Source organism: Bradyrhizobium sp. AUGA SZCCT0105 (assembly GCF_018129565.1).
Taxonomy (GTDB): Bacteria; Pseudomonadota; Alphaproteobacteria; order Rhizobiales; family Xanthobacteraceae; genus Bradyrhizobium.
The window spans coordinates 111,728-337,049 of sequence record NZ_JAFCMK010000006.1 but is presented as its reverse complement, the minus strand read 5'-3'; the positions used below and the strand labels follow the sequence as shown (position 1 = coordinate 337,049).

The window sequence follows — 225,322 nt, the reverse complement described above, 5'->3', positions numbered from 1 at the left end:
CGTCAGCCATTGCGGAGAGGCAGTGGCGGCATGACCGCTGACCGCAAGCGACAGCCCGACACAGATCATTGCGACCGCGGTGCGGATCCAGGCCGCGCTGAACGACGGGCTGCGCCAGGCGATCGCCGCGATCAACATCGCAGCAATCGCGAGCAGCAGTGCAGGAAACAGGCTGGTGCCGGCGGCGCTGGCCCACGCCGCCCAGGTCAGGATGCCCGTGATCGGCAGGTTCAGCAGGTCGACGCCCTGCAAGCCAAGCGAGGCGACCGCGCCGATGAGGCCGATCGCCAGCGACCACATGATCAGCCGTTCGCCGGCCGGGCCCTGCCCGATCCATGCAGCAAAGAACACACCGCCGACGCCGGCAAACAGCCCGAGATAGTGCCCGAGCCGTGCCAGCCAGATCAGCGCATGCAGCACGCCGTCGCCAGTTGGCGCCGCCGAGCCGGTGACGACGCCGATCGAGAACAAGAGCGAGCCCGCGACCGGATGGCCGTCCTGCGACACCACGCGATAGCTGACCACCTGCGTACCCTGAGGCAAGTCCGCCGGCAGGGTCACCATGACAGATTGATCGACGGCGCGGATCGCGACGTCGCGCGGCTTGCCCGCAGCGTCGAGCAGGCTGACCGCGGTCGGCGCCACCGCCTCGTTGAAGCGGAGCACCACTGTCTTCGGTGCCTCCGTCACCACGCTGCCATCCGCAGGTTCAGCGGCGATCAGAACGGCATGCGCACGGGCCGAGGTCGCAAGACACAGCGCCAACAGCAGCGCAGCCAGGCCCGTTACAACCAGACTTGCGACCGCCCGCACGGCTTACGACTTCGGCAACAGCTTGACGCCGGGCGCCGGCGTCTTGCTGCCATGGTCGTGCCAGCCGCCCTGCCCTTCGGCCGGGATATCGATCCAGCGGCTGACGCCCTGTTCGCATTCCTGCACGACGGGAAAATACAACGTGGTGTTCGGCTTCAGCGTGTCGGTGAGAAACGTCTGCATCACGAACTCGTCGTAGTTCTGGTCGGAGAGCTTGCCACCGCTCCAGGCGACTTCCTTCACGCCCTCAGTGAGCTTGGCGCCGTGAAAGTCGTACTGGGTAGCATATTTGCCAGTGACCGTGTCGAGGGTCCAGCCGGGCTTCGGCATCGGCTTCACCCCGATGACGCCTTCCGGAATCTGCACGCGGATCTTGATCGTCGCCGATCCCGCGCAGCCATGCGGCACGGCGAAGACAGCCTTATAATACGTACCGACCGCCGCCTGCTTTCCTTCAAGCGTGATATGAGCGACCGCCGGCGACGCTGCGAGCAGCGCAGCCGTGGCAATGAAGAGCGTGTGTGATCGCATGGCTTCCTCACATCTTCTTCATGTCCATGTGACCGGAATGGTCGCCATGGCCGGAGTGGTCGCCGCCACCCGGCGCCTGCGCACCGACAGCCTGGACGTCCAGCGAGACCGAAACCTTCCCGGCCTTCTCGAATTCGAGCGTGACTGGCACCTTGTCGCCCTGCTTCAGCGGGTTCTTCAGGTCGAACATCATCAGGTGATAGCCGCCCGGTGCGAGCTTCACGATCTTGCCCGGCTCGATGGTCAGTCCCTTGTCGAGCGCACGCATCTTCATGACGCCATTGTCCATCGACATTTCGTGGACTTCGATCTTGCCGGCGACGTCGCCGGAGCCCGACACCAGCCGGTCGGGCGTCGTCCCCTTGTTCTCGATCGTCAGATAGCCGCCGCCGATCTTGGCGCCGTTCGGCGTCGCGCGCGTCCACGCCCGCGTGATCACGAGGTCGCCGGCCTTGACGTCCTCCGCGCGTACGGACGTGGACACGAGCGCGGCAGTCAGCGTCGTGAGGGCGAGGATGCGAGAGAACGATTTCATGGTGACGGCTTCCTTTCAGATTGAAGTAGTTGTGCTATCGGATTGTTGCGGCCTGGGCTTCAGACCATTTGTTCAGATCGGCGGTTTCGGCCGATCCTTCGATCGTTGTGATCGTTCCGTCACGCGCAATCAGCATGGTGCGCGGGATATCACCTTGCCACGCCGGATCGATCTCAAACCTCAATCGCTCGGCAAAGCCGTCGCCAAAAATCCAGTTTTCGGCGGAAGCGAGCCCGGCGTGATCGAGCATCGATCGCGTCGCCTCGGGAAGGTTCGGAACCAAGTCCGCACTGATCGTGACGACGTCGACATCGGGATGATCCTTCATGAATTGGCCAAGCTGCGGTAGTTCGACCTTGCATGGTCCGCAGGTCACGCCCCAAAAGTGCACCAGGGTCGGATGACCGGCATGCGCATGCAGCAGCTTCTGCCAGCTGCCGCGTTCGAACGGCTTCGGCGCGCCCTCGCCCGCCGCCAGTGCGGACGGCAGCGTTGCGAGCAGGACAAGAGCAGCGAGCAAATGACGTTTCATGGTTCGCCCTCGATCGCTTGAAAATGGTAGCCGTCGGCCTTCGTCATCCACGACAGGTAGGTCTGCCGACTGTCCGAGACCAGCAGCGGATGGTCGGAGCTGTCGGCGGTGTCGGCGATATCAGTGGGCTTCGACCATGTCGCTCCATCGTCGTGCGATGTCATCAGATTGATCGATGTCTTCTGCCCGTCGAACTCCTTCCAGGCCATCACAAGCCCCCGCGGCCCTGCGATGATCTGCGGCCGTGACGGGCTGCGGTTCGGCTGACCGATCTGAAGCGGATCGGAGAAGGTTTTGCCGCCGTCGCGTGACCGCGCATAGAACAATCCCTTGCGCGCCTTTCCGTTGGTGTACCACGTCACGTGGTAGGTTCCTGCGGACGAGATGGTCAGGCTCGGACCGTGGTGCGGGCATGCCGCGATCTGCCAGTCGTCGCGGCTCACCCGATGCACCTCGCCGGGCGTAGCCAGATCGTTGAATGTCACGATCGCATGGTCGCGCACGCCGCCTTCGAAAATATTCCGGAACACGACCACCGGATGGCCGGCACCATCGAACGCCAGGGCGAGACGGCAGCATTCGCAGGTGTTGTCGGCCACGAGCCGCGCATCGGAATAGGTCGCGCCACCGTCCTTCGAAGTCGCAAAGAACAATCCGGCACCGTCATACTTCTCGCCGCGCTGCTGCGCCGGCACCCGGTTGCGCTTGTCGAGCCAGACCGCGAACACGGCGCCGGCTGGATCGAAGCCGATCGCCTCGAACCGCTGGCTCTCGTTGTTGGTGGTGACCGGCTTCGGCGGATCGAAGCTGCGCCCGCCATCGGTCGACCGCGTGGTCAGCACCTGCCCGTTGAAGGCTTGATCGCGGAAGGTCGAGAAAGCCAACGCGAGCTCCCCCTTGGCGTCGATCGCAACCTTCGGCCGCGCGTCCGGCCCCCAATCCAGATTGAGCCGCTCCCGCGTCACCTGCACCGGCGTGGAAAAGCTCCTGCCCCGATCTTTCGAGCTCGCGACGGATATCTGGCCTCCGGCCATCCAGGCCAGCCACAACGTCCCGTCCGGCGCGAAGGCAGGCGTGACCTTGGTCGCGCAGCGCAGCACGGTCTCGTCGCAGGCCGCTTCGGAGGCGTGCTGATGGCTCATCTGTGCGATGGCAAGGTTCGGCAAGACCGCAAGCATGACCGTTGCCAGCACCGTCAGAGTCGCAGGTTTGCGGTATGTCATCGATGCGCTCCTCACTTGAACGCAATCTTCATGCCCGCCACGAAAGCGCGCGGCGATCCGGCATAGATCGAGTTGGGCGAGTTCGCCAGTACGCTCGCGGGATTTTGAATGCCCGCCGCGGTCACCGAATTCGTGATGTTGTTCGCCGAAGCCACGTAGGTCCGATCGAAAACATTCCTCACCTCGACGTAAAGATTCAGCGTCTTGAAATAATCGGAGACGAGACCGGTCGTGTAGTGCAGGTTGAGATTGACGAGTTCATAGCCGGGCGCCCTCAAGAGGTTGGCGTTGTCCATGTAGAAGCCATCCTTCCACTGGACCTCGACGAGCCCGCCCAGTCCCTGCAACGGACCCGACAATTGGTCGTAGCCCAACCGCGTCGTGAGTTCGTTCGGCGAGATGCCGGGAATCTTGTTGCCGGCACGATTGAAGCTGAAGACAGTGCCGTTCGTGATGTTCTCGACGTATTCCGTGTAGACCTCGTCGAGATGGGTGTAGGCGGCCGAGAACCGCCAGCCCGGCAGGAATTTCCAGTCGGCGGCGAGTTCGACGCCGCGATGTTCCGATCGCGGCGCATTGAACGTGTAGGAGATGCCCGATTGTGGAGTTGCCTGCGAGACGAGCTCGTCCTTGAAGAATTCATAGAACCCGGTGACGCTTACCTTGAGCGCATTGTTTGGCGTCCAGTCGGCGCCGATGTCGTAGCCCAGATTCTTCTGCGTCTGCAGCTGCGTGTTATTGCCCGAAGCGCCGCTCGGCAGGACGAAGAGATTGCTGACTTGCGGTGTGCCATAGCCGGTTGCCACGCGGCCGCGGAATTGCCAGTCGCTGTTCAGCCGGTAGAGCAGCGCAAGCTCAGGCGCGGTATTCTGGAATTGCCGATCCGCGGCCGTGATCGCCGTGGTCGTCGCCCCGGCCGCGCCGGTGTAGGTATAGGCAGTGTTTCGCCCCGTGAGGTTGGTGGTCTCCCAGCCGATACCGGCAACGGCTGTCAACGCAGAGGTGAGCTTTAGTTCCTCGCGCGCCCGAAGGCCGTAATTCGTCGTCGTGCTGAACAGATTGCTGGACAGGCTTCCAGGCGTCGCATTTCCGCCCGGCACCACATTGCGCGTGTCGCTCGAAGCGGTGAGCGTATTGTAGAAGCCGCCGAAATAGGCCGTCGAATCCATCCCGAAGATGTCGCCGCGTCTGACGACGTCGCTCATGTAGTTGTAGGACGGGAAGTTACCGATTGCGCTCGTCGATCCCGTCGGTTGGCTGATATTGCGGTCGTCGAAGACGAACTGGTTGCGCCAGGTGGTCTGGTTGTCGAAGTCGTGCTCCCAGCGGCCGCCGACGATGGTACGGCGATCATCGCGCCCAAGACCCGCCTGGACAGCGGTCTCCTTGTCGGTCCCTGCCGCCGAATTGAACCCGTTGTTGAACAAGGTCACGGTTCCACACCCCGGCGCGGCCGTCGTTCCGGTCGCGCAGCCCTGCTGGAACGGGTTCTGGTTGAACTGATTGAGCGACGAGCGGATCGGCAGGCGCGCCGTCAGGTCATTATTGATCAGCTTGAACGTGAAACGATCGTCCGGCGTGACCTGCAACGTGCCGAGGAAATTGACAGTCTGGGTATTGAACCAGCTGTTGCCGATATAGCCGTCGCCACGCGCGTCGCTCGCGAACAGCGAGCCCTCGAAATTGCCGACCTTCTTGCCCGCGGCCAGATAGTTGTTGAGATAGCCGAAGCTGCCGCCGTCGACGCCGTATTCCACGCCGTCGATCGTGCCGCCCGGCCGGGTCCGGAAATTCAACGCGCCGCCGGTCGCATAGTTGCCGTAGAGCGCCGATGATGGCCCGCGGACCACGTCGATCGCGCCATAGGCGTGTGGATCGATCAGGTCGCTGCGAGACAGGCCGTCTGGCTGAGTGACCGGAAAGCCGTCGTCGAAGATCACGAGGTTGCGGATGCCGAAGCCATTGCGAGCATTCGACCCGCGGATCGAGATGCCGAAATCACGCGGGCCGTTGCCCTGCTTGATCGAGATGCCGGGACTGTCGCGCAACACGTCCGCCACCGAGAAGGACCGCCGATTGTCGAACTGGCTGCGATCGACGGTGGTTTGCGTCTGACCGGCGGGCCCCTGGTTCAGGCTGTCCCGCGCCGCGCTGGGCGTGATGCGCTGCGCGCGGCCGGCCGCCACGGCCAAGGGCGCCAGCGGCCGTGCGGGCCGCCGGGCGGCAACCGCGCGCGTCTTCGGCTTGGACCTTGCCGGTTTCGCTCGCGCGGCCTGCGGCGCATCGACCGTGACGGACGGCAGCGTCGTCTGGGCCTCTGCCCAACTTGTAAGCATGGAAAGCCCGAGGCCCAGCGTGAGCGCACTGGCTCCGGCCCGCGGATGAAGTCGAAACATGGATGAATCCTGACACCGGCTCTGCGGCCGGCTTGCTCTAAGGCACTCGCCGACGCGCGACGCGCACCGGCAGCGAGAACGTCGTCAGGAAAAAACCGGCGGCGCGCGGGCTTGCGCGGACAGGCGCGCCTGCGAGCGATCGAACTCGCCGGCGAAATCAAGCCAGGCGATCCGCGTCGAAGGCCGCTCGACGGCGTGAGCCGTCGTCTCCGGGCTATCAACGGGCGCACCGGTCTGCAGCACGCTGCATGCGGAGCAACAGCCGTCATGGGCATCATGACCGGACTGGTCACCCTGCCCGGCTCCGGAGCCGGCATTGCCATGGCAGATGGTGGCGGCCGCGAGCGGGTCGGACGCGGCAAAGCTCGCCGCCCAGCAGGCCCCGATCGGTGCGAAAATCTGCACCAGCAGGGCAACCAGGACTATGGGCAGAAAAATCTTCAGCCGCCGGCGCATCGCAAAACCCATCCGGGACGGAACTAACCACCACAGCCGTCGGAAGTCGAGATCATCGACATCGCTCGTTTCTTCCGGCTGACGGAAATTGCCGGGCGTGACACTTGCGTTACGGCCACTCCACAGGCCTTTGTATCCCCTTACCCTGTCACGTGTTTTCAGCTCGCTTTCGCAACTGCCGGTGGCACCATCCCAATCATTTCGCAAATTGCTCGAAATTTGAACAATCGTTGCCGAAAATGATGACAAGGCTGGAAAGATAGTCTACCAATTCGGGCTCAGGCCAGCCGCGAGGTGTGTCCTGGTGGTCCAAGTCTCGGGAGGAGCCCGACGCGCACAAGCAGCGTCACCCCATCAATCAAGATCAAACCGAATTTTTGGGGCAAATAGGGTCGACACAATTTTTGGAGCAGGGCTTGGAGCCCTGCTCTTTTTTTATGTGATGATCGCAAAGCGCTATGACTCCATCGTCGAATCCAATCGAACGCAGCTTTGAACTCGCAGCAGCGGCTTGCGATGATCTGACGCCGTTGGTGTACCAGCGCTTGTTTCGCGAACATCCCGAGGCGCAGGCGATGTTTCGCACCGAAGGCAGCGAGCCGGTGAAAGGCTCGATGCTGCAGCTCGCGATCGAAGCCATCCTCGATTTCGTGGGCGAGCGCCGCGGACATTTTCGCCTGATCGAATCCGAGGTGTTCTCGCATGATGCCTATGGGACGCCGCGCGAATTGTTCGTCGCATTCTTTGCCGTGATCGCGGACTGCTTGCGCGACATTCTCGGTGAGCAATGGTCTGCGGACGTCGATGCTGCGTGGCACAAGCTGCTTCGCGACATCGAGGCCATCGTGCTGCAGCAGAAACATCTCGTGGACGCGAAGGCGTAGCGTCACCGTTCCGATTGTGACACACTCCCTTTATCCGCGGCGCGTGCAACTGACGCCGACGGTCAGAAAAACCAAGAGGGAGCAAACAATGCCAGGGACCGACAAGGGGATGGACAAGGCGTCGACGACTCGGCGCGATCTTCTGCAATTGGCGGCGGCAGGCGGAGCTGCGGCCAGCCTGTTCGGCGGAATGGGCGTGACGTCCGCGCTCGCAGCCGAAATGGGACGTTCGGAAAAACCGCTGAAGGCCGCGTTCTCCAACGCCGGACTGCAGGCGACATGGTGCGCGCAGGGCAAGCAGGCCGCCGAATTCTGGGGCAAGCTGTTCAATGTCGAGGTGACATGGTTCGACGGCCAGCTCGATGCCGTCAAGCAGCGCGCAGCGATCGACAACATGGCCTCGCAGAAATGGGACTTCGTCGCGATCCAGGCGTTCGGCATCGGCACGCTGACCCAGCCGGTGCAGAAGATGATCGACGCCGGCACCCCCGTGATCGACATGGACACGCTGATCGCGCCGCTCGACCAGATCAATGTCCATTCGTTCCTCGCCCCCGACAACGAGTTCATGGGCGCCTCGGTGACGCAGGCGCTGTGCAACGCGATCGGCGGCAAGGGCAAGGTCATCATGACCCAGGGTGCGCTCGGCCACACCGGCGCGCAGGGCCGCGCCAAGGGCTTCAACTCCGTCGTGAAGCAGTTCCCGAACATCGAGGTGCTGGATACCCAGCCCGCCGATTGGGACGTCTCCAAGACCGCCCGGCTCTGGGAAACCTATCTGACGAAGTATCCGCAGATCGACGCCGCCTTCTTCCACAATGACGACATGGCGCTTGCCGCCGCCAACATCATGAAGGCGCACAACCGCACCAACATCCTGATCGGCGGCGTCGACGCCATGCCGCCGGCGATCCAGGCGGTCAGCGAAGGCCGCATGTACGCAACCGTGCGCAATCCGTCCTGCCGCATCCATGGCGGCGCGATCGTGGCGGGCGTCGCAGCCGTGGTCGGCGGCGAGAAGAGCGGCCAGGGGATTCCGAAGAACGTCGTGACCGATGGTCCCGTCGTGACCAAGGCCAACGCCGCCGGCATGCAATGGATGGAGGATCACTTCCTGATCTGAGCGGTCCGCATGTCGCAGGGACGCTCCCCGATCCTCGAGTTGGACCAGATCACGAAGGCCTTCGGCGGTGTCGAAGCCCTTCGTGGGGTTGACTTCGCGCTGCACGCCGGCGAGATCCATGGTCTCGTCGGCGAGAACGGCGCCGGAAAAAGCACGCTGATGAAGATCATCGCCGGCGTGCATCCGGAGTTCTCCGGCCGTTTCGTGCTCGACGGCAAGGAAACCCGCTTCCGCTCCACCCGCGACGCGCACGCCGCCGGCATCGGCATGGTGCATCAGGAGCTCAGCGTCGCGCCTGATCTCACCGTCGCCGAGAACGTCTTTCTCGGCAACCAGCCGACCAACCGCCTCGGCTTCGTGCAATGGCGGCGGATGGCGCGCGAGGCCGGCGAGCAGCTGTCCCGGTTCGGCATCGACGTCGATCCGATGACGCGGCTCGGCGACCTGCCGATCGGCCTGCAGCAGCTGATCGAGATCGCCCGCGTGCTGTTCTCCGGCGCGCGCATCATCATCCTGGACGAGCCGACCTCCGCGCTCTCCCCGCCCGAGGTCGAACGCCTGTTCACGACGCTGCACAGGCTTCGTGACGAAGGCACCAGCATCGTCTTCATCTCGCATTTCATCGAGGACATCCTGCGGGTCTCCGACGTGGTGACCGTGTTCCGCAACGGGCGGAAGATCGCCGAGACCGCGTCCAAGGACACCACCAAGGGCGCGCTGATCGAAGCCATGATCGGCCGCGGCGGCGAGGCGCTGGAGCACAGCTACACCGATGACCTGATGCTCCCGCAACCCGGTGGCGGTTCGACGGTGCTGAAGGTCGCTCAGCTCTCGCTGCGCCGCAGCCTGCAGGACGTCTCGTTCGAGGCCCGCGCCGGCGAAGTGCTCGGCATCTATGGCTTCATGGGCTGCGGGCAACTGGAGCTGTCGCGGATTCTGTTCGGCAAGCTCCGGCCGGACGGCGGAACGCTTGTTGTCGATGGCTCCGCCAAAACATTCCGCAGCACCGCGGCGGCGCGGCGGGCCGGCGTCGCGCTGGTGCCGGAGAGCCGCCGCGCCATGCTGTTCCACCAGGAGCCGGTCTACAAGAACATCTCGATCAGCATCCTCGAGCGGATCTCGGCGCTGCTGCTCAAGCCTGTGCGCGAGCGCGCCATCGCCCAGCGCCAGGTCGAGCAGTTGCAGATCAGGCCGCCGGTGGTCGGCCTTGATCTCGGCATGCTCTCCGGCGGCAACCAGCAGAAGGTGGCGCTGGCGAAATGGCTGACCTACCCGCCGCGCCTGCTGGTGCTGTGCGAGCCGACCCGCGGCATGGATGTCGGCGCCAAGAACGACGTGATCAACATCGTGCGCGACCTCCGCGCCAAGGGCCTTGCAATCATCGTGCTGTCGACCGAGCCGGAAACGGTGCTGTCGCTGGCCGATCGGATCCTGGTGCTCAAGCGCGGCGCGGTGGTGCGCGAATTCGCAGGCGAAGCGGTCAGCAAGGATCGGCTGCTCGAGGCGGCCTAATGGAGTGGGATGATGGCGAGCAGTGACAGCGCGACGAGCCCAGCCGATCACAAGCGGCCACGCGGGCTGGCGCCGTTCCTGCGCTCGCAGATGCGCAACATCGCGCCGTTCCTGACGCTGATCTTTCTCAGCGGCTTCTTCGCGATCGCCAGCCCCTCCTTTGCGACTATCGACAATCTCGGCAATATCCTGACGCAGGTGTCGGTCACCGGCATCATCGCCGTCGGCCTCACCTTCGTGATCCTGTGCGCCGAGATCGACCTGTCGATTGCCAGCATCGCCAACGTCACCGGCATTGCGGTGGCGTACTTCACGCTGCAGGAGTCCTACGTCAACATCGCCAATGTCCCGATGTCGGGCTTTGCCGCGATCCTGCTGGCGCTGGCGCTGTGCGCACTGCTCGGCCTCGTCAACGCGCTGGGCCTGACCATCATCGGCATCCCCTCCTTCATCATGACGCTGGCCATGATGCAGATCGCGGCCGGCGTCTCGGCGCTCCTGGTGCGCGGCCAGATCGCCTACAAGGTGCCGCCGCTGATCACGACGCTCGGCTCGAGCTCGATCGGCGGCATCCCCTGGATCGTGATCGTCGCCGCGGTGATGCTGCTCGGCGGCCATCTCGTGCTGACCTACACGCGGTTCGGCCGCTACGTCTACATGGTCGGCGGCAACCGCGAGGCCGCGGAATTTGCCGGCCTCAACGTCAAGCTCATCCTCGGCAGCGTGATGGTGATCTCGGCGGTCTGCTCCGGGATCGGCGGCATGCTCGGCGTCGCGCATTTCGGCAGCGCGCAGCAGAACGAGTTCGACACCTATCTCCTGGATTCGATCGCGGCCGTTGTGGTGGGTGGCACCAGCCTGTTCGGTGGCCGCGGCGGCATCGGCAACACCATCGTCGGCCTGTTCGTGCTCGGCGTGCTCAACAACGGCCTCGACCACGTCAATATCGACAGCTTCCTGAAAATCCTGATCCGCGGCCTGATCCTGCTCGCCGCGCTGATCATCAACGTCTACGCGCAGCGGTTACGGGAGCAGGCGGCGGAGTGAGCTGGCTAAGGCCGGCTCAGCATCATGGTGATGGAAGCGCTCGTCCTCTCCAGTTGTCGATATCGCGACACATCCACCGCTGTCGTCCTGGCGAAAGCCAGGACCCATACGCCGCCGCGTGAATTGTGAACGGGACTCGTCATCCCAGCGTCGCGCAACAATGATCATTCGGGGTAATGGGTCCTGGCTTTCGCCAGGACGACGATGAGTATGGGGACGCAGCTTCGCGTTCTCGCGACATGATTTGCCCGAGCTTTGCTCTTCGTTCCGCCCTCTCTCTTGAAGAGGGCGCAGGGAAAGCCGGGTGCCGATCGCACCCATGGGCCCCGTGCATAGGATAGAAAGCACGGGGGTAGGACCACAGGTGTAACCGGAAACAACCCGGCCTTCCCTGCGCGATGGCTTACGGCTTATACGTGCTCTCCCCGGCGAGACCGGGCTTTGTTGTCACCGTTCTCGCAAGGCGCATCGCGCTTCGCGAAAAGACACCTACCACTAGGGCGTCAGGCCTGCACGACTTCGCCGTCCGCATCATGCGCATTCGTCGACTGCGCATTCGGCGTCCACCGCATCTCGACCCACGTTCGTGACGACCGCGAAGCGCACCCTCGATCGGGTGAGACGGGCGGATTCATATATTGAGTTGCCCTTCTGATAAAGCGAAATACTTTTGCTACGAGGGCTTGCGCCGTCGGGCAACTCAGTGGCATGGGCGCCCTCAGCGAACCCCAAGCCGCCGACCGCGCGCAAGCACGGTCGATTTGTCCTGGAATGCAGGGCGTTCGGCGAGCGCTGTCAATGGCGTCAAGTCATGCTATGCTGATCATGTTCGGCAACGTCGCGGAGCAATAGCGGTGATCCATCCGGGGGTCAGTACTGGGGAATCTCCGCCGAAGAGGCGCGTGCTCGCTATTCTGGCTGCTGATGTCGTCGGGTATGCTCGCCTCACCGAAGTGGCGGAGGAAGCCACTCACGTCCGCCTCCGCGCGCTTCGCTTTGGCGTGATCAACCCGTGCATCGTCTCCTATCGCGGCAAGATCGTGAAGAATACGGGTGACGGCTATCTCGCCTCGTTCGATTCCTCGCTTGATGCCGCGCGGTGCGCGGTCGCCTTGCAGCATGAAGTGGCCGCGGTGCAGAGCCGAGAAGGACATGATCGGAAGATACAATTCCGGATGGGTCTGAACGTTGCACAGACCATCGTCGAATCGGAGGACATTTTCGGAAAGGGCGTCAACATAGCGGCGAGGCTCGAGCAGTCAGCGCCGGCTGGCGGCGTCATAATTTCAGATGAGATGTTCCAGGAGATCAAGGACCGGCTCGAGGTAGCTGTCGAAGATCTCGGCTTGCTCCGGCTCAAGCACCTTTCGCGACCCGTCCACGCTTACTCTCTCCTGCTGCCGGAGGCCGAGCGATTGCCGCCAAGCCGGGCGAGCCGTCAGGCCAAGGTGCCCTTCATCGCGGTGCTGCCGTTTCGTACGCAAGGAAGCCCGGAGGACGATTACTTCGGCGATGGGACGGCCGACGAGATCGTTGTGGCGCTTCAGAGCATCCGTGGCCTGTTCGTCATCTCAAGCATGTCCACGCTTCCCTATCGTACCGGACCGGTCGACAGCCAGAAGGTCGGCCAAGAACTCGGCGTCCGTTACGTCTTGAGCGGCAGCATCCGCCGGGCCGACAAGCAGCTTCGCATTGGAGTGGAGTTGAAGGACGTCGAAGCCGGCATCGTGCTGTGGGCAGATCACTATGACGGCGATGTCTCCGAGCTATTTGAATTTCAGAGCCGCATTGCCACGCGCATCGTGTGGAGTATTGCTCCCCAGGTCCGCGAGGCGGAGCTGAAGCGGGCGCTCCGCAAGCGTTCGGACAATCTCAATGCCTATGAGTTGCTCATGAAGGCGATCGACTTCATGTATCGCATGAATTTCTTCGACTTCGGCCGAGCGGGCGAATTGTTGCAGGCCGCGATCGCTTCGGATCCGAATTATGCGACCGCCTATGCCTATGCCGCGCTTTGGCACATTCACAATGTCGCACAAGGCTGGGGCGCCGAGGGCGGCCCCGACGCGGCGGAAAGTGCACGCCTTGCCGCTGCCGCGGTCGATCGTGCGCCGGCTGACGGCTTCGCGTTGGCCGTTCTTGGGCACACCAAAGCACTTTTATTCAAAGACTATGATGCGGCGCTCGACCTCTTTGATAGAGCATTGAGCGCGTCGCCCGGAAATGCTATGGCTTGGACGCTTAGCAGCGGCGTATACGGCTACCTTGAGGAGGGGCGATCGGCGATCACGCGCGCTGAACAGGGATTGCGTCTATCGCCGGCCGACACACAGGCATATTTTTACCTGATGTTCCTCGGCCAAGCGCATTACATCAGTGGCAATTTCGATGAGGCGGTCGTCTGGGCACGCAAGACCGCTGCTTTAAACGGACGGCTATCCGCCAACTTGCGTGTCCTGGCAGCGGCCTATGTTGCGAGTGGCCGAGGCGCAGAAGCGCGGGCCGTCGCCAAGACTCTTCTTGAGATACAACCTCGATTCCAACTTTCGGCCTACAGTGAGCGGTGCCCATTCAGAGAAGGTCTGCGGGAGCGCTTCATCGATCATTTGCGGCAGGCGGGTTTGCCAGACTGAAGTCGTGGTGCATTTTCATAGCGAACGACAGGAGGTCCGTGATGGGGGGCAATTGGTTCGGAAGCGGGTTCGGAGGCAACTGGACAGGCGGCTCGGGTGGCGGCAATGCAACGCCCGTTTATGCCATGCGGGCTGACCGGCCCCTTGCCGAGATCGCGATACCACGGGCGTACAACGCGAAGTTCACGGAAGCGGAATGGGATCCGGATTTGCGCGCCACGGCGATCCTGCCCGAATTCCTGGCGCAGCAGATCGGAGGCCAGCACTGGCAGGCGGCGGTCGCGCTACCACCCCCCACCTACCCGGTCACGACGCAGATGATCGACGAACTCCTTGTGCTGGCGGTCGCGGAGCGACCCGAAGCGCTGGGCGAAATCGTGGAGGAAGATCAGAATTTTCAGCTGCGCTGGCTGCAGCTTCTCAACATCAATGCCGCATCCTACCCGCACACGTTCCTGCTGATGAAGATCATGGCCCGGATCGGCGAGTTCACGATGGTCCAGCTCAAGCTCCAGTATTCGAACATGGCTGGTGCCGCCCCCCCACCCTATTGGTACCAGCCGCGACCAAACCAGGTCTGCCCGACACTGTATCCGCCGGTCGCGGTCCCGGGGCATCCAGCCTATCCGGCCGGGCATGCGCTCATCGGCACGCTCACGTCCGCATGCCTTGCCGACCTGCTGCCTCAATACAGCCAGGCATTGAGCGCGTTGGCTGCGCGAGTCGCGATGAACCGGATGATCGCGGGATTGCATTATCGCGAGGACATTGATGCAGGCGCCAGGTCAGCGCTCGCCTTGAAACCCTTCCTCACGGCTTGCCCGTTCTATGCCGCCACGTTCGCGCTCGCGCAGACCGAATGGTAGCGAGATCGCGCCCAACCTGAACCACTGGACCGGGAGGGAGCCATGAAGCCCTGGGAAATGCCCACCGGCTATGTACGGGTGCTGGCGCAGCGCAATCAGCACGACACGCTGGTCCAGGCTGCGAATGACATGTTGGAGGGCCGGAGCCCGGCCGAGCAAATGCGGGTTTACGCCGACGCGAACGCGAAGCACGACTTTGTCGTCGACACTGAATTCGGCGCCGTGCCGATCTGGGACGGCGCCGATCGCCGACCAGCGATCTCTGTCAACGACAGGGGCAAAAAGGCGCGCTCGCTCCTCGCGCTCGATAAATCGAGGAAATTCCTGATCCGCGCCTACGTTGCTCCCGCGAGCCTCGCGAAATCGAATTTCAACGATGGCGAGCCGGTCTGGTCCGACCCGGATCTAAGCGGCAACTATGCCTTACCGCCCGCAAACCAGGCCACAGGCGACACCCACCAGGTTCGGCAGGACCTCGACACGACGACGCTGCAGGACAACGGACTTTATGGTGGAGGCGTTGCCGTCGCCATCGTCGATACCGGCATCTGCAGACCGCACCTTGCCAAGCGGCTTGGCTTCAACCCGGCCCTTGATGTCGGCAATTCCTGGACGCCACCGACCCTGGCGACGACGCCGGGCCTCAATCGCATCGGACATGGCACGATGTGTGCCTATGGCGTGCTCGCGATTGCCCCGAACGTGACGCTGCTCGACTATCCGTTGCTGCTTGGGCGGCCGGCCGGGGAGCACACCGTCAGCGCAACGATCGGGGAAATGATGCGCGGCTACTTGGTCCTGATCTGGCGCTGGGCGATCATCGGCTCCATTTCGCAGAGCGCGCTCGTGGTCAACAACAGTTGGGGCATCTTTCATCCGAGCCTCGACGAATTTCCGGCCAACGATCCGAGGCGTTACATCGACAATCCCAATCACCCCTTCGCGCTGTACATCTGGTTGCTTACGGCATTCGGAGCCGACGTGGTTTTCGCCGCCGGCAATTGCGGGAACGGATGCCCGAGTGCTGTATGTCTGCAGCGCACGGCGGGAATGATCATGGGCGCCAACGCATACACCGAAGTGCTGACGCTCGCCGGTTGCGACATTCACGACGCGCGCGTCTGTTATTCCTCACAAGGACCTTCTATCGCGGGCATGCCTCCGCAAAAGCCGGACATCACTGCCTACACGCAGTTTCTCGGCTCGAAGGTGCTACGGGGCCCGCGCGGCTTCGAGCCGGACACCGGAACGTCTACATCATGCGCCATCGCCTCCGGGTGCATCGCTGCGCTGCGAACCCGGCAGCCACCGACGGCGACGGATCCGGCAGCCATGATTGCAGTATTGCAGGCGACGGCGTTGCCTGCGGGTGGCGCCGTGCCCAATTACGATTACGGCTATGGCGTCGTTCGGCCGGTGGCGGCGGGGCGGAGCCTCGGCATTATCCCATGACCCGCAAATGGCCCGCAGAGCCCGCATCAGGCGTCAATGCTGTTCGCTCATGAAACTTGTCGAGGCCGACGGGCCGAACGTCCGCTCATGGTCACTTCCGCACCCATGCGCTGCAGCAACTGCAATGACATTTCCGAACAAGCCCAGCCCGGTCGGCGCTAACCTCCGCCGGGCGGCGGAGGGTTACTCTTTTGTCAGCGGCGACGGCGCATCGCGATATGACCGGGAGGGTTAGCAGGAAAATCGCCATTGCGGCCGGGCTTGCTCTAAGTCAGGCCGCGGTAGCAGCACCGCCCCATAGCCCAAATCCCGCGCTTGCCCCATGGTTTGAGAGCCTGAAGCAACCAGGCACCGGTGCATCGTGCTGCTCGATTGCAGATTGCCGGACTGTTGAGTTCCGACAGGACCGAGACGGCTACGAAGTACTAATCGATGGTCGCTGGAAGTTGTCGGCGCCATTTTGGCTGCGGGTCCCGCCAAACAGGATCATCGACAGAACCGACAACCCGACGAACCGCGCCGTGGTCTGTTTCACGCCTGAGGCCGGCGTTCTCTGTTTCGTGCGTCCGGCCGAAAGCTAGTCCATGCCGCTGCGGCTTGATCTTAGTTCCTCAGCGGCAGGCTTCGAGGGGTGACAAAGGTCGTACCAACAAACCCCGCGACCGCCAGGGATAACCCCTCATGGTCAGCGGAACGGCTCGCCGAACATTCCTTGCCGATCCTCGTGGACGCGAATTCAAATTGCCGCACACGACGATCGATACTTCCGGTTATCTGGCAAAATCCGGCTGCCAGTGGCGCAATTCTCGCGCCGCGTAGGTGACTGTGCCGATCGTCGTGTAGGATGCTGCTTCCAGCATCATGTTGCGCGCGAGCTTGAGGGCCCGTGCCTCGCAGATCGCGCGCTGCTTCGCGTCCGCGATCCACTCGAAATCGATGTTGTGCGCAAGGCCCAGGATGCGCCGGATAGTCTTGGCCGCGGCAAAGCCGACGGTGTCCTGAAACAGCCGCGCCATGTAGCTCTGTCGTTCGGCCTCCAGCCGCGCGGCCCCCGCCTCACCTGCGAACAGCGACACCGGATAGCCGTCGCCCTTGGCCTCGTTGCGCCACAGCGCGAGGAACTCGCGCGAAAATTCTGTCCAGACACCCTCGATGGTCTCGAGCAGCCACGCCTCGAACGAGGCGCGCTCGCCCGCCGTGCACTCATGGCCGGCGGAGGCCAGATAGGCCATCAAGAGATTGCCGATGACGGCGCCGATGTCGAAACCCATCGGGCCATAGAAGGCGAATTCGGGGTCGATCACCTTGGTCTCGGTTTCGGTGACCATGATCGAGCCGGTGTGCAGGTCGCCGTGCAGCAGCGCCTCCGGGCTCGCCATGAATTTCAGCTTGAGCCTGGAGATCGCGACATGCAGGTCGAGATCCTCGCGGAACGCCTCAGCCGTCGCGTCGAGATACGGCGCGGTCCAGCGGTTCTGCTCGGCGATGCGATAGGGGTCGGTGAAGATCAAATCCTCGGTGATCTTGCAGAGCGCGTGATTGCCCGCGAAATCGGCGATCCCCAGCTTCTTTTCCGCGGCCGACAGCGCCAGATCGGACGTGAAGAACAGCGTCTGCGCCAGGAAGGTCGAGATATCCTCGACAAAGCGCGGATAACGCATGGCGCCGATCAAACCCTTGCGCATGATGATGTGGGGCTCGAGCAGCTCCATCGCGGTGAGCGCGAGCGGCGCGTCATGATGCAGCACTGCCGGCACGAGTTTTGGCGCCAGCCGCGCCTGATGCACCAGCGCCAGATGTTCATAATGCGCCCGCGACAGCGGCAGCGGCCAGCTTTCGCCGACCAGCCGCACATAGGGCAGCGCCTGCTTGACGGCGATGCCGCCGCTGGTGCCCTTGACGATGAAGACGAGGTTGAGATTACCGTCACCGACCTCGCTGATCGACCAGTCGGCCGGCGCTCCGCCAAGCTGCGTGACGATGGCGGGAAGGCTCGCTAGATAATCCCGCAGATCGGCTTCCCGCAAGATTCGATAGGCGCTCTGCCCGGAGCCTGGTTGGGCCTGCAGGTTCATCTTGGTCGCCTCCTCCGCATCGCCGGGGTGAGGTTGATCCTCACTCCATCGGCACCAGATCCTGGTCGGTTTTAGAACGGCATCCCCATCAGCTTCGACAGCCGCTCGATCGAGAGATAGCCGGCATAATAGGCCCACATGCCGATCGCAAAGATCACGGCCGAGATCAGCGTGGTCCACAGCAGCTTGCGGCCCATTCGCGCCATGATCGGCGCGCCGGGATCTGTGCCGGGTGCGCCAACGCCGTCCTCATGCTGGCTGCGTATGCCGAACGGCAGCGTCAGGAACAGCACGAGCCACCAAAGGACGAAGTAGATCGCAAGCCCGGTGGTGATCTGGTACGCCATGTGGGCTCAGGCCTGCTCGATCTCGACCAAAGCGCCGGAAAAGTCCTTGGGGTGGAAGAACAGCACCGGCTTGCCGTGCGCGCCGATCTTCGGCTGGCCGTCGCCCAGCACCCGCGCGCCCTCGGCGATCATGCGGTCGCGGGCCGCGATGATGTCGGGCACGTCGTAGCAGACATGGTGGATGCCGCCATCGGCGTTACGCTCGACGAACTTCGCGATCGGCGAGGCCTCGCCGAGCGGCTCGATGAACTCAATCTTGGTGTTGGGCAGCGTCACGAACACGGTGATGACGCCATGCTCCGGCAGCGGTACCGCGTCGGAAATCTCGGCATTGAACGCCGTGCCGTAAATCTTGGCGGCCTGCCTGGCGTCCTTGACCGCGATGGCGACGTGATTGAGGCGGCCCAGCATATCTCTCTCCCTTTGTCGTTGCGCACGCCTTGAAGGCGTGTGTCAGACCGTCAGAACGTGCACGACGCAGATCGGCTTCTTGCCCCACTGCTCGTTCAGCGCGGCCCGCACCGCACGGCGCACCGATTCCCCGAGTGCGTCCGGATCGCGGCGCCGCGGCCGGGGCAGGCCCTCGATCGTCGATACCACGACATCGAACACGATGTCGTCGAACAATTCGCCCGCGGCATTTTTCTCCGGCATGCCGACGAGATCAACCTCGGGATCGTCGACCATCTCGCCCTGCGCGGTCATGGCGACGGCGACGAAGGCGCAGCCGGCGAAACCCATCCGCCGCCGCTCGACCACGGCGCGCGACTTGGAGTCCTCAAGGATGGTTCCGTCCTTGTAGAGCCGCCCCGATGGCACTTCGCCGACGATGCCGGGATCGCCGGGCCCGAGCTTGACGAGGTCGCCGTTGCGGCAGGTCAGGACTTTCGGGACACCCGCGGCGCGCGCCAGCTTGGCGTGCTCGGCGAGATGCAGCGCCTCGCCATGCACAGGGATCAGGAGCTGCGGCCGCACCCAGGAGATCATGTCGCGCAGCTCGTCGCGACGCGGATGGCCGGAGACATGCACCAGATGCTCGCGGTCGGTGATGATTTCGACGCCCTGGGTCACCAGCCCGTTGATGATGCCGCCGACCGCCTTCTCGTTGCCGGGGATGGTGCGGGAGGAGAAGATCACGGTGTCGCCCCTGTTCAGGGTCACCTGCGGATGATCGTTGTTGGCGATCCGCGCCAGCGCGGCGCGGGGCTCGCCCTGGCTGCCGGTGCACAGCGCCAGCACCTTGTCGGCTGGGAAATGGCCGTAATAGTCGGTGCTGCGGAATTTGTGCGAGCTGTCGAGATAGCCGCATTCGCGCGCGACCTGCACCACGCGCTCCATGGCGCGGCCGACCACGACGACCTCGCGATCGGCGGCGTTCGCAGCGTCTGCCACCGCCCTCACGCGGGCGACATTGGAGGCGAAGGTCGTGACCGCGACCCGGCCCTTGGCCGCCTTGACCAGCTTCTTGATGGTGGCGGCAACCTCGGTCTCCGAGGGCGAGCGCCCGTCGCGCACCGCGTTGGTGGAATCGCCGACCAGCGCCAGCACGCCCTCGTCACCGAGCTCGCGCAGCCGCCGCTCGTCGGTCGGCAGGCCGATGATCGGCGTCGGATCGATCTTCCAGTCGCCGGTGTGCAGCACGGTGCCGACATCGGTCTTGATCGCCAGCGCGTGCGATTCCGGAATCGAATGCGCGACCGGGATGAACTCGACATTGAACGGGCCGATATCGACCCGCCCGCCCGACGGGATCACCGTGATCGGGATCTTGGGCGGATTGCGCTCGGCGGCGCATTTGGCCTCGAACAGCGCCGCGCTGAACTGCGTCGCGTAGATCTTGCAGCCGAGCTTCGGCCAGAGATCGATGATCGCGCCGAAATGGTCCTCATGGGCGTGCGTCAGCACGAGGCCCATCAGATTGTTGCGCTCCTTCTCGAGGAAGCGCACATCCGGCATGATCAGGTCGATGCCCGGCAGATGCTCCTCGTCGCCGAAGGAGACGCCGAGATCGACCGCGAGAAACGAGCGCTGGTGGCGGTTGCCGAGCCCATAGATCGACAAATTCATGCCTATCTCGCCGACGCCGCCGAGCGGTGCAAAGGTAAGCTCGTCAGGTCGCGCCATCAGTTGGCCCTCACTGTGGCTGCGGTGCCGAAATAGACCTCGCCGGCCGTTACGGGCAAGCGCTGCCCGGCCACGGTGCGGACGATCAGGCAGCCGGTGTCGTCGATGGTGTCAAAGGTACCTTCAACGGTCGCCGTGCCGGTCTGGACCGCGACCCTGTCGCCGAGGCCGGCTGCGCGCTCCAGCCAAAGCCTGCGGATCTCCGGGAAGCCGCGGCCATCGTCCCAGATGCCGCGAAACTCGACCCAAGCATCCGACAATGCCACAAACAGCTCTTCCGCACCGATCTGGATGCCGAGCGCAGCGAGCGATACCGCAGGCGTCGGCGTGCCCTCGGGCGCCGCAACGACGTTGGTGCCGATGCCGACGACGACTGCAAGCCGGTCGCCGACCGCCTCGGCCTCCAGCAGGATGCCCGAGAGCTTCTTGCCGTTGGCCAGCACGTCGTTCGGCCATTTCAGGGTGAATTTCGGGCTGTCCGGCCCGAGCCGCAGCGCCGCCTCGATGCTAACCTTCCGCAACGCAGCTTCGAGCGACAGCCCAGCGGCAAAGCCGAGCGTCGCGGCAACCGCCGGCTGAACGTCGGTCACCTCCAGAATGCTGCTGGCGAGATTGCCGCGCGGTGCGACCCAGACCCGCTGACGGCGTCCGCGGCCAGCGGTCTGCTCCGGCGTCACGAACCACATCGGCCCGCGCTCGCCATCGCGCGCGCGCAGCATCGCCTCGGCATTGGTCGAGCCGATCTGATCGAAGGCGGCGAGCTTATAGCCCGCCGCAATGGCCCGGGGTCCGAGCGTGAAGGTCATAGTGAGGTTATGCGCATGATCCGATCCGAAAGCCAGCGTCCTGTTTTCGGGATCATGTGCTTTAGAACAGCGACTTCGCCGCCGCCGTGGCCACGCTCACCAGCGGTCCGGGATAGGCGAAGAAGAAGATATTGAAGATGCCTGCGACCGCTAGCACGGTGCGCAGCTCGACGCGGACCGGGTCGAGCTTGCCGAGCGGCTGGTCGAAATACATCACCTTGACGATCGACAGATAATAGAACGCGCCCACCACGCTGGTCAGCACGCCGATCACCGCGAGCGTGAACAGGTTGGCCTTGATCGCGGCGACGAACACGTACCATTTGCCGAAGAAGCCGGCGAGCGGCGGCACGCCGGCCAGCGAGAACAGCAGCATCGCGAAGACGAAGGCAATCAGCGGGTTGGTGCGGGACAGGCCGGCGAAATCGCTGATCTGCTCCAGCGCCTGGCCGTTGCGCTTCATGGCAAGGATGATCGAGAAGGTGCCGAGCGTCATCGCGACATAAATCGCGATGTAGATCAAGACGCCCTGCGCGCCCTCGACCGTGCCGGAGGCGAGGCCGACCAGCGCAAAGCCCATATGGCCGATCGAGGAATAGGCCATCAGCCGCTTGATGTTGGACTGGCCGATCGCGGCGAACGAGCCCAGCGCCATCGAGGCGATCGCCACGAACACCAGGATCTGCTGCCACTGGGTAACGATGCCCGGGAACGCGGTCAACGTCGCACGGGTGAACACGGCGAGCGCCGCGACCTTCGGGGCCGAGGCGAAGAACGCCGTCACCGGCGTCGGTGCGCCCTCATAGACGTCGGGCGTCCACATATGGAACGGCACCGCCGAGACCTTGAAGCAGAGGCCGGCGAGCAGGAACACCAGGCCGAACACGATGCCGATGCTGCCGGTGGTTGCGGCGGCCGCGATGCCGGCGAAGCTGACGGTGCCGGTGAAGCCGTAGATCAGCGAGGCGCCGTAGAGCAGCATGCCCGACGACAGCGCGCCGAGCACGAAATACTTCAGGCCGGCCTCGCTCGACTTGGCATTGTCGCGCTGGCTGGCGGCGACGACGTAGAGCGCAAGGCTCATCAGCTCGAGGCCGAGATAGAGCGAAATCAGGTCGCCGGCCGAGATCAGCACCATCATGCCGAGCGTCGATAGCAGCACCAGGATCGAGAACTCGAAATTGCGGGTCGATGGCTGGGACAGGTACTCGGTCGATAGGATCAGCGTTGCCGCCGAGGCGATCAAAGCGAGGATCTTCAGGAAGCGGGCGAAGTCGTCGACGATGAAGCTGCCGCCGAAGGTGACGAGCTTGCCGGCCGGCAGCCAGAGCTCCAGCACGCCGGTCAGCACCAGGAGACACACCGCGAGCGCGGTGATCAGCCGGGTCGTCCCCTGCCCGCGATAAGCTCCGATCATCAACAGCACCATAGCGCCGACCGCGAGCACCAGCTCCGGCAGCACCGGCTGCAACTGATAACCTGCACTGGAAAAGCTCATGGCGGCGGCCTTACTGCGTAACCAGCGCGGCTGCCTTCACGGCAGTCACGGCGGTGTTGTAATTGTTGACGAGCTGCTGGACCGAGGCGGCCGACATGTCGAGCACCGGCTTCGGATAGACGCCGAACAGGATGGTCAGCGCGATCAGCGGGAACAGCGTCACGCATTCGCGGAAGGTCAGATCCTTGATCGACATCAGCGACGGCTTGACCAGCGCGCCGAACACCACCTTGCGGTAGAGCCAGAGCGCGTAGCAGGCCGACAGGATCACGCCCGTGGTGGCGAAGAACGCCGTCGGCAGCGAGATCTTGAAGGTGCCGAGCAAGGTCATGAACTCGCCGACGAATCCGCTCGTGCCCGGCAGACCGACATTGGCCATGGTGAAGACCATGAAGGTCATCGCATAGAGCGGCATCCGATTGACGAGGCCGCCATAGGCCGCGATCTCGCGGGTGTGCATGCGGTCGTAGACGATGCCGACGCAGAGGAACAGCGCGCCGGAGACGATGCCGTGCGAGATCATCTGGAACATGCCGCCGGCGACGCCCTGCGTGGTCACCGCGAAGATGCCCATGGTGACGAAGCCCATATGCGCGACGGACGAGTACGCGATCAGCTTCTTCATGTCCTCCTGCATCATCGCCACCAGCGAGGTGTAGATGATGGCGATCACCGACAGCGTGAACACGAACGGCGCGAAGTCGTGCGAGGCCAGCGGGAACATCGGCAGCGAGAAGCGCAGGAAGCCGTAGCCGCCCATCTTCAGCAGGATCGCGGCCAGGATCACCGAGCCCGCCGTCGGCGCCTCGACATGCGCGTCAGGCAGCCAGGTGTGCACCGGCCACATCGGCATCTTCACCGCGAACGAGGCGAAGAAGGCGAGCCACGCCCAGGTCTGCATCGAGCGCGGCACCGCGGTGTGCATCAGGGTCGGGATGTCGGTGGTGCCGGCGTTCCAGTACAGCGCCATGATGGCGAGCAGCATCAAGACCGAGCCGAGGAAGGTGTAGAGGAAGAACTTGAACGAAGCGTAGACCCGGCGCGGACCGCCCCAGACGCCGATGATCAGGAACATCGGAATCAGGCCGCCCTCGAAGAACAAATAGAACAGCACGAGGTCGAGCGCCGAGAAGGTGCCGACCATCAGCGTTTCCAGGATCAGGAACGCCATCATGTATTCGCTGACGCGCTGCGTCACCGACTTCCAGCTCGCGATGATGCAGAGCGGCATGATCGCGGTGGTCAGGATGATCAGCGGCAGCGAGATGCCGTCGATGCCCATGTGATAGGTGATGCCGGTGGCAAGCCAGGACGTCTTCTCGACGAACTGGAAGTCGGACTGCGCGGGATCGAAACGCGCGACCAGGATCAGCGACACCGCGAAGGTGATCAGCGTGGTCCACAGCGCGATCCAGCGCGCCGTGCGGCTCGCGGTCTCGTCGCCGCCCCGCGCCAGCAGGTAGACCAGGATCGCGCCGACCGCCGGCAGGAAGGTCGTGACGGAAAGGATGGGCCAGGTTGTCATTTACTGGCCTCCCAAGCCGAACATGAACCAGGTGATCAATCCGGCGGCCCCGATCAGCATCGCGAACGCGTAGTGATAGAGGTAGCCGGTCTGCAATTTCACGACGTTGCGGGTGACGTCGAGCACGCGGGCCGAGACGCCGTCCGGACCGAAGCCGTCGATGACGAAGCCATCGCCCTTCTTCCACAGCGTGTAGCCGAGCCACTTCGCCGGGCGCACGAAGATCCAGTCGTACAGTTCGTCGAAGTACCATTTGTTGAGCAGGAACTGGTACAGCATCGGCTGCTGGTTCGCGAGCTCGACCGGCAGATACGGCCTTGCATAGTAGAAGATGTAAGAGACGAGGAAGCCAAGCACCATCATGACGAACGGCAGCTGCCCCAGCAGGAACGGCATATGTTCCATATCTTCGAGGATGTGAGGATTCATCTTCACTGACTCACGGAAGAATTCCTCGACGCCGTGAGGGCTCGCGAACACCTCCTTGAACGGATAGCCGGCGAGAATCGACCCGGCCGCGAGAATGCCTATCGGAACCAGCATCCACAACGGGCTCTCGTGAGCCGCCTCATAGTGCTTCTGGTCGTGCGGCTGGCCGAAGAACGTCTTGAAGATCAGGCGCCAAGAGTAGAACGAGGTCAGGCCGGCGGCGACGATCGTCAGCAGATAGGCGTAGATCGCAATTGGATTATGCGAAGCATAAGCGGCTTCGATGATGGCATCCTTCGAGAAGAAGCCGGCGAAGCCCGGCACACCAGTGAGCGCCATCGTGCCAATTGCCATCACCGCGAAGGTGTACGGAATCTTGCGCCACAGGCCGCCCATGTTGCGGATGTCCTGCTCGTGGTGCATCGCGTAGATCACCGAGCCTGAGCCCAGGAACAGCAGCGCCTTGAAGAAGGCGTGCGTGAATAGATGGAACATGCCGACCGAATAGGCCCCCGCTCCCATCGCCACGAACATGTAGCCGAGCTGCGAACAGGTCGAGTACGCGACGATGCGCTTGATGTCGTTCTGCACGAGGCCGATCGTGGCGGCGAAGAACGCCGTGGTCGCGCCGAAGAACATCACCACCGCCTGCGCGGTCGGTGACAGCTCGAACAGCGGCGACAGCCGCGCCACCATGAAGACGCCGGCGGTGACCATGGTCGCGGCGTGGATCAGCGCCGACACCGGGGTCGGGCCTTCCATCGCGTCCGGCAACCAGGTGTGCAGCAGGAACTGGGCGGACTTGCCCATCGCGCCCATGAACAGGAACAGACAGGTCAGCGTCAGCGCATCGGGATGCCAGCCGAAGAAGTCGATGGTCTTGCCGGTCAGCCCGGGCGCGGCGTGGAAGATGGTCTCGAAATCGGTCGAGCCGACCAGCGCGAAGATCGCGAAGATGCCGAGCGCGAAGCCGAAGTCGCCGACGCGGTTGACCACGAAAGCCTTGATGGCCGCCGCATTGGCCGACGGCTTCTGGTACCAGAAGCCGATCAGGAGGTAGCTCGCGAGACCCACGCCTTCCCAGCCGAAGAACAGCTGCACGAGGTTGTCCGAGGTCACCAGCATCAGCATCGCGAAGGTGAACAGCGAGAGATAGCCGAAGAAGCGCGGCCGGTTCGGATCCTCGTCCATGTAGCCGATGGAATAGAGGTGAACGAGCGCGGACACGGTGTTGACCACGACCAGCATCACGGCGGTCAGGGTGTCGACCCGCAGCGTCCAGGCCACCTGCAGGTCGCCCGAGGTGATCCAGGGCAGCAGCACGACGCGCGCGTCATGGTGCATGAAGCCGACATCGACCAGCGTGAACCAGGACAGCGCCGCCGACACGAACAAGAGACCCGTGGTGATCAGTTCGGCCAGCCGGGAGCCCGCCGCCGCCGGCTCGGCGACGTGGTGGTCGTCGTGGTCATGGTCATCATGGCCGTGATCGTCGTGGGCCGCCGAGGCATGGGCGTCAGAAGCATGGGCGTCGCCATGCGCGTCGTCGTGATGGTCGACGGTATCGCCGCTCGGGCAGCGCGCATGCGCGCCGACCAGCGAGATGATGCCTGCGAGGATGGCGCCCAGCAGCGGCAGGAATACGATTGCCTGTATCATTTGCCGGACTAGCCCTTCATCAGATTGACGTCTTCAACCGCGATCGAACCGCGGTTGCGGAAATACACCACCAGCACGGCGAGGCCGATCGCGGCCTCGGCTGCCGCCACCGTCAGCACCAGCAGTGCGAACACCTGGCCGACGATGTCGCCGAGGAAGGTCGAGAACGCCACCAAATTGATGTTGACCGAGAGCAGGATCAGCTCGATCGACATCAGGATGACGATGATGTTCTTGCGGTTGAGGAAGATGCCGAGGATCCCGAGCGTGAACAGGATCGCGCCGACCGCCAGATAGTGCCCTAGCCCGATCGTCATTTCACCCACTCCGCCGCATCGGCATCCTGCAGGCCCTGCCCCGACGCCACCTTGCGCATCGCCATCGCAATCTCGGGCGTGCGCGCGTTCTGCACGTTGATGTTCTGCCGCTTGACGTTGGCCTTGTGGCGCAGCGTCAGCACGATGGCACCGATCATCGCGACCAGGAGCACCATGCCGGCGAGCTGGAAGTAATAGATGTACTTCGTGTAGAGCACGAGGCCGAGCGCCTCGGTGTTGCTGATATTGGTCGGGATCGCCGCCGTGATCGTCTTGGTCACGGACGGGTTGATCACCCAGGCGCCGACCACCAGCAGCAGCTCGAACAGGAAGATGCCGCCGATCACGATGCCGATCGGCAGGTACTGCATGAAGCCCTCGCGCAGTTCGACGAAGTCGACGTCGAGCATCATGATCACGAACAGGAACAGCACCGCGACGGCGCCGACATAAACCACGATCAGCATCATCCCGAGGAACTCGGCGCCCATCAGGATGAACAGGCCCGAGGCGTTGACGAACGCCAGGATCAGGTACAGCACGGAGTGCACGGGATTGCGCGAGACAATCACCATGACCGCCGAGGCCACGCAGGCCGCGGCAAACAGATAGAAGAACAGCGCCGGAAGGATCATGCCCTCACCTCACCGGTACGGCGCGTCGAGCGCGATCGACTTCGCGAGCTCGCGCTCCCAGCGGTCGCCATTGGCGAGCAGCTTCGCCTTGTCATAGTAGAGTTCCTCGCGGGTCTCGGTCGCGAATTCGAAATTCGGTCCCTCGACGATGGCGTCCACCGGGCATGCCTCCTGGCACAGGCCGCAATAGATGCACTTCACCATGTCGATGTCGTAGCGCACCGTGCGGCGGGTGCCGTCGTTGCGGCGCGGGCCGGCCTCTATCGTGATCGCCTGCGCCGGGCAGATCGCCTCACACAGCTTGCAGGCGATGCAGCGTTCCTCGCCGTTCGGATAGCGGCGCAGCGCGTGCTCGCCGCGGAAGCGCGGCGAGATCGGCCCCTTCTCGAAGGGATAGTTCAGCGTCGGCTTCGGCTTGAAGAAATAGCGCATGGCGAGAACGAACGCCGAGACGAATTCCGAGAGCAGAAGCGAGCGGGCTGTTGCGTTGACGTTGACACTCATGACGACCTCACTTCGGCGCGATGCCGGCGAACTGCAGCACACCGGCCACGATCACCACCATCGCCAGCGACAGCGGCAGAAACACCTTCCAGCCGAGCCGCATCAGTTGATCGTAGCGGTAGCGCGGCACGATCGCCTTCGCCATCGCGAACATGAAGAACATGAAGAACACCTTCAGGGCGAACCAGACGATGCCCGGAATCCAGGTGAACGGCGGCAGGTTGACCGGCGGCAGCCAGCCGCCCAGGAACAGGATCGAGGCCAGCGCGCACATCGTGGTGATCGCGACATACTCGCCGAGCATGAACAGGAGATACGGCGTCGAGCCGTATTCGGTCATGAAGCCGGCGACGAGCTCGGACTCCGCTTCGACCAGGTCGAACGGCGGACGGTTGGTCTCCGCCAGCGCCGAGACGTAGAACACCACGAACATCGGGAACAGCGGCCACACATACCAGTTCAGGATGGTGAGCTGCGGCAGGCCGATCAGGTGCGCGAGCCCGCGGCTGTTCTGGGCCTCGACCACCGCCGACAGGTTCAGCGAGCCGACGCAAAGCAGCACGGTAATGATGACGAAGCCGATCGAGACCTCGTAGGACACCATTTGCGCCGCCGAGCGCAGCGCGGCCAGGAACGGGTACTTCGAGTTCGACGACCAGCCGGCCATGATGACGCCGTAGATCGACAGCGACGAGATCGCGAAGATGTAGAGAATGCCGACATTGATGTCGGAGATCACCCAGCCAAGATTGAACGGGATCACGGCCCAGGCGGCCAGCGCCAGCACGCAGGAGACCAGCGGCGCCAGCAGGAACACGCCCTTGTTGGAGCCGGACGGAATCACCGGCTCCTTCAGCACGAACTTCAGGAGGTCGGCGAAGGATTGCAGCAATCCGAACGGGCCGACCACGTTGGGGCCGCGGCGGATCTGCACCGCCGCCCAGATCTTGCGGTCGGCGAGCAGGATGTAGGCGATCGCGATCAGCAGCACGACGAGCAGCAACAGGCTTTCCGCGACCATGATGATCAGCGGCCAGAGGAAGCCGGTCCAGAACGAGCTTGCGAAGAATTCAGCCATCAGGTCACGCTCACTCCGCTGCCGTCAGCATTCGCCCCGACGCCAGCCGCGAGCATTCCGCCATCACGGCAGAGGCCCGCGCGATCGGGTTGGTCAGATAGAAATCCTCGACGGTCGGCTTGAATGCCGCCTTGTCGACGCTGCCGCCCTTGCCAGCCAGCGCCTTGACGTCATCAGCCTTGCCGGCCTCGATCTGGTCGAGCCGCATCAGATGCGGATAGGTCTTGAACATCGCCTGGCGCAGCGCCTGCAGCGAGTCGAACGGCAGCTTCTTGCCGAGCACGTCGGACAGCGCGCGGATGATCGCCCAGTCCTCGCGGGCTTCGCCCGGCGGGAACGCGGCGCGGTTGGCGATCTGCGCCCGGCCCTCGGTGTTGACGTAGATGCCGGACTTCTCGGTATAGGCGGCGCCCGGCAGGATCACGTCGGCGCGGTGCGCGCCCTGGTCGCCATGGGTGCCGATATAGACCACGAAGGTGCCATCCGGCGCCTTGATCTCGTCGGCGCCGAGCAGGAACAGCACGTCGAGGGTGCCGAAGGTCGTCATCTGCGCCGTGGTCAGGCCGCCGGCCGAAGGCGAAAAGCCGATATCGAGCGCGCCGGCGCGCGAGGCGGTATCCTGCAGCACGGCAAAGCCGTTCCAGCCGTCCTTCAGCGCACCGACGTCGACGGCGAGCTTGGCCGCCTGCGCCAGCACCGCCGCGCCGTCATGCCTGGTGTAGGCGCCGGCGCCGACCAGGATGATCGGGTTCTTGGCCTTCTTCAGCACGTCGGCAAAGGAGTGCTTGCCGGCCACGAGATCGGCCAGCGTGTCGGTGCCCGCACCGAGATAGTCGTGGTCGTAGGTGAAATCGGCCTTGGGGCCGATCATGCCGACCTTGAGCCCGCCGGTGCGCCAGCGCTTGCGGATCCGCGCGTTCAGCACCGCGGCTTCCTTGCGCGGATGCGAGCCGATGATCAGGATCGCGTCGGCCTGGTCGATGCCGGCAATGGTCGGGTTGAAGATGTAGGAGCCGCGGCCGGCCTTGGCGTCGAACGCGTCGCCGCCCTGCACTGCCAGGTTGACCGAGCCGAACTTCGCGAGCAGCTCCTTCAGCGCATACATTTCATCGACCCCGGCGAGATCACCCGCGATCGCGCCGATCCGCTTGCCGTCGATGCGGCCGGCCTTGGCGGCGATGGCGGCAAAGGCTTCCTGCCAGGTCGTCGGCTTGAGCTGGCCGTTCTCGCGCACATAGGGACGGTCGAGGCGCTGCGTGCGCAGGCCGTCGACGACGTGGCGGGTCTTGTCGGAGATCCACTCCTCGTTCACCGCCTCGTTGATGCGCGGCAGGATGCGCATCACCTCGCGGCCGCGGGTGTCGACCCGGATCGCGGAGCCGACGCCGTCCATGACGTCGACCGACTGCGTCTTGCCGAGCTCCCAAGGGCGCGCCGCGAAGGCATAGGGCTTCGAGGTCAGCGCACCGACCGGGCAGATATCGACGAGATTACCCTGCAGCTCCGAGCTCAGCGCCTGCTCGAGATAGGTGGTGATCTCCATGTCCTCGCCGCGCCCGGTCGCGCCCATTTCCGGCGCGCCGCAGACTTCGGCGGAGAAGCGGACGCAGCGCGTGCACTGGATGCAGCGGTTCATCGAGGTCTTGACCAGCGCGCCGAGATACTTGTCCTCGACCGCGCGCTTGTTCTCGGCGAAACGGCTGGTGTCGACGCCGTAGCCCATCGCCTGGTCCTGCAGATCGCACTCGCCGCCCTGGTCGCAGATCGGGCAGTCCAGCGGATGGTTGATCAGCAGGAATTCCATCACGCCTTCGCGCGCCTTCTTGACCATCGGCGAACGGGTCGATATCTCCGGCGGCTCACCCTTCGGTCCCGGACGGCAGTCGCGCACGGCCCAGGCGCAGCTGGCGACCGGCTTCGGGCCGCCCTTCACCTCGACCAGGCACATCCGGCAATTGCCGGCGATCGACAACCGCTCGTGATAGCAGAAGCGCGGAATCTCGGCGCCGGCCGCCTCGCACGCCTGCAACAGCGTGTACTCCGGCGGCACATCGATCTCTTTGCCATCGACGATGATCTTGCTCATGTCTCTTCTCTACTCCGCCGCGACCATGTGGACGGGATCACGAACGCCCTGATCGTCGAGATCGGCCTTGTGCGAATACTGATCGATGCGCTCTTCGATCTCGTGACGGAAATGCGCAATCAGACCCTGGATCGGCCACGCCGCGGCGTCGCCGAGCGCGCAGATGGTGTGGCCCTCGACCTGCTTGGTGACCTCCAGCAGCATGTCGATCTCGCGCTTGTGGGCGCGGCCGTCGGCCATGCGGGTCAAGACGCGCCACATCCAGCCGGTGCCCTCGCGGCACGGCGTGCACTGGCCGCAGCTCTCATGCTTGTAGAAATAGGAGATGCGCGCGATCGCCCGGATCAGGTCGGTCGACTTGTCCATCACGATCACGGCCGCGGTGCCGAGGCCCGAGCGCAGCTTGCTCAGGCTGTCGAAATCCATCGGCGTGTCGATGATCTGCTCGGCCGGCACCATGCGCACCGACGAGCCGCCGGGGATGACCGCCTTCAGATTGTCCCAGCCGCCGCGAATGCCGCCGCAATGCTTCTCGATCAGCTCGCGGAACGGAATCCCCATCGCCTCTTCGACGTTGCAGGGGCGCTCGACATGGCCGGAGATGCAGAACAGCTTGGTGCCGACATTGTTCGGCCGGCCGATGGCGGCGAACCAGGCGGCGCCGCGGCGCAGGATGTCCGGCGCGACCGCAATCGACTCGACGTTGTTGACGGTGGTCGGGCAGCCATAGAGACCGACATTGGCCGGGAACGGCGGCTTCAGCCGCGGCTGGCCCTTCTTGCCCTCGAGGCTCTCGAGCAGCGCGGTTTCTTCGCCGCAGATATAGGCGCCGGCGCCGTGCGCGACATAGATGTCGAACGGCCAGCCGTTGATGTTGTCCTTGCCGACCAGCTTGGCCTCGTAGGCCTGGTCGATCGCCGCCTGCAGCCGCTCGCGCTCGCGGATGAACTCGCCGCGGATGTAGATGTAGCAGGCATGTGCGCCCATCGCGAAGCTCGCGAGCAGGCAGCCTTCGACCAGCAGATGCGGATCGTGCCGCATGATCTCGCGGTCCTTGCAGGTACCGGGCTCCGACTCGTCCGCGTTGACGACGAGATAGCTCGGACGGCCGTCCTTGGACTCCTTCGGCATGAAGGACCACTTCATGCCGGTCGGAAAGCCCGCACCGCCGCGGCCGCGCAGGCCCGAGGCCTTCATCTCGTTGATGATCCAGTCGCGACCCTTGTCGATGATCCCCTTGGTGCCATCCCAGGCGCCCCTGCGGCGCGCGCCCTCGAGGCCCCAATCATGCTGGCCGTAGAGGTTCTTGAAGATGCGGTCCTTGTCGTCGAGCATGCTCAAAACTTTCCGAACATCACCGATTGGCTTGCGAATAAGCGAGCCCGGCAGCACAGCCGCCGAACACGATGGCCCACAACAGGCTGGATTCCAGCGTCGCGCTCAGGCCGTAACGTTGCAGCAGGAACATGAAGCCGGCCGCGACAGTGGTATGCAGGGCGATCGTGCGCCAGGCCTTCATCGCAGCGCCCCTCCCCACCTTGTATTCCTGCCCGTTTGCCTGCACCTGAAAGCCCCCCATCAGGTGGTTTCCTTCAGCGTCGTCGGCCCGCCTGCGGGCGCCGAGAACTGACGGTCGACCTGCGGGCCCGGCTTCGGCGGATTGCCGGCAGCAAAGCCGTCGAGCACCTTGCCGAAGCTTTCCTTGGTCAGATCCTCATAGGTGTCCTTCCAGATCAGCACCATCGGCGCGTTCACGCAGGCCCCTAAGCACTCGACCTCTTCCCAGGAAAAGTTGCCGTCCTTCGACAGCTGGAAAGGATCGTGATGGATGCGATGCTGGCACACCTCGATCAGGTCGGCGGCGCCACGCAGCCGGCACGGCGTGGTGCCGCAGACCTGGACATGCGCCTTCTTGCCGACCGGCGAGAGCTGGAACATGGTGTAGAAGGTCGCGATCTCCAGCATGCGGATATGCGGCATCTCGAGCAGGTCGGCGACGGCGCGGATCGCCGCTTCCGAGACCCAGCCGTCATGCTGCTCCTGCACGCGCCAGAGAATCGCGATCGCAGCCGAGGCCTGACGTCCCGGCGGATATTTCTCGATCTGCTTCTTGGCCCAGGCGAGATTCTCGTCCGTGAACGTGAAGCTCGCGGGCTGCAATTCCTTCGGGGCAAGGCGGCGGACGGACATCGATCAAACTCTCATTGCGGGCGGCGCGGATGCGGACATCATCACCGGTCGACCTCGCCGAACACGATGTCCAGCGAGCCAAGGATGGCGGAAACGTCGGCCAACAGATGGCCCTTGCAGATGTGATCCATCGCCTGCAGATGGGCGAAGCCAGGCGCGCGGATCTTGCACTTATAGGGTTTGTTGGTGCCGTCGGCGACGAGATAGACGCCGAACTCGCCCTTCGGCGCCTCGACCGCGGCGTAGACCTCGCCGGCCGGCACGTGCACGCCTTCGGTGTAGAGCTTGAAGTGATGGATCAGCGCTTCCATCGAGCGCTTCATGTCGCCGCGGCGCGGCGGCGCGATCTTGTTGTCCTCGACCACGACCGGGCCCTGCCCGTCCGCCGCCTTCAGCTTCTGGATGCACTGCTTCATGATGCGCACCGACTGACGCATCTCTTCCATGCGGATCAGGTAGCGGTCGTAGCAGTCGCCGTTCTTGCCGATCGGAATGTCGAAATCCATCTCGGCGTAGCACTCATAGGGCTGCGACTTGCGCAGGTCCCAGGCCGCGCCCGAGCCGCGCACCATCACGCCGGAGAAGCCCCACTCCCAGGCCTCCTTCAGCGGCACCACGCCGATGTCGACGTTGCGCTGCTTGAAGATGCGGTTGCCGGTCAACAGCGTGTCGAGGTCGTCGACGACCTTGAGGAACGGATCGCACCACGCCTCGATATCGTCGATCAGCTTCGGTGGCAGATCTTGGTGCACGCCGCCGACCCGGAAGAACGCCGCGTGCATGCGCGAGCCCGAGGCGCGCTCGTAGAACACCATCAGCTTCTCGCGCTCTTCAAAACCCCACAGCGGCGGGGTGAGCGCGCCGACGTCCATCGCCTGCGTGGTGACGTTGAGCAGATGGGAGAGAATGCGGCCGATCTCGCAATACAGCACGCGGATCAGCTGGCCGCGGCGCGGCACCGTGATGCCGAGCAGCTTTTCCGCCGCGAGGCAGAACGCGTGCTCCTGGTTCATCGGCGCGACGTAGTCGAGCCGGTCGAAATACGGAATCGCCTGCAGGTAGGTCTTGTGCTCGATCAGCTTCTCGGTGCCGCGGTGAAGCAGACCGATATGCGGATCGACGCGCTCGACGACTTCGCCGTCCAATTCGAGCACCAAGCGAAGCACGCCGTGGGCGGCCGGATGCTGCGGCCCAAAGTTGATGGTGAAATTGCGAAGATTCTGTTCGTTCATGATCAGGCCTTCGGTTCCGCCTTCGCCTTTTCGTCACCCGGCAAGGGGTAATCGGCCCCTTCCCACGGAGACAGGAAATCGAACTTGCGGAATTCCTGGTTGAGCCGGACCGGCTCGTACAGCACCCGCTTCTCCTGGTCGTCGTAGCGCACCTCGACGAAGCCGGTCAGCGGGAAATCCTTGCGCAGCGGATGGCCGTCGAAGCCGTAATCCGTCAGCAGGCGGCGCATGTCGGGATGGCCGATGAAGATCACGCCGTAGAGATCGTAGGTCTCGCGCTCGAACCAGTCGGCGCCGGGGAACACGCCGATGATCGACGGCACCTGCGTGGTCTCGTCGGCCTGGCCGCGTACTCGGATGCGTGTGTTCAGCGTCGGCGACAGCAGATGATAGACGACATCGAAGCGCTTTTCGCGGCTCGGATAGTCGACCGCGGTCGCGTCGGTGAAGCTGACGAAGCGGCAGTTCGGATCGTCACGCAGAAAAGTGACGACGTCCACGATTCTGCCAATCTCGACGTCGATAGTGAGTTGATTGAACGCGACCGAGTGCGCCGTGGCGGCGCCCGGAAGCGCGCTCACGATCGTCTGCCCAAGGGCGTCGAGCTTGCCGTCGTCCATGCCTGAAACCTTAGCGTTCGATAGTGCCGATACGGCGGATCTTCTTCTGCAGCAGCAGCACACCGTAGAGCAGCGCTTCCGCCGTGGGCGGACAGCCCGGCACGTAGATGTCGATCGGCACGATGCGGTCGCAGCCACGCACCACCGAGTACGAATAGTGGTAGTAGCCGCCGCCGTTGGCGCAGGAGCCCATCGAGATGACGTAGCGCGGCTCCGGCATCTGGTCGTAGACCTTGCGCAGCGCGGGCGCCATCTTGTTGGTCAGCGTGCCCGCAACGATCATCACGTCGGACTGCCGCGGCGAAGCACGCGGCGCGAAGCCGAAGCGCTCGACGTCGTAGCGCGGCATCGAGACCTGCATCATCTCGACCGCGCAGCAGGCGAGACCGAAGGTCATCCACATCAGCGAGCCGGTGCGCGCCCAGGTGATCAGGTCATCGGCCGCAGCGACGAAGAAGCCTTTGTCGGACAGCTCGTGATTGACCTCGAGGAAAAACGGATCATTGGCGCCGACCGGCTTGCCGGTCGACGGGTCGAGAATGCCTCTCGGAGCTTGCGCAATCGCCGGCTGCGAGGTTGCGGCGGTGGGGCTCAATCCCATTCGAGCGCGCCTTTCTTCCATTCATACGCGAATCCGACCGTCAGCACGGCCAGGAACACCATCATCGACCAGAAACCGGTCGCGCCCAGTTTTCCGAACGCCACGGCCCACGGGAACAGGAATGCCACTTCGAGATCGAAGATGATGAAGAGGATCGCCACCAGATAGAAGCGGACGTCGAACTTCATGCGGGCGTCGTCAAAAGCGTTGAATCCGCATTCATAGGCGGACAGCTTTTCCGGATCCGGCGACTGGAACGCGACCAGGAACGGCGCGATCAGGAGCGCCAGCCCGATCAGGCTCGCGACCCCGATAAAGACCACAAGTGGGAGATAATTCTGCAGGATGCCGGTCATCGGCGAGGCCTTCTTGCTGCGGTTTCGGACGTGCCGCAGATTCGTTGATTGGAATTGTTCTTGAGGCTTTAGCGCAGCGCAACAGGGGGCGCAAGACAAGCTATTTTGACGCTTTTACCGCCCCTTCCCGCGGGCTGATGGCCTCATCGGGCGGCTGCGCTGCCTCAATGGGCAACGGCCACCCGGTGCCCTGCGCTCTCCCCATATCAGCCCAGCTCCCGCTCGGCAGCGAGCATCTCAGCCGCGGTCAGCGTCAGCCGGTCAATATGTCCGAGCAGCAACTCAAGATCCTGCGGGCCGAGCTGTTCCAGCAGGCGCCGGTTTCGCTCCTGCGCGCCGGCCACAATGGCGTCATGGGCGGCGAGCCCGGCCTTGGTGAGGGAGACAAGTGTTTCCCGATTGTCACGCGGGTTGGCAGCCTTGGCGACCAGCTTGCGCGCGACGAGCTCGGCGAGCGCCCGGCTGATCTGGCCCTTGTCCATGCCGACGGCTTCGGCAAGCCGCACCACGCTCATCGGCGGCCGCCGGCCGAGCGAGGCAACCAGGCCGAACTCGACCGAGGACAGGCCGGTCAGCCGCTTGTAGCGCAGCAGTGCACCGCGCCTGAGCAGATTCGCCAGCACCATCAGCCGCGACGACATCATCGCGGTGATCGGCGCCAGCTCGGCATCGACCACCGCCTCCGGCGGCAAGGCCCTCGCAGTCCTGAGCTTCTCGGTCATCGCCAACCTCTGCCAACAAAGCCTGTCGCTGCCAAGCTAAACGAGATCGTTGACATTGTCATCGATATATCGTTGACTTCGTCAACAACGTTGACTGGGGTCAACAGGTTGACCGCCATCAACGACACAGCGACCGCAGGCAGAAGTCCGGCGGCGGGAGGAAACCAGCATGACGACGACCCAGCTCGATCGCGATCTCGGCACGGCCTATGCGATGAAGCCGTCCACCACCCGGACCGAGCTGACCTCAGTCGTCCGCGGCACACCGATGGGCGAGCTGCTGCGTCGCTACTGGCACCCGATCGGCCTCGTCGGCGACGCCACCGATATCCCCAGAAAAGTCCGTGCGCTCGGCGAAGATTTGATCCTGTTCCGCGACGGGCATGGCCGGGTCGGCCTGCTGCATGCGCGCTGCTGCCATCGCGGCACCACACTCTATTACGGCAAGGTCGAGGAAGACGGCATCCGCTGCTGCTATCACGGCTGGAAGTTCGACACCGAAGGCCGCTGCCTCGAACAGCCCTGCGAGCCCGAAGGCGGCCTGTTCAAGGGCAAGGTGCGCCAGCCCTGGTATCCGGCGCAGGAACGCTACGGCCTGATCTTCGCCTATATGGGCCCGGCCGATAAGAAGCCGGTGCTGCCGCGCTACGAGTGCCTGGAGAATATGGACGACGGCGAATTCGTCGAGACCGACGATTCCTCGATCGGCGGCGGCGGGCCTGCCGTGATCCCGTGCAACTGGCTGCAGCATTTCGAGAACGTAGCCGACCCCTATCATGTGCCGGTGCTGCACGGCTCGTTCTCAGGGCCGCAATTCACCACCATGATGGCCTCGATGCCCGAGGTGAAGTTCGAGATGTCGCCGCGCGGCGTCGCGGTGCGCTCGATCCGCCGGCAGGACGACGGCAAAGTGTTCTATCGCGTCACCGAGGCCGCCCTCCCCACGCTCCGCGTCGTGCCCAATCCGCGGGTCGCGCAATTCGCCCGCGTCGAATCGATCGGCTGGACCCTGCCGATCGACGACACCTCGTTCCGCATCTATGTCGCCGGCCGGGTCAAGAAGTCAGGCGATATCGGCCGCATGCGCTCGAAGTTCAACGGCAGATTCTGGTGGGACATGACGGAGCAGGAGCACCAGCAATTCCCCGGCGACTACGAGGCGCAGGTCGGCCAGGGGCCGGTGACCATCCATTCGGAAGAGCATTTCGGCCAGAGCGATCGCGGCGTCCTGATGATCCGCCGGATGCTGTCTGACCAACTCGAGGCCATGGCCGCCGGCCGCGACCCGATCGGCTTGTCGTTCGATGCCGATGCCAAGCCGGTCGAATTCGAGGCAGGGAATTATATCCGCGAGGCGTAAGGCCCGCGCGCAAGCAAACAAGAAAAGACAAGAGATCGTCGGGGGAGGAAGTCATGGTCGATGTCGTACCGCAGGCGGCTGCGCAAGCGCAAGTCAGCGCCAGGCCTGCTGCCCGCCGCTATTACGTCCTCGCCCTGCTCACGATCATCTACGCCCTCAACTTCCTCGACCGCACGATCTTCAATGTGCTGATCGAGCCGATCAAGAAGGAGTTCGCGCTCAGCGACACCACGATGGGCCTGCTCGCCGGGTTCGGCTTCGTGCTGTTCTATTCGCTGCTCGGCATTCCGATTGCGCGGATGGCCGATCGCCTCAATCGCCGCAACATCGTCGCGGCAGCCTTCGCGTTCTGGAGCGCGATGACCTATCTCTGCGGCATGGCCTCCAGCGTCACGACGCTGGCAATGGCGCGGGTCGGCGTCGGCATCGGGGAATCCGCAGGCACGCCGGCGTCGCAATCGATGATCGCCGATCTGTTCGACAAGAACGAGCGTCCGCGCGCGCTCGGCATCTACGCGATCGGCACCTATCTCGGCGTCTTCCTCGGCTACTTCATCGGCGGTTACGTCAATCAGCACTATGGCTGGCGGATGGCCTTCTTCACTGCGGGCCTGCCCGGCATCGCGCTCGCCGCGGTGCTGTGGCTGACGATCTCCGAGCCGAAGCGCGGCGCGATGGCCGAGACCTTCAAGGCCGAGCCGATCGGTCCGACGCTGGGCTTCCTGATGTCGCAGCCGAGCTTCGTCATCGTGCTGGTCGGCTTCTGTCTTACGACCTACACCAACTACGCCACCGCGGTGTGGATCCCGCCGTTCCTGGCCCGCATCCATCATCTGGCCAGCGCCGAGATCGGCACCTATGCCGGCACCTTCAAGGGCCTCGCCGGCATGGCGGGCACGCTGATCGGCGGCCTCGTGGTGGCGCAGATCGGCCGCCGCGACGACCGCTGGAAGCTGTGGGCGCCCGCGATCATGTCGGGCCTCGCCGGTCCTGTCTTCGCGCTGTGCATGCTGACGCAAAGCTTCACGCTGATGGTCGCGACGCTGGCGCTGACCTCGTTCATGGTCGGCTTCCATCTCGGCCCGATCTTTGCGATCGCCCAGACGGTCGCAAAGCCCAGCATGCGGGCGCTGGCCTCGGCGATCGTGCTGCTCACCGCGACCTGCTTCGGCCAGGGCGTCGGTCCCCTCGCCGTCGGCATGATCAACGACGCCCTGAAGGGCACATACGGCACGGATGCGGTTCGCTACTCGCTGCTGTCGGCCGCGGTGACGACGACGCTGGGCGCGCTGCTGTTCGTCTGGGCGGCGCGCTGGATCCGTGCCGATATCGCGCGGGCGAGCTAAGCGTCCATGAAGGCCAGCAGGTCGGCCATCAGGCGCGCACTGTGCGTCAGCGGCAGAGCGTGCGGCGCGCCTTCATAGACGGCGAACTTGCTTCCCTTGATCAGAGCCGCCGTCTTCGCGCCGGTCAGCTCGAGCGGCGCGCTGGCATCCTTGTCGCCGTGCACGATCAGCGTCGGGCGGTCGATCCTTTTGGCCGCGGCACGCAGATCGGCAAACGAGATCGTCCTGCGGCAGGCCAGCGCCACCGGCAGCGGCACGCTCAGCATCATCTCCCTGATCCAGGCCCGCGTGGCGTCGGGCGTGTCGGGCATGAAGAACGGCGCCTCGTTCTCGCTCATCCATTTCGGGAAGTCCTGCGCGATCGCGGCATTCTGCGCCTCGACCATCGCTCTCGGCACCGCGACCGGATTGTCCTCGGTCTGGACGATGAACGGCGTGGTCGGCGCCACCAGGACCAGCCGCGCGACGCGACCGGCGCCGTGACGCGCCAGATAGTTCACCGCCTCGATCGATCCCATCGAATGGGCGACGATCGTGACGTCGCGGAGATCACGCTGATCGATCACAGCGGCGACGTCATTGGTCAGCGTGTCGAGATCATATCCCGTCATCGGCATGTCGGAACGGCCGTGGCCGCGGCGATCCGGCGCAACGCAACGATAGCCCTTGGCGTTCAGCGCCACGATCTGGCTGCCCCAGACGCTGGAGTTGAACGTCCATGCGGCAAGCAGCAGCACCGGTTTACCCGAGCCCCAATCCTGCACGAACAGTTTTGTGCCGTCGCTCGCGGTCGCATGAAGCGGTTGGCTGGCCATGATATATTTCCCTTTGCAGATCGATCGGCTACATCGCCGCCGATGCACCGACCATCGCAAAGGGAGATCGCGCGCGCGATTACGCGTCAGGTAATCACGCGCGTGATGTAAGGCTTACGGAAACGAAAACGTTTCCGTCTCACCACTGATACCGCACCACGCCCTTGCCGGCGTAGCTCGAGGTGACGTTGGAGAACTCGCCTTCGAACGTTGCGGCCGCCGACCAGCCGTTTCGCCAGTTCATCGCGAGCGACGCCGTGGTCAGCGCGGAGTCGCTGGCCTGTGCGGCGCCGTTGACGACAAAGCTCGCGCCGGGCAGCGCCTGGAAGGTCGCGGCGGCCGAGCGGCTGGGATCATAGTCATGCGCCCAGGCGAAACGCGTGCGCAGCGTCAGGATGCCGTCCAGCACCGGGAAGGATTTGTCGGTGCGGAGGCCGAGCTCGCTGCGTGTGTCGGTCAGGCTCTTGCCGCCATAGGTCAGTGCAAACGTCGAGAGGCCCGAGATCACCCGCTCGGCGTAACCAGGCAACTCGAAAGTCGTGAACTGGCCGGCGGCGTAAGGCCTGATGCCGACGCCGCCGATCCACGGCGCGACGAAACGATAGCCACCCTCGAGCCGCCCCGAATATGCGTTGGCATTGAACTCGGCGCGGAGCTGGTCGACGCCTGCCGCGGTCACGGTGCGGTTGGTAGTGATGTCCTGCCAGCCATAGGCGAGCGCGGCCGAGACATAGGCCGCGCCTTCGGTGTGGCGGACATAGGCGCCGGCCTGGAACAGATCGGACCGGCCGCTGCCGCTGCCCGCGACGGAGAAGCTGGTGCCGCCACCGGCGATCGCAAAGCCCGCAATGGTGTTCGGCGAGAACTGGTAGTCGGCACCGACCGCCGTGCCATAGACGCTGCTGGTGGTGTCGTTCGATCCGACGACGGCGTTGCCGCTGGTGGATTGCGAACCGCCGAAGCCGGCGGCCCAGACGCTCCAGCGCGGCACGAACGGCATCGGCGGCGCCTTGGTGAACATGGCGAATGCGTCGGTCTTCCTGGCTGCGGCATAGGCGCTCGCATCGCCCTCGTCCGCATAACCCGGTGCGCCCGGCATCGCCCCCGCTCCGCCCGTGCGGTTCATGAAGGGATCGGTGAGCAGCCCCATGAACAGGTTCATGGCATCGAACGTCGTCTGCTGCGAGCTGGTCGCCAACTCGCCGGACGCCTGCGTCAGCCCCACCGGCGTGAGCGTGCCATAGGCCATCGGAATGCCGCCGGTCGTGTTGAAGAAATTGACCAGCGTGTTGCCGACGGCCCGCTGATTGCCGGAGAGGCCGCCGCCGAAATTGGGTGTTGGTGTCGGCGTGAAATCCAGCGCGAGATTCAGAAAAACATTGTCGGCGTCGTAGCTCAGGCTCGACTTAAATCCGCTCGGCAGATTGGTGTTGACCGGTCCGTTGAACGTGCCCTTCACGCCGCCGGTGGCATTTACAACGGTGTACTGCTTGGCGACATACGTGCCCGCCACAAAATTCGCATTCACGGTCGCGCCGCCGAGGGTCGCGGTCCCCGTCACATTGGTGCGGTCGGCATTGGTAGGCGAGACTTCCACCAGGTAGCTCGCCGCTGACGCGAAAACGAGATTGCCCTGAACGGTCAGGAGTCCAATCGAATTGCCCGGCGAGAGCGTACCGTCAGCGTTGATGGTGGTGTCGCCGACCGTGCCATTGCCGCCGAGCGTGCCGCCGGCATTCACCGTGGTCGAAGATATGATCGAGCCATTTACGGCGAGCGTGCCGCCGTTCACGGTGGTCGGACCGGTATACGTGTTGGCGCCGGAGAGCGTGAAGGTGCCGGTGCCAATCTTTGTAAGACCCAGCGTCAGATTCAGAGATGCACCGTTCGAAATCGTTCCCGAGAACGTGGTCGATGAGTTGTCGGCACCGGACGTCAGGATCACCTGGCCGGCCGCGATTGGACTAAGCACCTTGCCCGCGCCCGCGAGCGAGCCAATCGTCTCGTCATTTGCGATGCCCAGAGTCGCACCGCTGGCGACCGTCACGGCTGACGTATCGGGAATCGCATTGCCGTTACCGACCTCCAACGTTCCGGCGTTGATGATGGTCGCTCCACCATAAGTGTTTGTTCCGTTCAACACCAAGGTGCCTATGCCGATCTTGGTCAAGCCCCCGGAGCCGCCGACAGCGGAGGAGATTGACAGAATATCGAAAGGACCACCGTTAGCGACGTCGAAGGTGCCGCCGCCGCTATTCAAGGTAATGGCGCGGGTCGGCGAAAGCACAAGTGAACCGGCACCCGTGTATTGCAAAGTACCACCGTTGAAGGTGAGCGCGCTGCTTGCCGCCCCGAGATTGGCTTCGGTCGAGATCGCCAGCATCCCCTGGTTGATCGTCCATGGCGTCACAGCCATCGTCGTATTGGTCAGCGTCCAGGTGCCGGTGCCGGTCTTCACGAAGGTCGCAAAACCCTGATACTGCCCAGCTGACCCGATCGTGGACACGTCGAAGCTCGCACTACCCACGCCACCCAAGCGCAACGTGTCGCTGCCGGTGCCGGCCACGTTGCCAATGATGGTCGAGCCTGCTTGCAGTTCGAGTATATTGCTGCCACCGGTAAAGGTGATGGCGTTGGCGCGAATGCCGCCCGCACCAGATATCCCGCCGGCAATGGTGCCGCTGTTGATGACGGTGAGATCGGCACCCACAATGCCGGCACCACCTGTCCCTGCCGTACCTGCAATCGCAATAGCACCGCTACCTGCGGCGCCTCCGACACTGCCATTGCCGCCCTGGATAAACCCATTATTGATCAGCTCGGCTGGCACACCGGCGCCGAGAACTCCCACGCCCCCCGATCCGCCATCGCCGCCATTGCCGCCTGTGGGTCCGTTGCCACCCACCCCGCCGACCCCGCCAAGACCTCCTTGAATCGTACCCGTGTTGGTGAAGACCGCCCCGGGCCCTTCAAGCTTCAGGCCAGCCCCGCCACCGCCACCACCGCCGCCGCCGCCGCCCGACGCCGAGGCGTTGCCGCCGCTGCCACCCGTTCCACCGGTGCCGCCCGTCAGCGTAGAGCCGTTCGAGCTTGCGACAGCCCCCGTCACGACCAGGGCATGCCCGCCCGAGCCGCCGCCACCGCCACCACCACCGTCAGGGCCGGGACCGCCGCTGGTGTTGCCGCCGCTGCCTCCGGTCAGGCCTGTCCCGCCGACGATCGGTGCAACATTCTGGATGAAGGGGACTGACAATCCGTTGGCGCCGCCGGCGCCGCCCGCGCCACCATTGCCGCCCGATGCGCTGCCGGAGGTATCTCCAAGCCCGCCCTGGCCACCCGGCGCGCTACCGGCGCCACCGCCTCCGCCACCTCCACCACCGCTGGCGGTGCCGGCAGCCGCACTGGTGCCCGGTGCTCCCGCCAGGCCGTCCGCTCCGCCTGCACCACCGATACCGACCAGATTGGGAGGAATGCCATGATGGGCATTGCCTCCCGTGCCGCCATCAGCGAACGCCGGCGCGAGCGGCGACCAACAGAGCAAAGAGATCAGTGCAAGCGCTGCAGCACCGGCCGACATCGACGTCAGGTCTCGTCCGGAGGATCGCCGTATTCGGACCTCCGCATGTTTCATTTCGCCGACGGTATCGCCCAGCTCTGTGGCACGCTCAGGCGCAGATACAAAGGAACCACTGGGAAGCCGCTGATCACAACAGCACGCACGGGTTCGAAAGCGTTCAACAACGGACACGCGCATGGCATTCCAACTCGGGCCGCATAGGCGGCCACTGAAAATCTCAGCGGGAGGTTGTATCCCCTGAGATAACCTGCCGCATGACAAAAAACAAAAATGGAACCGAAAGCGCGACGATGTGCCTTCTTTGCCACAAAGCGTGGCCCGCACAATCTCCCACGCCCGCGCAACACGATCGCGTGCGACCTTGGCGGGATCCTTGCGGAAGCATACCAATCGAGCATTGCGAGGCCGGCGCGACCGGCTGCTGCATTTGCTGTTCGCGATCTGCGCGGCGTTACGTCAGCTTGCCGGTGTATTTCTCCAGCGTCGCCCAGGCGTCCGCGCCATAGGTCTTCTGCCACTGCGTGTAGAAACCGGCTTTCACCAAGGCTGCCCTGAACTGCACGGGATCGGGCGTGTTGAAGGTCATGCCCTTCTCGGTCAGCTCGGCTTGCAACGAGCGGTCCATCTCGACCAGATCGGCGCGCTCCTTCACCGCCGCCGCGTCGAACGCCGCATTGATCAGCTCGAGCAGATCGGGCGGCAGGGCCGCCATCGCGAGGCGGTTGCCGAGGATCCAGTAGCCGCTCCAGCAATGGTTCGACAGCGCGCAGTATTTCTGCACCTCGTAGAGCTTTCCGGTCGAGACCTGTGCCAGCGGATTCTCCTGCCCTTCGACGATGTGGGTCTGCAGCGCCGAATAGAGTTCACTGTAGGAGATGCTCGACGGCAGCGCGCCAAGTCCTGAGAACAGCGACGTGAGCAATGCCGTCACCGGCACGCGAATCTTGAAACCCTTGAGATCGTCGACGCTGTTGAGCTGCCGGCTCGACGACGAGGTGATCTGGCGGAAGCCGTTGTCCCAGACCTTCTTCAGCGGCACGACGCCGGTCCTGGCGATCGCATCGCGGACGATGCCGCCGACGCCGCCGTCCATCGCCGCCCAGACCTGATCGTAGGACTGGAACGCAAAACCGATGCTGGGCAGCCCCGACAACGGCACCAGCGTCGACAAGGTCATGCTGGGTGCCGCCAATAGTTCGATACCGCCGGCGCGGACCTGCGACAGCATCTCCGGATCACCGCCGAGCTGGCTGTTGGCGAACACCGTGATGTTGACCCGGCCGGATGACTGCGTACCGACCGCCTTGGCCGCCTCGGCCAGACGGATTGTTAGCGGATGGGTTTCCGGAGTGTTGACGCCGAGCTTGAAGTCGAACTCTGCCGCGGCAAGAGACGGCTTACCAAACATCGCGGCGGCAACTGCCACGGAGCCGGTTCCCAGCATCCGGCGGCGCGTCATATTCCTTGTTTTCATTATTGTTTTTCTCCCAGGCGCAGTCCGCGCCCATGGCCAGTTTCAGCCCTCTCCCGCTGTGACGCAAGGCACGGTGAAACCAATCGGCCCGTGGCACGAAACCATTTCCGGGAACTCACGAAACGATCCGGAAACAGATGGGGCTTACCAGTAGCTGCCATAGACGGCGCATAGACGCCCGGAGGCGACCATGAACCACTCGATCCATTCAGCCGATCGCGCGACCCACCTCAAGATTGTGGTTGTTGCCCTCGTTGCGGCCATCGGGGTTGCGGCTTTCGGCATCTCGGCGCGGAACAACGCGGAGTTCACCCAGACCGCCCAGACCAACCAGGTCATCAAGGCCGGCAAGCCTGTCGCGATCACCTCCTCGGGCACCTCGACGGTCCGCTAAAACGTATTCAGGCTTCGGCAGACAAAGCGGCCGCCTTCGGGCGGCTTTTTTGTTGGGTCTGATCGTCTTGCGCTCCGATCAGGGCGGTGTGACCTTCGCCAGGTTCGGCTACGGCGATTGCAGGACCACCGAGACCGGGGCGCGCGAGATCGCTACCGCTGGTGCTCGACCTCGACGACACCCTGATCAAGGACGACCGTTCGATCTGAGCTTGTTCTCGATCCTGCGCCGCAATCCGCTGCTCGTTGTTGCATACGCGGTCTGGCTGACGCGCCACCGCGCAGCCGCGGCGAAATCTTAACCGCCTCCTAACGCGGTCGTTCGATTGCAATCCGCTCCGCGACCCCAGTTTTAAAAATTGTTCCATTAAGCTCGGCATCAACAGAGGCGCAGGCCCATAATGAATTTGCAGCAGCAAGTAATTTCGACCGGCTTCAAGATCATCTGCACGGATTGCGGCAGCCTGGCGATCAAGGTCGCCGATCCCGCGCATGCGTCCGGCGACACCATCATCGAATGCCGCCGCTGCAACGCCGTGCGCGGCACCGTGGCGGATCTGCACACCCTGGCGCGGCGCGGCCGCGACCTGTTCGAATTCTAACCCCCGGCGCCGCCGATGCTGTCAGACCCGAACGCGACCATGCAGAGCGACATTCCCCTGGACACGGTCTGGTCGATCCTCGAGGCCGCCAACGAACTGGGCGATACCCACACGGTTGACGCTTGCCGCCGCATCATCGACGCGAATTTGCGCGGCGAGGCCCCGGGACAATCCGACCTCAACGCGGTCGCCGCATTCTTTGCCTGATCAGGGCGGCGCGTTCCGCGTTTGTGAATTCAATGCGGCGCCGCGGTGACAGATCGCCCGGCGGAAACATAACAATACAGGCCGAGACGTCGCTTAACCTTGCCTGACTTGATTAGCCCGAGGTCGATCGGCTAGCTGTCGCACAGCTTTCGATTCGGACGGGCCGATGCAATTGACGCGCGACGACCTGACTGTCGGGGTCACAATCCCTGGGTTTCTCGTCCTCAGCACCGCCTCGATGATCGCGTGCGGACACGCGTTCCCGGCGATGCATGTCTGGCGCTCCGGCATCACGGCCGAGGCCATCCTCGGCACCGCGATCATGGCCGTCTTCATCCCGGCGTTCATCGCGGGCCGCTTCAGCTTCGGTTATCTGGTGAGCTTCTCACTGCTCTCAGCGGTGTTCGGCTTCGTCTGGCTCAGCTTCTTCAGCGCGTTCGATTATCCGCATGCCATCGCCCGCTGGGCCATGATCGCCGCGCTTGCCGCCGCGATGATCCCCCTGATGTTCCAGAATATGCCGGTTTGGCGGCCCGGCCTGTCCGAAACGGCGATCAAACGCATTGCGCTGCTGCTGCTGGCGTCGTCCTTGGCCGTGCTGGTCGCCGACATCTCGTACGGCGCCAGTCTCGGCAATCCCTATGGTGCAGCCCGCAACGCCGTCACGCGGCCGGCGCTGTTGAATTATCTCACCGGGATCATGATCGGCGCGGTCCTTCCCTATCTGTTCGCGCATTTCGCATCGCGCAGGCAATGGATGCAGGCCGCTTGCGTGTTGCTGTTTGCGCTTTGCTTCTATCCGGTCGTCAACAACAAGACCGTGCTGCTGTTGCCAATCTGGCTGCCGTTTCTGTTCTGGCTGTTCGGCCGGTTCACCCCGCGGCTGGCCACGGTGCTCACATTCCTCATTCCCATGATCATTGGGCTCACGGCGTTCGCCGTGCTCGGCGCCGACAGGGACTACGTCGTGTTCAGCGCCATCAATCTGCGCTTCCTCGCAATCCCGTCGCTCGCCCTTGATCAATATGCCGACTTCTTTGCACACCGCGACCTGACCCGGTTCTGCCAGATCACGATCGTGCGACAGGTGACTGCCTGCCCGTACGGCGAGCTCGGCCCGGCGCTCGGAGCGATCTATCGGGACGGCAATTTCAACGCCTCCTTCCTCGCCACCGAGGGCATCGCGTCGGTCGGTCTCGCGCTCGCGCCGGTTTCGGCACTCGTATGCGGCCTGATCCTGTCGGTGGGGTCGATGGTCTCGCGGCACCTGTCGCCGCGCTTCATCGCGGTGTCCTCAGGCATCGCCGTTCAGGCCATCATGAACGTGCCGCTCACGACAAGCCTGATGTCGAACGGGATCGCGCTGCTGTTCCTGCTGTGGTGGCTGACGCCCGAATGGCGAGCGGAAGCTTCGCAGCATAAGCAACAGTCAACGCGGCCCGTCGATGCGGTCGGTGTCGCGGCCTGAGCGATCGACAGCCGCGACCAAGCAACGCCGATACGACCCTGTGGCCTTACTTCTTTCGGAGAACGATGATGCTCTGATACGGTGAGATCCCGTTCATGCCGACGTCAACGAGATCAAATCGGTCGGTCCAGTGCATCTCGATGTACCGCTTGCTGATGATCGTCTCGCCGTAGGTCATTTCGCCATCGACCGGATAGCTTTGCGGATAGAAGTAGAATCCCTCCCGCGCCACAGTCTCGGCGATCTTTTGCTGATCCCAGCCGGGCAATTTGGCAATCGGCTCATAGAATGCGTATGCCGGCGGCCGAATGGTCAGAAGAAACAGACCACGATTCTCCAGAGAATCGTGAACCGCGGCCAGGCATGTGTCGCTTGCGGCAGGCGAGAGGTGCGTCCAGATCGATAGCGCGTAAGCGACATCGAATTTCTGGTTGAACGGCAGACGTCTCGGCAGGCTGTCCGACAACACGATGTCGGCGTGCGGGTTGGAGCGCTGCGCGACCTGGATGATGCCCTTGTGCGGATCACACCCATGCAGATTACGGAGCGGCGCATCCTTCATGAAGTACCGGAGCACACTGCCCCAGCCGCAGCCATAGTCCAGCACCTCGCATTCATCGAATGGCTTATCCAGATGACGCCTGAGCTTATCGTGCAACAAGCGATAGGTTTCGATGACGGCGGCACCTAACTCCATCCCGGAACGACCGCTCCAGTTTTTCTGGGTCCCGGCATCAGGCGGATCGGGAATGGCGGCCTTGATGGCCTTGAAGCCATCATATTCCTTCCAGAGCAGCACGTTCCACAGATACGGATCGTCGATCCATTTGAGCGCGTCGTAGACGGACTCTCCCCTGCGACAGGCGGCGTCCGCTCCTTCCAGTTCGTCGTTGTAATATTCGTTCAGCCACGAACTCCAATTCATCGGCACGCCTCCGTGTTAGGTTCGCTTCATCGGCCCTCGCCCACGCTCGCGTCGTTTGAATGTCCTGACTGTCTTCGCTTACTCCGGCAACTTTAAGACCCGTCGAAAGCGTGTGAGTTCCGCAAGGTGGTGGAACCGCTGATGTCGTTTCTGCGCCATGGACGAGCGATCGCCGTTCACCAGGGGTGATAGCGACAGACCTCAACCGCAGAACATGGATCTGTTCCGTCAGCTGCCATCGCGCCGCCGGCGACAAGACGCTGAAGACGAAGACGACGCATGCCATCGCAGAACCCGCGTCGGCAACGTCGACCGCAATGTGGTTACATCGGATGACACACGCGCAGGCGCGGAAACCAGTTGATGACCGTTGTCGAGGGTGACGCTGGCGGCGCGGCGGGGAGGATCGACACGATGGCAAAAATGGTCAGTCACAACTATAAGTTGCGCGAGACTTGCAGCCCGGCAAACGTCGGGAGCACCCGCCGTTTCGACCACGGCCAGCGCATCAGGACGGACCTGCCCGAGGCACAAAAACGCATTCCGGCGACCTCCCAAGAGATGCTCTTGGGAACCGACATTTCTGCTAAGTCATTGAAATAAATGGCGCGAGAGACGGGACTCGAACCCGCGGCCTCCGCCGTGACAGGGCGGCGCTCTAACCAACTGAGCTACTCCCGCGGATGCCGATCATCGGATTGATCCGCGCAGGAACGAGGGCATAAAGGCCCGCATCCCGATAGTCAAGCACGTTGCGGAGCCCTGCATAGCGCGGGCATTTTCGTGCTGTGGGCGCGAGTTGTCGCCTGTTTTCAGGGGAAACGGCGTAGTCAGCAAAGCCCCGAATCAAATAAGGCCTGATACGTCTGGGTTTCCTGTGGCCGGGCTCGGCGCTGCCCGTTCCCAGAACCGGCGGTTTCAGGACTTTTCCGGACGCATTTTCCCGACGCGAACGGCGCGCCATTCGCGTGAAAGCAGCAATCCAGCCATTCAGCAACGAAGAGGGCCACACATGGCGAAGAAAGCAGCGACCCCGGCGACGATCACGCTGAAGCATCTGGCGGCGGCCATCGCCGAGGAGCAGGAGCTGTCCAAGAAGCAGGCCGAGGCGATCCTGACCGACATGGTCACCCGGATCACCAAGCACCTCAAGAAGGGCGAGCGGATTCGTATCGTTGGCCTCGGCATCCTCCAGGTTCGCAAGCGCGCCGCCCGCATGGGCCGCAACCCGGCGACCGGCGAGCAGATCCACATCAAGGCAAGCAAGAAGGTCGCCTTCCGTGCCGCCAAGGAGCTGAAGGAAGCCGTCTAGGGTTCTTAACTTGCTTGATACCAAGCGCCATTCCGGCTCGCGACGCGGCCCCGGAGTGGCGCTTTTCTGTTGTAGAGTTGTCTCTCGATGCGCTTTGCTTGCGCGAACCAACTTCGCCTGAGCGCCTTATTCCTGTTCTCCCACCCTTGCGCGGTCTTCATGCTGGCACCGGCTCTCGACTTCAAGCACACCGTCACCGAGCGCTTCCTGCGCTATGTCGTGATCGACACCCAGTCCGACCCGGATTCACTGACCACGCCTTCGACCGAGAAGCAGAAGAACCTCGGCCGCCTGCTGGTCGCCGAGCTGCAGGCGATCGGCATATCGGATGCGCATCTCGATCCACACGGATACGTCTATGCGACGATCCCGGCCAACACTGACAAGACGGTGCCGGTGATCTGCTTCTGCTCGCACATGGACACCTCACCCGACTGCACCGGCAAGAACGTCAAGCCGCAGGTCGTGAAGAATTATCGCGGCGGCGACATCGTGCTCCCGGCCGATTCCTCGCAGGTGATCCGCGCCGCCGAGCACGAAGCGCTGGCCGACCAGATCGGCAATGACATCATCACGACCGACGGCACCACCCTGCTCGGCGCCGACAACAAGGCCGGCCTCGCCGAGATCATGGACGCCGCGCATTTCCTGGTCACCAATCCGCAGGTGAAGCACGGCACCATCAAGATCCTGTTCACGCCGGACGAGGAGATCGGCCGCGGCGTCGACAAGGTCGACATCAAGAAGCTCGGGGCCGATTTCGGCTACACCATGGACGGCGAGACCGCGGGCCACATCGAGGACGAGACCTTCTCCGCCGACGGCGCCAGCATCATCATCGAAGGCGTCGCGACCCATCCGGGCTTTGCCAAGGGCAAGATGGAGCACGCGATCAAGATCGCGGCCGCCATCGTCGATCGCCTGCCGAAGGACACCTGTTCGCCCGAGACCACGGAAGGCAAGGAAGGCTTTCTGCATCCGGTCGCGATCTCGGGAGCGCTGGAGAATGCGCGGATCGACTTCATCGTCCGCGATTTCACTGAGCAAGGCCTGAAGCAGAAGGAAGCGCTACTCGAGAAGATCGTGCGGGACGTCATGAAGGGATACCCGCGCTCGACCTACCGCATGGAGGTCAAGCAGCAATACCGCAACATGAAAGAGGTGATCGATCGCCACCCGCAGATCGTCGCCTATGCGATCGAGGCGATCGAGCGCGCGGGGCTATCGCCGGTGAAGACCTCGATCCGTGGCGGCACGGATGGCTCGCGGCTTTCGTTCATGGGACTGCCCTGCCCGAATATCTTCGCCGGCGAGCACGCATTTCATTCGCGGCTCGAATGGGTGAGCCGCCAGGACATGGAGAAGGCCGTGCAGACCATCGTGCACCTGGCGATGATCTGGGAGCAGAAAGCCTGATCAGGCCCGCGCCGTCACGATCCAGATCGCGCCGGGCAGCAGCACGGCATCGCCCTTCGCGAACGGCGTCAACGCCTCGCGGATCGAGGTGACGGCGGCCGCCCTTAGGTCATCCGGCTGTTCTTCCAGTGCGCGGCTGGCGGGCCCGATCTCGAGCGCGCTCTGGACGGCGGCATCGATTCCGCGCCCGATCGCGACGTCGAACTCAAGCCGGCAGGGCTCCATCGCGATGCCGGAAAACCCCGCTTCGCCGAGGATCCGGTTCACGCGCGCTTCGGACGCGAATGAGAACGGACCGGGGTCTTCAGGACCAAGCTGCGGCAGCTTCGGCACGTGCTTGTAGACGGCCTGCAACGGCGCCATGAAGAACGGATTCTCGCGCGGCTCCTGCCAGCAGGCGAAGGCGAGCCGGCCCGATGGCTTCAGCGCCTTGTGCAGATTGGCGAACGACACCGCCGGATCGGCAAAGAACATCACGCCGAAGCGCGACGCCAGCAGATCGAAGCTTGCGGGATCGAACGGATAGACCGTGGCGTCGGCAAGCGCATAGGTGACCGGCGCATCCTTCGGCGTGCTTTGCCGTGCCCGCTCCAGCATCGGTCCGGAGACGTCGACGCCGAACACATGGCCTGATGGCCCCACCTTGGTCGCAAACCCTTTCGTCGAGGCGCCGCTGCCGCAGCCGACATCGACGATGCGCTCGCCGGCCTTCGGCGCGGCGCGATCGATCAGGAGGTCGAGCACCGGCTGCAGCACGATATCCTGCGCGGCCTGCCTTGAGGCCCAGCGCTGACCGCCCGGCCCGTTCCAATATGCAATCTGATCGGCGTTTTGCGGATGGCCTGCGTTCATGCGATCCAAACCTGTTGAGAAGTTGCGCCGATCCTAGCAAGTCTCGCGCGTGGCCGCGCGCAACATCGGCATGACCTGATAGGTGAATCCGGCATTGGCCTTGCTGACGGGATCGTTGGCGACGATCTCCTGCGGATCGGCATCGTCAGAAAGTTGCAGCACGCCCAGTCCCCAGACGCCGGCGGGATCGGCCACCGGCCCGAAGATCAGCGCCTTGCCGGCTTGCAGCAATTCGCCGCAATAGGCGACATGCGCCTGCATGATGGCGGCTTCCCGCGGCGTCATGTCCTGCGGAAAGGTCGGGCGCGGTCCGGTCAATTTGCAGACGTAATACTTCATCGACCTGGTGCGCTCTCTCGGATTATTTGGCGGCAGCGCTGGTAGGCTTGGCCTGCTTCGGCGCAGGGGTTGTTTTGGTGGCATTCGCTTTGGGAGCGGCCTGCCCGTCATTGCTGCGCGCAATGCCCCACGGGTCGGTCGGCTTCTGGTCCGGCACACCGCTGAGCGCGCGCTGGTAGGCGCGCTGCTGCCGCGCCTCGTTGGCCAAATCCGAAGGCGACTTCTCGATCTCTTCGCGATAACGCTGAACATGGTCCTGCTGCGCCAATGCCGGTCCGGCAATCATGGTGAGTAGAAAAATCGCGGCGAGTTTGCGCATGCATCAAGTTCCCGGTTAGGCGCGGAGAATAGCATTGCAGCGGTGTCGGCATCAAACCTGAGCGGCAAGAATGATGATGAGGGCAGTCATACTTTTGTCCGCCTCGGCACGTAGCTCGCGGGGAACAGCAGCGATGGGATTTTGAACCAGTCCGCCTTCGCTCTTCGAGCTTCGGCGCGACAGCCTTCGCCCTGCGACACCGAACAAGTGGATGAATTCATCCACAAAGGCTGGCTTGCCCAGCCGTAGCCCGCAGGGCGAAGGCTGGTAGGCGGCGAGAGATTCGAACTCCCGACCCTCTCGGTGTAAACGAGATGCTCTAACCAGCTGAGCTAGCCGCCCTTACCTGCGCGCCTCTTTAGCCTCGCCCGCCCCTCGGGCGCAAGGTCACCAGGGCAGCGAGGGCTCAATCGTTGCGCCTCAATCCATCGGCCGCGCCGGCAATCCCTTGAGATCATTGATCCAGGGCGCGGCGGAGCGGCACCAGACCTGGCGTCGCGGGGTCAGTTCGCCGCGCTCGCGAATGCTACCCCAGCGGATACCCCAATCGTCGGGACCGCCGTCCTCTCCGCTCGTGAACAAGGGGGAACCACAGTCGCCACAAAAATGCTGGAAGCGGATCCGGCCGTTATCGCCCCGCTTGCCGTAAATCTTCGGTGCACCTGCGGTCAGCCGGACCTGCTCGGCGGCGCAGATCACCGTGACGCGATAGGGCGAGCCGGTCAGCGCCTGGCAGTCCGTGCAATGGCAGATCGACACCCGTTCGGGATCGATCTCCGCCTGATAGGTCACGGCCCCGCAGTGGCATTGCCCGTCGATCTGCATCTGCGTTCTCCCATTCAGCATTGTCCAATAAGGCCGTCCCCGAACTGGCGTTCCCTGCGCGATGCTGGCCGGTTCGGGTCCGCACGCTGCCAACCGGTGCCCGATCGAGCAACGCCGGTATCCCAAAACGGGATTGTTTGGGATACCAATTCGGGATACGTCGACAGAGCCCCAAAACTCTACTCCCAGGCCGGCAGACAGCGATGTCGCAGATGCTTCAGATCCACGACGAGCTCCGGGAGATGATCCTCTCTCTCGACCTCGGCCCCGGCGAGCGGCTGACGGAGCGCTGGCTCGAGAGCCGGTTCGAGGGATCGCGCACGCCGATCCGCGCCGCGCTGGTGCGGCTCGAAGGCGAAGAGCTGGTCCGCCGCGACGGCCGCAACTGGATCGTCGCACCGATCGACCTCGGTGAGCTGGCCGCGCTGGCGGAGTTCAGGATCCCGCTGGAGACGACGGCCGTCCGCCTCGCCTGCGCGCGGGCGATCGCGGCCGACATCGCCGGCGTCGAAGCGATGCTGGATGCCTGCCAGTCCGGCGCGCCGCGCGAGGAATGGCACCGTGTCGGCACCGATTTCCATGTCGAGATCGCACGCCTGTCCGGCAATCCCTTCATCGTCAAGGCGATCGCCGGCGCCATGACCCGGCTGTCGCGCGCGCGCTGGCTCGAAGTGTGGACCGAACCCTCGCGCGAGCAGGCCTGGCGCGAGCACCGGCGTATTCTCGGCTTCATCAAGGCCAACGATCCGGAAGCCGCCGCGCGCGAGGCCGCCGACCACATCACCGACACCCGCGATCGGCTGCTGCGTTCGCTGAACGAGGATCGTCGCGGCCTGCGGGCGCGCGGCTTCGCCGTCATCGGGCTGCGCTGACATGAACATGGAAATCGATCGCGAAGCGGCGCTCGACGCCGGACCCTGGAAGCGCAACCTCATCGTCTGCGTGTTCGGCTCCTTCACCACTATCGTGGGGATGACGCTGCTGCTGCCGTTCCTGCCGCTTTATGTCGAGCAGCTCGGTGTCACGGACCATGCCGCCGTCGTGCAGTGGTCGGGCATCGCCTATGGCGCGACCTTCTTCACCGCCGCGCTGACCGCGCCGCTGTGGGGACGGCTCGCCGACCGCTATGGCCGCAAGCTGATGCTGATCCGCGCCAGCCTCGGCATGGCGGTTGCCATGTCGCTGATCGGCATGGCGCACAACGTCTATGAGCTGGTCGGTTTGCGGCTGTTGACCGGCCTGCTCGGCGGCTACGCCTCGGGCTCGACCGTGCTGGTCGCGGCGCAGACGCCGAAGGCGCGGTCCGGCTGGGCAATCGGCGTGCTGTCGGCCGGCATCATGGCCGGCAGCCTGGTCGGTCCCTTGATCGGCGGCGTCCTGCCCGGCCTGATCGGCATCCGCGCGACCTTCTTCCTGATCGGCGGGGTCATCTTCTTCACTTTCCTCGGCACGACTTTCCTGATCCGCGAGGAGGCGCGTCCGAAGGCGGCGAATGGCGGCAAGTCGCGTGGCGGCTGGTCACTGGTTCCAGACAAGCGACCTGTCATCGCGATGTGGGGCACCGGCCTGCTCCTGATGATCGCCAACATGTCGATCGAGCCGATCATCACGGTCTATGTCGCGCAACTGGTCGAGACACCGCAGGTGACGTTCGTGGCCGGCCTCGTGATGTCGGCGGCCGCCTTCGGCAGCCTGCTGTCGTCGTCGCATCTCGGCAAGCTGGCCGATCGCGTCGGCCATTGGCGGATCATCAACGTTTGCCTGGCCGCCTCGGCGCTGCTGCTGATCCCGCAGGCCTTCGTGGTCAGCGGCTGGCAGCTGATCCTGCTCCGCTTCCTGATGGGGCTCGCGCTCGGCGGCCTGTTGCCCTGCATCGCAAGCGTGATCCGGCACAACGTGCCTGACACGGTCACCGGCAGCATGCTGGGCTATTCGATTTCGGCCCAATATGCCGGTCAGGTGATCGGCCCGCTCGCCGGCGGATTCATCGGCGGCCATATCGGCATGCGCGCAGTGTTCCTCGGCACCAGCGTGCTGATGGCACTCGGGGCGATCGCCAATTTCATCGTCGAGAAGAAAGGGTAGTTGCCTGCTCGGCTCCGCGTGATGACCAAAACAAAAACGGCGCCCGAAGGCGCCGTTTCAGTATCTCGATTGGAGCTCGCTTCAGTGCGCCGTCAGGCCGCCTGACGCCTCATCCGAAGCGTCGGGCTTGACGTCGACCTTGCTGGTCTCCTCTTCCCAGACGATCGGCACAGGCACGCGGGTCAGCGCCTTGGCAACGACCTCATCCAGCCGCGAGACCGGAATGATCTCCATGCCGCCCTTGATCGCATCGGAAATCTCCGTGAGATCCTTGGCGTTGTCCTCGGGGATCAGCACCGTCTTGATGCCGCCGCGCGCGGCAGCCAAGAGCTTCTCCTTCAGACCGCCGATCGGCAGCACGCGGCCGCGCAGCGTGATCTCGCCGGTCATCGCGACATCATGGCGGACCGGAATGCCGGTCATGACCGAGATGATCGCGGTGGCCATCGCCACGCCGGCCGACGGACCGTCCTTCGGCGTTGCGCCCTCCGGCACGTGAACGTGGATGTCGCGGCGGTCGAACATCGGCGGTTCGATGCCGTAGACGATCGCGCGCGAGCGGACGTAGGACGCCGCCGCCGAGATCGACTCCTTCATCACGTCGCGCAGATTGCCCGTGACGGTCATCTTGCCCTTGCCGGGCATCATGACGCCTTCGATGGTCAACAGCTCGCCGCCGACATCGGTCCACGCCAGACCGGTGACGATACCGACCTGATCCTCGTCGTCGATCTCGCCGAAGCGATACTTCGGAACGCCGAGGAACTCTTCGATATTCGCCTCGGTGACCTTCACCGACTTCTTCTTGGAGATCATCAGCTCCTTCACCGCCTTGCGGGCGAGTGTGGAGAGCTCACGCTCCAGGTTACGCACGCCCGCTTCACGGGTGTAGCGGCGGATCATCAAGAGCAAAGCCGCGTCGTCGATCGACCATTCCTTGGAGTCCAGACCGTGCTTGGAGAGCGCGCTCGGGATCAGATGCTTGCGCGCGATCTCGACCTTCTCGTTCTCCGTGTAGCCGGCGATCCGGATGATCTCCATGCGGTCCATCAGCGGCCCCGGAATATTCAGCGTATTCGCGGTCGTGATGAACATCACGTTGGACAGGTCGTAATCGACCTCCAGGTAATGGTCGTTGAAGGTCGAGTTCTGCTCGGGGTCCAGGACCTCAAGCAGCGCCGACGACGGATCGCCGCGGAAATCGGCGCCCATCTTGTCGATCTCGTCCAGCAGGAACAGCGGGTTCGAGGTCTTCGCCTTGCGCATCGACTGGATGATCTTGCCGGGCATCGAGCCGATATAGGTGCGGCGGTGACCGCGGATCTCGGCCTCATCACGCACGCCGCCGAGCGACACGCGCACGAACTCGCGGCCGGTCGCCTTCGCGATCGACTTGCCGAGCGAGGTCTTGCCGACGCCGGGAGGCCCGACCAGGCACAGGATCGGTCCGGTCAGCTTGTTGGCGCGTGACTGCACCGCGAGATACTCGACGATACGGTCCTTGACCTTCTCGAGCCCGTAGTGATCGGAGTCCAGCACCGCCTGCGCGGCCTCGAGGTCCTTCTTGACCTTGGACTTCTTGCCCCACGGGATCGACAGCAGCCAATCCAGGTAGTTGCGCACGACGGTCGCTTCCGCGGACATCGGCGACATCTGGCGGAGCTTCTTCAGCTCGTGCTGGGCCTTCTCGCGAGCTTCCTTGGACAGCTTGGTCTTGGAGATCTTCTCCTCCAGATCGGCCAGCTCGTCGCGACCTTCGTCGTCGCCGAGTTCCTTCTGGATCGCCTTCATCTGCTCGTTCAGGTAATACTCGCGCTGGGTCTTCTCCATCTGGCGCTTAACGCGCGAGCGGATGCGCTTCTCGACCTGCAACACCGAGATCTCGCTCTCCATCAGGCCGAGCACCTTCTCCAGGCGCTGGGTGACGGACAACGTCTCCAGGATCGCTTGCCGATCGGCAATCTTGACCGCGAGATGCGAGGCAACGGTGTCGCCGAGCTTGGCGAAATCGGTGATCGCCTGAACCACGCCGACGACTTCGGCGGAGATCTTCTTGTTCAGCTTCACATAGCTTTCGAAGTCGGACACGACCGAACGCGCCAAGGCCTCGGCTTCGACCGAGTTGGCGTCAGTGTCGGCGAGCGCGACCGCGGTCGCCTCGTAGTACTCGCTGCGGTCGGAATACTTTTCGACACGCGCGCGCTCGAGGCCCTCGACCAGCACCTTGACGGTGCCGTCGGGCAGTTTCAGGAGCTGCAGCACGCTGGCGAGCGTACCGGTCTCGTAAATTGAATCGGGTGCCGGATCGTCATCGGACGCGTTCTTCTGCGTCGCGAGCATGATCAGCGCGTCGTTCTTCATCACCTCTTCGAGCGCGCGGATCGATTTCTCGCGGCCGACGAAGAGCGGCACGATCATGTGCGGGAAGACGACGATGTCGCGGAGCGGCAGCACCGGATAGGAATGGCTTTCGCCGTGGACGATCGTTGGCCGGGGTTTTGAAGTCGTCATGGCCTTATCCTTTTGTTTTGCCCCCTTGCACGCAGTCCGCCTGCTTGCGCAACCGCCACAAGGTGCCTTGGTGATCCGGAATTAGATTGCCGTCAGCAGCCGCATATTCCGCATCGTAAAGCGACGAATCTCAACGCATGAGATCCCTCACCGATAGCATTAGGTGGCTATCAGGCGGGGGGGTGTCAAGTCTGAGAAGTGCCGGGAAATATAGGCTAAACAGGCATTTACTGCGACGCGAAAATGGCCTGCTGCTGCGCCGCAACGGCCGCCGGATCGCCCGGCAGCCGCATGAATTGCGACGACAGAAAGTTGCGCCTTAGGCGCTCGCGCTGCTCTCGACGGCGCGATCGGAACGATCCGCGTAGATGTAGAGCGGACGCGCCGTGCCCTCGACGACCTCGCGCGAGATCACGACTTCCTCGACGCCTTCGAGGCCCGGGAGGTCGAACATGGTCTCGAGCAGGATGCTCTCCAGGATCGACCGCAGGCCGCGCGCGCCGGTCTTGCGCTCGATCGCCCTGCGGGCGACCGCGCCAAGCGCCTCGTCGGCGAAGGTCAGCTCGATGTTCTCCATCTCGAACAGCCGCTGGTACTGCTTCACCAGCGCGTTCTTCGGATCGGTCAGGATCTTCTTCAGCGAGGCCTCGTCGAGGTCCTCCAGCGTCGCCACGACGGGCAGACGGCCGACGAATTCCGGGATCAGGCCGTACTTCAGCAGATCTTCCGGCTCGACGTGACGGAATATCTCGCCGGTACGGCGATCCTCCGGCGCCAGCACCTGCGCCGCGAAGCCGATCGAGGTCGAACGGCCGCGCGCGGAGATGATCTTCTCGAGGCCCGAGAAGGCACCGCCGCAGATGAACAGGATGTTGGTGGTATCCACCTGCAGGAACTCCTGCTGCGGATGCTTGCGGCCGCCCTGCGGCGGGACCGAGGCCACCGTGCCTTCCATGATCTTCAGCAGCGCCTGCTGGACCCCCTCGCCCGACACGTCGCGGGTGATCGAGGGATTGTCGGACTTGCGGCTGATCTTGTCGATTTCGTCGATATAGACGATGCCGCGCTGCGCGCGCTCGACGTTGTAGTCGGCGGCCTGCAGCAGCTTCAGGATGATGTTCTCGACGTCCTCACCGACATAGCCGGCCTCGGTCAGCGTCGTCGCGTCAGCCATGGTAAACGGCACGTCGAGGATGCGGGCCAGCGTCTGTGCAAGCAGCGTCTTGCCCGAACCGGTCGGACCGATCAGCAGGATGTTCGACTTCGCCAGCTCGACGTCGTTGTGCTTGGTCTGATGGTTCAGCCGCTTGTAGTGGTTGTGGACGGCGACCGACAGCACCTTCTTGGCATGGCTCTGGCCGATCACGTAGTCGTCCAGGACCTTGCAGATTTCCTTCGGCGTCGGGATGCCGTCGCGCGACTTCACCAGCGAGGACTTGTTCTCCTCGCGAATGATGTCCATGCAGAGTTCGACACACTCGTCGCAAATGAAGACAGTCGGTCCGGCAATCAGCTTGCGAACTTCATGCTGGCTCTTGCCGCAGAACGAGCAATATAGCGTGTTCTTGGCGTCGCTCGTGCCGACCTTACTCATTCATTATCTCCGTCCGCCGTTCGACCTCGTTTGCCAGATCGACCCAATCCGGCACAAAACCGGAGTATTGGGTAGATAGAGCAAATTCCGTACCAAAAAAGACCCTACGCAATACTGACCGTGTGGATCACGGTTTATTCGAATCTCCGCGATCATAGCCGTTGCATTACAGCCAACCATGCTGGCACCCGACTATCAAGAATTCGCTAATCGGGAGGCCGGCTCAAGACCGTGACAATACCGTGATTTTCCACGATCGCACGTGGAATACGCTTCGAAATCCACGGAACGTTGCGGGATTACCACGCCGGACCATGAGCACGAAAGCGGAACTTTCTGCCCCCGCATATGCGCTTGCGAGGTACCCCGCCGTCCTGCTTTGCCGACTATGTGAGGCGTCAATGTGGAGATCACACCGACGCCTCGGGTCGCCTTTCCAGATCAAGCAGCCTTATTAGGCCGCCTTGGCCGCCGACGGGTCTTCCGGCCGCTTGTCGATGACCTTGTCGACGAGACCGAACGCCTTGGCGTCCTCGGCGGTGAGGAACTTGTCGCGCTCGAGCGCGTCCTCGATCGCCTTGTAGGTCTGGCCGGTGTGCTTCACGTAGATCTCGTTGAGGCGCTTCTTGAGATTCAGGATCTCCTGCGCGTGCAGCATGATGTCGGTGGCCTGGCCCTGGAAGCCGCCGGACGGCTGGTGCACCATGATGCGGGAGTTCGGCAGCGTGAAGCGCATGTCCTTCTCGCCGGCTGCGAGCAGCAGCGAGCCCATCGAGGCCGCCTGCCCCGTGCACAGCGTCGACACCGGCGGACGGATGAACTGCATCGTGTCGTAGATCGCAAGGCCCGACGTCACCACGCCACCCGGCGAGTTGATGTACATCGAGATTTCCTTCTTCGGATTCTCGGCCTCGAGGAACAACAGCTGCGCGACGGTCAGCGTCGCCATGCCGTCTTCCACCGGACCGGTGACGAAGATGATGCGCTCTTTCAGCAGGCGCGAGAAAATGTCGTAGGCGCGTTCGCCGCGATTGGTCTGCTCGACGACCATCGGCACGAGGTTCATGTAGGTTTCAACGGGATCGCGCATGAAAGAACCCAAGGGTTAGGGGTGATGCAGAACGTTAAGGCTTAACCCAGATATGGGCCAATTTCCGGCCGACAAGACCGGCACTGGCCGTACTAGCCACCTGGGCAGGACGCAGAAGTTCAAGCCGATTCGCGTCGGCGCGCCTAGCGAGGGGAACCCTCGCCAGGCTTGCTTTCGCGGTTCATCATTAACGCGAGGTGCCGCAATTAGGCGGCAGTTTGCTCGGCGTCTTCATCCTTGAACAGCTCATCCTTGGAGACCTTCTTCTCGGTCACGTTGGCGAGCTCAAGGACGAAGTCGACGACCTTGTCCTCGTAGATCGGGGCGCGGAGCTGGGCCAGCGCCTGGGCGTTGCTGCGGTAGTAATCCCAGACTTCCTTCTCGCGGCCCGGCATCTGGCGCGCGCGCTCGATCACGGCGCGCGAGACCTCGTCGTCGGTCACGGTGATCTTGTTCTTCTCGCCGATCTCCGACAGCACGAGGCCGAGGCGGACGCGGCGGTCGGCGATCTTCTGGTACTCTTCCTTGGCCGCATCCTCGGTGGTGTTCTCGTCGGCGAAGGACTTGCCGGTCGAGTCCATCTCGGCCTTGATCGAGTTCCACATCAGGTTGAACTCTTCGGCGACAAGCGACGGCGGCGCCTCGAATTTGTGGCTCTCGTCGAGCCGGTCGAGCAGCGCGCGCTTGACCTTCTGACGGGTCGCGCCGGCGAACTCGGCGGTCAGGCGCTCGCGCGCGGCTTCCTTCAGCTTGTCGAGCGACTCGAGGCCGAGCGTCTTGGCGAACTCGTCGTCGATCGTGGCCTCCCCGGGCGCCTCGATCAGCGTCGCGGTGGTCTCGAACTCGGCCGGCTGGCCGGCGAGCTTGTCGTTCAGGTAGTTCTTCGGGAAACCAACCTTCAGCGTGCGGGTCTCGCCCGTGCCGATGCCGATCAGCTGCTCCTCGAAGCCCGGAATGAACTGGCCGGCGCCGATCACGACCTGGATGCCCTCGCCGGTGCCGCCCTCGAAGGCTTCACCGTTGATTGTGCCCTTGAAGCTGATGGTGACGCGGTCGCCCTTCTCCGCCGCACCCTCGGTCTTGGCGCTGTACGGGCGGCTGCCTTCGGCGATGCGCTTGATGGCATCGTCGACGTCGGCGTCGGAGACATCGACCACCGGCTTCTCGACCGAGAACGACTTGAAATCGGCGAGCTGGATCTGCGGCACGACCTCGATCGCGACGGTGTAGGTCAGGTCGGTCTTGCCCGACAGCAGTTCCTCGACCTGGTCCTTCTCGGTCGGCATCGTGATCTTCGGCTCGCCGGCGAGGCGGAAGCCGCGATCTTCGAAAATCTGCCGGTTGGTGTCGCTGATGGTCTGGTCGATGGTCTCGGCCATGACGGAGCGGCCGTAGATCTTCTTCAGGTGCGCCACCGGCACCTTGCCGGGACGGAAGCCGTTGAGACGGACCTTGTCCTTGAGGTCGACCAGCTTGGCGCCCGCCTTGGCATCGAGATCGGATGCCGGAACGCTGATCTTGAATTCGTGCTTCAGTCCCTCGTTGAGGGTCTCGGTGACCTGCATGGTATCAATCTTCTTCCGCTTTTGCCGCGGCCCGAGTGGCCGTGGCAGTGTCAATCTGTTCGACGGTGAGCCTTGCGGCCTAACGTCTGTGGGTTCGGCGAACCCTCGTCCCCTTCGGGGCCCAAGGTTCTCCAAGGAATCGTCATGCAAACGCTGTAAGCGCTTGGTGCGGGCGGAGGGACTCGAACCCCCACAACTTTCGTCACTGGAACCTAAATCCAGCGCGTCTACCAGTTCCGCCACGCCCGCGCGAAAAGCATCCAGTCCGGCCGCGATGCCGCGGGCGGCCGGGCTTATAACATGCGCCCACCGGTTCGCAGCAAAAAAATGGCCGCTGGAGAGCCCGCCCTGCGACCGATCGCGGCTGGACAGGTACACTTGAAAATGGTCCGCATCGGCCGGATGGCAAGCCCCGTAGCAAGTCCCGAATTTTCCCTGACCCGGCGCGACCTGATCGCCGGCCTCGGCGCCGCGGCGCTTTGCCCCGCTTGGCCAGCCACCGGCTCGGCGCAGGGCCGGACGGCGGTTACGCTGCAGGCCAAGATCGACCGCATCCTGCTTCGTCCCGGCGGACCCGAGACCCCGGTTTGGTCGCTCGGTAGCGGCGATCTCCACTTCAGGCGCGGTGAGATCCTCGACGTGACGTTCGGCAACGAGCTGCCGGTTGCGGCCGCGCTCGATTGCCGCGGGCTCGATGGCGTCCCGGCCGCGGAGCCGCTGGCCTCTCGGGCGCCCCTTGCCACGGGGGCAAAGGATACCTTCCAGCTGCCGCTTCGGCATGCCGGCACCTTCCTGTGCGAGCCGCTATTCGGGGACGGCGCGGCGCCGGCACGGCCGCGCACGCTGATCGTGACCGGCACCTCGCCCGTGGCGGTCGATCGCGACGAGGTCTTGCTGATCGAGGAATGGCGCCTGCAGCCCGATGGAACTGTGATCCCGCCTGGAAGCGATCCAAAAAATTCGACGCAAATTCATACAATTAACGGCAAGACCTCATACGATATCTCGGCTCCGGCCAATGCCCGCCTCAGACTCCGCTTTATCAATGGCAGCCAACGCAGCGTGCTGGCGGTCAAGCTGGACAACCTCGACGTCCGGGTGATGGCGATCGACGGCCAGCCGGCCGAACCGTTCCCGGCCCGCAACGGCGCGCTGGTCCTGGCTCCTGGAAGCCGCACGGATGTCTTTGTCGATGCGGCTGGTCCGGCCGGAACGAGCTTCCCGATCCTGCTGCACGACGGCAAGCAAGCCCGTCCGGTCGGCAAGCTCACCGTCTCGAACGAGCCGCCAATCCGAACGGCGCCGTTCCCGCCAGCCCCACCGCTGCCGGGCAATGACATGCCCGCTCAGCTCGACCTCAAGAGCGCTACGCGATTCGATCTGGCGCTCGGCGCGCCCACCGAGTGGTTCCGCCCGGCGGATTTCAAGCCGTCAGCGGCCCCGGCCTTTCAGGCCAAGGCAGGCCGAACCGTCGTGCTGGCCCTGACCAATCAGGCCACAATCGCCAGCGTGTTTCACCTGCACGGCCATCACTTCCGTCTGCTCGACCGGCTCGACGACGGCTGGAAGCCGTTCTGGCTCGACACGCTCGCGGTCGAACCGGGCCAGACCCAGCGCATCGCCTTCCTCGCCGAATATCCGGGCCGCTATCTGATCGAGCAGGTCGCGACCGATTGGGCCGCGCCGCGGCTCTTGCGATGGTACAGTGTCCAATAACAAGAAGTGGAAACCGCCTTAAGGAAACGCCGATGAGCCAGACAGTTGCAGCGATTCGCGGAGTGAAGGCACGAAGCGTCGTGGTGCCGCTCAAGCGTCCTGTGAAGACCGCGTTTGGCGTCATCGATTCCGGTCCGCTGGTGCTAATCGATGTCGAAACCGATCAAGGCGTTACCGGCCGCACCTACATCTTCGCCTACAGCAAGCTCACACTTCACCCTCTCGTCTATCTGATCGAAGAGATCGGTCGCGAGCTGATCGGCAGGCCAGTCGCCCCGTTCGATCTGATGAAGGCGATGGACGCCAAGTTTCGGCTGCTCAGCGCGCAGGGTCTGGTGGGGATGGCCGTGTCCGGTCTCGACATGGCCTATTGGGATGCGCTCGGCCAACTTGCCGGCCGGCCGCTGGTCGAGCTGCTCGGCGGCTCGGCAAAGCCGATCAAGGCCTATGACAGCTATGGCGCGGTCGATCCCGTTGCGGACGAGCGCGCGCTGCGCCGCTCGCTCGACCAAGGCTTCAAGGGCATCAAGATCAAGGGCGGCGATGGCGATGCCGCCAATGACGAGCGCGTCGTGAAGGGCGTGCGCGCCCTGCTCGGTCCCGACATCGCGCTGATGATCGATTTCAACCAGTCTCTCGATCCGGCGGAAGCCACACGTCGCATCGCCCGGCTTGCGCCCTACGACCTGCACTGGATTGAGGAGCCCGTCCCGCAGGAAAGCCTGTCCGGCCACGCCAAGGTCCGCGAGACCTCGCCGACTCCGATCCAGGCCGGCGAGAACTGGTGGTTTCCGCGCGGCTTCGCCGAGGCGATCGCGGCCGGCGCATCCGACTTCATCATGCCCGACGTGATGAAGGTCGGCGGCGTGACCGGCTGGATGCAGGTCGCGGGACAGGCCGATGCCGCGTCGATCCCGATGTCGAGCCATCTGTTCGCTGAAGTCAGCGCGCATCTGCTCGCGGTGACGCCGACCGCGCACTGGCTCGAGTTCCTCGACTTCGCGGGCGCGATCCTCGCAAGGCCCGCCGAGATCATAGACGGCGCGGTGACCGCCCGCGGTCCCGGGCTCGGCATCGAATGGAACGAGCCGGCGGTGGCGAAGTATCTCGTGAGCTAGCGCCCGGCGCGGCGTTTCTCCGTTTGCTTCAGATTGTGTCTGCCCCTGCTTCTGATGAGGGCGGCAACGGATTGCCGTTTGTCTGACGCATGGCTGAGGTCGCCATCAATCGATCGTGAGCGAGAATTCACGACACCATCATGTAGGTCGATCGGGCGCACTGGAGCGCCCAATGACGAACAACAACAAGCTGACGCTCAAATTTCGCTGTCCGGAACAACTCAAAGGACTGATCCCGCGACCGCTCCCGGCGGCACAAGGCGTCCCCGACTGGCTCAAGGCCATGCCGGCGACGGCCTTCTCTTCGATCAACCTGCACGACGAGAACACCATCAAGCGCTGCCCGCCCTTCGTGGACGCGATGACCTGCGGGTTCCTGCTGCCGCTGGTCTGCGATCTCAAGGTCGAGGACGGCGAAATCACCTGGGATCACGACCTGCCGCCGGGAGGCACACCCGAATTTCCGCGCTCGCCGATCGGATTTCACGACCCGGGTCAGGTCCGCGGCACACCATTATTCGAAGCGGGCCGCTTCTTTCTCAAATTCCACAATCTGTGGACCGTCGAAGCGCCTGAAGGCTACGCGATCTACTTCACGCATCCCGTCAACCGCTTCGACCTGCCGTTCACCACGCTCAGCGGTCTGGTCAATTCCGACCTCTATGCCGACAATTGGGTGCACTTCCCGGCGTACTGGCACGACCGGAATTTCCGAGGTGTCCTCCCGAAGGGGACCCCTATCGCGCAATGCATTCCGGTCAAGCGCGACGACTGGACTGCGCAGGCCTCCTCGTTCACCGCGGAAGAAGCCAAGCGCGTCGGCGAGTTCAGGAGTGAGCTCAAGCGCCAGCCCAACCTCTACCGGAGAAACTTCAGGGCCTGAGGCGCGACAAGATTTCGTCCGATCCGCTCAACCTGCTTCCCCGCCGAGGAATCTCGCAGCGTCGCGCTGCGCGAAGAAGAAGCGGCCACGCGATCCCGCGGCCATGACGAATGCCGCGCGTCCCAACAGCTGGGGCTGACCACGAATGACGGAGCGCAGCGCCGCCTCGGCAGCGTCGCGCTCACCCTGCTCGAACAGCGATGTGGCGAGGTAGGCGCGGGTCGAGCGATCGTCGGGGTACTGGGCGAGCACGCGGCGGAACGCATCCGCGGCCGCGGCGTAGTCGCCATGCAGGATCAGGACCCGCCCGAGCTGGTTGAGAACATCGAGGCGTCCCGGCGCAGCATCACGTGCGGCTGTCAGGACACGCGCAGCCCGCGCGAATTCATTGGTATCGTGCAGCAGCCGCCCGAGATCGAGCTTCAGATCGACGCTGTCGGGGGCCAGCGCGAGGCCAGCCTCGACCGTGCTGATCGCCTCGTCGTATTGACCGGCCTTGGCAAGCTGGCCGGCGAGTTCCTGAAACGAAGGGAAATATGGCGGGCGGCGTGCCGCCGTGCGCCGCAGCTGCGCGATGCCGTCCGTGGCACGCCCTGCACCGCACAGCAATGCGCCGAGCAAAGTCTCAACCTCTCCGTCATCGCCGCGGCGTGCAACCCTTTCCAGCGGTGCGATCGCCTCGTCTCCGCGGTTCTGCCCCCTCAAGGCATGCGCGAGGAGAAGCGCTGCGTTCCTGTCCGTGCGGTTGGATTTCAGGATGTTGGCCGCAATCTGCTCGGCTTGAGCGAACTGCTGCGTTCGTAACGCCATTGCGCCTTGTTGCAGCGCTTGAGCGAGGAAATTGTTTTGCCTGCCACTCACGGGAAGCTTCTGGAGGGATGCGAGAGAGAATGTCGTTGGGCCTTAGCCCGCGTCTCTCCGCGCGTCCAACAACAGTCTCGTGAAAAACGGCAAGGCGGAACAAGCGCGGAAAGGCCGGCACGGTGTCCACGTCGACGTGAGCCGGACATCGCGTGTTTCATTTCGTTTCCACCCGATCATTGCCGGCTCTTCTCATGCGGGAGAAATCCGGTTCTCGGGCACTGAAGTGCTCCAGTATCGCACAACCCGATGAAGACGCGTCGCCTCCTCAAGGCAAGCGTCGAGGTGGTGCCGCATCTGTAGAGGGCCGATGTGGCGACGGCTCAAGCGCGCTTGCGACGATCGCCCGATCGTTTGGCCGGGGGCGAGCGGACCTCCCCGCCCCTGGCGGCCAACTTCGTCTCCTCTCGCACCATGTCGACGAAAGCACGAAGCCCGGCCGTCATGTGCCGGTGCCGCGGATAGTAGAGGCGCAAGCCGGGAAATGGCGGCGTCCAGTCGTCCAGCACGGCGCGCAGGGTACCGGCGGCGAGATGCCCCGTCACCCAAAAATCGCTGACGAACGCCAGTCCCAGGCCGTCGAGAGCGGCCTCGACCATCAGGGTGTCATTGTCGAGGGTCAGCCTGCCCCGGACATCCACCACCATCTGCTCGCCGCCGCGCTTCTCGAACTCCCAGTGGTACAGCTTGCCGCTGGGCATCCGCCTGCGAATGCACTCATGGGCGAGCAGATCAAGCGGAGACCGCGGCACCGAACAGCGTGCGAAATAATCGGGCGCGCCGACGACAATGAAGCGCGTGTCCGGACCGCAGGGGATCGCGACCATGTCCTGCGGCACGGCTTCGGCCAACCGGATGCCGGCATCGAAACCTTCCGCGACGATATCGATGGGACGTCCCTCCAGGGTCAGTTCGACGTTCATGTCGGGATAGCGCCGCAGGAACTTTGCCACGACCGGGCGGAGGATCTGGTGCGCGGCGCGCTCCTTCAGGTTGATGCGCAGCGTTCCCGCGGGCGTGTCGCGAAACTCGTTCACATCCTCCATCGCGCCGGCAATCTCGCGCAGCGCGGGACTGACCCTGGCGAGGAAACGCTCTCCCGCTTCCGACAGCGCGACGCTGCGCGTCGTCCGATTGATGAGGCGCACGCCCAACCGCTTCTCCAGGGCGGCGATCGAATGGCTCAACGCCGAGGGCGAAATGCCGAGTTCAGTCGCGGCCGCGCGAAAGCTGCGATGCGTTGAAATCGCGACGACGGCGTTCAGCTCGAAAAGGCCAGGATGCTGCATTGTTCGATTATCTGCATCAGGTCATGCCACTCTATGCCGATTATTGCACTAATCAAGTCGCCTATATCGAGCCGGCAATCTCGATCTGAAGGACATCTCCATGGCAAAGACTTTCCTCATCACGGGCGTTTCGTCCGGCTTCGGCCGCGCGTTGGCCGAGGCAGCATTGAGCGACGGCCATACCGTCGCCGGCACCGTGCGCAACGAGAATGACAAGCGGACATTCGAAGCGCTCGGCGCCGACGTGCACGCGGTGGTTCTTGACGTCACCAACACCGAGGCGATCGCGCCCGCCGTCGCCGACGTCGAGCGCAGCATCGGCGCGATCGACATTCTGGTGAACAATGCCGGCTATGGCCACGAGGGCATTCTGGAGGAATCATCGATCGACGATCTGCGACGCCAGTTCGAGGTCAACGTCTTCGGCGCGGTGGCGATGATCCAGGCGGTGCTGCCCTTCATGCGCAAGCGGCGCGCCGGGCATATTCTCAACATCACGTCGATGGGCGGGATCATCACGATGCCCGGCCTCAGCTACTACCATGGCAGCAAGTTCGCGCTGGAAGGGATATCCGAATCCCTCGGCAAGGAGGTCAAGGATTTCGGCATCAAGGTCACCGCGGTCGAGCCGGGCGGCTTTCGCACCGACTGGGCCGGACGATCGATGGTACGGGCGGAGCGGTCGATCGGAGATTATGACGCTGTCATCAATCCAATCCGCAAACGCCGCATGGAACTGAGTGGCTGGCAGGTCGGCGATCCCCAAAAGGCCGCGCAGGCGATGTTGAAACTCTCCTTGGCGGCCGATCCGCCGACACATCTGCTGCTCGGCAGCGATGCCGTGCGGCTGGTCGAGGAAAAAATGGAACTGCTGCAAGCCGAATTCGATGCGTGGAAGAGCGTTTCGCTTTCCACCGACGTTGCCTGAGTTGCGTCAGCTGCCCAAGAGTCCAGCGAACTTTGCCGTCCATCAAACGGCGTCGAGCTGAGCTCGCGGCACAAGCTCCGCGACCCTTACCGGAGGCATGGCATCCAGTTCGGCAATCCGGCGGTCAATCTCACCGATCACGTGCTTCGAGAACGGCCCGAAATGCAGGTACAGCGCCATCAGCATCACGATGTAGCGCAGTGCGCCTGGATTGGACTTGGCGACCTCGACGAAGGTCTTCCAGAACGGCTCGCGAACCTCCGGCAGGGTCCGCATGATCCTGTGTACGCCCTCGATGCCGCCAAGCTTCGTGCGCACGTCGCCATCGGGCAGATCGCGGCGCCGGTCGGACCGGTCGAGCATGACGGAAAGCCGCGACAGCCGCCCTGCATAGGCCGCCGGGCTGAACACGTGCCCGAGCACAGCCTTGTAGTCCACAAGGATGTCACGAAGCGGACGCTTGGTGTCGAAATTGCAGCCGAGCGTGCATTGGTCGCCCGCCTGCTCGACCTTCATGAGATCATGGCCTTCGTGCAGGCGGCCTTCCTGGGCCAGCCGCCGCGTCAGCTGTGTGCCAGGCAGCGCATAGAGCAGTCCGACCATGCAGACTGGAATGCTCGCCTCCTCGATGAAGTCGATCATCGCCTGCGCCATCGAGACTTTCTCGGTATCGAACCCGACGATGAAACCCGCGGTGACGAACATGCCATAGTCGTAAATCTTGTGAACGCTCTCGGCGATGTTGCGCCTGGTGTTCTGCTTTTTCTTCATCTGCACGAGGGTCTCTGGATCCGGGCTCTCAATGCCGACGAAAATTCCGAAGAAGTTCGCGTCCTTCATTGCCTGCAACAGCTCGCTGTCATCAGCGATATTGATCGAGGCTTCGGTCGAGAACTCGAACGGATAGTCTCGCTCTTCCAGCCAGGCTTTGAGCCGCGGCAGTAAGATGCGGAGGTTTTTCTTGTTGCCGATGAAATTGTCGTCGACGAAATCGACATGCCCACGATAACCATGATCGTAGAGCGCTTGCAGCTCAGCGAGAATCTGATCGGGGGTCTTGGTGCGCGGCACGCGCCCGTACAGCTCGATAATATCGCAGAACTCGCAGGTGAACGGGCAGCCACGCGAATATTGCACGCCAATAAAGAGATAATGATCGAACTTGATCAGATCGTAGCGGGGCATCGGGCTTAGCGTGACGTCGATCTTGAATTTCTCGGCGATGAATACGCCCTCGCGCTCGCCGCGTTCCCAGGCGGCGATGAATTCCTCGATGATGTGTTCGGCCTCGCCGATCACCTGGAAGTCCGCATCCGCGTAAAGGTGCGGGCTCGAGGAGACGTCAGGCCCACCGACACATACCGGCTTGCCGTGCCGGTGGGCGAGATCGATCAGGTGGAGAAAATCAGGCTGCTGGTTGAGCATACCGCCGATCATGACGAGATCGGCCCAGTCAAGGTCCGCGTCGGTCGAAGGCTCGGTGTTACGGTTGACGAGCCGAATCTCCCAATGCTTCGGCAGCATGGCGGCGACGGTGATCAGTCCGAGCGGTGCCGCCGGATACTTCGCGCCGACGAGTTCGCAAGCTTCCGTATAGTTCCAGAACGAGTCTGGAACGAACTTCGGATAGATCATTAGAACGCGGCAGGGACTCGTCATGGTGCTCCGGTCCGTACCACGCGGCTTTGAGGCTCAAGGGTACTTTCGCTCGTCGATACAGGCATTAAGTGCTCAAATGGTGGCCGATTGCCAGACGATCTTTCGTCCCGCCGTGAGCCCCGTCCTGTTCCCCGGATCCGCCCGGGGTCAGTCAATCCGATCAATATGTCATCCGCCGGCCCTGCGCGCCCAGAGATAGCGCACGTCCGGCTCCCTCTCCTCGTTGCGGCTGCCGTCGGTTTCCTCGACCGCGGCAAAACCGCGCGCCTCGTAGAAGCGGCGCGCCCGCGCATTGCGCTGGAAGGTCCAGAGTTGCAACTGGCCCGCGCCCTGCTGCGCGATCTCGAGCAGCGCGCCGCCGATGCCGCGGCCCTGCGCGGCCGGCAGCACATAGAGCTGCTCGATCCAGTCGTCGTGGAATGCGATGACGGCGCTCATCGCCTCGCCGTCGAACGCGCCCCACAGCGTGCAGGTCGCAAACATTCGCTCGCGATAGAACCAGCGATCTTCATCCGGCGTGTGCAGGCCCGCGAGCCACGGCAACGCTTCGTCGAACGCCGCGCGGTGCACGCGTGCGGCGGCGTCCATGTCGGCAAGCTGGAGCCGCCTAATACTCAATCCCGAACTCGTCATAGAGCCGGCGGAACACGGAAGGCAGCACTTCGGTGAGATCCTCCGCGATCAGGCCGGGCCCCGCCTCGCTGGCGCCTTCGCCGTGCAGCCACACACCGATGCTGGCCGCCTCGAATGCCGCGACGCCCTGCGCTAGGAAGCCGGCGATGATGCCGGCCAGCACGTCACCGGCGCCGGCGGTGGCAAGCCAAGGCGGCGCGTTGGCGGCGATGGTGGCGCGGCCGTCGGGAGATGCGATCACCGTGTCTGCGCCCTTCAGCAGCACCACCGCGCCGGAACGCTCGGCCGCCGCGCGGACGCGCTCGAGCTTCGAGCGGCCGGGATGCTTGTTGGAGATGTCGCTGAACAGCCGCGGGAACTCACCCTCATGCGGGGTGAGCACCACCCCAAGGCCGTCGGAGGCCTTGATCGCCTCGAACAGCCGGTCCGGAGTGCCGGCAAAGCTGGTCAGCGCGTCGGCGTCGAGCACCAGATGCCGCTGCGCCGACAGCGCGGTGTGAACGAAGTCGCGGGTGCGCGCGCTGACGCCCGCACCAGGGCCGATCACGCAGGCATTGAGGCGCTTGTCGTCGAGCAGTTCGGCGAACTGGATCGGATTGTCGACCGCGCGCACCATCACCGCGGTCAGCGCCGCCGCGTTGACAGCGAGCGCATCGCGCGGCGAGGCCAGGGTGACGAGGCCGGCGCCGGCGCGCAGCGCCGCGCGCGCGGCGAGCCGCGCCGCCCCGGTCGAGGCGATATCACCCGAGACCACGACGGCATGGCCCCTTGCGTATTTGTGGCCATCGATCCGCGGCACCGGGAACGACCAGCGCCAGACCTGCGGCAGATTCTCCGCAGTCAGCGGCTTGATCTCGTCGAGCACCTGCGCCGCGATGCCGATATCGGCGACGCGCACCCGGCCGCAATACATCCGGCCCGGCAGCAACAGGTGCGCAGGCTTCTTGCGGAAGAAGGTGACGGTCTCGGTCGCCTGCACGGCCGCGCCCATGACGGCGCCCGACGTGCCGTTGATACCGCTCGGCAGGTCGACCGCCAGCACCGGCGTACCGTTGGCGTTGATGGCCGCGATCATCTCCAGCGGGTCGCCCTTGACCGGGCGATTGAGCCCGGCGCCGAACAGCGCGTCGATGATCAGCGCCGGCTTGCCGAGCGCCTGCGGGTTGAACGGCAGCACCGGATACTTCCAGCCCTTCGCCGCCAGCGCCGCGTCGCCGTGCAGGCTGTCGCGCTCGCAGAGCAGGATCACCGACACGTCGCGGCCGCGCGCGGCGAGCTCGGCGGCGGCGACAAAGCCGTCGCCTCCATTGTTGCCGCGGCCGGCGACCACGACGATCGGCCCTTCCTCGACCAGCTCCATCGCGGCTTCAGCGACGGCTTGGCCGGCGCTCATCATCAGCGCGAAGCCCGGCGTGCCGGCTGCGATGGTCAGCCGGTCGGCGCGCTCCATCTCGGTGGTGGTCAGAACGTCCATGCCGAATCCTCAATCGCTTCGCCTTTTCGAGAGGCAATTCCTGTGACGTTCGCGGGGTTTCTACTGGCCGACTGCATACGGATTGATCTATTTGCCTATTTGTTGGGCTTGGATATCATAGCCCATGTGGTTCGATATCAGCCGACTGCCTGTTAAAAGGCTGATAACATTCCAAAATCGGGGACCTTAACAACTTGGCATAGACCCTGCTTTTGAGGAAGCCGCGCACAATGCCGCTCGATGCGACCATTGCGCGTGTTTCCGGCCACCCGCCGGAAGGCTTAAGACCAACCAGACTGCGCCCCACGCGCATCGAACTCGACCCTGCAATCTGCAATGCCCGGGAGGCGCTCAGTGAAGAAGATTGAAGCCATCATCAAGCCCTTCAAGCTCGACGAGGTGAAGGAAGCGCTCCAGGAAGTCGGACTGCAAGGTATCACCGTGACCGAGGCCAAGGGATTTGGCCGCCAGAAGGGCCATGCCGAGCTGTATCGCGGTGCGGAATACATCGTCGACTTCCTGCCCAAGGTGAAGATCGAGATCGTGATCGGCGACGACCTGGTCGAGAAGGCGATTGACGCGATCCGCCGCGCGGCCCAGACCGGGCGGATCGGCGACGGCAAGATCTTCGTCTCCAACATCGAGGAAGCCATCCGCATCCGGACCGGCGAATCCGGGCTGGACGCTATTTAAGCCCGGTGCTATCCGGATTTTCTGACGGCAAAAGAGAAAAAAGGCTGCTTCGGCAGCCTCATTTCGTTTCAGCAGTCACACGAACTCGCCAAAAGCGGGAATAACGTCCCTCTCCGCTGGAAACTGACCCGCACATCCATAAGGGGTATTCATGAAGACCGCCAAAGACGTCCTGAAATCGATCAAGGACAACGACGTCAAATACGTCGACCTGCGCTTCACCGATCCGCGCGGCAAGTGGCAGCACGTCACCTTCGACGTCAGCATGATCGACGATGACATCTTCGCCGAGGGAACGATGTTCGACGGATCGTCGATCGCGGGCTGGAAGGCGATCAATGAATCCGACATGTGCCTGATGCCGGACCCGGTCACCGCGACGATCGACCCGTTCTTCGCCGAGACCACCATGGTCATCACCTGCGACGTGCTCGAGCCGACCACCGGCGAGCCCTACAACCGCGACCCCCGCGGCATCGCCAAGAAGGCCGAGGCCATGGTGAAGTCGATGGGCGTGGGCGACACCGTGTTCGTCGGCCCCGAGGCCGAGTTCTTCGTGTTCGACGACGTCCGCTATTCGGCCGACCCCTACAACACCGGCTTCCGCCTCGATTCCTCCGAGCTGCCGATCAACTCGGCGACCGAGTATGAAGGCGGCAACCTCGGCCACCGCATCCGCACCAAGGCCGGCTACTTCCCGGTGCCGCCGCAGGACTCGGTGCAGGACATGCGCTCCGAGATGCTTGGCGCGATGGCCAAGATGGGCGTCAAGGTCGAGAAGCACCACCATGAAGTGGCGTCCGCCCAGCACGAGCTCGGCATGAAGTTCGACACGCTGACCCTGATGGCCGACCATATGCAGATCTACAAGTACTGCATCCACCAGGTCGCACACATCTATGGCAAGACCGCCACCTTCATGCCGAAGCCGGTCTATGGCGACAACGGCTCGGGCATGCACGTGCACCAGTCAATCTGGAAGGACGGCAAGCCGACCTTCGCCGGCAACAAGTATGCCGATTTGTCGGAAACCTGCCTGCACTACATCGGCGGCATCATCAAGCACGCCAAGGCGATCAACGCCTTCACCAACCCGTCGACCAACTCCTACAAGCGTCTGGTCCCGGGCTATGAGGCGCCGGTGCTGCTCGCCTACTCCGCGCGCAACCGTTCGGCGTCCTGCCGCATCCCCTATACGGCGAACCCGAAGGCCAAGCGCGTCGAGGTGCGTTTCCCCGATCCGATGGCCAATCCCTATCTCGGCTTCGCCGCGATGCTGATGGCCGGCCTCGACGGCATCAAGAACAAGATCGATCCGGGTCCGGCGATGGACAAGGACCTGTACGATCTGCCGAAGGAAGAGCTGAAGCAGATCCCGACCGTGTGCGGCTCGCTGCGCGAGGCGCTCGAGTGCCTCGACAAGGATCGTGCATTCCTCAAGAACGGCAGCGTGTTCGACGACGACTTCATCGACGCCTATATCGAGCTGAAGATGACCGAGGTCGCCCGTTTCGAAATGACCCCGCACCCGGTCGAGTTCGAGATGTACTACTCGCTGTAAGCTCTACGGCCACTCACGAATGCGAAAGGCGCTTCCATCGGAAGCGCCTTTTTGTTTTTGGGTGATGTAGCCACGAGGCGCGATCCGTAGGATGGGTGGAGCGAAGCGATACCCATCGTCGCGGACCTCGGCGAAAAGCGATGGGTTTCGCTGCGCTCTACCCATCCTACCGACTGCGGCTAGGCTTTCGCCTTCGCGACCCGCCGCCCGCCGGCATCGAGCGCCCCGAAATTGCCCGCGATCATGTCGGGCGTCGGGATCATGCCGCCGAGCGACCAGCTCGCCGGCTCGCCCTCCTCGATCTTGACCCAGACGTTGCGGCGGAAGTCGGGGTTACCCTGCCCCTCGACCTCGACCATGAGATCGGTAACGCGCTGCAGCAGCGTCTGCTTCTGCGCGACATCGAAGATGCCGCGGACGGTGGAAATGGTGACGTAAGGCATGGTCTCTCTCCATTGCTGAGTTGTGACAACGCAACGAAGATGGACCGGCGCGGTGCAATCAGGCAGTGGCCGATCGGACAGAGATCGGGCAATATCTGCCATGGCCTGCCTGCGCCGATCGGGTAGGATGGCGACAAATTCCGGAGGTCCCATGAAGCTTGCGATCCTCGCGCTGGAAGGCTGCATGCAATCGGCGGTCGCCGGCATCGCCGACATCCTCACGCTCGGCAACCATGTGATGCAGCTGCGCGGCGGCAAGGCGCGCTTCACCTGGCAGACGCTCTCGCTCGACGGCAAGGCGGTGCGCGCCGGCGGCGGCAAGTTGCTCGCCGTCGACGGCGCGGTCAGCAAGCGGACGGCATTTGACGCGATCATCGTGCCGGGCAGCCTGGTCGACCATCTGACCGCCGAGCGCCTGCAACCGCAATATGACCGGGCCGGCGCCTGGCTGCGCCAGCAACATGCCAGCGGCCGCCTGATCGGCGCGTTCTGCAGCGGCGTGCTGCTGCTCGCCAATGCCGGCCTGCTCGACGGCCGCCGCGCCACCATCACCTGGTGGCTGCAGAGCGAGCTCCGCCGCCGCCATCCCAGGATCGATCTCGCGAGCGACGCCGTGCTCACCCAGGCCGACCGCCTGGTCTGCGCCGCCGGCCCGATGTCGTGGGTCGATCTATTGCTGCGGCTGATCGAGCTCGTCGAAGGCTCGGAGGTCGCAAAGGTCTGCGCCGACTATGCGGTGATCGACACCGCGCAACGCACGCAGGCGATCTTCATGCCGCTTGGCTACATGCTCGCCCAGGATCCGCTGCTGATGAAGGCGGACATGCTGGTGCGCCGCACCGGCAAGGCGCCGATCACGGTGCGCAGCCTCGCGCAGGCGCTGGGCCTCAGCGAACGCACGCTGAACCGCCGCTTCCGCGAACTGACTCATGAGCCGCCGCAGGCCTTCATCATGCGCCGCCGGGTCGAGCACGCCCGCACACTGCTGGAGACCACGGCGCAGCCGATCAAGGCGATTGCCCGCGCCACCGGCTATGAGGACGAGAGCAGCTTTCGAAAAGCCTTCCGCAAGCTGACGCTGACATCGCCGCAGGCCTACCGCGCGCAGCGAGCGATGCGAGCTGCGTAGTTGCAAGCCGCCCGAAAGACTACGGTCAGCAATACTGACGAACCCACTGACGTGACGCGAGCCGACACGCAAAGCGGGATGTTCGGAATCGACAATTTGTGGAGTCGGGTGTTCACTTCCGCCAAGGACTCAACAGCAGTCCCCGGTAATACAAGCACATTCATTTTTTTCATGGGGAGAAACGAGATGTCTTTCGTCGCGCGACGAATGGCGGCGCTTTCGACCGCCATCATGATCCTCGCTGTCGGTGCAGGCAGCGCATTTGCCCAGAAGAAATACGACACCGGCGCAAGCGATACTGAAATCAAGATCGGCAACATCATGCCCTACAGCGGGCCGGCATCCGCCTATGGCACCAGCGGACGGGCCCAGGCGGCCTATTTCCGCAAGATCAACGCCGAGGGTGGCATCAATGGCCGAAAGATCACCTTCATCTCCTATGACGACGGCTACAGTCCGCCGAAGACGGTCGAGCAGGCGCGCAAGCTGGTCGAAGGCGACGAGGTCTTGCTGATCTTCGCCGCTCTCGGCACGGCCTCCAATGGCGCGATCCAGAAATACATGAACACGAAGAAGGTACCGCAGCTGTTCATCCAGACCGGTGCGACCAAGTGGAATGATCCGCAGAACTTTCCGTGGACCATGGGCTGGCAGCCCAGCTACCAGAGCGAGGGACGGATCTATGCCAAGCACATCCTGAAGGAAAAGCCTCGCGGCAGGATCGCCGTCCTCTACCAGAACGACGATTACGGAAAAGACTACCTGAAGGGCCTGAAGGACGGCCTCGGCGACAAGGCGGCGTCGATGATCGTGATCGAGGATGCGTATGAGGTGGCCGAGCCGACGATCGACACGCACATCGTCAAGATGAAGTCGATGAACGCCGATGTATTCGTCAACATTGCCACACCGAAATTCGCAGCGCAGGCCATCAAGAAGGCGGCCGAGATCGGCTGGAAGCCGTTGCATATCCTCAACTCGGTCGGCTCCTCGCTCGGCGCCGTGATCCAGCCCGCGGGCATCGAGAACGCACAAGGTATCATTTCGGTTGCCTACCTGATGGATCCGCTCGATCCGCAATGGAAGGACGACCCCGGCATGAAGGCATTCGACGAATATCTCTCCAGATATTTCCCCGATGGCAATCGAGCCGATGGCCTGGTGATGACTGGCTACAACGTCGCCCAGACGCTGGTTCAGGTGCTAAAGCAGTGCGGCGACGATCTCACGCGCGCCAACGTGATGAAGCAGGCTGCCAACCTGAAGGACTTCAGGACCACCAACCTGTTGCCGGGCATCAGCATGAACACCAGTGCGATCGACTTTGCTCCGATCAAGCAGATGCAGCTCAGACGATTCAAGGGCGACAGATGGGAGCTGTTCGGGCCCATGCTCAGCGCAGAAGTGGGAGGTTAACGCGATCCGTAGGATGGGTGGAGCGACTTGTCCGCCGTAGCTCGAAAAGCGAAGGCGGAAGTGATACCCATCATCTCACGCCTTTGCCTCAGCGAACGCACGCTGAATCGTCGCTTCCGCGAACTGACCCACGAGCCGCCGCAGGCCTTCATCACGCGCCGCCGCGTCGAGCACGCGCGCACGCTGCTGGAGACGACGGCGCAACCGATCAAGGCCATCGCCCGCGCCACCGGCTACAAGGATGAGAGCAGCTTTCGCAAGGCCTTCCGCAAGCTGACGCTGCTGTCACCGCAGGCCCACCGCGCACAGCGCGCGATGCGCGCGGCCTGAGCCCGTAGAATGAGAGCTGTAGGATGGGTAGAGCGCAGCGAAACCCATCATCGCACACCTTGCACTGGCGCGATGGGTTTCGCTGCGCTCTACCCATCCTACGGGCTGCGGTTGCCCGGCTTACCCACCTCCGCGTTCAGGACAGGAGCGGCAGCGCGCCCCTCAGGACATCCTCACCCCATTCCTGCACGAAGTGTCCGGCTGCGGTGAGCGTGACCGGCTCGGGGCAATTGCGGACGGTTTGCCGCATCTCCGCCATGACGGCCGGCCCGAGCACCGGGTCGGTCATGCCGATGACCATCGCGGTCTTGCCGGAGTATTCGCTTCGCCACCATTCGCGCGCCTTGCGTGAGAGGGCCGCGCCGCCGGCATTGGGCCGGTCCGGCACAAGATTTGGGAATCTGCGCACACCGGACTTGTAGCTGGCATCAGGGAAAGGTGCGTCATAGGCCGCAGCCTCCGCGGGTGAGAGCTGCGGGCAGGCCCGCGCCATCAGTTTACCGACCGCCATGTCGGGATTTGCGTTGCTCCACGCGCGCCAATCCATGAAGCCCTTCGTCAGCGGGCGGTCCCCGGTCGCGAGCATGGTATTCATGATCAGCAGCGCTTCGAAGCGATTGGTCATCTCCATCGGGATGGTCAGACCGAGCAACCCGCCCCAGTCCTGGCAAACCAGCGTCATGCGACCGAGATCTAGCGCACGGATCAGGGCGATCAGGCTCTCACGATGGAAGTCAAAGGTGTAGACGGACTCCTCGACAGGCTTGTCGGAGCGACCGAACCCGAACATATCAGGCGCGATCACCCGATAGCCGGAGGCGACGAGGCCGGGAATCATCTTGCGGTAAAGGTAGCTCCAGGTCGGCTGGCCATGAAGGCACAGCGCAACACGGGCATTGCCCCTTCCCTCGTCGAGATAGTGCATGCGCAAACCGGAATAGCCGGGAAGATCGTCACGATAGTTGGGCGCGAACGCATAGCCGGGAAGGCCATCAAAGCATACATCCGCGGTCCGCAAAGCCCCGATCGCCATTGTCCGATGCTCCTCGTTGTTGACGTCGCTCGCAGGATGGGGGGCGAGGACTGGCCGTCACACTCGAAACAGCTTCGCGTAACGCGCCTTGATCTCCTCGCTCTGCGCCTGCACCTGGACCGGGTCGGCCTTGAGCATCTTCAGCTTGTCGAGCGGCACGTGCCCGGCCTTTTCCTTCACCTTGGCGTGGAACGAACGGTGCGCGAACTCGTCGGCCAGCATCTGCTGGGTTTCGGCGCTGAAGAAGTAGCTCTGGAACAGCCGCGCCGCGTTCGGGTTCGGCGCGCTTTTGAACACGCCGCTCGGCACGATGATCAGCGGCGCGCCCTCAGTCGGATAGACCACCTCGACCGGCTTGCCCTGATCCTTGGCCAGCACAAGATTGTAGTCGTTGCCGTCGGCCATGACCGCGCGCTCGCCGAGCAGGATCTTCTTCGGCGGATCGGCAGCCGACTGCACCTGCATCACGCGCTGCTGCGCGAGCTTTTCCAGATACGGCCAGCCGAGATCGCGCGCCAGCACGAAGGTCGCGGTCAGGATCGCGCCGGAGTAGCCCGGGTGGCCCTTGACGATCTTGCCGCGCCATTTCGGATCGAGCAAATCGGCATAGCTCTTCGGCGCCTCCTCGCGCTTCACCTGCTCGGTGTTGTAGCCGATCACCTCGAACCAGCCGCAGGACGTCGCCGACGTGCCATCAGGATCGATCTGATCGTCGGGAAAATGCCTGGCGACCTCTTCGGGCAGATAGGCCGCGAGCCAATCATTCTTCTTCCAGTCAAGGTAATGCGCGGGATCGGTCGAGTTGGCGACGTCGACGGCATGGATGCCGCTGCCCTGCTCCTGGGCGATACGCTGGAAGATGCGTTCGGCGCCGGAGCGCTCGACGCGGACGCTGATCCCCGGATATTTCTGCTCGAAGTCGCGCGCGAGACGCTCCGCCGTGTTCAATTCGAGCGCGCTGTAGAACGAGATCTTGCCTTCCTTCTTCGCTGCCGCGATCAGCTCCGGCGTCACGGTCTCAGCCGGCGGCGGCGCCGCCCGCAGCGGTTCGGCGAACACCATGCCAGCGGCCGTCGCTGCCGTCACCTTGAGCCAGTCGCGTCTCGACCATTTGCGGTCCTGCATTCCATGCTCCCTGAATCGGGCCGTTAACCGGCCGCGCCATTGTTGTGCAGCCACAATAGATCACGATCGATGGGCCGTGTGCAGCGGTTTCATCGCCAGCTTTGGCGGAACACGCGCATCCAGTTGTCGAAGGCGATCTTGCGCAACGTGGCGTCATCGTAGCCGTGTGTCCGCAGCGCCTGGATCAGATTCGGGAGATGGCTTGCATCCCGGAGCGGAATGGGCATGAGCGCGCCATCGAAATCGGACCCCAGCGCGACGTGGTCGTCGCCGATCCGCTCGACCAGGTAGCTGAGGTGGTCGACCACCGTCTCGATCGGGATTCCCGGATCACGATGCCCGTCCGGGCGCACCTCGGACACACTGAAATTGAAGCCGACGACGCCGCCCGATGCCCCGACGGCATCGAGCTGCCGGTCGGTCAGGTTGCGGGTCGCAGGGCAGACCGCATGCGCGCAGGCGTGGGTTGCCACGATGGGCGCGGTGCTGATCGCCGCCAGATCCCAGAACCCGCGCTCGTTGAGGTGAGCCGCGTCGAGCATGATTCCGAGCTCATTGCAGGCCCTCACCAGCGCCTTCCCCGCGTCAGTCAGACCGGGGCCGGTATCCGGGGAGCGCGGATAGGCGAACGGCACGCCGTGACCGAAGATGTTGGGTCGGCTCCAGACCAGGCCGAGCGAACGCAGGCCGCGGGCGTAGAGCTGCGCCAACCCGTCCAGATCGGCGTCGATCGCTTCGGCGCCCTCGAGGTGCAGCACGATTGAAAATGCCGCGTCCCGCCGTGCCGCCTCGATCTCATCCACGGTCGTCGCGCGGCGGATTTTTCCGTCGGCGCGGGCCACCATGGCCTCGAGCGCGCTCAGCTGGGCATCGATGGTACGACGCGCGTAGGCCGCATCGAGCGGCTCGGCGAGGCGCACCTCGTACCCGTCGGCGGTTCGGGTGAAATCGCCTTGGCGCGGATGTTCTGCCTTGGCGTACATCGCGAACAGGCCGCCAACCATGCCGCCTTCCCGGGCACGCGGCAGATCGAGATGACCATCCTCGGAGCGCGCGAGAAAATCCCGCCCGCCTTCCCGGTATTCAACGAGGTGCTGAGCCGCGTCGTTATGGCCGTCGAAGATCGCAACCTTGCCGCTTTCCTGCACCGCACCGCTCTCCTTCGCCTTGCCAGCGTCGAGCAGCGTAGCGCGCAGGATGGGATGAGCCAACGGGTCCGCGCAGCGCGCGGCCCGACGATAAACTCCGCGATATCCATCGTGTCGGGGCTTGCGAAAGCGATGGGTCCGCGCGGTGGACTAATTCTTCTCGGGCGGGTTCTCGCGCAGGAAGCGTTCCAGATCGGGCTGCACGGAGTAAGGCTGCGGAACCGGATCGCCCTGAAAGTCGACCTGAAGATCTAGGCAGCGCCGCAGCATCCGCGCCAGCTCGCTGCGCCGATAGGGCTTGGTCAGCAGCGGAATGCCGTGGCCGCCACGGCCCTGTTGCGCCGGCAGCGCGCCATCGCTGTAGCCCGAGGTGAACAGCACCCGCAGCGCCGGTCGCCCGGCCATCAGCGTCTCCGCCAATTGCCGGCCATTCATGCTGCCGGGCATCACGATGTCGGTGAACAGGAGATCGAACCCGGTGCCGCGGCTGACGATCTCGAGCGCGGCATCTGCGTTCGCCGCGACCAGCACCTTGTAGCCGAGGCTTTCGAGCTGGCCCATCACGTAGTCACGGATCGTCGGGTCGTCCTCGACGCACAGGATGGTCTCGTTGCCGCCCCTGACCGGCAGATCGTCCTCCTCGGCCGCGCGCTGCGCGATGCCGTCCGCCTTGGGCAGATAGATCCTGAAGATGGTGCCGCGCCCCTGCTCGCTCTTGACCTCGATGCCGCCGCCGCTCTGCTTGACGAAACCGAACACCATGCTGAGTCCGAGCCCGGTGCCCTGCCCGACCTCCTTGGTGGAGAAGAACGGATCGAAGATCTTCTCCAGATGCGACGGCGAAATTCCGGTGCCGGTATCGGTCACCTCGATCACGAGATGGTCGCCGGCGCGCTCGACGCCGTGCGCCACGGCATCGGGAATCCCGAGCTGCATGTTGCGGGTCGCAAAGGTCAGCGTGCCGCCCTCAGGCATCGCATCGCGCGCATTGATGGCGAGATTGACCAGCGCAGCGCCGAGCTGGCTGCGGTCGACGAAAGCGAGCCAGGCGTTGCGGCCGAGCTCCGTCCTGATCTCGATCTGCGACCCCAGCGTCTGCGACAGCAGCCGCACCACTTCGCCGATCAAGTCGTTGACGTCGGTCTCGGCAGGCTGCAACGGCTGCTTGCGCGCGAATGCCAGCAGGCTCGAGGTGAGTTGCGCGCCGCGATCGGCGGCATCGCTGATCAGCTTGGCGATCGCGGCAAGCTGCGGGTTATCCCTGACGCCGTCGGCGAGGATCTCGATCGTGCCGGTGATCACGGTCAGCATGTTGTTGAAGTCGTGCGCGATGCCGCCGGTCAACCGCCCGAGCGATTCCGTCTTCTGCGCCTGGATCAACTGCTCTTCGGCGCGCCGGCGCTGGGTGACGTCCCTGACAAAGGAATTGATGATCCAGCCATCGCCACGGCGCAGCGCATTGAGCGACACCTCGACATAGAACCGGTGGCCGTCGCGGTGCACGGATGCGGTTTCATAGCGCATGCCCATGCCACCGGTCGCGGTCTCCTGCAGGAAGCGGGTGATGCGCTGCCGGTGTGCAACCCGCAGCTCTTCCGGGAACACCAGTTCGACCACGCGCCGGCCAACCGCCTCGGAGCGCGTCCAGCCGGTCAGCACCTCGGACTGCGGGCTCCAGTCGAGCACGATGCCGTCCTGGTCGGTCTGAACGAAGGCGTCGAGCGCGGTCCTGACGATGGCCTGCGCCATCTGCTCGCTCTCCACCAGTGCCTGATGCGCCTGACGCTCCGCGGTGACATCGCGCAGCACGATGACCGCGCCGCGCAAATTGCCGGCATCGTCGCGCAGCGGCCTGGCGTTGGCGACAAGACAGACAGCCGGTTCCGGCCGCAGGGGTTTGACGATCAGCTCGCAATCGTCGACGTCATCGCCGCGCAGCGCACGCGCCATCGGCGTCTCCGCGATCGGCATCACGGTCGTGCCGTCAGCAAAATAGTTCTGGAAGGTGCGAACGCCGGTCAGGGTGTCAAAACCGGGTTCGACACGGTACAGCCGCCGCGCCGCGGCGTTGACGATCACGATCATCGCGTGCTCGTCGGCGACCACCACCGGATCGCGGATGCTCTCGACGGTCTTCTCCAGCAGGTGCTGCCTGCTGCCCAATTGCGCGGACAGTTCGGCAAGCGTCGCAGCGAGCTGAGCGGCCTCATCGTCGCCACTCGGGCGTATCGAGACCGGCTCGCCGCGCGACAGCGCCTCCGCCGCCCGCACCAACTGGGCGGGGGTTCTGGACTGCGACCTCGCAATCATCTCAGCCGTCATCAACACCACCGAAACCACACCACCGGCGAGCAGAATGCCCTGCCAGGTGACGCCATGGATGAAGCCCAGCGCAAGCAGGATTGTGACGACGGGAAGCATCATCCCGGCCGCCAGTCGGCCCGACAAATTCATCCCGACCAACTCATCGTGAGCAGTTGCACCGGAAAATGGAAAAGCAAAACAATATCGAAAAGGATCGTCGGCGCCGGGACAATATCGGGTGGCTTGCGCCTTCTTGCTTAGCCGAGTCCGGCTCTGCAATCCGCCACTTTCGTATCCGTATAAGTACGGAGAACGCCCGCCGATGCCGGTTGAACCGCCTCCGGCGCCGGGGAGTCCAAGCCGGCGGCCCCGATTTAGGGCATCTTCGCGCGGTCGCCGGTGCGCACGAGCCGCCTGCGCTCCGCAAAGTCGCTCGCCGTCTCCCGGGAGGCATCGGTGCAGATCAACGTCATCTACGACCCGAGCGTCGCGTCCGCGCCGTCAGGCTTCAAGACCGCGGTCGCCTATGTCGTCAACCTGTTCGACACCGCCTTCACCAATGACGTCACCCTCAGCATCCATGTCGGCTGGGGCGAGGTCGGCGGCTCCGCGATCGCGTCCGGTTTCCTTGGTGAAAGCGAGGAGGCAAAGGCGCCGGCCTATGACTACACAACGATCAAGGATGCCTTGATCGCAGACGGCACCTCCAGCGCCCAGCTCGCGGCCTTCGCGACCTTGCCCGCATCGGATCCGACCGGCGGTGCAACGTTCGATATCGGGCGCGCGGAAGCCAAGGCGCTCGGTCTGATCGGCGCCAAGGACCCGGCCAATGACGGCTGGGTCGGCTTTGATGCCACTGCGAACTGGTCCTACGACCCGACGGCCACGCCGGGGAGCAATCAATACTATCTCGTCGGCTCGATCGAGCACGAGATCACTGAGGTGTTGGGCCGCGACTCGCTGCTCGGCGTCAATGGCGAGCACTATGCCAATGGCTGGGGCGTCCCCGACCTGTTCCGCTTCTCGGCGCCCGGCGTCCGCGAGCTTGCGCCCGGCCCTGTCCATTCCACCGGCTATTTCTCGATCGACAATGGCGCGACCAGCCTTGCAAGCTGGAACAACCACATCGCCAAGGGCGATCTCGGCGACTGGGATTCCGGCTTCGGCTCCGGCGGGGGTCCGGGCCCGTTCGGCGACGACGCCTTCAACAATGAAAGCAATTCCGGCGTCATCAACGGGTTTACCCAGACCGATTTCATCCAGATGCAGACGCTTGGATGGAATCCGTCGGCGCCGGACAACTTCGTATTCAACGGCGAGATCTATTTCGTCGCAGCCGGCCATACCGCCAACAACCTCGTCGTGCAGGCGGGCGGCACGCTCGGCGTCGCGGGTAACGCAACCGCCGTTGCGCTTGATGGCGGCAATGCCGAGATCGACAGCGGCGGCGCGATCCACGGCATCATCGTCGATGCCGGCAGCACGCTGACCGTCGATTCCGGAGGCGCGGCCGATGGCGTGACCATCGCAGGCGGGCTGGTCGACATCGCGAGCGGCGCCGTGACCGGCGGCACACCGATCGTGTTCCAGGGCGCAGGCGGCACGCTCGAGATCGACGGGCACACGCCGCCGGCCAACATCATCAGCGGCTTTGCCATCGGCGACGCGATCGATTTCTACGGCGTCAACATCGGCGGCAATGCCGCGGTCACGCTGCTGCCCGGCAACGTGCTCGAGCTCGCCGAGCACAACAGGACGTTCGACTTCCAGCTCGATCCGAACGACAATTTCGCCGGCCAGACCTTTGGTGTCGGCGGCGACGGCTTTGGCAGCACCGCGATCTTCCTGCTGCCGTCGGTGCTGTCGGTTGCGACCAGCGGCGCCGGCATCTCCGGCGGCAATGGCGACCTCAACGCCGGGCATGCCGTGACCTTCACCCTCAACATGAGCGACGCCGTCACGGTGGACACCGCCCATGGCACGCCGACCTTGCTGCTCAACGATGGTGGTGTCGCGACCTTTACGGGCGGCAGCGGCAGCGATGCCCTGACCTTCAGCTATTCGGTCGCTGCCGGCGACAACACGGCCGATCTCGCGGTATCAGGCTTCCTGCTGCACGGCGCGTCGCTGACAGACAGCTACGGCCATCATGCGAGCCTCGCCGGCGCGGTGACCAATCCGGGCGGCATCCTGCAGATCGACACCACTGCGCCGGAGTCCTCCGGGGTCAGCGCGGCACCGGCGACCGGCATCGAGACCGCTGGCGCGTCCGTCGCCTTGACACTGGCCTTCAACGAAGCCGTCACGGTGTCCGGCGGCACACCGACGCTCACGCTCAACAACGGCGCGAACGCGATCTTTGATGCGGTAGCGACCGCGGCGCTGCACGATCCAACCAAGCTCGCCTTCGACTATCTCGTCTCAGGGACCGACAATCCCACCGCGACGCTTGCAGTGATAGGCCTCAACGCGAACGGCGCTGCGATCGCCGACCTTGCCGGCAACGCCGCCGATCTCTCGCATGTGAATGCGAGCTTCAACGGCCTGTCCGTCAACGATGCGCCGGCCTTCTGGGCAGACGGCTTGACCCGTCCCGAGCTGCATTTCGGCACAGCGGGCAACATCGTCCTCGACGCCGCAGCGTCGAGCTTCGCGGCGGCTTACGGCCTCGAATATCTCTATCTCGGCCTGCCCGCCGGCACGCCCTACCCGGCGGTGCCCGACACCAGCAGCGGGTTTCATCTGGTCTAGGCTCGCTTGAAACACGTTCGCGGCTGACATACCGCTGCCCAAACTGTGCGGTGAGCGGGCTAGCTACGCTGCCCGCCGCCGCTCGCGCAGTGCGTCGCCGAATGCCTCGAACAGCGCGCGGTTGATCGGGTTGCGTTGCGGATCGTATTCGGCGTGCCATTGCACACCGAGCGCAAAGCCCGGAGCATCGGCGATGCGGATCGCCTCGATGGTGCCGTCCTCGGCGACGCCCTCGATCACGACGCGCCTGCCGGGCTCGAGGATGCCCTGGCCGTGCAGCGAATTGACCCGAATGGACTCGCAGCCGAGGATCCTTGCGAAGGCGCCACCCGGCGTCAGCGCGACGTCATGACGGTCGGCGAACACGACGGTGGGATCGGGATGGATCTCGCCGTTCTCCAGCCGCGGCATCCGGTGGTTCATGCGGCCCGGGATCTCGCGGATCTCCGGATGCAGCGAGCCGCCGAAGGCGACGTTCATCTCCTGCAGGCCGCGGCAGATGCCAAAGATCGGCACGCCGCGCGCGACGCAGGCCTCCGACAGCGCCAGCGCGACGTCGTCGCGGTGGATGTCGTAGGGCTCGTGGGCGGCGCAAGGCTCGGTGTTGAAGCGGGTCGGATGAACGTTGGCACGCGCCCCCGTCAGCACCACGCCGTCGACCACGTCGAGCAAGGCACCGACATCGGTGATTTCGGGGCTGCCCGCGAACATCAAGGGCACGGCACCCGACACCTCGGCAACCGCGCGAAGGTTGCGCTCTCCGACCATCTGGACTGTGAAACGATTTTCAATGCGATGGGCGTTTCCGATCACGCCGACCACGGGCCGTCTCATTATTGAAGTCTCGCGCAATGATTATTCTAAGTTTGCGACTTTGCGGAGACGATCATGCCTTCGAGTTCCCCCCGGATCAACTGCCTATATCTGCACAGGGGACCTTGCAGTCCTGCACAGATTCGCAGCCCTCGGGGCCCCAAATCCGGCCTGGCGCCCCACGGTCGCGCCCGGACCACGGCGCGTCAGCGGCAAACCGGCACGGTCCGTCCAGCTTGATCCCGGCGGGATTTTCGCCAAAGACTGCCGGACACCGTCGCGAAGGGGGAATCACCCGTGACAGACCCGGCTGACAATCGCCTGCAGGCCCGCAACGACATGGCGTGGGCGATCGCCGTCGGCGGCATCGGCATCGTGCTGTTCGCCGCCCTGTTGACCTTCGCCTGGCAGTTCGCGGCGACCCTGTTCCTGCTTTTCGCGGGCATGCTGCTCGGGGTCGCCCTCAATGCCATGACCACCCTGCTCGGCCGGCTGACCGCGCTGCCTCACGCGTTGCGGCTTGGGATCGTCTGCCTGGCGATGGCCGGGCTATTGTCCGGCATCGTGTTCCTCGGCGGCACCACGATCGCGCAGCAGGCCACGGTGCTGAGCAACACGATCAAATCGCAGCTCGGCAACGTCAAGGAGTTCCTCGAGCAGCGCGGCATCGATACCAGCTATCTTGACTTCACCAATGCGGCCGGCGAGGCGAAGGGCGAAGGCTCCGCCGTGACGACGACGACACCGCCAGCGTCGCAGTCGCATGGCATCCCCGGCGCCGGCGCGCTGGCCTCGAGCGGCGGCGCCATCATCAGTCAGACGCTGAAGGTGCTGCTCGGCACCGTCAGCGTCGTCGGCAACTTCTTCATCGTGCTGTTCCTCGGGCTCGCCTTCGCGGCCCAGCCGAGCATCTACCGCGCCGGATTGTTGTTCATCGCGCCGGCCAAATACCGCGCGCAGGCGACCGTCATCGTCGACCGCATCGGCGAGACGCTGGAGCGCTGGCTGATCGCGCAGATCATCACCATGACCGCGGTGTTCCTCGTCACCTGGATCGGGCTCGCCATCATCGGGATTCCGAGCTCGTTCATCCTCGGCATCCAGGCCGGCCTGCTCGCCTTCATCCCGACAGTCGGCGCGATCCTGGGCGGGCTGATCGTGGTGCTGGCGAGTCTGGCGACCGGGTGGATCGCGGCGCTGTCGGCCTTCATCCTATTCCTCGGCGTCCACGCGCTGGAAAGCTACGTGCTGACGCCGATCATCCAGCGCCAGGCGCTCGACATCCCGCCGGCAACGCTGTTCGCGTTCCAGATCCTGCTCGGCGTCGTGTTCGGTATCTGGGGGCTCGCGCTGGCGCTACCGCTGATGGCGATCGCCAAGGTGATGATCGACCACTTCAAGGCGGAAGATCAGGCGCCGGCGCAGACGCCCGCTCCGTCGAACGTGCCGCAGCTCAGTTGAACAGCAGGACGGTACCGACGACCATCAGCATTACGCCGACCAGCATCATGATCGGCCAGCGGCGCCTCGCCGGTTGGTATCGTCCCTGCGCGCGGCGTTCGGCGATCAGCGCGGTCTCGTATTCATCGGAGTCCGAGAACAGGCAGGCGAAGCCGCTGCGCGCCGATGCCGCGTCGGCTTCGAGCGACATCAGGGCTGAATGCGGGTTGCGGGTGCTGATCGACTCCATGCCCGAAAGCATGGGATCGAATGGTTAACCAGCCGTTACCGCGCTCACGCGCGGGCAGGCGCCGGCTTTTGCCGCGCCGATGCCGGCAGGCCGGCGGTCTTGCGCCGCCAGTTCTCCAGCGACAGCGGCAATTCCTCCGCTGCCTCGACGCGGTTGCGACCGCTGCGCTTGGCCTGGTAGAGCGCGGTGTCGGCCGACGCCAGCAGCACCTCGAGCTCGGTCCCGGCAGGTCCACCGGCCACGCCGATGCTGACCGTGGTGTCGACCGCGCCGTCCTCGCAGCTGATGTTGCTGTTCTCGAACGCTTCGCGGACGCGCTCGGCGACCAAGACGCCCTCCTCCAGCGAGCACGGCAGCAGCGCCGCGAATTCCTCGCCGCCGATCCGGCCCGACAGATCGCTGATCCTGAGACTGTTGACGACCACGGCGGAGAACAATTTCAGGATCTCGTCACCCGCGGGATGGCCGAACCGGTCGTTGATCGACTTGAAGTGGTCGATGTCGAAGATCATCACGGTGACCGGCCGGCCGGCCGTGGCCTCCCGCTCGATCACCCGCGTGCAGGCCTCGGTGAAGCCGCGGCGGTTGAGCATGCCGCTCAACGGATCGATCGACGCGGCCGTCTTGTGAACGGCGACCGCGCGGTCCGACACCATCATGAAGATCACGAACACCGTGCCGATCGCGTACAGAACGAGTTCGATCGAGAACAGCGTGACCCAGAAGCTGCTGACGAAGTTCTGGCCGTTCAGCCGCAGCACGTCGCCGACCAGGATCGGCAGCATCAGGACGCAGCCATGAGCGACCGGGATCGCGATCGCAATCCAGCGCCTCTGCATCGAACGGCGGCGCTCGCTCCAGAGTTCGGAGGCGGTCAGCGCGGCGTAGATCGCGACGATCCCGGCGCCGATCGTCAGGCGCATCGCCGGATCCGCGATTGACGTCGCGGCACCAATCCACACGATCGGGCCGAGTACGAGACCCGGCAGGTTGGCCTTGCGGCCGTGGAAGATACGCGCTGCATTCCAGACCATGCCGCAGGCAGCGAAGCCGATCGCATTGAGACCCAGCAAGACGAGCGGATCGAGCGTCGAGCTGCCGACCGTCCAGAGCGCGACGGAGGCCGCGCCGAGCAGATAGGCGGTGCCCCACCATTTCAGCGCAGCAATGTTCTCCTGCCTCCCGAACAACCAGAGCATGGCGCCGAGCATGCCCGCGACCATGGTGGCGAACAGATAAAGCGTCGATGGATCGAACGACATAGAGTCACCCCAGCCCGGTGATGCAACGTTCGCAGGCGCAAATAATACGGTGATGCAGCGCCAGTGCGAGCCCGCAAGCTAGAAGGCCCGAGTTCCAATTTCGTTTGCACGCACACGCAAGTTTTCATGAAAAACTGCGCTAATTCGCGTCGAAGCACGCCCGGTCGAGCGCAGCAAAAAGGGCGCCTCGCGGCGCCCTCTGCAACTCGATGCACGCGGCAATTGCCGCGAATTTGAGGACTCGAATTAGCGCTTCGAGAACTGGAAGGACTTGCGGGCCTTGGCCTTGCCGTACTTCTTGCGCTCGACCGTACGGGAGTCACGGGTCAGGAAGCCGCCCTTCTTGAGGACGCCACGCAGCTCGGGCTCGAAGTTGGTCAGCGCCTTCGAGATACCGTGGCGAACCGCACCGGCCTGGCCGGAGAGACCGCCGCCGGCGACGGTGCAGATCACGTCGTACTGGCCGTTACGGGCGGCAGCGACCAGCGGCTGCTGGATCATCATGCGCAGCACCGGGCGGGCGAAGTAGATTTCGATGTCGCGGGTGTTGACCGAGATCTTGCCGGCGCCCGGCTTGATCCAGACGCGGGCGACCGCGTCCTTACGCTTGCCGGTGGCGTAGGCGCGGTTGAACTTGTCGACCTTCTTGACGTACTTCGGCGCATCGGGAGCCGCCGGCTTGACCTGCGAGAGCTGGTCGAGGGACTGCAAAGTATCGGACATTATGCGGCCCTCGTGTTCTTGCGATTCAGGGAGGCGATATCGACCTTCTCGGGGCTCTGGGCCTCATGCGGATGCTCGGCACCCGGATAGACGCGCAGATTGCCCATCTGCATGCGGCCGAGCGGACCGCGCGGGATCATGCGCTCGATCGCCTTCTCGACGACGCGCTCGGGGAAGCGACCCTCGAGGATCTGCTTCGCAGTGCGCTCCTTGATGCCACCGATGAAGCCGGTGTGCTTGTAGTAGACCTTCTGGTCGCGCTTGCGACCGGTCAGCACCACATGCGCGGCGTTGACGATGATGACGTTGTCGCCGCAATCGACATGCGGGGTGTAGGTGGGCAGGTGTTTGCCGCGCAGGCGCATCGCGACGAGCGTGGCGAGGCGACCGACGACCAGACCCTTGGCGTCGATCACGACCCACTTCTTCGTCACTTCGGCGGGCTTGGCCGAGAACGTGCTCATGTGTGAAATCCGTGAAGAGGAAATCGGCGCCGTATGCGCCGAACTGCGGGGGTTTCTAGAGAAGCCGCGGGCGCGCGTCAACGTCGGCGCGCGCGATTTAAATCAACGAAAACAATAGCTTGTAAATATGGTGTAATAATACCGCGAAAAAGCCTATTGATTTGGAATGGAATAGGTCGCCGTGACATGGGCGATCGGATCCGGAGAGGTGCCGGACAGCAGGTTCACCTCGCCGACCGCAAGCCGCTTGCCGAGCTTGAGCAGCCTGGCGACCGCAAGCACGTCCTGCCCTGGCTGGCCCTTGCGCAGGAAGTTGATGTTGAGGTTGGTGGTGACGGCAAGGCCGATCGGCCCGATCGCCGACAATAGCACCACGTACATCGCGAAATCCGCCAGCCCCATCAGGGTCGGTCCGGACACCGTGCCGCCCGGCCGCAGCATGCGCTCGCTGTAGCGCTGGCGCAGCAAAGCCGTCTCGCCGTCGGCGCTTTCGATCCTGATGTCGTCGTGGGTGAATGCCTGCGGAAATTCCTTGCGCAGGAACTCCTCCAGATCAGCCACGCTCATTTTCGCAATCGCCATGCCGCCCCTGCCCTCGCTTCAGCCTGCCTGTTACATTAAGTTGTCATACAGACCAAAGTGGAATTTCACCATGTCCGCCCAAGCCGCCCGCGCGGAAGCGCCGCAACACCAGCCGATCCTGCTGCGCGAGACCGTGGGCAGTATCGCGTTACTGACGCTCAATCGCCCCGCGGCGCGCAACAGCCTTTCCGAGGGCCTGATCGGCGAGCTGCACGCGGCGCTGAACGATATCGGCGCTGACAAGAGCATCCGTGCCGTCGTGCTCGCCGCCAACGGCCCGGCCTTCTGCGCCGGTCATGACCTCAAGGAGCTCACCGCGCGCCGCACCGACGCCGACCGCGGCCGCGCCTATTTCGCAGAGATCATGAACGCCTGCAGCGCGGTGATGCAGGCGATCGTGCACCTGCCGAAGCCAGTGGTCGCCTCCGTCCAGGGCATCGCCACCGCCGCCGGCTGCCAGCTCGTCGCGAGCTGCGATCTCGCGGTCGCCTCCGAAGCGGCGGCGTTTGCGACGCCGGGCGTCGACATCGGGCTGTTCTGCTCGACGCCGATGGTGGCCCTGTCGCGCAACGTGCCGCGCAAGCAGGTGATGGAGATGCTGCTGACCGGTGAACCGGTCTCGGCGGCAACGGCGCAGAGCATCGGCCTCGTCAACCGCGTGGTGCCGGCCGGCACCGAACGCGACGCCGCGATCGCGCTGGCGCAAAAGGTCGCGCTGAAATCGGCCTACACCGTCAAGCTCGGCAAGGAGGCGTTCTATCGCCAGGCCGAGATGAGCCTCACTGAGGCCTATCGCTTCGCCGCTGAGGTGATGACCGAAAATATGATGGCGCGCGACGCCGAGGAAGGCATCGGCGCCTTCATCGAGAAACGCGACCCGAAATGGCATGACAAATAACCCTCGTCATTGCGAGCGGAGCGAAGCAATCCACCTCTCCATGTGACGATCGAATGGATTGCTTCGTCGCTACGCTCCTCGTAATGACGTCACCGGACAATTGATCAGAAATGAACCACGACGCCTACGACGACAACTACATCCGCAGCATTTTGAACAATGTGAAATCGATCGCGATGGTCGGCGCCTCGCCGGTCAATGTGCGGCCGAGCTATTTCGCGTTCAAATATCTGGCGCAGCGCGGCTACGACATGATCCCGGTCAACCCCGGCCATGTCGGCAAGGCGCTGATGGGCAAACCGTTCGTCGCGTCGCTCGCGGACATCGATCGCCCGATCGACATGATCGACATCTTCCGCAATTCGAGCCACATCATGCCGGTCGTCGACGAGGCGCTGAAATTGTCGCCGCTGCCGAAGGTGATCTGGATGCAGCTCGGCGCACGCGACGATGCCGCCGCCGAGAAGGCGGAAGCCGCGGGCCTCAAGGTGGTCATGAATCGCTGTCCGAAGATCGAGTATGGCCGGCTGTCGTCGGAGATCTCCTGGATGGGCGTCAACTCGCGCACGTTAAGCTCCAAGCGCGCGCCGATTCCGACGCAGGGCATGCGGCTGTCACTCAACCGCACGAGCTTTGGCGGCGGCCAGACTGCGGCATCGGACCGCGCCGCGAAAAACAAGACCGAGACGACCTGACATCGCGGCGGAATAATCGTTCCGCTTGTCCGGTATGGCGTAGGATGCCCATTCCAAAGAATGGCGGCGTCCCCAACTCGCTTGACGGCGAGCGCCGCCGCCATCAGCATGCCGCGCGTTTCGACCAGGCCACAACAGGATACAAAGAATGACCGATCGCCTTCCGGGATTTTCCACCCTCGCCGTGCACGCCGGCGCACAGCCTGATCCCACCACCGGCGCGCGGGCGACGCCGATCTACCAGACCACGTCATTCGTCTTCAACGACGCCGACCATGCGGCTTCGCTGTTCGGCCTGCAGGCCTTCGGCAACATCTATACCCGCATCGGCAACCCGACCAACGCCGTGCTCGAGGAGCGCGTCGCAGCGCTCGAGGGCGGCACGGCAGCGCTCGCGGTTGCCTCCGGCCACGCCGCGCAGCTCGTGGTGTTGCAACAACTGCTCCGGCCCGGCGACGAAATCATCGCTGCGCGAAAACTCTATGGCGGCTCGATCAACCAGTTCACCCACGCCTTCAAGGCGTTCGGCTGGAACGTCGCCTGGGCCGATCCCGACGACGTCGCAAGCTTCGAACAGGCGGTGACGCCGCATACCAAGGCGATCTTCATCGAGTCGATCGCCAACCCTGCCGGCAGCATCACCGATATCGAGGCGATCGCGGCCGTCGCGCGCAAGGCCGGCGTGCCGCTGATCGTCGACAACACGCTGGCCTCGCCGTATCTGATCAAGCCGATCGACCATGGCGCCGACATCGTCGTGCACTCCCTGACCAAGTTCCTCGGCGGTCACGGCAACTCGCTCGGCGGCATCATCGTCGACGCCGGCACCTTCGACTGGTCGAAGGACAACAAATATCCGATGCTGAGCGAGCCGCGCCCGGAATATCACGGCATCCGGATCCAGGAGACCTTTGGCAATTTCGCCTTCGCGATCGCCTGCCGCGTGCTCGGCCTGCGCGACCTCGGCCCCGCGCTGTCGCCGTTCAACGCCTTCATGATCCTGACCGGCATCGAGACGCTGCCGCTGCGCATGCAGAAGCACTGCGACAATGCCAAGGCGGTGGCGGAATTCCTCTCCACCCACCCCGCCGTGTCAGCCGTGAATTACGCCGGCCTGCCCGGCGACAGGTACAACGCCCTGCAACGCAAGTATGCGCCGAAGGGCGCCGGCGCGGTGTTCACCTTCAGCCTCAAGGGCGGCTATGACGCGGGCGTCAATCTGGTGTCGAACCTGAAGCTGTTCTCGCACCTCGCCAATGTCGGCGACACCCGCTCGCTGGTGATCCACCCGGCCTCCACCACCCACAGCCAGCTCGACGACGCCGCCAAGGTGAAATCGGGCGCCGCGCCCGAGGTGGTGCGGCTGTCGATCGGCATCGAGGACAAGGAAGACCTGATCGCGGACCTCGACCAGGCCCTGCGCGCCTGATCCCGCCTTGGTTCCGGAGCGGTCCGCCCGCATCGCTCCGGCAACCTTGCCCGAAACAACCGTCTCGTTAACGCTTAATACCGACGGGTCTCTCGTTAACGCTCAATCCGGCATAAAGTGGCAGTGATAGGCTCCGGATGATTCGGGAGACCATTGATGCTGCGCTGGATATTGCCGCTCGCGATCGCGCTGTTTGCGATTTCGCCCGCTGACGCCGCCGACGGCCCTGTCGTCACCAAACGCGCCACCGTCAAGGCCGCGCGCCAGCTGCCGGCGGGCCTGCCGCGCCGGCACTACGCCTACCGCACCACCATCACGTCACCGACCTATGTGCGGCGCGGACGCCAGCTCGTGGTCGTCGAGCCCACGGTGATCCCGCTCAACTCAGAGCCGTACGTCCCGTACATGCAGGGTGAGCCGCTGCTGCCTGGATCGTCGTCATTACCCGGCTATTACGGCAACTGGCACTCCTACAATTATTACGGCCCCTATTACGGCGGCGCCTATGTGACCTACTGGGACCGCCTGCCCTACGCCTGCGGCGTCTACGGCTACTGCTAGCCCGGGACGCGCGCGTGGCCAGATCGCCGCAGAAGAAAACCAGCGCACCGGCTTCGGGCAATGCTGTCACCGCCGACCTCGTCGCGGTGCTGGTCGCCGTCACCGACGGCACGCCGAAGATCATGACCATCGCCGGCGGCTCCGCGCTGCCGAGCGGCCCGTTCGAGTTCACCCACCGCTCGCTGCAGACCGCGCTGCGGGCCTGGGTCGAGGCGCAGACCGGCCATCCGCTCGGCTATGTCGAGCAGCTCTACACCTTTGCCGACCGCGGCCGGTCCGGCGACGCCAGGACGCCGCACAGCGTCTCGATCAGCTATCTCGGCCTGACCCGCGAGGACCAGGTCGGCGAAGGTTTTGAGGCGCATTGGTCCGGCTGGTACGACTATTTCCCCTGGGAGGATCATCGCGCCGGCACGCCGGTCTGCCTTGCGAAGATGATCGCACCGAAGCTGAAGACGTGGGCGAAGGCGGCCCCGTCACCCACGCTGCAGCGCGAGCGCTGGCAGCGCTGCGCGATCACCTTCGGTCTCGATGACCGCGACTGGAACGAAGAACTGGTGTTGCAGCGTTACGAACTGCTGTACGAGGCGTTGCTGATCCCGGAAGCCGGGCGCGCGCATGACCGCGAGGCGCCGATCGTGCCGGGCAAGCCGATGACGGCGGATCATCGCCGCATCCTCGCGACCGGAATCGCGCGGCTGCGCGCCAAGATCAAATACCGTCCGGTGGTATTCGAATTGATGCCGGCCGAATTCACCCTGCTGCAACTGCAACGCAGTGTTGAAGCCCTCGCAGGCCGGCTGGTCCACAAGCAGAACTTCCGCCGGCTCATGGAGCAGCAGGAACTCGTTGAAGAGACTGGCGCAATGGCCGCCGATACCGTCGGACGGCCGGCCAAGCTGTTCCGCTTCCGCCATGCCGTCTTGGCCGAACGGGCCGTCGTCGGCACCAAGCTCCCGCTTTCGCGCACTTGACATGCCTTATGCTCAGGATAAGTATAAGCCATCTTATGCTCAAGGAGAGTATAAATGGTTGCACTCGATACCGATCTGCTCACCCGCACCGCGCCGATATATGAGCGCGTCAAGCGCGTCATCCCACCGTTCGAATGGGCCACTTTCGCCGAGGACGTTGATGCGATCCTCGAACTGAAACGCCGCCGCAACGCGGTGGTGCTGGCACATAACTACCAGACGCCGGAGATCTTCCACGGCGTCGCCGATATTGTCGGCGACAGCCTCCTGCTCGCGCGTGAAGCGACCAAGGTCGACGCCGACATCATCGTGCTCGCGGGCGTGCACTTCATGGCCGAGACGGCGAAGCTGTTGAACCCGGCCAAGACCGTGTTGATCCCCGACCTCAGGGCCGGCTGCTCGCTCGCGGATTCCATCACGGCACAGGACGTGCGGCTGATGCGCGCGCGCTACCCGGACGCGCCTGTTATCGCCTATGTCAACACCTCGACCGCAGTGAAGGCGGAATCAGATATCTGCTGCACGTCAGGCAATGCGCTCAAGGTGGTGGAATCGCTCGACGTCGAACGCGTCATCATGCTGCCGGATGAATATCTCGCGCAGAACATCGCCAAGCAGACCAGCAAGAAGATCATCGCCTGGAAGGGCCATTGCGAGGTGCACGAGCTGTTCACCGCCGATGACGTGCGTCAGCTGCGTGAGAATTATCCTGATGTCACCGTTCTGGCACATCCGGAATGCCCGCCCGAGGTCGTCGCCGAAGCGGACTTTTCCGGCTCGACGGCCGCGATGCAGTCGTTCGTTGAGACCAAACGTCCGCCGCGGGTCGTGCTTCTGACGGAATGTTCGATGAGCGACAACATCGCGGCCCGAAATCCCGACGTCGACTTCGTCCGTCCCTGCAATCTCTGTCCGCACATGAAGCGGATCACGCTGAAGAACATCCGCCACGCGCTGGAGACCAATCAGCACGAGGTCACGATCGATCCTGCGATCGCCGATCGCGCGCGCAAGAGCGTCGAAAGGATGCTGGCGATATGAGTATTGATATCTCCGATCTCAACGGCCGCCCCGTCATCATCGGCGGCGGCGCCGCGGGGCTGATGACCGCGCTGCAGCTCGCGCCCGAGCCGGTCGTGCTGCTGTCGAAATCGCCGCTCGGCGCGGAAGCCTCCAGCATGTGGGCTCAAGGCGGCCTCGCCGCGCCGGTCGGCGCGGATGACACCCCTGCCCTCCATCTCGCCGATACTCTTGCTGCGGGTGCCGGCCTCTGTGATGCGGCCGCAGCATCCCGGATCGTCCATGCCGCGCCTGCCGCCGTGGAGCATCTCGCCGAGCTCGGCGTCGCCTTCGATCAGCGCGCCGACGGCAGCTGGCGTCTCGGGCTCGAGGCCGCGCACGGCCGCAACCGCATCGTGCACGCCACCGGCGACGGCACCGGCCGCGAGATCATGCGCGCGCTGATCGCGGCGGTCCGCCAGACGCCGTCGATCACCTTACTGGAAGGCGTCGAGGCGCGCCGGCTGCTCGTCGTGGACAATGCCGTCAGGGGCGTGCTCGCAGCCAGCGACCGCGGTGCGCTGACGATCGTCACCAACCGCGTCGTGATCGCGACCGGCGGCATCGGCGGGCTGTTTTCAGACAGCACCAACCCCGGCGGATGTTTCGGCCAGGGGCTCGCGCTCGCGGCCCACGCTGGCGCAAAACTGTCGGATCTCGAATTCGTGCAGTTTCATCCGACCGCCTTCGACGGGCCGTCACGGCCGATGCCGCTGTTGACCGAGGCGATCCGTGGCGATGGCGCGCCCCTGATCGACGAGACCGGCCGGCGCTTCATGGCCGACCAGCCCGGCGCCGAACTTGCGCCACGCGACATCGTCGCGCGCGCGGTCTGGCGTCACCGCGCTGCGGGACATCGCACCTTCCTCGATGCGCGCAAGCATCCGGGCGCGGATTTTGCGCAGCGCTATCCCGTGATCAGCGCGTTCTGCAAGATGGCCGGCATCGATCCCGTCACGGATCCGATCCCGATCCGGCCGGCGGTCCACTACCACATGGGCGGCATCGCGGTTGACGGCTATGGCCGTAGCACGGTGCAAGGCCTGTGGGCCTGCGGCGAGGCTGCGCGCACCGGGCTGCACGGCGCCAACCGGCTCGCCAGCAACTCGCTGATGGAAGCGATCGTCTGCGCGCGCTGGGTCGCCGAAAGCATCGAAGGCGTCAGCGCGGGTCCGCGCGCCATGCTGAACGACGACACGTTGCCGGCCGCCGCCGATCCCTCCGCCGTGCGTCCGATCCTCACCCAGGGGCTCGGCGTGCTGCGCGACCGCGACGGGATCGCACGCGCGATCCGGAGCCTCTATCCGCTCGCGCGCAGTCCGAGTGCGGCATCCGACGCAGCATTGGTCGGATTGATGATCGCGATTGCCGCCATCAGGCGTGAGGAAAGCCGCGGCGGTCATTTCCGCACCGATTTCCCGCACACCGCTTTGTCGGCGGCGCCGTCTTCCCTCACCCGTGCCGAGGCGCTCGCCGCCGCGCACGACATCGTTGAATCCAAGCTACCAACCAGGAGTGCCCGCTCATGACCCTCAATCCCCTGTTGCCGCTGCTGTATGAGCCGATCGTGCAAACCGCCTTGCGCGAGGATCTCGGCCGCGCCGGCGATATCACGGCAGACGCCATCGTGCCGGCCAGCCAGCAGGCCCGGCTGGTGATGCGGGCGCGGCAGCCCGGCGTGATCGCCGGGCTCGACATCGCACGCACCGCGTTCCAGACGGTGTCGCCGGCGATCGAGCTGCGCGCCGAGCGGCCTGACGGCAGCGCGGTCGAACCCGACCAGGTCATCGCGATCATCGACGGTCCGGCCCGCAGCCTGCTCACCGCGGAGCGCACCGCGCTCAACTTCCTCTGCCATCTGAGCGGCGTCGCGACCGCGACCGCCACGCTCGTCAAGGCTGTCGCTGGCACGCGCGCGCAGATCGTCTGCACCCGCAAGACCACGCCGGGACTGCGCGCGCTGGAGAAGTACGCGGTGCGCGCCGGCGGCGGCGGCAATCACCGCTTCGGTCTCGACGATGCCGTGCTGATCAAGGACAACCACATCGCGCTCGCCGGCGGCATCCGCCCTGCGATCGAACGCGCCAAGGCCAATACCGGTCATCTCGTGAAAATCGAGGTCGAGGTCGACACACTGGCGCAGCTTGAAGAGGCGCTGGCACTCGGCGTCGACGCGGTCCTGCTCGACAACATGACGACCGAGCAGCTCAGCCAGGCGGTGGCAATGGCGCGCGGCAAGGCGCTCACCGAAGCCTCCGGCCGCATCACCGCTGCGACCGCCGCGGCGATTGCCGCCACCGGCGTCGATTTGATCTCGGTCGGCTGGGTGACCCACAGCTCGGCCGCGCTCGATATCGGGCTCGACTATCTGTCCTGATCGATCAAAGCGACTGGCCGATCGGAACGAGGGTCGGCTGGTCCCGTTCGGTCCGGCGCGCCGCGAAGCGCTCGGCTTGCAGAACCGCGAGCGTCAGCACGACGATCGCGACCGCCTGGTGCGTCAGCGCCAGATCGATCGGCACCTGATGCAGCAGCGTCAGGATGCCGAGCGTCGCCTGCAGCGTGATCGCCGCAACGAGCCACCATGCGCCCGCGATCACCGCACTTCCGGCGCGTGCACGCACCGCATCGATCGCATGCGCGATCGCCAGCGCAAACAGCAGGTAAGCGGTCATGCGATGCTCGAACTGCACCGTCAGCGTGTTGTCGAACAGATTGCGCCACCACGGCGTCTCGAACCACAGCCGGTCAGCCGACGGAATCAAGCCGCCGTCGATCTCAGGCCAGGTGTTGTAGACCCTGCCCGCGCGCAGGCCCGCGACCAGCGCGCCGAAATAGAGCTGCACGAAGGTCAGCACGAGCAGCACCGCGCTCGTGATCTTCAGCCTGAGCGGCGCGATCACGGATGGACGGTCCGTCAAGCGCCGCAGCGTCCAGACGATGGCCGCGAAGATCAGGAGCGCCAGCACCAGATGCGTCGCCAGCCGATATTGCGACACCTCGACGCGCTCCGAGAGGCCGGACGCCACCATCCACCAGCCGACGCCGCCCTGCAGCGCGCCGAGGCCGAAGATCACCCACAGCCGCCGGCCGAGCTCGCCGCTCACCGCGCCGCGCCACAGGAAATACAGGAACGGCAGCAGATAGGCGGCGCCGATCACCCGGCCGAGCAGCCGGTGGCTCCACTCCCACCAGAAGATCGTCTTGAATTGCTCGAGCGTCATCCCGGCGTTGAGCTCGCGATATTGCGGGATGGTCTTGTAGCCCTCGAAGGCCTTCGTCCACTGCGCCTCGGTCAGCGGCGGCAGCGCGCCGGTCACCGGCTTCCATTCGACGATCGACAGGCCGGACTCGGTGAGCCGCGTGGCGCCGCCGACCAAGACCATCAGCGCGATCAGGGCGGCGACCGCGATCAGCCAGACCCTGACGGCGCGGAGCTGCGATGGTTGTGCGGAAATACCGGCCATTTCGCCCTGACTTGATTGGATTTTCGGGCCCCTTATAGTCCGGCCCGCAAGTGGCGCAAGCGCCGCCTGAGGCCTCGTTCCGGTCGGTCGGAACGAGGCCTCAGCAATCTTTGTTTTGACGCGTTTACTTTGCGCGAACCGATGTCCGCTTCGCTCGAAAACGCTCTGGATCACGAGTCATACATATCCGCCATGGCCATACGCACCCGCAAATTGCTCGGAACCATCGCCCTGCTGATCCTGGTCGTGGTGTGGTCGCTGCTCGGCATGACGGTCGCCCAGACCCCGTGGCTCGCCAATTCGGGGCTGCTGCAGGCGATCTTCTACGTCGTCGCGGGCCTCGGCTGGGTGCTGCCGGCGATGCCGATCGTCTCCTGGATGTCGCGCCCCGATCGCGCCTAAATCGCGCCCTCGTCGCGCCCGTGCCGGGTCGGCCGCACCGGTGCGAACATCACGCCCGAGAGCAGCACACGCATCATCCGCAGCGACCGCACGCGGCCATCCCATGCGATGCGCGGCAATGCGTAGAGGTTGGTGCGTCCTTTCGCCTCGACGACCCCTGATATGGTCGACACCGCGCTGGCAAAGCCGGCCTCCTCGGCCATCACGACATGCGGACGGCGGAACGCGTCACGGTCCCCGAAGGGGAATGCGAAATGCTTGATCGGCCGCCGCAGCGCGCTTTCGGCGACCGCCTTTCCCATCGCCATCTCGCGCTGCGCGTCGGCATCCCTCAGGCTCGACAGGGCGGAATAGTTCACCGTGGCGCTGCCGAAGGTCACGTTCGGATCAGCCGCGAGCTTCGCCAGATCCTGCCAGTCGAGCAACGCGCTGCGTGACAATTGCGCCGCATCGGCCGAATAGCGCCGGCTGAGATCGTTCACCGCATAGGACAGATCACGCGGCGACAGCTTGCGCAGCCAGCCGGACAGGAAATCGAACAGCTCGTATTTGTCCGACAGGCTCGTGACCACGAAGTGCCGTTCCCTGCCGTCGATCATCAGGCTGATGCGGTTCTCGCGCGCGATGATGTCCTCGAGCACCAGCCACCACGCCGTGCCCACGCCGTCCGGGAAAGCCGTCGGCAGATAGACGGTGAAGGGAACGCGGTGCCCGGCGAGCACGGGATAGCCATGCGTGACGAAGTCCTTGGTCGCACCGTCGAAGCTCAGGCAGGCAAAGCGGCGGCGCTCCGGCAGGGTCACCGCGCGGCGGCAGGCCTCGTCGATCCCGACGATGTCGTACTTCCAGCGCTTCAGCGCGCGGAGGGTGCGATCGAGGAAGGCAGGCGTGATCTCCTGGGATTTCAGCGGCTGAAACCGGCCCCGGCGCGCAGGACGGACGCGCGCGAAGCGCAGGATCACCCCGGCGCCCCCGGCCTCGTGTTCCCGCAGCCTGAAGGCGCCGCTGAAATAGGCGAGCTCCATCCGGGCCCGCCGCAAAATCCCGTTGTCCGGCGTCAAGATCCCCGCCTCTGCCCGGCGGTTCCCACACCCCGCCGCGGCATTGTTATTACTCTTTGTTGACATTTCCCTGCGAAGGTCGGCCGCAGCCGAGACCTGTAAATTAATACCTTAAAAAATTTGGGCTCCGAGATGATCATGGCGGCGGCAGTTGAAGGCCAGACGGCGGGGACGCGACCATGGCCGAACGCAGTCCGCGTTGCTGGCGTCGACATCTTTCATGACCTCACTGCGGCCGAGGCGACCTGGCGCAGTCTCGAGACACCGCAACACAGCTACACGCCCTATCAGCGCTTCGATTTCCTCGCCAACTGGCAACGCCAGGTCGGCGAGCGCGAGGGCCTGCGGCCCTTCATCGTCGTCGCCCATGACAGCGAACGCCGTCCGCTGCTGCTGTTGCCGCTCGCCATCGAGTCCCGCCTGGGCGCGAGCTGCGCGAGCTTCATGGGCGGCAAGCATGCGACCTTCAACATGGCGCTGTACGACAAGGACTTCGCCGCCAACGCAACCGAGGCCGACATCACGGCGCTGACCGGATCGATCGCCGAGCGGTCTCGCGTCGATGCGCTCGTGCTGTGTCAGCAGCCGCTGCGCTGGCAGGACCAGCCCAATCCGCTGGCGTTGCTGCCGCACCAGGCTTCGGTGAACGACTGCCCGCTCCTGGTGATTGAGCCCGGCGCGGCACCCGCGGCACTGATCAGCAACTCGTTCCGCCGCCGCCTCAAGGGCAAGGAGCGCAAGCTGCAGGCGCTGCCCGGCTACCGCTATCATGTCGCGGCCGACAGCGCCGACGTCTGCCGCCTGCTCGACTGGTTCTTCCGCATCAAGCCGCAGCGCATGGCCGAGCAGAAGCTGCCCGACGTATTCGCCGAGCCCGGCGTCGAGCAGTTCATCCGCAGCGCCTGCCTTGCGCCGCGTGCCGACGGCAAGGGCTATGCGATCGACATCCACGCGCTGGAGTGCGACGAGGAAGTGATCGCGATCTTCGCCGGCGTCTCCGACGGTCATCGGTTCTCGATGATGTTCAACACCTATACGATGTCGGCCAATTCCAAGTTCAGCCCCGGCCTGATCCTGATGCGCGACATCATCGATCGTCATGCCGGCCTGAACTACCGCGCCTTCGATCTTGGCATCGGCTCGGACGAGTACAAGCGGCTGTTCTGCAAGGACGACGAAGCGATCGTCGACAGCTTCATTCCGCTCAGCCTGCGCGGCAAGCCGGCTGCGAGCGCGCTGTCGGCCATCAGCCGCGCCAAGCGCGCCGTGAAGCAAAATCCGGCGCTGTTCGAGATCGCGCAGAACCTGCGCAGCATGTTCCGCTGAGCCTCAGCTCGCCGCTTCACCCTGCTCTGCGCCGCCACTCGGTACGCCGAGCCGCCTCATCGCGTCGAATAGAAGCGCCGCGGCAGGTGACAGCGCACGCTTGCGCAGCTTGATCAGGCCATAATTCTCCAGCAGGAGCCGGTCGCGAAGACGCAGCATCTTGAACCGCTGCGGATCGACCAGATCGAACACCAGCATGGGAACCGGCACGACCGCGTCGATGCCGGCGGCAATCCCGACCGAGGCGAAAAACGACTCGGTGTTGATGACCCGGCGCGGCGGCGTCACGCCGCGGCTCATGAACAGCCTCTCCAGCGCCTGGCGCATGAAAGATTCCCGCGGCTGGCAAATCCACTGCTGGTCGGCCATGTCCTCCAGCTCGACGGTCTCGCGGCCGGCCAATGGATGCTCGGCACGAACCAGCAGCACCGCCTCTTCTGCGCCGATCTCATAATAGTCGAATTGCCGGGGGTCGATGCCGGCCGGAATCCTGGCGACGACGAAGTCGAACTCGAGCGCGAGCAGACGCGTGATCAATGGCGGGCTGGTGCTGACATCGAGCGAGATGTTCACCCGGTTCAGCTTCTCGCCGAGATACTGGATCACGTCGACGACCAGGTCGATGCTGGGCTTGGCGACTGTTCCGACGGAGACGGTGCCGAGCTCGCCGGACTTGTAGCCCGCGAACTCGTCGGTGACCTGGTCGAGATCGGCGAGCACGCTCTTGCCGCCGCGAATCAGGATCGAGCCATAGGCGGTGGGCTCGACGCCGCGAGCCGTCCGCTCAAACAGGGGAACCCGCGCCAGCGCCTCGATTTCGGCGAGCATCTTCGATGCCGCAGACTGGGTGATGTTCAACCGCTCGGCCGCCAGCTGCAGCTTGCGCTCATTGTCGAGAGCGACCAGCAGGCGCAGCTGGCGCAATTTCAGGTTATTGATCACGGCCTGCTACCATCCTGCCCGGCAAGGGCCTCTTCGTTCCGATTAGATCGGAACGGGGCTCCAAATTCTGTCCTGACGCGTCTTCTTTACGCGAACCGGTGTCCACTTCGCTGGAAAACGCTCTGGGGTTCCCGCGCTTATACCGCGGTGCATCATGACAGTTTCGCCGTGGCTCCATTCCCAAATGCCATTAGGCACGCGGCTGTCGATTACACAACAATGAATGCAATACTTGCAAGGGCAAGGCGACGGACCGCTGCGGCCGCACGAAGGTGCCGCCCGGACAGCGCGATTACCGTGCGCCGAATCGAAAAACCGGAAGGGATGGGAACGATGAGCGACGATATCGAGAAGCGCGCAATCGGAAAGATGATGCGGCGGCTGATTCCGTTCCTCATCCTGTGTTACTTCGTGGCCTATCTCGATCGCGTCAATGTCGGCTTCGCCAAGCTGCACATGAATACGGCGCTCGGCCTCAGCGAAGCCGCCTACGGGCTCGGCGCGGGCCTGTTCTTCGTCGGCTACTTCTTCTTCGAAGTGCCCTCCAACATCCTTCTGGAACGGTTTGGCGCGCGGCGCTGGATCGCCCGCATCATGATCAGCTGGGGTATCGTCTCGGCGGCATTCGCGTTCATCCCACAGATGTCCGCGGCGAGCGGTCTCTCGAGCGAGTGGATCTTCTACTTCCTTCGCCTGCTGCTCGGCGCCTGCGAGGCCGGCTTCTTCCCCGGCATCATCTTCTACCTGACGCTCTGGTTCCCGACGATCTATCGGGCCCGCGTCATCAGCCTGTTCATGCTCGCGATCCCGATCTCGAGCATCATCGGGGCGCCGATCTCGGGCCTGCTGCTCAACCTGTCCGGAGGCGGCCTGACGGGGTGGCAGTGGCTGTTCATCTGCGAAGCGCTGCCGTCGGTCCTGGTCGGCTTCGCTGTGCTGGCCTTCCTGCCCGACTTCCCGCGTCAGGCGAGCTGGCTGCAGCCCGACGAGATCAAATGGGTCCAGAACACCCTTGAGATCGAGCGGCAGAAGAAGGAAGCGGTGGAGCACATCTCGGTGCTGCAATCGCTCACCGATTCGCGTGTGCTGGCCTGCGCCTTCGTCTACTTCTGCCTCAATGCAGCGAGCTACGGCGTCGCGTTCTTCCTGCCCACCATCATCAAGGCGTTTGGCGTCACGGACACCCAGACCGGCCTGATCGCAGCGCTACCCTTCGTATTCGGCGCGGTCGGCATGGTGCTGCTCGGCCGCCATTCCGACAAGACCGGTGAGCGGCGCTACCATGTCGCCGGCGCACTGGTGCTGGCGGCTGTCGGCATCGGCCTGGCCGGACTGGTCTCAAGCCCGGTGCTGATCATCGGCCTGCTCTGCCTCGCGCAGATCGGCGTTTCGGCGGTGCCGCCGATGTTCTGGCCGATGCCGGCCAGCATCCTGAACGGCGCCTCGGCCGCGGCAGGCATTGCCGCGATCAACTCGCTCGGCAATCTGTCGGGCTTCGCGGGCCCGTTCGCGATGGGCTATCTGAAGGACCTGACCGGTGGATTCACCGCAGGCCTGTTGCTGCTCGCGGTCGTCGGATTGATCGGCGCGCTGGTCACGATCAGGCTGCGGATCGATCCGGTCCTCGAGCGATCGATGCGCGAGCCGATGATGGCGCACTGAGGCGCCATCAGGAAGCATGTGAAGCGGCCTCCAAAGCGAAGCGCGATGACGTCTCAAACTGAGCTCATCGCGCCCTGGAGGTCCGGTCAGGCCGCCACTACGCGCGGACCCGCCACGACCGTTTCCGACGGCGCGCAGGGCTTGCTCAGCATCGTCACTTCGGAGAAGCCGACGGCCCTGAGCTGATCGACCATCGAGCGGCGGGCATCCTGCGCCATGCCGGCGTCGGGCACGACGACAGCTTGCGCCTTTGCGGTCAGCAGCTCGGCCGGCAGGTCGACGGCCGTGCCGGCGTCGAGCAGCACGTGGTCGTAGACCCGGAGCAGCGCGTCGATCGCAAGCGCCAGCCGCGGCGATTGCAGATGCGAGCGATCGAAGCCCGGACGCCCGGCGCTGACGATCTGAACCCGCGACTGCCGATCCTTGGTGATGATCTGTGCGAACGTCGCCTCACCCTGCATCAATTCGGCAAGGCCGGGCGCGCCGGGATCGACCGTGGCCGCCGTCAGCGCCGGCGAGGACGCGACGAGATCGACCACCACGACCTTGGCCTGACGCGCCATCTGACGGGCCAGCGTCAGCGCGGTCAGCGTGACGCTCTCGGCGGCAGCCGGGCCGAGCACCGTGACCTTGTGGGCAGCGGGACCGGCCGCGACGAGACGCCCGGCCAGCTCATCGATCTCGTTGGCCATCCGGGCGGGCGCAGGCTGCGGCTCGCTGACGACCGGCTCATATGCTACTGCGGGGTCGGGCCGCAGATCAGGCTCAGGCGACAGGCTGGGCGCGAGCGGCGACGCGAGCTCAGGTTCAGGCGGCAGCGTCAGTGCGGGCTCGTCGACGGTTGCGGTCTCCATGACCGGCTCGCGGCGCCGGATCACTGCGGCGGCCGGCGCGAAGGCACGGCCTACCGCGCCGGGCGCGGAGATGCGCAGCAGCTCGCCGGTGATGATGATGCCGGCCGACAGCAGCAGCGTCGCCAGCGTCGCGATCAGCACGATCGGCAGCTTCTTCGGATAGGCCGGCGTGTTCGAGACCGTGGCGCGCGAGATGATGCGGCCGTCGGTCGGCGCGGCCTCGATGTTCTCGCGAGCGGTCGCCTCGCGATATTTGGCGAGATAGGCTTCCAGCAAATCGCGCTGCGCCTTGGCTTCACGCTCCAGCCCACGCAGCTGCACGTCCTGGCTGTTGCTCGACGACGCCTGCCTCTTCGACTGGTCCAGGCCCGCCTGCTGCGCCTGGACGCGGGCATCGGCGACGCGGGCATCGTTGTCCAGCGAGCGCGAAATCTTGCCGGCCTCTTCGCGCAATTGGCGGTCGAGGTCGGCGATCTGCGCCTTCAATTCCTTGATGCGCGGATGGTTGTCGAGCAGCGTCGACGACTGCTCGGCGAGCTGTGCGCGCAACGTGCCGCGCTGTTCGGCGAGCCGGCGGATCAGCTCGGAATTGAGCACTTCCGACGCCTCGATCGGCTTGCCGCCCTGAAGCATCTCGCGGATCAGGCGCGCCTTGGTCTCGGCATCCGCCTTCAGCGCGCGGGCATTGTTGAGCTGCGTGTTCAGCTCGCCCATCTGCTGGTTCGACAGCGGGATGTTGTTGGTGCCGACGAACAGGCTCGACTTGGAGCGGAATTCCTCGACCCGCGAATCCGCTTCCGCGACCTTGCTGCGCAGCTTGTCGATCTCGCCCAGCAGCCAGGTGCTGGCGGACTTGGCCTGGTCCTGCCGCGCCGCCTGCTGCAACACGAGGTAGCCGTCGGCAATCGAGTTGGCGACGCGCGCCGCGAGCTCGGGATCCTCCGACTGGAATTCGATCACCATGACGCGCGACTTGTCGACCGCATAGGCTTGGAAGCGCTCGTAAAAGGAATCAAGCACCCGCTCTTCCGGCGTCAGGCTGAACGGGTCACGGCCGATGCCGAACAGCGCCAGCAGCGACTTCAGCGGGGAAAAGCCCCGCAGCACCGGATCGAACTCGGGGCGCTCGGCGAGCTTGTTCTTCTTGATGATGTCGCGGGCAAGATCGCGCGACAGCAACAGTTGCACCTGGCTGGTCACGGCCTCGGCGTCGAGCGAGGCGCGCTCGAGGTCGCGCTCGCCGTTCGGACGCAGGAAGGCGTTCTCGCGGTTGTCGATCAGGATTCGCGCTTCCGACTTGTAGCGCGGCGTCACGACGTTGACGGCGGCAAGCGACACCGCAAACACGAGCACAGTTGGCACGATGATCCAGCTTCGCTTGCGCGCCAGCGCGCGCCCGAGCATATGCAGATCGAGATCCGTCGCCTCCGCCGGACGCGTTGGCTTGTCAGGAGCTGATATCGGCGAAGCCGGCCTCGCAACGGCTTCGGCGGCAACGGGCGCAGACTTCGGCAACGCCCGTTGCACCGCAGCCTTTTCCTTGCCTCTACGCCAGAATGCAAAACGCATAACCAACTCCCGCGGACGCCGCGATTCCATCTCAATGGCGGCGATTACAGTCCATTAAGGTTGCTGCTGGGTTAATCGGCGCGGTTGACGGATGCGGCGGCCACCACCGCTCCGTCATCGTTTGTTAACCATGAGTGCCGTTAATCGACGCCGATATTGTTGCGGGATTCCTCACATGCGCGATCTGCGCGCTCCCCTCGTTTGTCTGATTGCTGCGCTCGCGCTGTCGGGCTGCATGGGCCGGACGTCGCCGATTGCCGGTGACCCGGCCCTCGATTCGATGGCGTATGGGCAGCCGGCCTTTGCTGCGCCCGCGCCGATGGCCGTGGCCTATGCCGATCCCGCGCCGACGCGTGAGGCCTATAATCTTGGCCCCGGTGACAGGCTTCGCGTCGTGGTCTATGGTCAGGAAGGCCTGACCAATTCCTATGCGATCGATGCAGCCGGCGCGATCACGATGGCGCTGATCGGCTCGGTGCCGGCACGCGGCCGCACCCCTGCCGGGCTCGCCGCCGAGATCACGAGACGGCTGCGCAACGGCTACATCCGCGAGCCTTCGGTGGCGGTCGAGATCGAGGCCTACCGCCCGTTCTTCATCCTCGGTGAGGTCGCAGCCCCCGGCCAATATCCCTATGTACCCAACATGACGGTCGAGAGCGCGGTAGCGATCGCCGGCGGCTTCTCGCCGCGCGCCCGGCGCGACGAGGTCACCCTCACCCATACCGATGCATCGGGCGCCGGCCGCTTTGTCGTTCCCTTGGGCACGCCGATCGGGCCCGGCGACACCGTCTTCGTCGGCGAACGCTGGTTCTGATCGATGGCACAGGATCAAAATGAGGAACGGCTGCTTCGCATCCTGCACGTCGTCCGCGCCCCCGTCGGCGGCATCATCCGTCACATCCTCGATGTCGCCAACGGCCAGATCGAACGCGGTCACCATGTCGGCATCGTCGCCGACAGCCTGACCGGCGGCACGCGGGCCGATGCGGTCCTCGCCGAGATCGAACCGCGCCTCAAGCTCGGGGTCCACCGGGTGGCGATACGCCGCGAGCCGCGATTTGCCGACTTCATGGTCTGGGCGCATATCGCCAGCCTGATCCGGAAACTGAAGCCCGATGTTGTGCATGGTCATGGTGCCAAGGCCGGCGCCTATGTCCGGCTGCGGCGGCGCTCGAACAAGGTGATCCGGGTCTACACGCCGCATGGCGGCTCGCTGCACTATCCGCTCGACACCTGGAAGGGCCGCTTCTACAGCCAGCTCGAGCGCACGCTGATGAACAGCACCGACCTGTTCCTGTTCGAGAGCGCGTTTGCCCGCGACACCTATCAGCGCACCGTGGGCAAGCCCTCAGGCCTCGTCCGCTGCGTCTTCAACGGCGTCACGTCGGAGGAATTCGAACCGGTCGCCAAGGCCGACGACGCCTCCGACGTGGCTTATGTCGGCGAATTCCGGCGCATCAAGGGTGCCGATCTCCTGATCGACGCGGTCGCCAAGCTGCGCGCCGACGGCAAGCCGGTGACGCTGACGCTTGGCGGCGACGGCGAGGAGTTCGAACGGCTCAAGGAGCAGGTGAAGCGGCTGTCGCTCGGCGACGCCGTCCGCTTCATCGGCCACGTCAAGGCGCGCTACGGCTTCTCGAAGGGCAGCGTTCTCGTGGTTCCGTCACGGGGCGATTCGATGCCTTATGTGGTGATCGAGGCCGGCGCTGCGGGAATTCCGATGATCGCCGCCAATGTCGGCGGCATCCCGGAGATCTTCGACACCCACACCGACGCGCTGTTCGCGCCCAGCAACGCCGGCGCGATGGCCGACGCCATCAAGGCCGCGCTCGACAATCCCGCCGCGACCGTGGCGCGCGCCGAGCAACTGCGCGAACGGATTTCCGAACATTTCTCGCAGGGTGCGATGGTCGAGGGCGTGCTGGCCGGCTATCGCGACGCATTTGCCAAATATTAACCATTTCTTACACACGTAACCGTTTCTTCCGATTTGTCCCCTTAACTCGCGTCCAGGGGAATTTCGCTGCTGCGCGCGGATGCTCATCTGCAAGCACAGGAATGGACGTGGACTCGTGGAACCGTTTAACGCACGCTCGATGCTGGACGCCGCTGCGTCTGCGACGGCCGCTCAGCCGCAGGTCGAACGCCGCCGCCGCCTGTCGCCGGCCGCGCTCGCCGTTACCAGTCAAAAAGTCCGCAGCGCCTACTCGCCGGTCGTGATCACTGGCGTGGTTCGCCTCGCCGATTTCGTCTTGCTCAGCCTGGTCGGTGTCGGGCTCTATTTTGCCTATGTCAGGCCGCTCGCCATCCATTGGGGTTATATCGCATCGATCCTCGGCATGTCGGCTGCGGCGGTGATCTGCTTCCAGGCCGCGGACATCTACCAGGTGCAGATCTTCCGCGGCCAGCTCCGCCAGATGACGCGGATGATCTCGTCATGGGCCGTCGTGTTCCTGCTGTTCATCGGCGTCTCCTTCCTGGCCAAGCTCGGCGGCGAGGTGTCGCGGGTCTGGCTGTCGTCGTTCTTCTGTGTCGGCCTTGCGGTGCTGATCGCCGAGCGGCTGGCGCTGCGCTCGATGGTGCGCGCCTGGGCGCATGACGGCCGGCTCGACCGCCGCACCATCATCGTCGGCGCCGACCAGAACGGCGAGAAGCTGATCGAGGCGCTGAACGCCGACGACGACACGGATATCCACGTGCTCGGCGTGTTCGACGACCGCAATGACGCCCGCGCGATGGACACCTGTGCCGGCTCACCGAAGCTCGGCAAGGTCGACGACATCGTCGAGTTCGCCCGCCGCACCCGCGTCGACCTCGTGCTGTTCGCGCTGCCGATCTCGGCGGAGACCCGGATCCTGGAGATGCTGAAGAAGCTCTGGGTGCTGCCGGTCGACATCCGCCTGTCGGCCCATACCAACAAGCTGCGCTTCCGCCCCCGCTCCTATTCCTATGTCGGCAAGGTGCCGACGCTCGACGTGTTCGAGGCGCCGATCACCGACTGGGATCTGGTGCTGAAATGGCTGTTCGACCGCGTGGTCGGCGGCCTAGCCTTGCTTGCGGCACTGCCGGTGCTCGGTCTGGTGGCGCTTGCGGTGAAGCTCGACAGCCCCGGCCCGGTGCTGTTCCGCCAGAAGCGCTTCGGCTTCAACAATGAGCGGATCGACGTCTACAAGTTCCGCTCGCTCTACCATCACCAGGCCGATCCGACCGCCTCCAAGGTGGTGACCAAGAACGATCCGCGCGTCACCCGCGTCGGCCGCTTCATCCGCAAGTCCTCGCTCGACGAGCTGCCGCAGCTGTTCAATGTGGTGCTGAAGGGCAATCTCTCGCTGGTCGGCCCGCGTCCGCACGCCGTGCAGAGCAAGCTGGAGAACCGCCTGTTCGACGAGGCCGTCGACGGCTACTTCGCCCGCCACCGCGTCAAGCCCGGCATCACCGGCTGGGCGCAGATCAACGGCTGGCGCGGCGAGGTCGACACCGACGAGAAGATCCAGAAACGCGTCGAATACGACCTCTATTACATCGAGAACTGGTCGGTGCTGTTCGACCTCTACATCCTGCTCAAGACCCCGTTCTCGCTGCTGACCAAGAGCGAGAACGCGTACTGAGAATTGAACTAGCCACCGTCATTGCGAGCGAAGCGAAGCCATCCATATCGCAGCTCGGAGATAGGTGGATTGCTTCGTCGCTTCGCTCCTCGCAATGACGAAGCATCTGTTGCGTGTATTGTATCGAGTTGCGTGAGTATCCGATGGCCTATGCGGCGACAGCCGGGACGTCCCATTCGCCGGCATCAGCGCCGCCAGGCGTGCTGGCGCTGCAGCGGGCGCTGGTGTGGCTCGCCGGCGCGTCGATCGCCATCGTATTCATTGAGCCGAGCCCGTATGAACTCGTCACGCTGACCGCCTGCGTGCTGTTCTTTGGCACCGGCCTGCGCATGCAGCTCGTGTTCATGCCGCTGCTGTTCGCGCTGATCGTGCTCAATGTCGGCTACAGCATCGGCGCGGTGCCGTTCCTCGACAAGCCGGAGGTGGTGAACTGGGTCCTCACCTCCTGGTACATGGCCGTCACCGTCATCTTCTTCGCGATGGTGATGTCGGAGGATACCGAAGCGCGGCTCGACATGCTGCGCCGCGGCCTGATCGTCGGCGCGATGATTGCCTCGCTTGCGGGCATCGCCGGCTACTCTCATCTGGTGCCCGGCGGCTATGATCTGCTGACGCTGTATGACCGCGCCCGCGGCACCTTCAAGGATCCAAACGTGCTCGGCGCGTTCCTGATCCTGCCGGCGCTGTTCACGCTGCAAAGCGTGGTCACCGACCGCTTCGGCAAGGCGTTCCGCAACGCGATCGCCTTCGGCATCATCTCGCTTGCGATCCTGCTCTCGTTCTCCCGCGCCGCCTGGGGCGGCCTGATCGTCACCGCGGCCTTCATGCTGGCGCTGATGGTGTTCACCAGCCGCTCGCAGGCGCAACGCTCGCGCATCATCGTGATGACCCTGATCGCCGCGATCCTCGCCGTTGCGCTGATCGCGGTGCTGCTGTCGATCGGCTCGGTCGCCGACATGTTCAAGCAGCGCGCAAGCTTCGACCAGAGTTACGACGAAGGCCGCTTCGGCCGGTTCGGCCGCCACATCCTCGGCGCCCAGATGGCACTCGAGCTGCCGTTCGGCATCGGGCCGCTGCAATTCCACACCTACTTCCCCGAGGACACCCACAATTCGTTCCTCAACGCCTTCATGTCGGGCGGCTGGATCTCGGGCATCTGTTATCCGGCGCTGGTGTTCGTCAGCGCGATCATCGGCTTCCGCTACGTCTACAAGCGGGTGCCGTGGCAGCGCGACTATCTGGCGATCTTTTCGGCCTTCCTCGGCATCGCCGGCGAGAGCTTCATCATCGATACCGACCATTGGCGGCACTTCTGGATGATGCTCGGCACGATGTGGGGCATGTACGCGGCAACCGAGCGCACCCGCGCGACACCGGCCGAGGTCAGCGACGAGACTTCGGCGGCAGCTTGAGCTCGGCGCGCCGCTCCGGCGGCATGTCGATCACCGCCTTCAATGCGCCGGTCGCTTCCAGCACGCCCTTGTAGCCGTCATTGGCGAAGCGCAGCAGCAGGCGCAGTTCGTCATCGGTGTAGCGGCTCCAGAGCTTGAGCATCGCCTCCTGCATCGGCACGTAGAACTTGCCGATCTCCGCCGCCTTCTCCTCCACCACCGAGATGAAGACCTTGCGGCGGTCGCTCTCGTCCCGCTCACGGCGCACGTAACCCGCCTTCTCCAGCCGATCGACCACGCCGGTGATCGCGCCGGTAGTCAGCCCGGTGACTTCCGCGAGACGCCCCGCGGTCACGCGCCCTTCAAGGTGGAGGATGTCCATGCATTCCATGTCGGAATTGGAAATTCCGGCCATGTTTGCAACGGCTTGGCCGTACATCACGCCCTGCGCGGATGACCGGCGCATCGCCTCCTCGAGTTCCTGCATAAGCGCTGCGCGCGACTTCGCACTTGACAAAGCTGCTCCTGTATCTTACTCGCCTAATATCTTATATACTAAGATAATTAGCAACTGACCTTTCGTACCCCACACGGATGCATGGAGCAAGGCATGACCTCACGTCCCCGTAAAGCTCTGATCATCGGCGCCGGCATCGCAGGCCCGGTGACCGCGATGTTCCTGACCCGCGCCGGCATTGAGGCCGAACTCTATGAAGCATGGCCCTACTCCACCGGGATCGGCGGCGGCTTGCAGATCGCGCCGAACGGCATGCATGTGCTGGCGGAGCTCGGCCTCGCCGACGAACTGATCCGCAGCGGCTCGGTCGCGGAGTCCTTCGATTTCTATTCGCAGGCCGGCAAGAAGCTCGGCTCGCTCAACCAGAACATGCAGCAGCGTTTCGGCCAGCCCGCGGTGAACATGTGCCGCGCGACCCTGAACGAGACGCTGATCGACAAGGCCTGGGCCTCCAACGTCTCGGTGTTCTTCGAGAAGAAGCTGGTGAAGATCGAGGATCGCGGCGACCAGCCGGTCATCGCCTATTTCAACGACGGCACCACCGCCGAGGGCGATTTCGTGATCGGCGCCGACGGCGTGCATTCGGCGGTGCGGCGGCACGTGATCCCCGATGGCCCGACGCCGTTCGACACCGGGCTGATCGGTTTCGGCGGCTTCGTGCCGCGGGCCATGTTCGAGCGCCTGTCGATCGGTCAGAAGGTTGAGACGACGTTCGGGCAGAGCGGCTTCTTCGGCTACGGCCTGTGCAGCCCCGATCCGGACACGGGTGCGATGTGGTGGAGCACGCAGCCCTCGCACGGCATGACCGCGGCGGCCTACCGGCTGCAGAGCCAGGACGCGATCAGGCAGCATCTGCGCGATTTCCACGCCGGCTGGCATGCGCCGATCCCCGAGATCATCGAGGCCGCCGAGAATATCGTGGTGACCGACACGCTCGACGTCGCGACGCTGCCGACCTGGTCGCGCAAGCGCACGCTCCTGATCGGCGACGCCGCGCACGCCACCAGCCCTCATGCCGGCCAAGGCGCGTCGCTCGCGCTGGAGGATGCGCTGCGGCTGGGCATGCTGATGCGCGACGGCCAGGAGCTCGGGCTGACGTTCCAGGCCTTCGAGCACGAACGGCGGCCGCGCGCCGAGAAGATCGTGGCGATCGCCCGCCGCAACGGCAACAGCAAGCGCGAGTTCGGCCCGATCGGCGCCTGGCTGCGCGATCACCTGCTGAAGCTGCTGCTGCCGGTGTCGTCCAAGGGCATGGACTTCATGTACGCGTATAATCCGCGCGCGGCGGCTTAGGCTCTGGCTGTCATCACCTGCGCATACGGGTGATCCAGTATTCCAGAGACGTCCGTGCTTGAGCCGTGAGGCCGCGGCGTACTGGATCGCCCGGTCGAGCCGGGCGATGACACCGATGGCGGCTGCGCAACTTACTTCTCGACCTCAAACGTCAGCCCGGCGTGATCGACCAGGCGCTTGATCAGCTTGTGCTGCATCGCCGCTCCCGGCGTCCAGAAGCCGGCGGCGACGTCGGGCGTATCGCGCAACAGGCAGATCGCGCATTCCGAGATCATCTTCGAGGTCGAACCGTAGCCGGGGTCGCGATCACCTTTGATGCCGGCGCGGACCATGCGGCCGTCGGGCGCGACCGCGAGATAGAGCAGATCGTAGCGGCCGTTCTCGCGCTCCTCCTTCGACGGTCCCTCGCCCGGCTTCGGCGCGCTGGGACCGGTCTTCTCCGAATTCAGCGCCATCACCCGCTTGGCGTTGGCCTCGCCCTTCTCGCCGGGACCGGTCAGGACCATCTCGTCGTAGATGAATTCCTTGCCGTAGGGAAAGCCCATCAGCATGTTGGAGCGATGGACGTTGCGCGTGTTGATCAGCGCCATCATGAACGGCGCGGCCCATGAGTGCAGGTCGTCCTCATAGGCCGGCTTGCTGCCGCGCGGCTGCTTCGGGCCCTCGAAACCCGGCGTCAATGCAAACGGGTTGTTGAGGATCGCAACCAGGCTCAGATCCTTGGCGACGGCATCGAAGGTTGCCTTGGCGCTCGCGGCCGTGCCGCCGGACAGCGTGCCGCGCATGTCGCGCACGCGGCCCTTGACGCGCTGCGCCGGCGCACCGAACACCCGCTTGGCTTCCTCCTGGACGAAGAAGGCGCCGAGCTCGAACGGCACCGAGTCGAAGCCGCAGGAGAACACGATACGCGCACCGCTGGCCTTTGCGGCCGCTTCGTGCTTGTCGATCATCTGCCGCATCCAGACCGGCTCGCCGCAGAGATCGAAATAGTCCGTGCCGCTGTCCACGCAGGCCGCGATCAGCTCATTGCCATAGAGCTGATACGGACCGACCGTCGAGATCACAGACTTGGTCTGCGCCAGCATCGCCTTCAGCGATGCGGCGTCGCTGGCATCGGCAACGATCAGCGGCGTGTCGGCGGGCGCGCCGATCGCGTCACGAACCGACGCGAGCTTGTCCTTGCTGCGCCCGGCCATCGCCCATTTCAGGCTGCCGTCGCGATAATGCGCCGCGAGATATTCGGCGACGAGCTGGCCGGTGAAGCCGGTTGCGCCATAGACGACGATGTCGAGTTTCGACGAGGACATGGATCGGGCTCCCAGAGGCAAATTTGCCCCGTTTTGTCATTGCGAGCGAAGCGAAGCAATCCATAATCACCGCGCGGTACGATGGATTGCTTCGTCGCTTCACTCCTCGCAATGACGCAGGATGCAGCTACTTCTTGTAGGACACGCCCATGCCGGCGCGGACGTCGGCCTGGATACCATAGGGTGCGATCGGGTAGCGCAGGCCGTTCTTGGCGAGCTGCTTCATCCCCGCGATCGCCTTCACCAGATAGGCCGGCGGCAGCGCCATTAGCATCTCCTCGTCGGGCACGCCGCCATAGCGGCGCTCGGCAAAGCACGGCAGTGACAGGCTCGGCTCACCGGTCTTCAGCGCCCGGCCCCAGGAGTCCGCGCACGCGGTTTCGCCGACCACGCCCCACTCGAACTTCTTGTAGCCGGTATACTGCAGCCCGTTGATCAGGATGATCATCTGTCCCGGCGTCGCATAGACGAGGCAGATGTCGGGCGGATTGAGACGTCCGCTGGTCAGCGGGCTCACCGCCATTGCCTGGTACTGACCGTAAGGCACCACGTCGAGCGCCTCCTGGCGCTTGCGCGCGTCTTCGGCCGTGCCGTGCCAGACGCCGACATAGTTCTCGCCGGCCAGCCACTTCTCGTCCTGCGGCGCGAGCCCGATCACCGCGCGGCATTGCGCGCCGACCAGATCATCGCCGGTGATGCCGACGGTCCAGCCAAGCCGCGAGGCCATGCTGACGATCTGGTCCGTGGTGTGGACCGCCGACGGGCGGCGGATCTTCGGGATCGCCTCCATCTCCTCGACGCGCGCGAACATCTTGATGCCGATGACCATGGTCTTCAGCCGCAGCAGGTTGTTCAGGTCGGCCACGATTGCCGAGAGGTCGAACTGTTCCGGCGGTGTCTGCTGTTGCATGGCGAAAACTCCCGTGATCGGCGGCTTGGCGCCGCCTGTTGATTTGATGTTAGCCGGATTGGCCGAAGGAAGCGACAAGCTCGTGGTGCGGCTCAACGTGCGGCCGGTCCCGGCAGCAGATCGTCGGTCTTGCCCGCGAGATGATAGGCAACCAGCCCGATCCACTCCCGTGTGCCGAGATCGGTGCGCGACAGGCCGTCGATCGCAAGCGTTGCAAAGCTCATGACGTTGCCGACGCGCCAGTCGACCGGATAGGCCTCGACATTGAAGCCCGCCTTGCGGAACAGCCCGACCGACCGCGGCATGTGATAGGCCGACGTCACGAGCAGCCAGCGCTCACCCGGCTTGGGATCAACCAGCGCCTTGGAGAACTCAGCGTTCTCCACCGTGTTGCGCGAGCGGCGCTCGATGGTCAATCGCGACTTGGCAATGCCGAGGCTCTCGAACATCTCGGCGGCGTAGTCGGCTTCGCGCGCGTCGTTCGAGATCAGGTTCGCGCTGCCGCCGGTGAACACGAGGCGCGCGTTCGGATATCTGCGCGCGAGCGCCGCCGCCGCGATGACGCGATCCGCCGCAGTGCGCACCACCGGCGTGCCATGCGCGACCGACAGATCGGCATCGATCGAGCCGCCGAGCACGATGATGCCGTCGGGCGCGCCGCGCGAAGCGTCCCATGGCGGGAAGCGCTGCTCCAGGACGGAGATCAGGACATTGCCGAGCGGCGAGAAGCCGCAGATCGCGAGCAGCAGCGCTGACGCCACCATCAACCTGCGGCCGAGCCGGGCAAACCGCGTCAGCAGCAGAACGGCACCGATCACGCCGATACCGATCAGGAAATTGATCGGCAGCAGTATGATGCCGAGCGTCTTGGAGAGCACAAAAAACAAGCGAAGCCTCTGCGAAGTTCTGCTACAGCGTCATACGCTGCCCGGAGTGCAATCAAAAGCCGTCACATGACCCATCATCATCTGAAATCCAGCGCCGAAACCTGCCATTGGGGCTTCTTCGAAGCAAAGCTGAAACCGGTCCTGACCATTGCGAGCGGCGACGAGGTCACGATCGAGACCGTCAGCGGCGGCCCCGACGTGGTGCCCGACCGCGGCAAGTTCGTCGTGCCGCCGGAGCTCGACGACATCCATGCGAAGTGCGAGCGGATGGTGCCCGGGCACATCCTGACCGGCCCGATCGCCGTCAGTGGCGCCGAGCCCGGCGACGTGCTTGAGGTCGATATTCTCGACGTCCAGCTCCGCCAGGACTGGGGCTACAATCTGATCAAGCCGCTGTCCGGCACCCTGCCCGACGACTTCCACGAGACCCGCATCCTCAACATCCCGCTCGATCGCGCGCGCATGGTCGGCCGCATGCCGTGGGGGCTCGACCTGCCGCTGAAGCCGTTCTTCGGCGTGATGGGCGTGTCGCCGCCGCCGGCCTGGGGCCGCATCTCCTCGCTGATCCCGCGCGCGATGGGCGGCAATCTCGACAACAAGGAGCTCGGGGCCGGCGCCAAGCTGTATCTGCCGGTGTTCGTGCCGGGCGCGCTGTTCTCCTGCGGCGACGGCCATGGGGTGCAGGGCGACGGCGAGGTCTGCGTCACCGCGATCGAGACCGCGCTCACCGGCCGCTTCCGCCTGACCCTGCGCAAGGACCTCAGGCTCGCTCATCCGCGTGCCGAGACCGCTGACCATTACATGACCATGGCGATGGATCCCGATCTCGACCAGTGCGTGGTACGGGCGCTGCGCGACATGATCGTGCTGCTCGGCGAGAAGCGCAATCTGTCGCGCGAGGACGCCTATACGCTGTGCAGCCTGGCCGCCGACCTGCGCGTCACGCAGACGGTCAACGGCTCCAAGGGCATTCACTGCATGATCGCCAAATCGGTCGTTCACGGCTGACGGCCGGTCGATAGGCCGCACTTGTGTTCCGCAAGCGCGGCTCGATACAATCCCCGTCCCAACGAACAAAAATGGACGGGGACGGATATGCTGAAGGACAGGCTTTCGCCGGCCGACGAGGCTGCGCGCGACAAGGAGATGCAGGAGACGCTCGCCGCCTGCCCACGCATCCTCGATCTCATTGCCCGTGGTCCGCAGGGCGCGCCGGACGCCGAAGCCGCGATCTATCTGCGCTCGCCGCTCGATCCCAACCCGGTCGTGATCTCCAACGATCATCTGATGGGCTGCATCAAGGCGGCCGAAAACTATTTCCGTAAGCACGGCATCGGCAAGGACGACGCGGTCGCCGTCCTGCTCCCGGCCTGCCCCGCGACCGTGGTCGCGATCTTCGGCGCGGCCGCCTGCGGTGTCGCCGAGCCGCTCAATTTGCTGTTCACACGCGAGGCGATTGTCGCGCAGCTCAACGCCATCAAGGCAAAACTGTTGCTGGCGCCGCCGCCAGGCATGCCGGGCGGGCTCTATGAAAGAGTCGAAGGCTTGCAGCGCGAGGTGCCGTCGCTGCAGCGCATCGTGATCGTGCCGCTCGACGGCAGCATCGCGTTCGACGGCGAGGTGCTGCGGCCCGATCCTGCGTGGCGCGACGACTACGGCAAGTCCAAGGATAAGAGCGAGGCCGACCGTGTCGCGGTGATGCTGCCGACCGGCGGCACGACAGGTCATCCCAAGGTGGCGCGGCTCACCAACCGCGCGATGGTCGCCTCCACCGTGTCCTCACGCATGGCACTCGACTTCCATCGCGGCGAGCGCGCGATGATCACGATGCCGCTGTTCCATGTCGGCGGCCTGTTCTGCACGACGGCCAATTGCCTTTCCGCCGGCACGACGATTTTCATCCCCGGCCCGGCCGGCGCACGCGATCCATCCCTGATCACGCATTTCTGGAAGATCGTCGAGAAATACCGCGTCAACATCTCCGGCAACGTGCCGACCACACTCGGAGCGCTGGCCGACATCCCGGTCGCGGACAGCGACATCTCGACCCTCCGTGTCACCGCCACCGGCGCCTCGATCTGCCCGCCGGAGATCGAGCGGCGTTATCTCGCGACCTGGGGCGGTGCCTGCATCCAGCAGCTCTACGGCATGACCGAGCTCGCCGGCGCCATCACGCACGACGTGCACGGCGTGAAGCCGCGCGCCGAGAGCGTCGGCACCCGCAATCCGCTCGTCGAGCTCGCGATCCTCGACGGCGGCAATTTGCACACCGGGCCGTGGCCCTCGCCGGTCGGTGAGCTCCTGACCAGGGGTCCGCAGGTGTTCGCCGGTTACGTCGACAAGAAGCAGACCGAAGAGGCGTTCCGCGACGGCTGGCTGCGCACCGGCGACATCTGCCGGATCGACGCCGACGGCTTCGTCTACATCCTGGGCCGCGCCAAGGACGTCATCATCCGTGGCGGCCACAACATCGACCCGCGGGCGATCGAGGATGCCGCGCTGGCGTTTCCGGGCGTGGCGCTGGCCGCGGCCGTCGGGCGTCCCGACACCTATGCCGGTGAAGTGCCGATGCTGTTCGTCTCGGCGCAGCCCGGCGCCCATATCGACCCGAACGCGCTCGCCGCCTTCGTGCAGGACAACATCCTGGAGCCGCCGGCGCGCCCGCGCGTGGTGTCGGTGATCCCGGAAATGCCGGTCACGCCGGTCGGCAAGATCTTCAAGCCGAAGCTGCGCGAGATCGCCGCCGGCGAGGCCGCGCGCGAGCTGCTGGCTCGAGAAGGCTTGTCCGGTGAGGTCAGTGTCGAGGCCATCACCGCCCCGTCCCGCGGACTGTACCTGAGCGTGAGCGCGCCTGCGGACAAGGCCGAAACGGCTGAGCGGCTTCTCAAGAAGTTCCCGGTCAAGGTCGAGTTACGATCCTAACACCCTCATTCGTCTAGCTAATTTGACCGCAGCGCCGCGCCGAAACCAGCTTCCGGCGCGCGCGAGCGTGCGCGTCCAGTTTCGCAGCTCGTGGCTTGACGGACCGTCATATTTCTAAATAGACTCTAAATAGATACTTTTAAGTACCTGCGTTCAGGGTTAAGCGTTTTCTCATGGCTACAGAAAAGGCCGAAACCGACCGCGTCCCGGTCACATTGGCGCTCTCGACCATAGGCTACCTCGAGAAGCTGGTGAGACAGGGCACCCACGGCACGAGCGTCCCGGGCGTCGCACGGACATTGATCGAGGAAGGCATTCGGCTCGCCATCAAGGACGGGTTGCTTGCAATCCGCGACAACGGACGCACGCCCTGACGGCGTGTGCGTCGGCGCGGCGGTTCAACAGAACGTGGAACCGTCAAAATGATTACCATCGAGCCGACCTGGACGCCGGAGCGCGTCGACCAACTCAAGATCTACTTTGAAGCCGGTCTCTCCTGCCGCGACATCGCCGTGAATATCGGCGTCAGCCGCAATGCCGTGATCGGCAAGCTGTCGCGCCTGAACCTCACGCGCACGACGCCGGACGAACGCCGCGCCCGGCGGAAGAAATCCAGCGCCCACGCCGCGCAACGGGCGACCGCGAAGCAGCAGCTCCGGTTGCTTCAGGCGGTCTACGAACAAGTGCCCGACGATGCGCCGATCGTCAGCGCCAACAACTGCTCGCTGTTCGAGCTGAGCGAGCAGCGTTGCCGCTGGCCGATCAGCACGCCGGGCGCAGATGATTTCTGCTTTTGCGGCAACACGCCGCTCGGCGGCATGCCCTATTGTTCGGGGCATTACCGCCTTGCGTATCAGGCAGGATCACGCCAGCGCGCGATGCGCGGGTAGTCTGACCGCAAGACGGAAGCGCTTATCCCGTCATCCCCGCGCAAAGGCTTTGCCTTTGCGCGGGGGTGACGGGTCTTCTGCAATCACCCGACCTTCCAGCCGGTCGCTTCCACGATGCCTTGGTAGAACTCCGGCGTGTAGGCCTGCTCCGGGGTCTTGCGCACGCGCTCGTCGAGCAGATGCGCATCGTCACCGACCAGGATGCGCCAGCGATCGGCCTTCACGCCGTCGAGGATGATCTTGGCGGCGGCGGCGGCCGTGGTCGGTGCCTCGTCGTGGAAGATGCGCGCACGGTCGAGCGCGAGCTCCTGGATGTCGGCATCCGACATCTTGGCGACGTCGATGCCCTGCCCTTGCAGACGCTGGCGGGCCTGCCTGAGCTCGTCGGGATTGAGCTGGTCGGCGCCATTCTGCACTTTGCGCGAGTTCGACACGATCGAGGTGCCGATGTGGCCAGGCATCACGACCGAGCATTTGACGTGCGGCGCGTTGAGCCGGAGATCGTTGATCATCGCCTCGGTGAATCCCTTCACCGCGAACTTCGCCGCGCTGTAGGCGGTGTGCGACACGCCCATGCCGACCGACGCCCAGAAGCCATTGACGCTCGAGGTGTTGACGATGTGCGCCTCGTCGGCCTTCACCAGCAGCGGCAGGAAGGTGCGAACGCCGAGATAGACGCCGCCCCAGCAGATGTTGAAGGTGCGCTCCCACTGCTCGCGCGTGTTGGTGAACAGGCTGCCGCCACCGCCGATGCCGGCGTTGTTGAACAGCAAATGGATCTTGTCGGTCGCCTGCTGCTCGATCAGCTCATCGCGAAAACGCTTGTAGTGATCCTCGATCGAGACGTCGGCAATGTGGGTGGTGATGCGCAGGCCCTGCGGCAGCTTCTCGACCTCGCAGAGCCGCTTGGTCTCGGCCATCGCCTCGGCCGAGACGTCGCACATCGCGACGTTGCATCCCTCGGCAACGAGCTGCCGCGCCAGCTCCCGCCCCATGCCCGTGCCGCCACCGGTGATGACGGCAATCTTTCCGGCAAAGTCCTTCATGTGAGATCCGTTCCTTCCTTGGTTCTTCTTGCCCTGCTTGTTCTTGGTTTCGGCAGGACGGCGGATCGCAGTCCCGGCCGCTTGGCTGCGGCACTCTACATCACCGAATTGTCGCGCAGCAACGGCGCCTGCCCTTCACGCGCAAGTGTGCCGTCAGCAGCAGATCAAGGCAGCCGGCGCTGTAACGAAATCATTCCGCGTAGCGAACAATCCAATATCGACAAGCGGAGACAACGATCATGCAGACCCTGAACAGATTGGTCGCAACGACGCTTATGGCGATCGCGGCCGGCATTGCCGCTGCGGCCGCTGTCGCCGAGGTCACACCGCCGAAGCCGCGCGACGGCGCCTGTGCCGACAACTCACACTGATCAGGTCAGACAAGCGCAGAAGCGTGGCACAACACATCGTCATCGCATGCGCGCTCTCGGATGCCGGGATGATCTCGCTCGATCTCGAACGCTTGTCCGCGAACCGCGTGAACGCCGGGTCGGAGCGCGGGATCGCTCCGCGCTATTCGGCTGTCTCGATCTGCACGGGCGCGCGCCGCCGCAGAACGCCGGCGGCAGCGCTCAAGACAAGCTTGAGCAAGCCGCGCCACGAGAAGTCGATGACCACCTCATGGTGCCGCAACCCCTTGCCGCCCTTCACCAGCCCGAGATCCCGGATCAAGCAGTAATGGCCGCTGCTCATCCGAGCGAGGCGGCTGTTCTTGAAGCGTCCCATGAATGACGAGAATGCACTGCGGATCGATTCCGTCAAATCTTGACGACGTCGAATCGGCGAGACGTTGTCAGCCCGGCCTGCGAGCAGTTGTTGCGATGGCCGCGCGCGTCACGATCGTCCGCGCTTGAATCAAAAACCTCCGGCAGGGCATTGCCGGAGGTTTGGGAGGCTTAGCATGGGCTAAGAGCCATCATTCTATGTGTTGGCCGCCACGTATATAGTTTAGTAGATCAGGTAAGTAAATAAATTTGCCGCGAATGAATCGCATGGCACGTCTTCGTTGTTCGCCTGGACCGAAATGACGCAGCCCACCTTCGTCTGCTGATCTCTCGCCAAAAGAAAAACCCCGGCAGTTGCCTGCCGGGGTTCTGTAGGATCGTGATCAGATCAACCGGTATTACCAGTTGCGCTGAGCGCGGAGGAGCATCTGGACGGTGTCCTGATCCTTCAGCTCGTAGATCGCCGCAGGCTTGCCGACCGAGGCAGCGGACGTCGTGATAACGCCCGAATACTTCTGATCGAGATGCGAGTAGGTCACGTCGGCCGAGAAGGTCAGGTTCTTGACCGGGGTCCACCGCGTGATCACACCGATCTGCGCGATGTTGTAGTCGGGGTTGCAGTTGGTTACGCCAGCGCCACCGGCGAACGCAGCACGGAAGGTACCACCCACGCCGCCAACGCCGCAGATGAGAGCCTTGGACGTGTCGTTGTACGAGATCGCAGCGTAAGCACCGTAGATGCTGGTGTTCCAATAGGGATCCCAGTTGTGGGTGTACGCACCGCGCATACCCCAGGTCTTGATGCTTTGCTGCTGGCCGCCGGGGCCGAACACCGTGTCAGGCGCAGTGCCGAAGCCGACGCTGCCATACGCACCCGGGAGGTTCGAACCGCTGTAGATCGCGATCGAGCCGGCCTGGCTGGCCAGATCCTGGATGTTGTAGCGGGTAGCACCGTCCGTGTAGACGCCCTGGATGTTGATGGTGTCGCCGGGTCCGGTCGGGATGTTCTTGATCGACAGGGCCAGTGCACCAGCCCAGCCCCACTTGTCGTCGGGATGACCAGTCAACTCGGTGCCGCCGTAGTAGGCTGCGTGGTTGTCATGCGCCGCGATCGACGCCTGGAAAACACCCCAAGCCTGGTCGACCTTCAGCGCGGCGATGAAGTCCGGCGCGATCGTGCCGGCGGTGTCGTTCGAGCCATAGGCACCACCAGCGCCGAGGTTGTTCACGCCAGCCTGCGAGTACTGCACCTGATCCTGCGCCGACAAAGCCAGCGAGACGCCGTTGCCGAACTGCGCAGTGTAGGTGAACTGGTTCACGCCGTTGGTGGTGTTCACGCCACCGACGAGGCCGTCGTAGTTGTTGCCCGGATAACCGTTCCAGGGAGCAGCGAACTGCGAGACCGCCTTACCCATGGTGAAGCCGGCGAACTGGATGAAGGCGTAGTAGACGCCGACCGTACCGGCGGCAACGTTGCCGGAACCAGCGTTGTTCGGCGCAGAGGCCGTGCCGATCGGCGAATAGATCGTCGAACCGGCGGCGGCGCCCGCACCGTAGCTGTCCGAGGTCCAGGTGAACACCGCATCGAAGTAGGTGCGGACCACGCCGTACTCGGTCGCGGTGCGCGTATCGATGTTCAGGTCTTCACGCGAACGCCAAGTGTAGCCGTTCGTGAAGCGGTTGTTGGCGCCGCTGGCACCGTTGTAGTTCGGGCCGTAGACGCTGTTGCCGTTGATGACCAAGTCAGCGCGCACGTAGCCGCCGAGCTTGATGCAGGTGTCGGTGCCGGGGATGTAGTAGAAGCCCGGACCATAAAGCGAGCAAACCTTCACGTATTCGACCGCTTTGGCCTTAACGGGAAGATCGGCCGCCTGTGCCCCGCCGACCGCGACCAGCGCAGCGGCCGAGCCCAGAATAAGGCTCTTCGCCAATTTCATATCAAACCTCCAAGTTGCTCATATGCGTAGAGTCCGGGTCGCGAGCGCCCCGTGATCCTCCCGCATTGTCCAAGACCGCTTTCCCCAAACCTCGCACCCTCAGATCTATCTGTGGTGTGCGACGGACTTGAACGATCACCGCAACGGGACGATCGAGATTCCCCTACCGCCGGGTTCAATATGCATGGGCGAGTTGCCCATTCAAAATAGTTTATAAAGTCAGGAATGCGAATGCGGCCACACTGTGTCTCGCCGGCAACGCTCGACTTAAGCCCCTTACCTGCATGGGCAAATTTGTCGCACCCCAAATAGCCGAACCGTCACATACGCATCATAATTGCTTTACGTTCACTTGCCTTCCTGAGCGACTTACTAGAAAAAAAGTCCGCCGACGCGGGAATCAAGAAATAAATCAGCACAAAGCTGAGTCGGCACCTAGGGAAGGGGAAGCTGTGTCAGTGACCAGGAAGGATCAGGCGCGCCTGCGCGCCATCGAGAATCTCGACATCATCAAACGCTTTACGCTCGAGATCTCGTCCATCAACTCGCATCTCGAACGGGTCCGCCAGCTCTGGGGCAAGGCGCTTGGCGTCAGCGGTCCGCAATGGATGATCCTGATCGCGATCTCGGACCTCGACAAGGATGACGGCGTGCCCATCAACGTGGTGTCGAAGCTGCTGCATGTCGATCCGTCGTTCGTGACCACGCAGTCCAAGCTGCTCGAGCAGAAGGAGCTGCTGCGCCGCGCGTCCTCGCCGGCCGATGCGCGCGTGGTCCGTCTGTCGCTGACCGACAAGACCCGAAAGCATCTGGCGGGCCTCGCCGACCAGCACAGGGCGTTCAAGAAGACCGTGTTCGAGGAATTCAGCGAGCCCGAACTGGCCGAGTTCACGGCCAAGCTTGCGATGCTCAACAACCGCATGGAAAAGGCATGCCTGATCGCCGCGATGGATTTCGAGACCTGACGATGGCCGCATCTGGGCGTAAACAACGCCCGAATGCTCTCAAACATCGCATGCTTTGAAAAATGGTCGGAGCGAGAGGATTTGAACCTCCGACCCCTAGTCTCCCAGACTAGTGCGCTAACCGGGCTGCGCCACGCTCCGATGCCGTTCCATTAGCTGCGATCCTGCGTTCGCGCAAGGCGGAGCAGGCCCTTTAAGGGCTGCAATCCGGCCCCGGTTCCCATGGCAGCTTCCTTGGCTCAGCCGTCCTTCATCGCCGCGTCGATCAGTTGCCGGCAGGCGACCAGCTCCTGCAGCGCGCGTTCGAGCCGCTCCCGATCGACTGGCGGAACGGTCGGGCGCACCGGCGGCGTAGCCGACGCCTTGCCCGGGTGGGCGTGCGCCTTGTAGGTCGACAGGATCGGATCCACGTCGGGATCGACGAATCGGTAGTCGATTCCCCCCTCGTCGCCGTCGCCCTCCTCGCCGTCGAAATCGAGGCCGTCATTGCTCTCGAGATCGTCGGGCTCGGCCATGCTGTTGCCGACCGCCTCCTCGACCGCGCCGAACGAGACGGCGGCGGTCTGGTCGGCGATGCCCTGCACCGACTTGATGCCGTGCTCTTTCAGGATCCGCTGCACGCCGCGGATGGTGTAGCCCTCGCCGTAGAGCAGCCGGCGGATGCCCTTGAGCAGGTCGACGTCGTCGGGGCGATAATAGCGGCGTCCGCCGCTGCGCTTCATCGGCTTGATCTGCGCGAAGCGCGTTTCCCAGAATCTCAGCACATGCTGGGGAATATCGAGCTCATCTGCGACTTCGCTGATGGTACGGAACGCATCCGGCGCCTTGTCCAAATGCCCGCTCCTCTGGCTTCAATGCCTGGAGCCCTTTCCGTTCCGATCGAAACGGGGCTCCGGATTCTGGTTTTGGCGCGTCTTCTTCACGCGAACCGGGTACCCACTTCGCTTGAAAACGCCCTAGTCGGCCTTGCTGCCGTCGCCATTGGTGATGGCATGGCCATTGATCCGCTGCTTCAGGATCGCCGACGGCTTGAACACCATCACCCGCCGCGGTGAGATCGGCACCTCGGTGCCGGTCTTTGGATTGCGCCCGATACGCTGGCCCTTCTTGCGCACCATGAAGGAGCCGAATGAGGACAGCTTCACCGTCTCGCCCTTTTCCAGGCAATCGGTGATCTCCTTCAGCACCAACTCGACAAACGCCGACGATTCCGTGCGCGACAGACCTACCTTTTGGTAGACCGCCTCACACAAATCGACGCGCGTCACTGTTTTTCCGGTTCCCGTGGTCATCGCCTGCCCCGCACTCTCGGCGAACAATTTCTTGACTGAAATTAAAAGCTTAGCGCGCAATGGTCAACAGCGACCAGCATCCGGGCGCTGGAAAGATGCCGGCAACCTGCCGATACTCTTTGCCGATGCGCTACCAGCGCACGAGCGCCGAACCCCAGGTGAAGCCGCCGCCCATCGCCTCGAACAGCACCAGATCGCCCTTCTTGACGCGTCCGTCCCTCACGGCAACCGATAGCGCGAGCGGGATCGAGGCCGCCGAGGTGTTGCCGTGCTTGTCGACTGTCAAGACCACCTTCTGCGGCGCAATATGCAGCTTGTGGGCCGAGGCATCGATGATTCGCTTGTTGGCCTGGTGCGGAATGAACCAGTTGATGTCGTCGGCGGTAAAGCCGGTGGCATTGAACGCATCGACGATCACATCGGTGATCATGCCGACGGCGTGCTTGAATACCTCGCGGCCCTCCATCCGAAGATGGCCTACTGTCCTGGTCGAGCCGGGACCGCCATCGACGAACAACTTCGACTTGTGACGTCCGTCCGAGCGCAGATGCGTCGTCAGCACGCCGGGATCGTCCGTCGTGCCGGAATGCTGCTGCGCTTCCAGCACCACCGCGCCGGCGCCATCGCCGAACAGCACGCAGGTACCGCGGTCGTTCCAGTCGAGGATACGCGAGAAGGTTTCGGCGCCGATCACTAGGGCCCGCTTGTGGGCCCCGGCGCGCAGGAAATTGTCCGCGGTGGTCAGCGCAAAGACGAAGCCGGAGCACACCGCCTGCAGATCAAACGCGACGCCGTGGTTGATGCCGAGCGCGTGCTGGACCGCGACCGCGGTCGCCGGAAACGTGTTGTCGGGCGTCGAGGTCGCCAGCACGATCAGGTCGATCGACTGGGCGTCGATCTTGGCATCGGCGAGCGCGGCGCGCGCCGCGTTGATCGCGAGATGCGAGGTGAACTCGTCATCGGCGGCGATGTGCCGCTCGCTGATGCCGGTGCGCTGCACGATCCAGTCATCGGACGTGTCGATTCGGCTCGCCAGTTCGGCATTGGTCAAAACCCGCTCCGGCAAATATGAGCCGCAGCCGAGCACTACCGAACGTATCGCAGTCACGAGACAGCCTCCTGCGCGGTCTGCGCCTTTACCAGGGCGCCGCCATCGCGGTTGAGCATCTGATTGATCTTGGTGAGGAGATCGTAGTGGGCCATCTCATAGCCAACATCCACCGCATAGGCAAAGCCTTCCGCGTTGATACCGCCATGGCTCTTGACCACCACGCCGTTCAGGCCGAGCAGCAGGCCGCCATTCGACTTGTTGGGATCGAGCTTGTCGCGCAGCTTCTGGAACGCGCCGCGGGCAAACAGATAGCCGATCCGCGCCAGCCAGCTCGACGACATCGCCTCGCGCAATAGCGTGAACATCTGGCGCGCGGTTCCCTCGGCGGCCTTGAGCGCGATATTGCCGCTGAAGCCTTCCGACACGATCACGTCGGCGAGCCCCTTGCCGATCGCATCGCCCTCGACAAAGCCGATATAGTTGAACTGGGGCGCGTGCATCGCGCGCAGCATCTCGGCGGCCTCGCGGATTTCCCCGTGACCCTTGATCTCCTCGGACCCGATATTGAGCAGGCCGACGGTCGGCCGTTCGAGGTTGAACAGCACGCTCGCCATCGCGCTGCCCATCACCGCGAGCGTCGCCAGATGGCGGGCGTCGCCGCCGATCGAGGCTCCGAGATCGAGCACCACCGAATCGCCGCGCAGCGTCGGCCACGCCGCAGCGAGCGCCGGGCGGTCGACGCCCGGCAACGTCCGCAGATTGATGCTGCCCATCGCCATCAGCGCGCCTGAGTTGCCGGCGGAGACCGCGACATCGGCCTCGCCGTGCTTCACCGCATCGATCGCCAGCCACATCGACGACGCCCTGCGGGTCCGCCGCAGCGCCTGGCTCGGCTTCTCGTCATTCTTCACCGCGACGTCGGTATGGATCACCTTCGATACCGCCTTCAGCGCAGGATGTTTCGCAAGCTCCGGCTCGATCAGGGCCCGGTCTCCGACCAGCAGAAATTCGCTGTCGGGATGACGGCTCAACGAGATCGCGGCGCCGGGAATGACCACCGATGCGCCGACATCGCCCCCCATGGCGTCAAGCGCGATTCGAACCTTATGAGGCATGAACGTCCCGGAAGCCTGCTCTCCCACAGCCCTTCAGATGAAGACCGCGAGCTTGAAGTCACCGCCGTCACCGGCGCGCGGCGAAACGCCGGGCCGCGACAATAGCGTGTCCGCGGTCCGACACAACCTCTTGACCACAAACAAGCAAGGCGCCGAACCGTCACGCAACACATCAAGAATTACCAGAAATACATGACATTTCAAACCATTATGACGCATACTTGAAGTAACTGGAAATCCCCCTCGCGCAGGCCTGCAGGCAAGCCATCCCCTCAAATGTTGGAGCTGGCTGCCCTCAAGTTCCGTCTGCTTCCCTCAACTCCCCCCAACTTCGCTCAACTTCCCTTGGGCTTCTTGCCCTCAGCCTTTTCCTTCAGCGCCTTGAGCGCGGCGAAGGGATGATTTTCCGGATCAGGCGCTTCAACCTCTTGTTCAAAGACCGCATCCGCCTTGCGCGGATAGGGGTCTACGCCGAGAAACAGCGCATCGGTGGCGAGCCGCCCGATGTCGATGAAGCCGCCGACGATCGGCTCCGGCGGATCCGGCGTCTCCTCATCGCCCTGCTCGGCGTCGTCGACGAGGTCGGCCATCTCGGGGATCTGCTCGGGCGGCGCGAACAACACGTCGATCGGCTCGTCGATCTCGTTCTCGATCGGATCGAGCGTCACCACGCAGGTCTGCCCGACCCTGGCCCAAACCCGGCCGGTGACGTGGCAGCTGCCGTCGCGCTTGGGCTGCAGATCGAACGCCGCCCGCGCGGAGACGACCTCGCGCAACTCGCCGACCTCGGCGATCGCCTTGCGCGTCGCCTCGTCGGCCACGATCTCGCGATGCAGCCCGGTATCCGGGATCTGCGCGACGCTGACGAGAACGCGCCAAGGGTCCCGCGCGGCATTGGGCCGCCCTGTGCTGCCGCCGCTCATGCCGTGGTCCTCGCAGCCTGCGGCGCCGGGAAGCGCCATGCCCCCTTGGTCAGGGCCGCGAGGTCCGCGCGCGCCAGCACTGCCATCGCTTCTCTGGCATAGACGACCAGTTCGCGGGCCTTGTCGATGTTCTGACCATTGAAGATGTTCTTGCATAGCGACTGGGCCAAGGCCTCGTCGCTGTCGGTCAGCGCCAGATCATAGGCCGCGGTGCGGCCGTAGAAGGCCTCGCCGAACGCCTGCATCCGCTTCGGCACCGTGAGGTCGCCGACGCCCATTTCCCTGAGATTGTCGTCCATGTCGATGCAGAAATGATCGAACAGGGCCTGCGACAGCCCGACGCCGCCTTCCGCGGATTTCAATCGCCGCAGTACCAGCCACATATGCATCAGAAGCAGGTCAAAACGGCCATTAACCGTGTCCGGAACGCCCAAGTCACGGTAAAACAACGGTTCTCGCGCCTGCGTCACGATCATGCCATAGATGATCTCAATGGTGCTGCGCGCGGGCACCCGGGGTCTTCTGAAGTGATTGAACGGCCAAAGCATAGCGGGTTCCGGCTGCCGGCCCCCCAAAGGACGCCTGTTGAGGGTTCGCCCATTGGAGCTCGGCATGATTGCAATCCATTGAGCTGCCCGGTACGTCAATGCTCCGGCCGATGCAAGGGGACGGATCAGTTCCGCCGATGAACCACACTCTTCCAAGACAGTCTCGCACGGCTTCCGCGCGCGGGTTCTTCACGCGCTTCCGCGCCTTCGCGGTCGTTGGTCTGTTCTGCGCTGCCGCGCTCGGCGGCTGCGCCGGCGAGCAATTCCAGAAGGGCTACATCCTGCCCGACGGAGCGCTCGAGCAGATTCCGATCGGCGCGAGCCAGGATCAGGTGCTGATCGTGCTCGGCACGCCCTCGACGGTCGCAACCCTCGACGGCGAGGTGTTTTACTACATCTCGCAGCGGACCTCGCGCCCGGTCGCCTTCATGAACCAGCGCGTGGTCGACCAGCGCGTCATCGCCGTCTATTTCGACAAGAACCGCCAGGTGCGCCGGCTCGCCAATTACGGCCTGAAGGACGGCAAGATCTTCGACTTCGTCAGCCGGACCACGCCGACGTCGGGCCAGGAAATGTCCTACCTGACACCGCTCTTCAAGCTGCTGAGCTTCAACTAGAGCGCAAGCTAGACTGCGCCAAGTTGCCGCGCTTGCCCGACGGGCAAGCGGTCCCCTAGGCTTGCTCAAAATCAAGAGAGTTTGAGCAGGGGGTAAGCGCGCGTGAGAGCCAAGAGATTTTCCCGTCGTACGGTATTGTCGGGTGCGGCCGCATTGTCGGCGGCGGCGATCCTGCCGCGTGCCAGTCTCGGTGCCGGCGACTGGCGGCCGTCCGAGACGGTCCGGATCATCGTGCCTGCGGCGGCCGGCGGCTCGACCGACGTGATGGGGCGGCTGCTGGCGGCGCATTTGCAGCCGCTCTGGGGCCAGTCGGTCGTCGTCGAGAATCGCTCAGGCGCCGGCGGCACCATCGGCACCGCGGAGGTCGCGCGCAGCAAGGGCGACGGCCACACCATCCTGATCGGCAATCCCGGCCCCAATGCGATCGCCTTCAGCATCTTCCGGAACCTGACCTACAAGGCCGACCAGCTACAGGCGGTCTCCAACATGATCCGGATCCCGAACATCGTCTCGGCGCATCCATCGACCGGCATCAAATCGATCCCCGAATTGATCGCGTACCTCAAGAAGAACCCCGACAAGCTAACCTACGGCTCGTCCGGCACCGGGCAGAGCCCTCACCTCACCGGCGCCTGGTTCCTGCAACTCACCGGGCTGAAGATGACGCATGTGCCGTTCCGCGGCGCCGGCCCAGCGCTGCAGGCCGGGCTCGCCGGCGACATCCAGATCCTGTTCGACAATCTCTATCCGTCGCTGCCGCAGGTGCAGGACGGCAAGCTCAACGGGCTCTGCGTCACCACGGCCGAGCGCAGCGAGTCCGCGCCCAATCTGCCTGTGATGCGCGAGGGTGCGCCGGAGCTTGCCAAGTTCGACGTCGCCTCCTGGTTCGGCGTGTTCCTGCCGAAGACGGCGCCGGCGCCCGTGGTCGACGAGCTGAACCGTCAGATCAAGGCGATGCTGGAGCGCGACGACGTCAAGAAGAACATTGCCGGCATGGGCGCGCGCGCCGACTACGGCACGCCGCAGCAATTCTCCGATTTCGTCAGCGCGGAGACCACGAAGTTCGCCGGCATCATCGAGAAGGAAGGCTTGCAGATGGAGGTCAAGTAACCGCCGCTGTCACAGCGCCGTAGGGCGGATTAGCCGACCACGTCCGCCGTGGCTCAACGAGCGAAGGCGGAAGGCGTAATCCGCCGCAGCGGTTAGACCTTATTGGTGGATTACGCTTCGCTAATCCACCCTACAATTCTGTCACTCCGGAGCACGGTGCGGCTAGTGTTACGATGACTTGTTGATCTTCTTGATCTTGGCGTCGGTTGCTTCCATCGACATCGCCAGTTCCAGGATCGCCTGCGACAACAGCTCGATGGCCTCCTTCTGATCCTGCGACTTGGAGGCGCGGAGCGCATAGTTCCGTGCGGATGAGAGCGACATCGATTGATCTCCGTTTTGTTCGCGTCTGGTTCTCGGCGGATCTCGTTGGCGGAAAGCCGATCAATTCGGCAGTACACCGAACCAAGTCCATGCAAAACAAAAACCCCGCGGCTTGCACCGCGGGGTTTTGCATTCGTTCGTTTCGCGCCGCTCAGTGCGCCAGGAACTTAGTGCGCCAAAATCGCCAGCAGCAGCAGCGCCACGATGTTGGTGATCTTGATCATCGGGTTGACCGCCGGGCCCGCCGTATCCTTGTAGGGATCGCCGACGGTGTCGCCGGTCACCGCGGACTTGTGGGCGTCGGAGCCCTTGCCGCCGTAGTGGCCGTCCTCGATGTACTTCTTGGCGTTGTCCCATGCGCCGCCGCCCGAGGTCATCGAGATCGCGACGAACAGGCCGGTGACGATGACGCCGAGCAGCATGGCGCCGACCGCGGAGAACGCCGCCGACTTGCCGGCCGCGCCGCCGCCCGCGATCGCATAGATCACGAAGTAGACGAAGATCGGCGACAGAACCGGCAGCAGCGACGGGATGATCATCTCCTTGATCGCCGCCTTGGTCAGCAGGTCGACCGCCTTGCCGTAGTCCGGCTTGTCGGTGCCCTGCATGATGCCGGGCTTCTCGCGGAACTGACGGCGCACCTCTTCAACGATTGCGCTGGCGGCACGTCCCACCGCCGTCATGCCCATCGCGCCGAACAGATACGGCAGCAGGCCGCCGAACAGCAGGCCGACCACGACGTAGGGGTTGTTGAGCGAGAAGTCGGGATGGACCCCCTTGAAGTAGAGGTGGTTGGCGGAGTCTGCGATGAAGAATTTGAGGTCCTCATTATAGGCCGCAAACAGCACCAGCGCACCGAGACCGGCGGAGCCGATCGCGTAGCCCTTGGTCACCGCCTTGGTGGTGTTGCCGACCGCGTCGAGCGCGTCGGTCGACTTGCGCACCTCCTTGGGCAGACCCGCCATCTCGGCGATGCCGCCGGCGTTGTCGGTGACCGGGCCGAAGGCGTCGAGCGCGACGATCATGCCGGCCAGCGCCAGCATGGTGGCGGTCGCGATCGCGATGCCGAACAGGCCGGCCAGGCTGTAGGTGACCAGGATACCGGCGATGATGACGAGCGCAGGCAGCGCGGTCGCCTCCATCGAGATCGCGAGGCCCTGGATCACGTTGGTGCCGTGACCGGTGACGGACGCGGCCGCAATCGACTTCACCGGACGATAGTCGGTGCCGGTGTAGTACTCGGTGATCCAGATGATCAGGCCGGTGACGACGAGACCGACCACGCCGCATTCGAACAGCGCCATGCCGGTGTAGTCGACGCCATCGAGCTTGCCGAAGCCGATCAGCCAGTTGATCACGGCCGCAACACCGACCAGCGACAGGATGCCGGTGGCGATCAGGCCCTTGTACAGGGCACCCATGATCGACTGGCTGGCGCCGAGCTTGACGAAGAAGGTGCCGATGATCGAGGTGATGATGCAGATGCCGCCGATCGCGAGCGGCAGCGTCATCATGTTCACCAGGATCGGCGTCTTGGCGAAGAAGATCGCCGCGAGCACCATGGTGGCGACCGCGGTCACCGCATAGGTCTCGAACAGGTCCGCCGCCATGCCGGCGCAGTCGCCGACATTGTCGCCGACATTGTCGGCGATGGTGGCCGGGTTGCGCGGATCGTCCTCAGGGATGCCGGCCTCGACCTTGCCGACGAGGTCGCCGCCGACGTCTGCACCCTTGGTGAAGATGCCGCCGCCGAGACGGGCAAAGATCGAGATCAGCGAGGCGCCGAAGCCGAGCGCCACCATGGCGTCGACCACGGTGCGGCTACCGGCTTCCAGCCCCATGAACTTGACCAGCACCATGAAGTAGATGGTGACGCCGAGCAGCGCGAGACCGGCCACCAGCATGCCGGTGATCGCACCCGCCTTGAAGGCGAGTTCGAGGCCGCCGGCAAGCGAAGTGGTCGCCGCCTGCGCGGTGCGGACGTTGGCGCGCACCGAGACGTTCATGCCGATGAAGCCGGCCGCCCCCGACAGGATGGCGCCGATCGCAAAGCCGATCGCCACCAGAAGGCCAAGGAAGTAGGCCAGCACCACGAAGATCACGATACCGACCATGCCGATCGTGGTGTATTGCCGCCGCAGATAGGCTTGTGCGCCCTCGCGCACCGCGCCCGCGATTTCCTGCATGCGGGCATTGCCCGCATCCGCGTTCAAGACCGACTGCGTCGCCCAGATCGCGTAGACGATGGAAAGCGCCCCGCAGAGCACAATCAACCATAAAGCTGTCATTGAATTTTGCCTCAGATCCTTGATGTAACCCCCGCGCCTTCTTTGTGCCGCTAGGGGGCGGCAGGCGCTTATTTTGCGAGGACAATCCTCCCCAAAAACGGATTGCCTCAAATCGGGCGCGACCTTGCCAAAATCGTTACCGCTGTGCAACGCCACCTACGGCCGAAAACGCCGATATCGGCAGCAATTTAGAAGGAAAGTCGGCGCGTTTCGGCCGGACGTTCTAGAAATGGCTGTAGGACAGCCGCTTCAGCGCCAGTTCCCTGCCCTGTCTGTCGAGAAAGCTTGGCGGTGACTGGCCTGCAATGAGGCCACCGATGGCGGTGACAGCGACCTTGGCCAGCCGTGCCTCGCGCACAAAGGCGTCCGCGCGATCGCCCGGCACCGCGCACAAGAGCTCATAGTCATCGCCGCCGGCGACCAGGGTCTCGATACCGATCGCCTTGCGCGCGAGCAGCCCCGCTGCCGCAGGCGACAATGGGATGCTCGGCACGTTGATCACGGCCGTCACGCCGCTGGCTGCGCAAAGCTTGGCCAGATCGCCGGCGAGACCGTCGGACACGTCCATCGCCGCGCTGGCGTAGCTGCGGACGGCCTTGGCAAGGGCGTTGCGCGGCTGCGGAACACGGTAGCGGGCGGCAAGAAAATCCCGGCCGGCGGCATCGTCGGCCAGTGCCGCCGCGACGGGACCGCCCCGGAGCACATCGAGGCCGAGCGCGGCATCCCCGATCGCGCCGGTCACAAACACGCGGTCGCCGGCCTTTGCCCCCGCGCGGTGCACCATCTTGCCCTGAGGCAGCCGGCCGAACGCGGTGATCGAGATCATCAGCGGCCCTGGTGTCGAGACCGTGTCGCCGCCGAGCAGCGGGCAGCCGAAATGGGCGGCGTCCTCGCCGAGCGCCCGGGCAAACGGCTTGAGCCAGGCCTCCTCGGCGTGGCGCAGCGCCAGCGTCAGCACGAAGCCGGCCGGCACCGCGCCCTTGGCCGCGATGTCGGACAGGTTCACCCGCAGCGCCTTGCGCGCCAGCGTGTCGGGCGGATCATCGGCAAGGAAATGCACGCCCTCGACGATGGCATCCGTGGTGACCACGATGTCCTCGCCGGCCGCCCGCAGCGCGGCCGCGTCGTCGTCGAGCCCGAACGCACCGGGGTCGGTCGCAAGCGGCCTGAAATAGCGCGCGATCAGGGAGTCTTCGCCGGAAATCGGTTTGCTTGCTTCGGTCATCAACCCGTCATCCTGAGGTGCGAGCGGAGCGAGCCTCGAAGGATGCACGGCCCGGCTCCGCCACCGAGCTACGCCGCCACCCTTCGAGGCCTCCGCTTCGCTACGGCACCTCAGGATGACGGCTACGGCAAGAGCCGTCGTCTAGAGCTTAACCCCGCACAAACTCGTCGCCGCGGAACTGGCGTGCGATCTGGTCGAGCACGGCGTTGACCATGCCGGTCTCGTCCTTCTCGACAAAGGCGTGCGCGACGTCGACATATTCGGAAACCACCACGCGGCCCGGCACATCCCGGCGATGCTCGAGCTCGTAGGACCCTGCCCGTAGCACCGCGCGCAAAATTGCATCGATCCGCTTCAGCGGCCAGCCCTTCGACAGCGCCTCGTCGATCAGCGGATCGAGCTTGGCCTGGTCGCGCACCACGCCGGAGACGACATCGCGGAAGAACGCCGCTTCCGCCGGCAGGTATTTCTCGCCCTCGACCTCGTTGCCGAGCCAGTGGCTCTCGAACTCGGCAAAGATGTCGTTGATACCCGCGCCGCCAATGTCCATCTGGTACAGCGCCTGCACGGCCGCGAGCCGTGCCGCGCCGCGCCGGTTGGCTTTCCTGTCGGGGGCTTTCGCGGGCTTCTTGTTGTCAGCCATGGTCAGGCCTTTGCCAGACGGCGTTTGATCCGCAGCATCGCGATCGCCGCGCGCGCGGCGTCGCCGCCCTTATTCAACTCGCTGGCGCGCGCCCGCGCCCAGGCCTGCGCCTCGGTGTTGACGGTGAGGATGCCGTTGCCGAGCGGGAATTTCCGGCTCACGGCCAGATCCATCAATCCGCGCGAGGATTCCTGCGAGACGATCTCGAAATGGATGGTGTCGCCGCGCACCACGCAGCCGAGCGCGATCGCCGCGTCATAGGGTTTGCCGTTTGCCGCCGCAGCATCGATCGCGATCGCGATCGCGGCCGGAATCTCCAGCGCGCCCGGCACCGTGATCACGTCATGGCTGGCGCCCGCCGTCTTCAGCTCGGCGAGCGCGCCTTCCAGCAGCGCATCCTGGATGTCGTCATAAAACCGGGCCTCGACGATCAGCACGCGTGCGCCTGCTATGTCGGTCTGGTCCTTCAGGGGTGCGCGCCGCTCGTCAGCCATTTAGATATCCATTCATTTTGTTGACATTTTCCGAAAACGTTGGATGTCAACGTGTCGCGAGTTTGTAGTCGCCGCAACGACTGAAGCCAAGCAGGAATGCTTCAAACACGGTCATTCCGGGATGGTCCGTAGGACCAGACCCGGAATCTCGAGATTCCGGGTTCGATGCTGGCGCATCGGCCCGAAATGACGGCTACGCCGTCATTTCATCTCCGATAGCCGCGCCGCATAGCGGGCCATCAGATCGACCTCGATATTGACCTCGCTGCCGGCCTTCCAGCCGCTCAGGGTCGTGACGGACAGCGTGTGCGGGATGATCAGCACCGAAAAGGTGACGTCGTCGACCGTATTCACCGTCAGCGAGACGCCGTCCAGCGTGATCGATCCCTTGGCGGCGATGAAACGCGCCAGTTCGCGGCTGGTTCGCAGTTCGAAGCGCGCCATGTCGGGCAGATCGTCACGCTTGACGATGGTCGCGATCCCGTCGGCATGCCCGGCCACGATGTGACCGCCGAGTTCGTCGCCGATCTTGAGCGCGCGCTCGAGGTTGAGCCGGCCGCCCTGCGCCCAGTGCCTGGCGGTGGTCATACCGAGCGTCTCGGCCGCGGCGTCGACATCGAACCAGGTCTTGCCGTCAGCCGTGCCGGAGGCGACCACGGTGAGGCAGACGCCGTTGCAGGCGATCGAGGCGCCGTCGGCGATCGTGGTCTGGTCGTAGTCGCAGGCAATCCGCATCCGATGCAGTTGCCCCTGCGCCACTGGCTTCAGGCTGGTGATCTCACCGATATCGGTGACAATTCCGGTAAACATTACGCACGCTCGTAGATCGTGAGACTGTCGTTATCGAGGGTTTCGCTAGCACGAAGGCGGAAGGCGGGCGACTGCGTGATTGCGGCCAGCGGCAATGCGTCCAGCGCGGGAACGCCATCGGCACCGATCGGTTCAGGCCCGCGCAACAGCCAGATTTCATCGACCAGGCCGGCTGCCACGAAAGAATTTGCCACGCGTGCGCCGCCTTCGACCATCAGCCGCGTGATGCCCTTCTCCGCCAGCGCATGCAACACCGCCGGCAGGTCGAGCCCCGGTTGCGCGCTGGACGCAACGCGGATCACCTCCGCCCCGGCAGCACCGAGCATCATCGCGGCCGGCGCCTCGGCAAGATCCGACGTCATCACCCAGAGCGGCGTCTCGCGCGCCGAATGCACCAGGCGGCTGTCGCCCGAGATCCGCAGCGCGCGATCCAGCACCACCCGCACCGGCGAACGCGCCGCCATGCCGGGCAACCGGCAGGTCAGGAGCGGATCGTCGGCCTTCACTGTGCCGATGCCGACCAGGATCGCATCGCTCTGCGCGCGCAACAGATGCACGCGCCTCTGCGCAGCCTCGCCGGTAATCGCTACCGGCGTGTGGCCACCCGCTGCGATCTTGTCGTCGGCGGACACTGCGAGCTTGAGGATCACGTGCGGGCGCTGGTCCGTGATCCGGCGGAAATGCCCGGCATGGTCGCGCGCAGCCTCGGCCGCGCACAGCCCGACATCGACTGCGATCCCCGCAGCGCGCAGCTTGGCGTGCCCCTTGCCACCGACATCCGGATTGGGGTCCTCGATCGCCGAGACCACGCGGGCAAGCCCGGCCGCGACGACGGCATCCGCACAGGGCGGCGAGCGGCCGAAATGCGAGCAGGGTTCGAGCGTGACATAGAGCGTGGCGCCGCGCGCCGCCTCACCCGCGCGCCTCAGCGCCTCGACCTCGGCATGCGGGCGGCCGCCGGGCTGGGTCCAGCCGCGGCCGACAATCACGCCATCCTTGACGATGACGGCGCCGACCGCCGGATTGGGCCAGGTGCGCCCCAGCCCGCGACGGCCGAGCGCGAGCGCGAGCTGCATGAAGCGCAGATCGGCGGCCTTTGCCGCTTCCTTCGCTTCTTTGGCTTTCTGCCCGAGCTGCTCTTCCAGAATACGGAAGATCATTTTCGCAACGTCGCGATCCGCGGGTCGTCTTCGCCGGTCAGCTCGTCGAGCACGGCCTCGAAGTCCTTGGCCTCGCGGAAATTACGATAGACCGAGGCGAAGCGCACATAGGCGACGTCGTCGAGCTGGCGCAGATGCTCCATCACGATCTCGCCGATCGCCTCCGAGGAGACCTCCGCCTCGCCGCCGCTTTCGAGCTCGCGGACGATGGTCGACACCATCTTCTCCACCCGCTCCGACTCCACCGGGCGCTTGCGCAATGAGATCTGCAGCGAGCGGACCAGCTTGTCGCGGTCGAATGGCACGCGGCGGCCGTTGCGCTTGATCACGGTCAGCTCGCGCAGCTGCACCCGCTCGAAGGTCGTGAAGCGGAAGTTGCAGGCCATGCAGACGCGCCGCCTGCGGATGACCGCGGAGTCCTCGGTCGGACGCGAGTCCTTGACCTGCGTATCGAGAGAGTTGCAGCTCGGGCAGCGCATCCGACGGGACCTTTACGAACGAACGGCTACTGGTAGATCGGGAAGCGATCGGTCAGCGCCTTGACGCGTTCCTTGATCGCGGCCTCGACCAGCGGCGCCTTGCCGTCCGGCGACTGCGCCAGCGCGTTCAGCACTTCCGCGATCATGCCGCCGACCTGCTTGAACTCGGCGACGCCGAAGCCGCGGGTCGTCGCAGCCGGCGTACCGAGACGCAGGCCCGAGGTGACGAACGGCTTCTCGGGATCGAACGGGATGCCATTCTTGTTGCAGGTGATCGCAGCGCGCACCAGCGCCTTCTCGGAGATGTTGCCCTTCAGGCCCTTCGGCCTGAGGTCGACCAGCATCAGATGGTTGTCGGTGCCGCCGGACACGATATCGAGGCCGTGGCTGCGCAGCGTCTCCGCCAACGCCTTGGCATTCTCGACCACGTTCTTGGCGTAGACCTTGAAGTCCGGCCGCAGCGCTTCGGCGAACGCCACCGCCTTGGCGGCGATGACGTGCATCAGCGGGCCGCCCTGCAGGCCGGGGAAGATCGCCGAGTTCAGCTTCTTGGCAAGCGTCTCGTCATTGGTGAGGATCAGGCCGCCGCGCGGACCGCGCAGCGATTTGTGCGTCGTGGTGGTGGTGACGTGGGCGTGCGGCACCGGCGAGGCATGCACGCCGCCGGCGACGAGGCCCGCGAAATGCGCCATGTCGACCAGCAGATACGCACCGACCGAGTCTGCGATCTCGCGGAAGCGCTTGAAGTCCCACGCGCGCGAATAGGCCGAGCCGCCGGCGATGATCAGCTTCGGCTTGACCTGTTCGGCCTGCTTCTGGACTTCGTCCATGTCGATGATCTGATCCTCGCGGCGCACGGTGTAGTGCGCGGCCTTGAACCACTTGCCGGACATGTTGACCGGCGAGCCGTGGGTGAGATGGCCGCCGGCGGCGAGGTCGAGACCCATGAAGGTGTCGCCCGGCTGCAGCAGCGCCAGGAACACCGCCTGGTTCATCTGGCTGCCGGAGTTCGGCTGGACGTTGGCGAACCCGGCGCCGAACAGCTTCTTGGCGCGCTCGATCGCCAGGTTCTCGGCGACGTCGACCCACTCGCAACCGCCGTAGTAGCGCGCGCCCGGATAACCTTCCGCGTATTTGTTGGTCATCACCGAGCCCTGCGCCTCCAGCACCGCGCGGCTGACGATGTTCTCGGAGGCGATCAGCTCGATCTCATGGCGCTGCCGGCCGAGCTCGCCCTTGATCGCGGCGGCGATCTCGGGATCGGCCTCGGCAAGGGTTGCCGTGAAGAAGGAATCGGGCGCGGAAGCGGTCTTGGAGGATGAGGTCATCGGCGAAATATCTCCACCGCCGCAAACCTTTAGGTGGGATGCGGACGGTCACGAGTGGCGGTCGAAGCTGGTTTCAGAGGGTTATCACATCACCCCAAAATGGCCAAGCCGTTGCGGTCCCCGGCGGTCAATTATGCCAGATATGGTGGGGATGCCGGGGATTGCCAGCCGGCGGGGCCGCCCCGCCCGCTGCCCGGTTCCGGTCCCCGCAGGCCGTGGCTAACGGGGCCCGCGGGGGCGGACGGGACGCCCCCTTCCCGATCGCGCGACCAGCCGAGGCTGACGCCTCAAGGCGGGCCGCGCCCTCGAGCTTCACCAGAGCGCCCCACCCAATCACGCGACGTCCGTTTCTCTCGATCATCACGTGCGCGATCATGATGCGTCGAGTCACGAGATGATTTTGAAGCGTTCGATTTTTGAATCGTTCGATCTTTGAATCATTCAACACTGGATCGATTCAAGCCTCTCACGCGATGCGTGCAATTGTACGTCGCACTCCGTTGTCTCCCAGTCACACACACGAGCTTTGCGTACAGCTTCGATAGCTTCTAACCGCGCGCGGGCTGTTCGCGAAAATCACCGTGATAACGACGCCGAAGACAATTCTCTTTGGGGGCGTTGAATGACGGACGGATGGATTCGGCCGCAGCGGTTTGCTGCTTCGGCTCTGGTGGTGCTTTCGGTTGCTGGTGCGGACGAGGTGTTCGCGCAGACGCAATTGCCGTCCGTGACGGTCGATGCGCCGCAGCACCGGCAAGCGGCGCGATCGCAGCAGCCATCGCAACGGACCACGCGCGCGCGCAGCGCCTCGCGCCGCGCAACAGTCGCGCCAGTGGGCGCGCAGCCACAGGCGGCGCAGCAGGCCGCGGGCGGAGGCGGCGGACACGAGCGCGCCAACGGCCCGGTCACCGGCTACCTGGCGCGGCAGAGCGCCAGCGGCACCAAGACCAGCACGCCGATCATCCAGACGCCGCAATCGGTGACGGTGATCAGCGCCGAGCAGATCCGCGACCAGAAGATCGTCAGCAAGTTCGACGAAGTGCTGCGCTACACACCGGGGGTCATCGGCGGCACCTACGGCGCCGATTTTCGCAACGACTGGTTCATGATCCGCGGCTTCCCCGCGCAAAACGAGTCGCTGTTCCTCGACGGCCTGCAACTGTTCTACACCTCCTATGCGAGCTGGAAGCTGCAGCCGTTCAATCTCGAGCGCGTCGAGGTGCTGCGCGGTCCGTCCGGCATCCTTTATGGCGGCTCGGCGCCGGGCGGCCTCGTCAATGCGGTGAGCAAGCTGCCGCAGGCCGAGCCCATTCGCTACATCGAGACCGGCGTCAACAATTTCGGCGACGCCTATACCCAGTTCGACATCGGCGGCGCGGCGGCGCAGCCCGGCGGCGGCCAGGTGCAGTATCGCCTCGTCGGCCAGGCCCAGGGTGGCGGCACCCAGACTGACTACGTCTACGAGAACAATTTCTTCTTCGCCCCATCGGTGACCTGGCGGCCCGATGCCGACACCAGCCTCACCGTGTTCGGCATGGCCTCGCACAGCAACACCCGTGCGCTGAACTTCCTCCCCTATGTCGGCACTGTCACCAACGCGCCGTTCGGCCGCATTCCGACCAGCCTGTTCGCCGGCGATCCCAGCGTCGATCAGTTCCGCCGCGACCAGGAGATGGTCGGCTATCAGTTCCAGAAGAGCGTGACTGACCGCGTCGACTTCCGCCAGAACGCGCGCATGGCGCATGTCGACGTCTATTACGCCGGGCTCTACGGGCTCGGCTACGCCACGACGCCGGCGGCGGCCGACATCACCCGCGGCAATTTCTACACCCGCGGCATCGCCACGCAGCTCAACCTCGACAATCAGCTCGAATATCGCTTCTCAACCGGCGCGCTGCAACACGCCGCGCTGGTCGGCGTCGACCTGAAATATTACGGCATCGACGATCGGCAGGGTTTCGGCATGGGCACGACTCTCAACGTGTTCAATCCGGTCTACGGCAACAACCTGCCGTATAGCGGCTCGCTGTATCAGAACGCCTATCTCACCCAGGGCATGGCCGGGCTCTACCTGCAGGACCAGGTCAAGCTGGATCGCCTGACGGTCGTGCTGTCGGGACGGCAGGACTGGGTCGACCTCACCAACAACAACCGGATCGGCGCCGATCAGAGCCGCGACGACAGCAAGTTCTCCGGCCGGGTCGGTGCGATCTACAATTTCGACAGCGGCGTTGCGCCCTACGTCTCCTACATGACCGGCTACAATCCGGTCATCGGCACCAACGCCGCCGGCCAGTTGCTGCTGCCGGAGACCTCAGAGCAGACCGAGGTCGGCGTGAAATACGAGCCGGTCGGCCTCAACGCGCGGTTCGGCGCCGCGCTGTTCGATCTCAAGCGGAAGAACGCGCTGACCACAGATCCGAACAACACGCTGTTCCAGACCCAGAATGGCGAGGTCACCTCGCGCGGCGTCGAGCTCGAGGCTGTCGCGAACATCACGCGGGATTTCAAGCTGGTGGCGAGCTACACCAATTACGAGCTGTTCGTCAGCAAGGACCTCAATCCCGCGCTGATCGGTACCGTGCCGACCAACACCCCGCGGCAGCTCGCCTCGGTCTGGACCGACTACACCTTCCGCGACGGCCCGCTGAACGGCTTCGGCTTCGGCGGCGGCGTCCGCTATGTCGGCTCGTCCTTTGCCGACACCGCGAACACCGCGCGCGTCCCCGGGGTCCTGCTCGGCGACCTCGCCTTGCACTACGAATGGGACAACAACTGGCGCGCGGCGCTCAATGTCGTGAACGTCACCGACAAGATCTACGTCGCGAGCTGCGCAACGATCAGCTCCTGTTATTACGGCGATCGCCGGCGCATCACAGCAAGCCTCGCCTACAAATGGTGAGCGCGCCGCGAAACATTCCGTTCACAAATCCATCATCGAGACTGAGAGGCGGCATTCAGCCGCCTCTCCATTTTTTTGACGCCGTCAGGGTGGTGTCAGCATGTCGCGCTAGGTTCGAACAGCGGCTACACTTGCCGCGCCCAGACTGGCCCGCTCCGAATTGCGAGCCCCGGAGCGGGCCTTTTACATGGCGAACGTTTCCCACGACAACCCAAGGGCATCCGAGCCCGTCGCACGGGCCGCGCGCGGGCCAACGTCAGAATGCACTCCTGAACTGCGCGACATAGTCGGAGCTGCCATAGACCCACATGGGCTCGTCGCATTGTCGTGGGCCCGTGTCGTTCGTGCAGGCGGAACTCCACGGCGGAGCCGCGATCTGACGACCGACGATCCCGTATCCCTGCAGTCCGTTGCCGATTGTCGGTCCCGTGCCGACATGCGCTCGATCGCTGCCTTTGCCGGTTCGTGCATGAGCGAAGGCCTCGGTCGCAAGAGATGGCGCCAGCATGAGCGCCGCCAGAAGGTAGATCATCTTCATCGTTCAGCCGCCTTGATTGCGCCTCGCGCGGGCGAGGCATGTGCGTTGCTGAAAAGAAGACCGAGATCGGAGCCCGGATATTTCCCAATCACACAAATGTTGGCGGTGTTGCTACTTGGCTCGACGAGGCGGGCATCGCGCCGCAGAACCAGGGCGCTATCGCCGCAGGTCGGATTCTCGCACGCTGGCTCCCGCCGCCACAGGCGATACGCTGGCGACCAGGACGCCCGACAACACGACATTGAGGACACGTGCATAAGCCGCAATGAATGCGGCCAGCCCGCCTGAAAACAATTCGGCTTATCAGACTGATGCCGCCTCAGGCCGTACCGCAGCGCGTATGCACGCCGTTGCCGACGCACAACATACTCCATTAAATCGTCACCCCCCCTCCCTCCATTGTCACTCGGCTCGACGGCGGCCCTCCCTTGCGATAGATTGTCGCAGGTGGACCGATGCGCCGACAGCTGAAGAGATTTCTACCTCTAGTTCTGGTTGCCCTGCTGGTGCAGATCTTTGCACCGATCGGCGCTTGCTGGGCGGCGAGTCTTGCGGCCTCGGATCCGCTTACAGGCGCGGTCATGTGCCACGGCGGCGCGGTTCAAGCGACCGGCCAGGACGATCAGACCGGTCACCGCGCGCACGAAGGCTGCTGCGCCGCCTGCAGCGTGCTGCAGACCGGCGCACCGATCACTTCGCCGCAGACATCAGCCGCGATCGCGATCGATCGCGTGACGAGCCAGGTCACCTGGCTGGATTTCGCGCCGCGCCTCTCCGGTCCAAGAGCCGCTTCCGAGGCCCAGGCGCGCGCTCCGCCGTTTCTGTCGTAAAGCCGCGCGGCCACCGGCCGCTGAGACCTTTACACATCAACGCCCGCGGAGATTCCCATGTTCATCCGTCATGCGCGCGCAGCCCTATCTGGCCTTGCCGTCGCGCTTGTTCCACTTTCTTCCAGCAACGCGCACGAAATCGTCGGCAACCGCTTCTTTCCGGCCACGCTCGGCATCGACGATCCCGGCGTGAACGACGAACTCTCACTGCCCACCGTATCCAGCTTCCACACCGGCGATGATCTGTCGTTCCGGCAGCGCGACTTCTCCGGCGAGTTTTCCAAGCGGATCACCGAGGCTTTCGCGATCTCCATTGGGTCGACGTACAGCTTCCTCCATCCACCTGGAGGACCGACCGGAACCGGCGCCCATGGCTTCCAGAACGTCGACACCACCTTCAAGTATCGTGTCTTCAAGGACGCCGAGCATGAATTCGTTATGTCGGTAGGGCTGAGCGTCGAATGGGGCGGCACCGGCGCCGGCAGCGTCGGAGCTGATCCGTTCAACACCTACACGCCGACCCTCTATTTCGGCAAAGGCTTCGGCGACCTGCCCGACACGTTGTCATGGCTGCGCCCCGTCGCGGTCACCGGACAGGTTGGCTACGCCATTCCCGGTAGGTCATCCACCACGACCTTCGGGGTCGATCCCGATACTGGTGATTTGACCTCCGATACTGAGTTTCATCCAAGGGTGCTGAACTGGGGCGCCACGATCCAGTACAGCCTGCCCTATCTGAAATCCGCGGTCGTCGATCTCGGTCTGCCGGATTTTATCAATCGCATGATCCCGCTTGTTGAGGCGACGTTGCAGACCCCGGTCGGAAACACGTTGACGTCGGGCACGATGACGACTGGGACCATCAACCCCGGCGTTCTCTGGGTCGGGAACACCTATCAACTCGGGGTCGAGGCGCTGATCCCAATCAATCGTCAAAGCGGAACCCGGGTCGGCATGATTGCGCAGCTCCATCTTTATCTCGACGATATCGATCCCCGGGGCATCGGCAGGCCGATCTTTGGCGGTCCGGTGCAGCCCGCCAGCCCGTTTGCGAGGAATTGATCATGCGACGCTCATCCCTGATCATCGCGCTCTTGCTGTCGCTTGCGGCCGGCAAGGCAGACGCCCACGCCTTTCTCGATCATGCCGAGCCGCGCGTCGGCAACAAGGTGGCGAGCCCGCCGCGCGAGGTGACGCTCACCTTCACCCAGAAGCTGGAGGCAGCATTCAGTTCGGTAACAGTCACCGGTCCATCCGGGCAGCGGGTCGATGCCGGAAAGGCGCGCGTGAACGGCAACCAGATGTCGGTCTCGCTGAAGGGCGGCGGTGTTGGGACCTATCACGTCAATTGGCACGTGCTTTCCGTAGACACTCACACGACCGAGGGGAACTTCACCTTCCAGGTTGGCCAGTAGAGCTTAGTCGCAATGGATTGGTCCGCAGCAGGAGCGCCGTTGATCGCGACGCGCGCCGTGCACTTCGCGGCAACGGCGATAGCGGTCGGAAGCGTTGTTTTCGGCCGCCTGATCGCCATGCCGGTCTTGCACAACCGCACCGCGGCGATGCCTGCGTTTCGGAGCCGGACGCGGCGGCATATCTGGGCCTGTCTTGCCCTCGCGGTGATCTCGGGCGCGATTTGGCTTCTGCTGCAGGCGGCGTCGATGAGCGGAATGCCGCTCATCGACGCTTTGACCGCCGACATCCTATCAACCGTCATCAACGAAACCCAGTTCGGTGAGATGACAATCATCCGCGCAGGTCTTGCGATCTGCCTGGCGGCCTGCCTCATCTCAGACCGCGCGGTGGTCGCACAATGGCTGGGGCTGGCTGCAGCGATCGGGCTTGCCGGCAGTCTTGCCTGGACCGGCCACGCCGCCTCAACCATTGGTCCGACCGGCTATCTGCATCTTGCAGCGGATGCGTTGCATACCGTTGCTGCTGCAGCCTGGATCGGTGGTCTGGTGTCACTGATCACCTTCTTGGCCACTCCCAAGGTCCGTGAGAGCATGTCGCTGGTCCGCGATGCCACCGAACGGTTTTCGATACTCGGCATCGTCAGCGTGGCCACCATCCTGCTCAGCGGCGTTGTCAACGCCGCCATTCTGGTCGGCTCGCTACATGGGCTCGTCGCCACCGAATATGGGCGGCTGCTGATGCTCAAGATAGCGATCTTCGCCGCGATGCTCGTGTTCGCGGCGATCAACCGCTTTCGCTTGACGCCGCAGTTCGCCGCCATCGAAAGCGAACAATCGTCTGTCGCCCTTCGTCAACTGATCCGTAACAGTGCGATCGAGACAACACTCGGACTGGGAATCATCGTCATTGTTGGGCTGCTCGGAACCCTGCATCCCGCCATTCACCTGCAAGACGTTTCCGACCTCTTGCTGACCAGGCAGCATTGACGCAACTTGCCTAGTCCTCATTCGCCCTGAACCGCCCGAGTCCCAAGCCGTGCTGCATATCGCCGCACCTCGACATTGGTTTTCGCTTGCCTTGACTCGAGTCAGGAGTCAGCGGGCTCAGCTCTAGGAACCATTGCTAGTTCTTCCCGTTCCACCTGCGCCGATAGATACGGCATTGGAGGAGAGAACATGAACGTTAAATCGATTGTCGCGGCAGCGTTGCTTGCCGCTTTTGTCACGCCGGCATTTGCATCGGACGAATTCTACGTCGTGCAGGACGTGAAGACGAAGAAGTGCACGATCGTCGATCAGAAGCCGGTCGACACGACGACCACCGTCGTCAGCCCGTCGGGCACCATCTACAAGACACGCTCCGAAGCCGAGACCGGCATGAAGAGCGTCAAGATCTGCACGTCCGACTGACAGGCGCTGAGCACGCCAGTCACCATACTTTGGGCCGAGCCGGCAGTCGTCATCCTGGGCGGTGGCGTCTGCCTGGTCGGTCATCTCCACTGAAGGCGAGGAGTTTCTCTTATGAAAAAGTTTGTTATCGGCTGCATCTCGGCTGCGGCGTTCGCTACCGCCGCGCATGCGGCGACCACGATGCCCGCCGCCCCGACGGACAGCTGGACCATCACCAACTACTACAAGCAGAACGTCTATGATCCGAAGGAATCCAAGATCGGGACGATCGACGACGTGCTCGTCGACAAGGCGGGCAAGGTGACCGGCCTCGTCATCGGCGTCGGCGGCTTTCTCGGCGCCGGCGAGAAGGACGTGATCGTGCCGTACACGGCCGTCAAATCGCAAAAGAAGGACGACAAGTGGTGGCTCACGCTCGACGAGACCAAGGACAGCCTGAAGGCTGCACCGGGCTTCAAGTACGATCGGGCCAGCACAACCTGGATGCCTGAGAACAAGTAACACCGAAAGTCCCGTCTGCTCGGCGGTGCATTGCCGATCAGGCAGCTTGACGAGCAAAGCGGAAACACTAGCCCCGGCGCATTCGCGCGCCGGGGCTTTTGCTTGCGCCTCGAACTTCGCCGCAGCCGGGTGAACAAGACGCAGTGAAGCCGGATTCCCGCGTTGATGACGATACCGCTGGCGACCAACCCTTGGGCGTGTTTCGGTTTCAAGACTGCTTGCTTGATCCGCAAACCAACGATCCCCGGGCGCCGGAGGTTTCACAGCGCCGGGGATCGCTACTCCCGGAGGGCTTGGGGGCAAAGGCCGGGAGCTGCGAGTCTACTCTGTCGATTTTCGTTGGTTCCTCGACAGAACAAGGGCCACGGACCGTCAGAGATCAGCGGCTCTGCTGGGTGTTGATCCGTTTGGATATGTGTCCCTCGCCGCTGCTCGGGCCGCATGTGAGCGATCTCACCAAAGATCCGCTGGTCAACTACGCCGCCAGGGAGTCAACGGCGAAGCCTGATCCGGAGAACTCGCGGCCCCAATACCTGCTCGGTGAAAGAATCGTCACGACTTCGACGAGCAGGGACAAGCGAACCCTGCAGTGCAGCGGCGGGATTTCGGTATCCGTCGGCGACGTCAAGGCGTCGAAAGAGGTGGAATTCACCGCGCAAAAATCAGCCGACGGAAAATTGTCCGTTTCGGTCGCTCCATTTCAGTTTTGACTTCGTAGCGGCGGCGTGAAGTCCGCCAATATGACGGCGGATCGCATCGATCGTCGCTTTGCCTGGAACCGGAACGGCAAGCTCAGAGTTGTGGTCATAGTCCGGGAGCGCGGAGAAACTTCCGTCCCGGCAATTTTCAATTCGGAAAGCCAGGTCGCTTCATTCATTCGCGCTCGCATCGCGAAGGGACGGTCGTGCATGCCGACGAAGCGGCATCATGGGATAACTGACATGAGCGTTTCGAGATCAAGGGAATCAACCATCAGGCGACATACAGCCTCGATGGCGCGTGTACTGACATGGCTGAAGAATACCTGCCCCGCCTGCGACGTGCCGGGACCAGAGCTCGCCACATCGCCGGTGCGCGTCTCCACCGATACGCGCCGGAGTACCCCTGGCTTCAGGGCTGCCGCCCGATCTCGAACCGGGATCAGGTGAGCCGGATTGCCGGTGAGCGCTGACGCGCGGCAACGCTCTTGCCGCGCGCATTGGAGCAAGGGAATTGGTTGCTGAAGAAGCTTTGAGCTTGGAACCTTACGGTGTCCCGACAATTGGGCTCTTGTTCCGGGCAGGAACCGATAAAGGGAAATGCATGGGACAAATCCGCCGCCGCGTGAAGCAAGCCGATACGCTCGAAATCCGGCTCACGCAGGGAGCGAAAGAACTTCGCGACCGTGCCGGGCAACTTCCCGCTGGTCGAGACCGTGACGCGCTGCTCCAGCGAGCGCAGCATAATGAAGCCGCCGCGCACATGTCGGAATGGCTGATGTCCCCAAGTCAACGGACGCCCATCTAGGAGGGCGACGATGCAGGCGAACCATCACCGCAACCATCATCATTTCGACGGCGTGGAGCTTGCCTTTGTCGGCGCTGCGGTGGTGTCGCTGATGGCCCTGCTCGCCAGCGTGGCGTGGCTCCTGCTGCGGTGAGCAATCGAATCGAAAAGGACCGTCACACGGGCGGTCCTTTTCTGCCGGTTGGAATGGATCTGTAAAAACTCAAAAGTTAAAAAGTGCTCTGTAAACAAAAGTAGTGCCGGCAGAGTTGTATTACGGCCATCCTGGCTTGCGATGAAATCCGGATCAGTACGGTGTTCCGGCGACGGAACCAGGCCGGCGGCGTTTCCGGACACACAGAGAGCCGCAGAAACCAGGCCGCGTGCTTGACTTGCGCGGCCCCCCTCCCCGCGACGTGCGGCAAAACAACCCGACGGGCAACTCAGCAAAAACCTGTCAACCGCCTTGCGCAAAAATATTTCGCTTTATCCGAAATACAACTCAGTGTATGGTCTGCCCGTCTCACCCGATCGAGGGGCGCTGCGCATCGTCACGGGTGTTGCGGTGAGATGCGGTGGACGCCGAGCGTGCGACTGACGAAGGCACGCGAAGCGGACGGTGAAGTCGTGTGGTCCTGACGCCCTAGCGGTAGGTGTCTTTTCGCATTGCGCGATGCGCGTTGTGAAGACGGTGACAAACAAGCCCAGTCTCGCCGGGGAGAGCACGAAGTAAGCCGTAAGCCATCGCGCAGGGAAAGCCGGATTGCTCCGGTTACACCTGTGGTCCTACCCCCGAGCTTCCTACCCATTGCTCGGGGCCCATGGGTGCGATCGGCACCCGGCTTTCCCTGCGCCCTCTGCGAGAGAGAGGGCGGAACGAGTTGCAAAACTTCGGACAGATGATGTCGCGAGAATGCGAAGCTGCGTCCTCATTCTCACCTCATTCTCAGCTGTCATCGCCCGGCTTGACCGGGCGATCCAGTACGCCGCGGCCTCTCGGCTCAAACACTAGCGTCTCTGGAATACTGGATCACCCGCATGCGCGGGTGATGACACCGAATAAGCTGTTTGACAGGTGAATCAGGCTACGATGCCAGACCGCTACAGCCCGGTAAACCCGGCCTTCACATGGTCGGTGCTGCCGTCGAGCTGGCGCAGATAGGTCAGCCCGCACACGGTCAACCGATGCGTATCGCGCTCGCCCGCCTCGAACAGCGTCTGCACGTACTCTCTCACCTTCGCCCGTGCTTCGTCGCTTGCAGCGGACGTGCGGTTGAGCAGCAGATCATACGTCTGCATGATCCGATCGATCGCGGCTTCCATTGATGTCTCCGGGTTGACGCTCAGGCGACCACCAGCGTCTCGGCCTCGAACTTCGCGATCGCCTTGTTGGCGAGGCGGAGTCGGTTCAGCTCACCGCGCTGGAACAGCTTCACGACGATGCCGAGCAGGCGCTCATTGGTGGCGAATGTGTCGGGAATGACGCCGGATTTGCGCAGGTAATTCGACGCGATCGCGTAGGCGTCACCGACGACCTCGACGTTCAGCACCTCAATCCCGCGTTCGACCAGCATATCCCTGCCTCTCCATCAGCGTTTTCAAGCGAAGTGGACACCGGTTCGCGTGAAGAAAACGCGCCCAATTAAAGGATTGCAGCGTCATGAGGTCCAATTGGTCCTCATGATGCCCGGGCTAACGGATAAGCCGCAGGGAACGCCTTGGTTCCTCGCCGGGACCTATTTATTTTCGCAGGTGCAGCACGAAAAACGCATCGGCCGGGCATGACCGATGCGTTGACTGGAGGGAGGCTGCCGGTCTTGTGGGGGGCCGGCTTGGCCATCAGGCGAAACGAGGAAGGCTCAGAGGCGATACAGGATCTGGTCGGTCCAGAAGCGCTCGAGGCGGTGCAGCGACTTGTTGAGGCTCGCGAATTCCTCGTTCGAGATGCCGCCGACCTGCTCGACCGTCTTGACGTGCTTCTGATAGAGCGCATCGACGATCTTGCGGACTTCCTGGCCCTGCGGGGTCAGACGGATGCGGACCGAGCGGCGATCGACGCGCGAGCGCTGGTGATCGAGGAAGCCGAGCTCGACGAGCTTCTTCAGATTGTAGGAGACGTTGGAGCCGAGATAGTAGCCGCGGGTGCGCAGCTCGCCGGCGGTCAGTTCCTTGTCGCCGATATTGTAGAGGAGCAGCGCCTGCACCGAGTTGATGTCGGCGCGGCCACGACGATCGAATTCATCCTTGATGACGTCGAGGAGCCGGCGATGCAGCCGCTCCACCAAAGTCAGGGCTTCGAGATAGAGCGGCTGCACCGGAGCTTGACCGGTAGCGCGATCAGCGGCATCCGCCGCCGTTGTCGCAACGGCTTTCATCATGACACTTCCCCTGTTTGTCGTTTTTATCGACTTTATTTCGACGAAACTTGTGTCCCGCCTGATAGGTCCAACGTAAGGGGGCCGTTTGAATATCCGCTTAAATAAGAGAATAAAGAGATCATGAATTTAAGACAGTGAATCGTGGATTAAGCCCATGGATCAAGGACTTTTCGCAACTGTTCATTGACGGTGGCGGGCCCTTGTTCACGCTTCGTGTGCCTCACCTGTCACATTCGGAAACAGCAGCGTCTGAATTCGAAACGGTGGCGTAACGGGTATGAGGGAACCCTTTACGGTGACCGATCGGTTACCGGAAAATTCTTCGAAAATTTTATGGGAGTGCCTCGGGGCGGGACGCGTGGGATGCGCGCAAGCGGCCCCGTTCGTCGCCGCGGCCAGATCGGTTCCGCCGTCGGCCCGCGCAAAGCCGGCCGGCACACGCGCCGAGATCCGGTGAAATGGGTCCCGACGGCAGGTCCCGCAAAGGCGCTGCCGCGATGGGACGCCTTAAATGGGGATGCGATCTGTGGCATCCACCTAGCAGAACCAGCGACGCTGTCTTCTCGTTGCGCGCACGACTGGCAAATATTGGCTGTCACCGTCAGCTCTTCGCCGCGCTGTCGCAGCCAGGCAACAGTGCTCAAGCCATCGCGGTGCGCAAGGCCTATGGCGGGCGTTCGCGCGCCGACATCCAGGCCAGCGCCAGATAAGCCGCGAGCATCACGGCCTCGAGCCCGACCACGGTGAGGCTGCCGCCATAGATGCCCGGAAACATCAGCTCGATGACGGCCATCGACACCACGGTGGTCAACCAGACCACGGCGCCCCACGGCGTCGCAAGCCAGAGCCCGACGGCGGCGACGAGCTCGATGACGGCGAAATAGATCGTGGCGGTCTGCCAGGCCATCGACTGGTTCTCGAAGGCCTCCTCCTCGCCGCCGACGAAGCCCGTCACCTGGGCCCAGTGATAAAGGCCCTTGGCGACCGAGACGACGGCCATGATGCGCAGGAAGATGACAAGGCGCCGCGTCCACGCATTGTCGTCCGGCTCGATCCGGTCGGACGAGATCGCGCTCACCGAGATGGCGTTGTCCCGCGCCTGATCGCGTGCAGAGGTGTCAGACATCCGAATCGCCGCATGGCGGCCGCAAAATGGGGTTCATGGCGCAGTCTTGGCCCGCCGGGGGCCCAAAATCAATCGCCGTTGCGGCAGATCAAGGGCGTCAAGGGTGCAACAGGGCTGCAATAGCGGCGCAATGACGGCGCCCCTGACAGGTGCTAGAACCGAACTTATATCAGGTCCAGACCAGCCGTCCGTCGAGGAGAAGACAATATGGCGATCAAATTCGGGCGCCCGATCGAACTGCGCGATACGCCGCGGCGCCAGACTGATGCCCTCGCCTCCCCCTCACTCGACCTCACGATCCGGATGCGCCGCAATCGCAAGTCCGAATGGGCCCGCCGCCTGGTGCGCGAGAATGTGCTGACCACCGACGACCTGATCTGGCCAATGTTCGTGGTCGATGGCCACAACGCCCGCACGCCGGTGGCCTCGATGCCCGGCGTCGAGCGGCTCACCGTCGACCAGATCGTCCGCGACGCCGAGCGCGCCGCAAAACTCAACATCCCCTGCATCGCGCTGTTCCCCTTCACCGAGCCGGCCCTGCGCGACGAGCAAGGTTCGGAAGCCCTCAACCCCGACAATCTGGTCTGCCAGGCCGTGCGCGCGATCAAGAAAGAGTTTCCCGATATCGGCGTGCTCTGCGACGTGGCGCTCGATCCCTTCACCAGCCATGGCCATGACGGGCTGATCGAGGGCGGCAAGATCCTCAACGACGAGACCGTCGCGGTGCTGGTCAAGCAGGCGCTGACCCAGGCCGAGGCCGGCTGCGACGTGATCGCACCGTCGGACATGATGGATGGCCGGATCGGCGCGATCCGCGAGGCGCTCGACGACAACGGCTTCGGCGACGTCCAGATCATGTCCTACGCGGCGAAATATGCTTCCGCTTTCTACGGCCCGTTCCGCGACGCGATCGGCTCGGCCAAGACGCTGACCGGCGACAAGCGCACCTATCAGATGGACAGCGCCAATTCCGACGAGGCGCTGCGCGAGGTAGAGCTCGACATCGCCGAGGGCGCCGACATGGTGATGGTGAAGCCGGGCATGCCCTATCTCGACATCGTCCGCCGCGTGAAGGACCATTTCGCGATGCCGACCTTCGTGTACCAGGTGTCCGGCGAATACGCGATGATCGCGGGCGCCGCCGCCAATGGCTGGATCGACGGCGAGCGCGCGATGATGGAGAGCCTGGTCGGCTTCAAGCGCGCCGGCGCCGACGGCATCCTCACCTATTTCGCGCCGAAGGCCGCCGAGAAGATCAAGGCGGAATCGTAACGGCGCTATGCGGGTCCGGCCGGCGCGGCTGGACGTGGACCGCAGAGCGGGCGCAGCGCCTCGCGCTCGTCCTGCGACAGCACCCTCAGCGGGTAGATCGGTTCATTTGTCTCGCGCTTGAAGAACGGATGCGGCCAGGCCTTGCCGCTCAGGCGCCAGCCCAACACCTTGCCGATCGCGCGCAGGATCAGCGGCAGGTTGAAGCCAGTCGATCCCTTCGGAGCTTCGCCGATCGCATATTTGCCGAGGATTGCGCCGGTTGGCCTGCCGAACACCTCGTCCACGCGCATCGCGCCGCCGTCGAAGGCCTGCGCCACGATTCCGACGAACGGGACGGCAGGTGTCAGCGAGTTGCCCACCGGCGAATTGCAGCAGGTGGTGTGCCATCGGTACAGCCCTTTGGGCGTCAGCCGCAGCCCGGCGATCCTGTCATGCCCCTGCACGAAACTGAGCGACGCCGGGGCGACCTGGACGATGTCGGTACCGCCGTGGACATCGAGCAGATCGGCCCGGCCGATCCGGTGCATGAACGCCTGGCAGTCGTCGCAGTAGCAGACGACGCGATTGGCGGCCGTCGGCGCGGCGTTCGTGACCACACCCCGAACCTCGCCACAGCGGCAGCGCAACCCGATCTGTGTGCCCATCTGTCCCCCGCCGTCACGCAACCGCCAGCCTACACCGAGGCGGGCGGTTTCGGCCGCCGAATCGCCGGAATATTTCGGCTAGTTAATGTTCGCGCGGACTTGGCAGGCGAGCCTCGTGCTCCCATGTCCTGCGCGGGAGTTTCATCGGAGGTTGGTCATGTCTTACGGCAATGACAGCGGCACCTGGCGCAACGACGGCGGCGTTCCGCCGCATGCGTTCGATCCGTTGATGCAGCCGGAACTGTTCCGCGGCGTGCTGACGCGGCGTATCTTTGCGTTCCTGATCGACCTCTTCGTGCTGTCGGTGCCGGTGATCCTGGCGGTGATCTTCATCGCGATCTTCGGCGTCGTCACGCTCGGCCTCGGCTGGGCGCTGTTCTGGCTGGTGTCGCCCGCTTCGATCGTCTGGGCCATCGTCTATTACGGCGCCTCGATCGGCGGGCAGCACTCGGCCACGGTTGGCATGCGCATGATGGATCTGGAACTGCGCACCTGGTACGGCGCGCGCGGCTATTTCGTGCTCGGCGCCACCCACGCGGTGCTGTTCTGGGTGACGATCTCGTTCCTGTCGCCGCTGGTGCTGCTGGTCGGACTCCTCAACGGCCGCCGCCGGCTGCTGCACGACATCATCCTCGGAACCGTCATGATCAACAGCTCGGTCCGGACCCAGGTCACCCCGGCCGCGCGGGCCTCTTATTAGGCCCGCCTAAACCAATTGACCGTTAGCCTCCGGGGGGCGATGCTAACTCGGCTGCCTGTATTGTATGTGGAGCCCGACGATCAGACGTGACCCAGCACTCGCGTGATACCCCCCAGTTCTATCTGACGGCGCCCTCACCCTGCCCCTATCTGCCGGGCCGGCATGAGCGGAAGGTTTTCACGCACCTGGTTGGCGACAAAGCGGGCGATCTCAACGACTTGCTGACCCATGGCGGCTTCCGCCGGAGCCAGTCGATCGCCTACCGCCCGGCCTGCGACGCCTGCCGGGCCTGCGTCTCGGTCCGGGTCGTCGCCAACGAATTCCGTCCCTCCCGCAACTTCCGCAAGGTGCTGGCCCGCAACGCCGACATCATCGGCGAGCAGCGCACGGCGGTCCCGACCTCGGAGCAATATTCGGTCTTCCGTGCCTATCTCGACCGCCGCCACCGCAACGGCGGCATGGCCGACATGACCGTGCTGGACTACGCGATGATGGTCGAGGACAGCCATGTCGAGACCCGGATCATCGAGTACCGCAAGCGCAATGCCGACAGCGCCATCACCGGCCGCGGCGACGAGCTGATGGCGGTGGCGCTGACCGACGTGCTCAGCGACGGGCTGTCGATGGTCTATTCGTTCTTCGAGCCGGGGCTTGAGGCCCGCTCGCTCGGCACCTTCATGATCCTCGACCACATCGCCCGCGCCCGCCGGCAGGGCCTGCCCTACGTCTATCTCGGCTACTGGATCGAGGGCTCCAAGAAGATGGACTACAAGGGCCGCTTCCTGCCCCAGCAGCGGCTCGCGCCGTCGGGCTGGCTGCGCGTCGACGCGTCAGGCGAGGCGCTGGCCGAGCCGCAGGACTAGCGCCTCTTCAGTCAGGCGCTCTAGGTGCCGAAGATCGTATCGATCAGCAGCTTCACGTTCAGGATCACGATCAGGCCGGCGACGATCCATGCTGCCACCGCAACGGGGCGCGAAATCGCGAACGCGCCCATCTTGCGCTTGTCGGACACGAAGCGCACCAGCGGGATCACCGCGAACGGCAGCTGCATCGACAGCACGACCTGGCTGAACACCAAAAGCTGCGCGGTGCCGCTCTCGCCATAGAGCGCCGCCACCACGATGACCGGCACGATCGCGATGCCGCGGGTCACCAGCCGCTGCAGCCAGTCGGGCAGCTTGAGGTCGAGAAAGCCCTGCATCACGATCTGGCCGGCGAGCGTTGCAGTCACCGTCGAGTTCAGGCCAGAGGCGAGCAGCGCCACGGCAAACAGCGTCGAGGCGATGCCGAGGCCGAGCAGCGGCGACAGCAGCTCGAAAGCCTGGTCGATCTCGGCGACATCAGAGTGGCCGCTCTTGTGGAAGGTCGCGGCCGCCAGCACCAGGATCGCGGCGTTGACGAACAGTGCCAGCATCAGCGCGATGGTGGAGTCGGTGGTCGCCCATTTGATCGCGTCGCGCCGGCCCTCCTCGGTGCGCGGATAGGCCCGGGTCTGCACGATCGAGGAGTGCAGATAGAGGTTATGCGGCATCACGGTGGCGCCGATGATGCCGATCGCGATGTAGAGCATCTCCGGATTGGTGACGATCTCGCGCGACGGCATGAAGCCGCCGATCACGCCGGCAATCGGCGGCGCGGCAGCGGCGATCTGGACCACGAAGCAGACCGCGATGACGATCAGGAGCGCGATCACGAAGGCCTCGAGGAAACGGAAGCCGCGGTTCATCAGGAGCAGCAGCAGGAACGCATCGAGCGCCGCAAGCAGCGCGCCGCCGATCAGGGGAATGCCGAACAGCAGCTTGAGTGCGATCGCAGTGCCGATCACCTCGGCGAGGTCGCAGGCGATGATCGCGGCTTCGCAGGCGAGCCACAGCAGCAAATTCACCGGCCGCGAATAGGTCGCGCGGCAGGCCTGTGCCAGGTCGCGGTCGGTCGCGATGCCAAGCCGGGCCGAAAGCGCCTGCAGCAGGATCGCCATCAGGTTGGAGAGCAGGATGACCGACAGCAGCGTGTAGCCAAACTTCGATCCGCCCGCGAGATCGGTTGCCCAGTTGCCGGGGTCCATATAGCCGACCGAGACCAGGTAGCCCGGCCCGGCGAAAGCCAACAGCCGCCGCCACCACACGCCCGTGCTCGGCACCGCAACGGTCGCGTTCACCTCGGGCAGGCTGCGCGCATGGCCGGCATCGCCCCGCCAGCCATCCGGCACGGCGTCAGGAGCAGAAACGGAAGACATTTCAGGAGTCCGAGCGTCCATCCGGGAAGCATGACCGATCCATCCCGTTATTGCAACTCATTTGCAACTGCATCTGGGCTCACGAAAATGATACCGACTGCCTGTCTTGTAAAGTACTCAGGAAGTGCTTTACGTTAGACGCATGATCAAGCTACCCGTCGAGACGCCAACCGCAACGCTGCGTTACGCTCTCGCCCCCGACCCGTCGGGCATCGAGGCGATCGAGGCGACCTTTGCGGCCTACGACCGGATGATGGCGATCCTCGCCGAGGTCGCCCCCGTCGGCGCCAACCTCGTCTCGCTGCACGCCCAGGCCTACGAGAAGATCCGCAAGGAAACCGGCCTGCCCGCACGGCTGGTGACGCTCGGCCTGCGCGACCGCGCCAACTACATCGCAGGCGCCGCCGTCCGCCGGATACCGCTCGACGACAAGTTGTTTGCGATCAAGGGGCCAACTTCACTGACCATTAGCACTGTCAGCGGACGCGTCTTGGTGCCGTTCGACGTGCCGGGATATGTCTCGGGCTGGGAAAGCCCCTTCCCGGCGCATTTGATCTCGGATGGACGCGGCTACGAAATCCACATCGCCGTCAAATCGAAATCAGCACAACCGGAGGAGAAGACCATGCTTCACGAAGGCATCCTTGCGCGCATGGGCCGGCTTCTTGCCGCCATCGCCAGCCAGACCATCGACAACGTCGAGAGCAACAACAAGGTCACGCTGGTCAAGCAGGCGATCCGCGAGATCGACGCGGGCGCCGACGAAGCGCGCTATGCGCTCGGCAAGTCGCGCGCCGAGGAATTCCGTTTGAAGAGGCGCCGCGAAGAACTGGATACCGAGACGACTGCTCTGAACGAGAAGATCCGTCTCGCACTTGCGGAAAGTCGCGAGGATCTCGCGCGCGCCGGCGTCGCACGGCAAATTGACCTGGAGTCGCAGGTGATCGCGCTGGAACGCGCGATGGATTTCATCGAACTCGAGATCGACGAGCAGACCAAGGCGCTGCAAGCCATGCTCGGCGCGCGCCGCGAGGCAGAGGCGCGATTGGCCGATCTCGAACAAAGTCTGATCCGCGAGGCCAAGGACGAAACCAGCCGGAGCCCATCGACGACCAATACATTGAGTGCCGAACGCGCCATGGCGGCGATCGCCCGGGTTACCGGTGTCCCCGCTGCAAGCGTGCTCGGCGACAAGGAGCTCGACGAACTCGATCGCCTGCACCGCGAAAAGGAAATCGCGGCGCGGCTTGAAAGGATCAAGTCAGAAAAATGAGTGCAGTTGGCGACATTCTGCTCGCCCCGGACGTGCGGCCCTTCGCGGTCGCGGCTGCGATCATGGTGGCACTTGGCGGTATCGAGCTGCTGACCACCATGGTCGGACTTTCGATCAGCGAACTCGTCGGTAAGGATTTCGCGGTCGAGGCCGAGAGCCACAATGCTCTCAGTGGCCTGTTTCTCTGGATCAACGCCGGGCGGCTTCCCCTCCTGATCCTGATCATCCTGATACTTGGCATATTCTCGATCGGAGGCTTCCTGCTTCAGGGACTGGCGCATGCCGCAGGCACCGCCATTCCGGTCTCGATTGCCGCGGTAATTGCTGCCGCAGGCAGCATCCCCGTGATCAGAAATACGAGCCGCGGCCTCGCCCGCATCATTCCGCGCGACGAGAGCTATGCGGTCAACGACAGCGACTTTGTCGGCAAGGTCGCAACCGTGTCGGTCGGCCCGCTCGATCAGGGCCTGCCCGGCAGGGTCCGTCTCAAGGATGTCTTCGGCAACTGGCACACCGTGTCGGCGCGGGCCAGCGCGGAGTCCGAGGCATTGCCGGTCGGCGCCAGCGTGTTGCTGGTCGACCGCGATACCAAAGGATTCATTGCGATCGCCGCTCCTTCCGACCTCATTGAACAACAACGATCTTCCAACAGGGCATAACATATGTGGGAACTTGCTGTACCCGTCGCCATTGGCGTCCTCGCGATCCTCGTCATTGGCCTGCTTTTCGCAAAACTCTACAAGCGCTCGACACGCGATGAGGCCTATGTGCGCACCGGCCTCGGCGGCCAGAAGGTCGTGCTCGACGGCGGCTCGCTCGTGCTGCCGATCTTCCACTCCACCGCCGCGGTGAACCTGAAGACCCTGCGGCTCGAGGTCGCGCGCGGCGGCCCGGATTCATTGATCACCAAGGACCGCATGCGCGTCGATATCGGCGCCGAGTTCTATCTGCGCGTCAAACCCGACTCTTCGTCGATCGCGCTGGCCGCGCAGACGCTCGGCAACCGCACCAATGACGCGGCCGAGCTCCGCGAACTGGTCGAAGCCAAGTTCGTCGACGGCCTGCGCTCGGTCGCCGCGACCATGAACCTTGAGGAATTGCAGGAGCAGCGCGCGACCTTCGTCAAGGCGGTGCAGGACGCGGTCGGCGCCGACATCCAGAACAACGGCCTCGAGCTTGAATCGGTGTCGCTGACCCGGCTCGACCAGAGCGACATCAAGCACTTCAATCCGAGCAATTTCTTCGACGCACACGGCCTCACCACCCTGACCAAGATCACCAAGGAGCGCGAACAGGAGCGCAACCAGATCGTCCGCACCACCGAGGTCAATATCGCCCAGCAGGACCTGGTGGCGCGGCAGACCACGCTGACGATCGAAAGCACCAAGCGCGAGGCCGAGCTCGCCCAGCAGCGCGACATCGCCAACAAGACCGCGGCGATGCGCGCGCAGACCGCGCAGGTCGAACAGACCGCGTTGCAGAACGAAGCCGAATACCGCATCCAGCAGGAGCTCGCGGTCGCCAACAAGCAGACCGAGGCCAACCAGGCCCGCGACACCCGCAAGATCGAGGCCGATCTCGCCGTGAAGCGCCGCACCACCGAAACCGACCGCGAGCTCCAGATCGTGGCGCAGGAGGCTGCGATCGCGGTCGCCACCAAGAGCAAGGAGCAATCGGAAGCCCAGACCATCGCCGAGACCGCACGCGCACTCGCGATCGCAGCCGAGGAAAAGGTCACCACCGCCCGCGCCACCGAGGTCGCCGAGCGCGACAAGATCATCAACGTGATCGCGGCGCGCAAGGTTGCCGAGACCAATGCAATGCCGATCACAGTGATGGCGGAGGCCGAGAAGCAGGCTGCGGCCAACAAGGCCGAGGCCACCAACGTGTTGGCGAAAGCCGACGCCAATGCCGCCACCACCCGCGCTGCCGGCGTCAAGGCGCTCGGCCAGGCCGAAGCGGAAGTCGCGACGTTGAAGGCCGAGGCGCGCAACAAATTGAGCGCCGAGATGATCGACTACGATCTCAACCTCGCGCGGATCAACGTGATCCCGAGCGCGCTCGCCGAGGCGGTGAAGCCGATCGAGAAGATCTCCGACATCCGGATCTTCGACACCGGCAGCATGCTGGGCCGCGGCGGCACCAACGGCCATGCCAACGGCAATGGCGGTCTCGGGCTCGGCGACGGCCTCGCCGCGCAGTTGCTGTCGGTCTCGGCGTTCAAGCCGATGATCGACAAGATCCTCTCGGAGGCAGGCTTCCCGGCCGGCCCCGATGCGCTCACCAGCCTGACCAGCGCGCTGGCGCAGCGCAAGACGGAGGTTACTCCGGCGCCTGCGGTCAGCGACGACAGCCGGCCCGCGACGTTGGTCGGCACCATCACCGGTCAGCTCGCTCCGGGGCCCACACCGTGATGGTGTGACCGCGCTCTGCTATCAGTGACAAGGCCCGCCTCTCACGGCGGGCCTTGTTTTTGGCGTTGTCGGGAAACGGGTGGGATCGGGCGTCTTCCAATCACACACTATGGCCAGATCGAATTTCCCTGAGGATTCTGCCATGTCCGCCGATACGCCGCGCCTGCCCGCCACCTTCAATCGCCTGGCCTGGTCCAACCTCGCCGCGCAATCGGCCGAGCAGATTGCGCTTGCCGCCGCCCCCATCGTCGCCGTGCTGGTGCTCGGCGTCGGCGAAGGCCAGACCGGCCTGTTGCAGACCGCACTGACGCTGCCGTTCATCCTGTTTGCAATTCCCGCCGGCCTGCTGGCCGACCGCGTGTCGCGGCGCTGGGTGATGGCGGGCTCCGAGGCACTACGCGCCGCCGCACTTGCCGCGATCCTGCTGTTGCTGTGGTTCGGCGCGATGACCTTGCCGATGCTCGCCTTGCTCGGCTTCATCGCGGTCTGCGGCACGGTTGCCTACAGCGTCGCAGCTCCTGCGCTGGTCCCGTCGCTCGTGACCTCGCAGCAGTTGCCGGCCGCGAATGCCCGTATCGAACTTGCGCGCACCGTCGCATTTGCCAGCGGACCCGCGCTCGGCGGCGTGCTGGTCGGCTGGGTCGGCGCTGCGCCCGCATTCGGCTTTGCCGCGGCGCTGTCGGCGATCGCGGTCGTGCTGCTCGCCGGCATCTACGAGCCGGCACGCCAGCCTGCCCCGCGGCGTCATCCGATGCAGGACATCAAGGAAGGCGCGGCCTTCGTGATGCATCACGCCTTGCTGCGGCCGGTGTTCATCACCCAGTTCATCTTCAACACGGCATCGTTCCTGCTGCTCGCCGTGTTCGTGCCGTATGCGGTGCGCCATCTCGGGCTCAGCGCCACCGGTGTCGGTACGACGCTCGCGATGTACGGGGTCGGCATGGTGGTCGGCGCGCTGTTCGCAACCCGCGTGATGAAGCGGCTGGCGTTCGGCACCGTGATCGGGCTCGGCCCGGTCACCGGCCTCGTCGCCTCACTCGTAATGGCGCTGACCACCTGGATTGCGACGCCGCTGCTCGCGGGCCTCGGCTTCTTCCTGCTCGGCGTCGGCCCGATCCTGTGGGTGATCTCGACCACCACGCTGCGGCAGTCGGTGACGCCGCCGTCGCTGCTCGGCCGCGTCTCGGCGATCAACATCATGAGCTACGGCGCCCGGCCGCTCGGCTCCGCACTCGGCGCCGTCGTCGGTGGCCTCTACGGCGCCGAAGCCTGCCTTTACCTCGCCGCTGCGATCTTCGCCGTCCAGGCGCTGGTGATCCTGATGTCGCCCGCGGTGTCGCTGAGGCGTCAGCCTGACATGGTCGGCGAACCGGTGCGGTGCTAGTCTCGCCCCTCAACGTCATTGCGAGCGAAGCGAAGCAATCCATTCCCCCGCTTGTGGGGACATGGATTGCTTCGCTTCGCTGTGCTCCTCGCAATGACGGGGAGAGAGATCAGCTCGCCAGATAGCGCTCGTACTTGCCGCCGACGACCTCGTCGGCGGTAACGGCCGGATCCAGCGTATAGAGATCCTGCGCATGGCTGATGCCGCGCAAGGCGAAGCGGCCGGTGGAGACCAGATAGTTGCGGCCGGCGGCGTCGAGGCCGGTGCGGAAATCGGTCGAGGTCAGCAATTCGCGGTCGACCGAGGCGCACATCGAGGCAATCCGGCTGACCTCGTTGACGGCGGGCCCGACCACCGTGAAGTCCAGCCGGTCCTCGCTGCCGATATTGCCATAGAAGACCTCGCCGACATGGAGGCCGACATAGGCCGTGGTGGTCGGCCGGCCCTCGTTCTCGCGGCGATCGTTCAGCACGCGGATGTTATGGCGGAATCTGTGCTCGGCGCGCAGCGCCGCGCGCTTGGCGCTTGCCATATTCTCGCTGGTGAACATCGCCAGCACGCCGTCGCCGATCAGTTTCAGCACCTCGCCGCCGGCATCATGGATCGCGTCGATCGAGGCCTGCGCGTAATCGTTGAGGAACGGAATGATCTCGTCCGGGCCGATGCGCTCGCTGATCGCGGTCGAGCCGCGCACGTCGGAATACCACAGCACGGCCTTGATCTTCTCGGTGATGCCGCGCTGCATGCGCCCGCGCAGCACCTGCTCCGCCGTCTCGCGGCCGAGATAGACCCGTCCGAGCGTGCGCGCGATCTCGACCTGGGCGGCCGACTTGATCGCGAGCCCGAGCACCGGCACGAGGTCGCGCAGCGCCGACATGTGGTTCTCGTCGAATCCATCCGAACGGCGGGTGGTGTAGTAGGAGTAGAAGCAGTCCATCTCGCCGATCGTGCCGGCCTCGCCGAAGCGGTGCACGAACGCGGCGAAATGCTTGTGGCCCTTCTCGGCGAGGTCGCCGATCATCGAAAAATCGTGCGAACCGGTGAGATCGATCACCATCTCGTCATGGCCGTTTTCCAGCATGTGATGGAACGCCGACCTCCGCCAGTTCTGGCTGGCCTCGCCGCTGCTGGTCGAGCCGTATTCGAAGATGTCGGCCTCGTTGCTCTCGCCGTCGTTCCAGCGGAAGCCGCGCCCCTCGAAGATCGGATGCAGGGTGTCGATGAAGACGATCGCCCGCGACAACGGCATGCCGGCCGCCCGGCAGCGCTCGCAGAAGCCGCGCAGCAGGTCGTTTTCCGGCAGGCCGGTCAGACCCTGGCGGACCAGCCAATTCATCAGGCGCAAACGGGGCGTCAGTTCCATACGTAGGATTATGCCGGGCAATTGGTGCGGGAGGAAGGGCTGGTCGTCGCGTGACAGATGCGGACGCTAATCCAGTATTGCAAGGCCGCCCGCCTCGCCATTTTCGGGCGGAACGATGCCGCCGAACGGCGGCGATTCCGCTTCCCTTTGCCCCGGCCTTCGCGCAAAAGGGCGCATGGATAACGACGCCGGCCAGCCGAATCCGATCCGACGCCTCATGCGATGGGCGATCACCCCGCCGCAATCCTATGGGGTCTACCTGGCCGGCATCATCCTGGTCTACGCCCTGTCGTTCTACGCCGGCACGATGAAGCCGAAGCACGCGCCCGCCCCGCCGGTGACCGCGCCGTCCACCCCGCACAGCTGATCAGGCTGGTTTGGTCGCGATCCAGATTCCAGCGAAGACGGCGATCAGACCGACCACCAGATTGGTCGTGATCGGCTCGCCGACCAGCTGCTTGGCCAGCAGCCCGGCGGCGATCGGATTGACCGTCATGGTGTTGGCGACACGGGTCGGTGAGGCCCGCTCGAGCGCCAGCACCCACAGGATGAAGGCCAGCGCGCCGCCAGCTATCCCGAGATAGAGCCCCGCGATCCACTGCGATGGACCGAAATCGCGCAGCGTCGCCAGGCTGCCGGTGAACGCCCCTACCGCCACGAGCGCCGCCGCGCCCGCGCCCATGCCCACCGTGAGGAAGCCGAGCGCGCTTGAGCGGCGGATGAACGGTCGCGACAGCACGTTGTAGAACGCCATACAGAGCACCGCGGCGGCCATGATCAGTTCGCCGCGCCATGCACCCGCCGGCGCCGCCGACAGCCCGGATGCCAGCGCGGCGGCCACGCCGAGCACCGCAATTGAAACTCCGATCGATTTGCGCATCGTCAGCGGCTCGATGCCAAGCAAGGCACCGACCACCATGGTCGAGAGCGGCAACGTCGCGAGCGCAAGGCTGGCGCGCGCCGCCGTCGTGTAGGACATCGCGATGTTATAGAGCACGAAGAACACGCCGAAGAAGGCTATGCCGAGCGCAGCGACCGCCGGCAGATCCTCGCGCGGCGGCCACTTCGCCCCGAGCAGGAGCGCGGCGGGAAGCACGCAGAGAAAGCCGATCGCCCAGCGCAGGATCGCAAGGGTGATCGGATCAGCATTGCCTGCCAGGTAACGCGTGATCGCCGCCGCCGTGCCGCCGAGGCAGCTCGAGACCAGTGCAATCGCGACGCCGATCCACTCGCCCATCCCGATCCCCATGCGTTTCATGCTCGCTTGTGGCATCTTGCTCGGCGAGACCATTCCGGCAACTACCTGGTAGGTATTCATGTCGCAGCAGCGCGATTTTGCAGCCAGCCTGCGCTGGTGGCGGCAGCGCAAGGGCCACTCGCAGCTCGAGCTCGCCGGACGCGCGGATATTTCGCAGCGCCATCTGAGCTTCCTCGAGCTCGGCCGCGCCGCACCGAGCCGCGACATGGTGATCCGGCTCGCCGCGGCGCTCGACGTGCCGCTGCGGCAGCAGAACGCGCTGCTGGTCGCGGCCGGCTTCGCGCCGGTGTGGCGGCAAACCGATCTTGCCGCGCCCGAGCTCGCCCAGATCCGTTACGCACTCGATTTCATGTTGGCGCAGCAGGAGCCCTTCCCTGCGGTCGTGGTTGACCGGCACTGGAATCTGCTGCTCGCCAATGCGGGCGCCGGGCGGCTGGTGGAATTCCTGGTCGGGCCGCTGGCGCCCGGCACGCCCGTCAATCTCGCCGATGCACTGGTCGCGCCAAGCGTGCTGCGGCCCTGGCTCACCAACTGGACCGAGGTGGCGGCCTACTTCGTCCGCAGCGTCGAGGCCGATGCCGCCGCCGACGGCACCAGCGCGACGGCTGACTTGCTCAAGCGCCTCTTGGCCTATGGCGGCGTCGAGGCTGCGTTGGCCGCGCCGCCCGCGGCGCCCGTGTCCGGACCGGTGCTGCCGATGCTGTTCCGCAAGGGCGACGTCCGCCTCCAGCTGTTCACCACCATAGCGACGCTGGGAACACCCCAGGACGTCACGTTGCAGGAGCTGCGCATCGAAAGCTTCTTTCCGATGGACGAAGAGACCGCGCAGATTTTTCGAAGCTGGTCGAAAGCGCGCGGCCCCGAAGCCGTTCAGTCATAGAAGTCCGGCGACAGTTTCAGCCCGTCGCGCTGGGCCTTGTCGTGGTTGATCCAGAGCTGCGCCTTCTCCTTCGTCAGCGTGTCGGCGATCTTCTGCATCGAGGCCAGCGTCTGCTCCTTGCTGGCATTCAGGCTCGGCACGCGCCGATTGTCCCAATTGTCCCTGAAGTGAACCGCATCGCCGGTCAGCACGACCGCGCCGGTGTTCGGCAGCTTCACCAGCAGCGACTGGTGGCCGGGCGTGTGGCCCGGCGTCGACAGGATGGTGACGCTGCCGTCGCCGAACACGTCGCGGTCGCCGTCGAGTTTCGTCACGGGATGCTCGGGCTTGAAGCGTGGCGCGTTGTTGGCGCCGGGCCATTCATACTCCGCCTTCTGCACATACAGCATCGCGGCCGGGAACAGCTCGACATTGCCGATGTGATCGGGATGGGTATGCGAGACGGCGATCGCCTTGACGTCCGACGGCTTCACCCCGATCTGCTCGAGCTGCGCGGCCAGCGTCTTCGGCCGCCGCCAGGTCACGGCCTTGGGATCGGCAGGCGCAAGACCATTCGGCATCGCCGCCACCGCATCGGGAATGCCGGTGTCCCACAGGAACCAGCCCTGCGCGTGCTTGATCAGATAGCAATTGTCAACGAAATCCATCGACTTGCCTTCATTAACGCCGGGCGACCAGCGTGAGATGTCGCCGGCAACGCCTTCGCCGCAGTTGAGGATGTAGAGCCGCTCGACGCCTGTTTTCGCCGGCTCAGCGTCTGCCTGCGGCGTCGCGCCCACGAGCCAGAGCAACATCGCAAGACCGATTGCCTTCTTCACGTTGCCCTCCATTGATCGAGCCCGCTTTTTCAACGCGCGCGGCCGCAATGTGCCGCCTCATCGGCAGGCGTGGAAGACACGGACATGGGTCGATCGATCAATTGAACGCGAGTGAGAGCTCGCCGCCGGCTAGACCATTTCCGCCGGCGCCAGCCGGCAGGTCTCGCTGCTGATCTCGACCTGCAGGGTCGCGTGGTGGATGCTGAACCGCTCCGAAAGCTCGGCGCAGACGCGATGCAGGAAGACATCGTCGTGTCCGCCGGGCCGCACCAGGTGCGCGGTCAACGCGGTCTCGCTCGTGCTCATCGCCCAGATGTGCAAATCGTGCACCTCGGTGACGCCCTCGAGCGCGCCGAGATAATCCCTCACCCGCCTGAGATCGATGCCCCTCGGCACCGCGTCGAGCGCGAGGTTGACGCTGTCGCGGGCAAGCTCCCAGCCGCTCAGCAGCACCACCGCGGCAATCACCAGGCTGATTGCCGGATCGAGCCACTGCCAGCCGGTCGCCATGATCAGCAGCGCGGCGATCACGACGCCGAACGAGACGCCGGCGTCCGCCGCCATGTGCAGATAGGCGCCGCGCACGTTGAGGTCGCTGTCGCGGCCGCGCATGAACAGCAGCGCCGTGCCGCCATTGATCAGGATGCCGAGCGCCGCGACCCAGACCACGGTCCAGCTTGCGACCTCGGCCGGCTCGCGGAAGCGGTTGATCGCCTCGACCGCGATGCCGCCGACCGCAATCAACAGTAGCCCGGCATTGAACAGCGCCGCCAGGATCGAGGCACGACGATAGCCATAGGTGTGGGTGTCGGTCGGACGCCGGCCGGCCAGCCACGCCCCGCCCCAGGCCAGCAGCAGCGCGATGACGTCGGAGAGATTGTGAACGGCGTCGGAGACGAGTGCCAGCGAGTTGGCGGAATAGCCGAAGATCAGCTCGGCGATGACGAAGGCAGTGTTCAGCGATGCGCCGACCGCAAAGGCGGTGCCGAAGCTCGCGGGCGCGTGGCTGTGCCCGGCATGGGAATGCCCGGCATGCGAGTGACCGGCGTGTGCGTGCCCGGCATGGGAATGTCCGTGAGAATGACCGCTGTGGTCATGGTCGTGGTCGTGATTGTGCGCCATGGCAACCGTCGCCCGATATCGTCGGCGACGGTTATAGCGCGGTGAAATGTGGATACTATCACAACGCGTGCGTCGAAGACCGTAGGGCGGATTAGCCGAAGGCGTAATCCGCCGCGCCGCGACAAGAAAGGCGGGTTACGGCTTGCGCCTAACCCGCCCTACGCGACTACTCCACGCCGCGATTGAACTTGTTCGACTTCGGCAGGCCATGGGCGAGCCGGCCGGCGTCGGCGCGGTTGCCGCGCCAGTCGGCCAGTTCCTTCAAGGTCATGCTGTGCTCACGGCCGGCAGAGTCCTTCCAGGTCAGGCCGGTCTTGGCATCGAACACCGCGACATCGGACAGCTCAGAACTGGTGTATTTCTGCAGCCGAACGCCGCGGCCGCGCGCCATCTCCGGCACCTGGTCGAGACCGAACAGCACCATCTTGTGGTTGGTGCCGATCACCGCGACGGTGTCGCCGGTCACGGTCGTGATCGCACGGGCCTCGTTCGGCATCTCGACATTGAGCACCTGCTTGCCCTTGCGGGTATTGCCGACGCAGTCCTCTTCCTTGACGACGAAGCCCTGTCCCTCGCTGCTCGCAATCAGGAACTTGCGCTCGCCCTTGTTGACGAACAGCGAGATGATCGCGGCGTCCTGCTCGAGGTCGATGAACATGCGGATCGGCTCGCCATGGCCGCGGCCGCCCGGCAGCTTGGCGACGTCGAGCGAGTAGAACTTGCCGTTGGTGGCGAACAGCAGCAGCTTCGAGGTGGTCTCGGCAAAGAACGAGTGCTCGAGCTTGTCGTCGGTCTTGAAGGCGAGTCCCGAGAGATCCTCGACGTGGCCCTTCAGCGTCCGCACCCAGCCCTTCTCGGAGATCACGACCGTGCACGGCTCGCGTTCGACCAAGGCTTCCTCGATCGCGGCGAGGTCATGCTCGGGCGCATCGGCGAAGGTGGTGCGACGCTTGCCGAGCGGGGTCTTGGGCCCGAAGATATCGCGGACCTTGCGGACCTGATCGCTGACCTTGGCCCATTGCTCGGTCTCGGAGCCGAGCAGGCCCTCGATGCCCTTCAGCTCCTTGCGCAGCTCCTTGTCCTCGGTGCGGATCTCCATCTCCTCCAGGCGGCGCAAATTGCGCAGGCGCATGTTGAGGATGGCATCGGCCTGGACCTCGGTGAGGTTGAAGGTCTTCATCAGGACCGGCTTCGGCTCGTCCTCGGTGCGGATGATCTTGATCACCTTGTCGAGGTTCAGATAGGCGACGAGGTGGCCGCCCAGCACTTCCAGCCGGTGCTCGATCTGCGTCTTGCGGAAGTTGGAACGGCGGACCAGCACGTCGCGCAGATGATCGAGCCATTCGCGCAGGCACTCGGCAAGGCCGACCACCTTCGGGATGCGGCCCTTGATCAGCACGTTCAGGTTCAGCGAGATCTTGCTTTCCAGCTCGGTCAGCCGGAACAGCGATTCCATCATCAGCGCCGGATCGACGGTGCGCGATTTCGGCTCGATCACGAGGCGGATGTCTTCGGCGGACTCGTCGCGGACATCGCCGACCAGCGGCAGCTTTTTCTCGTTGATGAGTTCGGCGATCTTCTCGACGATCCGCGACTTCTGCACCAGCCACGGGATCTCGGTGACGACGATCACCCAGGTGCCGCGCGCACCCTCCTCCTGGGTCCAGCGCGAACGGGTGCGGAACGAGCCGCGGCCCGTGGTGTAGGCCTCGATGATCGATTCCTTGGAATCGACGACGATGCCGCCGGTCGGGAAGTCCGGGCCCTTGACCCATTTCAGCAGCGCCTTCGACTTGGCGTCGGGCTTCTCGATCAGATGCAGCGCGGCGTCGCAGAGTTCGGCGGCATTGTGCGGCGGGATCGAGGTCGCCATGCCGACCGCGATGCCCTGCGCGCCGTTGGCGAGCAGGTTCGGGAAGCCGCCGGGCAGCACCACCGGCTCTTTCGTCTGGCCATCGTAATTGAGGCGGAATTCAACACCGTCCTCGTCGATGCCGTCGAGCAGGAGCCGCGCGACTTCGGTCATGCGCGCTTCGGTGTAGCGGTAGGCGGCCGCGTTATCGCCGTCGATATTGCCGAAATTGCCCTGGCCGTCGACCAGCGGGTAGCGCGAGGAGAAATCCTGCGCCAGCCGCACCATGGCGTCATAGATCGCCTGGTCGCCATGCGGATGGAACGAGCCCATCACGTCGCCGACGATCTTGGCCGACTTCTTGAATGCCGCGCGCGGGTCGAGCCCGAGCAGGTCCATACCGTAGAGGATGCGCCGGTGCACCGGCTTCAGCCCGTCGCGGGCGTCCGGCAGCGCACGATGCATGATGGTCGAGAGCGCATAGGCGAGATAGCGCTCCTCGAGCGCGTCACGCAGCGGCACCTCGTGAATTTCGGCCGGCTTTTCCGGCGGTACCTGTCGTTTTCCCATGGGGAGGCGTTAAACCTTGGCGGTGAATCGGGCAAGCCGCGAATCACCGGGAATTTAGGGCCCGAATCGGCCTTACGGAACCGCCGTTCGGCTTCGCGGCCTGGTCACGGCGTTGATAAACCCGTCGCGGGCGTCGGAATGGCCCTGGCCACGGGGCTCCAGCACGTGGCGGAGCAGGAACAGGCCGGTGATCTGGAAGCCGTCGCGCAGGTCCTGCTCCGACCAGCTGTTGGCGCCGCTCTCGCCCTCGCGCAGGAACGCCGGCAGCGGCAACAGCCGGTCGCGCCACGGCTCGCCGGCGGCGCGGGACACGGCGCCGCCGGATTTCGGCGACACATAGATCAGGTCGGTGGTCTCTCCGGTCGCCGCGCAGTTCTCCAGATCGAGCCCGAAGCCGAGCTCGGTCAGCATCGCGAGCTCAAACCGGATCAGGTGCACGGCGGCGACGCCGGCATCGTCGAAATCGTCGAGCGTCCCCTGCAACATCTCGTAGATGTCTTCATGCGGATCGCGCTCCGGCAGCAGCCGCGCCAGCGCCGCCAGATGCGTCACGCCATAGACCGCGTGCGACGAGGCGAGCAGCGTCGCCGCCCGCAGCCGCGTGCCTTCCAGCGCGTACATGCCGAGATGCTCGTCGAGCCGCGCCCGCCACACCGCGGTGACGCTGTTACCGGGCTGCAGCAGCGGCCGCATCCGCGAACTGGCGCCGCCGCGCACCAGGCCGAGATGGCGGCCGTGCTCGCGCGTCAAGAGCTCGACGATGGCGGAGGATTCGCCATGCCGCCGCACGCCCAGCACGATGCCTTCGTCGGTCCATTCCATGGTTGCAAAAGTATCATGTAGGGCGGATTAGCGCAGCGTAATCCGCCGATATCGCCAGGAAGTTACACGGCGGGTTGCGGCGGAGCCTGTCATCGGGCCGCGCTGGCGCGGACCCGTTGGGCTAACCCGCCCTACGCAGCCCTACGCGTTGAACCAGCCCTGTGCGTCGCCGGTGAAGGAGTAATACAGCCCGGCCGTGGTCAGGATGCAGGACACCATCTCGATGGCGCTGTCGAGCTCCAGGCCCTTCTCGCCGATCACCTGCACCAGCGAGATCACCGACAGCACCAGCATCGCGCCCAGCGCCCAGCGCGGCCAGTTCTTGCGGTGCTGCGCGGCGAGCCGGACGAAATACACCAGCAGCAGGATCATGCAGCCGGCGGTCAGCGTCTCGCCGCTGATCATCTGATCAGTCCTCACGTCGGTCGGCGTGCGGTCCTGGAACGCCACCGACAACGCATCGAGCGTCAGCGACAGATAGAGCAGCACCTCAAACCACAGCACATTTCTGGGCACGTTCATCGCTTTGGGCACGCTCACTGCTCTGGGCACATTCAGGCGCCGGCTCATTCCTTGGGGAAGTCCAGTCCCATTTCCTTGTAGCGGTCGGGATCGTCGCCCCAGTTCTCGCGCACCTTGACGAACAGGAACAGGTGCACGGGCACGCCCATGATCTCGGCGATCTCGGCACGCGCCTGCGCGCCGATCGACTTGATGGTGGCACCGCCCTTGCCGAGCACGATCTTGCGCTGGCTCTCGCGCTCGACAAAGATCGTCTGCTCGATGCGGATCGACTTGTCCTTGCGGTCGGTCCAGCTGTCGGTCTCGACCGTCGACTGGTACGGCAATTCCTGATGCAGATGGCTGTAGATCTTCTCGCGGGTGATCTCGGCCGCCAAATGCCGCATCGGCGCATCCGACATCTGGTCCTCGGGATAGAGGAACGGTCCCGCGGGCACCAGCTTGGCCAGCGCCTGGCGCAGATCGTCAACGCCATCGCCCGACAGCGCCGAGATCATGAAGGTGTGCTCGAAGCGCATCCGCTCGTTGGCGGCCTGCGCCAGAGCCAGCAGCTTCTCGCGCTGTACGAGGTCGACCTTGTTCAGCACCAGGATCTTCGGATGCGCGACGGTTTCGAGCCTGGCCAGGATCGCGTTGGCCTCTTCGTCGATGCCCGACTTCGCATCGAGCAGCACACAGACGAGATCGGCGTCGTGGGCGCCGCTCCAGGCGGTCGACACCATGGCGCGGTCGAGCCGGCGCCGCGGCGCGAAGATGCCGGGCGTGTCGACCAGGATGATCTGCGCGTTGCCCTCGATCACGATGCCGCGGATCAGCGCGCGTGTGGTCTGCACCTTGCGCGAAACGATGGTGACCTTGGAGCCCACCAGCGCGTTGACCAGCGTCGACTTGCCGACATTGGGCGCACCGATCAGCGCGACGAAGCCACAGCGCGTCGCGTCCCCCTGCCCTTTGGGTTCGTCAGTCATTGGTGCCGACGCCTTCACGCTCGATCATCGCGGATGCTGCTGCTTTCTCGGCCGCGCGCTTGTTGCCCCCGAGGCCCTCGGCGGAGGCGAGGCCCGGCAGGTCAACCGCAACGCGGAATTGCGGATCGTGGTGCGGGCCGGTGCGTTCGACCTCGCGATAGACCGGCGTCGGCAATCCCTTGCCTTGCGCCCATTCCTGCAACACGGTCTTGGGATCGCGCAGCGGCCGGCGCAGCTTGTGCATCCGCTCGGTCCAGTTGCGCTCGACGAACTGGCGCGCGGCCTCGTAGCCGCCGTCGAGAAAGATCGCCCCGATCACCGCTTCGCAGATATCGCCGAGCACGGATTTGCGCAGCCGGGCGCCCTCGACCGCCTTCACCATGCCGAGCTTGATGTCCTCGAGCAGCCCGAGCGACTTGGCGACGTCGGCGCAGCTCTCCTTGCGCACGAGATCGGCGAGCCGCTTCGACAATTCGCCCTCGTCAGCCTTCGGGAACGCCCGGAACAGCATGTCGGACACGATCAGCCCGAGCACGTGGTCGCCGAGGAATTCCAGCCGCTGGTAGCTGTCGGCGCGGTTGCGGGTGGCGGGCTTCAGCGCGGAGACGTGGGTGAACGCAGTGGTCAGCAGCGCGGCATCCGAGAACGTATACCCGATACGCGCCTCGGTGCCGGCGATCGCGGCCTTCTCTTCAGCCGCCTTGGCGGCCTTGCTGCGCCGCTTCCTCGGCGCGGCCGTGCTTTCGGCGGCGGGCGTCTGGCTCGGCTCGCCGGTGGGCGCTTGGTCGTTGATGGCTGCGGTATCGTCGTTCATCGCACGATGGAGAATAGGCGGTTCCACCGCACTGCGAACGGCCAGCGCCAGATCATCCAGGCCTGCTCGCCTTCGGCGATCGAGAAGAAGATCATCTGGGCACGCCCGATGATGTTCTCGAACGGCACGTAGCCGACCTGCGACAGGAAGCGGCTGTCGGTGGAGTTGTCGCGGTTGTCGCCCATCATAAAGAAATGCCCGGGCGGAACGGTGTAGACGATGGTGTTGTCCATGTAGCTGTTGTCGGTGCAGTCGAGCGACTCATAGCTGACGCCGTTCGGCAGCGTTTCCTTCCAGCGCTTGACCCGCGCGGTGGCGTCCGCCGAGCCGCAGGGATCCTCGCCGACGAAATCGCTCAGCCGCTCGCGCTTGATCGGCTCATCGTTGATGTAGAGCAGCCCGTTCCGGACCTCGATGCGGTCGCCCGGCAGCCCGATGACGCGCTTGATGTAGTCGGTGGAGTCATCCCGCGGCAGGCGGAACACCACGATGTCGCCGCGGCTCGGTTCCGAGCCGAAGATGCGCCCCGAGAAGATGTTCGGCGAGAACGGGATCGAATAGTGGCTATAGCCATAGGAATATTTCGAGACGAACAGGTAGTCGCCGACCAAGAGCGTCGCCTTCATCGACCCCGAGGGGATGTTGAACGGCTGGAACAGGAAGGTGCGGATGACGAGCGCGATCAGAAGGGCATGGATGACGACGCGGATGGTCTCGCCCAAGCCGCTTTCAGATTTGGTGCCGGTGGTCGCGCTCATTGCTTTCCCAATTCCCGCGGGCCCTGATGCCCACGCGGTGGCAGAACGTTCTCTCCACGCGAGGCGTTCGACCCCCGCGTGAGGAAAATGGCCTTGATTCTGATCTTGAGGGCAAATTCCGGCTTAAAACTGGAATCCGCGTCTCGCTCGATACCCTGCGGCGTTTTAGACGGTTGTTCGCAGGGGCGCAATCAATCGCCGCCTCAAAACTTCGCAATTCATTGAAATGTCAATGATTTTTTAGTTTGCTGAAGTTTTCTGGCAAATTCCGGCGCCGCGCGCTCATCTGGCGGGAGCAACCGCCGAAATTATGACGAAGGCCTGTGCCAGCGGCCAATCGTCCGTGATCGAAAGGTCGATCTGCGCCTGCATGCCCTCGGGCGTCAGCTCCTGGAGCCGGGCCAGCGCCCCGCCAGTCAGCTGCATCGACGGCCGCCCTCCCGGCAGGTTCACCACCCCCATATCCTTCCACCACACCCCGCGCCGGATACCGGTGCCGAGCGCCTTGGAGCAGGCCTCCTTCGCGGCGAACCGCTTGGCGTAGGTTGCGACCACCATCTTCTCGCTGTTGGCACGGCGCACCGCCTTGGCGCGCTCGGCGTCGGTGAAGATGCGATCGAGAAAGCGCTCGCCGTGCCGCTCGATCACCTTCGCAATCCGGGTGATGTCGATCAGATCGGAGCCAATGCCGATGATCATGCGCTGACGGCACCTTGCGCCCTGGCACGGCCGCGGTCCATTGCCGCACGCATCTCGCGCACCGTGGCGGCGATGCCGACGAACAGCGCCTCGCCCATCATGAAATAGCCGATGTTGAGCTCGCGGACTTCGGGCAGCGCGGAGATCGTCTCCGCGGTCTCATAGTCGAGCCCGTGGCCGGCATGGACCTCGAGCCCGGCCGCCTGCGCGAGCTTGGCGCCGGCGACGATGCGCTTCCACTCGGCCTCCGCCTTGTCCTTGTGACCGTCGACCACGGCGTCGCACCAGCCGCCGGTATGGATCTCGATCACGGGCGCCTTCAGTTGCGCGGCCATCTCGATCTGCCTTGGATCGGCGGCGATGAACAGCGAGACCCGGATGCCGGCATCATTGAGCCGCGCGATGAACGGCGCCAGCGCATTGTGCTGGCCGACCACGTCGAGGCCGCCTTCGGTGGTGAGCTCCTGGCGCCGTTCCGGCACGAGGCATACCGCATGCGGCTTGGTGGCGAGCGAAATCCGCAGCATGTCGTCGGTCGCCGCCATCTCGAAATTCAGCGGCTTGGAGATCTCGGCCTTGAGCCGCGCCATGTCCTCGTCGCGGATATGTCGGCGATCCTCGCGCAGATGCGCGGTGATGCCGTCGGCGCCGGCCGCGATCGCGGCAAGCGCCAGCCGCACCGGATCGGGCCGCGCCCCGCCCCGCGCATTGCGCAGGGTCGCGACGTGATCGACATTGATACCGAGACGGAGCGGAGCAGCCTTTGACATGTCCCTAACCTGCAATTCTAGCCTGTCATGCGCGGGCAAAGCCGTCCGAAGGAAGGCGTCGCTTCCGCCCGCCTATGCCCTGCGCATGCATCTTTACCCATTGACGCGTTCGACCCGTGCAACGACGGCCTTGGCGCGCAACTGCGCGATGATAGCGCTGAGATGCTTGAGGTCATAGACCTCAAGATCGATGGTCAGCTCCGTGAAGTCGGGCGATTGGCGCGACATGTGGATGTTGTCGATATTGCCGTCGTGCTCGGCGATCACGGTCGCGATCTGGGCGAGGCTGCCCGGCTCGTTGACATTGTGGACCAGGATGCGCGCGGGGAAGCGTTGCGGCATCGTCTCATCGATGTCCCAGCGCACGTCGAGCCAGCGCTCCGGCTCCTCCTCGAAATCCTTCAGCGCCGGCGACTGGATCGGGTAGATCGTGATCCCCTCGCCCGCCGTGACGATGCCGACGATCCGATCGCCCGGCACGGCGCCGCCGTTCGGCGCGAACTTCACCGGCAGTTCGGAATTGATGCCGCGCACCGGGATCACCGAGGTAGCGCGCGCCGGATGCGGCGGGGTCTGCGTCTTCAGCTTGGCGGCGAGCCCCTTCTTGGCGCCATAGCGCACCATCCGCTCTTCCTTGTAGTCGGGATACATCGCGCGCGCGACGTCGGAGGCCTTGATCTCGCCGCGTCCGACGGAGGCCATCACGTCCTCGATCGAGGTGCGGGCGAGCCGCGGCAAGGCGCCCTTCAGCTTGTCGTCGGCATATTCGATCTTGGCGCGGGCAAACAGGCGGTCGACGATGCGGCGGCCGAGGCCGGCATACTGGTCGCGCACCGCATCGCGGGTGGCACGCCGGATCGCGGCGCGCGCCTTGCCGGTGCGGGCGAGCGCTTCCCAGGCCGACGGCGGCGCCGACTGCGCCTTCGAGGTCAGCACCTCGACCTCGTCGCCATTCTGCAGCTCCGAGGACAGCGGCGCGAACTTGCCGTTGATCTTGCAGCCGACCGCGCTGTTGCCGACACCGGTGTGCACGGCATAGGCGAAATCGATCACGTTGGCGTTGCGCGGCAGCGCGATCAGCTTGCCCTTCGGCGTGAAGCAGAACACCTGGTCGTGGAACAGTTCGAGCTTGGTGTGCTCGAGGAATTCCTCGGGATTGGAGCTTTCCGAGAGGATGCCGATGGTGTGGCGCAGCCAGGCGAAGGCGTTCGACTCGTGCTTCAGCCGCTCATGCGGCGAGCCCGCCCCTTCCTTGTAGAAGGCATGCGCGGCGATGCCGAACTCGGCGATCTGGTTCATCTCCTCGGTACGGATCTGCAGCTCGACGCGCTGCTTGCCCGGCCCGATCACGGTGGTGTGGATCGAACGGTAGTCGTTCTGCTTCGGCGTCGAGATGTAGTCCTTGAAGCGGCCCGGCACGACCGGCCAGGTGGTATGGACGATGCCGAGCGCGCGGTAGCAGGCGCCGACATCGTCGAGGATGACGCGGAAGCCGTAGATGTCGGACAGCTGCTCGAAGCCGACCGACTTGCGCTCCATCTTGGTCCAGATCGAAAACGGCTGCTTGCGGCGGCCGAAAACCCGCGCGGTGATGCCATTCTTCTGCAGGTTCTTGGAGAGCTGGGTTTCGATCTCGCCGATCAGGTTGCGGTTGCGCTCGGCCAGTGAATCGAGCCGCTGCTTGACCACTGCATAGGCCTCGGGATCGAGCACGAAGAACGACAGGTCCTCCAGCTCCTCGCGCATCTCCTGCATACCCATACGGCCGGCCAGCGGCGCATAGATATCCAGCGTCTCCTCGGCGATGCGGCGACGCGAGGCCGGCGGCACGAATTCCAGCGTGCGCATGTTGTGCAGGCGGTCGGCGAGCTTGATCAGCAGCACGCGGACGTCGTCGGCGATCGCCAGCAGCAGCTTGCGCAAATTCTCGGCCTGCTTGGCCTCGCGCGACACCAGCTCCAACCGCTTCAGCTTGGTCAGGCCTTCGACCAGCGCACCGATCTCATGGCCGAACACATGGTCGATCTCGGCCCGCGTCGCCTCGGTGTCCTCGATCGTGTCGTGCAGCAGCGCCGCCACGATCGTGGCATCGTCGAGCTTGAGGTTGGTGAGGATCGCGGCGACCTCGAGCGGATGCGAGAAATAGGGATCGCCGGAGGCGCGCGTCTGCGTGCCGTGCGCCTTCATGGCGTAGACGTAGGCGCGGTTGAGCAGGTCTTCGTTGGTGTCGGGGTTATAGGACCGGACGCGCTCGACAAGGTCATATTGTCGCATCATTCGGGTCCGCGGCTTCGCCGGCCTTTCCGCCGTGGACGAGGCCGGCGCGACCGCGACCGTTTCGGTTGCAGCCTGCATCTGGATGGAACTGCGGCGTCGATACGCCATGAACTCGCTGCCTCTCGCGGGACCGGAACGTCCCTTCTTCCTCAATCTAGTGCGCTTTCGAACGAAGCAGCACCCCGCGCGGGCCCTGGAACCATTCAATTTCGCGCGCCCGCATAGGACGCACCGTAACAGCAAAATTGTCAACAAAAGCAAAGGCCCGGAGCAATGTCCGGGCCTTTGGCAAATTGATCCGAGATGCGGAGCCGAAACGACGAGCTTACTCGTCTTCCTCGGGCTGCTCTTCCGGGGGCGCCAGGCCCTCGAGGCCCTTCAGCAGCTCTTCCTCGGTCATGCGCTCGACCGCGACCTCGGTGTCGTCGGCGTCGACACTGGCACCGGCGGAACCGATCAGCGGCACAGTGTCCGGCTCGGGCTCGTCGACCTCGACGAACTTCTGCAGGGAGTGCACGAGCTCCTCTTTCAGGTCCTCCGGCGAGATCGTCGAATCGGCGATCTCGCGCAGCGAAACGACCGGGTTCTTGTCGTTGTCGCGATCAACCGTGAGTTGCGATCCCGACGAGATCATCCGGGCACGATGCGCAGCCAACAGGACGAGGTCGAAACGATTGTCGACCTTATCAATGCAATCTTCGACGGTGACGCGAGCCATCTCGAGGCGCTCCGTGGTAAAAGGGATCGAACATGTAGGTTATGAGGGTTAGTTATAGGGCTAGCCCCCGTTTCGCAAGGCAAAATTTGTGATTTGCCTTCCCAACAGGCTCTGATAACCCCCTCTGCCGGGGCCAGAAGGGCCGGAGCGTCTGACGACATGGCTAGGTTGCTGTCCCAGGCAAGTAAATCTCTTCATTGCAATGTCAAAGGTCTAGGCTTTTTGCCCTCGCCTCACCATAATTGCGGTGGTGACTGTCGTGGGGAAAGATTCACAGAACTTTAGGCAGCAACGCCGGAAATTACGCGCGGTTGATCACCGCCGCGCTAAGAACACTAACAACCACGCGAGAACACTTTGATGTCGTCACCTGTTTCCAACAAGATCGCGCTCTTCATCGATGGAGCCAATCTTTACGCAACCGCAAAGACGCTCGGCTTCGACATCGACTACAAGCGCCTCCTCAAGGAATTCCAGAGTCGCGGCACCCTGCTCCGTGCGTTCTACTACACGGCGATCATCGAGGATCAGGAGTATTCGTCGATCCGTCCGCTGATCGATTGGCTCGACTACAACGGCTACACCGTGGTCACCAAGGCGACCAAGGAATTCATCGATGCCAGCGGCCGCCGCAAGGTGAAGGGCAATATGGACATCGAGCTCGCCGTCGATGCCATGGAGCTGGCCGAGCACATCGACCAGATGATCCTGTTTTCCGGCGACGGCGACTTCCGCTCGCTGGTCGAGGCCGTGCAGCGCCGCGGCGTCCGCGTCACCGTCATCTCCACCATTGCGAGCCAGCCGCCGATGATCGCCGACGAGCTGCGCCGCCAGGCCGACGTCTTCACCGACCTCGTCGAGCTGCAATCCAAGCTTGGCCGCGATCCGTCCGAACGTCCGGCCCCGCGCGAACCGCGTCACCACTCCCCGCAGTTCCTGCAGCGCGCGACAACGATGGCCCCCCGGGGAGCCGATGACGATTTCGACGAGTAATCTCGTCGCCGCACCGACGCGCCCCGACAGCAACTGTCAGCTCTGCGTCAGGCTGGCCGATTTTCGTGCACAGGCCCGCACACTCCACCCGGACTGGTTCAACTCGCCGGTGGAATCGTTCGGCGATCCGAATGCGCGGCTGCTGATCGTCGGGCTCGCGCCGGGCATGCAGGGCGCCAACCGCACCGGCCGTCCCTTCACCGGCGATTACGCCGGCGATCTGCTCTACGCGACCTTGCTCGAATATGGCTTCGCCAGCGGCGTCTATCAGGCGCGGCCGGACGACGGCTTGAAGCTGGTGGACTGCCGGATCAGTAACGCGGTGCGCTGCGTACCGCCGCAAAACAAGCCACAGCCGGCCGAGATCAACACCTGCCGGCAATTCCTCCGCGCAACCATCGCCACGATGCCGAAGCTGCGCGCGATCGTGCTGCTCGGGCGAATCGCACACGAATCTACGTTGAAGGCGCTGGATGTTCGTCTGGCGGCGGCGCCCTTTGTGCACGGCGCCGTGCATAGCGCGGGCACTTTCAAGCTCTACGACAGCTACCACTGCTCGCGCTACAACACGAACACAGGCGTGCTGACGACCGACATGTTCCGCAAGGTCTTCGCGACCGTGCGTAAGGAGCTCGGCTAGAGCCCTTCTCCCGATATCCACTTCGCGAACCGGTATCCACTTTACTTGGAAGCGCTCTCATCTTTCCGCGGATTGGCCTGCAGCCATTCCAGCACGTCGCCGGCATTCCGGTCAGGCGGGAACACCGGATAGAACACGTGCGTGATGCGCGCATCGTCGATGATGAGCGCAAGCCGCTTGATCAGCGTCAGGCCCGCCACCGACATCGTCGGCAATCTCAGCGCGTGCGTCAGTTCCAGCGCCTCGTCCGACAGCACCGGAAACGGCAGATGCAGGCGCGACGCCATCTCGGTCTGGTAGGCATTACTCTGCGTCGACAGCCCGAACACCTGGGCGGCACCGGCCGCCTTCAGGTCAGCGAACAGGTCGCGGAAGGCGCAGGTCTGCGGCGTACAGCCGCGGGCCCCGGGGATCATGTCCCAATCGTCGACCAGCCCGATCTTGCCGGGCTCGCCGGTTCGCGGATAAGCGAACACCACGGTGCGGCCCTCGAGCGCCGACAGCGCCACCGAGGTGTCGTCGGTGGCGCGCAGCCTGATCGGCGGGATCGTCATTCCGGTCAGATGCGCCGCGCCGCCATCGTCCGTGGGTGCCGGGATCCTGCTCCAGTCGACGTCGGTGAGGCTGCTCTGGTTCATCGGACCAATCTCCATCCGTCGTCGTCGCAGTGACGGCACTCGGAACGCCCTAGCCCCGCGCCCGCATCAGGCGGCCCTTTTCGCGGCCCCAGTCGCGCTTCTTCTCGGTCTCGCGCTTGTCGTGCAGCTTCTTGCCCTTGGCGACCGCGAGCAGCAGTTTGGCACGGCCGCGCTCGTTGAAGTACAGCTTCAGCGGAATGAGCGTCATGCCCTCGCGGTCGACCGCACCGAGCAGCTTGTTGATCTGCTTGCGATGCAGCAAGAGTTTTCGCGGCCGCTTCGGCTCGTGGTTGAAGCGGTTGGCCTGCAGATATTCGGGGATATTGGCGTTGATCAGCCAGATCTCGCCGTTCTTGGAATCCGCATAGGATTCCGCGATCGTGCTCTTGCCGCTGCGGATCGACTTCACCTCAGTACCGGTCAGCGAAATGCCGGCCTCGACCGTATCCTCGATGGCGTAGTTGAAGCGGGCCTTTCGGTTTTCAGCGACAACCTTGATCTGACGTTCGTTCTTGTCGGCCACGTTAGCCCTTCTTGAGGAGGTCGCGGATTTCCGTCAGCAGCACGACCTCGTCGGACGGCTTCGGCGGCTCGGCGGACTTGGCCTCGTCCTTGCGCTTGAACTGGTTCATGGCGCGAATGACCATGAACAGCACGAAGGCGATGATCAGGAAGTTCAGCGTCAGCGTCAGGAAGTTGCCCCAGGCCAGCACCGCGCCCTGCTTCTTGGCATCGGCCAGGTTGGTTGCGGTGACGGCCTTGGAAAGCCCGGTGAAATAGTTGGAGAAATCGAGTCCGCCCGTGATCGCGCCGATGATCGGCATGATGATGTCGCCGACCAGCGAGGTGACGATCGCGCCGAAGGCTGCACCGATGATGACGCCGACGGCGAGGTCGACGACATTGCCCTTCATGGCGAATTCGCGGAATTCCTTCAGCATGCCCATCCCCTTCCCTTCGACATTGCGCACGGCATTGTTCACGGCGGCACCGGCCTGGCTCAGTTGATCAGGCCTGCATGCACCATGGCGCTGCGGACGGCCTGGCGGGTCGATTCAGAGACCGGCACCATCGGCAGGCGCAGCTTCTCGTCCAGCTTGCCGAGCAGCGACATCGCATACTTCACCGGCGCCGGATTGCTCTCGATGAACAGGTTGGTGTGCAGCGGCATCAGCTTGTCGTGGATCTTCAGCGCGGTCGTGACATCGCCCTTCTGCCAGGCGGTCTGGAACTCCGAGCACAGCCGCGGCGCGACGTTCGAGGTCACCGAGATGCAGCCATGGCCGCCATGCGCCATGTAGCCGATGATGGTCGCGTCCTCGCCCGACAGTTGATTGAAGTCCTCGCCCATCGCGGCGCGCTGCTGCGACACCCGCACCATGCTCGCGGTCGCGTCCTTGACGCCGGCGATGTTCTTCAGCTCGAACAGCCGTGCCATGGTGTCCACGGACATGTCGATCACCGAGCGCGGCGGGATGTTGTAGATGATGATCGGAATGCCGATCGCATCGTTGATCGCCTTAAAGTGCTGGTACATGCCTTCCTGGGTCGGCTTGTTGTAGTACGGCGTCACCACCAGCACCGCATTGGCACCGGCCTTCTCCGCGTGCTCGGCGAGCTCGATCGCCTCCTTGGTCGAATTCGAGCCGGCGCCGGCGATCACGGGCACCCGGCCCTTGGCCTCCTCGATGCACCACTCGACCACGCGCTTGTGCTCGTCATGGCTCAGCGTCGGGCTCTCGCCTGTGGTGCCGACCGGCACCAGGCCGTGCGTGCCCTCGGCGATCTGCCAGTTCACGAGGCTGCGGAATGCCGCCTCATCCACCGAGCCGTTTTTGAAGGGCGTCACCAAGGCAGTGAATGATCCCCGGAATTTTGTCTTGGCTGCCATGGACTTCCTCCAAACGCTTCAGGCTAAAGGCTAGGTCGACGGACCCTTGTTATTGTCGTGCTTCACGTCCGTGCAACCGGCACCCGGTTGATGCGAAACGCCATGAAAGGCAATTCATATCGGGTCTGACCGGCAGGCGAAAGGGCCGTACCGAACCTATTCCCAGGCAGTTCCAGCCGCGATTTCGCCGTTGTGCTGGCGCAAACAGCCGCACCGGCAGGCTTCTTAGTATTTTGTCTACGTTTTCAATCAAATAAGAACCCATGGCCCAACCGACCAGATGATTCGGGGCCGCAGAGGACTTCTGTGATCCGTTCCGCCCGCGCAGGCACATTGCGATCGACGGCGCTGGCGACGAGCCTGGCGCTCATCGTTGGCCTTGCCGCCGTCACGGCCGATGCATGGGCCGCCGAGGATGTTCCAGCCGCGAGGCCGGCTGCCCAGGATGCAGCTTCCAAGACAGCTGCCTCGAAGAATGCGGCTTCCAAGGGAGCTTCCAAGACCGACGCTTCCAAGACCGACGCTTCCAAGGCCGGCACCTCGAAGGCGCACGCTTCAAAGCCAGGCGCCGCCAAGAGCAGCGAAGCCAAGACCAGCGCTGCCAAGACGGAGGCTGCCAAGACGACCTCTTCGAAGTCCGGCGCGGCGAAGACCGACGGCGCCAAGGCCGCGCCTTCCAAGACCGACGCTTCGAAGGCCGCCGCGTCAAAGAGCAGCACGTCCAAGACCACTACGACGAAGACCACTGCGTCGAAGCCCGCTGCTCCGGCTGCGACAGGAAGTCTGCCGAACAAGCCGGTGCCCGTCCGCGCCGCCGCCCCCGCGCTCGTTCCGGCGACCCGCCAGCATGCCGCGCCGATCGTGCGCAAGCCGGTGCTGCCTGCAGCCGTGGCCGCGACGTCGTCGACGTCGCAGTCCGACAAGGAGGCGCTTGCGAGCGTCGTCGAGCTGCTGCGCAAGCGCAAGCCGGCGGACGCCACCGAGGCCGAGGCCTCGATCTCCGATCCGGTGGCGCGCAAGCTTGCCGAATGGCTGATCCTGCGCAGCGAGGACAATGGCGCCTCGGTCGAGCGCTACCGCGCCTTCCTTGACGCCAATCCGAGCTGGCCCTCGCAGACCTTCCTGCGCCGCCGCATCGAGGCATCGCTATGGGACGACCATCGCGACGACTCCGCGGTGTGGGCCTGGTTCCAGAATGAATCGCCGGTTTCGGCCAAGGGCCGGCTCGCGCTCGCCAAGGTGATGATCGGACGCGGCGACCGCGGCAATGCCGAGCGCCTGGTGCGCGAAGCCTGGCGCAACGACCCGATGAGCGAGGACACCGAAACCACCGCGCTCGATCTGTTCGGCTCGTTCCTGACCGCAGGCGACCACAAGGCGCGCATGGACACCATGCTCTACGGCACCGACAACGAGGCCGCCGGCATCCGCGCGGCCAGACGTCTCGGCTCCGGTTATCTGGCGCTCGCCAAGGCGCGCATCGCGGCCAACCGCAAGGGCTCGAACCTGCGCGCGCTGCTCGAAGAGGTACCGCGCGAACTCTCCGGCGATACCGGCTATTTGTTCGCCAAGATCCAGCTGCTCCGCCGCGAGGAGAAGTTCACCGAAGCCGCGCAGCTGATGCTGAGCGCGCCGAAGGACGCCGCGCGGCTCTTCAACGTCGACGAATGGTGGGTCGAGCGCCGCCTGCTGGCGCGCAAGATGATCGACGTCAACGAGTTTCGCACCGCCTATCTGATCGCGCGCGACGCGGCGCTGCCCGCCCGCGACATCTACAAGACCGAGCAGGAATTCACCTCGGGCTGGATCGCGCTGCGCTTTCTCAACGACCCCGCCCTCGCCGCCCAGCATTTCGCGCGGATCGGCGTCGGCAGCGCCAACCCGACCGCGCTGGCGCGTGCCGGTTATTGGCAAGGCCGCGCCGCGGAGGCCGCCGGCCGCAGCCAGGAAGCGCGCGCCGCCTACGCACGCGCAGCCGAGCAGTCGACCAGCTACTACGGCCAGCTCGCGCGCGCCAAGCTCGGCCTGCCGCAGATCGAATTGAACAGCGCGCCGCGCGGCCGTGGCGCCGATCGGCTGGAAATCGTGCGCGCGGTCGGACTGCTCTACGAGATCGACGCGCGCGAGCTCGCGATCCCGATCTTCGGCGACATGGGCGACAATGGCGATCCGGAAGCGCTGGCCGGCCTCGGCGAGCTCACCGCGCGCCATGGCGATGCCCGCGGCATGCTGCTGATGGGCAAGGCGGCGCTCAATCGCGGACTGCCGTTCGACCACTACGCCTACCCGGTGAACGGCATTCCATCGTTCCGCCAGGTCGGACCGGAGGTCGAGCAGAGCGTCGTCTACGCGATTGCGCGCCAGGAGAGCGCGTTCAATCCGGCGGTGGTGTCGCCGGCCCAGGCCTACGGCCTGATGCAGGTGACGCCGGACGCCGGACGCTACGTCTGCAAGCGCGCCGGCATCGGCTTCGACCTCAACCGGATGAAGACCGACCCGGTCTACAACGCGATGCTCGGCGCGGCCGAGCTCGGCGGCCTGCTCGAGGACTATCGCGGCTCCTACATCCTGACCTTCGCCGCCTACAATGCCGGCCGCGGCAGCGTGAAGAAGTGGATCGAGCGTTATGGAGACCCGCGCGATCCCAAGGTCGATGCGGTCGATTGGGTCGAGCTGATTCCGTTCTCGGAGACGCGGAACTACGTCCAGCGGATCATGGAGAACCTGCAGGTCTACCGCGCCCGCTTCGGCGGCGGCACCAGATTGCAGATCGACGCCGACCTGCGCCGCGGCGCCAGCGTGGAATGAGCCGGCGCAGCCGGTTTTCAACAGCCTTGCAACGGGCGGCTGTCGGCCCCGCCCAAACCTCGATCTAATCTATTGTTATAGCTTACATTTCTTGCATTCACCCGAGCCGCCGCGTCCAAATCGGGGCGCAATATAAAGGCTCAGTGCCCGCTCCCGGGCCGCCGGCGGCGCAGCTGCCACCAAATCACCTTGCCGCAAACTGAATCTGCCGCTTGCGGCTTAGCGCCCTCTCGGGCATATCGGCGCCATTGGAGACGTGGCCGAGTGGCTGAAGGCGGCGGTTTGCTAAACCGTTATAGGCTTGTAAAGGCCTATCGAGGGTTCGAATCCCTCCGTCTCCGCCAGCCAACCTTTCGGATCTTGACCAGGACGGCCCGTGTAGCGGCTGCCGATCGGGTGCCGCTGATATCCGACCCAACTTCGTTCCATGGTTCGCTAGCCGCCAGAGCCTCCCTGGCTCGAACCGGCAGTCACCTCCGCGTGAATGAAACACCATTTCCGGTGCGTTGAAGCGAGCGCGAAACAAACCGCGCGCAGCATCCCCTCAGTTTTTCATCACCTGAATATTTCCGGAGCAAAGCCATGCAGCAGGACAGTGGCATTCAATTCCAGGATATCGACCAGGTTTTGCGTAACGCCCAGCTTCGCCGATCCGCCGATTTGGCTCCCTGGTTACGGCAGCGTTTCTCATCCAAAGCCGGCAGGCTCGTCATCGCAACTTCGCTGGCCTGCATGGTTGTTGTGCTGGCGATCGCTGCAGCCCCACGGCCCGTCTCGAGCGCTGCACTTGGCAGCGATTGGCAATGTAGCAAGGCAGCGTTTGTCTTGACGACCTGTCGTCAAACCGACCCTGCGCGCTCATAGCAAGCGGCCTCGAATGGTCGCGACGTCAATTGGCTGGCGAAACCATCTATCCGGTGACACCGTAGCTCGACAGCCGGCCCACTCTTCCATTTTGGTACCGCGGGCCGGCTGAGACCGTTCGGTCGATCCCAGTCACGAACGGCCTCACCTTTGGGTCCATCAATGAAATGCGTCAGCGGCTACGCGATCGATAAACGAGCCTTGAGGCTTGAGGTGATTGTGGCGGCTGGCGTAGCCACGGAGCCGGATGAGGGTTAGAGCCGCGGTGGAAGTCGCAGCTTCCCCTCGGCTTGATTATTTGGCATCAAATAATCATGAAGCCCGCACGAAGTATCCGCTGGTCGAGATCGGGCTGAAGGCGAAGACATAAGATGGATGGCCCGAGTCGCGGTCTCAGGTTAGCGCTCTGCTTAGCACTGGCGATTGTCCTGCCTGCTGCTCAGACGCCGCCAACAGTGCATTCGCGGGACGCGCGTCGTGTGGTTGACAAGGAATGTCGCGATGTCTTGCCCGCGCAGGCAAAGATACAGGCATGCCTCAACCTGCTGAGCGATCGACGACTGTCGACTGCCTATATTGCGCCGATCAACAGCGAAATATCGAGCACCTTCCAAAGCCTGCGGGACTACGACAACGCCATCAAATACAAGAAGATCGAAATTGAACGCGCGCAGAGCGCGGCGCAGCAGCCTGCTGCTTCGGCCGAAGCACTTCCTGCAAGTTTCGGCGCGATGTCTCAACGGTATACGGAGCTCGGAACACTCCAGGCGCTCAATCGCCTGGCCAACATCGACAGTCAATCGGATGAAGCGCGCCGAGGCGCCACTGAGGAGCAAAGCAACTACACCATGGCGCTTCAGTACAACCCGATGAACTACAGGGCATATCGATACCGGGCTGAAATTCACAGCCTATTCTGCGATAGCGCGTCTGCCTCTCAGGACATGGAGGCAGCGGTCAGGTTTGCGGAAGAATCCGGAGATCAGAACGCCGCTCGAGACTACAGGCGCGTCACGCTAACCGCTTGCATTCCGGCTTGGCGCCGAGAATAGCGAGACCCATCAGACTTACGCCCCGACCGTATTCTTACGGACCGCTCCTGGCAGGCGACTTGCGATGCGTCCGTGAATAGTTCGGCGCCAGCTGTTCCCGGTGTACCGAACTCGGACATTCGGAGCACGCACATGAACATGCATCATCGTTTTGAGACAGCTCGCGAAAGCACCGGACGAGAGTCGACGGTTGCGAAGATGCTGTCCGATCTTGTCCTGGCCTGCCAGCAGATCGAAGCCGACATCGCGACCGAAGAAGCGCGCGCGGGAATCTATGACCCATCGGACGCAAGGTATCCGACCCTGGCAAGGTCGCTCAATGAGCGGTACGACAATCTCAAGGGAACCATCGCCATGCTTGAAAAGCGTGTCACTGAGCGATCTCAGCACAAGTTGGTCACCGACGCTGCATAGCTCGCTCCTTCGACCAACCTCTTGTTCGATGGAAGAGGCATCCTCCGTTCTCACCAAGCAACGGGGCCCGCGAGAAGCAGGCCCCTGCCACCTCACTGCACCCCGAAGCACTGCCGCTTGCCGTCGTTGGGGCAGTAGAAGCAGGCTTTCGAGGAGCAGCCCGTCAGGTCTCCAGCCTTGTTCAGGGTATAGTTGCAGCCTGCGGTTCTGTCGCATGCCTTCACGACTGCTCCGATGGGAGCGGCAGAAGCCGCCTGACCGAACGTGAACAGAGCAATCGCAGTTGCGACAACAAAGCTCAGTGAAATTGAACGCATGACACCCTCCTCCACAATTGGGCCGACGCACCATTGCATCGCCCTGGCCGAAACACTCCCAGATGGGCTCCGGGAGTGATGTGAGGCGGGTCACTCGGGTACGCCGGAGCAGCCCTGGAACGATCATCCTCGCCACCGATACGCCGGCGCGGGCAACGTGATCGACGTGATGGAGCTGCGGCGCTGACCGACGTCAGCCGCTACCTCGCGTGGATGGATCGAGATTTCGGTTCTCGCCCGGCGGGATCGGCCCGAAGCCGGGATATCTGTACCCGCCAGGTACGACCACCTCTTCGCTCGGACGGAAGATGAGGTGCTGTCGCACGCGCCGGTGATGCGCAGTGGCCGCGTCGGCAACCGCACTCCACAGGATCACAAGAGGCAACGTCAAGACCAAGGCAACACGCATGGCGATCACTCCGTTTCACCGAACAAGTGACCGCCGATCGCGGCGTTCTATTCTGCCGCGGCCTTTCACATGTGATCAAAATCGCGAGATCGCCGATGTAGAGCCTGCGCGTTATCACGCAACGTGAGCCCGCCGATGTCTAGGGGCGCACCTCTGCCGAGCGACGCGTTGATGCCCATTCTGCCCAGTACTTCAGGAGCGGGATCGCGCTGCCGATCCAGCCTCCCGCCATCCTGGCCTCTTCCTCTCGATCCAACATGTCCGCGGCAGCAGAAAGTTCGCCGATTGAATAACGCCGCGATGGACACAGGATTTCACTCGCTTGCGCCCAGCAATCCCATTCGCCGATCGTTACGCCACCCAGCGCCCCCGTCTTGCGGTTATAGAGAACTGCCTTGGGCGATGAATTGGAGACGATGACAAGCCAGTTTGGGTCACTCGCTATGCCGGTCGCGTAAAAGGTCGACTCGTCGCCAAACAAGTCTCCGCGGGCTGGCATCATCAACAGCGTGCCGTCACTCGCTGCCAGCGCGCCATAGGCAGCCCGCACAGTCTTGTCGAACATCTGATAGCTCGGCGCATCGAACTGGACGGATCCGCGCGACGTAACCGAGGGGTATCGAAATCGCGATTGATCCGCGATGTAGTTCCATCGTGGGTATCCGAACTCGAAAGACGTTGTCACAGCTCCGCTGATGGCGATGAGCCTGTCCTGGTAGGTGGACAGAATATAGACCGCGTCCTTGTCCCGATAGGCACAGAACGGCGCGGACAGATTTGCATGGGTCGGACCGTTCGCGCCGTAGATGTCCTTCACTTGAAGGCTCTTGGTCATCGTGAAAACGACGCCGGACATTGGATCCGAACCAATCAGATCGCCGGTGCTCTCGTCTTCGTTGATGCAAGTGGCAAATTGAATCGACTGAGAGCCGATGTTTGCAATCCTGGCGAGCTCTTGCCCGGTTTCAATCGACAGCTTGACAATGCTCCCCTGGCCCGAGGCGAAGACCTCATCTCCGATCATCGCGATGCCGTGAGAGGCCAGCAAATCCCGCTTCCAGCGCAGGATCCATTTGTCATCTACGCGTTCGAACATGGAGACCACGTTGCCGTCGTAGTCCGCCACGCCCATGAATCGACCTCCTCGCGAGATCGCCACTCCCTCCGCCCCCTTGATACCGATATCCACTATGCGCTCGGTTACATGAAGCTTCGCGCCGGCCCTCGTTCGCTCAAGCTGGGCGACGACAATGTCCCCTCCAACGTAGTTCGCGATGAAGACCCTGTCGTAGAAGGCCGAGTAGAACACGGCAGTAGGATACCAGACGGGCAGTTCGACGTCGATTTCAAGCGGCACCGCGGTGCGCTGATCCTGGTCGAACAGATAAACATCCCGATAGTTGGCGATCAGAAATTCTCGCGCCGAGATTTTTGTCATGGAGACCGGCGTCATCGGTCCATCTTGGCTTTTAGGCAGCGAAACCTGAATCGAGTTGCCCTGCAGATCGGGCGCAGGCTGACCGCGCTTCTGCGTGTCGATGACCGCACCAATATCCGCCCGCAGTTTATTGACGGTCTGCTCCAGCTGACTTGCAGTCTGCTCCAGCTTGTTTGCTGCCTCGTCCTGCTTGATCGCAATCTGCTCCTGCTTAATCGCAGCCTGCTCCTGCTTGCTCGCAGCCAGCTCCTGCCTGCTCGCAGCCTGCTCCTGCTTGTTCGCAGTCTGCTCCTGCCTGCTCGCGGCCTGCTCCTGTTTGCTCGCGGCCTGCTCTTGCCTGTTCGCCGTCTGCTCTTGCTTGTTCGCGATCTGCTCCTGCGCGTCCAGGCGGCTGATAATGTTAGCCATGCGTTGACCGCTAAAGAGCAGCGTCTCCGTCAGGAGATTCGCGGCGGTCCTGATCTTGTGCGCGAACAGGGCCAGGACGATTGCGCCAACCAGAATCGCAGCAAATGCGATCTTCTTTTTCATAATTCGCCCGAGACAACTACCAATGAAACCAGGAAACCGTCACGACTCGAAGTGAGAAGCTAGATATCCTTTAGTTTGATCGCGCTCGATGTGAAGCTCATGACCCAGGCGAGCTACAAGCGCACCGGTTCGGCAGTGATCGAACATCACTCAGAAAAGATTAGAAACATTTCCTCGCGTGTGGAGCTCCGGAGTTGTGCCCGCGCGATGTCACGCCGCCCGCACAGCGAAAAATGAATCGGTCATCACTGTGACGATAAGTCACAGCGATGGGATGATCGATTCGTCATGCTCGAGCACGCTGCGCCCGCAACAGCGGCCGCGGAAAAGCCTGCGCGCAGGCGACGCCAAGCAGCGCGAGGCCGCCGCCGATGACGTGGAAGGGTCTGACCGGCTCGCCCAGCATCACGATCGCGGCCGCGGCCGTCAGCACCGGCAGCAGGTTCATGAATATCGCGCAGCGGTTCGGGCCAAGCTGCGCTACCCCGCGGATCCAGAGGAACGGCAGCACCACCGAGGCCAGCGCGCCGGCATAGACGATCAACGGCCAGGTCTCGGCGTTGACCTGCCGCAACGGCGCCGGCGTCGCGAGGAACGCGGGAAACATCACGGCCAGCGCGCACAGCGCCTGCATGTAGGTGGATTGCCACCCGGTGATCGGCAAACTCCATCGCTTCAGGAGCACGCCGTACAGCGCGTAGACGATCGCGGCCAGCAGCATCAGTGCATCGCCCGGGTGCACGCCGTTCTGCAACAGCGACGGCAATTCGCCGCCGCTGACGAGATAGACGAGGCCGGCGAACGACAGCGGAGCGCCGCAGACCATGCCAAGCGTCGGCTGCTCGCCGAGCAGCGCGGCGCTGAGCGCGACCGTGAGTAGCGGCGTCAGCGCGGTGAACACGGCCATATTGGTCGCAGTGGTGGTCTCGGCCGCGAGATATGACAGGCTCTGGAACAGGCACATCGCAAGGAAGCCGAGGATCGCGAGCGGCCCGAGATGCGGCCAGATCGCGCGGCGATTGCGCCAGGCGGCGCGCGCCACGAATGGCGACATCAGCAGCACCGCGACCAGCAGGCGATAGAAGGTGATCGCCTGCGGACCGATCGTGTGCGCCGACAGACGCGAGACAATGACGTTGCCGGCCCACAGCACGATGGCAACGAAGGGATAGAGAAGTGCAGCATTCTTCTTGAGCATGACCCGGCAGCGCATTGGTGAAGGACACACCAGCAACTACCTGTCGCGTCGAAGTCCGTCTCACGCTAGGATGACCCGACCTAGCGAGATTGGGACATGCGAGATGACGACGTGTTGGACGAGCTGATCACACGGCACCTCGATTATCACGCCACGGCGCGGCCGATGGCGGCGATGGAGATCGACTATCCGAGCGGCACATCGACCGGCCTGCATGCGCATCCGCGCGGCCAGCTACTCTACGCGATCGAAGGCGTGATGATCGTGCGCTGCGCCGAGGGCACCTGGGTGGTGCCGCCCAATCGCGCGGTGTGGCTGGTGGCCGGTCTCGCGCACGAGGTCCGGATGTGCGGCGCGGTCAAGATCCGCACCGTGTTCGTCGACGCCGATGCGGCCCCCAATCTGCCGCGGACCAGCTGCGTGTTCACGGTCTCGCCGCTGCTGCGCGAATTGTTCGTCGCCGCGATGGGGGTGCCGCTGGATTATGCGCCAGGCACAAGCGACGAGCGCCTGATGCGCGTGCTGCTCGACCAGCTGCGCGAAATCGATGTGCTGCCGCTGCATCTGCCGATGCCGCGCGACCAAAGGCTCGCGCGGATCTGCGCGGCGCTGGTGGCCCGCCCGGACGACGCCGCCACGGCGGAGCAGTGGGCGCGCCGGCTGAAGCTGACCTCGAAGACGATCCATCGTCTGTTCGCCAGGGAAACCGGCATGACGTTCGGCGAGTGGCGTCAGCAGGCTCGCCTGTTGTTCGCGCTGGAACGCCTCGCGCGCGGCGCGCGGGTGGTCGATGTGGCGCTCGATGCCGGCTATGCCAGCCAGAGCGCCTTCACCGCGATGTTCCGCAAGCATTTTGGCGTGCCGCCGAACGCGTTCTATCGATAGAGCGTTTTCGAGCGAAGTGGATACCGGTTCGCGTAAGGAAAACGCGTCAAAGCAAGAATCTAGAGCCCCGTTCCGATTCCATCGGAACGGGGCTCTAGACCCGCCGCGGTGGCGACACAACTAGTTCGCCGCATATGCCGACTGGGCCACCGGCCCCAATATCCATTCCCTGAACGCCGCGATCTTCGGAAGCCCCTGCCGATTGTCGGGGCAGACGAGATAGTAGGCGAACTCCTCCAGATGCGCGGTCTCCAGCAGCTGGATCAGTTCGCCGCTCTCGATCTCGTTTGCCACCATCGCTGCCGGCAGCAGGCCCGCGCCCTGCCCGGTCAGCACGGCTTTGAGGAGGAGACCGCTGTCGTCGAACGAAGGGCCGCGCGGCGGACGCACCTCCGCGATGCCGTTGGCTTGAAACCACAGGCTCCACCCCTTGCGATCGGCATCATGCACCTGCGGCCAGCCCGCAAGCTCGCCAGGGGATGTCGGCCGCCCGAGACGCGCAACCAGCGACGGCGAGGCGACCGCCACCATCTCGACCGTGACGACGCGGTCGCTGCGCAGCCCCGGATAGCGGCCGAGACCGTGGCGCACCGCGACGTCGATTCCGCTGCGCGAGAAATCGACCAGCGTGTTGCTGGTGACGATCTGAAGATCGATCTCGGGATGCACGCCCTGAAACGACGCCATGCGCGGCACCAGCCAGGCCGACGCAAAGAACGGCGTGACGCTCACCGTCAGCGTGCCGACGTCGGTCGATGCAGCGACGCGGCGCGACGCCTCCCCGATCTGGCGAAACGCATTGCGGATCGACGGCAGATAGTCGCGCCCGGCGTCGGTGAGATAGATGCCGCGCGGCACCCGCTCGAACAGCTTGACGCCGAGATGGGCTTCCAGCGTCTTGAGCATCTGGCTGACCGCGCCCGGCGTCACGCACAGCTCCTCGGCCGCGAGCTTCACCGAGAGATGGCGGGCGGCGGACTCGAACGCCTTGAGCGCGTTCAGGGGTGGAAGCTTGCTCTCCATGATTTAGATTTTCTAATCTCAGTCGCGCAGCAAATCTGGTTTGCCAACGGGACTTTCCCAGCGCTCAATTAGCCTATCGTAACGCTGAGAGCCGCGTCAACTCAGAGGAATCCGGGCCGATAAAGATAGATTTTCTAATCTTTTGTCACGGCTCGCGACGGCGGCTCCCGCTTCCCTGATGGAGCCAGGACAGGACATGACTGAGGTCCCAAATAGACTCGCCCTGCACGAGATCGGTGCAGGCGGCGATACCATCCAACGCGTCGACCGCATCAACGCGTCGCAACCCGGCAGCCTGCCCGGCCTGCTGGACTTTCAATGGCTCGAAGCCGAACGCGGCCTCATCCGCGGCCGCTTCGAGATTGCCGCGAAGCACTTCTCGCCGCACGGTCTCTTGCACGGCGCAAGCATCGTCGCGCTGGCGGATACCGCGTGCGGCTTCGGCTGCCTCGCTTCCTTGCCGGATGGCGCGACCGGCTTCGCCACCGGCGAGTTGAAGACGAACTTCATCGGCGCCGCGCGCGAAGGCGGCGTCAGCTGCGAGGCGCGCCTCGTTCATGCCGGCCGCACGACCCAGGTCTGGGATGCCGAGATCCGCAGCGAAGTGACGGGCAAGGCCATCGCGCTGTTTCGCTGCACGCAGATGCTGCTCTATCCGCCGGCCAAGGCAGGCGGCGGCGCATCACAGGGAGAACGATCATGAGGAACGCCGTCATGCACGCCGGTTATCAGAGAGCAAAGCCGTTCTATGGCTGGTATGTCGTCGCAGCCGCCTTCGTCGTGACCTTGATCGGCTTCGGCAGCGCCTACACGTTCTCGTCCTTTGTCGAGCCGTTGCAGCAGGAGTTCGGTGCCTCGCGCGGCTCGGTCTCGCTGGTGTTCTCGTTCGCGGGCTTCCTGTATTTCGGCCTCGGCATCGTCTCCGGCCCACTTGCCGATCGGTGGGGCGCACGCAGGCTCGCAGTCCTTGGAATGGCACTGGTCGGTCTCGGCATGGTGCTGGCGGGACAGGCGCAGACCATCCTTCAGGTCTATGCCGCCTACAGCATCGGCATCGGCGCCGGCGTCGGTTGCGCCTATGTTCCGACCTTGGGCGCCGTGCAGCGCTGGTTTGTCCGGCGGCGCGGTTTTGCGTCGGGCCTCGCCGTCAGCGGGATCGGCGTCGGGACACTGGTGATGCCGCCGCTCGCGACCTGGCTGATCACGAGCCTCGGCTGGCGCGATGCCTACGTCGTGTTGGGCGTCGTCGCTGCCGTCGCCGGGATCGGAGCATCGCTCCTGATCGCCGACGATCCGCGCCGCCATGGCACCGGACCGGATGGTGATCCGCTTGAAGCGGCTTCAGGCGCGCCGCTCCGTCAGGGCGTCTCGATCCGCGGCGCGGTACGAACTGGCCGGTTCGCTGGGCTCTATGCGGCCTGCCTGATCAGCGCGTTCGGGGTGTTCGTGCCGTTCGTGCACCTGGTGCCCTTTGCTGTCGACCATCAGGTGGCGCCGACGCTTGCCGTGCTGCTGCTCGGGATGATCGGCGTCGGCAGCACCGCCGGCCGCTTCTTCCTCGGCGGCATCGCCGACCGGGTCGGCCGCGATGCGTTCCTGATCGCGATGTACCTCGGCATGGCCGTCTCGCTGGCGATCTGGGCGATCGCCGGCAGCTTCTGGTCGCTCACGGTCTTCGCGCTGCTATTCGGCGTGTTCTATGGCGGCTGGGTCGCTATCCTGCCCGCTGTCGTCACCGACCATTTCGGTGGCCGCAATGTCGGCGGCATCATCGGCATCCTCTACACCAGCGTCGCTTTTGGCACGCTGCTGGGTCCGAGCGCCGCCGGCTTCGCGTTCGACGTCAGCCACAGCTACTTCATCCCGGTGGCGATCAGCGCAGCCGCCAACCTCGCCGCCGCCCTCATCGCCGTCGCGACGATGCGAACGGCCTCGCCGATGGCTTCAGTCGCGCGGCCGTGACGGTCCGAGATCCCCGTGCTACGCTCAGGGATCACCAACCCCTCGGTCCGAGCCTCTGTGATCACCCGGTTCGCCATGACCAATGCCTGGACCTATCGGCGCGCCGCCAACGACGACATCGTCGAGCTGGCATCGTGGTGCGGTGCCGGCTCGCTCGCCCTCAGACCGCACTTCCATGACGAGAGCCAGATCGTGCTGGTGCTGTCGGGATCGCGCGCCTTTCGCATCGACGGCGCGACCGTCACCGTATCTGCCGGCCATGCCGCGCTCATCCCGGCGGGAATGCTGCACGCACCGATGGCGACACCAGGCGCGGAGACGGTTTGCCTGAATGCCTATGTTCCGGCGGACCGCGCCTGCTCGTCGCTCCGGATCATCAGTGTCGGGGACCGCTGGCGGAGCATCGACGAGATATCGCCCGAGCACATCAGCGAGATCGCCAACGACATCCTGTCGCGCGAGGAGCCCGGTTCGACCGAGCAGACCGGCAGAGCCAAACTCGGCACGGCCTTGACGGAGAGCCCCGAGCCGATCGGCGAGATTGCCGCCAGCTTCGGGCGAAGCCGCGAAGGGTTCAGCCGCATGGTGAGGCGCGAGCTCGGCGTCGCGCCGCATGCGTTCCGGCTACTCGCCCGGCTCAATCTTGCCCGGCAGTTGCTGCGCGCCGGCGAGCCGATCGCAGCCGTTGCGGCGGATGCCGGCTTTTCCGATCAGAGCCACCTCACCCGTCTGTTCCGCCGCACCTTCGGCACGACGCCGGGCGTCTACTGGCGCGATTGAAGCGGCGTCACAGACGTTCCAGACCAGCCGCTGCTCCGCCCGCTAGCCTGCTCACCCTGCAAAGGGGTGAAGGATGGATACCCAGACAAGTCTTCTGCTGCTCGCGGCCGGCTGCGCCGGGGGCGTCATCAACGCATTGGCCGGCGGCGCGACGCTCATCACCTTTCCGGCGATGCTTGCCGCAGGCCTGCCGGCGGTCATCGCCAATGCGTCGAATGCGGTGGCGATCTCGCCGGGGCATTTGATCGCAGCACTCGCCGATCGCGGCAAGCTGCCGCCGCCGACGTGGCGCACGAGCAGCTTCGTCGCCGTCTCCACGGTTGCAGGCGGAGTCGGTGCCGGCGTCCTCTTATTGCTTCCCGAGCGGCTGTTCGTCCTGCCGGTGCCGGCCCTGATCGCATTCGCAACGCTGCTGTTTGCCTTCGCGCCACAGATCCAAGCATCGCAGATCCAGGCGTGGACCACCGGACATCAGAAAGCCGCAGCTCCGCCCTCGACCGGTGCGAGCAGTGCTGTCCTGGGATTGGCGTGCGTCTATGGGGGGTTCTTCGGTGCCGGGCTCGGCGTCATCCTGACCGCGGTCCTCTCGATCACGGAACCCAACGACATCAGGGCGATCAAGGCATTGAAGAACCTGCTGGCGACCTGCGTGTCGCTCGCCGCAACGCTGATCTTCATCGTGCAGGGAGCGGTACGATGGCCGGAGACATCTGTGATGCTGCTCGGCGCCGTGGTCGGCGGCTATGCAGGAGGCCACCTGATCCGGATCCTGCCGGCTCAGATCGTCCGGCAGTTCGTCATCGCCGCCGGAGCACTGATGACCGTGATCTACGCGGCACGCTACTGGTTCTAGATGGAGCGAGGGAGCCGAGGCTCCCAGCTCGAGCTGTGCGTTTTCGAGCGAAGTCGACTACCGGTTCGCGTGAAGAAACGCGTCAAAACGAAAACTTAGTGCGTCGTCATCCAGGCGCGGGCTTCGCGCTGGGCGGCAGCGATCTCGACATCGGACATCTGCTCGGCGACTTCGCGGCGGTGCGCGATCGCGTCGGTACGTCCCTTGAGCGCCGCCAGATTGAACCATTTGTGCGCCGCGACGAGGTTGACCACGCCGGATCGGCCGCTCGCCCAATACATGCCACGCTCGAACAGCACGTCCTGGATCGCGGTCGCAGCAACCGGGACAGCACCTTCCTGATCGATGACCCCCTGAAACATTGTCGTCATTCCCCTTTTTGTTGTTGGCCGCCCTCCCCCGAGCGCGGCCCCCGTCCACTGTTAAGCTACCCTGTCATTCCCGGGCTGATCCTTTGGATCATGCCCCGCGCCGATCACTTGGATCACCGCGCGCCGTTTGCCGGCTTGTTGGGATGATCATGGCCCATCAAATTTGAAGAGCGGTTTAAGTATCGCGATGAACGGGATGTAAATCGGGCCCGCCCGGCACGTTCCCCGGAATCGCAGAAGTGCCTGTGCCGCAGGCATTTCTGGGTATTCGTGAACGCCGGTTTACCGTGGTGCTTCGGACTACGATAACCATCGCGGACAATGGCCGCGGGCGCCGGCCGGTGCCGGCCGCCGACGCATGTAATCAGTCGATGAGGTGATAGCGGGCTGGCACGCCTGGCGGGACGGTCCGCGGAGCCGCGGTGCGGTCGAGCGCGCAACAACAACGCGAGGCTGTCAGGCCCAACGTCGATCCAGAAAATGGGATGTGGAAAGTGGCTGCCGGGCGCGGACTGCGCGGGCCGCCGGAACGAGGGGGTCGGCGAACACGTCAGGACCAGATTTCAGCTCGGCATTCTCGCCGGTGAAATTGCGGAACCGAGCCGGCCCCGCACCGAACGAAGAAATCTCTGTTTCTTCTGCCGGACCGCTTTTGGGAAGGTTGCCCTCTCCGAAATTCGATCCAGCCGTTTGACCTGATGTCTCGCCGACACCCTCTTTCGTCAGCCAGAGCCTTGGGGTGGGATGTGCCTCTCAGCAGTCCGTCCGCTGGCTCTCGCGACGTGCCGGCATCAAGCCGCCGGCAATCCTCTCAAGGCGAGAGGCTTACTTCTTCTTGGCGACCTTGCGGGTCTTCTTCGCAGTCTTCTTCACTGCGCTCTTCGCCTTCTTCGCCTTCTTCGCCTTCTTTGCCTTCTTAGCCATGTTGCCCTCCAGTATGTGAGATGGCTCTCGCTGCGTGCACTCGGGAATCGATATGCACTACTTCCCGAATACACCAACAGACCGAAAAAAACAGTGTCCCGCTTAAGGAAGTGTTGACGCAGCGGTGGCAGTGCGCACAGCGCGCGGCACCGATCAAATCGGCATTGCGTTCGCGCGACGATGCAAGAAGTGCAAGAGCGGCCGACATCGGCATTTGTCAACGTTGCAGGAAACGCCTGTATTGCAGGCATTTCTTGAATTCGCATTCGAGCGATCGACGCGCGATCGTCATTGCGCTGAGTCGCAAGCCGTGACGAAAAGCGGCGCGTCGCGAACGCCGAGTCGTAATTTTTGGCAACGAAAAAATTTTCGTGGGTAAGACCGCTTTTGCCTCGTTTGAGGTCACCGGGACCGGATTCGCGAACGAATCGCAGCTTCGCCGATTCGGCGTCGAAGGCGTCAGCGCGACCGTCGAGGGAGGGTGTGAGGCAGGATCACGCCGCGTTCACGCGCGCGCGACGACGCCGATGGCGACGGCGCGAGAGCGTGATCCGACTGGATCATGCGCCAAGGACAACATCATTGTCCTGTTCGTTCAGATGCCGAGCTTGGACTTCAAGAGCTCGTTGACCGCCTTCGGGTTCGCCTTGCCGCCCGACGACTTCATCACCTGACCGACGAACCATTGAAGGGCTGCGGGCTTCGCCTTTGCCTGCTCGACCTTGTCAGGATTGGCCGCGATGATGTCGTCGACGACCTTCTCGATCGCGCCGAGGTCGGTAACCTGCTTCATGCCGCGCGCCTCGACGAGCCCGCGCGGATCGCCGCCCTCCCGCCAGACGATCTCAAACAAGTCCTTGGCGATCTTGCCGGAAATCGCTCCCTCGCCGATCAGATCGACGATCGCGGCGAGTTGCTCCGCCGACACCGGCGAGGCTGCGATCGCGACGCCTTCCTTGTTGAGACGGCCGAACAGCTCGTTGATCACCCAGTTGGCGGCAAGCTTGCCGTCGCGCGCCTTGTCGGCGAGACGAGCGAGCACCGTCTCGTAGAACTCCGCGCTCTCGCGCTCGGCAACCAGCACGCTCGCATCATAGGACGACAGGCCGAAGCCCGTAATAAAACGGGACTTCTTCTCGTCCGGCAGTTCCGGCAGCTGCGCCTTGAGTTCATCGACGAAGGCCTGGCTGAATTCGAGCGGCAGCAGGTCGGGATCGGGGAAGTAACGGTAGTCGTGCGCCTCTTCCTTGGAGCGCATCGAGCGCGTCTCGCCCTTGTTCGGGTCGAACAGCCGGGTTTCCTGGTCGATCGAGCCGCCGTCCTCGATGATCTCGATCTGGCGCCGCGCCTCGTACTCGATCGCCTGGCCGATGAAGTTGATCGAGTTCATGTTCTTGATTTCGCAGCGGGTACCGTACGCGGTCTCGCCGTAACGGCGCACCGAGACGTTGACGTCGGCGCGCAGGCTGCCCTTCTCCATGTCGCCGTCGCAGGTGCCGAGGTAGCGCAGGATCGAGCGCAGCTTGGTGACGTAGGCCTTGGCCTGCTCGGCATCGCGGATGTCGGGCTTGGAGACGATCTCCATCAGCGCGACGCCGCAGCGGTTGAGGTCGACATAGGACATCGTCGGCGACTGATCGTGCAGCAACTTGCCGGCGTCCTGCTCCAGATGCAGCCGCTCGATCCCGATGGTGACGCTGCGGCCGCCATCGAGCTCGAGCACCACCTCGCCCTCGCCGACGATCGGCGACTTGTACTGGCTGATCTGGTAGCCCTGCGGGGAGTCTGGATAGAAGTAGTTCTTGCGGTCGAACACCGAGCGCAGGTTGACCTTCGCACTCAGCCCGAGACCGGTGCGCACCGCCTGGCGGACGCACTCCTCATTGATCACAGGCAGCATGCCCGGCATCGCGGCATCGACCAGCGAGACATGGGAGTTGGGTTCGCCGCCGAACGCGGTCGACGCGCCCGAGAACAGCTTCGCGTTCGAGGTGACCTGGGCATGGACCTCCATGCCGATCACGACCTCCCAATCGCCGGTGGCGCTCTTGATTAGCTTGTGAGGGGCAGCGGATGCGGTCATGGATCTCGGTTTCCGGATAAAGTGATATCTGGGATGGATTGGGCTTCGCGCAACCGATCGCGCCAGTCAAGCCGCCTTGCAGTCCCCTTGCGGCCCGCACTGGCGCATCTGGTACAGATCAGAGCCCGCGCCGGAACTGCTGATAGGCCTTGCTTGAGCGTAGTGCGTCCGCGCCGCCCGTGATCAGCTGGTCGACCTGCTCCGGCGGCAGCGAAAGCCGCGTCGGAATGGCGTTCAGGATGCCGGCGCGCTCCGGTCCGAGCCGGTCGAAGCCGAGCCGCTCGACATAGATCGCGACGTCACCGCATTTCCAGCCGGCGCCGACGCCGAGCCTGGTGCGATCCGCCGCCGACAGGCCGCAGCGCCAGTGCTTCAGCTTGCCGGACCAGTCGCTGGCGAGCGCCGTGAAGGCGGCGTAGCTGGAGCGCACGCTGGCATCGATCGCGGTGTCGGCGGCCGCGGACACCAGCTCGACGCCGCTCGGCCCTTCGAGCGTCTGCACGAAATCGCCGGAGATGCCGCGGCCGGCATCGACCACCAGGAACAGGATGCGCCTGAGCTTGGCCGCCTGCCGTTCGCTCAGCGGCTCGTAGGGGCGTTGCGCGGCGAGCAGGCCGATGCTCAGCCCCGACAGGCCGTAATTGTCGACGAGGCCGCCATCGAGCAGCTTGACGTAGCGCATCGAGCCGTCGCGGTAGCGTGCCTGGGCCTCGGCATAGGAGCGCAACAGCGGCTGCGCGTTCGGATCGTTGCGCACCCGATCGAGCCAGGACGGCAGCGGCGCGGCGCAGCCGCCGGGATAGGTTTGCAGCACGATCGGGGCGAATGCCAACGGTACCGCGGCGGATGCCGCCACCGCTTCGGCGACACGATAGGAGCGAATGTCGCTGCACAGCGCATCGAACGACGTCTTGCCGAACACGAACGGCGTGCGATTGTAGATGTCTGACGCGTTGATCCACACCCGCGGCCGGCGGTCATCTGGCAATGCCTCGAACCGCGCGCCGTCGAACAGGTTTTGATCGAGCCAGTCGGTGAACTGGCTGTCGTTGACGCCGCCGCCCAGCGCGCGCCCGATATTGCCGAGTGAGATCCTGGTCTTCAGTCCCTCCTCGGCATTGCGCAGCAGGAAGCGTTCGCGGAAATCGTCGAGCGCCGCACGGCGCTTCAATCCGAAATAGGCGGCGGTGACCGATCCGCCGGAGACGCCGGAGACGAAGTCGACACGGTCGAGCAGTGTCTTGGTGCCGGCGGCGCTGGAGCGCACCCGGTCGAGCTCTTCCAGCACGCCGAACGAAAACGCCGCGGCGCGCGTGCCGCCGCCGGAGAACGACAGCGCAAGCAGCAGATCGTCTTCATAGCTTGGAATATCGCTGACACCGTTGGTGTCGGCAGCCGCGGCGCCGAGCGGCACGTTGCCCGGGAGATTGTAGACGGTTGCGCAGCCGCCAAGGCCCACCGCCACCGCAGCCACCAGCAATGCTGACAGCCATCCCCCTATGCCCGACCCACGCACGAATACTCTCTTTGCCGCTGGCCCCCGCCCGGTTCCACCAGCCTATCACGGCCAATCTGGGCGGCGGCATGGCAGCCGAAACAGGGTTAATGCTCGCGGTGCCAAGACACCGCACTTGGCACCGGTTGTTCAGACCAAAAGTGCGGAGACGATCCGCTCCCACTCGGCCTCTACGGTATCGTTCGCGACAGGCTGGCCGGCCCGGCGATACCAGTAGCCGGCATTGCCGAGATCGCCCTCGACGCGATGCAGATAGGCATGCACCCAGGCCGAATTGGCGTCGTTCTCGTCTTGCACGATGCGGTGCGCCTGATCCCAATCGCCCTTCCTGGCCCACCACAACGCGGCAAGCGGCGGCGACAGCGCGCTATCCGGCGCAGCGTCAGCGAGACTGGCGCGGAAATCCGCCATCGCTCACCACCATCTTGGCGCCGCGAACCGGCCGGCCGCCTGCTCGATCACCTCGCCGAGCGAGAACAGCGTCTCCTCGTCGAACGGACGGCCGATCAGTTGCAGGCCGAGCGGCAGGCCTTGCGTGTCCTTGCCCGCGGGCACGGCGATGCCCGGCAGGCCCGCCATGTTCACGGTCACCGTGAAGATGTCGTTGAGATACATCTCGACCGGATCGGCACCGCCCTTCTCGCCGATGCCGAATGCCGCCGACGGCGTCGCCGGCGTCAGGATCGCGTGCACGCCCTTGGCGAAGCAGTCCTCAAAGTCCTTCTTGATCAGCGTCCGCACCTTCTGCGCACGCAGATAATAGGCATCGTAGTAGCCGGCCGAGAGCACATAGGTGCCGATCAGCACGCGGCGACGCACCTCGTCGCCAAAGCCGTCGGCGCGGGAGTTCTCGTACATCTCGATGATGTTCTTGGCCGGCTCGCGCAGCCCATAGCGCACGCCGTCATAGCGCGCGAGGTTCGACGAGGCCTCCGCCGGCGCTACGATGTAATAGGCCGGCAGCGCGTATTTGGTGTGCGGCAGCGACACCTCGACGAGCTCCGCACCCGCGGCCTTCAGCCACTGCGCGCCCTCGCTCCAGAGTTTTTCGATCTCGGCAGGCATGCCGTCGAGCCGGTACTCCTTCGGGATTCCGATCTTCATGCCCTTCACGGACTTGCCGATCGCGGCCTCGTAATCCGGCACCGCGATGTCGACCGACGTGGTGTCCTTGGGATCGTGACCGGCCATCGAGCGCATCAGGATCGCGGCATCGCGCGTCGTGCGCGCGATCGGGCCGGCCTGGTCGAGCGAAGACGCGAACGCCACGATGCCCCAGCGCGAGCAGCGGCCGTAGGTCGGCTTGATGCCGACGGTCGCGGTGAACGCGGCGGGCTGGCGGATCGAGCCGCCGGTGTCGGTCGCGGTCGCGCCCATGCAGAGCAGTGCAGCGACGGCCGAGGCCGAGCCGCCGGACGAGCCGCCCGGCACCAGCGTGGTGTTGGAGCCTTCGCGCCGCCACGGGTTGGTCACCGGGCCGAAGCACGAGGTCTCGTTCGACGAGCCCATCGCGAACTCGTCATTGTTGAGCTTGCCGAGCAGCACCGCGCCGTCGCGCCACAGCTGCGAGGTCACCGTCGACTCGTAGGGCGGAATGAAATTGCCGAGGATCTTCGAGCACGCCGTGGTTCGGATATCGCGGGTCGCGAACAGGTCCTTGATGCCGAGCGGAATGCCGGCCAGCGGTCCGCCCTCGCCCTTTGCAATCTTCTCGTCGGCGGCCTTCGCCATGTCGCGGGCGCGGTCCGGCGTCTCGAGCACATAGGCATTGAGCACGCGCGCGGCCTCGATGGCGGCGAGATGCGCATCGGTCAGTTCGCGGGCGGTGAAGGATTTGCTCGCCAGGCCCTCGCGGGCCTCGGCGATCGTCAGCGATGTCAAATCGGTCATTTATTGATCGGGCTGCAGAAGAACGGAGACAGGGTCTTGTCGTTGGCGGGGTCGTCCTGCCGGGGGCTCATATTTCTCTGGGCATTTTCCTTGGCGCGGGCGGCATCGAGCGCCTCGAGATGGTCGAGCACGGCGTCCATCGCCGCATTGGGATCGGCGACCTTCCCCTTGCGCTCCATCGCATCGAGGAAGTCCATATAGGCCTTGTAGGCCTTCTCATCGTCGCAGAGCAGACACATTGGGACCGTCCCAGAACAGAGAACTACTCGACCACCTTCGGCACCAGGAAGAAGTGGTTGGTCGTATCGGGCGCATTGCGGACGATGTCGTCGGCGATTTCGCCGTCATTGACCACGTCGGCGCGCTTCTTCATCTCCATCGGCGTCACCGAGGTCATCGGCTCGACGCCGTCGACATTCACTTCCGACAGCTGCTCGACAAAGGCCAGCATCGCGTTCAGCTCGCCCTGGAGATGGGGAACTTCGGCGTCGCTGACCGCAATCCGCGCCAGGTGCGCGATGCGGCGGACGGTCGTGGCGTCGACGGACATTATATAGGGCCTCGGGTCTCAAAAGGTCAGCCCGCCGTATAGCAGAGGCCGGTTTTGCGCCGCAACCGCGCGAATCCCGCAGCCCCGGGGCTTCGGCACCCTGCCGGGCACCCGGGCGAGCCATTCCGGCGCGCATTCGGGCCGCAAAAGCCTGCGACGAAACCACTTTGCGGCTGCCACGAAGTGGTGCCGAAACATTCGGGGCGCCTACTCCCTCCAAATCAAAAAGTTCGGAGTGCGTCATGCAAACACTGGAAAACCGCCCCCGGCCGGAGGGCTGGGATCCCGCCCTGTGGTCGATCGGCACGGTGCTGGGGATTGCGATCCTCTACGTGGCCTGCCTGGTCTGAGCGAGGCGAGCGATGGCCAAATCCCAGGCAAAAGCTCTGCAGGAAAAGGCCGAGATGTTCGAGCGCCGCGCCGAACGCGCCGCGGATCCGATCTCCCGGCAGCATTACAGGGAAATGGCCGCGCATTATCGCAGGCTCGCGACCGAGCATCTGGAGATCAACCAGAGCGAGCCCGCACGCCAGGCCTGAGAGTGCGATCCGGCCCGCCGCGGTCGGCTAGGCCTGCTTCGGCAGCAACGGCCGAAAGAACGACCGCTCATAGCGGACAAAGCAGCGCGTCTCCCTCGCGAAGGCGATCGCCTTCTGAACGTCCGGATCGAGCGCTGAATCCTTGCGGTACTGTTCGTAGGCCGCAAGGCTCGGAAAGCTGAAAATCGCCAACGCGACGTCGCTGGCGCCCTCGGACGGCAAGAAATAGCCGTGATGAATACCGCCAAACCGCGGCACCAGTTCCAGCCACATCGCACCATAGGCCTCGAATTCGGCGAGCTTGTCCGCACGAACTTCGTATCGCAGATAACAGGTGATCATGCCGTGGTGCTCCTGCGCCAATAGAACTGCCGCCTCTCGATACCCGGATATCGGAGGTGGCAGTCCGGGGGCATACACCGAAATTGCGCGGACGGAGGTGAAATCAGCCCGCCATCTTGCCCATCCGTGCCAGCGCGGCACCTGCCAGCGCGCGGGTCAGCTCGGCGGCCGGCATTTCCTTGCCCATCCGCACCGCCTGCCCGGCCCAGAGGTTGGTGAAATCGACCTTGCCCTGTTTTTCGGCAGCCGCCTTCAGCGGCCCGAGGGCGGTCGCCGCGTGCGGGAACGCCGGCGCGTCTGGTGAGATCGGGCCGACCTCGCGCATCACGCGGTTGGCGACACCCCGCGCCGGGCGGCCGGTCATCACATTGGTGATGACGGTCGATTCATCGCTCGCCTGCGCCAGCGCCACACGGCCCGCCGCGCTGACCTTGGATTCTGGACAGCGCAGGAACGCGGTGCCGATCTGCACAGCGGATGCGCCGAGCGCGAAGGCCGCCGCGATCCCCCGTCCGTCCGCGATGCCGCCGGCCGCCACGACCGGCACCTTCACCGCGTCGACCACCTGCGGCAGCAGCGAGAACGTGCCGGGCTGCTCGGCGATATCATCGGTCAGGAACATGGCGCGATGGCCGCCGGCGTCGGCGCCTTGCGCGATGACGACGTCGGCACCGTTCTCCTCGAGCCAGATCGCCTCCTTCACTGTCGTCGCCGACGACATCACGATGGCGCCCGCTGCCTTCACCCGCTGCAACAGTTTTGGCTCCGGCAGGCCGAAATGGAAGCTGACGACCTCGGGCTTCAGCTCCTCGACCACTGCGCAGAATGCCGCATCGAACGGCGCGCGGTTCGCCGCGTTGATCGGCGCATCCGGATCGAGGCCGTGTTCGCGATAGTAAGGCCCCAGTCGCTGCCGCCATTGCGCCTCGCGCGCCGGATCGGCGTCGACCGCCTTGTGGCAGAAGAAGTTGAGGTTGAGCGGCGCAGACACGCGCTGGCGGATGATGTTGACCTGCTCACGCGCCTTTTCCGCCGAGAGCATCGCACAGGGCAGCGAGCCGAGCCCGCCGCCCTGCGCAACCGCAATCACGAGCTCCGCATCCATCACGCCGGCCATCGGCGCCAGCACGATCGGGAATTCGGTCTTGAAACGATCGATCAATCGACGGTCCGGCCACATGGTCTGTCTCGCGCTTGTTCAGGACAAAGAGGAAAGAGAGTTGCGCCGGCCCTGCAACGTCTGCTCGGCCTCGGCGACGATGCGGCCGACGATCTCGGCCGCGGGAACGATATCATGGATCAGCCCGACGGACTCGCCGGCAAACACCGCGGCAACATCGAAATTGGCCGCTTCCCTCGCAGCGGCGTATTCCTCCGCGATCTCGTCCGCGCGCTGCATCAGCTCGATCTCGCGGCCGCTCCAGCGCCGCAGATGGTCGTTGGAGAGCGAGCGCGCGGTGAACGGCGCCGGCCACATCAGCTTGCGCGACCAGTCCATCACCACGCCGCGCACCGTCTCGCCGCTCTTTGCCGCGCAGATCAGCTGCTTCGCCCGCTCGGGCGCATCGGCCTCGACGCTGGCATGGAAGCGCGTTCCCATCAGCACGCCGGATGCGCCGAGCATCATCATCGCCGCGAGGCCGCGGCCATCCGCGATGCCGCCGGCTGCGACGACAGGGACGCGCCCTGCCGCGAAATCGATGATCGCAGGCACGATGTCGAGCGTGGTGCGCGAAGCGCCGTGACCGCCCGCCTCCGTGCCCTGCGCGATCAGGATGTCGGCGCCGCAATCGAGCGCTTGTTGCGCCATCTCCTCGCTCTGCACCTGGCAGATCAGCAGCGCGCCCGCGGCCTTGATCTTGGGCGCGAACGGCGCGGGATCGCCGAATGACAGCATCACCGCGCGCGGTCGCGCCTCCAGCGCGATATTGATCAGCTCCGGCTGCTTCGCGAGGCTCCAGGTGATGAAGCCGATCCCGAATGGACGGCGATATCGCCTGAGCACCGCCGTCTCCGCCTCGAGCCAGGCTTTATCTCCATAGCCGCCGCCGAGAATGCCGAAGCCGCCCGCATCGCTCACCGCCATGACGAGCCGGCTTCCCGTGATCATCGCCATCGGCGCCGCCAGGATCGGATGCGCGATGCCCAGACGTGCCGTCAATTCGGTGCCGGTCGGCATGCGTTGCTCCCTGTTCTGGATTTGCTGTTCTGGACTCGCAGCCTAAGCGGGCCTAACATTCTCGGAAAATGAATACTAGAGAACGCTACCATCTCTAAAATGAAACGGTGGTCCCAGATGGAATTGACCGACCTGCTCACCTTTTCCACGGTCGCCCGGCTCGGCGGCATCACCCGGGCCGCCGACGAGCTGAACACCGTGCAGTCCAACGTCACCCAGCGCATCAAGGCGCTGGAGGCCGAGATCGGCACGCCACTATTCGAGCGTCACAGCCGCGGCATGTCGCTGACCGGCGCCGGCCGCCGCCTGCTGCCGTATGCGCAGCGCATGGCGGCGCTGTCGCGCGAAGCTGTGCTCGCCGCGCGCGACGATGGCGAGCCGAAGGGGCCGCTGTCGATCGGCTCGATGGAGACGACAGCCGCGGTGCGGCTGCCGACGCTGCTTGCCGAGTTTCATCGCCGCTATCCGGCGGTGCGCCTGACCTTGCGCACCGCGCCGACCGCCGACCTCGTCGCCGCCGTGCTCGACGGCTCGCTCGATGGCGCCTTTGTCGCCGGTCCGATCGAGCACGCCGAACTGTCGGCGACATCAGCCTTCACCGAGGAACTGGTGCTCGTCACCGCGCAGCGCTGGAAGTCGCTCGCCGCGTTGCGCGCCGGCACGCCGGAGTCGGGCCCCACTGCGCTCGTGTTCCGCACCGGCTGCACCTATAGGCAGCGCCTCGAACAGGTGTTCACCGAGTTCGGCTGGCCGTCGGCCGCCCGCTTCGAACTCGGCACGCTCGACGGCATGGTCGGCTGTGTCGCCGCCGACATGGGCGTCACCTTGCTGCCGCGCGCGGTCGTCGAGCGCGACCACGTCCAGCGCGACATCAAGATCCACAAGCTCAGTTCGCAGCATGCGCATGTCGAGACGCTGTTCATCCAGCGCCGCGCCACGCACCAATCCAGCGCGTTGCAGGGACTTGCCGCATGCCTTGGCGGCGACGATCGGGTCATCGCCGCCTGACCGGCGTTTTCGCATGGACGGCCGCCCGCCGCCGGGGCTTTGCCTCGGCGCGCGGGTGCGTGCTAAGCGCAGGCCATGCCCGCCCCCATCCTCCCCCTGATCGAAGCTGCGCCGCACTGGCCCGAGCGCGGCGCGCTTGTTGGCCTCGACCTCGGTACCAAGACCATCGGCGTCGCCGTCTCCGATCCGGACCGGCGGCTCGCGACCGGCGTCGAGACCATCCAGCGCAAGCAGTTCAAGGCCGACGCCGCGCGGCTGTTCGCGATCGCGGCCGAGCGCAATGCCGTTGGCTTCGTGCTGGGCCTGCCGATCAACATGGACGGCAGCGAGGGCCCGCGCGCGCAATCGACCCGGGCCTTCGCCCGTAATCTCTCAAACCTCACCGCGCTTGCGATCGGGCTGTGGGACGAGCGGCTCTCGACCGCCGCGGTCGAGCGCGAGCTGATCGGGATGGACGTCAGCCGCGCCCGCCGTGCCGAGGTGATCGACGAGCACGCGGCGATCTTCATCCTGCAGGGCGCACTGGACCGGCTGGCGAAGCTGCGCGGAGACCGCTGACGATGGCCGTGGTGATCGCGGCGCTGCTGCCGGTATTTTTGCTGATCGTGCTCGGCTTCATCCTGAGACGCACGCTGATGCGGCTCGACACCCAATGGCATGGGCTGGAACAGCTCACTTACTACGTGCTGTTCCCGGTCCTGCTGGTGCAGACGCTGGTCAAGGCCGATCTGACCAAGGTGCCAGTCGCGGGCGTCGGCGGCGCGCTGCTGCTCGCCGCGCTCGTGATGTGCCTGCTGTGTCTTGCGCTGCGGGCCCCGCTCGCCCGCGCCGGGGTCGACGGCCCCGCCTTCTCCTCCATCTTCCAGGGCGCCACTCGCTGGCAGACCTATGTCGCGCTGTCGGTGTCGGGCAATCTCTATGGCAAGGTCGGACTTGCGCTGGCCTCGGTCGCGATGGTCGCGATCATTCCGCTGGTCAACGTCTTCAGCGTCGCCGTGCTGGCGAAATATGCCTCATCCGGCAAGCGGTCCGCGGGCGCCATCGGGATGACCGTCGTGAAGAACCCGCTGATCTGGGCCTGCGTCGTCGGGCTCGCCATCAACGTCACGCATGTCCCGCTGCCGAAAATCTGGCACGACGTCGCCGACGCGCTCGGCGGCTCGTCGCTGGCGATCGGGCTGCTCGTGACCGGCGCCGGGCTGCATCTGGAAGGCATCTTCCGCCCCAGCCTCGCCGCCAGTATCGCGCTGGTCCTGAAACTGGTCGCAATGCCCGTCCTGACCGTCGCGCTCGCGGTGTGGTTCGGCGTCACCGGCGCCAATCTCGCCATCGTCGCGGCCTGCGCCGCCGTGCCGACCTCGCCGTCGGCCTATGTGCTGGCGCGCCAGATGGGCGGCGACGCGCCGCTGCTCGCCCAGATCATCACGCTGCAGACGATTTTGGCCGCGGTCACGATGCCGATCGTGATCGCCGCGGTTGGGCCGTAGCATGCGGCATGCGCTTGCGCAGGCCGGCTCGTTGCGCTGATCGTCGCTATTTTCCGGACGAACCGGTGAACGCCGTATCGAGCACGTCACCGATCGGCTGCCAGCTGCGGCCGTCAAACTGGAGCAACCGCAATTGCTCGACCGGACGGAACTGACCGGTATTGATCTTGATGCCGGGGAGCAAGGCGGATGCCTGATAATCCCTGAGTGCTGCAGCCTGCTTCATGACGTTTTCGCGCGACAGGTCGTTGCCGCATTGCCTGAGCACCTGGACCAGCGTTTCGGCGGCCGCATAGCCGTAGACTGCAGCAGCGTCATCCTTGCCGCCGGCTTTCGTATACTTGTCGAGGAAGCTGCGCCAGGCGCCCTGCTCTTCCCTCCAGGCCGGATCACTTGCATCCTTCAGGAAGGCGGCAGTGACGACCCCGGTCGCATTCTCCGTGCCGGCCGGCTTGAGCACCGTCTCGATCGATGACGCCATCTGGTTCACGATGAACACCGGTCGCCAGCCGTGCTCGGCCGCGGCCCGGATCACCTTCGAGGCATTTTCCGGCACCCCGGCAAACACAAAGACCTCGGCCCCCGATTGCTTCAGGATCGATATGTGGCCGTCCAGATGCTGATCGTCGACGTCATAGGCGATGTCGACCCTGATGTTGTGGGCGACGTCTCCCAGACCTTGCACCAATCCCTTGAACAATTCCCGGCCGAACTGGTCGTTCTCCCAGAGCGCCACGATCTTCTTTCCGGGATAGAAGGCCTGGATGTAATTGGCGTAGATGCGCCCCTCCTCGCGGTATGAGGGCTGCCAGCCCATGGTCCACGGATAGACCGACGGCTCGCTGAGGTCCTGATCGCCGGAGGCAACAAAAAGCTGGGGGACCTGCCGTTCGTTGAGATACTTCCGCGCGGCGAGATTCCCCGGCGCGCCAAACGAACCGAACATCAAAAGCACATTGTCGGTCTCGACCAGAATGCGCGTGAGGTCCATGGCGTTGGAAGCATCCGACAGATCGTCGTAGGACATGAAGCGGATCTTGCGGCCGCCGATTCCGCCGCGTTCGTTGATCATCTCGAAATAGGCGGCTTCCGCCTTGCCGATCTGGCCGAAGATCTCCAGCGCGCCGCTGTACGGCATCAGATTGCCGATGCGGATTTCGGTATCGGTCACGCCCTGGTCTCGGACCTGCTGCGTGATGGCGCCGAGAGACGCCAGCGCGACGACGCTGGCCAAGAGCGTTCGGATCAACCTAGCCATGACAAGAGCTCGCACGACGGCAGCCGCCGCTGCCTAGTTTCGGTCCGGCCCGCGCTCATTCATTGATCTAGATCATAGCACTCGAGAGGGACGCTGGCATCCCCTCCGTCAGCTTCCCGAGCGGACGCCTACGCGCCGCTACGGGTTCCGGACCATCATGCTGCAAACGATCACGGCGGCCATTGCGATGCCGATCGCGATTGACGCGGTTGGGCTTTGAGGCACTGCTTCACCAGATCATCGCGCGTCACCGCCACGCCACTCGACAATTGTGCTGCGCTCGTGAGGTGATGTTGCAAAGCGGGCCTTCAGATACCTCGCCTGCGTGCGCTCAACCCGCAAGCGATCCCCAATTGCGGCCCTGAGAACCTCATGCCTCTCGCGATCTTCCGGCAATGCAGGGTGAGATTCGACAGAGACCTCGCCCCGCGCAAATGCTGAGTTCCAGCGCAGCCAAATGTCCCAGTCTTCGAGGACGAGGGCGAAAAGGCCTTCGTCGACCGGCGAAACAAAAAAGTGTCGCCGTATTCTTCTGAACTGTGGTCGAACTCAGCCTCGTGGATGTGCGGCACGCCATCGACGTCTGCGAGCCCCAGGCGGGGCCCGTCATAATATTCGTTGATCGTGTGGACGCGGTCCCAAGCCATTGAACGCCTCGCCTGTATCAGCCCGCCAGCCACCAGGTCTGCAGCGTCGCCGCAAAATTGTTCAGCCCGTGCAGCAGGATGGTCAGCCAGGTCGAGCCGGTGCGGAAGCGCAGGTAACCGAACAGGAACCCGATCGAAAGCACCTCACAGAGGAAGAACCAGTCGTACTGCAGGTGCATGAAGGTCCAGACGATCGACGACAGCAGGATCGCGCCATAGGGGCCGAGCCGGGATTCCGACCAGCCGCGATAGAGCCAGCCACGCGCGAACAGCTCCTCCCAGAGCGGCGCGGCCACGGCGAAGGCGATCACCAGAAGCCACAGCGCGCTGTGCTCCTGCGCCGATTTCAGCACATCGCCCATGAAGCCCGGCGTCACCTCGCGGCCGGCGGCGCGGGACACCATGTCCCAGGCGCCGACCAGCACGACGAGCGCGACGACGCCGATGATCACGTTCTTCCACGACGTTCCGCGCAGCCCGAGGTAATCGGCGAACGGGATCCCGGTCCGGCGGATCGCGAACCACAGCACCAGCAGCACCATCGGCAGGCCGGCGAGCACCGAGAGCGAAATCGTCAGACCGTCGGCGACCACATGGGTGATGCCGGCCGCCGACAGTTCTCCGCCCTGCTCGATGATGCGGTAGATGACGACGGCAACCTGGCCGACGAACATTGCGACGAAGATCAAAAGGCCCCACAGCGCGGTGCCCCAGAACTTCCAGACCCGCGGTGGTGGCGGCGGTTCGATAGTGGCAGTCGCGTCGTGCGGCGTGAGAGAATCCATCAGCGAACCTCGGCTCTATCAATTCGTCATGGCCGGGCTTGTCCCGGCCATCCACGTCTTTTCTTGCTCCGCCGAAGCAAAGACGTGGATGCCCGGCACAAGGCCGGGCATGACGGTGGTGAATATGGTCATGGCAGCGCCCGCGCCAGCAGCGCGCGCTGATCGGTATCGGAGAGGTCCACCGCGCCGTACATGCCGGCGTGGCGTTCGGCAAGCCGTGTCGCCGCGAACAGTTCGGCATTTTTCGGCGAGACCTGGTTGAGCGCCGCAGTGGCAGCCAAGAGCGCCAGCTTCTCGACTGCAAGCCGTGCGATACGCTCGCTGTCCGGGCGGCGGAACGATTGTCCGATCGACGCAAGTGCCTCAACGGCGCCCGGCAGACCCCTGGTCTCGTCGGCGAGCGTACGCAGCACAGCGAGCGCGGCATCGGCCTCGCGGCCGAGCGCGCGGAGCACGTCGAGGCACATCACGTTGCCGGAGCCCTCCCAGATCGCATTGACCGGCGACTCCCGGTAATGCCGCGCCAGAATGCCCTCCTCGACATAGCCATTGCCCCCGAGGCACTCCATCGCCTCATAGAGGAAGCCAGGTGCGCTCTTGCAGGTCCAGTATTTGATCGCCGGCGTCAGCAGCCGCATATAGGCAGCCTCGCCCGGGTCAGTGGGCGCTCGATCGAAGGCGCGGCACAGCCGCATCACCAGCGCGATCGACGCCTCGACATGCAGCGCCATGTCCGACAGCACCGCCTGCATCAGCGGCTGGTCGGCGAGACGCTTCTGGAACACGCTGCGATGCCGCGCGTGATTGAGCGCATGCGCCAGCCCCGAGCGCATCAGGCCTGCAGATGCGATCGCGCAATCCTGCCGCGTCAGCTGCACCATCTGGATGATGGTGCGGATGCCCTTGCCCTCCTCACCGATCAGTTCGGCATGGGCGCCGTGGAATTCGACCTCCGAGGAGGCATTGGAGCGGTTGCCGAGCTTGTCCTTCAGCCGCTGGAAGTGGATCGCATTGACTGTGCCGTCGGGCGCAAAGCGCGGCATGAAGAAGCAGCTCAGGCCCTGCTCGGCCTGTGCCAGCACCAGGAAGGCGTCGCACATCGGCGCCGACATGAACCATTTGTGCCCGGTGATGCGCCAGGCATCGCCGTCGCGCTCGGCGCGCGTCATGTTGGCGCGCACATCGGTGCCGCCCTGCTTCTCCGTCATGCCCATGCCGAGCGTCATGCCGCGCTTGGTCCACCATGGCGCAAAGCTCGGGTCGTAGGCGCGCGTGGCGATGACCGGCATCGTCTTCGCCAGAATATCCGACTGCGAGGCCAGCGCCGCGACCGAGGCGCGCGTCATCGTGATCGGGCAGAGATGACCGGTCTCGACCTGGGAAGCGATATAGAACCTTGCCGCGCGCACCACCTCGGCCGCCCCGCCGGCCGGCTTGCCGTCGGCGGTCCAGGTCGAGTTGTGCACGCCGGCATGGGCCGAGTGCGCCATCAGCTCGTGATAGGCCGGATGAAACTCGACCTCGTCGCGGCGATTGCCCCTGGCATCGAAGGTTCGCAGTTTCGGTGTGTTCTCGTTGGCGACGCGGCCGCGCTCCGCCATGACGGCCGATCCCCAATGCTTGCCGAAATCCACCAGCTCAGCGCTGGCCGCCGCCCCGCCATTGGCGGCGACCGCCGCGGCTAGCGGCGCGTCCGCCGTGAAGAGATCGACATCCCAAAATGGCGGCGACTGGTTGAAGACATCGTGGGTGGCGAACGGAGCCTGCGTCATGGTCTCCTCGGCGATTGGTCGCACTGCGCGCGATGCCCGGACAACGGTCTTCGTTGGTGGCAGCAGCGCCGTAATTGGAATCGGGGGATCATAAGCCTGCGAGCCGGCGCGGGGCAGCGAAAAGTACGCGTCCGCTAGATGCTTCCGTGCCTCGGAGCGTGGCGGCCGAGCCAGCGGTCGACCCAGTCGTTGGCGCGGGTCCGGTTCGCCTCCCTCCTGGACGCCTGGACCGGAAAGATGTCGCCGCGGTTCAGTTGCCGGTTATCGGGGTACTCGGCCAATTGCAGGTTCGATTCATGCGCGGCGCCGTCGACCGGAGAGATGTAGGCAAACCGGATCTCGATCTTGTGCTTGATGTCGGAGCCCTGCCATTTTGGATGATGACGCGCCAGAAGCTCGACAAGCTCGCAAGGCAACAGATCCGAGGTCGAGCTCCGATTGTCCTCGGTCTTCTCCATATAGCATTGCTCCTTGACGCTGCTGACGCGCGCGTCGATCGGCCGGAAGTTCACCCGCTTGTCGAACTCGATGTAGGCATAGAGGCCCGCGACGCCGATAGCGATCATCCCGTAGAGCCCCAGACGCATGGTCGAACTCCCATCCTGTCGGACCGCTGTGACGGTCAGATCGAACGTGTCGTCTCCGCCTTGGTCTTGGAGGCCAACACCGGCAACACGTCACCGGCGCGCAGCGGCTTGCCGTTAGGGAAATAGGACATCTGCAGGCTGGACTGGTGCGTGGCTCCATCGACCGGCGAGACATAGACGACGCGCACCTCGATCTTGTGCATCACGTGATAGCCCTGCCACTTTGGATGCTCCTTCCGCAGCAGCTCGGCGGTTTCGCAGCGAGTCAGGTCGGACGTGAACGTCGTCTTGGTGATGACGCCGCGCTCGACCTTTTCCAGATAGCACTGGTCATTGACGCTGCTGATGCGCGCATCGACGCGCTGGTAGTTCGCGCCCTTGTCGTACTGGTCGTAGATCGCGATGCCGGCAGCGCCGACGACAATGATGGCAATGGCTCCGAAACGCATGCTTCGTGCTCCTGTAATGCCCGCACTTCAAACGGCCACAATTAAGGAGTGTTGAACGCGCGCCCAGCTACTTTTGCGATGGCAAGCCTTCTCTTGCCGAAATGCCTCGGATTTGAGGAAATTCCGTCGCGTCAGCGCGGCCGCGCGATTGGGAAATCATAGGCCGGCCCGCCGGCCTCCGGCAGCGAAAAGTGCCACCATTCCTTTGAATAGGTCACGAACCCCTGCCGGGCCATCGCCGCGACCAGAAGGTTGCGCCAGCGGCGCTGCGCCGGCGTGATCGCGCTGGCGGCGGTATGCCCCTTCACGTCGGAGCAATCGTAGCCGGTGCCCATGTCGACGCTGCCCTCCGGGGCACGCTCGGCGACCTGCGCGGTGCAGTCGGCATAGTCCTTGGCCGGATCGAACTTGCGCGAATTGTCCGCGGTCAGATCGACCAGCGTGAGATCGAGCGCCGCCCCGGTCGAATGACCGGAATGGGTGGCGATGTAACCGAGGCGGAACAGATCCGCCTTCGAGAACGCCGGGTTGTAGCGCCGCTCGGCGGCGGTCTCCTTGCCGTTCCGCGACCACGCCACCATGTCGGCGACAGCGCGGGCCGGCCGGTAGCAATCGAACATCTTCAGCGACAGGCGTTGCCGCGCCAGTTCCTGCTGCACAGCCTTGAGCCGCAGCCCCACCTCCCGCTTCACCACGCATTCCGCCGCGCCATAGCCCGCGATCGGCCGCCCCATGAAATTATTGGAGGTCGCGTAGCGGATGTCCTGGATGATGGTCGGATCGATGTCGCGCAGGAACGCGAAGTCGCCGGGCAGCTTCTGGGCGAAGGCAGACGAGATCGCCCCGAAGACCAGCAATGCGATCACGGCAATTTTCACGAGTCCCCGCTCCGCTGTCTTGCCTGCATGGCCGTCCAAGGGACCACCTCGCCTATGCTCCGCCTGAGCCCGGTCCTCCACGTCTTGTTCCGGAAAAACCAGCAAAAGCAAGGCGCGGACAGCTCGCAACAGGCCCAGGCACGATGGCGTAGAAACCCAGCCCCATCTTACTCGGGGAAAACTCCGCCTAGCCCTCTTCGCGCTTGCCCCACCGGCCATCCGCGCCTATAGCTCTCGCTTTAATGACCCCATCATTAAAATCGACTTTTGTCCTCGGTCACCGGCATCTGCTGGGCATCGAGGGCCTTTCCGCTGACGACATCACGGGCCTGCTCGACCTCTCCGAGGAGTATGTCGAGCTCAACCGCCAGGTCGACAAGAAACGCGCGAGTCTGCGCGGCCGCACCCAGATCAATCTGTTCTTCGAGGCCTCGACCCGGACCCAGTCCTCGTTCGAGATCGCCGGAAAACGCCTGGGCGCCGACGTCATGAACATGTCGGTGTCATCGATGTCGACCCGCAAGGGCGAGACCTTGATGGACACCGCGGTGACGCTGAACGCGATGCACCCCGATATCCTGGTGGTGCGCCACCACGCCTCCGGCGCGGTCGAGCTTTTGGCGCGCAAGGTTGACGGTTCCGTGATCAACGCCGGCGACGGCGCCCACGAGCACCCGACCCAGGCGCTGCTCGACGCGCTGACCATCCGCCGCAACAAGGGCCGGCTCGAGGGGCTGACGATCGCGATCTGCGGCGACGTGCTGCATTCGCGCGTGGCGCGTTCCAACATCTTCCTGCTCAACACCATGGGCGCCCGCGTCCGCGTGGTGGGCCCCTCCACATTGCTGCCGCGCGGCATCGAGCGGATGGGCGTCGAGGTTGCGCGCGACATGCGCGAGGGGCTGAACGGCGCCGACATCGTGATGATGCTGCGGCTGCAGCGCGAGCGCATGAACGGTTCCTTCGTGCCTTCGAGCCAGGAGTATTTCCACTATTTCGGCCTCGACCAGAAGAAGCTCGCTTACGCCAAGCCCGATGCGCTGGTCATGCATCCCGGCCCGATGAACCGCGGTGTCGAGATCGACACCTTCGTCGCCGACGGCGCGCAATCGCTGATCCGTGAACAAGTCGAAATGGGTGTGGCGGTGCGCATGGCAGTGCTCGAAGCGCTCGCCCGCAACCTGCCGAACGCGTGACGCCATGCTGACTGACCGCCGCCCCATCCTGCTCGCCAACGCCCGCGTCATCGATCCGTCCCGCGACTTCGACGGTCCGGGCGACGTCCTGATCGCCGACGGCGTGATCCGTGACGCCAAGCGCGGCATCGGCGCCGCCGGCGTCCCCGAAGGCACCGACATCGTCAATTGCGCCGGCAAGATCGTGGCCCCCGGCCTGATCGACATGCGCGCCTTCGTCGGCGAGCCCGGAGCCAGCCACCGCGAGACCTTCGCGTCCGCCAGCCAGGCCGCCGCCGCCGGCGGCATCACCACCATCATCTGCCAGCCCGATACCTCGCCGGTGATCGACAATTCGGCGACCGTCGACTTCGTGCTGCGCCGCGCCCGCGACACCGCGATCGTCAACATCCACCCGATGGCGGCGCTGACCAAGGGCATGCAGGGCCAGGAGATGACCGAGATCGGCCTGTTGAAGGCCGCCGGCGCGGTTGCCTTCACCGATGGCGACCGCAGCGTCACCAATGCCCAGGTGATGCGGCGCGCGCTGACCTACGCTCGCGATTTCGACGCGCTGATCGTGCATCACACCGAGGACCCGAATCTGGTGGGCGAAGGCGTGATGAACGAGGGCGAGTTCGCTACGCGGCTCGGGCTCGCCGGGATTCCGACCGCCGCCGAGTCGATCATGCTCGAGCGCGACATGCGGCTCGCGGCGCTGACCGGCGGGCGCTATCACGCGGCGTCGCTGACCTCGATCGAGTCGCTGGAGATCCTCAAGCATGCCCGCGACAACGGGCTCAACGTCTCGGCTTCGGTCTCGATCAACCACGTGACTCTGAACGAGAACGACATCGGCCCCTACCGCACCTTCCTCAAGCTGGCGCCGCCGCTGCGCACCGAGGAGGACCGCAGGGCGCTGGTCGCAGCGCTCGCCTCCGGCCTGATCGACGTCGTGATGAGCGACCACAATCCGCAGGACGTCGAGGTCAAGCGGCTGCCGTTCGCGGAAGCGGCGAGCGGCGCGGTCGGCCTGCAGACCATGCTGCCGGCGGCGCTGCGGCTGATCCACAATGGCGAGATGGAGTTCAAAACGCTGATCCGGGCGATGTCGACGCGGCCGGCGGAACTGCTCGGCCTGCCCGGCGGCACGCTGCGCGCCGGGGCCCCCGCCGACGTGATCGTGATCGACGCCGACACCCCCTGGGTGCTCGACCGCGACGACCTCAAATCGCTGTGCAAGAATACGCCGTTCGACGACGCCCGCTTCTCGGGCCGCGTGACGCGGACGATCGTCGGCGGACGGACGGTGTACGAACACGTCTAAATTGGCGTGGAACTCAGCGCGCCGCGAGTTGCGACATCGCTTCCATCGTCGTTCCAACGACGATGGCCGCGACGTAAACCACAAAGAAAACCTGCTCAAGCCGCCTGCGAACAGAAGCCATGATAAGCTCCCTCATTTCCAAGGCCATGGTGCGGATTGATGGTTAATATTTCATTGACGGAATTGGCAAAAATGGACCGGATCGACCGTCCAGGGAACCACCGCGATGTCTGCTGACGCGCTGCTGCTCGCCGCCTTCCTGATCGGCTGTCTCCTGGGCTCGATCCCGTTCGGCATGATCCTCACCAGGCTCGCCGGCACGCAGGATCTGCGCACCATCGGCTCGGGCAATATCGGCGCCACCAACGTGCTGCGCACCGGCCACAAGGGCCTCGCCGCGGCGACGCTGATCGGCGACATGCTCAAGGGCACGGTCGCCGTCATCATCGCCGGCTCGATCGACGGCCCGAACGCGGCGATGCTGGCGGCGCTGGGCGCGTTCCTCGGCCACCTCTTCCCGGTCTGGCTCAGGTTTCGCGGCGGCAAGGGCGTCGCGACCTATATCGGCGTGCTGCTCGGCCTGTTCTGGCCGGCGGCGCTGATCTTCGCCGTGATCTGGATCGGCACCGCCACCACCACGCGCTACTCGTCGCTGTCGGCGCTCATCGCCGCGTTCGTGACGCCGCTGTTCCTGTGGTGGTTCGGCCACAACGCGCTCGCCTCGCTGTTCGCCGTGCTGACGCTGCTGCTGTTCTACACACACCGCGAGAACATCAAGCGACTGCAGGCCGGCACCGAAGGCAAGATCGGCGAGAAGAAGTGACGTCAATCATTCCGGGGCATCGCGCAGCGATGAACCCGGAATCTCGAGATTCCGGGTCTGGTGCTTACGCACTATCCCGGAATGACGTTGCTACCGCCTCAGCGCGTCCTCGACAAAGCTCGCTGCCGCCATCGCCTTCGCGTCATCACCAAAACCCGAGATCACGGTCACGCCGACCGGCAATCCGCCCTCGGCGCTCAGCGTCGGCACGTTGACGCAGGGCACGCCCATCAAGGTCCAGAGCCGGTTGTAGCGGGGATCGCCGGTCGAGGCCAAGCCGTGGGGCGCGGCACCCGGCGCCGATAGCGTCAGCAGCACGTCGACCTCGCCAAAAATCGCTGACAGCGCCTGCCGCGCCCGCAGCGTGACGTCCATCGCCGCGTCGTACTCGGCGGGTGTGCCGCCCTTGCTCTCGTCGAGCCGGCCGCGCAGCAGCGGCGGCATCGCATCGTAGTTCTGGCCGTATTCCCAGGCGAACGACTGGTGCGCCTCGAACTCCTGCACCACCGGATGGATCCGCCACGCCTCCGCGATGATCTCCGGCATCGCGAGCTCGTGCACGATTGCCCCCGCGCGTTCCGCCGCCCGCGCGGCCTTCTGCAACGCCTCCGCGCCGGATGGTTCGGGCGCGCCGGCGAAGGCTTGCGTCACGACGCCGATGCGCGGCACTGCGAGCTCAGACGGCACGACAAGCTCGGGGCGCCTGGTCATCGCGGCCAGCCCCAGCGCTACGTCGCGCACACCGGCGCCGAACAGCCCCACCGTATCGAGCGTCCACGAAAAACACTTCACACCGACGGTCGGCAGCAGCCGGTAGCTCGGCTTGATCGCGGCGACGCCGCAGAACGAGGCCGGCCGGATCACCGAGCCGCCGGTCTGCGTGCCCAATGCCAACGGGATCATCCCGGCGGCGACCGCAGCCGCCGAGCCCGACGACGATCCGCCCGGCGTGTGCGCATGATTGTGCGGATTGAGCGTTGCGGTCGGATCGTTCGCTGCGAACGCGGTGGTCGTGGTCTTGCCGATGATGGTCGCGCCGGCCTGCTTCAGCGCCATCACCACAGGCGCATCGGCGCGCGGCTGATGGCCGCGGTAGATCACAGCCCCCATCTCGGTCGGGAACTCGGCGGTATCGATGATGTCCTTGATGCCGACCGCGATGCCGCGCAGCGGCCCGGCATCCTGCGCACGTGCCTTCGCGTCGTGGCGGACAAAGGCGCCGATCGTCTTGTCCTGCGCACCGATCGCCTGCAGCGATTGGTTGATTGCGGCCTCGGGCGACAGCGCGCCCCGTTCGATACGCGCTTGGAGGTCGGCAAGTGAGATCATGGGCGGCTTCCTCGAATTGGCGACCGCTTGTAGCGCGTCACGCCTACTGCGCCAATGTCGCGGTTGATCACAATCCCTGGTTGGGCGAAGCTAGAGCCCGCATGCATGACCGGTCACCCAGCACCACTGAACTCACCGACACCGAACGGCTTAGCCGGCTGCGGCTGATCCGCTCCGACAATGTCGGGCCGCGCACCTTTGCATCGCTGCTCCGCCATTTTGGCGATGCGGCGCATGCGCTGGAGCGCCTGCCGGATCTCGCGCGCCGCGGCGGCGCATCGGGACCCGGGCGCATCGCGAGCGAGGCCGATGCCGCCGCGGAGCTCGCGGCCTGCGCCAAGTTCGGCATCGATCTCGTCGCGCCGGAGGAAGCC

General features: G+C 64.4%; 220 protein-coding genes and 5 tRNA genes (2 of these 225 cut by a window edge). 93 read left to right on the top strand and 132 right to left on the bottom strand.

Annotated elements, in window-relative coordinates:
* The 7 genes from JQ573_RS27655 to JQ573_RS40360 form a co-directional block, all read right to left on the bottom strand.
* Window positions 1-813: the 5' portion of a CopD family protein gene (locus tag JQ573_RS27655; protein ID WP_312011648.1), read on the bottom strand. It extends 765 nt beyond the left edge of the window; only the first 813 of its 1,578 coding nucleotides appear in the window; its start codon is at window positions 811-813; the stop codon falls past the left edge of the window.
* A gap of 3 nt (window positions 814-816) precedes the next feature.
* Window positions 817-1,344: a YcnI family protein gene (locus tag JQ573_RS27650; protein ID WP_212314829.1), complete on the bottom strand. Its 528-nt coding sequence runs from the start codon at window positions 1,342-1,344 to the stop codon at window positions 817-819.
* A 7-nt stretch (window positions 1,345-1,351) separates the two neighbouring features.
* The gene (locus JQ573_RS27645) at window positions 1,352-1,879 is read right to left on the bottom strand and encodes a copper chaperone PCu(A)C (RefSeq protein ID WP_212314830.1); all 528 of its coding nucleotides are present in this window, start codon (window positions 1,877-1,879) and stop codon (window positions 1,352-1,354) included.
* Between the two features lie 34 nt (window positions 1,880-1,913).
* Window positions 1,914-2,411, bottom strand: coding sequence for a TlpA disulfide reductase family protein (locus JQ573_RS27640; protein ID WP_212315467.1), 498 nt, complete (start codon window positions 2,409-2,411; stop codon window positions 1,914-1,916).
* Complete coding sequence (locus tag JQ573_RS27635; RefSeq protein WP_212314832.1) at window positions 2,408-3,634, bottom strand: sialidase family protein; 1,227 nt, start codon at window positions 3,632-3,634, stop codon at window positions 2,408-2,410. Before JQ573_RS27635 ends, JQ573_RS27640 begins: the two co-directional genes overlap by 4 nt.
* Window positions 3,635-3,645: 11 nt before the next feature.
* Window positions 3,646-6,030, bottom strand: coding sequence for a TonB-dependent receptor (locus JQ573_RS27630; protein ID WP_212314834.1), 2,385 nt, complete (start codon window positions 6,028-6,030; stop codon window positions 3,646-3,648).
* 84 nt (window positions 6,031-6,114) lie between these two features.
* Window positions 6,115-6,735: a DUF2946 domain-containing protein gene (locus JQ573_RS40360; protein WP_249132401.1), complete on the bottom strand. Its 621-nt coding sequence runs from the start codon at window positions 6,733-6,735 to the stop codon at window positions 6,115-6,117.
* A 209-nt stretch (window positions 6,736-6,944) separates the two neighbouring features.
* On the opposite strand from JQ573_RS40360, the gene JQ573_RS27620 reads away from it, so the two are divergent.
* From JQ573_RS27620 to JQ573_RS27590, 7 genes are all read left to right on the top strand, one after another.
* The gene (locus JQ573_RS27620; RefSeq protein ID WP_212314836.1) at window positions 6,945-7,370 is read left to right on the top strand and encodes a globin; all 426 of its coding nucleotides are present in this window, start codon (window positions 6,945-6,947) and stop codon (window positions 7,368-7,370) included.
* 88 nt (window positions 7,371-7,458) lie between these two features.
* A complete protein-coding gene (locus JQ573_RS27615) occupies window positions 7,459-8,493 on the top strand; it encodes a sugar ABC transporter substrate-binding protein (RefSeq protein WP_212314838.1) in 1,035 nt (344 codons plus the stop codon).
* A 9-nt stretch (window positions 8,494-8,502) separates the two neighbouring features.
* On the top strand, window positions 8,503-10,005 hold the full coding sequence (locus tag JQ573_RS27610; protein ID WP_212314840.1) for a sugar ABC transporter ATP-binding protein: 1,503 nt from the start codon (window positions 8,503-8,505) through the stop codon (window positions 10,003-10,005).
* A gap of 12 nt (window positions 10,006-10,017) precedes the next feature.
* Complete coding sequence (locus JQ573_RS27605) at window positions 10,018-11,052, top strand: ABC transporter permease (RefSeq protein ID WP_212314841.1); 1,035 nt, start codon at window positions 10,018-10,020, stop codon at window positions 11,050-11,052.
* A gap of 902 nt (window positions 11,053-11,954) precedes the next feature.
* A complete protein-coding gene (locus JQ573_RS27600) occupies window positions 11,955-13,685 on the top strand; it encodes an adenylate/guanylate cyclase domain-containing protein (protein ID WP_312011646.1) in 1,731 nt (576 codons plus the stop codon).
* A 41-nt stretch (window positions 13,686-13,726) separates the two neighbouring features.
* A complete protein-coding gene (locus JQ573_RS27595; RefSeq protein WP_212314847.1) occupies window positions 13,727-14,551 on the top strand; it encodes a phosphatase PAP2 family protein in 825 nt (274 codons plus the stop codon).
* A gap of 42 nt (window positions 14,552-14,593) precedes the next feature.
* Complete coding sequence (locus tag JQ573_RS27590) at window positions 14,594-16,003, top strand: S8/S53 family peptidase (RefSeq protein WP_212314849.1); 1,410 nt, start codon at window positions 14,594-14,596, stop codon at window positions 16,001-16,003.
* A gap of 770 nt (window positions 16,004-16,773) precedes the next feature.
* Here JQ573_RS27590 and mtnK read toward each other — a convergent pair.
* From mtnK to JQ573_RS27485, 21 genes are all read right to left on the bottom strand, one after another.
* Window positions 16,774-18,078, bottom strand: coding sequence for an S-methyl-5-thioribose kinase (gene mtnK / locus JQ573_RS27585; protein WP_212314850.1), 1,305 nt, complete (start codon window positions 18,076-18,078; stop codon window positions 16,774-16,776).
* 71 nt (window positions 18,079-18,149) lie between these two features.
* Window positions 18,150-18,425: a DUF1467 family protein gene (locus JQ573_RS27580; RefSeq protein WP_212314852.1), complete on the bottom strand. Its 276-nt coding sequence runs from the start codon at window positions 18,423-18,425 to the stop codon at window positions 18,150-18,152.
* A 6-nt stretch (window positions 18,426-18,431) separates the two neighbouring features.
* Window positions 18,432-18,836, bottom strand: a complete 405-nt coding sequence (gene mce / locus JQ573_RS27575; protein WP_092114633.1) for a methylmalonyl-CoA epimerase — start codon at window positions 18,834-18,836, stop codon at window positions 18,432-18,434.
* A 42-nt stretch (window positions 18,837-18,878) separates the two neighbouring features.
* Complete coding sequence (locus tag JQ573_RS27570) at window positions 18,879-20,549, bottom strand: ribonuclease J (RefSeq protein WP_212314854.1); 1,671 nt, start codon at window positions 20,547-20,549, stop codon at window positions 18,879-18,881.
* Window positions 20,549-21,355, bottom strand: coding sequence for a biotin--[acetyl-CoA-carboxylase] ligase (locus JQ573_RS27565; protein WP_212314856.1), 807 nt, complete (start codon window positions 21,353-21,355; stop codon window positions 20,549-20,551). The genes JQ573_RS27570 and JQ573_RS27565 overlap by 1 nt, the downstream gene beginning before the upstream one ends.
* A 61-nt stretch (window positions 21,356-21,416) precedes the next feature.
* Entirely contained in the window at window positions 21,417-22,853 is a 1,437-nt protein-coding gene (gene nuoN / locus JQ573_RS27560; protein ID WP_092114636.1) for an NADH-quinone oxidoreductase subunit NuoN, read from the bottom strand.
* A gap of 10 nt (window positions 22,854-22,863) precedes the next feature.
* Entirely contained in the window at window positions 22,864-24,378 is a 1,515-nt protein-coding gene (locus JQ573_RS27555; protein ID WP_212314858.1) for an NADH-quinone oxidoreductase subunit M, read from the bottom strand.
* Window positions 24,379-26,466: an NADH-quinone oxidoreductase subunit L gene (nuoL, locus tag JQ573_RS27550; protein ID WP_212314861.1), complete on the bottom strand. Its 2,088-nt coding sequence runs from the start codon at window positions 26,464-26,466 to the stop codon at window positions 24,379-24,381.
* 8 nt (window positions 26,467-26,474) lie between these two features.
* Entirely contained in the window at window positions 26,475-26,783 is a 309-nt protein-coding gene (gene nuoK, locus JQ573_RS27545) for an NADH-quinone oxidoreductase subunit NuoK (protein ID WP_027537255.1), read from the bottom strand.
* Entirely contained in the window at window positions 26,780-27,418 is a 639-nt protein-coding gene (locus tag JQ573_RS27540) for an NADH-quinone oxidoreductase subunit J (protein ID WP_092114639.1), read from the bottom strand. The genes nuoK and JQ573_RS27540 overlap by 4 nt, the downstream gene beginning before the upstream one ends.
* Window positions 27,419-27,427: 9 nt before the next feature.
* Window positions 27,428-27,922, bottom strand: a complete 495-nt coding sequence (nuoI, locus tag JQ573_RS27535; RefSeq protein ID WP_212314863.1) for an NADH-quinone oxidoreductase subunit NuoI — start codon at window positions 27,920-27,922, stop codon at window positions 27,428-27,430.
* Window positions 27,923-27,929: 7 nt separating this feature from the next.
* Complete coding sequence (gene nuoH, locus JQ573_RS27530) at window positions 27,930-29,000, bottom strand: NADH-quinone oxidoreductase subunit NuoH (RefSeq protein WP_212314864.1); 1,071 nt, start codon at window positions 28,998-29,000, stop codon at window positions 27,930-27,932.
* Window positions 29,001-29,010: 10 nt separating this feature from the next.
* Entirely contained in the window at window positions 29,011-31,086 is a 2,076-nt protein-coding gene (gene nuoG, locus JQ573_RS27525) for an NADH-quinone oxidoreductase subunit NuoG (RefSeq protein WP_212314865.1), read from the bottom strand.
* Between the two features lie 9 nt (window positions 31,087-31,095).
* Entirely contained in the window at window positions 31,096-32,421 is a 1,326-nt protein-coding gene (nuoF, locus tag JQ573_RS27520; RefSeq protein WP_212314866.1) for an NADH-quinone oxidoreductase subunit NuoF, read from the bottom strand.
* Window positions 32,422-32,440: 19 nt separating this feature from the next.
* Entirely contained in the window at window positions 32,441-32,665 is a 225-nt protein-coding gene (locus tag JQ573_RS27515; protein WP_207829785.1) for a hypothetical protein, read from the bottom strand.
* On the bottom strand, window positions 32,665-33,276 hold the full coding sequence (nuoE, locus tag JQ573_RS27510) for an NADH-quinone oxidoreductase subunit NuoE (RefSeq protein WP_029080758.1): 612 nt from the start codon (window positions 33,274-33,276) through the stop codon (window positions 32,665-32,667). The genes JQ573_RS27515 and nuoE overlap by 1 nt, the downstream gene beginning before the upstream one ends.
* Before the next feature lie 41 nt (window positions 33,277-33,317).
* Complete coding sequence (locus tag JQ573_RS27505; protein ID WP_092114645.1) at window positions 33,318-34,508, bottom strand: NADH-quinone oxidoreductase subunit D; 1,191 nt, start codon at window positions 34,506-34,508, stop codon at window positions 33,318-33,320.
* A gap of 2 nt (window positions 34,509-34,510) precedes the next feature.
* The gene (locus JQ573_RS27500) at window positions 34,511-35,128 is read right to left on the bottom strand and encodes an NADH-quinone oxidoreductase subunit C (protein ID WP_212314867.1); all 618 of its coding nucleotides are present in this window, start codon (window positions 35,126-35,128) and stop codon (window positions 34,511-34,513) included.
* A gap of 10 nt (window positions 35,129-35,138) precedes the next feature.
* Entirely contained in the window at window positions 35,139-35,729 is a 591-nt protein-coding gene (locus tag JQ573_RS27495; RefSeq protein WP_163153433.1) for an NADH-quinone oxidoreductase subunit B family protein, read from the bottom strand.
* Entirely contained in the window at window positions 35,720-36,085 is a 366-nt protein-coding gene (locus JQ573_RS27490) for an NADH-quinone oxidoreductase subunit A (protein ID WP_018271860.1), read from the bottom strand. The genes JQ573_RS27495 and JQ573_RS27490 overlap by 10 nt, the downstream gene beginning before the upstream one ends.
* A gap of 206 nt (window positions 36,086-36,291) precedes the next feature.
* A complete protein-coding gene (locus tag JQ573_RS27485) occupies window positions 36,292-36,807 on the bottom strand; it encodes a MarR family winged helix-turn-helix transcriptional regulator (RefSeq protein ID WP_212314868.1) in 516 nt (171 codons plus the stop codon).
* Window positions 36,808-36,976: 169 nt separating this feature from the next.
* Between JQ573_RS27485 and JQ573_RS27480 the strand changes: the two genes are divergently transcribed.
* Together JQ573_RS27480 and JQ573_RS27475 are read left to right on the top strand one after the other, a co-directional pair.
* Window positions 36,977-38,167 (top strand): aromatic ring-hydroxylating dioxygenase subunit alpha, encoded by a 1,191-nt coding sequence (locus JQ573_RS27480; RefSeq protein ID WP_212314869.1) that lies wholly within the window; start codon window positions 36,977-36,979, stop codon window positions 38,165-38,167.
* A gap of 53 nt (window positions 38,168-38,220) precedes the next feature.
* A complete protein-coding gene (locus JQ573_RS27475) occupies window positions 38,221-39,513 on the top strand; it encodes an MFS transporter (RefSeq protein ID WP_212314870.1) in 1,293 nt (430 codons plus the stop codon).
* Here JQ573_RS27475 and JQ573_RS27470 read toward each other — a convergent pair.
* The 3 genes from JQ573_RS27470 to JQ573_RS27460 form a co-directional block, all read right to left on the bottom strand.
* Window positions 39,510-40,328 (bottom strand): alpha/beta fold hydrolase, encoded by an 819-nt coding sequence (locus JQ573_RS27470; protein ID WP_212314872.1) that lies wholly within the window; start codon window positions 40,326-40,328, stop codon window positions 39,510-39,512. The two genes, JQ573_RS27475 and JQ573_RS27470, sit on opposite strands and share 4 nt — an antisense overlap.
* Before the next feature lie 139 nt (window positions 40,329-40,467).
* The gene (locus tag JQ573_RS27465) at window positions 40,468-44,229 is read right to left on the bottom strand and encodes an autotransporter domain-containing protein (protein WP_312011644.1); all 3,762 of its coding nucleotides are present in this window, start codon (window positions 44,227-44,229) and stop codon (window positions 40,468-40,470) included.
* Window positions 44,230-44,356: 127 nt separating this feature from the next.
* Window positions 44,357-45,313, bottom strand: a complete 957-nt coding sequence (locus JQ573_RS27460; protein ID WP_212315470.1) for a TRAP transporter substrate-binding protein — start codon at window positions 45,311-45,313, stop codon at window positions 44,357-44,359.
* Between the two features lie 256 nt (window positions 45,314-45,569).
* Between JQ573_RS27460 and JQ573_RS27455 the strand changes: the two genes are divergently transcribed.
* The 5 genes from JQ573_RS27455 to JQ573_RS27435 all read left to right on the top strand — a co-directional run bounded on the left by JQ573_RS27455 (window position 45,570) and on the right by JQ573_RS27435 (window position 48,049).
* Window positions 45,570-45,773: a hypothetical protein gene (locus JQ573_RS27455; protein ID WP_212314874.1), complete on the top strand. Its 204-nt coding sequence runs from the start codon at window positions 45,570-45,572 to the stop codon at window positions 45,771-45,773.
* 52 nt (window positions 45,774-45,825) lie between these two features.
* Entirely contained in the window at window positions 45,826-46,074 is a 249-nt protein-coding gene (locus tag JQ573_RS27450; RefSeq protein ID WP_212315514.1) for a hypothetical protein, read from the top strand.
* A 99-nt stretch (window positions 46,075-46,173) separates the two neighbouring features.
* Window positions 46,174-46,374 carry a hypothetical protein gene (locus JQ573_RS27445; RefSeq protein WP_050405629.1) on the top strand — a complete coding sequence of 67 codons (201 nt, stop codon included), beginning with the start codon at window positions 46,174-46,176 and terminating at the stop codon, window positions 46,372-46,374.
* Between the two features lie 39 nt (window positions 46,375-46,413).
* A complete protein-coding gene (locus JQ573_RS27440; RefSeq protein WP_244549469.1) occupies window positions 46,414-46,581 on the top strand; it encodes a hypothetical protein in 168 nt (55 codons plus the stop codon).
* A 166-nt stretch (window positions 46,582-46,747) separates the two neighbouring features.
* Complete coding sequence (locus tag JQ573_RS27435; protein WP_212314876.1) at window positions 46,748-48,049, top strand: hypothetical protein; 1,302 nt, start codon at window positions 46,748-46,750, stop codon at window positions 48,047-48,049.
* Between the two features lie 46 nt (window positions 48,050-48,095).
* Here JQ573_RS27435 and JQ573_RS27430 read toward each other — a convergent pair whose 3' ends face one another.
* The gene (locus JQ573_RS27430) at window positions 48,096-48,974 is read right to left on the bottom strand and encodes a class I SAM-dependent methyltransferase (RefSeq protein ID WP_249132456.1); all 879 of its coding nucleotides are present in this window, start codon (window positions 48,972-48,974) and stop codon (window positions 48,096-48,098) included.
* 363 nt (window positions 48,975-49,337) lie between these two features.
* On the opposite strand from JQ573_RS27430, the gene JQ573_RS27425 reads away from it, so the two are divergent.
* Window positions 49,338-49,577, top strand: coding sequence for a hypothetical protein (locus tag JQ573_RS27425; protein WP_212314884.1), 240 nt, complete (start codon window positions 49,338-49,340; stop codon window positions 49,575-49,577).
* 1 nt (window position 49,578) lies between these two features.
* Here JQ573_RS27425 and JQ573_RS27420 read toward each other — a convergent pair.
* Window positions 49,579-49,655: transfer RNA gene (locus JQ573_RS27420), tRNA-Asp, on the bottom strand.
* 331 nt (window positions 49,656-49,986) lie between these two features.
* On the opposite strand from JQ573_RS27420, the gene JQ573_RS27415 reads away from it, so the two are divergent.
* Window positions 49,987-50,286, top strand: a complete 300-nt coding sequence (locus JQ573_RS27415; protein WP_016847738.1) for an HU family DNA-binding protein — start codon at window positions 49,987-49,989, stop codon at window positions 50,284-50,286.
* A 159-nt stretch (window positions 50,287-50,445) separates the two neighbouring features.
* Complete coding sequence (pepT, locus tag JQ573_RS27410) at window positions 50,446-51,702, top strand: peptidase T (protein WP_212314886.1); 1,257 nt, start codon at window positions 50,446-50,448, stop codon at window positions 51,700-51,702.
* Here pepT and JQ573_RS27405 read toward each other — a convergent pair whose 3' ends face one another.
* From JQ573_RS27405 to JQ573_RS27385, 5 genes are all read right to left on the bottom strand, one after another.
* Window positions 51,703-52,554, bottom strand: coding sequence for a class I SAM-dependent methyltransferase (locus JQ573_RS27405; RefSeq protein ID WP_212314890.1), 852 nt, complete (start codon window positions 52,552-52,554; stop codon window positions 51,703-51,705).
* Between the two features lie 33 nt (window positions 52,555-52,587).
* Window positions 52,588-52,893, bottom strand: a complete 306-nt coding sequence (locus JQ573_RS27400) for a YciI family protein (RefSeq protein WP_212314891.1) — start codon at window positions 52,891-52,893, stop codon at window positions 52,588-52,590.
* A gap of 22 nt (window positions 52,894-52,915) precedes the next feature.
* Window positions 52,916-53,212 carry a hypothetical protein gene (locus JQ573_RS27395; protein WP_212314893.1) on the bottom strand — a complete coding sequence of 99 codons (297 nt, stop codon included), beginning with the start codon at window positions 53,210-53,212 and terminating at the stop codon, window positions 52,916-52,918.
* Window positions 53,213-53,477: 265 nt separating this feature from the next.
* Window positions 53,478-53,554, bottom strand: a tRNA-Val gene (locus tag JQ573_RS27390).
* Window positions 53,555-53,632: 78 nt separating this feature from the next.
* On the bottom strand, window positions 53,633-54,037 hold the full coding sequence (locus tag JQ573_RS27385) for a GFA family protein (RefSeq protein ID WP_212314895.1): 405 nt from the start codon (window positions 54,035-54,037) through the stop codon (window positions 53,633-53,635).
* 203 nt (window positions 54,038-54,240) lie between these two features.
* On the opposite strand from JQ573_RS27385, the gene JQ573_RS27380 reads away from it, so the two are divergent.
* Both JQ573_RS27380 and JQ573_RS27375 read left to right on the top strand, forming a co-directional pair.
* Complete coding sequence (locus tag JQ573_RS27380) at window positions 54,241-54,909, top strand: GntR family transcriptional regulator (RefSeq protein ID WP_212314897.1); 669 nt, start codon at window positions 54,241-54,243, stop codon at window positions 54,907-54,909.
* A 1-nt stretch (window position 54,910) separates the two neighbouring features.
* Window positions 54,911-56,122, top strand: a complete 1,212-nt coding sequence (locus tag JQ573_RS27375) for an MFS transporter (RefSeq protein ID WP_212314899.1) — start codon at window positions 54,911-54,913, stop codon at window positions 56,120-56,122.
* A gap of 81 nt (window positions 56,123-56,203) precedes the next feature.
* On the opposite strand, the gene lon is transcribed toward JQ573_RS27375, so the two are convergent.
* From lon to JQ573_RS27350, 5 genes are all read right to left on the bottom strand, one after another.
* Window positions 56,204-58,633, bottom strand: a complete 2,430-nt coding sequence (gene lon, locus JQ573_RS27370; protein WP_176530994.1) for an endopeptidase La — start codon at window positions 58,631-58,633, stop codon at window positions 56,204-56,206.
* 319 nt (window positions 58,634-58,952) lie between these two features.
* A complete protein-coding gene (gene clpX, locus JQ573_RS27365; protein WP_092114668.1) occupies window positions 58,953-60,227 on the bottom strand; it encodes an ATP-dependent Clp protease ATP-binding subunit ClpX in 1,275 nt (424 codons plus the stop codon).
* Between the two features lie 454 nt (window positions 60,228-60,681).
* Window positions 60,682-61,317 carry an ATP-dependent Clp protease proteolytic subunit gene (locus JQ573_RS27360; protein ID WP_092114669.1) on the bottom strand — a complete coding sequence of 212 codons (636 nt, stop codon included), beginning with the start codon at window positions 61,315-61,317 and terminating at the stop codon, window positions 60,682-60,684.
* A gap of 206 nt (window positions 61,318-61,523) precedes the next feature.
* On the bottom strand, window positions 61,524-62,882 hold the full coding sequence (tig, locus tag JQ573_RS27355; protein WP_092114670.1) for a trigger factor: 1,359 nt from the start codon (window positions 62,880-62,882) through the stop codon (window positions 61,524-61,526).
* 164 nt (window positions 62,883-63,046) lie between these two features.
* A tRNA-Leu gene (locus JQ573_RS27350) sits at window positions 63,047-63,131 on the bottom strand.
* Between the two features lie 135 nt (window positions 63,132-63,266).
* Between JQ573_RS27350 and JQ573_RS27345 the strand changes: the two genes are divergently transcribed.
* The 3 genes from JQ573_RS27345 (at window position 63,267) to JQ573_RS27335 (ending at window position 66,599) form a co-directional block, all read left to right on the top strand.
* Window positions 63,267-64,598: a multicopper oxidase family protein gene (locus JQ573_RS27345; protein ID WP_212315471.1), complete on the top strand. Its 1,332-nt coding sequence runs from the start codon at window positions 63,267-63,269 to the stop codon at window positions 64,596-64,598.
* Window positions 64,599-64,630: 32 nt separating this feature from the next.
* Window positions 64,631-65,716 (top strand): enolase C-terminal domain-like protein, encoded by a 1,086-nt coding sequence (locus JQ573_RS27340; protein WP_212314901.1) that lies wholly within the window; start codon window positions 64,631-64,633, stop codon window positions 65,714-65,716.
* 172 nt (window positions 65,717-65,888) lie between these two features.
* Window positions 65,889-66,599, top strand: a complete 711-nt coding sequence (locus JQ573_RS27335) for a hypothetical protein (protein ID WP_212314902.1) — start codon at window positions 65,889-65,891, stop codon at window positions 66,597-66,599.
* 27 nt (window positions 66,600-66,626) lie between these two features.
* Here the strand turns inward: JQ573_RS27335 and JQ573_RS27330 are convergent, their stop codons facing one another.
* Both JQ573_RS27330 and JQ573_RS27325 read right to left on the bottom strand, forming a co-directional pair.
* Window positions 66,627-67,409 carry a lipopolysaccharide assembly protein LapB gene (locus JQ573_RS27330; RefSeq protein WP_212315472.1) on the bottom strand — a complete coding sequence of 261 codons (783 nt, stop codon included), beginning with the start codon at window positions 67,407-67,409 and terminating at the stop codon, window positions 66,627-66,629.
* Between the two features lie 374 nt (window positions 67,410-67,783).
* Entirely contained in the window at window positions 67,784-68,749 is a 966-nt protein-coding gene (locus tag JQ573_RS27325; protein ID WP_212314903.1) for a LysR family transcriptional regulator, read from the bottom strand.
* A 100-nt stretch (window positions 68,750-68,849) separates the two neighbouring features.
* Here JQ573_RS27325 and JQ573_RS27320 point away from each other — a divergent pair, with 100 nt between their 5' ends.
* The gene (locus tag JQ573_RS27320) at window positions 68,850-69,677 is read left to right on the top strand and encodes an oxidoreductase (RefSeq protein ID WP_212314904.1); all 828 of its coding nucleotides are present in this window, start codon (window positions 68,850-68,852) and stop codon (window positions 69,675-69,677) included.
* A 42-nt stretch (window positions 69,678-69,719) separates the two neighbouring features.
* Here the strand turns inward: JQ573_RS27320 and JQ573_RS27315 are convergent, their stop codons facing one another.
* From JQ573_RS27315 to JQ573_RS27305, 3 genes are all read right to left on the bottom strand, one after another.
* A complete protein-coding gene (locus JQ573_RS27315) occupies window positions 69,720-71,336 on the bottom strand; it encodes a B12-binding domain-containing radical SAM protein (RefSeq protein WP_212314905.1) in 1,617 nt (538 codons plus the stop codon).
* A 168-nt stretch (window positions 71,337-71,504) separates the two neighbouring features.
* Window positions 71,505-71,969, bottom strand: coding sequence for a GNAT family N-acetyltransferase (locus JQ573_RS27310; RefSeq protein WP_212314906.1), 465 nt, complete (start codon window positions 71,967-71,969; stop codon window positions 71,505-71,507).
* A complete protein-coding gene (locus tag JQ573_RS27305) occupies window positions 71,944-73,443 on the bottom strand; it encodes an NAD(P)H-hydrate dehydratase (RefSeq protein ID WP_212314907.1) in 1,500 nt (499 codons plus the stop codon). Before JQ573_RS27305 ends, JQ573_RS27310 begins: the two co-directional genes overlap by 26 nt.
* Before the next feature lie 354 nt (window positions 73,444-73,797).
* Here JQ573_RS27305 and JQ573_RS27300 point away from each other — a divergent pair, with 354 nt between their 5' ends.
* Both JQ573_RS27300 and glnA read left to right on the top strand, forming a co-directional pair.
* Window positions 73,798-74,136 (top strand): P-II family nitrogen regulator, encoded by a 339-nt coding sequence (locus JQ573_RS27300; RefSeq protein ID WP_011441447.1) that lies wholly within the window; start codon window positions 73,798-73,800, stop codon window positions 74,134-74,136.
* 151 nt (window positions 74,137-74,287) lie between these two features.
* Complete coding sequence (glnA, locus tag JQ573_RS27295) at window positions 74,288-75,697, top strand: type I glutamate--ammonia ligase (RefSeq protein WP_212314908.1); 1,410 nt, start codon at window positions 74,288-74,290, stop codon at window positions 75,695-75,697.
* Window positions 75,698-75,876: 179 nt separating this feature from the next.
* On the opposite strand, the gene JQ573_RS27290 is transcribed toward glnA, so the two are convergent.
* Window positions 75,877-76,140, bottom strand: a complete 264-nt coding sequence (locus JQ573_RS27290) for a tautomerase family protein (RefSeq protein WP_212314913.1) — start codon at window positions 76,138-76,140, stop codon at window positions 75,877-75,879.
* Window positions 76,141-76,291: 151 nt separating this feature from the next.
* Between JQ573_RS27290 and JQ573_RS27285 the strand changes: the two genes are divergently transcribed.
* From JQ573_RS27285 to JQ573_RS27275, 3 genes are all read left to right on the top strand, one after another.
* Complete coding sequence (locus tag JQ573_RS27285) at window positions 76,292-77,269, top strand: GlxA family transcriptional regulator (protein WP_212314914.1); 978 nt, start codon at window positions 76,292-76,294, stop codon at window positions 77,267-77,269.
* Between the two features lie 186 nt (window positions 77,270-77,455).
* Complete coding sequence (locus JQ573_RS27280; RefSeq protein WP_212314916.1) at window positions 77,456-78,685, top strand: ABC transporter substrate-binding protein; 1,230 nt, start codon at window positions 77,456-77,458, stop codon at window positions 78,683-78,685.
* A gap of 60 nt (window positions 78,686-78,745) precedes the next feature.
* On the top strand, window positions 78,746-79,015 hold the full coding sequence (locus JQ573_RS27275; protein ID WP_312011641.1) for a helix-turn-helix domain-containing protein: 270 nt from the start codon (window positions 78,746-78,748) through the stop codon (window positions 79,013-79,015).
* Between the two features lie 136 nt (window positions 79,016-79,151).
* On the opposite strand, the gene JQ573_RS27270 is transcribed toward JQ573_RS27275, so the two are convergent.
* From JQ573_RS27270 to JQ573_RS27255, 4 genes are all read right to left on the bottom strand, one after another.
* Entirely contained in the window at window positions 79,152-80,048 is an 897-nt protein-coding gene (locus JQ573_RS27270; RefSeq protein WP_212314917.1) for a haloalkane dehalogenase, read from the bottom strand.
* Window positions 80,049-80,105: 57 nt separating this feature from the next.
* On the bottom strand, window positions 80,106-81,173 hold the full coding sequence (locus JQ573_RS27265) for an ABC transporter substrate-binding protein (RefSeq protein ID WP_212314918.1): 1,068 nt from the start codon (window positions 81,171-81,173) through the stop codon (window positions 80,106-80,108).
* Between the two features lie 89 nt (window positions 81,174-81,262).
* The gene (locus tag JQ573_RS27260; protein WP_212315473.1) at window positions 81,263-82,321 is read right to left on the bottom strand and encodes a dipeptidase; all 1,059 of its coding nucleotides are present in this window, start codon (window positions 82,319-82,321) and stop codon (window positions 81,263-81,265) included.
* 150 nt (window positions 82,322-82,471) lie between these two features.
* On the bottom strand, window positions 82,472-84,745 hold the full coding sequence (locus tag JQ573_RS27255) for a PAS domain-containing sensor histidine kinase (protein ID WP_212314919.1): 2,274 nt from the start codon (window positions 84,743-84,745) through the stop codon (window positions 82,472-82,474).
* 336 nt (window positions 84,746-85,081) lie between these two features.
* On the opposite strand from JQ573_RS27255, the gene JQ573_RS27250 reads away from it, so the two are divergent.
* On the top strand, window positions 85,082-87,376 hold the full coding sequence (locus JQ573_RS27250; RefSeq protein ID WP_212314921.1) for an NF038122 family metalloprotease: 2,295 nt from the start codon (window positions 85,082-85,084) through the stop codon (window positions 87,374-87,376).
* Between the two features lie 63 nt (window positions 87,377-87,439).
* Here the strand turns inward: JQ573_RS27250 and JQ573_RS27245 are convergent, their stop codons facing one another.
* Entirely contained in the window at window positions 87,440-88,210 is a 771-nt protein-coding gene (locus JQ573_RS27245) for a gamma-glutamyl-gamma-aminobutyrate hydrolase family protein (protein ID WP_212314922.1), read from the bottom strand.
* 276 nt (window positions 88,211-88,486) lie between these two features.
* Here JQ573_RS27245 and JQ573_RS27240 point away from each other — a divergent pair, with 276 nt between their 5' ends.
* Complete coding sequence (locus tag JQ573_RS27240) at window positions 88,487-89,650, top strand: AI-2E family transporter (RefSeq protein WP_212314923.1); 1,164 nt, start codon at window positions 88,487-88,489, stop codon at window positions 89,648-89,650.
* Here JQ573_RS27240 and JQ573_RS27235 read toward each other — a convergent pair.
* The 5 genes from JQ573_RS27235 to JQ573_RS27215 form a co-directional block, all read right to left on the bottom strand.
* Window positions 89,643-89,879, bottom strand: coding sequence for a hypothetical protein (locus tag JQ573_RS27235; protein ID WP_212314924.1), 237 nt, complete (start codon window positions 89,877-89,879; stop codon window positions 89,643-89,645). The genes JQ573_RS27240 and JQ573_RS27235 overlap by 8 nt on opposite strands.
* Before the next feature lie 44 nt (window positions 89,880-89,923).
* Window positions 89,924-91,141, bottom strand: a complete 1,218-nt coding sequence (locus JQ573_RS27230; RefSeq protein WP_212314926.1) for a GGDEF domain-containing protein — start codon at window positions 91,139-91,141, stop codon at window positions 89,924-89,926.
* A 246-nt stretch (window positions 91,142-91,387) separates the two neighbouring features.
* A complete protein-coding gene (gene rpsI, locus JQ573_RS27225) occupies window positions 91,388-91,864 on the bottom strand; it encodes a 30S ribosomal protein S9 (RefSeq protein ID WP_092114692.1) in 477 nt (158 codons plus the stop codon).
* Window positions 91,864-92,328 (bottom strand): 50S ribosomal protein L13, encoded by a 465-nt coding sequence (gene rplM, locus JQ573_RS27220; RefSeq protein WP_050405657.1) that lies wholly within the window; start codon window positions 92,326-92,328, stop codon window positions 91,864-91,866. Before rplM ends, rpsI begins: the two co-directional genes overlap by 1 nt.
* A gap of 153 nt (window positions 92,329-92,481) precedes the next feature.
* Window positions 92,482-92,910, bottom strand: coding sequence for a PaaI family thioesterase (locus tag JQ573_RS27215; protein WP_092114693.1), 429 nt, complete (start codon window positions 92,908-92,910; stop codon window positions 92,482-92,484).
* A gap of 70 nt (window positions 92,911-92,980) precedes the next feature.
* Here JQ573_RS27215 and JQ573_RS27210 point away from each other — a divergent pair, with 70 nt between their 5' ends.
* The 8 genes from JQ573_RS27210 to nadC all read left to right on the top strand — a co-directional run bounded on the left by JQ573_RS27210 (window position 92,981) and on the right by nadC (window position 100,903).
* Window positions 92,981-93,808, top strand: a complete 828-nt coding sequence (locus JQ573_RS27210) for an enoyl-CoA hydratase (protein ID WP_212314928.1) — start codon at window positions 92,981-92,983, stop codon at window positions 93,806-93,808.
* Between the two features lie 110 nt (window positions 93,809-93,918).
* A complete protein-coding gene (locus JQ573_RS27205; RefSeq protein ID WP_212314930.1) occupies window positions 93,919-94,503 on the top strand; it encodes a CoA-binding protein in 585 nt (194 codons plus the stop codon).
* 148 nt (window positions 94,504-94,651) lie between these two features.
* A complete protein-coding gene (locus JQ573_RS27200) occupies window positions 94,652-95,932 on the top strand; it encodes an O-acetylhomoserine aminocarboxypropyltransferase (protein WP_212314932.1) in 1,281 nt (426 codons plus the stop codon).
* A 156-nt stretch (window positions 95,933-96,088) separates the two neighbouring features.
* Window positions 96,089-96,493, top strand: a complete 405-nt coding sequence (locus JQ573_RS27195) for a hypothetical protein (protein ID WP_212314934.1) — start codon at window positions 96,089-96,091, stop codon at window positions 96,491-96,493.
* Window positions 96,494-96,507: 14 nt separating this feature from the next.
* A complete protein-coding gene (locus JQ573_RS27190) occupies window positions 96,508-97,467 on the top strand; it encodes an NrtR DNA-binding winged helix domain-containing protein (RefSeq protein WP_212314936.1) in 960 nt (319 codons plus the stop codon).
* A gap of 54 nt (window positions 97,468-97,521) precedes the next feature.
* Complete coding sequence (nadA, locus tag JQ573_RS27185) at window positions 97,522-98,508, top strand: quinolinate synthase NadA (RefSeq protein WP_212314937.1); 987 nt, start codon at window positions 97,522-97,524, stop codon at window positions 98,506-98,508.
* Window positions 98,505-100,055, top strand: coding sequence for an L-aspartate oxidase (locus JQ573_RS27180; protein ID WP_212314939.1), 1,551 nt, complete (start codon window positions 98,505-98,507; stop codon window positions 100,053-100,055). The genes nadA and JQ573_RS27180 overlap by 4 nt, the downstream gene beginning before the upstream one ends.
* Window positions 100,052-100,903: a carboxylating nicotinate-nucleotide diphosphorylase gene (gene nadC / locus JQ573_RS27175; RefSeq protein WP_212314940.1), complete on the top strand. Its 852-nt coding sequence runs from the start codon at window positions 100,052-100,054 to the stop codon at window positions 100,901-100,903. The genes JQ573_RS27180 and nadC overlap by 4 nt, the downstream gene beginning before the upstream one ends.
* A 4-nt stretch (window positions 100,904-100,907) precedes the next feature.
* Here nadC and JQ573_RS27170 read toward each other — a convergent pair whose 3' ends face one another.
* Window positions 100,908-101,993, bottom strand: a complete 1,086-nt coding sequence (locus tag JQ573_RS27170) for a COX15/CtaA family protein (RefSeq protein WP_212314941.1) — start codon at window positions 101,991-101,993, stop codon at window positions 100,908-100,910.
* Window positions 101,994-102,185: 192 nt separating this feature from the next.
* Here JQ573_RS27170 and JQ573_RS27165 point away from each other — a divergent pair, with 192 nt between their 5' ends.
* Window positions 102,186-102,395, top strand: a complete 210-nt coding sequence (locus tag JQ573_RS27165; RefSeq protein WP_050400909.1) for a DUF2842 domain-containing protein — start codon at window positions 102,186-102,188, stop codon at window positions 102,393-102,395.
* Here the strand turns inward: JQ573_RS27165 and JQ573_RS27160 are convergent.
* Complete coding sequence (locus tag JQ573_RS27160; protein WP_249132395.1) at window positions 102,392-103,456, bottom strand: polysaccharide deacetylase family protein; 1,065 nt, start codon at window positions 103,454-103,456, stop codon at window positions 102,392-102,394. The two genes, JQ573_RS27165 and JQ573_RS27160, sit on opposite strands and share 4 nt — an antisense overlap.
* A 132-nt stretch (window positions 103,457-103,588) precedes the next feature.
* Between JQ573_RS27160 and JQ573_RS27155 the strand changes: the two genes are divergently transcribed.
* Window positions 103,589-104,782 carry a GNAT family N-acetyltransferase gene (locus JQ573_RS27155; RefSeq protein ID WP_212314943.1) on the top strand — a complete coding sequence of 398 codons (1,194 nt, stop codon included), beginning with the start codon at window positions 103,589-103,591 and terminating at the stop codon, window positions 104,780-104,782.
* Between the two features lie 3 nt (window positions 104,783-104,785).
* On the opposite strand, the gene JQ573_RS27150 is transcribed toward JQ573_RS27155, so the two are convergent.
* Window positions 104,786-105,724, bottom strand: coding sequence for a LysR family transcriptional regulator (locus JQ573_RS27150; RefSeq protein ID WP_212314945.1), 939 nt, complete (start codon window positions 105,722-105,724; stop codon window positions 104,786-104,788).
* 324 nt (window positions 105,725-106,048) lie between these two features.
* Between JQ573_RS27150 and JQ573_RS27145 the strand changes: the two genes are divergently transcribed.
* On the top strand, window positions 106,049-107,386 hold the full coding sequence (locus JQ573_RS27145; protein ID WP_212314948.1) for an MFS transporter: 1,338 nt from the start codon (window positions 106,049-106,051) through the stop codon (window positions 107,384-107,386).
* Between the two features lie 86 nt (window positions 107,387-107,472).
* Here the strand turns inward: JQ573_RS27145 and JQ573_RS27140 are convergent, their stop codons facing one another.
* Window positions 107,473-109,809, bottom strand: coding sequence for an exopolysaccharide transport family protein (locus JQ573_RS27140; protein WP_212314950.1), 2,337 nt, complete (start codon window positions 109,807-109,809; stop codon window positions 107,473-107,475).
* A 175-nt stretch (window positions 109,810-109,984) separates the two neighbouring features.
* Here JQ573_RS27140 and JQ573_RS27135 point away from each other — a divergent pair, with 175 nt between their 5' ends.
* The 4 genes from JQ573_RS27135 (at window position 109,985) to JQ573_RS27120 (ending at window position 114,829) form a co-directional block, all read left to right on the top strand.
* Window positions 109,985-110,623 carry a polysaccharide biosynthesis/export family protein gene (locus JQ573_RS27135; RefSeq protein ID WP_212314952.1) on the top strand — a complete coding sequence of 213 codons (639 nt, stop codon included), beginning with the start codon at window positions 109,985-109,987 and terminating at the stop codon, window positions 110,621-110,623.
* Window positions 110,624-110,626: 3 nt separating this feature from the next.
* Window positions 110,627-111,766, top strand: a complete 1,140-nt coding sequence (locus tag JQ573_RS27130) for a glycosyltransferase family 4 protein (RefSeq protein ID WP_212314954.1) — start codon at window positions 110,627-110,629, stop codon at window positions 111,764-111,766.
* Window positions 111,767-111,881: 115 nt separating this feature from the next.
* On the top strand, window positions 111,882-113,417 hold the full coding sequence (locus tag JQ573_RS27125; protein ID WP_212314959.1) for an undecaprenyl-phosphate glucose phosphotransferase: 1,536 nt from the start codon (window positions 111,882-111,884) through the stop codon (window positions 113,415-113,417).
* Between the two features lie 143 nt (window positions 113,418-113,560).
* Window positions 113,561-114,829 carry an O-antigen ligase gene (locus JQ573_RS27120; protein WP_212314960.1) on the top strand — a complete coding sequence of 423 codons (1,269 nt, stop codon included), beginning with the start codon at window positions 113,561-113,563 and terminating at the stop codon, window positions 114,827-114,829.
* Here the strand turns inward: JQ573_RS27120 and JQ573_RS27115 are convergent.
* A complete protein-coding gene (locus tag JQ573_RS27115; RefSeq protein ID WP_249132394.1) occupies window positions 114,801-115,274 on the bottom strand; it encodes a MarR family transcriptional regulator in 474 nt (157 codons plus the stop codon). The two genes, JQ573_RS27120 and JQ573_RS27115, sit on opposite strands and share 29 nt — an antisense overlap.
* Window positions 115,275-115,418: 144 nt before the next feature.
* On the opposite strand from JQ573_RS27115, the gene JQ573_RS27110 reads away from it, so the two are divergent.
* Window positions 115,419-116,618: an FAD-dependent monooxygenase gene (locus JQ573_RS27110; protein ID WP_212314963.1), complete on the top strand. Its 1,200-nt coding sequence runs from the start codon at window positions 115,419-115,421 to the stop codon at window positions 116,616-116,618.
* A 131-nt stretch (window positions 116,619-116,749) separates the two neighbouring features.
* Here JQ573_RS27110 and JQ573_RS27105 read toward each other — a convergent pair whose 3' ends face one another.
* From JQ573_RS27105 to JQ573_RS27095, 3 genes are all read right to left on the bottom strand, one after another.
* On the bottom strand, window positions 116,750-117,925 hold the full coding sequence (locus JQ573_RS27105) for a trans-acting enoyl reductase family protein (protein ID WP_212314965.1): 1,176 nt from the start codon (window positions 117,923-117,925) through the stop codon (window positions 116,750-116,752).
* A gap of 127 nt (window positions 117,926-118,052) precedes the next feature.
* Complete coding sequence (locus JQ573_RS27100; RefSeq protein ID WP_212314967.1) at window positions 118,053-118,835, bottom strand: DUF169 domain-containing protein; 783 nt, start codon at window positions 118,833-118,835, stop codon at window positions 118,053-118,055.
* A 92-nt stretch (window positions 118,836-118,927) separates the two neighbouring features.
* The gene (locus JQ573_RS27095; RefSeq protein ID WP_212314969.1) at window positions 118,928-119,722 is read right to left on the bottom strand and encodes a YdcF family protein; all 795 of its coding nucleotides are present in this window, start codon (window positions 119,720-119,722) and stop codon (window positions 118,928-118,930) included.
* A gap of 66 nt (window positions 119,723-119,788) precedes the next feature.
* On the opposite strand from JQ573_RS27095, the gene JQ573_RS27090 reads away from it, so the two are divergent.
* The 4 genes from JQ573_RS27090 (at window position 119,789) to JQ573_RS27075 (ending at window position 123,534) form a co-directional block, all read left to right on the top strand.
* On the top strand, window positions 119,789-120,730 hold the full coding sequence (locus JQ573_RS27090) for an acetamidase/formamidase family protein (protein WP_212314971.1): 942 nt from the start codon (window positions 119,789-119,791) through the stop codon (window positions 120,728-120,730).
* Window positions 120,731-120,817: 87 nt separating this feature from the next.
* Complete coding sequence (locus JQ573_RS27085; RefSeq protein WP_212314973.1) at window positions 120,818-122,644, top strand: AMP-binding protein; 1,827 nt, start codon at window positions 120,818-120,820, stop codon at window positions 122,642-122,644.
* Between the two features lie 173 nt (window positions 122,645-122,817).
* Window positions 122,818-123,018, top strand: a complete 201-nt coding sequence (locus JQ573_RS27080; RefSeq protein WP_016844973.1) for a hypothetical protein — start codon at window positions 122,818-122,820, stop codon at window positions 123,016-123,018.
* Between the two features lie 48 nt (window positions 123,019-123,066).
* Window positions 123,067-123,534 carry a GcrA family cell cycle regulator gene (locus JQ573_RS27075; RefSeq protein ID WP_212315477.1) on the top strand — a complete coding sequence of 156 codons (468 nt, stop codon included), beginning with the start codon at window positions 123,067-123,069 and terminating at the stop codon, window positions 123,532-123,534.
* 83 nt (window positions 123,535-123,617) lie between these two features.
* Here JQ573_RS27075 and JQ573_RS27070 read toward each other — a convergent pair whose 3' ends face one another.
* Entirely contained in the window at window positions 123,618-124,580 is a 963-nt protein-coding gene (locus JQ573_RS27070; protein ID WP_212314974.1) for an SDR family oxidoreductase, read from the bottom strand.
* Window positions 124,581-124,819: 239 nt separating this feature from the next.
* Between JQ573_RS27070 and JQ573_RS40680 the strand changes: the two genes are divergently transcribed.
* Both JQ573_RS40680 and JQ573_RS40945 read left to right on the top strand, forming a co-directional pair.
* A complete protein-coding gene (locus JQ573_RS40680; protein WP_283815120.1) occupies window positions 124,820-124,951 on the top strand; it encodes a hypothetical protein in 132 nt (43 codons plus the stop codon).
* A gap of 68 nt (window positions 124,952-125,019) precedes the next feature.
* Window positions 125,020-125,259 (top strand): hypothetical protein, encoded by a 240-nt coding sequence (locus JQ573_RS40945; protein ID WP_212314975.1) that lies wholly within the window; start codon window positions 125,020-125,022, stop codon window positions 125,257-125,259.
* Window positions 125,260-125,703: 444 nt separating this feature from the next.
* On the opposite strand, the gene JQ573_RS27060 is transcribed toward JQ573_RS40945, so the two are convergent.
* Complete coding sequence (locus JQ573_RS27060; RefSeq protein WP_212314977.1) at window positions 125,704-127,242, bottom strand: porin; 1,539 nt, start codon at window positions 127,240-127,242, stop codon at window positions 125,704-125,706.
* A gap of 452 nt (window positions 127,243-127,694) precedes the next feature.
* On the opposite strand from JQ573_RS27060, the gene JQ573_RS27055 reads away from it, so the two are divergent.
* Window positions 127,695-128,207 (top strand): MarR family transcriptional regulator, encoded by a 513-nt coding sequence (locus JQ573_RS27055; RefSeq protein ID WP_212314979.1) that lies wholly within the window; start codon window positions 127,695-127,697, stop codon window positions 128,205-128,207.
* Between the two features lie 63 nt (window positions 128,208-128,270).
* Here the strand turns inward: JQ573_RS27055 and JQ573_RS27050 are convergent.
* From JQ573_RS27050 to JQ573_RS27020, 7 genes are all read right to left on the bottom strand, one after another.
* Window positions 128,271-128,348, bottom strand: a tRNA-Pro gene (locus JQ573_RS27050).
* A 98-nt stretch (window positions 128,349-128,446) separates the two neighbouring features.
* The gene (locus JQ573_RS27045) at window positions 128,447-129,040 is read right to left on the bottom strand and encodes a MerR family transcriptional regulator (RefSeq protein ID WP_212314981.1); all 594 of its coding nucleotides are present in this window, start codon (window positions 129,038-129,040) and stop codon (window positions 128,447-128,449) included.
* A gap of 123 nt (window positions 129,041-129,163) precedes the next feature.
* Window positions 129,164-129,499 carry an integration host factor subunit alpha gene (locus JQ573_RS27040; protein ID WP_212314984.1) on the bottom strand — a complete coding sequence of 112 codons (336 nt, stop codon included), beginning with the start codon at window positions 129,497-129,499 and terminating at the stop codon, window positions 129,164-129,166.
* A 130-nt stretch (window positions 129,500-129,629) separates the two neighbouring features.
* A complete protein-coding gene (locus JQ573_RS27035) occupies window positions 129,630-130,607 on the bottom strand; it encodes a beta-ketoacyl-ACP synthase III (RefSeq protein WP_212314986.1) in 978 nt (325 codons plus the stop codon).
* On the bottom strand, window positions 130,604-131,665 hold the full coding sequence (plsX, locus tag JQ573_RS27030; protein WP_212314988.1) for a phosphate acyltransferase PlsX: 1,062 nt from the start codon (window positions 131,663-131,665) through the stop codon (window positions 130,604-130,606). Before plsX ends, JQ573_RS27035 begins: the two co-directional genes overlap by 4 nt.
* 335 nt (window positions 131,666-132,000) lie before the next feature.
* A complete protein-coding gene (locus JQ573_RS27025) occupies window positions 132,001-132,588 on the bottom strand; it encodes a DUF177 domain-containing protein (RefSeq protein WP_212314990.1) in 588 nt (195 codons plus the stop codon).
* Window positions 132,585-133,136, bottom strand: a complete 552-nt coding sequence (locus JQ573_RS27020) for a ubiquinol-cytochrome C chaperone family protein (RefSeq protein WP_212314992.1) — start codon at window positions 133,134-133,136, stop codon at window positions 132,585-132,587. The genes JQ573_RS27025 and JQ573_RS27020 overlap by 4 nt, the downstream gene beginning before the upstream one ends.
* Window positions 133,137-133,273: 137 nt before the next feature.
* On the opposite strand from JQ573_RS27020, the gene JQ573_RS27015 reads away from it, so the two are divergent.
* Both JQ573_RS27015 and JQ573_RS27010 read left to right on the top strand, forming a co-directional pair.
* Window positions 133,274-133,753, top strand: coding sequence for an outer membrane protein assembly factor BamE (locus tag JQ573_RS27015; protein ID WP_249132392.1), 480 nt, complete (start codon window positions 133,274-133,276; stop codon window positions 133,751-133,753).
* Window positions 133,754-133,855: 102 nt separating this feature from the next.
* Window positions 133,856-134,863: a tripartite tricarboxylate transporter substrate binding protein gene (locus tag JQ573_RS27010; RefSeq protein WP_212314997.1), complete on the top strand. Its 1,008-nt coding sequence runs from the start codon at window positions 133,856-133,858 to the stop codon at window positions 134,861-134,863.
* A 168-nt stretch (window positions 134,864-135,031) separates the two neighbouring features.
* Here the strand turns inward: JQ573_RS27010 and JQ573_RS27005 are convergent, their stop codons facing one another.
* The 9 genes from JQ573_RS27005 to glyA all read right to left on the bottom strand — a co-directional run bounded on the left by JQ573_RS27005 (window position 135,032) and on the right by glyA (window position 143,614).
* Entirely contained in the window at window positions 135,032-135,187 is a 156-nt protein-coding gene (locus tag JQ573_RS27005) for a hypothetical protein (protein WP_171947607.1), read from the bottom strand.
* Between the two features lie 167 nt (window positions 135,188-135,354).
* On the bottom strand, window positions 135,355-137,475 hold the full coding sequence (locus tag JQ573_RS27000; protein WP_212315006.1) for a sodium-translocating pyrophosphatase: 2,121 nt from the start codon (window positions 137,473-137,475) through the stop codon (window positions 135,355-135,357).
* Between the two features lie 223 nt (window positions 137,476-137,698).
* Window positions 137,699-138,700 (bottom strand): thiamine-phosphate kinase, encoded by a 1,002-nt coding sequence (thiL, locus tag JQ573_RS26995; protein ID WP_212315008.1) that lies wholly within the window; start codon window positions 138,698-138,700, stop codon window positions 137,699-137,701.
* Window positions 138,701-138,848: 148 nt separating this feature from the next.
* Window positions 138,849-139,343 carry a transcription antitermination factor NusB gene (gene nusB / locus JQ573_RS26990; protein ID WP_092114726.1) on the bottom strand — a complete coding sequence of 165 codons (495 nt, stop codon included), beginning with the start codon at window positions 139,341-139,343 and terminating at the stop codon, window positions 138,849-138,851.
* 2 nt (window positions 139,344-139,345) lie between these two features.
* Complete coding sequence (gene ribH, locus JQ573_RS26985; protein ID WP_212315010.1) at window positions 139,346-139,837, bottom strand: 6,7-dimethyl-8-ribityllumazine synthase; 492 nt, start codon at window positions 139,835-139,837, stop codon at window positions 139,346-139,348.
* A 201-nt stretch (window positions 139,838-140,038) separates the two neighbouring features.
* On the bottom strand, window positions 140,039-140,647 hold the full coding sequence (locus JQ573_RS26980) for a riboflavin synthase (protein WP_212315012.1): 609 nt from the start codon (window positions 140,645-140,647) through the stop codon (window positions 140,039-140,041).
* Window positions 140,647-141,807: a bifunctional diaminohydroxyphosphoribosylaminopyrimidine deaminase/5-amino-6-(5-phosphoribosylamino)uracil reductase RibD gene (gene ribD / locus JQ573_RS26975; RefSeq protein WP_212315013.1), complete on the bottom strand. Its 1,161-nt coding sequence runs from the start codon at window positions 141,805-141,807 to the stop codon at window positions 140,647-140,649. The genes JQ573_RS26980 and ribD overlap by 1 nt, the downstream gene beginning before the upstream one ends.
* Entirely contained in the window at window positions 141,804-142,286 is a 483-nt protein-coding gene (nrdR, locus tag JQ573_RS26970) for a transcriptional regulator NrdR (protein ID WP_176530931.1), read from the bottom strand. The genes ribD and nrdR overlap by 4 nt, the downstream gene beginning before the upstream one ends.
* Window positions 142,287-142,312: 26 nt before the next feature.
* Window positions 142,313-143,614, bottom strand: a complete 1,302-nt coding sequence (glyA, locus tag JQ573_RS26965) for a serine hydroxymethyltransferase (RefSeq protein ID WP_212315014.1) — start codon at window positions 143,612-143,614, stop codon at window positions 142,313-142,315.
* Between the two features lie 622 nt (window positions 143,615-144,236).
* Here glyA and JQ573_RS26960 point away from each other — a divergent pair.
* Window positions 144,237-146,516: a TonB-dependent siderophore receptor gene (locus tag JQ573_RS26960; protein WP_212315017.1), complete on the top strand. Its 2,280-nt coding sequence runs from the start codon at window positions 144,237-144,239 to the stop codon at window positions 146,514-146,516.
* A 256-nt stretch (window positions 146,517-146,772) separates the two neighbouring features.
* Here JQ573_RS26960 and JQ573_RS26955 read toward each other — a convergent pair whose 3' ends face one another.
* On the bottom strand, window positions 146,773-147,054 hold the full coding sequence (locus tag JQ573_RS26955; protein ID WP_212315019.1) for a hypothetical protein: 282 nt from the start codon (window positions 147,052-147,054) through the stop codon (window positions 146,773-146,775).
* A gap of 455 nt (window positions 147,055-147,509) precedes the next feature.
* On the opposite strand from JQ573_RS26955, the gene JQ573_RS26950 reads away from it, so the two are divergent.
* The 7 genes from JQ573_RS26950 (at window position 147,510) to JQ573_RS26920 (ending at window position 151,920) form a co-directional block, all read left to right on the top strand.
* Window positions 147,510-147,884 carry a DUF2946 family protein gene (locus JQ573_RS26950; RefSeq protein WP_212315020.1) on the top strand — a complete coding sequence of 125 codons (375 nt, stop codon included), beginning with the start codon at window positions 147,510-147,512 and terminating at the stop codon, window positions 147,882-147,884.
* A gap of 57 nt (window positions 147,885-147,941) precedes the next feature.
* Complete coding sequence (locus tag JQ573_RS26945) at window positions 147,942-148,946, top strand: hypothetical protein (RefSeq protein ID WP_212315022.1); 1,005 nt, start codon at window positions 147,942-147,944, stop codon at window positions 148,944-148,946.
* Between the two features lie 2 nt (window positions 148,947-148,948).
* On the top strand, window positions 148,949-149,299 hold the full coding sequence (locus JQ573_RS26940; RefSeq protein WP_212315024.1) for a copper resistance CopC family protein: 351 nt from the start codon (window positions 148,949-148,951) through the stop codon (window positions 149,297-149,299).
* A 39-nt stretch (window positions 149,300-149,338) separates the two neighbouring features.
* Window positions 149,339-150,286 (top strand): copper homeostasis membrane protein CopD, encoded by a 948-nt coding sequence (gene copD / locus JQ573_RS26935; protein WP_249132390.1) that lies wholly within the window; start codon window positions 149,339-149,341, stop codon window positions 150,284-150,286.
* Between the two features lie 189 nt (window positions 150,287-150,475).
* The gene (locus JQ573_RS26930; RefSeq protein WP_212315028.1) at window positions 150,476-150,709 is read left to right on the top strand and encodes a hypothetical protein; all 234 of its coding nucleotides are present in this window, start codon (window positions 150,476-150,478) and stop codon (window positions 150,707-150,709) included.
* Window positions 150,710-150,820: 111 nt separating this feature from the next.
* The gene (locus JQ573_RS26925; RefSeq protein WP_212315030.1) at window positions 150,821-151,210 is read left to right on the top strand and encodes a PRC-barrel domain-containing protein; all 390 of its coding nucleotides are present in this window, start codon (window positions 150,821-150,823) and stop codon (window positions 151,208-151,210) included.
* A 443-nt stretch (window positions 151,211-151,653) separates the two neighbouring features.
* Window positions 151,654-151,920 (top strand): hypothetical protein, encoded by a 267-nt coding sequence (locus JQ573_RS26920; protein ID WP_212315031.1) that lies wholly within the window; start codon window positions 151,654-151,656, stop codon window positions 151,918-151,920.
* Window positions 151,921-152,350: 430 nt separating this feature from the next.
* On the opposite strand, the gene JQ573_RS26915 is transcribed toward JQ573_RS26920, so the two are convergent.
* Window positions 152,351-152,653: a hypothetical protein gene (locus tag JQ573_RS26915; RefSeq protein ID WP_212315033.1), complete on the bottom strand. Its 303-nt coding sequence runs from the start codon at window positions 152,651-152,653 to the stop codon at window positions 152,351-152,353.
* A gap of 73 nt (window positions 152,654-152,726) precedes the next feature.
* Here JQ573_RS26915 and JQ573_RS40675 point away from each other — a divergent pair, with 73 nt between their 5' ends.
* Complete coding sequence (locus JQ573_RS40675) at window positions 152,727-152,849, top strand: hypothetical protein (RefSeq protein ID WP_276327612.1); 123 nt, start codon at window positions 152,727-152,729, stop codon at window positions 152,847-152,849.
* Window positions 152,850-153,796: 947 nt separating this feature from the next.
* Here JQ573_RS40675 and JQ573_RS26910 read toward each other — a convergent pair.
* The 4 genes from JQ573_RS26910 to JQ573_RS26895 form a co-directional block, all read right to left on the bottom strand.
* Window positions 153,797-154,018: a hypothetical protein gene (locus JQ573_RS26910; RefSeq protein ID WP_212318770.1), complete on the bottom strand. Its 222-nt coding sequence runs from the start codon at window positions 154,016-154,018 to the stop codon at window positions 153,797-153,799.
* A gap of 20 nt (window positions 154,019-154,038) precedes the next feature.
* Window positions 154,039-154,269 (bottom strand): hypothetical protein, encoded by a 231-nt coding sequence (locus JQ573_RS26905; RefSeq protein ID WP_092125669.1) that lies wholly within the window; start codon window positions 154,267-154,269, stop codon window positions 154,039-154,041.
* A gap of 285 nt (window positions 154,270-154,554) precedes the next feature.
* Window positions 154,555-155,073, bottom strand: a complete 519-nt coding sequence (gene ldtR, locus JQ573_RS26900) for a transcriptional regulator LdtR (RefSeq protein ID WP_018271925.1) — start codon at window positions 155,071-155,073, stop codon at window positions 154,555-154,557.
* 664 nt (window positions 155,074-155,737) lie between these two features.
* The gene (locus tag JQ573_RS26895; RefSeq protein WP_050422596.1) at window positions 155,738-156,199 is read right to left on the bottom strand and encodes a DUF6163 family protein; all 462 of its coding nucleotides are present in this window, start codon (window positions 156,197-156,199) and stop codon (window positions 155,738-155,740) included.
* Window positions 156,200-156,406: 207 nt separating this feature from the next.
* On the opposite strand from JQ573_RS26895, the gene hemB reads away from it, so the two are divergent.
* On the top strand, window positions 156,407-157,471 hold the full coding sequence (gene hemB / locus JQ573_RS26890; RefSeq protein ID WP_212318768.1) for a porphobilinogen synthase: 1,065 nt from the start codon (window positions 156,407-156,409) through the stop codon (window positions 157,469-157,471).
* 5 nt (window positions 157,472-157,476) lie between these two features.
* Here the strand turns inward: hemB and JQ573_RS26885 are convergent, their stop codons facing one another.
* Window positions 157,477-158,136 carry a DUF6151 family protein gene (locus tag JQ573_RS26885; RefSeq protein WP_212318767.1) on the bottom strand — a complete coding sequence of 220 codons (660 nt, stop codon included), beginning with the start codon at window positions 158,134-158,136 and terminating at the stop codon, window positions 157,477-157,479.
* Window positions 158,137-158,272: 136 nt separating this feature from the next.
* Here JQ573_RS26885 and JQ573_RS26880 point away from each other — a divergent pair, with 136 nt between their 5' ends.
* Window positions 158,273-158,815, top strand: coding sequence for an RDD family protein (locus tag JQ573_RS26880; protein WP_212318765.1), 543 nt, complete (start codon window positions 158,273-158,275; stop codon window positions 158,813-158,815).
* Window positions 158,816-158,901: 86 nt separating this feature from the next.
* Window positions 158,902-159,678, top strand: coding sequence for an arginyltransferase (locus JQ573_RS26875; RefSeq protein ID WP_092114746.1), 777 nt, complete (start codon window positions 158,902-158,904; stop codon window positions 159,676-159,678).
* A 20-nt stretch (window positions 159,679-159,698) separates the two neighbouring features.
* Here the strand turns inward: JQ573_RS26875 and JQ573_RS26870 are convergent, their stop codons facing one another.
* Window positions 159,699-161,072, bottom strand: a complete 1,374-nt coding sequence (locus JQ573_RS26870) for an Nramp family divalent metal transporter (protein WP_212318763.1) — start codon at window positions 161,070-161,072, stop codon at window positions 159,699-159,701.
* A 121-nt stretch (window positions 161,073-161,193) separates the two neighbouring features.
* Here JQ573_RS26870 and JQ573_RS26865 point away from each other — a divergent pair, with 121 nt between their 5' ends.
* The 4 genes from JQ573_RS26865 to JQ573_RS26850 all read left to right on the top strand — a co-directional run bounded on the left by JQ573_RS26865 (window position 161,194) and on the right by JQ573_RS26850 (window position 166,122).
* Window positions 161,194-162,324, top strand: coding sequence for a PspA/IM30 family protein (locus tag JQ573_RS26865; RefSeq protein WP_212318761.1), 1,131 nt, complete (start codon window positions 161,194-161,196; stop codon window positions 162,322-162,324).
* Window positions 162,321-162,983, top strand: coding sequence for an OB-fold-containig protein (locus JQ573_RS26860; protein WP_212318759.1), 663 nt, complete (start codon window positions 162,321-162,323; stop codon window positions 162,981-162,983). Before JQ573_RS26865 ends, JQ573_RS26860 begins: the two co-directional genes overlap by 4 nt.
* A 3-nt stretch (window positions 162,984-162,986) precedes the next feature.
* Entirely contained in the window at window positions 162,987-164,738 is a 1,752-nt protein-coding gene (locus tag JQ573_RS26855) for a flotillin family protein (RefSeq protein ID WP_212318757.1), read from the top strand.
* Window positions 164,739-164,880: 142 nt separating this feature from the next.
* The gene (locus JQ573_RS26850) at window positions 164,881-166,122 is read left to right on the top strand and encodes an MFS transporter (protein WP_212318755.1); all 1,242 of its coding nucleotides are present in this window, start codon (window positions 164,881-164,883) and stop codon (window positions 166,120-166,122) included.
* Window positions 166,123-166,231: 109 nt separating this feature from the next.
* Here the strand turns inward: JQ573_RS26850 and JQ573_RS26845 are convergent, their stop codons facing one another.
* Window positions 166,232-167,485 (bottom strand): adenylate/guanylate cyclase domain-containing protein, encoded by a 1,254-nt coding sequence (locus JQ573_RS26845; protein WP_212318753.1) that lies wholly within the window; start codon window positions 167,483-167,485, stop codon window positions 166,232-166,234.
* Between the two features lie 175 nt (window positions 167,486-167,660).
* Here JQ573_RS26845 and JQ573_RS26840 point away from each other — a divergent pair, with 175 nt between their 5' ends.
* A complete protein-coding gene (locus JQ573_RS26840) occupies window positions 167,661-167,852 on the top strand; it encodes a hypothetical protein (RefSeq protein WP_212318751.1) in 192 nt (63 codons plus the stop codon).
* On the opposite strand, the gene JQ573_RS26835 is transcribed toward JQ573_RS26840, so the two are convergent.
* The gene (locus JQ573_RS26835) at window positions 167,853-168,722 is read right to left on the bottom strand and encodes a DMT family transporter (RefSeq protein ID WP_212318797.1); all 870 of its coding nucleotides are present in this window, start codon (window positions 168,720-168,722) and stop codon (window positions 167,853-167,855) included. It abuts the gene before it with no gap.
* A 79-nt stretch (window positions 168,723-168,801) separates the two neighbouring features.
* On the opposite strand from JQ573_RS26835, the gene JQ573_RS26830 reads away from it, so the two are divergent.
* Window positions 168,802-169,623 (top strand): helix-turn-helix domain-containing protein, encoded by an 822-nt coding sequence (locus JQ573_RS26830; RefSeq protein ID WP_212318749.1) that lies wholly within the window; start codon window positions 168,802-168,804, stop codon window positions 169,621-169,623.
* On the opposite strand, the gene JQ573_RS26825 is transcribed toward JQ573_RS26830, so the two are convergent.
* From JQ573_RS26825 to rpoZ, 12 genes are all read right to left on the bottom strand, one after another.
* Window positions 169,614-170,453 carry an N-acyl homoserine lactonase family protein gene (locus JQ573_RS26825; protein WP_212318747.1) on the bottom strand — a complete coding sequence of 280 codons (840 nt, stop codon included), beginning with the start codon at window positions 170,451-170,453 and terminating at the stop codon, window positions 169,614-169,616. The two genes, JQ573_RS26830 and JQ573_RS26825, sit on opposite strands and share 10 nt — an antisense overlap.
* Window positions 170,454-170,570: 117 nt before the next feature.
* Window positions 170,571-171,563, bottom strand: a complete 993-nt coding sequence (locus JQ573_RS26820; RefSeq protein WP_212318745.1) for a cation diffusion facilitator family transporter — start codon at window positions 171,561-171,563, stop codon at window positions 170,571-170,573.
* Between the two features lie 166 nt (window positions 171,564-171,729).
* Window positions 171,730-173,985: a DNA topoisomerase IV subunit A gene (gene parC, locus JQ573_RS26815; protein ID WP_212318743.1), complete on the bottom strand. Its 2,256-nt coding sequence runs from the start codon at window positions 173,983-173,985 to the stop codon at window positions 171,730-171,732.
* Window positions 173,986-174,057: 72 nt separating this feature from the next.
* Window positions 174,058-174,807 (bottom strand): DNA repair protein RecO, encoded by a 750-nt coding sequence (recO, locus tag JQ573_RS26810; RefSeq protein WP_212318741.1) that lies wholly within the window; start codon window positions 174,805-174,807, stop codon window positions 174,058-174,060.
* A 141-nt stretch (window positions 174,808-174,948) separates the two neighbouring features.
* On the bottom strand, window positions 174,949-175,329 hold the full coding sequence (locus JQ573_RS26805; protein ID WP_212318739.1) for a hypothetical protein: 381 nt from the start codon (window positions 175,327-175,329) through the stop codon (window positions 174,949-174,951).
* A gap of 44 nt (window positions 175,330-175,373) precedes the next feature.
* The gene (gene era, locus JQ573_RS26800; RefSeq protein WP_212318737.1) at window positions 175,374-176,297 is read right to left on the bottom strand and encodes a GTPase Era; all 924 of its coding nucleotides are present in this window, start codon (window positions 176,295-176,297) and stop codon (window positions 175,374-175,376) included.
* Entirely contained in the window at window positions 176,290-177,111 is an 822-nt protein-coding gene (gene rnc / locus JQ573_RS26795; RefSeq protein ID WP_212318735.1) for a ribonuclease III, read from the bottom strand. The genes era and rnc overlap by 8 nt, the downstream gene beginning before the upstream one ends.
* The gene (gene lepB, locus JQ573_RS26790) at window positions 177,108-177,869 is read right to left on the bottom strand and encodes a signal peptidase I (RefSeq protein WP_212318733.1); all 762 of its coding nucleotides are present in this window, start codon (window positions 177,867-177,869) and stop codon (window positions 177,108-177,110) included. The genes rnc and lepB overlap by 4 nt, the downstream gene beginning before the upstream one ends.
* 282 nt (window positions 177,870-178,151) lie before the next feature.
* On the bottom strand, window positions 178,152-178,568 hold the full coding sequence (acpS, locus tag JQ573_RS26785) for a holo-ACP synthase (RefSeq protein WP_212318731.1): 417 nt from the start codon (window positions 178,566-178,568) through the stop codon (window positions 178,152-178,154).
* A complete protein-coding gene (locus JQ573_RS26780) occupies window positions 178,565-179,338 on the bottom strand; it encodes a pyridoxine 5'-phosphate synthase (RefSeq protein WP_212318729.1) in 774 nt (257 codons plus the stop codon). The genes acpS and JQ573_RS26780 overlap by 4 nt, the downstream gene beginning before the upstream one ends.
* A gap of 93 nt (window positions 179,339-179,431) precedes the next feature.
* A complete protein-coding gene (locus tag JQ573_RS26775; protein WP_212318728.1) occupies window positions 179,432-181,723 on the bottom strand; it encodes a bifunctional (p)ppGpp synthetase/guanosine-3',5'-bis(diphosphate) 3'-pyrophosphohydrolase in 2,292 nt (763 codons plus the stop codon).
* A 217-nt stretch (window positions 181,724-181,940) separates the two neighbouring features.
* Entirely contained in the window at window positions 181,941-182,333 is a 393-nt protein-coding gene (gene rpoZ, locus JQ573_RS26770) for a DNA-directed RNA polymerase subunit omega (protein ID WP_016844003.1), read from the bottom strand.
* A 360-nt stretch (window positions 182,334-182,693) separates the two neighbouring features.
* Between rpoZ and JQ573_RS26765 the strand changes: the two genes are divergently transcribed.
* The gene (locus tag JQ573_RS26765) at window positions 182,694-183,326 is read left to right on the top strand and encodes an NYN domain-containing protein (protein WP_016844002.1); all 633 of its coding nucleotides are present in this window, start codon (window positions 182,694-182,696) and stop codon (window positions 183,324-183,326) included.
* Entirely contained in the window at window positions 183,307-183,966 is a 660-nt protein-coding gene (locus tag JQ573_RS26760; protein WP_212318726.1) for a uracil-DNA glycosylase, read from the top strand. The genes JQ573_RS26765 and JQ573_RS26760 overlap by 20 nt, the downstream gene beginning before the upstream one ends.
* 41 nt (window positions 183,967-184,007) lie before the next feature.
* On the opposite strand, the gene JQ573_RS26755 is transcribed toward JQ573_RS26760, so the two are convergent.
* Genes JQ573_RS26755 through dapA form a run of 4 tightly spaced genes read right to left on the bottom strand, consistent with a single transcriptional unit; the run spans window position 184,008 to window position 186,495 of the window.
* Complete coding sequence (locus JQ573_RS26755; protein ID WP_212318724.1) at window positions 184,008-184,604, bottom strand: peroxiredoxin; 597 nt, start codon at window positions 184,602-184,604, stop codon at window positions 184,008-184,010.
* A 49-nt stretch (window positions 184,605-184,653) separates the two neighbouring features.
* Complete coding sequence (gene smpB, locus JQ573_RS26750; RefSeq protein ID WP_212318722.1) at window positions 184,654-185,127, bottom strand: SsrA-binding protein SmpB; 474 nt, start codon at window positions 185,125-185,127, stop codon at window positions 184,654-184,656.
* Window position 185,128: 1 nt separating this feature from the next.
* Window positions 185,129-185,545, bottom strand: coding sequence for a large conductance mechanosensitive channel protein MscL (gene mscL, locus JQ573_RS26745; RefSeq protein WP_212318795.1), 417 nt, complete (start codon window positions 185,543-185,545; stop codon window positions 185,129-185,131).
* A gap of 59 nt (window positions 185,546-185,604) precedes the next feature.
* Window positions 185,605-186,495, bottom strand: a complete 891-nt coding sequence (gene dapA, locus JQ573_RS26740; protein ID WP_212318720.1) for a 4-hydroxy-tetrahydrodipicolinate synthase — start codon at window positions 186,493-186,495, stop codon at window positions 185,605-185,607.
* A gap of 369 nt (window positions 186,496-186,864) precedes the next feature.
* On the opposite strand from dapA, the gene JQ573_RS26735 reads away from it, so the two are divergent.
* The 5 genes from JQ573_RS26735 (at window position 186,865) to JQ573_RS26715 (ending at window position 191,633) form a co-directional block, all read left to right on the top strand.
* Complete coding sequence (locus JQ573_RS26735; protein WP_409334707.1) at window positions 186,865-189,303, top strand: transglycosylase SLT domain-containing protein; 2,439 nt, start codon at window positions 186,865-186,867, stop codon at window positions 189,301-189,303.
* A gap of 250 nt (window positions 189,304-189,553) precedes the next feature.
* Window positions 189,554-189,647, top strand: a tRNA-Ser gene (locus tag JQ573_RS26730).
* A 238-nt stretch (window positions 189,648-189,885) separates the two neighbouring features.
* Window positions 189,886-190,167 (top strand): hypothetical protein, encoded by a 282-nt coding sequence (locus JQ573_RS26725; RefSeq protein WP_092114768.1) that lies wholly within the window; start codon window positions 189,886-189,888, stop codon window positions 190,165-190,167.
* Between the two features lie 479 nt (window positions 190,168-190,646).
* Window positions 190,647-191,219 carry a hypothetical protein gene (locus JQ573_RS26720; RefSeq protein ID WP_312011636.1) on the top strand — a complete coding sequence of 191 codons (573 nt, stop codon included), beginning with the start codon at window positions 190,647-190,649 and terminating at the stop codon, window positions 191,217-191,219.
* Between the two features lie 132 nt (window positions 191,220-191,351).
* Window positions 191,352-191,633, top strand: coding sequence for a hypothetical protein (locus tag JQ573_RS26715; protein WP_212318716.1), 282 nt, complete (start codon window positions 191,352-191,354; stop codon window positions 191,631-191,633).
* Window positions 191,634-191,725: 92 nt separating this feature from the next.
* Here the strand turns inward: JQ573_RS26715 and JQ573_RS26710 are convergent, their stop codons facing one another.
* The 3 genes from JQ573_RS26710 to JQ573_RS26700 form a co-directional block, all read right to left on the bottom strand.
* Window positions 191,726-191,950, bottom strand: coding sequence for a hypothetical protein (locus tag JQ573_RS26710; RefSeq protein ID WP_143046613.1), 225 nt, complete (start codon window positions 191,948-191,950; stop codon window positions 191,726-191,728).
* 548 nt (window positions 191,951-192,498) lie between these two features.
* Complete coding sequence (locus JQ573_RS26705) at window positions 192,499-194,328, bottom strand: hypothetical protein (RefSeq protein ID WP_212318714.1); 1,830 nt, start codon at window positions 194,326-194,328, stop codon at window positions 192,499-192,501.
* A gap of 286 nt (window positions 194,329-194,614) precedes the next feature.
* The gene (locus tag JQ573_RS26700; RefSeq protein WP_212318712.1) at window positions 194,615-195,526 is read right to left on the bottom strand and encodes a DMT family transporter; all 912 of its coding nucleotides are present in this window, start codon (window positions 195,524-195,526) and stop codon (window positions 194,615-194,617) included.
* A gap of 96 nt (window positions 195,527-195,622) precedes the next feature.
* Between JQ573_RS26700 and JQ573_RS26695 the strand changes: the two genes are divergently transcribed.
* Window positions 195,623-196,411 carry a helix-turn-helix domain-containing protein gene (locus JQ573_RS26695; RefSeq protein ID WP_249132388.1) on the top strand — a complete coding sequence of 263 codons (789 nt, stop codon included), beginning with the start codon at window positions 195,623-195,625 and terminating at the stop codon, window positions 196,409-196,411.
* Window positions 196,412-196,531: 120 nt separating this feature from the next.
* Here the strand turns inward: JQ573_RS26695 and gcvA are convergent, their stop codons facing one another.
* Entirely contained in the window at window positions 196,532-197,434 is a 903-nt protein-coding gene (gene gcvA, locus JQ573_RS26690) for a transcriptional regulator GcvA (protein WP_212318710.1), read from the bottom strand.
* A gap of 142 nt (window positions 197,435-197,576) precedes the next feature.
* Between gcvA and JQ573_RS26685 the strand changes: the two genes are divergently transcribed.
* From JQ573_RS26685 to JQ573_RS26670, 4 genes are all read left to right on the top strand, one after another.
* The gene (locus JQ573_RS26685; RefSeq protein ID WP_249132386.1) at window positions 197,577-198,137 is read left to right on the top strand and encodes a PaaI family thioesterase; all 561 of its coding nucleotides are present in this window, start codon (window positions 197,577-197,579) and stop codon (window positions 198,135-198,137) included.
* The gene (locus JQ573_RS26680) at window positions 198,134-199,396 is read left to right on the top strand and encodes an MFS transporter (RefSeq protein WP_249132384.1); all 1,263 of its coding nucleotides are present in this window, start codon (window positions 198,134-198,136) and stop codon (window positions 199,394-199,396) included. Before JQ573_RS26685 ends, JQ573_RS26680 begins: the two co-directional genes overlap by 4 nt.
* 57 nt (window positions 199,397-199,453) lie before the next feature.
* Complete coding sequence (locus JQ573_RS26675) at window positions 199,454-200,176, top strand: AraC family transcriptional regulator (RefSeq protein WP_212408755.1); 723 nt, start codon at window positions 199,454-199,456, stop codon at window positions 200,174-200,176.
* Window positions 200,177-200,249: 73 nt separating this feature from the next.
* Complete coding sequence (locus JQ573_RS26670; RefSeq protein WP_212318706.1) at window positions 200,250-201,029, top strand: sulfite exporter TauE/SafE family protein; 780 nt, start codon at window positions 200,250-200,252, stop codon at window positions 201,027-201,029.
* A 95-nt stretch (window positions 201,030-201,124) separates the two neighbouring features.
* Here JQ573_RS26670 and JQ573_RS26665 read toward each other — a convergent pair whose 3' ends face one another.
* The 7 genes from JQ573_RS26665 to gatC form a co-directional block, all read right to left on the bottom strand.
* A complete protein-coding gene (locus JQ573_RS26665) occupies window positions 201,125-201,391 on the bottom strand; it encodes a hypothetical protein (protein ID WP_212318705.1) in 267 nt (88 codons plus the stop codon).
* Between the two features lie 1,528 nt (window positions 201,392-202,919).
* Window positions 202,920-204,407 (bottom strand): Asp-tRNA(Asn)/Glu-tRNA(Gln) amidotransferase subunit GatB, encoded by a 1,488-nt coding sequence (gatB, locus tag JQ573_RS26660; RefSeq protein ID WP_212318702.1) that lies wholly within the window; start codon window positions 204,405-204,407, stop codon window positions 202,920-202,922.
* Between the two features lie 118 nt (window positions 204,408-204,525).
* On the bottom strand, window positions 204,526-205,887 hold the full coding sequence (locus tag JQ573_RS26655; RefSeq protein ID WP_212318785.1) for a patatin-like phospholipase family protein: 1,362 nt from the start codon (window positions 205,885-205,887) through the stop codon (window positions 204,526-204,528).
* A gap of 165 nt (window positions 205,888-206,052) precedes the next feature.
* Complete coding sequence (locus JQ573_RS26650; protein WP_212318700.1) at window positions 206,053-206,334, bottom strand: hypothetical protein; 282 nt, start codon at window positions 206,332-206,334, stop codon at window positions 206,053-206,055.
* A gap of 3 nt (window positions 206,335-206,337) precedes the next feature.
* Window positions 206,338-207,813 (bottom strand): Asp-tRNA(Asn)/Glu-tRNA(Gln) amidotransferase subunit GatA, encoded by a 1,476-nt coding sequence (gene gatA, locus JQ573_RS26645; RefSeq protein WP_212318698.1) that lies wholly within the window; start codon window positions 207,811-207,813, stop codon window positions 206,338-206,340.
* The gene (locus JQ573_RS26640; protein ID WP_173642511.1) at window positions 207,810-208,052 is read right to left on the bottom strand and encodes a hypothetical protein; all 243 of its coding nucleotides are present in this window, start codon (window positions 208,050-208,052) and stop codon (window positions 207,810-207,812) included. The genes gatA and JQ573_RS26640 overlap by 4 nt, the downstream gene beginning before the upstream one ends.
* A 23-nt stretch (window positions 208,053-208,075) precedes the next feature.
* Complete coding sequence (gatC, locus tag JQ573_RS26635) at window positions 208,076-208,363, bottom strand: Asp-tRNA(Asn)/Glu-tRNA(Gln) amidotransferase subunit GatC (protein ID WP_207829947.1); 288 nt, start codon at window positions 208,361-208,363, stop codon at window positions 208,076-208,078.
* Between the two features lie 362 nt (window positions 208,364-208,725).
* On the opposite strand from gatC, the gene JQ573_RS26630 reads away from it, so the two are divergent.
* A complete protein-coding gene (locus JQ573_RS26630) occupies window positions 208,726-208,902 on the top strand; it encodes a hypothetical protein (RefSeq protein WP_212318696.1) in 177 nt (58 codons plus the stop codon).
* A 27-nt stretch (window positions 208,903-208,929) separates the two neighbouring features.
* Here the strand turns inward: JQ573_RS26630 and JQ573_RS26625 are convergent, their stop codons facing one another.
* From JQ573_RS26625 to JQ573_RS26615, 3 genes are all read right to left on the bottom strand, one after another.
* A complete protein-coding gene (locus JQ573_RS26625; protein ID WP_212318694.1) occupies window positions 208,930-209,244 on the bottom strand; it encodes an NIPSNAP family protein in 315 nt (104 codons plus the stop codon).
* Window positions 209,245-209,347: 103 nt separating this feature from the next.
* Complete coding sequence (locus JQ573_RS26620; protein ID WP_212318691.1) at window positions 209,348-210,424, bottom strand: nitronate monooxygenase family protein; 1,077 nt, start codon at window positions 210,422-210,424, stop codon at window positions 209,348-209,350.
* A gap of 18 nt (window positions 210,425-210,442) precedes the next feature.
* Window positions 210,443-211,444, bottom strand: a complete 1,002-nt coding sequence (locus JQ573_RS26615) for a nitronate monooxygenase (RefSeq protein WP_312011668.1) — start codon at window positions 211,442-211,444, stop codon at window positions 210,443-210,445.
* Window positions 211,445-211,540: 96 nt separating this feature from the next.
* On the opposite strand from JQ573_RS26615, the gene JQ573_RS26610 reads away from it, so the two are divergent.
* The 3 genes from JQ573_RS26610 (at window position 211,541) to JQ573_RS26600 (ending at window position 213,918) form a co-directional block, all read left to right on the top strand.
* Entirely contained in the window at window positions 211,541-212,431 is an 891-nt protein-coding gene (locus JQ573_RS26610) for a LysR family transcriptional regulator (protein WP_212318687.1), read from the top strand.
* Window positions 212,432-212,506: 75 nt separating this feature from the next.
* A complete protein-coding gene (gene ruvX, locus JQ573_RS26605; protein ID WP_212318685.1) occupies window positions 212,507-212,989 on the top strand; it encodes a Holliday junction resolvase RuvX in 483 nt (160 codons plus the stop codon).
* A 2-nt stretch (window positions 212,990-212,991) separates the two neighbouring features.
* The gene (locus tag JQ573_RS26600) at window positions 212,992-213,918 is read left to right on the top strand and encodes an AEC family transporter (protein ID WP_212318683.1); all 927 of its coding nucleotides are present in this window, start codon (window positions 212,992-212,994) and stop codon (window positions 213,916-213,918) included.
* Between the two features lie 46 nt (window positions 213,919-213,964).
* Here the strand turns inward: JQ573_RS26600 and JQ573_RS26595 are convergent, their stop codons facing one another.
* From JQ573_RS26595 to JQ573_RS26570, 6 genes are all read right to left on the bottom strand, one after another.
* On the bottom strand, window positions 213,965-215,176 hold the full coding sequence (locus JQ573_RS26595; protein WP_212318681.1) for an ABC transporter substrate-binding protein: 1,212 nt from the start codon (window positions 215,174-215,176) through the stop codon (window positions 213,965-213,967).
* Between the two features lie 664 nt (window positions 215,177-215,840).
* Window positions 215,841-216,608, bottom strand: a complete 768-nt coding sequence (locus tag JQ573_RS26590; RefSeq protein ID WP_212318679.1) for a CPBP family intramembrane glutamic endopeptidase — start codon at window positions 216,606-216,608, stop codon at window positions 215,841-215,843.
* A 128-nt stretch (window positions 216,609-216,736) separates the two neighbouring features.
* Complete coding sequence (locus JQ573_RS26585; protein WP_212318677.1) at window positions 216,737-218,380, bottom strand: acyl-CoA dehydrogenase family protein; 1,644 nt, start codon at window positions 218,378-218,380, stop codon at window positions 216,737-216,739.
* Window positions 218,381-218,514: 134 nt separating this feature from the next.
* Window positions 218,515-218,967, bottom strand: a complete 453-nt coding sequence (locus tag JQ573_RS26580) for a hypothetical protein (protein ID WP_212318675.1) — start codon at window positions 218,965-218,967, stop codon at window positions 218,515-218,517.
* 35 nt (window positions 218,968-219,002) lie between these two features.
* On the bottom strand, window positions 219,003-219,416 hold the full coding sequence (locus JQ573_RS26575; RefSeq protein WP_212318672.1) for a hypothetical protein: 414 nt from the start codon (window positions 219,414-219,416) through the stop codon (window positions 219,003-219,005).
* A gap of 131 nt (window positions 219,417-219,547) precedes the next feature.
* On the bottom strand, window positions 219,548-220,294 hold the full coding sequence (locus JQ573_RS26570) for a M15 family metallopeptidase (RefSeq protein WP_312011635.1): 747 nt from the start codon (window positions 220,292-220,294) through the stop codon (window positions 219,548-219,550).
* A gap of 242 nt (window positions 220,295-220,536) precedes the next feature.
* On the opposite strand from JQ573_RS26570, the gene JQ573_RS26565 reads away from it, so the two are divergent.
* The 3 genes from JQ573_RS26565 (at window position 220,537) to plsY (ending at window position 223,619) form a co-directional block, all read left to right on the top strand.
* Entirely contained in the window at window positions 220,537-221,490 is a 954-nt protein-coding gene (locus JQ573_RS26565) for an aspartate carbamoyltransferase catalytic subunit (protein ID WP_173642499.1), read from the top strand.
* Window positions 221,491-221,494: 4 nt separating this feature from the next.
* Entirely contained in the window at window positions 221,495-222,796 is a 1,302-nt protein-coding gene (locus tag JQ573_RS26560) for a dihydroorotase (RefSeq protein ID WP_212318670.1), read from the top strand.
* 226 nt (window positions 222,797-223,022) lie between these two features.
* Window positions 223,023-223,619, top strand: a complete 597-nt coding sequence (plsY, locus tag JQ573_RS26555) for a glycerol-3-phosphate 1-O-acyltransferase PlsY (protein ID WP_212318668.1) — start codon at window positions 223,023-223,025, stop codon at window positions 223,617-223,619.
* Between the two features lie 90 nt (window positions 223,620-223,709).
* On the opposite strand, the gene JQ573_RS26550 is transcribed toward plsY, so the two are convergent.
* The gene (locus tag JQ573_RS26550; RefSeq protein WP_212318667.1) at window positions 223,710-224,948 is read right to left on the bottom strand and encodes an amidase; all 1,239 of its coding nucleotides are present in this window, start codon (window positions 224,946-224,948) and stop codon (window positions 223,710-223,712) included.
* Window positions 224,949-225,049: 101 nt separating this feature from the next.
* On the opposite strand from JQ573_RS26550, the gene dprA reads away from it, so the two are divergent.
* Window positions 225,050-225,322 carry the start of a DNA-processing protein DprA gene (gene dprA, locus JQ573_RS26545; protein WP_212318665.1) on the top strand. 843 nt of this gene lie beyond the right edge of the window, so 273 of the gene's 1,116 nt are visible here — the first part of the coding sequence; its start codon is at window positions 225,050-225,052; its stop codon lies off the right edge, out of view.

Excerpts from the sequence above, each read along its gene's own strand:
- JQ573_RS27650 (WP_212314829.1), bottom strand. The coding sequence starts at position 1,344 with ATGCGATCACACACGCTCTTCATTGCCACGGCTGCGCTGCTCGCAGCG.
- JQ573_RS27645 (WP_212314830.1), bottom strand. The coding sequence starts at position 1,879 with ATGAAATCGTTCTCTCGCATCCTCGCCCTCACGACGCTGACTGCCGCG.
- JQ573_RS27640 (WP_212315467.1), bottom strand. The coding sequence starts at position 2,411 with ATGAAACGTCATTTGCTCGCTGCTCTTGTCCTGCTCGCAACGCTGCCG.
- JQ573_RS27635 (WP_212314832.1), bottom strand. The coding sequence starts at position 3,634 with ATGACATACCGCAAACCTGCGACTCTGACGGTGCTGGCAACGGTCATG.
- JQ573_RS27630 (WP_212314834.1), bottom strand. The coding sequence starts at position 6,030 with ATGTTTCGACTTCATCCGCGGGCCGGAGCCAGTGCGCTCACGCTGGGC.
- JQ573_RS27620 (WP_212314836.1), top strand. The coding sequence starts at position 6,945 with ATGACTCCATCGTCGAATCCAATCGAACGCAGCTTTGAACTCGCAGCA.
- JQ573_RS27615 (WP_212314838.1), top strand. The coding sequence starts at position 7,459 with ATGCCAGGGACCGACAAGGGGATGGACAAGGCGTCGACGACTCGGCGC.
- JQ573_RS27610 (WP_212314840.1), top strand. The coding sequence starts at position 8,503 with ATGTCGCAGGGACGCTCCCCGATCCTCGAGTTGGACCAGATCACGAAG.
- JQ573_RS27605 (WP_212314841.1), top strand. The coding sequence starts at position 10,018 with ATGGCGAGCAGTGACAGCGCGACGAGCCCAGCCGATCACAAGCGGCCA.
- JQ573_RS27595 (WP_212314847.1), top strand. The coding sequence starts at position 13,727 with ATGGGGGGCAATTGGTTCGGAAGCGGGTTCGGAGGCAACTGGACAGGC.
- JQ573_RS27590 (WP_212314849.1), top strand. The coding sequence starts at position 14,594 with ATGAAGCCCTGGGAAATGCCCACCGGCTATGTACGGGTGCTGGCGCAG.
- mtnK (WP_212314850.1), bottom strand. The coding sequence starts at position 18,078 with ATGAACCTGCAGGCCCAACCAGGCTCCGGGCAGAGCGCCTATCGAATC.
- JQ573_RS27580 (WP_212314852.1), bottom strand. The coding sequence starts at position 18,425 with ATGGCGTACCAGATCACCACCGGGCTTGCGATCTACTTCGTCCTTTGG.
- mce (WP_092114633.1), bottom strand. The coding sequence starts at position 18,836 with ATGCTGGGCCGCCTCAATCACGTCGCCATCGCGGTCAAGGACGCCAGG.
- JQ573_RS27570 (WP_212314854.1), bottom strand. The coding sequence starts at position 20,549 with ATGGCGCGACCTGACGAGCTTACCTTTGCACCGCTCGGCGGCGTCGGC.
- JQ573_RS27565 (WP_212314856.1), bottom strand. The coding sequence starts at position 21,355 with ATGACCTTCACGCTCGGACCCCGGGCCATTGCGGCGGGCTATAAGCTC.
- nuoN (WP_092114636.1), bottom strand. The coding sequence starts at position 22,853 with ATGAGCTTTTCCAGTGCAGGTTATCAGTTGCAGCCGGTGCTGCCGGAG.
- JQ573_RS27555 (WP_212314858.1), bottom strand. The coding sequence starts at position 24,378 with ATGACAACCTGGCCCATCCTTTCCGTCACGACCTTCCTGCCGGCGGTC.
- nuoL (WP_212314861.1), bottom strand. The coding sequence starts at position 26,466 with ATGATACAGGCAATCGTATTCCTGCCGCTGCTGGGCGCCATCCTCGCA.
- nuoK (WP_027537255.1), bottom strand. The coding sequence starts at position 26,783 with ATGACGATCGGGCTAGGGCACTATCTGGCGGTCGGCGCGATCCTGTTC.
- JQ573_RS27540 (WP_092114639.1), bottom strand. The coding sequence starts at position 27,418 with ATGATCCTTCCGGCGCTGTTCTTCTATCTGTTTGCCGCGGCCTGCGTG.
- nuoI (WP_212314863.1), bottom strand. The coding sequence starts at position 27,922 with ATGAGTGTCAACGTCAACGCAACAGCCCGCTCGCTTCTGCTCTCGGAA.
- nuoH (WP_212314864.1), bottom strand. The coding sequence starts at position 29,000 with ATGGCTGAATTCTTCGCAAGCTCGTTCTGGACCGGCTTCCTCTGGCCG.
- nuoG (WP_212314865.1), bottom strand. The coding sequence starts at position 31,086 with ATGAGCAAGATCATCGTCGATGGCAAAGAGATCGATGTGCCGCCGGAG.
- nuoF (WP_212314866.1), bottom strand. The coding sequence starts at position 32,421 with ATGCTCGACGACAAGGACCGCATCTTCAAGAACCTCTACGGCCAGCAT.
- JQ573_RS27515 (WP_207829785.1), bottom strand. The coding sequence starts at position 32,665 with ATGGGGGGCTTTCAGGTGCAGGCAAACGGGCAGGAATACAAGGTGGGG.
- nuoE (WP_029080758.1), bottom strand. The coding sequence starts at position 33,276 with ATGTCCGTCCGCCGCCTTGCCCCGAAGGAATTGCAGCCCGCGAGCTTC.
- JQ573_RS27505 (WP_092114645.1), bottom strand. The coding sequence starts at position 34,508 with ATGAACGAACAGAATCTTCGCAATTTCACCATCAACTTTGGGCCGCAG.
- JQ573_RS27500 (WP_212314867.1), bottom strand. The coding sequence starts at position 35,128 with ATGGACGACGGCAAGCTCGACGCCCTTGGGCAGACGATCGTGAGCGCG.
- JQ573_RS27495 (WP_163153433.1), bottom strand. The coding sequence starts at position 35,729 with ATGGGATTGAGCCCCACCGCCGCAACCTCGCAGCCGGCGATTGCGCAA.
- JQ573_RS27490 (WP_018271860.1), bottom strand. The coding sequence starts at position 36,085 with ATGACCGGCATCCTGCAGAATTATCTCCCACTTGTGGTCTTTATCGGG.
- JQ573_RS27485 (WP_212314868.1), bottom strand. The coding sequence starts at position 36,807 with ATGACCGAGAAGCTCAGGACTGCGAGGGCCTTGCCGCCGGAGGCGGTG.
- JQ573_RS27480 (WP_212314869.1), top strand. The coding sequence starts at position 36,977 with ATGACGACGACCCAGCTCGATCGCGATCTCGGCACGGCCTATGCGATG.
- JQ573_RS27475 (WP_212314870.1), top strand. The coding sequence starts at position 38,221 with ATGGTCGATGTCGTACCGCAGGCGGCTGCGCAAGCGCAAGTCAGCGCC.
- JQ573_RS27470 (WP_212314872.1), bottom strand. The coding sequence starts at position 40,328 with ATGGCCAGCCAACCGCTTCATGCGACCGCGAGCGACGGCACAAAACTG.
- JQ573_RS27460 (WP_212315470.1), bottom strand. The coding sequence starts at position 45,313 with ATGTTTGGTAAGCCGTCTCTTGCCGCGGCAGAGTTCGACTTCAAGCTC.
- JQ573_RS27455 (WP_212314874.1), top strand. The coding sequence starts at position 45,570 with ATGAACCACTCGATCCATTCAGCCGATCGCGCGACCCACCTCAAGATT.
- JQ573_RS27445 (WP_050405629.1), top strand. The coding sequence starts at position 46,174 with ATGAATTTGCAGCAGCAAGTAATTTCGACCGGCTTCAAGATCATCTGC.
- JQ573_RS27440 (WP_244549469.1), top strand. The coding sequence starts at position 46,414 with ATGCAGAGCGACATTCCCCTGGACACGGTCTGGTCGATCCTCGAGGCC.
- JQ573_RS27435 (WP_212314876.1), top strand. The coding sequence starts at position 46,748 with ATGCAATTGACGCGCGACGACCTGACTGTCGGGGTCACAATCCCTGGG.
- JQ573_RS27430 (WP_249132456.1), bottom strand. The coding sequence starts at position 48,974 with ATGAATTGGAGTTCGTGGCTGAACGAATATTACAACGACGAACTGGAA.
- JQ573_RS27425 (WP_212314884.1), top strand. The coding sequence starts at position 49,338 with ATGACCGTTGTCGAGGGTGACGCTGGCGGCGCGGCGGGGAGGATCGAC.
- JQ573_RS27415 (WP_016847738.1), top strand. The coding sequence starts at position 49,987 with ATGGCGAAGAAAGCAGCGACCCCGGCGACGATCACGCTGAAGCATCTG.
- pepT (WP_212314886.1), top strand. The coding sequence starts at position 50,446 with ATGCTGGCACCGGCTCTCGACTTCAAGCACACCGTCACCGAGCGCTTC.
- JQ573_RS27405 (WP_212314890.1), bottom strand. The coding sequence starts at position 52,554 with ATGAACGCAGGCCATCCGCAAAACGCCGATCAGATTGCATATTGGAAC.
- JQ573_RS27400 (WP_212314891.1), bottom strand. The coding sequence starts at position 52,893 with ATGAAGTATTACGTCTGCAAATTGACCGGACCGCGCCCGACCTTTCCG.
- JQ573_RS27395 (WP_212314893.1), bottom strand. The coding sequence starts at position 53,212 with ATGCGCAAACTCGCCGCGATTTTTCTACTCACCATGATTGCCGGACCG.
- JQ573_RS27385 (WP_212314895.1), bottom strand. The coding sequence starts at position 54,037 with ATGCAGATCGACGGGCAATGCCACTGCGGGGCCGTGACCTATCAGGCG.
- JQ573_RS27380 (WP_212314897.1), top strand. The coding sequence starts at position 54,241 with ATGTCGCAGATGCTTCAGATCCACGACGAGCTCCGGGAGATGATCCTC.
- JQ573_RS27375 (WP_212314899.1), top strand. The coding sequence starts at position 54,911 with ATGAACATGGAAATCGATCGCGAAGCGGCGCTCGACGCCGGACCCTGG.
- lon (WP_176530994.1), bottom strand. The coding sequence starts at position 58,633 with ATGACGACTTCAAAACCCCGGCCAACGATCGTCCACGGCGAAAGCCAT.
- clpX (WP_092114668.1), bottom strand. The coding sequence starts at position 60,227 with ATGAGTAAGGTCGGCACGAGCGACGCCAAGAACACGCTATATTGCTCG.
- JQ573_RS27360 (WP_092114669.1), bottom strand. The coding sequence starts at position 61,317 with ATGCGCGATCCCGTTGAAACCTACATGAACCTCGTGCCGATGGTCGTC.
- tig (WP_092114670.1), bottom strand. The coding sequence starts at position 62,882 with ATGCAGGTCACCGAGACCCTCAACGAGGGACTGAAGCACGAATTCAAG.
- JQ573_RS27345 (WP_212315471.1), top strand. The coding sequence starts at position 63,267 with ATGGTCCGCATCGGCCGGATGGCAAGCCCCGTAGCAAGTCCCGAATTT.
- JQ573_RS27340 (WP_212314901.1), top strand. The coding sequence starts at position 64,631 with ATGAGCCAGACAGTTGCAGCGATTCGCGGAGTGAAGGCACGAAGCGTC.
- JQ573_RS27335 (WP_212314902.1), top strand. The coding sequence starts at position 65,889 with ATGACGAACAACAACAAGCTGACGCTCAAATTTCGCTGTCCGGAACAA.
- JQ573_RS27330 (WP_212315472.1), bottom strand. The coding sequence starts at position 67,409 with ATGGCGTTACGAACGCAGCAGTTCGCTCAAGCCGAGCAGATTGCGGCC.
- JQ573_RS27325 (WP_212314903.1), bottom strand. The coding sequence starts at position 68,749 with ATGCAGCATCCTGGCCTTTTCGAGCTGAACGCCGTCGTCGCGATTTCA.
- JQ573_RS27320 (WP_212314904.1), top strand. The coding sequence starts at position 68,850 with ATGGCAAAGACTTTCCTCATCACGGGCGTTTCGTCCGGCTTCGGCCGC.
- JQ573_RS27315 (WP_212314905.1), bottom strand. The coding sequence starts at position 71,336 with ATGACGAGTCCCTGCCGCGTTCTAATGATCTATCCGAAGTTCGTTCCA.
- JQ573_RS27310 (WP_212314906.1), bottom strand. The coding sequence starts at position 71,969 with ATGACGAGTTCGGGATTGAGTATTAGGCGGCTCCAGCTTGCCGACATG.
- JQ573_RS27305 (WP_212314907.1), bottom strand. The coding sequence starts at position 73,443 with ATGGACGTTCTGACCACCACCGAGATGGAGCGCGCCGACCGGCTGACC.
- glnA (WP_212314908.1), top strand. The coding sequence starts at position 74,288 with ATGAAGACCGCCAAAGACGTCCTGAAATCGATCAAGGACAACGACGTC.
- JQ573_RS27290 (WP_212314913.1), bottom strand. The coding sequence starts at position 76,140 with ATGCCTTACGTCACCATTTCCACCGTCCGCGGCATCTTCGATGTCGCG.
- JQ573_RS27285 (WP_212314914.1), top strand. The coding sequence starts at position 76,292 with ATGAAGCTTGCGATCCTCGCGCTGGAAGGCTGCATGCAATCGGCGGTC.
- JQ573_RS27280 (WP_212314916.1), top strand. The coding sequence starts at position 77,456 with ATGTCTTTCGTCGCGCGACGAATGGCGGCGCTTTCGACCGCCATCATG.
- JQ573_RS27270 (WP_212314917.1), bottom strand. The coding sequence starts at position 80,048 with ATGGCGATCGGGGCTTTGCGGACCGCGGATGTATGCTTTGATGGCCTT.
- JQ573_RS27265 (WP_212314918.1), bottom strand. The coding sequence starts at position 81,173 with ATGCAGGACCGCAAATGGTCGAGACGCGACTGGCTCAAGGTGACGGCA.
- JQ573_RS27255 (WP_212314919.1), bottom strand. The coding sequence starts at position 84,745 with ATGATGCTTCCCGTCGTCACAATCCTGCTTGCGCTGGGCTTCATCCAT.
- JQ573_RS27245 (WP_212314922.1), bottom strand. The coding sequence starts at position 88,210 with ATGAGACGGCCCGTGGTCGGCGTGATCGGAAACGCCCATCGCATTGAA.
- JQ573_RS27235 (WP_212314924.1), bottom strand. The coding sequence starts at position 89,879 with ATGGAGTCGATCAGCACCCGCAACCCGCATTCAGCCCTGATGTCGCTC.
- JQ573_RS27230 (WP_212314926.1), bottom strand. The coding sequence starts at position 91,141 with ATGTCGTTCGATCCATCGACGCTTTATCTGTTCGCCACCATGGTCGCG.
- rpsI (WP_092114692.1), bottom strand. The coding sequence starts at position 91,864 with ATGTCCGATACTTTGCAGTCCCTCGACCAGCTCTCGCAGGTCAAGCCG.
- rplM (WP_050405657.1), bottom strand. The coding sequence starts at position 92,328 with ATGAGCACGTTCTCGGCCAAGCCCGCCGAAGTGACGAAGAAGTGGGTC.
- JQ573_RS27215 (WP_092114693.1), bottom strand. The coding sequence starts at position 92,910 with ATGGCGATTGCGAAAATGAGCGTGGCTGATCTGGAGGAGTTCCTGCGC.
- JQ573_RS27210 (WP_212314928.1), top strand. The coding sequence starts at position 92,981 with ATGTCCGCCCAAGCCGCCCGCGCGGAAGCGCCGCAACACCAGCCGATC.
- JQ573_RS27205 (WP_212314930.1), top strand. The coding sequence starts at position 93,919 with ATGAACCACGACGCCTACGACGACAACTACATCCGCAGCATTTTGAAC.
- JQ573_RS27200 (WP_212314932.1), top strand. The coding sequence starts at position 94,652 with ATGACCGATCGCCTTCCGGGATTTTCCACCCTCGCCGTGCACGCCGGC.
- JQ573_RS27195 (WP_212314934.1), top strand. The coding sequence starts at position 96,089 with ATGCTGCGCTGGATATTGCCGCTCGCGATCGCGCTGTTTGCGATTTCG.
- nadA (WP_212314937.1), top strand. The coding sequence starts at position 97,522 with ATGGTTGCACTCGATACCGATCTGCTCACCCGCACCGCGCCGATATAT.
- JQ573_RS27180 (WP_212314939.1), top strand. The coding sequence starts at position 98,505 with ATGAGTATTGATATCTCCGATCTCAACGGCCGCCCCGTCATCATCGGC.
- nadC (WP_212314940.1), top strand. The coding sequence starts at position 100,052 with ATGACCCTCAATCCCCTGTTGCCGCTGCTGTATGAGCCGATCGTGCAA.
- JQ573_RS27170 (WP_212314941.1), bottom strand. The coding sequence starts at position 101,993 with ATGGCCGGTATTTCCGCACAACCATCGCAGCTCCGCGCCGTCAGGGTC.
- JQ573_RS27165 (WP_050400909.1), top strand. The coding sequence starts at position 102,186 with ATGGCCATACGCACCCGCAAATTGCTCGGAACCATCGCCCTGCTGATC.
- JQ573_RS27155 (WP_212314943.1), top strand. The coding sequence starts at position 103,589 with ATGATCATGGCGGCGGCAGTTGAAGGCCAGACGGCGGGGACGCGACCA.
- JQ573_RS27145 (WP_212314948.1), top strand. The coding sequence starts at position 106,049 with ATGGGAACGATGAGCGACGATATCGAGAAGCGCGCAATCGGAAAGATG.
- JQ573_RS27140 (WP_212314950.1), bottom strand. The coding sequence starts at position 109,809 with ATGCGTTTTGCATTCTGGCGTAGAGGCAAGGAAAAGGCTGCGGTGCAA.
- JQ573_RS27135 (WP_212314952.1), top strand. The coding sequence starts at position 109,985 with ATGCGCGATCTGCGCGCTCCCCTCGTTTGTCTGATTGCTGCGCTCGCG.
- JQ573_RS27130 (WP_212314954.1), top strand. The coding sequence starts at position 110,627 with ATGGCACAGGATCAAAATGAGGAACGGCTGCTTCGCATCCTGCACGTC.
- JQ573_RS27120 (WP_212314960.1), top strand. The coding sequence starts at position 113,561 with ATGGCCTATGCGGCGACAGCCGGGACGTCCCATTCGCCGGCATCAGCG.
- JQ573_RS27115 (WP_249132394.1), bottom strand. The coding sequence starts at position 115,274 with ATGCGCCGGTCATCCGCGCAGGGCGTGATGTACGGCCAAGCCGTTGCA.
- JQ573_RS27110 (WP_212314963.1), top strand. The coding sequence starts at position 115,419 with ATGACCTCACGTCCCCGTAAAGCTCTGATCATCGGCGCCGGCATCGCA.
- JQ573_RS27105 (WP_212314965.1), bottom strand. The coding sequence starts at position 117,925 with ATGTCCTCGTCGAAACTCGACATCGTCGTCTATGGCGCAACCGGCTTC.
- JQ573_RS27100 (WP_212314967.1), bottom strand. The coding sequence starts at position 118,835 with ATGCAACAGCAGACACCGCCGGAACAGTTCGACCTCTCGGCAATCGTG.
- JQ573_RS27090 (WP_212314971.1), top strand. The coding sequence starts at position 119,789 with ATGACCCATCATCATCTGAAATCCAGCGCCGAAACCTGCCATTGGGGC.
- JQ573_RS27085 (WP_212314973.1), top strand. The coding sequence starts at position 120,818 with ATGCTGAAGGACAGGCTTTCGCCGGCCGACGAGGCTGCGCGCGACAAG.
- JQ573_RS27080 (WP_016844973.1), top strand. The coding sequence starts at position 122,818 with ATGGCTACAGAAAAGGCCGAAACCGACCGCGTCCCGGTCACATTGGCG.
- JQ573_RS27075 (WP_212315477.1), top strand. The coding sequence starts at position 123,067 with ATGATTACCATCGAGCCGACCTGGACGCCGGAGCGCGTCGACCAACTC.
- JQ573_RS27070 (WP_212314974.1), bottom strand. The coding sequence starts at position 124,580 with ATGAAGGACTTTGCCGGAAAGATTGCCGTCATCACCGGTGGCGGCACG.
- JQ573_RS40680 (WP_283815120.1), top strand. The coding sequence starts at position 124,820 with ATGCAGACCCTGAACAGATTGGTCGCAACGACGCTTATGGCGATCGCG.
- JQ573_RS40945 (WP_212314975.1), top strand. The coding sequence starts at position 125,020 with ATGATCTCGCTCGATCTCGAACGCTTGTCCGCGAACCGCGTGAACGCC.
- JQ573_RS27060 (WP_212314977.1), bottom strand. The coding sequence starts at position 127,242 with ATGAAATTGGCGAAGAGCCTTATTCTGGGCTCGGCCGCTGCGCTGGTC.
- JQ573_RS27040 (WP_212314984.1), bottom strand. The coding sequence starts at position 129,499 with ATGACCACGGGAACCGGAAAAACAGTGACGCGCGTCGATTTGTGTGAG.
- plsX (WP_212314988.1), bottom strand. The coding sequence starts at position 131,665 with ATGCCTCATAAGGTTCGAATCGCGCTTGACGCCATGGGGGGCGATGTC.
- JQ573_RS27025 (WP_212314990.1), bottom strand. The coding sequence starts at position 132,588 with ATGAGCGGCGGCAGCACAGGGCGGCCCAATGCCGCGCGGGACCCTTGG.
- JQ573_RS27020 (WP_212314992.1), bottom strand. The coding sequence starts at position 133,136 with ATGCTTTGGCCGTTCAATCACTTCAGAAGACCCCGGGTGCCCGCGCGC.
- JQ573_RS27015 (WP_249132392.1), top strand. The coding sequence starts at position 133,274 with ATGAACCACACTCTTCCAAGACAGTCTCGCACGGCTTCCGCGCGCGGG.
- JQ573_RS27005 (WP_171947607.1), bottom strand. The coding sequence starts at position 135,187 with ATGTCGCTCTCATCCGCACGGAACTATGCGCTCCGCGCCTCCAAGTCG.
- JQ573_RS27000 (WP_212315006.1), bottom strand. The coding sequence starts at position 137,475 with ATGACAGCTTTATGGTTGATTGTGCTCTGCGGGGCGCTTTCCATCGTC.
- thiL (WP_212315008.1), bottom strand. The coding sequence starts at position 138,700 with ATGACCGAAGCAAGCAAACCGATTTCCGGCGAAGACTCCCTGATCGCG.
- nusB (WP_092114726.1), bottom strand. The coding sequence starts at position 139,343 with ATGGCTGACAACAAGAAGCCCGCGAAAGCCCCCGACAGGAAAGCCAAC.
- ribH (WP_212315010.1), bottom strand. The coding sequence starts at position 139,837 with ATGGCTGACGAGCGGCGCGCACCCCTGAAGGACCAGACCGACATAGCA.
- JQ573_RS26980 (WP_212315012.1), bottom strand. The coding sequence starts at position 140,647 with ATGTTTACCGGAATTGTCACCGATATCGGTGAGATCACCAGCCTGAAG.
- ribD (WP_212315013.1), bottom strand. The coding sequence starts at position 141,807 with ATGATCTTCCGTATTCTGGAAGAGCAGCTCGGGCAGAAAGCCAAAGAA.
- nrdR (WP_176530931.1), bottom strand. The coding sequence starts at position 142,286 with ATGCGCTGCCCGAGCTGCAACTCTCTCGATACGCAGGTCAAGGACTCG.
- glyA (WP_212315014.1), bottom strand. The coding sequence starts at position 143,614 with ATGACCTCATCCTCCAAGACCGCTTCCGCGCCCGATTCCTTCTTCACG.
- JQ573_RS26960 (WP_212315017.1), top strand. The coding sequence starts at position 144,237 with ATGACGGACGGATGGATTCGGCCGCAGCGGTTTGCTGCTTCGGCTCTG.
- JQ573_RS26955 (WP_212315019.1), bottom strand. The coding sequence starts at position 147,054 with ATGAAGATGATCTACCTTCTGGCGGCGCTCATGCTGGCGCCATCTCTT.
- JQ573_RS26950 (WP_212315020.1), top strand. The coding sequence starts at position 147,510 with ATGCGCCGACAGCTGAAGAGATTTCTACCTCTAGTTCTGGTTGCCCTG.
- JQ573_RS26945 (WP_212315022.1), top strand. The coding sequence starts at position 147,942 with ATGTTCATCCGTCATGCGCGCGCAGCCCTATCTGGCCTTGCCGTCGCG.
- JQ573_RS26940 (WP_212315024.1), top strand. The coding sequence starts at position 148,949 with ATGCGACGCTCATCCCTGATCATCGCGCTCTTGCTGTCGCTTGCGGCC.
- JQ573_RS26930 (WP_212315028.1), top strand. The coding sequence starts at position 150,476 with ATGAACGTTAAATCGATTGTCGCGGCAGCGTTGCTTGCCGCTTTTGTC.
- JQ573_RS26925 (WP_212315030.1), top strand. The coding sequence starts at position 150,821 with ATGAAAAAGTTTGTTATCGGCTGCATCTCGGCTGCGGCGTTCGCTACC.
- JQ573_RS26915 (WP_212315033.1), bottom strand. The coding sequence starts at position 152,653 with ATGCTGCGCTCGCTGGAGCAGCGCGTCACGGTCTCGACCAGCGGGAAG.
- JQ573_RS40675 (WP_276327612.1), top strand. The coding sequence starts at position 152,727 with ATGCAGGCGAACCATCACCGCAACCATCATCATTTCGACGGCGTGGAG.
- JQ573_RS26910 (WP_212318770.1), bottom strand. The coding sequence starts at position 154,018 with ATGGAAGCCGCGATCGATCGGATCATGCAGACGTATGATCTGCTGCTC.
- JQ573_RS26905 (WP_092125669.1), bottom strand. The coding sequence starts at position 154,269 with ATGCTGGTCGAACGCGGGATTGAGGTGCTGAACGTCGAGGTCGTCGGT.
- ldtR (WP_018271925.1), bottom strand. The coding sequence starts at position 155,073 with ATGATGAAAGCCGTTGCGACAACGGCGGCGGATGCCGCTGATCGCGCT.
- JQ573_RS26895 (WP_050422596.1), bottom strand. The coding sequence starts at position 156,199 with ATGTCTGACACCTCTGCACGCGATCAGGCGCGGGACAACGCCATCTCG.
- hemB (WP_212318768.1), top strand. The coding sequence starts at position 156,407 with ATGGCGATCAAATTCGGGCGCCCGATCGAACTGCGCGATACGCCGCGG.
- JQ573_RS26880 (WP_212318765.1), top strand. The coding sequence starts at position 158,273 with ATGTCTTACGGCAATGACAGCGGCACCTGGCGCAACGACGGCGGCGTT.
- JQ573_RS26870 (WP_212318763.1), bottom strand. The coding sequence starts at position 161,072 with ATGGACGCTCGGACTCCTGAAATGTCTTCCGTTTCTGCTCCTGACGCC.
- JQ573_RS26865 (WP_212318761.1), top strand. The coding sequence starts at position 161,194 with ATGATCAAGCTACCCGTCGAGACGCCAACCGCAACGCTGCGTTACGCT.
- JQ573_RS26860 (WP_212318759.1), top strand. The coding sequence starts at position 162,321 with ATGAGTGCAGTTGGCGACATTCTGCTCGCCCCGGACGTGCGGCCCTTC.
- JQ573_RS26855 (WP_212318757.1), top strand. The coding sequence starts at position 162,987 with ATGTGGGAACTTGCTGTACCCGTCGCCATTGGCGTCCTCGCGATCCTC.
- JQ573_RS26850 (WP_212318755.1), top strand. The coding sequence starts at position 164,881 with ATGTCCGCCGATACGCCGCGCCTGCCCGCCACCTTCAATCGCCTGGCC.
- JQ573_RS26845 (WP_212318753.1), bottom strand. The coding sequence starts at position 167,485 with ATGGAACTGACGCCCCGTTTGCGCCTGATGAATTGGCTGGTCCGCCAG.
- JQ573_RS26840 (WP_212318751.1), top strand. The coding sequence starts at position 167,661 with ATGGATAACGACGCCGGCCAGCCGAATCCGATCCGACGCCTCATGCGA.
- JQ573_RS26835 (WP_212318797.1), bottom strand. The coding sequence starts at position 168,722 with ATGGGCGAGTGGATCGGCGTCGCGATTGCACTGGTCTCGAGCTGCCTC.
- JQ573_RS26830 (WP_212318749.1), top strand. The coding sequence starts at position 168,802 with ATGTCGCAGCAGCGCGATTTTGCAGCCAGCCTGCGCTGGTGGCGGCAG.
- JQ573_RS26825 (WP_212318747.1), bottom strand. The coding sequence starts at position 170,453 with ATGGAGGGCAACGTGAAGAAGGCAATCGGTCTTGCGATGTTGCTCTGG.
- JQ573_RS26820 (WP_212318745.1), bottom strand. The coding sequence starts at position 171,563 with ATGGCGCACAATCACGACCACGACCATGACCACAGCGGTCATTCTCAC.
- parC (WP_212318743.1), bottom strand. The coding sequence starts at position 173,985 with ATGGGAAAACGACAGGTACCGCCGGAAAAGCCGGCCGAAATTCACGAG.
- recO (WP_212318741.1), bottom strand. The coding sequence starts at position 174,807 with ATGGAATGGACCGACGAAGGCATCGTGCTGGGCGTGCGGCGGCATGGC.
- JQ573_RS26805 (WP_212318739.1), bottom strand. The coding sequence starts at position 175,329 with ATGAACGTGCCCAGAAATGTGCTGTGGTTTGAGGTGCTGCTCTATCTG.
- era (WP_212318737.1), bottom strand. The coding sequence starts at position 176,297 with ATGACTGACGAACCCAAAGGGCAGGGGGACGCGACGCGCTGTGGCTTC.
- rnc (WP_212318735.1), bottom strand. The coding sequence starts at position 177,111 with ATGAACGACGATACCGCAGCCATCAACGACCAAGCGCCCACCGGCGAG.
- lepB (WP_212318733.1), bottom strand. The coding sequence starts at position 177,869 with ATGAGCGCGACCACCGGCACCAAATCTGAAAGCGGCTTGGGCGAGACC.
- acpS (WP_212318731.1), bottom strand. The coding sequence starts at position 178,568 with ATGATCATCGGCATTGGCTCCGATCTGATCGACATCACCCGGATTGCG.
- JQ573_RS26780 (WP_212318729.1), bottom strand. The coding sequence starts at position 179,338 with ATGTCAAAGGCTGCTCCGCTCCGTCTCGGTATCAATGTCGATCACGTC.
- JQ573_RS26775 (WP_212318728.1), bottom strand. The coding sequence starts at position 181,723 with ATGGCGTATCGACGCCGCAGTTCCATCCAGATGCAGGCTGCAACCGAA.
- rpoZ (WP_016844003.1), bottom strand. The coding sequence starts at position 182,333 with ATGGCTCGCGTCACCGTCGAAGATTGCATTGATAAGGTCGACAATCGT.
- JQ573_RS26765 (WP_016844002.1), top strand. The coding sequence starts at position 182,694 with ATGTCGTCACCTGTTTCCAACAAGATCGCGCTCTTCATCGATGGAGCC.
- JQ573_RS26760 (WP_212318726.1), top strand. The coding sequence starts at position 183,307 with ATGACGATTTCGACGAGTAATCTCGTCGCCGCACCGACGCGCCCCGAC.
- JQ573_RS26755 (WP_212318724.1), bottom strand. The coding sequence starts at position 184,604 with ATGAACCAGAGCAGCCTCACCGACGTCGACTGGAGCAGGATCCCGGCA.
- mscL (WP_212318795.1), bottom strand. The coding sequence starts at position 185,545 with ATGCTGAAGGAATTCCGCGAATTCGCCATGAAGGGCAATGTCGTCGAC.
- dapA (WP_212318720.1), bottom strand. The coding sequence starts at position 186,495 with ATGGCAGCCAAGACAAAATTCCGGGGATCATTCACTGCCTTGGTGACG.
- JQ573_RS26725 (WP_092114768.1), top strand. The coding sequence starts at position 189,886 with ATGCAGCAGGACAGTGGCATTCAATTCCAGGATATCGACCAGGTTTTG.
- JQ573_RS26715 (WP_212318716.1), top strand. The coding sequence starts at position 191,352 with ATGAACATGCATCATCGTTTTGAGACAGCTCGCGAAAGCACCGGACGA.
- JQ573_RS26710 (WP_143046613.1), bottom strand. The coding sequence starts at position 191,950 with ATGCGTTCAATTTCACTGAGCTTTGTTGTCGCAACTGCGATTGCTCTG.
- JQ573_RS26705 (WP_212318714.1), bottom strand. The coding sequence starts at position 194,328 with ATGAAAAAGAAGATCGCATTTGCTGCGATTCTGGTTGGCGCAATCGTC.
- JQ573_RS26700 (WP_212318712.1), bottom strand. The coding sequence starts at position 195,526 with ATGCTCAAGAAGAATGCTGCACTTCTCTATCCCTTCGTTGCCATCGTG.
- JQ573_RS26695 (WP_249132388.1), top strand. The coding sequence starts at position 195,623 with ATGCGAGATGACGACGTGTTGGACGAGCTGATCACACGGCACCTCGAT.
- gcvA (WP_212318710.1), bottom strand. The coding sequence starts at position 197,434 with ATGGAGAGCAAGCTTCCACCCCTGAACGCGCTCAAGGCGTTCGAGTCC.
- JQ573_RS26680 (WP_249132384.1), top strand. The coding sequence starts at position 198,134 with ATGAGGAACGCCGTCATGCACGCCGGTTATCAGAGAGCAAAGCCGTTC.
- JQ573_RS26670 (WP_212318706.1), top strand. The coding sequence starts at position 200,250 with ATGGATACCCAGACAAGTCTTCTGCTGCTCGCGGCCGGCTGCGCCGGG.
- JQ573_RS26665 (WP_212318705.1), bottom strand. The coding sequence starts at position 201,391 with ATGTTTCAGGGGGTCATCGATCAGGAAGGTGCTGTCCCGGTTGCTGCG.
- gatB (WP_212318702.1), bottom strand. The coding sequence starts at position 204,407 with ATGACCGCATCCGCTGCCCCTCACAAGCTAATCAAGAGCGCCACCGGC.
- JQ573_RS26650 (WP_212318700.1), bottom strand. The coding sequence starts at position 206,334 with ATGGCGGATTTCCGCGCCAGTCTCGCTGACGCTGCGCCGGATAGCGCG.
- gatA (WP_212318698.1), bottom strand. The coding sequence starts at position 207,813 with ATGACCGATTTGACATCGCTGACGATCGCCGAGGCCCGCGAGGGCCTG.
- JQ573_RS26640 (WP_173642511.1), bottom strand. The coding sequence starts at position 208,052 with ATGTGTCTGCTCTGCGACGATGAGAAGGCCTACAAGGCCTATATGGAC.
- gatC (WP_207829947.1), bottom strand. The coding sequence starts at position 208,363 with ATGTCCGTCGACGCCACGACCGTCCGCCGCATCGCGCACCTGGCGCGG.
- JQ573_RS26630 (WP_212318696.1), top strand. The coding sequence starts at position 208,726 with ATGGCCAAATCCCAGGCAAAAGCTCTGCAGGAAAAGGCCGAGATGTTC.
- JQ573_RS26625 (WP_212318694.1), bottom strand. The coding sequence starts at position 209,244 with ATGATCACCTGTTATCTGCGATACGAAGTTCGTGCGGACAAGCTCGCC.
- JQ573_RS26620 (WP_212318691.1), bottom strand. The coding sequence starts at position 210,424 with ATGTGGCCGGACCGTCGATTGATCGATCGTTTCAAGACCGAATTCCCG.
- JQ573_RS26610 (WP_212318687.1), top strand. The coding sequence starts at position 211,541 with ATGGAATTGACCGACCTGCTCACCTTTTCCACGGTCGCCCGGCTCGGC.
- ruvX (WP_212318685.1), top strand. The coding sequence starts at position 212,507 with ATGCCCGCCCCCATCCTCCCCCTGATCGAAGCTGCGCCGCACTGGCCC.
- JQ573_RS26600 (WP_212318683.1), top strand. The coding sequence starts at position 212,992 with ATGGCCGTGGTGATCGCGGCGCTGCTGCCGGTATTTTTGCTGATCGTG.
- JQ573_RS26595 (WP_212318681.1), bottom strand. The coding sequence starts at position 215,176 with ATGGCTAGGTTGATCCGAACGCTCTTGGCCAGCGTCGTCGCGCTGGCG.
- JQ573_RS26590 (WP_212318679.1), bottom strand. The coding sequence starts at position 216,608 with ATGGATTCTCTCACGCCGCACGACGCGACTGCCACTATCGAACCGCCG.
- JQ573_RS26585 (WP_212318677.1), bottom strand. The coding sequence starts at position 218,380 with ATGACGCAGGCTCCGTTCGCCACCCACGATGTCTTCAACCAGTCGCCG.
- JQ573_RS26580 (WP_212318675.1), bottom strand. The coding sequence starts at position 218,967 with ATGCGTCTGGGGCTCTACGGGATGATCGCTATCGGCGTCGCGGGCCTC.
- JQ573_RS26575 (WP_212318672.1), bottom strand. The coding sequence starts at position 219,416 with ATGCGTTTCGGAGCCATTGCCATCATTGTCGTCGGCGCTGCCGGCATC.
- JQ573_RS26565 (WP_173642499.1), top strand. The coding sequence starts at position 220,537 with ATGACCCCATCATTAAAATCGACTTTTGTCCTCGGTCACCGGCATCTG.
- JQ573_RS26560 (WP_212318670.1), top strand. The coding sequence starts at position 221,495 with ATGCTGACTGACCGCCGCCCCATCCTGCTCGCCAACGCCCGCGTCATC.
- plsY (WP_212318668.1), top strand. The coding sequence starts at position 223,023 with ATGTCTGCTGACGCGCTGCTGCTCGCCGCCTTCCTGATCGGCTGTCTC.
- JQ573_RS26550 (WP_212318667.1), bottom strand. The coding sequence starts at position 224,948 with ATGATCTCACTTGCCGACCTCCAAGCGCGTATCGAACGGGGCGCGCTG.